This is a genomic window from Castellaniella ginsengisoli (genome assembly GCF_040955415.1).
Classification (GTDB): domain Bacteria; phylum Pseudomonadota; class Gammaproteobacteria; order Burkholderiales; family Burkholderiaceae_B; genus Castellaniella; species Castellaniella ginsengisoli.
This window is the reverse complement of sequence record NZ_CP158257.1, coordinates 1,568,962-1,793,987: the sequence shown is the minus strand read 5'-3', so window position 1 is coordinate 1,793,987 and position 225,026 is coordinate 1,568,962. Positions and strand designations below refer to the sequence as shown.

Annotated in this window: 203 protein-coding genes, 6 tRNA genes, 2 rRNA genes, 1 other RNA gene and 1 pseudogene (2 of these 213 only partly in view); 77 read left to right on the top strand and 136 right to left on the bottom strand. The window is 66.2% G+C overall.

Annotated elements, in window-relative coordinates:
* The 9 genes from ABRZ00_RS08545 to dacB form a co-directional block, all read right to left on the bottom strand.
* Positions 1 to 68 carry the start of a phage holin family protein gene (locus ABRZ00_RS08545; protein WP_368642320.1) on the bottom strand. 388 nt of this gene lie to the left of the window's left edge, so the window shows 68 of its 456 coding nt (coding positions 1–68); the start codon lies at positions 66 to 68; the stop codon falls past the left edge of the window.
* 5 nt (positions 69 to 73) lie between these two features.
* Positions 74 to 397 (bottom strand): DUF883 family protein, encoded by a 324-nt coding sequence (locus ABRZ00_RS08540; protein ID WP_343836457.1) that lies wholly within the window; start codon positions 395 to 397, stop codon positions 74 to 76.
* 106 nt (positions 398 to 503) lie between these two features.
* Complete coding sequence (upp, locus tag ABRZ00_RS08535; protein WP_368642321.1) at positions 504 to 1,142, bottom strand: uracil phosphoribosyltransferase; 639 nt, start codon at positions 1,140 to 1,142, stop codon at positions 504 to 506.
* A 93-nt stretch (positions 1,143 to 1,235) separates the two neighbouring features.
* Positions 1,236 to 1,946 (bottom strand): ABC transporter ATP-binding protein, encoded by a 711-nt coding sequence (locus ABRZ00_RS08530; RefSeq protein ID WP_343836462.1) that lies wholly within the window; start codon positions 1,944 to 1,946, stop codon positions 1,236 to 1,238.
* Entirely contained in the window at positions 1,947 to 2,714 is a 768-nt protein-coding gene (locus ABRZ00_RS08525) for an ABC transporter ATP-binding protein (RefSeq protein WP_368642322.1), read from the bottom strand.
* Complete coding sequence (locus ABRZ00_RS08520; protein WP_368642323.1) at positions 2,711 to 3,688, bottom strand: branched-chain amino acid ABC transporter permease; 978 nt, start codon at positions 3,686 to 3,688, stop codon at positions 2,711 to 2,713. Before ABRZ00_RS08520 ends, ABRZ00_RS08525 begins: the two co-directional genes overlap by 4 nt.
* Before the next feature lie 7 nt (positions 3,689 to 3,695).
* Entirely contained in the window at positions 3,696 to 4,616 is a 921-nt protein-coding gene (locus ABRZ00_RS08515) for a branched-chain amino acid ABC transporter permease (protein ID WP_343836469.1), read from the bottom strand.
* Positions 4,617 to 4,635: 19 nt separating this feature from the next.
* Entirely contained in the window at positions 4,636 to 5,817 is a 1,182-nt protein-coding gene (locus ABRZ00_RS08510; protein WP_368642324.1) for an ABC transporter substrate-binding protein, read from the bottom strand.
* A 65-nt stretch (positions 5,818 to 5,882) separates the two neighbouring features.
* On the bottom strand, positions 5,883 to 7,337 hold the full coding sequence (gene dacB, locus ABRZ00_RS08505) for a D-alanyl-D-alanine carboxypeptidase/D-alanyl-D-alanine-endopeptidase (RefSeq protein ID WP_368642325.1): 1,455 nt from the start codon (positions 7,335 to 7,337) through the stop codon (positions 5,883 to 5,885).
* Positions 7,338 to 7,520: 183 nt separating this feature from the next.
* Between dacB and queA the strand changes: the two genes are divergently transcribed.
* The 10 genes from queA (at position 7,521) to lnt (ending at position 19,167) form a co-directional block, all read left to right on the top strand.
* Positions 7,521 to 8,597 carry a tRNA preQ1(34) S-adenosylmethionine ribosyltransferase-isomerase QueA gene (gene queA, locus ABRZ00_RS08500; protein WP_368642326.1) on the top strand — a complete coding sequence of 359 codons (1,077 nt, stop codon included), beginning with the start codon at positions 7,521 to 7,523 and terminating at the stop codon, positions 8,595 to 8,597.
* Entirely contained in the window at positions 8,594 to 9,730 is a 1,137-nt protein-coding gene (gene tgt / locus ABRZ00_RS08495) for a tRNA guanosine(34) transglycosylase Tgt (protein WP_368642327.1), read from the top strand. Before queA ends, tgt begins: the two co-directional genes overlap by 4 nt.
* 119 nt (positions 9,731 to 9,849) lie before the next feature.
* On the top strand, positions 9,850 to 10,191 hold the full coding sequence (yajC, locus tag ABRZ00_RS08490) for a preprotein translocase subunit YajC (RefSeq protein WP_343836477.1): 342 nt from the start codon (positions 9,850 to 9,852) through the stop codon (positions 10,189 to 10,191).
* Between the two features lie 63 nt (positions 10,192 to 10,254).
* Positions 10,255 to 12,126: a protein translocase subunit SecD gene (gene secD / locus ABRZ00_RS08485; protein ID WP_368642328.1), complete on the top strand. Its 1,872-nt coding sequence runs from the start codon at positions 10,255 to 10,257 to the stop codon at positions 12,124 to 12,126.
* Positions 12,127 to 12,440: 314 nt separating this feature from the next.
* Positions 12,441 to 13,376: a protein translocase subunit SecF gene (gene secF, locus ABRZ00_RS08480; RefSeq protein WP_368642329.1), complete on the top strand. Its 936-nt coding sequence runs from the start codon at positions 12,441 to 12,443 to the stop codon at positions 13,374 to 13,376.
* A 323-nt stretch (positions 13,377 to 13,699) separates the two neighbouring features.
* Positions 13,700 to 15,064 (top strand): tRNA (N6-isopentenyl adenosine(37)-C2)-methylthiotransferase MiaB, encoded by a 1,365-nt coding sequence (gene miaB, locus ABRZ00_RS08475; RefSeq protein WP_368642764.1) that lies wholly within the window; start codon positions 13,700 to 13,702, stop codon positions 15,062 to 15,064.
* Entirely contained in the window at positions 15,061 to 16,065 is a 1,005-nt protein-coding gene (locus ABRZ00_RS08470) for a PhoH family protein (RefSeq protein ID WP_343836487.1), read from the top strand. The genes miaB and ABRZ00_RS08470 overlap by 4 nt, the downstream gene beginning before the upstream one ends.
* Entirely contained in the window at positions 16,055 to 16,531 is a 477-nt protein-coding gene (gene ybeY, locus ABRZ00_RS08465; protein WP_368642330.1) for an rRNA maturation RNase YbeY, read from the top strand. Before ABRZ00_RS08470 ends, ybeY begins: the two co-directional genes overlap by 11 nt.
* Positions 16,532 to 16,646: 115 nt before the next feature.
* Entirely contained in the window at positions 16,647 to 17,528 is an 882-nt protein-coding gene (locus tag ABRZ00_RS08460; protein ID WP_368642331.1) for an HlyC/CorC family transporter, read from the top strand.
* Entirely contained in the window at positions 17,518 to 19,167 is a 1,650-nt protein-coding gene (gene lnt, locus ABRZ00_RS08455) for an apolipoprotein N-acyltransferase (RefSeq protein WP_368642332.1), read from the top strand. The genes ABRZ00_RS08460 and lnt overlap by 11 nt, the downstream gene beginning before the upstream one ends.
* Here lnt and ABRZ00_RS08450 read toward each other — a convergent pair.
* Complete coding sequence (locus ABRZ00_RS08450; RefSeq protein WP_368642333.1) at positions 19,155 to 21,980, bottom strand: EAL domain-containing protein; 2,826 nt, start codon at positions 21,978 to 21,980, stop codon at positions 19,155 to 19,157. The genes lnt and ABRZ00_RS08450 overlap by 13 nt on opposite strands.
* A 339-nt stretch (positions 21,981 to 22,319) precedes the next feature.
* On the opposite strand from ABRZ00_RS08450, the gene ABRZ00_RS08445 reads away from it, so the two are divergent.
* Together ABRZ00_RS08445 and ABRZ00_RS08440 are read left to right on the top strand one after the other, a co-directional pair.
* Positions 22,320 to 22,658, top strand: a complete 339-nt coding sequence (locus ABRZ00_RS08445; RefSeq protein WP_343836501.1) for a hypothetical protein — start codon at positions 22,320 to 22,322, stop codon at positions 22,656 to 22,658.
* Complete coding sequence (locus tag ABRZ00_RS08440; protein ID WP_343836504.1) at positions 22,658 to 23,104, top strand: DUF2231 domain-containing protein; 447 nt, start codon at positions 22,658 to 22,660, stop codon at positions 23,102 to 23,104. The genes ABRZ00_RS08445 and ABRZ00_RS08440 overlap by 1 nt, the downstream gene beginning before the upstream one ends.
* A gap of 76 nt (positions 23,105 to 23,180) precedes the next feature.
* Here the strand turns inward: ABRZ00_RS08440 and ABRZ00_RS08435 are convergent, their stop codons facing one another.
* The 5 genes from ABRZ00_RS08435 to ABRZ00_RS08415 all read right to left on the bottom strand — a co-directional run bounded on the left by ABRZ00_RS08435 (position 23,181) and on the right by ABRZ00_RS08415 (position 24,348).
* Entirely contained in the window at positions 23,181 to 23,531 is a 351-nt protein-coding gene (locus tag ABRZ00_RS08435) for a Spx/MgsR family RNA polymerase-binding regulatory protein (protein ID WP_368642334.1), read from the bottom strand.
* Between the two features lie 86 nt (positions 23,532 to 23,617).
* Positions 23,618 to 23,953: a DUF3024 domain-containing protein gene (locus tag ABRZ00_RS08430; RefSeq protein ID WP_368642335.1), complete on the bottom strand. Its 336-nt coding sequence runs from the start codon at positions 23,951 to 23,953 to the stop codon at positions 23,618 to 23,620.
* Positions 23,954 to 24,077: 124 nt separating this feature from the next.
* Positions 24,078 to 24,154: transfer RNA gene (locus tag ABRZ00_RS08425), tRNA-Asp, on the bottom strand.
* Between the two features lie 20 nt (positions 24,155 to 24,174).
* Positions 24,175 to 24,250: transfer RNA gene (locus ABRZ00_RS08420), tRNA-Glu, on the bottom strand.
* A 22-nt stretch (positions 24,251 to 24,272) separates the two neighbouring features.
* Positions 24,273 to 24,348 (bottom strand) — tRNA-Ala (locus tag ABRZ00_RS08415).
* 336 nt (positions 24,349 to 24,684) lie between these two features.
* Here ABRZ00_RS08415 and bioB point away from each other — a divergent pair.
* Together bioB and ABRZ00_RS08405 are read left to right on the top strand one after the other, a co-directional pair.
* A complete protein-coding gene (gene bioB, locus ABRZ00_RS08410; RefSeq protein ID WP_368642336.1) occupies positions 24,685 to 25,701 on the top strand; it encodes a biotin synthase BioB in 1,017 nt (338 codons plus the stop codon).
* 47 nt (positions 25,702 to 25,748) lie between these two features.
* Positions 25,749 to 26,648, top strand: coding sequence for an EamA/RhaT family transporter (locus ABRZ00_RS08405; RefSeq protein WP_368642765.1), 900 nt, complete (start codon positions 25,749 to 25,751; stop codon positions 26,646 to 26,648).
* Here ABRZ00_RS08405 and ABRZ00_RS08400 read toward each other — a convergent pair.
* Positions 26,631 to 28,010, bottom strand: coding sequence for an MFS transporter (locus ABRZ00_RS08400; protein ID WP_368642337.1), 1,380 nt, complete (start codon positions 28,008 to 28,010; stop codon positions 26,631 to 26,633). The two genes, ABRZ00_RS08405 and ABRZ00_RS08400, sit on opposite strands and share 18 nt — an antisense overlap.
* Positions 28,011 to 28,115: 105 nt before the next feature.
* Here ABRZ00_RS08400 and moaC point away from each other — a divergent pair, with 105 nt between their 5' ends.
* Genes moaC through glp form a run of 5 tightly spaced genes read left to right on the top strand, consistent with a single transcriptional unit; the run spans position 28,116 to position 31,065 of the window.
* Positions 28,116 to 28,610: a cyclic pyranopterin monophosphate synthase MoaC gene (gene moaC, locus ABRZ00_RS08395; protein ID WP_368642338.1), complete on the top strand. Its 495-nt coding sequence runs from the start codon at positions 28,116 to 28,118 to the stop codon at positions 28,608 to 28,610.
* Positions 28,588 to 28,842: a MoaD/ThiS family protein gene (locus tag ABRZ00_RS08390; protein WP_343836523.1), complete on the top strand. Its 255-nt coding sequence runs from the start codon at positions 28,588 to 28,590 to the stop codon at positions 28,840 to 28,842. Before moaC ends, ABRZ00_RS08390 begins: the two co-directional genes overlap by 23 nt.
* Positions 28,843 to 28,859: 17 nt before the next feature.
* Complete coding sequence (locus ABRZ00_RS08385) at positions 28,860 to 29,330, top strand: molybdenum cofactor biosynthesis protein MoaE (RefSeq protein WP_343836525.1); 471 nt, start codon at positions 28,860 to 28,862, stop codon at positions 29,328 to 29,330.
* Positions 29,327 to 29,854, top strand: a complete 528-nt coding sequence (gene moaB / locus ABRZ00_RS08380) for a molybdenum cofactor biosynthesis protein B (protein WP_368642340.1) — start codon at positions 29,327 to 29,329, stop codon at positions 29,852 to 29,854. The genes ABRZ00_RS08385 and moaB overlap by 4 nt, the downstream gene beginning before the upstream one ends.
* Positions 29,855 to 29,856: 2 nt before the next feature.
* Positions 29,857 to 31,065: a gephyrin-like molybdotransferase Glp gene (glp, locus tag ABRZ00_RS08375; protein ID WP_368642341.1), complete on the top strand. Its 1,209-nt coding sequence runs from the start codon at positions 29,857 to 29,859 to the stop codon at positions 31,063 to 31,065.
* 14 nt (positions 31,066 to 31,079) lie between these two features.
* Here the strand turns inward: glp and mobA are convergent, their stop codons facing one another.
* From mobA to ABRZ00_RS08350, 5 genes are all read right to left on the bottom strand, one after another.
* A complete protein-coding gene (gene mobA / locus ABRZ00_RS08370) occupies positions 31,080 to 31,655 on the bottom strand; it encodes a molybdenum cofactor guanylyltransferase MobA (protein ID WP_368642342.1) in 576 nt (191 codons plus the stop codon).
* A gap of 152 nt (positions 31,656 to 31,807) precedes the next feature.
* Positions 31,808 to 32,893 carry a GTP 3',8-cyclase MoaA gene (moaA, locus tag ABRZ00_RS08365; RefSeq protein ID WP_368642343.1) on the bottom strand — a complete coding sequence of 362 codons (1,086 nt, stop codon included), beginning with the start codon at positions 32,891 to 32,893 and terminating at the stop codon, positions 31,808 to 31,810.
* Positions 32,894 to 32,897: 4 nt separating this feature from the next.
* Positions 32,898 to 33,359, bottom strand: coding sequence for a universal stress protein (locus tag ABRZ00_RS08360; protein WP_343836535.1), 462 nt, complete (start codon positions 33,357 to 33,359; stop codon positions 32,898 to 32,900).
* 70 nt (positions 33,360 to 33,429) lie between these two features.
* Positions 33,430 to 33,792 carry a TIGR01244 family sulfur transferase gene (locus tag ABRZ00_RS08355; protein ID WP_368642344.1) on the bottom strand — a complete coding sequence of 121 codons (363 nt, stop codon included), beginning with the start codon at positions 33,790 to 33,792 and terminating at the stop codon, positions 33,430 to 33,432.
* The gene (locus tag ABRZ00_RS08350; protein ID WP_368644214.1) at positions 33,789 to 34,637 is read right to left on the bottom strand and encodes a ChbG/HpnK family deacetylase; all 849 of its coding nucleotides are present in this window, start codon (positions 34,635 to 34,637) and stop codon (positions 33,789 to 33,791) included. The genes ABRZ00_RS08355 and ABRZ00_RS08350 overlap by 4 nt, the downstream gene beginning before the upstream one ends.
* On the opposite strand from ABRZ00_RS08350, the gene ABRZ00_RS08345 reads away from it, so the two are divergent.
* Positions 34,636 to 35,028 carry a GtrA family protein gene (locus tag ABRZ00_RS08345; RefSeq protein ID WP_368642346.1) on the top strand — a complete coding sequence of 131 codons (393 nt, stop codon included), beginning with the start codon at positions 34,636 to 34,638 and terminating at the stop codon, positions 35,026 to 35,028. The genes ABRZ00_RS08350 and ABRZ00_RS08345 overlap by 2 nt on opposite strands.
* Here the strand turns inward: ABRZ00_RS08345 and ABRZ00_RS08340 are convergent.
* Together ABRZ00_RS08340 and ABRZ00_RS08335 are read right to left on the bottom strand one after the other, a co-directional pair.
* Positions 34,988 to 36,634 (bottom strand): ArnT family glycosyltransferase, encoded by a 1,647-nt coding sequence (locus tag ABRZ00_RS08340; protein WP_368642347.1) that lies wholly within the window; start codon positions 36,632 to 36,634, stop codon positions 34,988 to 34,990. The genes ABRZ00_RS08345 and ABRZ00_RS08340 overlap by 41 nt on opposite strands.
* Positions 36,631 to 37,713 carry a glycosyltransferase family 2 protein gene (locus ABRZ00_RS08335; protein WP_368642348.1) on the bottom strand — a complete coding sequence of 361 codons (1,083 nt, stop codon included), beginning with the start codon at positions 37,711 to 37,713 and terminating at the stop codon, positions 36,631 to 36,633. Before ABRZ00_RS08335 ends, ABRZ00_RS08340 begins: the two co-directional genes overlap by 4 nt.
* A 168-nt stretch (positions 37,714 to 37,881) precedes the next feature.
* Here ABRZ00_RS08335 and ABRZ00_RS08330 point away from each other — a divergent pair, with 168 nt between their 5' ends.
* From ABRZ00_RS08330 to ABRZ00_RS08320, 3 genes are read left to right on the top strand one after another with little or no spacing between them, the layout of a single operon-like run.
* Positions 37,882 to 38,304: a group III truncated hemoglobin gene (locus ABRZ00_RS08330; RefSeq protein WP_343836548.1), complete on the top strand. Its 423-nt coding sequence runs from the start codon at positions 37,882 to 37,884 to the stop codon at positions 38,302 to 38,304.
* Positions 38,282 to 39,577 (top strand): NnrS family protein, encoded by a 1,296-nt coding sequence (locus tag ABRZ00_RS08325; RefSeq protein WP_368644213.1) that lies wholly within the window; start codon positions 38,282 to 38,284, stop codon positions 39,575 to 39,577. Before ABRZ00_RS08330 ends, ABRZ00_RS08325 begins: the two co-directional genes overlap by 23 nt.
* A gap of 19 nt (positions 39,578 to 39,596) precedes the next feature.
* Positions 39,597 to 40,046 (top strand): Rrf2 family transcriptional regulator, encoded by a 450-nt coding sequence (locus ABRZ00_RS08320; protein WP_368647666.1) that lies wholly within the window; start codon positions 39,597 to 39,599, stop codon positions 40,044 to 40,046.
* Positions 40,047 to 40,079: 33 nt separating this feature from the next.
* Here ABRZ00_RS08320 and ABRZ00_RS08315 read toward each other — a convergent pair whose 3' ends face one another.
* Complete coding sequence (locus ABRZ00_RS08315; RefSeq protein ID WP_368644211.1) at positions 40,080 to 40,475, bottom strand: MerR family transcriptional regulator; 396 nt, start codon at positions 40,473 to 40,475, stop codon at positions 40,080 to 40,082.
* Positions 40,476 to 40,562: 87 nt separating this feature from the next.
* Here ABRZ00_RS08315 and ABRZ00_RS08310 point away from each other — a divergent pair, with 87 nt between their 5' ends.
* Positions 40,563 to 41,468 (top strand): alpha/beta fold hydrolase, encoded by a 906-nt coding sequence (locus tag ABRZ00_RS08310; protein ID WP_368642766.1) that lies wholly within the window; start codon positions 40,563 to 40,565, stop codon positions 41,466 to 41,468.
* A 26-nt stretch (positions 41,469 to 41,494) separates the two neighbouring features.
* On the opposite strand, the gene ABRZ00_RS08305 is transcribed toward ABRZ00_RS08310, so the two are convergent.
* From ABRZ00_RS08305 to ABRZ00_RS08270, 8 genes are all read right to left on the bottom strand, one after another.
* Entirely contained in the window at positions 41,495 to 42,241 is a 747-nt protein-coding gene (locus ABRZ00_RS08305; protein WP_368642352.1) for a peptidylprolyl isomerase, read from the bottom strand.
* A 19-nt stretch (positions 42,242 to 42,260) separates the two neighbouring features.
* Positions 42,261 to 42,947 (bottom strand): respiratory nitrate reductase subunit gamma, encoded by a 687-nt coding sequence (gene narI / locus ABRZ00_RS08300; protein WP_368642353.1) that lies wholly within the window; start codon positions 42,945 to 42,947, stop codon positions 42,261 to 42,263.
* Positions 42,948 to 42,956: 9 nt separating this feature from the next.
* Positions 42,957 to 43,655 carry a nitrate reductase molybdenum cofactor assembly chaperone gene (gene narJ / locus ABRZ00_RS08295; protein WP_368642354.1) on the bottom strand — a complete coding sequence of 233 codons (699 nt, stop codon included), beginning with the start codon at positions 43,653 to 43,655 and terminating at the stop codon, positions 42,957 to 42,959.
* An 11-nt stretch (positions 43,656 to 43,666) separates the two neighbouring features.
* Positions 43,667 to 45,208 carry a nitrate reductase subunit beta gene (gene narH, locus ABRZ00_RS08290; protein WP_368642355.1) on the bottom strand — a complete coding sequence of 514 codons (1,542 nt, stop codon included), beginning with the start codon at positions 45,206 to 45,208 and terminating at the stop codon, positions 43,667 to 43,669.
* Positions 45,209 to 45,220: 12 nt separating this feature from the next.
* On the bottom strand, positions 45,221 to 48,976 hold the full coding sequence (locus ABRZ00_RS08285; RefSeq protein ID WP_368642356.1) for a nitrate reductase subunit alpha: 3,756 nt from the start codon (positions 48,974 to 48,976) through the stop codon (positions 45,221 to 45,223).
* 55 nt (positions 48,977 to 49,031) lie between these two features.
* On the bottom strand, positions 49,032 to 50,462 hold the full coding sequence (locus tag ABRZ00_RS08280) for a NarK family nitrate/nitrite MFS transporter (protein WP_368642357.1): 1,431 nt from the start codon (positions 50,460 to 50,462) through the stop codon (positions 49,032 to 49,034).
* A 265-nt stretch (positions 50,463 to 50,727) separates the two neighbouring features.
* Positions 50,728 to 51,927, bottom strand: a complete 1,200-nt coding sequence (gene serA, locus ABRZ00_RS08275; RefSeq protein ID WP_368639567.1) for a phosphoglycerate dehydrogenase — start codon at positions 51,925 to 51,927, stop codon at positions 50,728 to 50,730.
* Positions 51,928 to 52,009: 82 nt separating this feature from the next.
* The gene (locus tag ABRZ00_RS08270) at positions 52,010 to 53,887 is read right to left on the bottom strand and encodes a diguanylate cyclase (RefSeq protein WP_368642358.1); all 1,878 of its coding nucleotides are present in this window, start codon (positions 53,885 to 53,887) and stop codon (positions 52,010 to 52,012) included.
* 147 nt (positions 53,888 to 54,034) lie between these two features.
* Here ABRZ00_RS08270 and ABRZ00_RS08265 point away from each other — a divergent pair, with 147 nt between their 5' ends.
* Both ABRZ00_RS08265 and ovoA read left to right on the top strand, forming a co-directional pair.
* Entirely contained in the window at positions 54,035 to 54,748 is a 714-nt protein-coding gene (locus ABRZ00_RS08265; protein WP_368642359.1) for a ferredoxin--NADP reductase, read from the top strand.
* Positions 54,749 to 54,840: 92 nt separating this feature from the next.
* A complete protein-coding gene (ovoA, locus tag ABRZ00_RS08260; protein ID WP_368642360.1) occupies positions 54,841 to 57,000 on the top strand; it encodes a 5-histidylcysteine sulfoxide synthase in 2,160 nt (719 codons plus the stop codon).
* Positions 57,001 to 57,097: 97 nt separating this feature from the next.
* On the opposite strand, the gene ABRZ00_RS08255 is transcribed toward ovoA, so the two are convergent.
* A complete protein-coding gene (locus ABRZ00_RS08255) occupies positions 57,098 to 57,769 on the bottom strand; it encodes a GntR family transcriptional regulator (protein WP_368642361.1) in 672 nt (223 codons plus the stop codon).
* A 156-nt stretch (positions 57,770 to 57,925) separates the two neighbouring features.
* On the opposite strand from ABRZ00_RS08255, the gene ABRZ00_RS08250 reads away from it, so the two are divergent.
* Entirely contained in the window at positions 57,926 to 59,374 is a 1,449-nt protein-coding gene (locus ABRZ00_RS08250; RefSeq protein WP_368642362.1) for an NCS1 family nucleobase:cation symporter-1, read from the top strand.
* Positions 59,375 to 59,448: 74 nt separating this feature from the next.
* Here ABRZ00_RS08250 and ABRZ00_RS08245 read toward each other — a convergent pair whose 3' ends face one another.
* Complete coding sequence (locus ABRZ00_RS08245; RefSeq protein WP_368642363.1) at positions 59,449 to 61,476, bottom strand: TonB-dependent copper receptor; 2,028 nt, start codon at positions 61,474 to 61,476, stop codon at positions 59,449 to 59,451.
* A gap of 105 nt (positions 61,477 to 61,581) precedes the next feature.
* Positions 61,582 to 62,001, bottom strand: coding sequence for a DUF2946 family protein (locus ABRZ00_RS08240; protein ID WP_368642364.1), 420 nt, complete (start codon positions 61,999 to 62,001; stop codon positions 61,582 to 61,584).
* A gap of 249 nt (positions 62,002 to 62,250) precedes the next feature.
* Between ABRZ00_RS08240 and ABRZ00_RS08235 the strand changes: the two genes are divergently transcribed.
* From ABRZ00_RS08235 to ABRZ00_RS08225, 3 genes are read left to right on the top strand one after another with little or no spacing between them, the layout of a single operon-like run.
* Positions 62,251 to 63,054, top strand: coding sequence for an amino acid ABC transporter substrate-binding protein (locus tag ABRZ00_RS08235; RefSeq protein ID WP_368639573.1), 804 nt, complete (start codon positions 62,251 to 62,253; stop codon positions 63,052 to 63,054).
* Positions 63,055 to 63,090: 36 nt separating this feature from the next.
* Positions 63,091 to 63,771 (top strand): amino acid ABC transporter permease, encoded by a 681-nt coding sequence (locus ABRZ00_RS08230; protein ID WP_343836591.1) that lies wholly within the window; start codon positions 63,091 to 63,093, stop codon positions 63,769 to 63,771.
* Positions 63,768 to 64,523 (top strand): amino acid ABC transporter ATP-binding protein, encoded by a 756-nt coding sequence (locus tag ABRZ00_RS08225; protein ID WP_343836593.1) that lies wholly within the window; start codon positions 63,768 to 63,770, stop codon positions 64,521 to 64,523. The genes ABRZ00_RS08230 and ABRZ00_RS08225 overlap by 4 nt, the downstream gene beginning before the upstream one ends.
* Positions 64,524 to 64,570: 47 nt before the next feature.
* Here ABRZ00_RS08225 and ABRZ00_RS08220 read toward each other — a convergent pair whose 3' ends face one another.
* The gene (locus ABRZ00_RS08220) at positions 64,571 to 65,464 is read right to left on the bottom strand and encodes a DMT family transporter (RefSeq protein WP_368642365.1); all 894 of its coding nucleotides are present in this window, start codon (positions 65,462 to 65,464) and stop codon (positions 64,571 to 64,573) included.
* A 147-nt stretch (positions 65,465 to 65,611) separates the two neighbouring features.
* On the opposite strand from ABRZ00_RS08220, the gene ABRZ00_RS08215 reads away from it, so the two are divergent.
* Positions 65,612 to 67,006, top strand: coding sequence for a PLP-dependent aminotransferase family protein (locus tag ABRZ00_RS08215; protein ID WP_368642366.1), 1,395 nt, complete (start codon positions 65,612 to 65,614; stop codon positions 67,004 to 67,006).
* Positions 67,003 to 67,785, top strand: coding sequence for a uracil-DNA glycosylase (locus ABRZ00_RS08210; protein ID WP_343836599.1), 783 nt, complete (start codon positions 67,003 to 67,005; stop codon positions 67,783 to 67,785). Before ABRZ00_RS08215 ends, ABRZ00_RS08210 begins: the two co-directional genes overlap by 4 nt.
* Here the strand turns inward: ABRZ00_RS08210 and ABRZ00_RS08205 are convergent.
* The 3 genes from ABRZ00_RS08205 to ABRZ00_RS08195 form a co-directional block, all read right to left on the bottom strand.
* Complete coding sequence (locus ABRZ00_RS08205; RefSeq protein ID WP_368642367.1) at positions 67,726 to 68,952, bottom strand: diguanylate cyclase domain-containing protein; 1,227 nt, start codon at positions 68,950 to 68,952, stop codon at positions 67,726 to 67,728. The genes ABRZ00_RS08210 and ABRZ00_RS08205 overlap by 60 nt on opposite strands.
* Positions 68,952 to 70,154 carry a diguanylate cyclase gene (locus ABRZ00_RS08200; RefSeq protein WP_368642368.1) on the bottom strand — a complete coding sequence of 401 codons (1,203 nt, stop codon included), beginning with the start codon at positions 70,152 to 70,154 and terminating at the stop codon, positions 68,952 to 68,954. Before ABRZ00_RS08200 ends, ABRZ00_RS08205 begins: the two co-directional genes overlap by 1 nt.
* 99 nt (positions 70,155 to 70,253) lie before the next feature.
* Positions 70,254 to 71,195 (bottom strand): Rossmann-like and DUF2520 domain-containing protein, encoded by a 942-nt coding sequence (locus ABRZ00_RS08195; RefSeq protein WP_368642369.1) that lies wholly within the window; start codon positions 71,193 to 71,195, stop codon positions 70,254 to 70,256.
* Between the two features lie 150 nt (positions 71,196 to 71,345).
* Between ABRZ00_RS08195 and ABRZ00_RS08190 the strand changes: the two genes are divergently transcribed.
* From ABRZ00_RS08190 to ABRZ00_RS08170, 5 genes are all read left to right on the top strand, one after another.
* Positions 71,346 to 72,041, top strand: coding sequence for an AzlC family ABC transporter permease (locus ABRZ00_RS08190; protein WP_368642370.1), 696 nt, complete (start codon positions 71,346 to 71,348; stop codon positions 72,039 to 72,041).
* Positions 72,034 to 72,354: a branched-chain amino acid transporter permease gene (locus ABRZ00_RS08185; protein WP_368642371.1), complete on the top strand. Its 321-nt coding sequence runs from the start codon at positions 72,034 to 72,036 to the stop codon at positions 72,352 to 72,354. Before ABRZ00_RS08190 ends, ABRZ00_RS08185 begins: the two co-directional genes overlap by 8 nt.
* Positions 72,355 to 72,392: 38 nt before the next feature.
* The gene (locus tag ABRZ00_RS08180; RefSeq protein WP_368642372.1) at positions 72,393 to 72,875 is read left to right on the top strand and encodes a YajQ family cyclic di-GMP-binding protein; all 483 of its coding nucleotides are present in this window, start codon (positions 72,393 to 72,395) and stop codon (positions 72,873 to 72,875) included.
* Positions 72,876 to 72,970: 95 nt separating this feature from the next.
* Positions 72,971 to 73,342 (top strand): MbcA/ParS/Xre antitoxin family protein, encoded by a 372-nt coding sequence (locus ABRZ00_RS08175; protein WP_343836615.1) that lies wholly within the window; start codon positions 72,971 to 72,973, stop codon positions 73,340 to 73,342.
* Positions 73,339 to 74,109: an RES family NAD+ phosphorylase gene (locus ABRZ00_RS08170; protein ID WP_368642373.1), complete on the top strand. Its 771-nt coding sequence runs from the start codon at positions 73,339 to 73,341 to the stop codon at positions 74,107 to 74,109. The genes ABRZ00_RS08175 and ABRZ00_RS08170 overlap by 4 nt, the downstream gene beginning before the upstream one ends.
* Before the next feature lie 12 nt (positions 74,110 to 74,121).
* On the opposite strand, the gene ABRZ00_RS08165 is transcribed toward ABRZ00_RS08170, so the two are convergent.
* Entirely contained in the window at positions 74,122 to 74,748 is a 627-nt protein-coding gene (locus ABRZ00_RS08165) for an FMN-dependent NADH-azoreductase (RefSeq protein ID WP_368642374.1), read from the bottom strand.
* A 113-nt stretch (positions 74,749 to 74,861) separates the two neighbouring features.
* Here ABRZ00_RS08165 and ABRZ00_RS08160 point away from each other — a divergent pair, with 113 nt between their 5' ends.
* The gene (locus ABRZ00_RS08160; protein ID WP_368644210.1) at positions 74,862 to 75,896 is read left to right on the top strand and encodes a LysR family transcriptional regulator; all 1,035 of its coding nucleotides are present in this window, start codon (positions 74,862 to 74,864) and stop codon (positions 75,894 to 75,896) included.
* On the opposite strand, the gene ABRZ00_RS08155 is transcribed toward ABRZ00_RS08160, so the two are convergent.
* The 3 genes from ABRZ00_RS08155 to ABRZ00_RS08145 all read right to left on the bottom strand — a co-directional run bounded on the left by ABRZ00_RS08155 (position 75,823) and on the right by ABRZ00_RS08145 (position 80,116).
* Positions 75,823 to 78,474 carry an AAA family ATPase gene (locus ABRZ00_RS08155; RefSeq protein WP_368644209.1) on the bottom strand — a complete coding sequence of 884 codons (2,652 nt, stop codon included), beginning with the start codon at positions 78,472 to 78,474 and terminating at the stop codon, positions 75,823 to 75,825. The two genes, ABRZ00_RS08160 and ABRZ00_RS08155, sit on opposite strands and share 74 nt — an antisense overlap.
* Positions 78,471 to 79,592, bottom strand: coding sequence for an exonuclease SbcCD subunit D (locus ABRZ00_RS08150; protein ID WP_368644208.1), 1,122 nt, complete (start codon positions 79,590 to 79,592; stop codon positions 78,471 to 78,473). The genes ABRZ00_RS08155 and ABRZ00_RS08150 overlap by 4 nt, the downstream gene beginning before the upstream one ends.
* A gap of 98 nt (positions 79,593 to 79,690) precedes the next feature.
* Entirely contained in the window at positions 79,691 to 80,116 is a 426-nt protein-coding gene (locus ABRZ00_RS08145; protein WP_368644207.1) for a VOC family protein, read from the bottom strand.
* Between the two features lie 195 nt (positions 80,117 to 80,311).
* Between ABRZ00_RS08145 and ABRZ00_RS08140 the strand changes: the two genes are divergently transcribed.
* Complete coding sequence (locus ABRZ00_RS08140) at positions 80,312 to 81,373, top strand: permease (RefSeq protein WP_368644206.1); 1,062 nt, start codon at positions 80,312 to 80,314, stop codon at positions 81,371 to 81,373.
* 27 nt (positions 81,374 to 81,400) lie between these two features.
* On the opposite strand, the gene ABRZ00_RS08135 is transcribed toward ABRZ00_RS08140, so the two are convergent.
* The gene (locus ABRZ00_RS08135; RefSeq protein WP_368644205.1) at positions 81,401 to 81,934 is read right to left on the bottom strand and encodes a carboxymuconolactone decarboxylase family protein; all 534 of its coding nucleotides are present in this window, start codon (positions 81,932 to 81,934) and stop codon (positions 81,401 to 81,403) included.
* Positions 81,935 to 82,042: 108 nt separating this feature from the next.
* On the opposite strand from ABRZ00_RS08135, the gene ABRZ00_RS08130 reads away from it, so the two are divergent.
* A complete protein-coding gene (locus tag ABRZ00_RS08130) occupies positions 82,043 to 82,906 on the top strand; it encodes an AraC family transcriptional regulator (RefSeq protein WP_368644204.1) in 864 nt (287 codons plus the stop codon).
* Between the two features lie 24 nt (positions 82,907 to 82,930).
* Here the strand turns inward: ABRZ00_RS08130 and ABRZ00_RS08125 are convergent.
* A tRNA-Gly gene (locus ABRZ00_RS08125) sits at positions 82,931 to 83,004 on the bottom strand.
* Positions 83,005 to 83,089: 85 nt separating this feature from the next.
* Between ABRZ00_RS08125 and trmB the strand changes: the two genes are divergently transcribed.
* The 4 genes from trmB to bfr are packed head-to-tail and all read left to right on the top strand — an operon-like array spanning position 83,090 to position 85,507.
* Positions 83,090 to 83,839, top strand: coding sequence for a tRNA (guanosine(46)-N7)-methyltransferase TrmB (trmB, locus tag ABRZ00_RS08120; protein WP_368644203.1), 750 nt, complete (start codon positions 83,090 to 83,092; stop codon positions 83,837 to 83,839).
* Complete coding sequence (gene pip, locus ABRZ00_RS08115) at positions 83,836 to 84,777, top strand: prolyl aminopeptidase (protein ID WP_343836918.1); 942 nt, start codon at positions 83,836 to 83,838, stop codon at positions 84,775 to 84,777. The genes trmB and pip overlap by 4 nt, the downstream gene beginning before the upstream one ends.
* A gap of 19 nt (positions 84,778 to 84,796) precedes the next feature.
* Positions 84,797 to 84,997, top strand: a complete 201-nt coding sequence (gene thiS / locus ABRZ00_RS08110; protein ID WP_343836920.1) for a sulfur carrier protein ThiS — start codon at positions 84,797 to 84,799, stop codon at positions 84,995 to 84,997.
* A 45-nt stretch (positions 84,998 to 85,042) separates the two neighbouring features.
* Positions 85,043 to 85,507, top strand: coding sequence for a bacterioferritin (gene bfr, locus ABRZ00_RS08105; RefSeq protein ID WP_368644201.1), 465 nt, complete (start codon positions 85,043 to 85,045; stop codon positions 85,505 to 85,507).
* Between the two features lie 74 nt (positions 85,508 to 85,581).
* Here bfr and ffh read toward each other — a convergent pair whose 3' ends face one another.
* On the bottom strand, positions 85,582 to 86,997 hold the full coding sequence (gene ffh, locus ABRZ00_RS08100; protein WP_368644200.1) for a signal recognition particle protein: 1,416 nt from the start codon (positions 86,995 to 86,997) through the stop codon (positions 85,582 to 85,584).
* A 94-nt stretch (positions 86,998 to 87,091) separates the two neighbouring features.
* Between ffh and ABRZ00_RS08095 the strand changes: the two genes are divergently transcribed.
* Genes ABRZ00_RS08095 through ABRZ00_RS08080 form a run of 4 tightly spaced genes read left to right on the top strand, consistent with a single transcriptional unit; the run spans position 87,092 to position 89,187 of the window.
* On the top strand, positions 87,092 to 87,943 hold the full coding sequence (locus ABRZ00_RS08095) for an inner membrane protein YpjD (protein ID WP_368644199.1): 852 nt from the start codon (positions 87,092 to 87,094) through the stop codon (positions 87,941 to 87,943).
* Entirely contained in the window at positions 87,936 to 88,184 is a 249-nt protein-coding gene (locus ABRZ00_RS08090) for a PP0621 family protein (protein WP_368644198.1), read from the top strand. Before ABRZ00_RS08095 ends, ABRZ00_RS08090 begins: the two co-directional genes overlap by 8 nt.
* On the top strand, positions 88,185 to 88,805 hold the full coding sequence (gene ampD / locus ABRZ00_RS08085) for a 1,6-anhydro-N-acetylmuramyl-L-alanine amidase AmpD (RefSeq protein ID WP_368644197.1): 621 nt from the start codon (positions 88,185 to 88,187) through the stop codon (positions 88,803 to 88,805).
* Complete coding sequence (locus tag ABRZ00_RS08080; protein ID WP_368644196.1) at positions 88,765 to 89,187, top strand: VOC family protein; 423 nt, start codon at positions 88,765 to 88,767, stop codon at positions 89,185 to 89,187. The genes ampD and ABRZ00_RS08080 overlap by 41 nt, the downstream gene beginning before the upstream one ends.
* Positions 89,188 to 89,265: 78 nt before the next feature.
* Here the strand turns inward: ABRZ00_RS08080 and ABRZ00_RS08075 are convergent.
* The 3 genes from ABRZ00_RS08075 to ABRZ00_RS08065 all read right to left on the bottom strand — a co-directional run bounded on the left by ABRZ00_RS08075 (position 89,266) and on the right by ABRZ00_RS08065 (position 94,199).
* A protein-coding gene (locus ABRZ00_RS08075; RefSeq protein WP_368644652.1) for an IS3 family transposase occupies positions 89,266 to 90,413 on the bottom strand; the annotation gives its coding sequence in 2 pieces (ribosomal slippage) (positions 89,266 to 90,164 and positions 90,164 to 90,413; 1,149 coding nt in all).
* Between the two features lie 188 nt (positions 90,414 to 90,601).
* Positions 90,602 to 92,299, bottom strand: coding sequence for an AIPR family protein (locus ABRZ00_RS08070; RefSeq protein WP_368644195.1), 1,698 nt, complete (start codon positions 92,297 to 92,299; stop codon positions 90,602 to 90,604).
* Positions 92,300 to 92,702: 403 nt separating this feature from the next.
* A complete protein-coding gene (locus ABRZ00_RS08065) occupies positions 92,703 to 94,199 on the bottom strand; it encodes a P-loop ATPase, Sll1717 family (RefSeq protein ID WP_368644194.1) in 1,497 nt (498 codons plus the stop codon).
* A gap of 231 nt (positions 94,200 to 94,430) precedes the next feature.
* On the opposite strand from ABRZ00_RS08065, the gene ABRZ00_RS08060 reads away from it, so the two are divergent.
* Both ABRZ00_RS08060 and ABRZ00_RS08055 read left to right on the top strand, forming a co-directional pair.
* Positions 94,431 to 95,255 (top strand): oxaloacetate decarboxylase, encoded by an 825-nt coding sequence (locus ABRZ00_RS08060; protein WP_368644193.1) that lies wholly within the window; start codon positions 94,431 to 94,433, stop codon positions 95,253 to 95,255.
* 106 nt (positions 95,256 to 95,361) lie between these two features.
* A complete protein-coding gene (locus ABRZ00_RS08055; protein WP_343836692.1) occupies positions 95,362 to 95,535 on the top strand; it encodes a hypothetical protein in 174 nt (57 codons plus the stop codon).
* Here the strand turns inward: ABRZ00_RS08055 and ABRZ00_RS08050 are convergent.
* The 4 genes from ABRZ00_RS08050 to htpG form a co-directional block, all read right to left on the bottom strand.
* Positions 95,504 to 96,130: a Fic/DOC family protein gene (locus tag ABRZ00_RS08050; protein ID WP_368644192.1), complete on the bottom strand. Its 627-nt coding sequence runs from the start codon at positions 96,128 to 96,130 to the stop codon at positions 95,504 to 95,506. The genes ABRZ00_RS08055 and ABRZ00_RS08050 overlap by 32 nt on opposite strands.
* Before the next feature lie 40 nt (positions 96,131 to 96,170).
* The gene (gene fghA, locus ABRZ00_RS08045) at positions 96,171 to 97,010 is read right to left on the bottom strand and encodes an S-formylglutathione hydrolase (RefSeq protein WP_368644191.1); all 840 of its coding nucleotides are present in this window, start codon (positions 97,008 to 97,010) and stop codon (positions 96,171 to 96,173) included.
* Entirely contained in the window at positions 96,997 to 98,115 is a 1,119-nt protein-coding gene (locus tag ABRZ00_RS08040; RefSeq protein WP_343836696.1) for an S-(hydroxymethyl)glutathione dehydrogenase/class III alcohol dehydrogenase, read from the bottom strand. Before ABRZ00_RS08040 ends, fghA begins: the two co-directional genes overlap by 14 nt.
* 83 nt (positions 98,116 to 98,198) lie before the next feature.
* Positions 98,199 to 100,103, bottom strand: a complete 1,905-nt coding sequence (htpG, locus tag ABRZ00_RS08035) for a molecular chaperone HtpG (protein WP_368642391.1) — start codon at positions 100,101 to 100,103, stop codon at positions 98,199 to 98,201.
* A gap of 286 nt (positions 100,104 to 100,389) precedes the next feature.
* Here htpG and ABRZ00_RS08030 point away from each other — a divergent pair, with 286 nt between their 5' ends.
* Positions 100,390 to 102,408: a methyl-accepting chemotaxis protein gene (locus ABRZ00_RS08030; protein WP_368644190.1), complete on the top strand. Its 2,019-nt coding sequence runs from the start codon at positions 100,390 to 100,392 to the stop codon at positions 102,406 to 102,408.
* 37 nt (positions 102,409 to 102,445) lie between these two features.
* On the opposite strand, the gene ABRZ00_RS08025 is transcribed toward ABRZ00_RS08030, so the two are convergent.
* Positions 102,446 to 103,075, bottom strand: coding sequence for a LysE family transporter (locus ABRZ00_RS08025; RefSeq protein WP_343836702.1), 630 nt, complete (start codon positions 103,073 to 103,075; stop codon positions 102,446 to 102,448).
* A gap of 171 nt (positions 103,076 to 103,246) precedes the next feature.
* Here ABRZ00_RS08025 and ABRZ00_RS08020 point away from each other — a divergent pair, with 171 nt between their 5' ends.
* Positions 103,247 to 104,230 carry a LysR family transcriptional regulator ArgP gene (locus ABRZ00_RS08020; RefSeq protein WP_368639595.1) on the top strand — a complete coding sequence of 328 codons (984 nt, stop codon included), beginning with the start codon at positions 103,247 to 103,249 and terminating at the stop codon, positions 104,228 to 104,230.
* Here ABRZ00_RS08020 and ABRZ00_RS08015 read toward each other — a convergent pair.
* The 4 genes from ABRZ00_RS08015 to ABRZ00_RS08000 all read right to left on the bottom strand — a co-directional run bounded on the left by ABRZ00_RS08015 (position 104,187) and on the right by ABRZ00_RS08000 (position 108,709).
* Positions 104,187 to 105,833, bottom strand: a complete 1,647-nt coding sequence (locus tag ABRZ00_RS08015) for a thiamine pyrophosphate-binding protein (RefSeq protein WP_343836921.1) — start codon at positions 105,831 to 105,833, stop codon at positions 104,187 to 104,189. The genes ABRZ00_RS08020 and ABRZ00_RS08015 overlap by 44 nt on opposite strands.
* Positions 105,834 to 105,928: 95 nt before the next feature.
* On the bottom strand, positions 105,929 to 106,846 hold the full coding sequence (locus ABRZ00_RS08010; protein WP_368642393.1) for a delta(1)-pyrroline-2-carboxylate reductase family protein: 918 nt from the start codon (positions 106,844 to 106,846) through the stop codon (positions 105,929 to 105,931).
* A gap of 24 nt (positions 106,847 to 106,870) precedes the next feature.
* The gene (locus ABRZ00_RS08005; RefSeq protein ID WP_368642394.1) at positions 106,871 to 107,482 is read right to left on the bottom strand and encodes a helix-turn-helix domain-containing protein; all 612 of its coding nucleotides are present in this window, start codon (positions 107,480 to 107,482) and stop codon (positions 106,871 to 106,873) included.
* Positions 107,483 to 107,527: 45 nt separating this feature from the next.
* Positions 107,528 to 108,709, bottom strand: a complete 1,182-nt coding sequence (locus ABRZ00_RS08000; RefSeq protein WP_368642395.1) for an NAD(P)/FAD-dependent oxidoreductase — start codon at positions 108,707 to 108,709, stop codon at positions 107,528 to 107,530.
* A 193-nt stretch (positions 108,710 to 108,902) separates the two neighbouring features.
* Between ABRZ00_RS08000 and ABRZ00_RS07995 the strand changes: the two genes are divergently transcribed.
* On the top strand, positions 108,903 to 110,399 hold the full coding sequence (locus ABRZ00_RS07995; protein WP_368642396.1) for an aldehyde dehydrogenase family protein: 1,497 nt from the start codon (positions 108,903 to 108,905) through the stop codon (positions 110,397 to 110,399).
* A 112-nt stretch (positions 110,400 to 110,511) separates the two neighbouring features.
* Here ABRZ00_RS07995 and mgtA read toward each other — a convergent pair whose 3' ends face one another.
* Complete coding sequence (mgtA, locus tag ABRZ00_RS07990; RefSeq protein WP_368647665.1) at positions 110,512 to 113,277, bottom strand: magnesium-translocating P-type ATPase; 2,766 nt, start codon at positions 113,275 to 113,277, stop codon at positions 110,512 to 110,514.
* A gap of 502 nt (positions 113,278 to 113,779) precedes the next feature.
* On the opposite strand from mgtA, the gene ABRZ00_RS07985 reads away from it, so the two are divergent.
* Positions 113,780 to 114,421 carry a trimeric intracellular cation channel family protein gene (locus ABRZ00_RS07985; protein ID WP_343836719.1) on the top strand — a complete coding sequence of 214 codons (642 nt, stop codon included), beginning with the start codon at positions 113,780 to 113,782 and terminating at the stop codon, positions 114,419 to 114,421.
* A 2-nt stretch (positions 114,422 to 114,423) separates the two neighbouring features.
* Positions 114,424 to 115,035, top strand: coding sequence for a LysE family transporter (locus ABRZ00_RS07980; protein ID WP_343836721.1), 612 nt, complete (start codon positions 114,424 to 114,426; stop codon positions 115,033 to 115,035).
* Positions 115,036 to 115,084: 49 nt separating this feature from the next.
* Here the strand turns inward: ABRZ00_RS07980 and ABRZ00_RS07975 are convergent, their stop codons facing one another.
* The 20 genes from ABRZ00_RS07975 to ABRZ00_RS07880 form a co-directional block, all read right to left on the bottom strand.
* Positions 115,085 to 115,714: a tRNA isopentenyl-2-thiomethyl-A-37 hydroxylase MiaE gene (locus tag ABRZ00_RS07975; RefSeq protein WP_343836724.1), complete on the bottom strand. Its 630-nt coding sequence runs from the start codon at positions 115,712 to 115,714 to the stop codon at positions 115,085 to 115,087.
* An 8-nt stretch (positions 115,715 to 115,722) separates the two neighbouring features.
* Positions 115,723 to 116,976 carry an MFS transporter gene (locus tag ABRZ00_RS07970; RefSeq protein WP_368647664.1) on the bottom strand — a complete coding sequence of 418 codons (1,254 nt, stop codon included), beginning with the start codon at positions 116,974 to 116,976 and terminating at the stop codon, positions 115,723 to 115,725.
* Positions 116,977 to 117,406: 430 nt separating this feature from the next.
* Positions 117,407 to 118,399 carry an Abi family protein gene (locus tag ABRZ00_RS07965; RefSeq protein ID WP_368647663.1) on the bottom strand — a complete coding sequence of 331 codons (993 nt, stop codon included), beginning with the start codon at positions 118,397 to 118,399 and terminating at the stop codon, positions 117,407 to 117,409.
* A gap of 804 nt (positions 118,400 to 119,203) precedes the next feature.
* Positions 119,204 to 122,356 (bottom strand): type I restriction endonuclease subunit R, encoded by a 3,153-nt coding sequence (locus ABRZ00_RS07960; RefSeq protein ID WP_368647662.1) that lies wholly within the window; start codon positions 122,354 to 122,356, stop codon positions 119,204 to 119,206.
* 44 nt (positions 122,357 to 122,400) lie between these two features.
* Positions 122,401 to 122,973, bottom strand: a complete 573-nt coding sequence (locus ABRZ00_RS07955; RefSeq protein ID WP_071536034.1) for an SLATT domain-containing protein — start codon at positions 122,971 to 122,973, stop codon at positions 122,401 to 122,403.
* Positions 122,966 to 124,276, bottom strand: a complete 1,311-nt coding sequence (locus ABRZ00_RS07950) for a nucleotidyltransferase (RefSeq protein ID WP_368647661.1) — start codon at positions 124,274 to 124,276, stop codon at positions 122,966 to 122,968. The genes ABRZ00_RS07955 and ABRZ00_RS07950 overlap by 8 nt, the downstream gene beginning before the upstream one ends.
* Complete coding sequence (locus ABRZ00_RS07945) at positions 124,273 to 125,628, bottom strand: restriction endonuclease subunit S (RefSeq protein ID WP_368647660.1); 1,356 nt, start codon at positions 125,626 to 125,628, stop codon at positions 124,273 to 124,275. The genes ABRZ00_RS07950 and ABRZ00_RS07945 overlap by 4 nt, the downstream gene beginning before the upstream one ends.
* Positions 125,615 to 127,366 carry a type I restriction-modification system subunit M gene (locus ABRZ00_RS07940; protein WP_368647897.1) on the bottom strand — a complete coding sequence of 584 codons (1,752 nt, stop codon included), beginning with the start codon at positions 127,364 to 127,366 and terminating at the stop codon, positions 125,615 to 125,617. Before ABRZ00_RS07940 ends, ABRZ00_RS07945 begins: the two co-directional genes overlap by 14 nt.
* 320 nt (positions 127,367 to 127,686) lie before the next feature.
* Entirely contained in the window at positions 127,687 to 128,679 is a 993-nt protein-coding gene (locus ABRZ00_RS07935) for a restriction endonuclease (protein ID WP_010793764.1), read from the bottom strand.
* 26 nt (positions 128,680 to 128,705) lie between these two features.
* Positions 128,706 to 129,026: a MarR family transcriptional regulator gene (locus tag ABRZ00_RS07930; RefSeq protein ID WP_368647659.1), complete on the bottom strand. Its 321-nt coding sequence runs from the start codon at positions 129,024 to 129,026 to the stop codon at positions 128,706 to 128,708.
* Positions 129,027 to 129,298: 272 nt separating this feature from the next.
* On the bottom strand, positions 129,299 to 130,510 hold the full coding sequence (locus ABRZ00_RS07925) for a tyrosine-type recombinase/integrase (RefSeq protein ID WP_368647658.1): 1,212 nt from the start codon (positions 130,508 to 130,510) through the stop codon (positions 129,299 to 129,301).
* Between the two features lie 195 nt (positions 130,511 to 130,705).
* Positions 130,706 to 131,797 carry a redox-regulated ATPase YchF gene (gene ychF / locus ABRZ00_RS07920; protein ID WP_368647657.1) on the bottom strand — a complete coding sequence of 364 codons (1,092 nt, stop codon included), beginning with the start codon at positions 131,795 to 131,797 and terminating at the stop codon, positions 130,706 to 130,708.
* 63 nt (positions 131,798 to 131,860) lie between these two features.
* Positions 131,861 to 132,649, bottom strand: a complete 789-nt coding sequence (locus ABRZ00_RS07915; RefSeq protein ID WP_368647656.1) for a type II CAAX prenyl endopeptidase Rce1 family protein — start codon at positions 132,647 to 132,649, stop codon at positions 131,861 to 131,863.
* A 9-nt stretch (positions 132,650 to 132,658) separates the two neighbouring features.
* Positions 132,659 to 133,258, bottom strand: coding sequence for an aminoacyl-tRNA hydrolase (gene pth, locus ABRZ00_RS07910; RefSeq protein ID WP_368647655.1), 600 nt, complete (start codon positions 133,256 to 133,258; stop codon positions 132,659 to 132,661).
* A gap of 95 nt (positions 133,259 to 133,353) precedes the next feature.
* Positions 133,354 to 133,956: a 50S ribosomal protein L25/general stress protein Ctc gene (locus ABRZ00_RS07905; protein WP_343836736.1), complete on the bottom strand. Its 603-nt coding sequence runs from the start codon at positions 133,954 to 133,956 to the stop codon at positions 133,354 to 133,356.
* Between the two features lie 114 nt (positions 133,957 to 134,070).
* On the bottom strand, positions 134,071 to 135,021 hold the full coding sequence (locus ABRZ00_RS07900) for a ribose-phosphate pyrophosphokinase (protein ID WP_343836741.1): 951 nt from the start codon (positions 135,019 to 135,021) through the stop codon (positions 134,071 to 134,073).
* 102 nt (positions 135,022 to 135,123) lie between these two features.
* A tRNA-Gln gene (locus tag ABRZ00_RS07895) sits at positions 135,124 to 135,200 on the bottom strand.
* A gap of 5 nt (positions 135,201 to 135,205) precedes the next feature.
* The gene (gene ispE / locus ABRZ00_RS07890) at positions 135,206 to 136,108 is read right to left on the bottom strand and encodes a 4-(cytidine 5'-diphospho)-2-C-methyl-D-erythritol kinase (RefSeq protein WP_368647654.1); all 903 of its coding nucleotides are present in this window, start codon (positions 136,106 to 136,108) and stop codon (positions 135,206 to 135,208) included.
* 11 nt (positions 136,109 to 136,119) lie between these two features.
* Positions 136,120 to 136,737, bottom strand: coding sequence for an outer membrane lipoprotein LolB (locus ABRZ00_RS07885; RefSeq protein ID WP_368643390.1), 618 nt, complete (start codon positions 136,735 to 136,737; stop codon positions 136,120 to 136,122).
* On the bottom strand, positions 136,734 to 138,509 hold the full coding sequence (locus ABRZ00_RS07880) for a tetratricopeptide repeat protein (protein ID WP_368646719.1): 1,776 nt from the start codon (positions 138,507 to 138,509) through the stop codon (positions 136,734 to 136,736). The genes ABRZ00_RS07885 and ABRZ00_RS07880 overlap by 4 nt, the downstream gene beginning before the upstream one ends.
* Before the next feature lie 85 nt (positions 138,510 to 138,594).
* Between ABRZ00_RS07880 and mutM the strand changes: the two genes are divergently transcribed.
* Positions 138,595 to 139,422, top strand: coding sequence for a bifunctional DNA-formamidopyrimidine glycosylase/DNA-(apurinic or apyrimidinic site) lyase (mutM, locus tag ABRZ00_RS07875; protein ID WP_343836751.1), 828 nt, complete (start codon positions 138,595 to 138,597; stop codon positions 139,420 to 139,422).
* 22 nt (positions 139,423 to 139,444) lie between these two features.
* Here mutM and ABRZ00_RS07870 read toward each other — a convergent pair whose 3' ends face one another.
* Together ABRZ00_RS07870 and ABRZ00_RS07865 are read right to left on the bottom strand one after the other, a co-directional pair.
* On the bottom strand, positions 139,445 to 139,795 hold the full coding sequence (locus ABRZ00_RS07870) for a RidA family protein (protein WP_343836753.1): 351 nt from the start codon (positions 139,793 to 139,795) through the stop codon (positions 139,445 to 139,447).
* Between the two features lie 73 nt (positions 139,796 to 139,868).
* Positions 139,869 to 141,284 (bottom strand): FAD-binding oxidoreductase, encoded by a 1,416-nt coding sequence (locus tag ABRZ00_RS07865; RefSeq protein WP_368647653.1) that lies wholly within the window; start codon positions 141,282 to 141,284, stop codon positions 139,869 to 139,871.
* 92 nt (positions 141,285 to 141,376) lie between these two features.
* Between ABRZ00_RS07865 and ABRZ00_RS07860 the strand changes: the two genes are divergently transcribed.
* On the top strand, positions 141,377 to 142,762 hold the full coding sequence (locus tag ABRZ00_RS07860) for a phosphomannomutase/phosphoglucomutase (protein ID WP_368647652.1): 1,386 nt from the start codon (positions 141,377 to 141,379) through the stop codon (positions 142,760 to 142,762).
* 9 nt (positions 142,763 to 142,771) lie between these two features.
* On the opposite strand, the gene ABRZ00_RS07855 is transcribed toward ABRZ00_RS07860, so the two are convergent.
* The 14 genes and pseudogenes from ABRZ00_RS07855 to ABRZ00_RS07790 all read right to left on the bottom strand — a co-directional run bounded on the left by ABRZ00_RS07855 (position 142,772) and on the right by ABRZ00_RS07790 (position 157,586).
* Entirely contained in the window at positions 142,772 to 143,926 is a 1,155-nt protein-coding gene (locus tag ABRZ00_RS07855; protein ID WP_368647896.1) for a glycosyltransferase family 4 protein, read from the bottom strand.
* 177 nt (positions 143,927 to 144,103) lie between these two features.
* A pseudogene (locus tag ABRZ00_RS07850) lies at positions 144,104 to 145,084 on the bottom strand (glycosyltransferase); the annotation flags it as partial.
* Positions 145,085 to 145,168: 84 nt separating this feature from the next.
* The gene (locus ABRZ00_RS07845) at positions 145,169 to 146,314 is read right to left on the bottom strand and encodes a glycosyltransferase (RefSeq protein WP_368647651.1); all 1,146 of its coding nucleotides are present in this window, start codon (positions 146,312 to 146,314) and stop codon (positions 145,169 to 145,171) included.
* Positions 146,315 to 147,412, bottom strand: a complete 1,098-nt coding sequence (locus tag ABRZ00_RS07840) for a glycosyltransferase family 4 protein (protein WP_368647895.1) — start codon at positions 147,410 to 147,412, stop codon at positions 146,315 to 146,317.
* Positions 147,413 to 147,441: 29 nt separating this feature from the next.
* Positions 147,442 to 148,782 (bottom strand): murein biosynthesis integral membrane protein MurJ, encoded by a 1,341-nt coding sequence (gene murJ, locus ABRZ00_RS07835; protein ID WP_368647894.1) that lies wholly within the window; start codon positions 148,780 to 148,782, stop codon positions 147,442 to 147,444.
* A gap of 42 nt (positions 148,783 to 148,824) precedes the next feature.
* Positions 148,825 to 149,850: an SDR family oxidoreductase gene (locus ABRZ00_RS07830; RefSeq protein ID WP_368639621.1), complete on the bottom strand. Its 1,026-nt coding sequence runs from the start codon at positions 149,848 to 149,850 to the stop codon at positions 148,825 to 148,827.
* Positions 149,851 to 149,859: 9 nt separating this feature from the next.
* A complete protein-coding gene (gene tviB, locus ABRZ00_RS07825; protein ID WP_368642409.1) occupies positions 149,860 to 151,134 on the bottom strand; it encodes a Vi polysaccharide biosynthesis UDP-N-acetylglucosamine C-6 dehydrogenase TviB in 1,275 nt (424 codons plus the stop codon).
* A gap of 43 nt (positions 151,135 to 151,177) precedes the next feature.
* On the bottom strand, positions 151,178 to 152,260 hold the full coding sequence (locus tag ABRZ00_RS07820) for a glycosyltransferase (protein WP_343836931.1): 1,083 nt from the start codon (positions 152,258 to 152,260) through the stop codon (positions 151,178 to 151,180).
* 420 nt (positions 152,261 to 152,680) lie between these two features.
* Positions 152,681 to 153,394 (bottom strand): 2-polyprenyl-3-methyl-6-methoxy-1,4-benzoquinone monooxygenase, encoded by a 714-nt coding sequence (gene coq7 / locus ABRZ00_RS07815; RefSeq protein ID WP_368647650.1) that lies wholly within the window; start codon positions 153,392 to 153,394, stop codon positions 152,681 to 152,683.
* A 12-nt stretch (positions 153,395 to 153,406) separates the two neighbouring features.
* On the bottom strand, positions 153,407 to 154,015 hold the full coding sequence (locus tag ABRZ00_RS07810; protein WP_343836770.1) for a hypothetical protein: 609 nt from the start codon (positions 154,013 to 154,015) through the stop codon (positions 153,407 to 153,409).
* A gap of 12 nt (positions 154,016 to 154,027) precedes the next feature.
* Positions 154,028 to 154,684 carry an SCO family protein gene (locus ABRZ00_RS07805; RefSeq protein ID WP_343836772.1) on the bottom strand — a complete coding sequence of 219 codons (657 nt, stop codon included), beginning with the start codon at positions 154,682 to 154,684 and terminating at the stop codon, positions 154,028 to 154,030.
* An 18-nt stretch (positions 154,685 to 154,702) separates the two neighbouring features.
* Positions 154,703 to 155,284: a cytochrome c gene (locus ABRZ00_RS07800; RefSeq protein WP_343836775.1), complete on the bottom strand. Its 582-nt coding sequence runs from the start codon at positions 155,282 to 155,284 to the stop codon at positions 154,703 to 154,705.
* Entirely contained in the window at positions 155,281 to 155,910 is a 630-nt protein-coding gene (locus ABRZ00_RS07795) for a cbb3-type cytochrome c oxidase subunit II (RefSeq protein ID WP_343836778.1), read from the bottom strand. The genes ABRZ00_RS07800 and ABRZ00_RS07795 overlap by 4 nt, the downstream gene beginning before the upstream one ends.
* Before the next feature lie 2 nt (positions 155,911 to 155,912).
* Positions 155,913 to 157,586 carry a cbb3-type cytochrome c oxidase subunit I gene (locus ABRZ00_RS07790; protein WP_368642414.1) on the bottom strand — a complete coding sequence of 558 codons (1,674 nt, stop codon included), beginning with the start codon at positions 157,584 to 157,586 and terminating at the stop codon, positions 155,913 to 155,915.
* A 240-nt stretch (positions 157,587 to 157,826) separates the two neighbouring features.
* Between ABRZ00_RS07790 and ABRZ00_RS07785 the strand changes: the two genes are divergently transcribed.
* On the top strand, positions 157,827 to 158,249 hold the full coding sequence (locus ABRZ00_RS07785) for an OsmC family protein (protein ID WP_368644188.1): 423 nt from the start codon (positions 157,827 to 157,829) through the stop codon (positions 158,247 to 158,249).
* 21 nt (positions 158,250 to 158,270) lie between these two features.
* Here the strand turns inward: ABRZ00_RS07785 and ABRZ00_RS07780 are convergent, their stop codons facing one another.
* The 3 genes from ABRZ00_RS07780 to ABRZ00_RS07770 form a co-directional block, all read right to left on the bottom strand.
* Positions 158,271 to 159,242 (bottom strand): thymidylate synthase, encoded by a 972-nt coding sequence (locus ABRZ00_RS07780; RefSeq protein ID WP_368644187.1) that lies wholly within the window; start codon positions 159,240 to 159,242, stop codon positions 158,271 to 158,273.
* A complete protein-coding gene (locus ABRZ00_RS07775; RefSeq protein WP_368644186.1) occupies positions 159,239 to 160,057 on the bottom strand; it encodes a CoA ester lyase in 819 nt (272 codons plus the stop codon). The genes ABRZ00_RS07780 and ABRZ00_RS07775 overlap by 4 nt, the downstream gene beginning before the upstream one ends.
* A 108-nt stretch (positions 160,058 to 160,165) precedes the next feature.
* On the bottom strand, positions 160,166 to 160,933 hold the full coding sequence (locus ABRZ00_RS07770) for a crotonase/enoyl-CoA hydratase family protein (RefSeq protein ID WP_343836789.1): 768 nt from the start codon (positions 160,931 to 160,933) through the stop codon (positions 160,166 to 160,168).
* A gap of 103 nt (positions 160,934 to 161,036) precedes the next feature.
* Here ABRZ00_RS07770 and glyQ point away from each other — a divergent pair, with 103 nt between their 5' ends.
* The 6 genes from glyQ to gloA all read left to right on the top strand — a co-directional run bounded on the left by glyQ (position 161,037) and on the right by gloA (position 166,739).
* Entirely contained in the window at positions 161,037 to 161,930 is an 894-nt protein-coding gene (gene glyQ / locus ABRZ00_RS07765) for a glycine--tRNA ligase subunit alpha (protein ID WP_368642418.1), read from the top strand.
* 2 nt (positions 161,931 to 161,932) lie between these two features.
* A complete protein-coding gene (glyS, locus tag ABRZ00_RS07760; protein WP_368644185.1) occupies positions 161,933 to 164,077 on the top strand; it encodes a glycine--tRNA ligase subunit beta in 2,145 nt (714 codons plus the stop codon).
* The gene (gmhB, locus tag ABRZ00_RS07755; protein WP_368642420.1) at positions 164,074 to 164,628 is read left to right on the top strand and encodes a D-glycero-beta-D-manno-heptose 1,7-bisphosphate 7-phosphatase; all 555 of its coding nucleotides are present in this window, start codon (positions 164,074 to 164,076) and stop codon (positions 164,626 to 164,628) included. Before glyS ends, gmhB begins: the two co-directional genes overlap by 4 nt.
* On the top strand, positions 164,625 to 165,356 hold the full coding sequence (locus ABRZ00_RS07750) for a lysophospholipid acyltransferase family protein (RefSeq protein ID WP_368644184.1): 732 nt from the start codon (positions 164,625 to 164,627) through the stop codon (positions 165,354 to 165,356). The genes gmhB and ABRZ00_RS07750 overlap by 4 nt, the downstream gene beginning before the upstream one ends.
* Positions 165,343 to 166,266 (top strand): M48 family metallopeptidase, encoded by a 924-nt coding sequence (locus ABRZ00_RS07745; RefSeq protein WP_368644183.1) that lies wholly within the window; start codon positions 165,343 to 165,345, stop codon positions 166,264 to 166,266. The genes ABRZ00_RS07750 and ABRZ00_RS07745 overlap by 14 nt, the downstream gene beginning before the upstream one ends.
* A 77-nt stretch (positions 166,267 to 166,343) precedes the next feature.
* Positions 166,344 to 166,739 (top strand): lactoylglutathione lyase, encoded by a 396-nt coding sequence (gloA, locus tag ABRZ00_RS07740; protein WP_343836804.1) that lies wholly within the window; start codon positions 166,344 to 166,346, stop codon positions 166,737 to 166,739.
* Between the two features lie 120 nt (positions 166,740 to 166,859).
* Here the strand turns inward: gloA and rsmA are convergent, their stop codons facing one another.
* The 3 genes from rsmA to ABRZ00_RS07725 are packed head-to-tail and all read right to left on the bottom strand — an operon-like array spanning position 166,860 to position 171,593.
* Entirely contained in the window at positions 166,860 to 167,714 is an 855-nt protein-coding gene (gene rsmA / locus ABRZ00_RS07735) for a 16S rRNA (adenine(1518)-N(6)/adenine(1519)-N(6))-dimethyltransferase RsmA (protein WP_368642424.1), read from the bottom strand.
* Position 167,715: 1 nt separating this feature from the next.
* A complete protein-coding gene (locus ABRZ00_RS07730; RefSeq protein ID WP_368642425.1) occupies positions 167,716 to 169,230 on the bottom strand; it encodes a peptidylprolyl isomerase in 1,515 nt (504 codons plus the stop codon).
* Complete coding sequence (locus ABRZ00_RS07725) at positions 169,227 to 171,593, bottom strand: LPS-assembly protein LptD (protein WP_343836812.1); 2,367 nt, start codon at positions 171,591 to 171,593, stop codon at positions 169,227 to 169,229. The genes ABRZ00_RS07730 and ABRZ00_RS07725 overlap by 4 nt, the downstream gene beginning before the upstream one ends.
* A gap of 163 nt (positions 171,594 to 171,756) precedes the next feature.
* Here ABRZ00_RS07725 and ABRZ00_RS07720 point away from each other — a divergent pair, with 163 nt between their 5' ends.
* The 3 genes from ABRZ00_RS07720 (at position 171,757) to ABRZ00_RS07710 (ending at position 174,427) form a co-directional block, all read left to right on the top strand.
* Positions 171,757 to 172,806 carry an aminoglycoside phosphotransferase family protein gene (locus ABRZ00_RS07720; protein ID WP_368647649.1) on the top strand — a complete coding sequence of 350 codons (1,050 nt, stop codon included), beginning with the start codon at positions 171,757 to 171,759 and terminating at the stop codon, positions 172,804 to 172,806.
* Between the two features lie 43 nt (positions 172,807 to 172,849).
* Positions 172,850 to 173,581: an N-acetylmuramate alpha-1-phosphate uridylyltransferase MurU gene (gene murU / locus ABRZ00_RS07715; RefSeq protein ID WP_368644130.1), complete on the top strand. Its 732-nt coding sequence runs from the start codon at positions 172,850 to 172,852 to the stop codon at positions 173,579 to 173,581.
* A gap of 129 nt (positions 173,582 to 173,710) precedes the next feature.
* Positions 173,711 to 174,427, top strand: a complete 717-nt coding sequence (locus ABRZ00_RS07710; protein WP_343836816.1) for a hypothetical protein — start codon at positions 173,711 to 173,713, stop codon at positions 174,425 to 174,427.
* A 75-nt stretch (positions 174,428 to 174,502) separates the two neighbouring features.
* Here ABRZ00_RS07710 and glnQ read toward each other — a convergent pair whose 3' ends face one another.
* The 7 genes from glnQ to ABRZ00_RS07675 all read right to left on the bottom strand — a co-directional run bounded on the left by glnQ (position 174,503) and on the right by ABRZ00_RS07675 (position 180,069).
* Positions 174,503 to 175,231 carry a glutamine ABC transporter ATP-binding protein GlnQ gene (gene glnQ / locus ABRZ00_RS07705; RefSeq protein ID WP_343836819.1) on the bottom strand — a complete coding sequence of 243 codons (729 nt, stop codon included), beginning with the start codon at positions 175,229 to 175,231 and terminating at the stop codon, positions 174,503 to 174,505.
* The gene (locus tag ABRZ00_RS07700; protein ID WP_343836821.1) at positions 175,228 to 176,067 is read right to left on the bottom strand and encodes an ABC transporter permease subunit; all 840 of its coding nucleotides are present in this window, start codon (positions 176,065 to 176,067) and stop codon (positions 175,228 to 175,230) included. The genes glnQ and ABRZ00_RS07700 overlap by 4 nt, the downstream gene beginning before the upstream one ends.
* A gap of 106 nt (positions 176,068 to 176,173) precedes the next feature.
* Positions 176,174 to 176,929, bottom strand: coding sequence for a glutamine ABC transporter substrate-binding protein GlnH (glnH, locus tag ABRZ00_RS07695; protein WP_368647893.1), 756 nt, complete (start codon positions 176,927 to 176,929; stop codon positions 176,174 to 176,176).
* A 179-nt stretch (positions 176,930 to 177,108) separates the two neighbouring features.
* A complete protein-coding gene (locus ABRZ00_RS07690) occupies positions 177,109 to 177,894 on the bottom strand; it encodes a MetQ/NlpA family ABC transporter substrate-binding protein (protein WP_343836823.1) in 786 nt (261 codons plus the stop codon).
* A gap of 23 nt (positions 177,895 to 177,917) precedes the next feature.
* Positions 177,918 to 178,574, bottom strand: a complete 657-nt coding sequence (locus ABRZ00_RS07685; protein ID WP_343836825.1) for a methionine ABC transporter permease — start codon at positions 178,572 to 178,574, stop codon at positions 177,918 to 177,920.
* Positions 178,571 to 179,584, bottom strand: coding sequence for a methionine ABC transporter ATP-binding protein (locus tag ABRZ00_RS07680; protein WP_368647648.1), 1,014 nt, complete (start codon positions 179,582 to 179,584; stop codon positions 178,571 to 178,573). Before ABRZ00_RS07680 ends, ABRZ00_RS07685 begins: the two co-directional genes overlap by 4 nt.
* A gap of 409 nt (positions 179,585 to 179,993) precedes the next feature.
* Positions 179,994 to 180,069: transfer RNA gene (locus ABRZ00_RS07675), tRNA-Lys, on the bottom strand.
* Between the two features lie 83 nt (positions 180,070 to 180,152).
* Here ABRZ00_RS07675 and ABRZ00_RS07670 point away from each other — a divergent pair.
* On the top strand, positions 180,153 to 180,938 hold the full coding sequence (locus ABRZ00_RS07670; protein ID WP_343836830.1) for a metallophosphoesterase: 786 nt from the start codon (positions 180,153 to 180,155) through the stop codon (positions 180,936 to 180,938).
* Here ABRZ00_RS07670 and ABRZ00_RS07665 read toward each other — a convergent pair.
* Both ABRZ00_RS07665 and mnmC read right to left on the bottom strand, forming a co-directional pair.
* A complete protein-coding gene (locus tag ABRZ00_RS07665; protein ID WP_368647647.1) occupies positions 180,916 to 183,045 on the bottom strand; it encodes a glycoside hydrolase family 31 protein in 2,130 nt (709 codons plus the stop codon). The genes ABRZ00_RS07670 and ABRZ00_RS07665 overlap by 23 nt on opposite strands.
* A 208-nt stretch (positions 183,046 to 183,253) precedes the next feature.
* Complete coding sequence (mnmC, locus tag ABRZ00_RS07660) at positions 183,254 to 185,092, bottom strand: FAD-dependent 5-carboxymethylaminomethyl-2-thiouridine(34) oxidoreductase MnmC (RefSeq protein WP_368647646.1); 1,839 nt, start codon at positions 185,090 to 185,092, stop codon at positions 183,254 to 183,256.
* Positions 185,093 to 185,209: 117 nt separating this feature from the next.
* Between mnmC and ABRZ00_RS07655 the strand changes: the two genes are divergently transcribed.
* The 5 genes from ABRZ00_RS07655 (at position 185,210) to ABRZ00_RS07635 (ending at position 189,880) form a co-directional block, all read left to right on the top strand.
* Positions 185,210 to 186,052 (top strand): inositol monophosphatase family protein, encoded by an 843-nt coding sequence (locus tag ABRZ00_RS07655; protein ID WP_343836836.1) that lies wholly within the window; start codon positions 185,210 to 185,212, stop codon positions 186,050 to 186,052.
* The gene (locus ABRZ00_RS07650) at positions 186,049 to 187,254 is read left to right on the top strand and encodes a M20 aminoacylase family protein (protein ID WP_368644174.1); all 1,206 of its coding nucleotides are present in this window, start codon (positions 186,049 to 186,051) and stop codon (positions 187,252 to 187,254) included. The genes ABRZ00_RS07655 and ABRZ00_RS07650 overlap by 4 nt, the downstream gene beginning before the upstream one ends.
* Positions 187,255 to 187,410: 156 nt before the next feature.
* The gene (locus tag ABRZ00_RS07645; protein ID WP_343836840.1) at positions 187,411 to 187,803 is read left to right on the top strand and encodes an acyl-CoA thioesterase; all 393 of its coding nucleotides are present in this window, start codon (positions 187,411 to 187,413) and stop codon (positions 187,801 to 187,803) included.
* 13 nt (positions 187,804 to 187,816) lie between these two features.
* Positions 187,817 to 189,304 (top strand): magnesium transporter, encoded by a 1,488-nt coding sequence (mgtE, locus tag ABRZ00_RS07640; RefSeq protein WP_368647645.1) that lies wholly within the window; start codon positions 187,817 to 187,819, stop codon positions 189,302 to 189,304.
* Between the two features lie 243 nt (positions 189,305 to 189,547).
* Positions 189,548 to 189,880: a DNA-binding protein gene (locus ABRZ00_RS07635; protein WP_343836846.1), complete on the top strand. Its 333-nt coding sequence runs from the start codon at positions 189,548 to 189,550 to the stop codon at positions 189,878 to 189,880.
* Between the two features lie 498 nt (positions 189,881 to 190,378).
* Here ABRZ00_RS07635 and secA read toward each other — a convergent pair whose 3' ends face one another.
* Together secA and ABRZ00_RS07625 are read right to left on the bottom strand one after the other, a co-directional pair.
* Positions 190,379 to 193,135 carry a preprotein translocase subunit SecA gene (gene secA / locus ABRZ00_RS07630; protein WP_343836848.1) on the bottom strand — a complete coding sequence of 919 codons (2,757 nt, stop codon included), beginning with the start codon at positions 193,133 to 193,135 and terminating at the stop codon, positions 190,379 to 190,381.
* A gap of 161 nt (positions 193,136 to 193,296) precedes the next feature.
* On the bottom strand, positions 193,297 to 194,214 hold the full coding sequence (locus tag ABRZ00_RS07625; RefSeq protein ID WP_343836850.1) for a M23 family metallopeptidase: 918 nt from the start codon (positions 194,212 to 194,214) through the stop codon (positions 193,297 to 193,299).
* Between the two features lie 89 nt (positions 194,215 to 194,303).
* Here ABRZ00_RS07625 and ABRZ00_RS07620 point away from each other — a divergent pair, with 89 nt between their 5' ends.
* The gene (locus tag ABRZ00_RS07620; protein WP_368642437.1) at positions 194,304 to 194,774 is read left to right on the top strand and encodes a DciA family protein; all 471 of its coding nucleotides are present in this window, start codon (positions 194,304 to 194,306) and stop codon (positions 194,772 to 194,774) included.
* Positions 194,775 to 194,781: 7 nt separating this feature from the next.
* Here ABRZ00_RS07620 and lpxC read toward each other — a convergent pair whose 3' ends face one another.
* The 15 genes from lpxC to mraZ all read right to left on the bottom strand — a co-directional run bounded on the left by lpxC (position 194,782) and on the right by mraZ (position 212,847).
* Positions 194,782 to 195,705, bottom strand: a complete 924-nt coding sequence (gene lpxC / locus ABRZ00_RS07615) for a UDP-3-O-acyl-N-acetylglucosamine deacetylase (RefSeq protein ID WP_343836856.1) — start codon at positions 195,703 to 195,705, stop codon at positions 194,782 to 194,784.
* Between the two features lie 236 nt (positions 195,706 to 195,941).
* A complete protein-coding gene (ftsZ, locus tag ABRZ00_RS07610) occupies positions 195,942 to 197,108 on the bottom strand; it encodes a cell division protein FtsZ (protein ID WP_343836858.1) in 1,167 nt (388 codons plus the stop codon).
* A gap of 71 nt (positions 197,109 to 197,179) precedes the next feature.
* Positions 197,180 to 198,406: a cell division protein FtsA gene (gene ftsA / locus ABRZ00_RS07605; protein WP_323026434.1), complete on the bottom strand. Its 1,227-nt coding sequence runs from the start codon at positions 198,404 to 198,406 to the stop codon at positions 197,180 to 197,182.
* Positions 198,403 to 199,206: a cell division protein FtsQ/DivIB gene (locus tag ABRZ00_RS07600; RefSeq protein WP_343836862.1), complete on the bottom strand. Its 804-nt coding sequence runs from the start codon at positions 199,204 to 199,206 to the stop codon at positions 198,403 to 198,405. The genes ftsA and ABRZ00_RS07600 overlap by 4 nt, the downstream gene beginning before the upstream one ends.
* Positions 199,207 to 199,226: 20 nt before the next feature.
* The gene (locus tag ABRZ00_RS07595; protein ID WP_343836864.1) at positions 199,227 to 200,174 is read right to left on the bottom strand and encodes a D-alanine--D-alanine ligase; all 948 of its coding nucleotides are present in this window, start codon (positions 200,172 to 200,174) and stop codon (positions 199,227 to 199,229) included.
* Positions 200,171 to 201,577 carry a UDP-N-acetylmuramate--L-alanine ligase gene (gene murC / locus ABRZ00_RS07590; protein WP_368642438.1) on the bottom strand — a complete coding sequence of 469 codons (1,407 nt, stop codon included), beginning with the start codon at positions 201,575 to 201,577 and terminating at the stop codon, positions 200,171 to 200,173. Before murC ends, ABRZ00_RS07595 begins: the two co-directional genes overlap by 4 nt.
* The gene (gene murG, locus ABRZ00_RS07585) at positions 201,574 to 202,647 is read right to left on the bottom strand and encodes an undecaprenyldiphospho-muramoylpentapeptide beta-N-acetylglucosaminyltransferase (RefSeq protein ID WP_368642439.1); all 1,074 of its coding nucleotides are present in this window, start codon (positions 202,645 to 202,647) and stop codon (positions 201,574 to 201,576) included. Before murG ends, murC begins: the two co-directional genes overlap by 4 nt.
* On the bottom strand, positions 202,644 to 203,852 hold the full coding sequence (gene ftsW / locus ABRZ00_RS07580; RefSeq protein ID WP_343836871.1) for a putative lipid II flippase FtsW: 1,209 nt from the start codon (positions 203,850 to 203,852) through the stop codon (positions 202,644 to 202,646). Before ftsW ends, murG begins: the two co-directional genes overlap by 4 nt.
* Positions 203,849 to 205,387, bottom strand: a complete 1,539-nt coding sequence (murD, locus tag ABRZ00_RS07575; protein ID WP_368642440.1) for a UDP-N-acetylmuramoyl-L-alanine--D-glutamate ligase — start codon at positions 205,385 to 205,387, stop codon at positions 203,849 to 203,851. The genes ftsW and murD overlap by 4 nt, the downstream gene beginning before the upstream one ends.
* A complete protein-coding gene (mraY, locus tag ABRZ00_RS07570) occupies positions 205,384 to 206,556 on the bottom strand; it encodes a phospho-N-acetylmuramoyl-pentapeptide-transferase (RefSeq protein ID WP_343836876.1) in 1,173 nt (390 codons plus the stop codon). The genes murD and mraY overlap by 4 nt, the downstream gene beginning before the upstream one ends.
* Complete coding sequence (gene murF / locus ABRZ00_RS07565; RefSeq protein ID WP_368647644.1) at positions 206,546 to 209,335, bottom strand: bifunctional UDP-N-acetylmuramoyl-L-alanyl-D-glutamate--2,6-diaminopimelate ligase MurE/UDP-N-acetylmuramoyl-tripeptide--D-alanyl-D-alanine ligase MurF; 2,790 nt, start codon at positions 209,333 to 209,335, stop codon at positions 206,546 to 206,548. Before murF ends, mraY begins: the two co-directional genes overlap by 11 nt.
* Positions 209,332 to 211,068 carry a peptidoglycan D,D-transpeptidase FtsI family protein gene (locus ABRZ00_RS07560; RefSeq protein ID WP_368647643.1) on the bottom strand — a complete coding sequence of 579 codons (1,737 nt, stop codon included), beginning with the start codon at positions 211,066 to 211,068 and terminating at the stop codon, positions 209,332 to 209,334. The genes murF and ABRZ00_RS07560 overlap by 4 nt, the downstream gene beginning before the upstream one ends.
* Entirely contained in the window at positions 211,065 to 211,355 is a 291-nt protein-coding gene (gene ftsL / locus ABRZ00_RS07555) for a cell division protein FtsL (RefSeq protein WP_343836883.1), read from the bottom strand. The genes ABRZ00_RS07560 and ftsL overlap by 4 nt, the downstream gene beginning before the upstream one ends.
* On the bottom strand, positions 211,352 to 212,410 hold the full coding sequence (gene rsmH, locus ABRZ00_RS07550) for a 16S rRNA (cytosine(1402)-N(4))-methyltransferase RsmH (RefSeq protein ID WP_368647642.1): 1,059 nt from the start codon (positions 212,408 to 212,410) through the stop codon (positions 211,352 to 211,354). The genes ftsL and rsmH overlap by 4 nt, the downstream gene beginning before the upstream one ends.
* Before the next feature lie 8 nt (positions 212,411 to 212,418).
* Entirely contained in the window at positions 212,419 to 212,847 is a 429-nt protein-coding gene (mraZ, locus tag ABRZ00_RS07545) for a division/cell wall cluster transcriptional repressor MraZ (protein WP_343836887.1), read from the bottom strand.
* A gap of 403 nt (positions 212,848 to 213,250) precedes the next feature.
* On the opposite strand from mraZ, the gene ABRZ00_RS07540 reads away from it, so the two are divergent.
* Complete coding sequence (locus ABRZ00_RS07540) at positions 213,251 to 214,600, top strand: ABC transporter substrate-binding protein (RefSeq protein ID WP_343836889.1); 1,350 nt, start codon at positions 213,251 to 213,253, stop codon at positions 214,598 to 214,600.
* Positions 214,601 to 214,672: 72 nt separating this feature from the next.
* Here ABRZ00_RS07540 and ABRZ00_RS07535 read toward each other — a convergent pair whose 3' ends face one another.
* From ABRZ00_RS07535 to rnpB, 5 genes are all read right to left on the bottom strand, one after another.
* Entirely contained in the window at positions 214,673 to 215,878 is a 1,206-nt protein-coding gene (locus tag ABRZ00_RS07535; RefSeq protein ID WP_368647641.1) for a branched-chain amino acid ABC transporter permease, read from the bottom strand.
* 10 nt (positions 215,879 to 215,888) lie between these two features.
* Complete coding sequence (locus ABRZ00_RS07530; protein WP_368647640.1) at positions 215,889 to 216,965, bottom strand: branched-chain amino acid ABC transporter permease; 1,077 nt, start codon at positions 216,963 to 216,965, stop codon at positions 215,889 to 215,891.
* A gap of 4 nt (positions 216,966 to 216,969) precedes the next feature.
* Entirely contained in the window at positions 216,970 to 217,677 is a 708-nt protein-coding gene (locus ABRZ00_RS07525; protein ID WP_368639645.1) for an ABC transporter ATP-binding protein, read from the bottom strand.
* Entirely contained in the window at positions 217,658 to 218,488 is an 831-nt protein-coding gene (locus ABRZ00_RS07520; protein WP_368639646.1) for an ABC transporter ATP-binding protein, read from the bottom strand. The genes ABRZ00_RS07525 and ABRZ00_RS07520 overlap by 20 nt, the downstream gene beginning before the upstream one ends.
* A 139-nt stretch (positions 218,489 to 218,627) precedes the next feature.
* Positions 218,628 to 219,031: RNase P RNA component class A (rnpB, locus tag ABRZ00_RS07515), an RNA gene on the bottom strand.
* 156 nt (positions 219,032 to 219,187) lie between these two features.
* Here rnpB and ABRZ00_RS07510 point away from each other — a divergent pair.
* Complete coding sequence (locus ABRZ00_RS07510) at positions 219,188 to 221,038, top strand: ATP-binding cassette domain-containing protein (RefSeq protein WP_368647892.1); 1,851 nt, start codon at positions 219,188 to 219,190, stop codon at positions 221,036 to 221,038.
* 163 nt (positions 221,039 to 221,201) lie between these two features.
* Here the strand turns inward: ABRZ00_RS07510 and pyrC are convergent, their stop codons facing one another.
* A complete protein-coding gene (gene pyrC, locus ABRZ00_RS07505; RefSeq protein WP_368647601.1) occupies positions 221,202 to 222,293 on the bottom strand; it encodes a dihydroorotase in 1,092 nt (363 codons plus the stop codon).
* Positions 222,294 to 222,417: 124 nt separating this feature from the next.
* Here pyrC and ABRZ00_RS07500 point away from each other — a divergent pair, with 124 nt between their 5' ends.
* Complete coding sequence (locus ABRZ00_RS07500) at positions 222,418 to 222,690, top strand: SWIB/MDM2 domain-containing protein (RefSeq protein WP_343836900.1); 273 nt, start codon at positions 222,418 to 222,420, stop codon at positions 222,688 to 222,690.
* 160 nt (positions 222,691 to 222,850) lie between these two features.
* Here the strand turns inward: ABRZ00_RS07500 and ABRZ00_RS07495 are convergent, their stop codons facing one another.
* From ABRZ00_RS07495 to ABRZ00_RS07485, 3 genes are all read right to left on the bottom strand, one after another.
* Complete coding sequence (locus tag ABRZ00_RS07495; RefSeq protein WP_343836902.1) at positions 222,851 to 223,219, bottom strand: hypothetical protein; 369 nt, start codon at positions 223,217 to 223,219, stop codon at positions 222,851 to 222,853.
* A 113-nt stretch (positions 223,220 to 223,332) separates the two neighbouring features.
* Positions 223,333 to 223,445: ribosomal RNA gene (rrf, locus tag ABRZ00_RS07490) — 5S ribosomal RNA — on the bottom strand.
* Positions 223,446 to 223,636: 191 nt separating this feature from the next.
* Positions 223,637 to 225,026, bottom strand: a 23S ribosomal RNA gene (locus ABRZ00_RS07485) (it continues 1,497 nt past the right edge of the window).

Genomic DNA, 225,026 nt, shown 5'->3' with positions numbered 1-225,026 from the left:
AGGCGCGTGCCGGCCAGCGCCGCCAATTGGGCGGCCAGATCGGCGAACGCGCGGCTGAGAGGTCCCATGCGGATCAGCGCCGCGACAGCAGCGCGCCCAGCAGCAGCCCGGCCACCCCGGCAATCCCGACGGCCTTCCACGGATTGGCCTGGACGTATTCGTCGGTGTCATGCACGACCTTGCGCCCTTGTTCCACCAGATTGGCCTGGGTTTCGGACAAGGCTTCGCGCCCCTGGTCCAGCGCCTGCAGGGCGCGGGTGCGCAGGTCGGCGGCTTTTTCCCCAGTGGCGTCAGCGGCTTCACGCAAGAGTTTTTCAGCCTGATCAAGGCTGGACTTCAGGTCTTCGATCAATGCGTCTCCCGCGGATTGCGTGGCGATTTGCTTGCGAGTGGCCATGGACAGCTCCTGTCAAACGGAATAAGGAACCCTCATCCTACATGATCGGGGAAAACCCGATGTATCAAAACATGAGACGCATGCGGCAGATCAAGACCGCACCCCGTCAATCCGTCTTCTGGCGCGTGCCGAAGATGCGGTCGCCGGCATCGCCCAGGCCAGGGATGATGTAGCCGTTCTCGTTCAGGTGATCGTCGATGGAGGCGGTGTAGATGTGCACGTCGGGGTGGGCCCGCTCGACGGCGGCGATGCCCTCGGGCGCGGCCACCAGCACCAGGGCGCGCACGGTGCGGGCGCCGGCCTGCTTGAGCATGTCGATGGTTGCAACCATCGAGCCGCCCGTGGCGAGCATGGGATCGACGATCAGCGCCAGGCGCTGGTCCAACTGGCCGACGAGTTTTTCCAGATACGGCTGGGCCTGCAGGGTTTCTTCGTTGCGGGCGATGCCGACCGCGCTGACCTTGGCGCCCGGAATCAGGGTGAGCACGCCATCCAGCATGCCGATGCCGGCCCGCAGGATCGGGACCACCGTCACCTTTTTGCCAGCCAGCTTCTCGACGTCGATCTCGCCCGCCCAGCCAGCGATGCGCGCCGGTTCCAGCGGCAGATCCTGGGTCGCCTCGTAGGTCAGCAGGGCGCCGATCTCCTGGGCCATCTCGCGGAAGTTCTTGGTGCTGAGGTCCGCCCGCCGCATCAGGCCCAGCTTGTGGCGGATCAGGGGGTGGCGGATTTCATGGATGGGCATGGCGATTCGGCTTCAAGAACAGAATGAGATGAAGTGTAACTCGCCGGGCGGCATCGCAGCCCGGCAGAGGCGGCGGACGCAGGCGCATCCGGGTCAGATTCCGATATATCGCTGCCACAGCTCGGGGGATGCGGCCAGCGCGGCCGATTCACCTCGCCAGACGACCCGGCCGCGTTCGATGAGCGTGTGCCGGTCGGCCAGCCGCACCAGGCGCTGGACATACTTGTCGATGACGAGGATGGCCTGCCCCTGGCCGCGCAGCGTATCCAGGCAGCGCCAGATCTCCTCGCGGATCAACGGCGCCAGGCCTTCCGTGGCCTCGTCCAGGATCAACAGGTGCGGATTGGTCATCAGGGCCCGGCCGATGGCCAGCATCTGCTGCTCGCCGCCCGAAAGCTGGTTGCCCAGATTGGCCGCCCGCTCGGCCAGCCGGGGAAACAGCGCCAGGACGCGGTCCAGCGTCCAGGGGTCGGCGCTCGCGTTGCGGCGGGCGGCAAAGGCCACCAGGTTTTCACGGACGGAGAGGTTCGGAAAAATTTGGCGCCCTTCGGGCACGACGGCCAGGCCCATGCGGGCGATCCGATCCGGCGCGCGCGATTCGATCCGCTCTCCCAGGAAACGCACCGTGCCGGCCCGCGCGCGCGTCAGGCCCAGGATGGAGCGCACCGTCGTGGTCTTGCCCATGCCGTTGCGGCCCAGCAGGGTAGCGACTTCGCCCGGCCCGACGGCCAGGTCGATGCCGAACAGCACCTGGCTGTCGCCGTAGGCGGTCTGCAGTCCTTCGACTTCCAGCAAGCCGCTCATCTAGGAACCTCCCTGTTCATCGCCCAGGTAGGCGCGCCGGACTCCGGGATGGGCCTGGATCTCGTCGGGGGCGCCCGTGGCGATCACTTTGCCGGATACCAGCGCCGAGATCCGGTCGGCCAGGCGGAAGACGGCGTCCATGTCGTGCTCCACCAGCAGCATGGTGTGTTCGCCGCGCAGGCTCTGCAGCAGCGCCACCATGCGTTCGGATTCTTCGGCGCCCATCCCGGCCAGGGGTTCGTCGAGCAACAGCAGGCGGGGCCGCAAGGCCAGCACCAGGCCGATCTCGAGCTGGCGCTGTTCGCCATGAGAAAGCGCGCCGGCGATGCGATCCTGGCAAGCGGCCAGACCTACCCGCCCGGCCACGGCGGCAGCAGCGTCGTAACGCTCGCGCTCGGCCCGCGCCGGACGCCAGAAACGCAGGCTACCGCCGTCGCGCGCCTGTACCGCCAAGGCCAGATTGTCCAGCACGGACAGGCGCCGGAACACACTGGTGATCTGGTAGGAGCGCACCAGCCCCCGGCGCACGCGCGCGTGGATGGGCAGGGTCGTGATGTCGCTACCGTCGAAATGGATCGTGCCGGCGGTTGGCGCCAGCGCGCCGGACAACTGGTGGATCAGCGTGGTCTTGCCTGCGCCGTTGGGGCCGATCAGCGCATGCAGCTCACCGGCGCGGATCGTCAGGCTGGCCTGATCGGTGGCCGCCAGCCCCCCGAAGCGCTTGACCAGCCGGTCGGCGCGCAGGATTTCCACCGCTGCCGGCGTCATGGCGCGCCCCGGCGGCGCGCCAGGCTCATCAGCCCATTGGGCGCCAGCAGCACCACGGCCAGCAGCAGGGCGCCCAGGCCGAACTGCCAGTGGATGGTGTAGGTGGACACGATTTCTTCGATCAACAGAAACGCCGCCGCGCCCGCCAGGCCGCCGTACAGGTGGCCCACGCCCCCCAGGATGACCATGACGAGCAGGACGCCGGATTGACTCCATTGCAGCAGGGACGGGCTGACGAAGCCGCTCTGGTTGGCCAGCAGGGCGCCCGACAGCCCGGCGATCGCGCCGGCCAGCGTGAAAGCGGCCAGCTTGTGGCGGTAGACCGCGAACCCCAGCGCGGCCATGCGCGTCTCGTTTTCGCGGATCGCCTGCAGCGCGTGGCCGAAGCGCGCATTGAGCAACCGGGCCAGGCAGACGAACACGCCGGCGCAGATCGCCAGCACCACGAAATAGAATTGCACGTCGTCGGACAGATCCAGGCCCAGGCCGGGATCGGAGCGCGTCGCCAGCGCAAGGCCGTCCTCGCCGCCGTACTGCTTGAGCGATACCATCAGGTAGAACAGCATCTGCGCGAACGCCAGCGTGATCATGATGAAATACACGCCCTGGGTGCGCAGGCTGATCAGCCCGATCACGAAGGCGAACAGCCCGCCGACCAGCAGCGCCGCCGGCCAGGCGATCCAGGCCGAAACGATACCGCCCTGCATTAGGATGCCCACGGTATAGGCGCCCATGCCGACGAAGGCGGCATGGCCGAAGCTGACCATGCCGCCGAAGCCCAGGATCAGGTTGAGGCTGGTGGCCGCCAGGGCGAAGATCAGGATGCGGCTGGCCACGCCGATGTAGAAGCCTTCGTCCAGGGCCAGGGCGGCAAAAGGCAGCAGGGCCAGCAGAACCAGCAGCGGTACGGCACTGCGGGCGCGCAGCGCATGATCCAGCAGCCCCGAAGGCTCGTGTCGCGGGGAATGCGCCATCCTCTCCTCACCCTTGGGCGGGAAACAGGCCCCGCGGTTTCCAGAACAGCACGGCGGCCATCAGCACGTAGATCAGGATCGAGGCCACGGCCGGGCCGGCATTGTCGGCGGCGGCGGGCCCCATCAGCAGCTCGAACAGCATCGGCACCACCGTGCGGCCAGCCGTGTCCACCAGGCCCACCAGCAACGCGCCGACCAGCGCTCCCCGGATCGAACCGATGCCGCCGATCACGATGACCACGAAGGCCAGGATCAGGATGCTTTCCCCCATGCCGACCTGGACGGCCAGCAGGGGCCCGAGCATCCCGCCGGCCACCGCGCACAGCGCGGCCCCGAAGGCGAACAACAGCGTGAACAGGCGGCGCACATCGGCGCCCATCGCCTGCGCCATTTCACGGTTGGATGCTCCCGCGCGCACCTGCATGCCCAGCCGGGTGCGCGTCACCAGCACGTACAGCAGCAGCGCCACGGCCAGGCCGGCGCCGATGATGAGCAGGCGATAAGCCGGATAGCTGAAGCCCGGCAGCAGTTCGACCGGGCCGGACAACCCGGCGGGCATGGGCATCATCAAGGGTTGCGATCCCCAGATCATCCGCACGCCCTCGTTGGCCATCAGCAGCAGGGCGAAAGTCCCCAGCACCTGGGACAGGTGATCCCGCTGGTACAGCCGCCGGATCACGGTGCATTCCAGCACCGCGCCCAACACCGCCGAGGCGGCCACGCCGCCCGCCAGGCCGATCCAGAACGAACCGGAGGCGACCGCGAGGGTGGCGACCAGGTAGGCGCCGATCATGTACAGCGAACCATGGGCCAGGTTGATCAGGTCCATGATGCCGAACACCAGCGTCAGGCCGGCCGCCAGCAGGAACAGCATCAAGCCGAACTGCAGGCTGTTGAGCAGTTGTTCGAGCAGGAGAATGCCGTTCATGCGCGCGGGTCCCGGCGGATCAAGACGGCATCTTGCACTCGCCGACGTAGGCATCGGCGTGGTTTTCCAGCACGCGCCCCACGAGCTTGTTGGTCACACGGCCCTGGGCATCCTTGACGACTTCGCGCAGGTAGTAATCCTGGATGGGATAGTGATTGACGTCGAACTTGAACGCGCCCCGGACGGATTCGAAGGGCGCCGATTCCAGCGCCTTGCGCAGCGCGTCCTTGTCCTTCAGGTTGCCGTTCACCTTGCGCACCGCGCCGTCGATCAGACGCGCGGCGTCATAGCCCTGCGACGCGTACATCGTGGGCAGGCGGCCGTACTCTTTCTCGAAATCGGCCACGAACCGCTTGTTCGCGGCGTTGTCCATGTCGTGCGCCCACTGGGATGTGTTGAAGAGCCCCAGCATCGGTTCGCCCACGGCGCGGATCACATCCTCGTCGCCCGAGAAGCCGGGCGCGAACAATTTCATGTCCTGGTTCAGTCCGGCGCCCACGAATTGCTTGATGAAGTTCACGCCCAGGCCGCCCGGCAGGAAGATGAACACGGCATCCGCCTGCGAAACGCGCAGCTTGGACAGTTCGGCGCCGTAGTCGAGCTGATTCAGTTGGGTGTAGTCCTCCATGACGATCTCGCCCTTGTAGAACCGCTTGAAGCCGGCCAGGTGATCCTTGCCCGCGGGGTAGTTCGGCGCGATCAGCGCGACTTTCTTAAAGCCGCGGTCCTGCACGACCTTGCCGGCCGCCTCATCCATGGTGTCGTTCTGGTAGGAGGCGCTGAAGAAGTACGGATTGCACTGGGCGCCGGCGTATTGCGAGGGGCCGGCATTGGCGCTGATATAGAAAGTCTTGGACTGGAACACCGGCTGGCCCACCGCCAGCATGATGTTGGAAAACACAATGCCGGTCATGAAATCGACGCGGTCGCGCTTGAGCAGCCGGTCGGCGGTCTGCTTGGCGGCATCGGGGCTGAGCTGGTCATCGGCCACGATGACCTCGGCTTCCAGGCCGCCGAGCGTGCCGCCCGCCTGCTTGACGGCCAATTCGAAACCGTCGCGGATGTCGATGCCCAGGGCGGCGCCCGGCCCGGACAGGGTGGTCAGCAGGCCGATCTTGACGGCGTCGGCGGCCTGGGCGACCCCCGCCGACAGGCAGGCGGCCGCCACTGCGGCCGTCATGAAGCGCAAGGATATGTGCATGATTGTTCCTCCGATGTTATTGAATATTCATGCGTGTGGATTGAAACAGCCCCGGGTCGCGCGGCTCAGCGCGCCGCCAGCCATTCGACGACGGCATCGTCGAATGGCCGCACGGCGGCCGCGCCCGGATCATTGACCAGGCTGACCAGGATGTAGCGCTTGCCGCTGGCGCCGCGCACGTAGCCGGCCAGCGCGCGCGAATCCCGCAAGGTGCCGGTCTTCAGATGCGCCTGGCCGCGCGTGTCCTCGGCCCGCAGGCGGCGGCGCACGGTGCCGTCCACCCCGGAAATCGCCAGCGAGGACACGAACTCGGGCATCATGGGCGAACGCCAGGCCACGTCAAGCATCTGCGCCAGGCCATGCGCCGTGACGCGGCCCTGGCGCGACAGCCCGGAGCCGTTGTCCAGCACCCAGCCCGTGGTGTCCACCCCCTGGTTCTGCAGGATCTGCCGGACCGCGCGGCCGCCGCTCTGCGCGGTCGCGCCAGGCCCGTTGATCTCCGCGCCCAGGGTCAGCAAGGTCATGCGCGCCATGACGTTGTTGCTGTGCTTGTTGACCTGGCGGATCACGTCGGCCAGCGTCGGCGAATCGTGCCAGACCAGCACCGAAGCGCGGGCGGGCGTACGGCCCGCGCGGATGCCGCGCGACAGCGTGCCGCCCAGCTCACGCCACAATAGGCGGAACAAGGCCTCGAAATGATCTTCCTGCCGGCCGGCCAGGCGATACACGCTGAATTCGCCGCAATCGCCGAATGCCTTGCCGGAGACGTGGACGACGGAGCCGGATCCCGAGGGACGCACGTCGACCGCCACTCCGGGCGAAGCCTTGCAGGATCCCTCCAGCCATCCGAGCTGGCCTTCGATGCGCACATCGCGCGTCGGCGGATCGAGCAAAGGAATCCACTGCCGCGATCGGGCATCGGGCAGGAACACCACCCGGGTCGCGCCGAAATTGACCATCATCGCGTCGGGGCTGGCGTTGTAGGGCCGGTCCGGGGAATCGTCGAAATCGCCCGGATCGATGGCCACGTCGCCAAAGCGGCTGCGGTCCACGATGACCTCGGACAAGTTCTTGACCCCGCGCAGGCGCAATTCGCGCAGCAGGCTCCAGAGGTCTTCCTGGCGGAACCAGGGGTCGCCGGCCGCCTGAATATAGAGCGGCCCCTGCAAGGTGCCCTGCTCGTCGACGCGCGCGCCCGGATCAGACAAGAGCCGGGTGCGCCAGACGTAATCCGGCCCCAGCGCCGACAGCGCGGCCCAGGTGGTCACGGTCTTCATCACCGAAGCCGGGTTGCGCGGCGCATCGGCCTGGACGCGGGCGATCACCGGGCCGCCGGCCTCGCGGATTTCAAGCGACAGGGCCGACAGCGGCAAGCGGGTGGCCTTCCAGGCCTGCTGCAGCTCAGGCGGCAGGCTCTGCGCGCCGGCGCCCGGGGCCGCACCCGCCAGCAGGCACGCCGCCAGCCCTGCGCCCAGGCGCTCTCGCCATGTCCGCCGTCCAAACCATCCCGCCAGCCTCATGCCGTCCCCCCGACAAAAAACGCCAGCATAATCCAAAGCGGCCGCCCGGATGTAGCGGCCTGCCCTGGAGAGGAGCCCGGCGAGACGACTGCGGCGGCGCATCAGACTAAAATACCCCCGAATTTTCCAACCCCCGACGCACCTCTTCCTTCCCGGACGCCTTAGACTGCGCCCGGTCCGCCCGTGACCGATTCCCTCGACATTGCCCAGTTCGATTACGAACTTCCCCCCGAACTCATCGCCCAGCACCCCGCCGCGCGGCGCGACGCCAGCCGGCTGCTGCACCTGGACGGCGCCGGCGGCCTGCACGATCGGCAGTTCACCGACCTGCCCGGCCTGCTGCGCGCCGGCGACCTGCTGGTCTTCAACGACACCCGCGTCATCAAGGCCCGGCTGCGAGGCCGCAAGGACAGCGGCGGCCAGGTCGAAGTCCTGGTCGAGCGCATCACTGAGCCCCGGCGCGCCCTGGCCCACGTGCGCGCCAGCAAGTCGCCCCGCCCCGGCACGCGGCTGAGCCTGGCCGGCGGCGCCTTCCAGGCCGAAGTCCTGGGCCGCCGGGACGAGCTCTTCGAATTGTCCTTTCCCTCGCCCGTCCTGGCGCTGCTGGAGCAGCATGGCAGCGTACCCCTGCCGCCTTACATCACCCACGGCGCCGACGACGAGGACGAGGCCCGCTACCAGACCGTCTATGCCGACAAGCCCGGCGCCGTGGCCGCGCCGACAGCCGGCCTGCACTTCGACCAGGCCATGCTCGACCGTCTGGAAGCCCTGGGCGTGAACCGCGCCTTCGTCACCTTGCACGTGGGCGCCGGCACCTTCCAGCCGGTACGCGTCTCGCGCATCAGCGAACACGTCATGCACGCGGAACGCTACGCCGTGCCGGCCGAGACCTTGCGCCTGATCCGCGAGACCCGTGCGCGCGGCGGCCGCGTGATCGCCGTGGGCACCACCAGCGTCCGCTCCCTGGAGGCCGCCGCCCGCGACGGCGACGGCGAGCACGCCTGCGAAGGCGATACCCGGCTGTTCATCACCCCCGGCTACCGGTTCGAGAACGTGGACGCCCTGATCACCAATTTCCACTTGCCGCAATCGACGCTGCTGATGCTGGTGTCCGCCCTGGCGGGCATGGACCCGATCCGCCGCGCCTACGCCCACGCCGTGCAATCCCGCTACCGCTTCTTCAGCTACGGCGACGCTATGTTCATCGAGGCCGCCCCGGCCTCTTCCACCACGGAAGGCCATCAGGCCCAGACCCCATGACCGGACTCCGATTCGAACTGCTGCACACCGACGGCGCCGCCCGGCGCGGCCGCCTGACGCTGAACCATGGGGTCGTCCAGACCCCGATCTTCATGCCCGTGGGCACCTACGGCAGCGTCAAGGCCATGTTGCCTCACGAACTGGAGGACATCGGCGCCCAAATCGTGCTCGGCAACACCTTTCACCTGTGGCTGCGCCCCGGCACCGACATCCTGGACCGGCACGGCGGCCTGCACGGCTTCATGCAATGGAACCGGCCGATCCTGACCGACTCCGGAGGCTTCCAGGTCTTCAGCCTGGACGGCATGCGCAAGATCTCCGAAGAAGGCGTGCGCTTCGCCTCGCCGATCGATGGTTCGCGCCTGTTCCTGACGCCCGAGGAATCCATGCGCATCCAGCGCAGCCTGAACTCCGACATCGCCATGGTGCTGGACGAATGCACGCCCTACCGCATCGGCGACCGGCCCGCCACCCATGAAGAGGCCGCCGCTTCGATGCGCATGTCGCTGCGCTGGGCGCGCCGCTCGCGCCAGGCCTTCCTCGGCCTGGGCAATCCCAACGCCCTGTTCGGCATCATCCAGGGCGGCATGTACGAAGACCTGCGCGACGAATCCCTGGCCGGGCTCACGGAGATCGGCTTCGAGGGCTACGCCATCGGCGGCCTGTCGGTGGGCGAACCCAAGGAAGACATGATGCGCGTGCTGGCCCACGTGACCCCGCGCATGCCGGCGCAGGCGCCGCGCTATCTCATGGGCGTGGGAACGCCCGAAGACCTGGTCGAGGGCGTCAGCCGGGGGGTGGACATGTTCGACTGCGTCATGCCGACTCGCAACGCGCGCAACGGCTGGCTGTTCACCCGCTACGGCGACCTGAAGATCCGCAATGCCCGCTACAGCGACGACACCCGTCCGCTCGATCCTTCATGCGGTTGCCATACCTGCCGGCATTTCTCGCGCGCCTACCTGCACCACCTGCAGCGCGCCGGGGAAATCAGCGGCGCGCGCCTGAACACCCTGCACAACCTGCATTTCTATCTGCACCTGATGGAGGACATGCGCACCGCCATCGAGGAGCACCGTTTCGAGTCCTGGCGCGAGGCGTTCCACCGCGACCGGGCGCGCGGCATAGAATGAAGACGCAAGCACGGCCCGGCGGATATACCGCTACAATCAAGAGTTAATTTCATTTGCGGGCCGCAAGCCGCCGACCCGTATCCACTCATCGACACCCCTTCACCTACGCAGGAGCCTCCATGTCTCTCGTCGACACCCTGACCCTGATCCCGGCCCAAGCCGCCGGCGAAGCAAACCCGCTGATGAGCATGCTGCCCATCATCCTGATGTTCGTCATCCTGTACTTCCTGATGATCCGCCCGCAGATGAAGCGCCAGAAGGAGCACAAGAAGATGGTCGAGGCGCTGGGCAAAGGCGACGAGATCATCATGACGGGCGGCATGCTGGGCAAGATCAGCAAGGTCAGCGACAACTACCTGACCGTCGAGATCTCCCAGTCGGGCGACAAGGCCGTGGAAACCATCGTGCAGCGCAGCGCCGTCACCGCCGTCCTGCCCAAGGGCACGATCAAGTCGCTCTGATCCGCCCGGCGGGCGCCACTCCCGGCGTCTCGTCCCATTCAGACCCGCTCCACCTGATCGACCATGAACCGCTACCCTCTCTGGAAATACCTCATCGTTCTGGCCGCCGTCCTGATCGGCGTGCTCTACACGCTGCCCAACCTCTACGGTGAATCGCCGGCGGTCCAGATCGCGGGGGCCAAGACAGCCGTCAAGGTCGATCAGAGCACCCTGTCCCGGGCCGAGCAGGCACTGGACCAGGCCGGTCTGAATCCGACCGCCGGTTCCTTTGAAATGAACGGCCCGGTCGGCACGGTGCGGCTGCGCTTCGATTCCACCGACACGCAGCTCAAGGCCAAGGATCAACTCGAAAAGGTGCTGAATCCGGACCCGCAGAATCCCGACTACACGATCGCCCTGAATCTGATGTCGGCCTCGCCGAACTGGCTGACGGCCCTGGGCGCCCACCCCATGTACCTGGGCCTGGACCTGCGCGGCGGCGTGCACTTTCTGCTCCAAGTGGACATGCAGGGGGCCCTGACCAGCCGCTACGATTCCATGGCGGGCGAAGCCCGCACCATCCTGCGCGACGCCAAGCTCAAGGTCGAGGACGTCGAGCGCAACCAGCAGTCGGTGCGCGCGACCTTCGCCACCCAGGAAGACCGCGACGCCGCCATCGACACGCTGCGCCGCGCCATGCCCGAGATGGTCTTCACGACGGGCCAGTCCGGCGACCAGTGGCTGGTGGACGGCACGCTCAGCCCGGCCTCGATCACCCAGGTGCAAGACAACGCCCTCAAGCAGAACATCCAGACGCTGCACAACCGGATCAACGAACTCGGCGTGGCCGAGCCTGTGATCCAGCAGCAAGGCGGCGACCGCATCGTGGTCCAGTTGCCCGGCGTCCAGGACGTGGCCAAGGCCAAGGACATCCTCGGGCGCACCGCCACCCTGGAAATCCACATGGTGGACGACTCGCCCACCGCCATGGCCGCGCTGGCCTCGGGGCGCGTGCCCTTCGGCCTGGTGCGCTACACCGACCGCGACGGCCGCCCCCTGCTGCTGCGCCGCCAGGTGATCCTGACGGGCGAGAACCTGCAGGACGCCCAGCCCGGCCGCGACCAGCAGACCCAGCAGCCCACCGTCAACCTGACGCTGGACTCCAAGGGCGCGCGGATCTTCCGCGACGTGACGCGCGACAACATCGGCAAGCGCATGGCCATCGTGCTGTTCGAGAACGGCAAGGGCGAGGTCGTGACCGCCCCGGTGATCCGTTCCGAGATCCCCGGCGGCCAGGTGCAGATTTCCGGCAGCATGAACGCCCAGGAAGCCGCCGACGTGGCCCTGCTGCTGCGCGCCGGCTCGCTGGCCGCGCCGATGCACATCATCGAGGAACGCACCATCGGCCCCAGCCTGGGCGCCGCCAACATCAAGCAGGGCTTCGACTCGACGCTGTACGGCTTCACCGCCATCGCGATCTTCATCATCCTGTACTACCACCTGTTCGGCGTGTTTTCCACGCTGGGCCTGAGCTTCAACGTGCTGCTGCTGCTGGCGGTGCTGTCCATGCTGCAGGCCACGCTGACCCTGCCCGGCATCGCCGCCATCGCCCTGACGCTGGGGATGGCCATCGACGCCAACGTGCTCATCAACGAGCGCATCCGCGAGGAACTGCGCGCCGGACTGCCGCCCCAGCAAGCGATCCACCTGGGCTTCGACCGCGCCTGGGCAACGATTTTCGACTCCAACCTGACCAGCCTGATCGTGGGGGTCGCCCTGCTGGCCTTCGGCACCGGGCCGGTGCGCGGCTTTGCCGTGGTGCATTGCATCGGCATCCTGACCTCGATGTTCTCGTCGGTGATCGGCGTGCGCGCCCTGGCCAACCTCTGGTATGGCCGCCAGCGCAAGCTGAAGTCGATCTCCATCGGCCAGGTCTGGAAACCCAAGCAGGACTGACGGGCTCCGGGCCTGTTCACACTAATCAAGGAGTCGCGAAACCATGAAAAATTTGGCTGAACAAGGCGCCTGGCGCAGCGCGTATGTCCATACGCGCAAGACGGGCAACGCAGGGCAGGCGAATTTTTCATGGTTTCCCGCAGGGTTGGGCCTGTGTGCCGCCGCCCGCCGCGTTGTCCATCCTCGCAAGGCATTGAGCCTTGCTGCGGTAGACGCCTTGCGCTCGACAGCGCACAGACCCAACGCGATCTCCTTGATTAGTGTGAACAGGCCCTAAGCCCCACGCCCGTCCACCCCGCATCCCAGGACACATCATGGAATTCTTCCGCATTCATCGCACCATCCCGTTCATGCGGCATGCGCTGATCCTGAACCTCATCAGCCTGCTGACCTTTCTGGCCGCCGTCTTCTTCATCGCCTCCCGGGGATTCCACCTGTCGATCGAATTCACCGGCGGCACGGTGATGGAGGTCCACTACGAGCAATCCGCCCCGGTGGGCGAGATCCGCTCGGCCATCGACGCGCTGGGCTACACCGACTTCCAGGTGCAGAACTTCGGCACCTCGCAGGACGTCATGATCCGCCTGCCGGTGCGCCCCGACGAGGACACCGCCAGCCAGAGCCGCACCGTGCTGTCGGCCCTGCAGGCCCAGCACGCGGACGTGCAGTTGCGCCGGGTCGAGTTCGTCGGCCCGCAGGTCGGCCAGGAGCTGCTGCACAACGGCCTGATGGCGCTGCTGTTCGTGGTGGTGGGCATCATGGTGTATCTGGCCATCCGCTTCGAGTGGAAGCTGGCGGCCTCGTGCGCGCTGGCGAACCTGCACGACGTGGTGATCATTCTGGGCTTCTTCGCCTTCTTCCAGTGGGAATTCTCGCTGTCGGTGCTGGCCGGGGTGCTGGCGGTGCTGGGCTACTCGGTGAACGAATCCGTGGTGGTGATGGACCGGATCCGGGAAAACTTCCGCAAGCAGCGCAAGGCTTCGGTGCGCGAGATCATCAACGCGTCGATCACGCAGAATATTTCGCGGACGGTGATCACGCACGGTTCGACGCAGATGATGGTGCTGTCGATGTTCTTCTTCGGCGGCCCCACGCTGCACAATTTCTCGCTCGCCCTGACGATCGGGATCTGGTTCGGGATCTATTCCTCGGTCTTCGTGGCCGCCGCCCTGGCGATGTGGATGGGCATCAAGCGCGAAGACCTGGTCAAGCCCGTCAAGAAAGACGGTCCGGAAGTGGAACTCGGATAAATCCGTTTCCTTCCCGCCTGACTCCAGGGCCGGCATCTTCGGATGGCCGGCCCTGTTTTTTGGGTTCTTGACCCGCGCGCGGTGGCGGGTGGTTCTCCTGCGCCACCGCGCGCTCCATCATCATGTGCCATTACCATGCGACCGCTCACGCTACAATTGAAGGTTTCCACCTTCCGCCCCCGGGATATAAACCCGTCACGGCATCCATCATGCAAGAAACTCCCGTGCGCCGTCCCGGCGTCATCCCCGCCTCCCGCGAATCCGCCGAGCATCTGAAAGACCCGTCCTGGCGCCAGGCCCAGGACCAGGCCCTGGCGGCCCTGATGCAGCCTACGGAACCCGGGCGCGTGAAGAAACTGTTCATCCGCACCTTCGGCTGCCAGATGAACGAGTACGACTCCGAGAAAATGGCCGATGTGCTGCACGCGGCCAAGGGCGTGGAACTGACCCAGACCCCGGACGATGCGGACATCATCATTTTCAACACCTGTTCGGTGCGCGAAAAGGCGCAGGAAAAGGTCTTTTCCGACCTGGGGCGGGTGCAGCACCTGAAGCGGCTGAATCCCGAGCTGGTGATCGGCGTGGGCGGCTGCGTGGCCAGCCAGGAAGGCGAAGCCATCGTGCGCCGCGCGCCCTACGTGGACGTGGTGTTCGGCCCCCAGACCCTGCACCGCCTGCCCGAGTTGATCGACCGGCGCCGCGCCACCGGCCAGTCCCAGGTGGACATCTCCTTTCCGGAAATCGAGAAGTTCGATGCCATGCCCCCCGCGCGGGTCGACGGACCGGCGGCCTTCGTCTCCATCATGGAAGGCTGCAGCAAGTACTGCAGCTTCTGCGTCGTCCCCTACACCCGCGGAGCGGAAGTCTCGCGGCCGTTCGACGACGTGCTGATGGAAATCGCCGACCTGGCCGACCAGGGCGTGCGCGAAGTCACCTTGCTGGGCCAGAACGTCAACGCCTACCGGGGGCCGGCAGGTGAAAACGGCGAGATCGCCGACTTCGCCATGCTGCTGGAGTACGTCCACGACATCCCCGGCATCGAGCGCATCCGCTACACCACCTCGCACCCGAAGGAAATGACCGCCCGGCTGATCGAGGCCCATGGCCGGCTGCCCAAGCTCGTCCCCTTCCTGCACCTGCCGGTCCAAGCCGGCAGCGACCGGGTGCTGGCCGCGATGAAGCGCGGCTATACGGCGCTGGAGTACAAATCCATCATTCGCCGCCTGCGCGCCGCGCGTCCGGACATGACCCTGTCCTCGGATTTCATCGTCGGCTTTCCCGGCGAGACCGAGACCGACTTCCAGAAGACGATGGATCTGGTGCGCCACGTGGGCTTCGACCAGTCGTTCTCCTTCGTCTATTCGCGCCGTCCGGGCACCCCGGCCGCCGATCTTGCCGACGACACGCCCGAAACCGAAAAACTCGATCGGCTGCACCGTTTGCAGGCCTTGATCAACGACCAGGCCGCCGCCATCAGCCGATCCATGGTCGGCGGCGTCCAGCGTCTGCTGGTCGAGGGCCCCTCCAAAAAAGATCCCCGCGACATGAAAGGCCGCACGGAAAACAACCGCATCGTTAATTTCGCCGGCCAGCCGCGCCTGATCGGGCAGATGGTCGATGTGCGCATCACCGAGGCCCTCACCAACACCCTGCGCGGCGAGATCGTCACCACGGATACCGTTCAATGAGCGCCACCCGATCCGCCGCCAAAGCCCGCCCCCTGTCCCTCCAACTGGAGGCGGACAATACCCACCTGGCCAATCTGTGCGGTCCGCTGGATGAAAACCTGCGCCAGATCGCCCAGGCCTATGCAGTCGAGATCAGCCGGCGCGGCAACCGCTTCACGATCCGGGGCCACCAGGCGCGGCCCGCCGCCCAGGCGTTGCGCTGGTTCCACGAACGCGCCGCCCGGGCGCCGTTGACCCTGGATGCCCTGCAGCTCGGCCTGGTGGAACTGGGCGCCCGCGACGGCGAGGCCGCGAGCGCGCCCGAGCTGCCCGAGCTGCCGCCCGTGGACGACGCCAGCCTGAGCCTGCGGACCCGCAAATCCGACCTGCGGCCGCGCACCCCGCGCCAGCGCGACTACCTGAATGCCATCCTGAAGCACGACGTGACCTTCGGGGTGGGGCCGGCCGGCACCGGCAAGACCTGGCTGGCCGTGGCGTGCGCCATCGACGCCCTGGAGCGCGAATCGGTGTCCCGGCTGGTGCTGACGCGCCCCGCCGTGGAGGCCGGCGAACGCCTGGGCTTCCTGCCGGGCGACCTGGTCCAGAAGGTCGACCCCTACCTGAGGCCGCTCTACGACGCCCTGTACGATCTGCTGGGCTTCGAGCGCACGCAGCGCCTGTTCGAGAAGCAGACCATCGAGATCGCCCCGCTGGCCTACATGCGCGGCCGCACGCTGAACCACGCCTTCATCATCCTCGACGAGGCCCAGAACACCACGCCGGAACAGATGAAAATGTTCCTGACCCGGATCGGTTTCGGCAGCAAGGCCGTCATCAACGGCGATCCGTCCCAGGTGGATCTGCCCAAGGGCCACCAGAGCGGCCTGCTGCACGCCCTGGACGTGCTCGACGACGTACCGGGCATCGCCCAGACCCGCTTCACCAGCCGCGACGTGGTGCGCCACCCGCTGGTGGGGCGGATCGTCGAAGCCTATGAGCGGGCGGGCGACCATGTATCCTGATTTCACCCTCTCGGTCCAGTATGCGGTCAAGGCTGCCGCGCTGCCGCGCTGGCGCCTGCGGCGCTGGGTGGGGCGGGCGCTGGCCTTCGCCCTGGCGTCGCCCGAGCCTCGCGCCGGCAGCCCGGTGGCCCTGACCCTGCGCATCGTCGATGCCGAGGAGGGCCGCGCGCTGAACGCCGCCTGGCGCGGGCGCGACGCCGCCACCAACGTGCTGACCTTCGAATACGGCGCCGACCCGAGCGGCCTGATCCTGGGCGACATCGTGCTCTGCCTGCCGGTGCTGGAGCGGGAAGCCTCCGAGCAGGAAAAGCCTTTGCTGCACCATGCCGCTCACCTGGTCACCCACGGCGTGCTGCACGCCCTGGGCCACGATCACATCGAGACCGACGAGGCCGAACGCATGGAGGCCCTGGAGACCCGCATTCTGGCCGCCCAAGGCATTGCGGACCCATACCGGGACGCCTGAGCCCCTCCTGCCGCCCGTCCCCGCCAGGCACGAAGCCGTCCCCGGGGGCCGCGCCATGCCCGGACGCATCGATTTATCGGTTATGCTACAGGATCCGTCACTCGTCCCCAGGACAATGCCAGACCCCCACGCCTCCGATCCGGAGCCTCGACCTCCCCGGCCCGCACGTTCCCTTATTTCCCGCTTCAAGGCGCTGCTGCGCCCTGCCCCGCCCGCAGACCGCGACGACATCCGCGCGGTCCTCGAAGCCGCCCATGACCACTCCGTCCTCGATGGGGAATCTTATGCCATGATTTCCGGCGCCCTGGCGGTGGCGGACAAGACCGTGGCCGACATCATGGTGTCGCGCGCGCGCATGGATCTGCTGGATATTTCCCGGCCGCTGACCGAGCTGATGCCGATCATCACCGATACGGGCCACTCGCGCTTTCCCGTCTACGAAGGCGACCGCGACAACATCATCGGCGTGCTGCTGGCCAAGGATCTGCTGCTGGCCCTGGCGGATCATGCGCTCGACATCCGCGCGCTGGTACGCCCGCCCGTCTTCACCCCCGAATCCAAGCGCCTGAACGAACTGCTGCACGAATTCCGGGTGAGCCGCAACCACCTGGCCATCGTCATCGACGAGCACGGCGGCATCTGCGGTCTGGTGACCATGGAAGACGTGCTGGAACAGATCGTCGGCAACATCGAAGACGAATTCGACGAAGAAGACGAAAAGACCATCTTCCGCACCGGAGAGAACAGTTGGCGCGCCATGGGCACGGCGGAAATCGAGGATTTCAACGAAACCTTCGACGTCCAGTTGCCCGACGAGGACGCCGATACGCTCAATGGCTGGCTGGCGGCCGAGCTGGGGCACATCCCCCGGCGCGGCGAACGCATCGAACGCCACGGGCTGGCCTTCACCGTGGTGGGGGCCGACGGCAAGCGGGCGCGCTGGCTGCACATCCAACGGCTGGATCCGCCGCCGCCCACTTCGGAACATGCCGCCTGAACAAACCCCGGCCGCGCGGCCACAGACGCCTGCGGCGCATCACGCCTGGCGCAGGCGCCTGACGGCGCTGTTGGCCGGCGGCCTGCAGGCCCTGTGCTTTGCGCCCGGCCCCCTGCCGGCCTGGAGCCTGCCTTTCGTGCAGATCGCCACGCTGGCCGTCCTTGCCGCACTGACTTTCCAGGCCGCCGGCCCGCGCCGGGCGGCAACCCTGGGCTGGCTGTTCGGCCTGGCCCAGTTCGGCATCGGTGTCTACTGGCTGACCATCAGCATGCACACGTACGGCGGCCTGTCTTTGCCGCTGGCCATTGCCGCCTTGCTGCTGTTCGCAGCCGCGATGGCCGCCTACACGGCGGGCGCCTGCGCCCTGGCCGCGTGGCTGTGCGCCGGCCACGGCCACCCGCAGCGGCGCGCCCCGCGCCAGATTCTCAATGCGGTCGCCTGGGCTTCGGCCTGGACACTGGCCGAATGGTTGCGCGGCACCTTGTTCACGGGCTTCACCTGGTTGAACGCCGGTTATGCCCATGCCGAAGGGATGTTCGCCGCCTGGGCGCCGTTCACCGGCGTCTACGGCCTGGCCTGGCTGGCGGCCTTTGCCGCCGCAGCCGCCGCCCTGATGATCCGCGCCAAGGACACCGCCTATGATCGCAGCGCCGCCGCGGTGGTGGGCCTGGCCTTGTCGACCGGCTTGATGGGTATCGCCGCGAGCCACATCCCGTGGGCTCGCCCGCTGGGCGAACCCTTGATGGTGCGGCTGGTTCAGCCGGCCACCCCCCAGGCCGAAAAATTCAGGCCCGAGCGGTTCCTGCCCTCGCAGGCGCGCATCCAGCACCTGGCCGCGCTGCCCCCAAAGAGCGAGGCCGACCGTCCGGCCGTGGTCATCCTGCCGGAAACCGTGCTGCCGGTCTTCCAGGACCAGGTCCCCGAAATCGTGTGGCGGCAGTGGCAGGAGGCCGTCGAGTCGATGCAGGCGACCTTCGTGCTGGGAGCGCCGCTGCGCATCGACACGCCGGCCGGCGATCGCTACACCAACGGCGCCATCGCCCTGCGGCCGCATGCCGAGGCACCGTCGCCGGCCGGGATGGCCTGGCATTACGACAAGCGCCACCTGGTGCCTTTCGGCGAATTCGTCCCGCCCGGCTTCCGCTGGTTCGTGCGTGCGCTGCAGATCCCCTTGGGCGACTTCGACCGCGGCTCCGCCCGCCAACCGCCGCTGGCGATCGATGGCCAGCTTCTGGCCGTCGACATCTGCTACGAAGATACGTTCGGCGAGGAAATCGCCGCCACGGTCGCCCCCGACGGGCTCGACGCGCCCGGGGCCAGCATCCTGGCGAACATCAGCAACCTGGCCTGGTTCGGCAACAGTTGGGCGCTGCGCCAGCACCTGTGGATCGCGCGCATGCGCGCCCTGGAAACCGCGCGGCCCGTCGTGCGCGCCACCAATACCGGCGCCACCGCCGTCATCGACGCCCGAGGCCGTGTCCTGGGGGCGCTGGAGCCGGGCCGGCCCGGTATCCTGGATGCCGAAGTCCAGGGCACCCAGGGGCTGACGCCCTATGTGCGCTGGGGCAATGCGCCGATCCTGATCTGGACGCTGCTGGGCCTGCTGCTGGCCGTCCGGACGCGCCGCTACCCGGCCTGATCCCGCAGCCGCTGCTCGAAAGCCCCCTGATCCAGCGGTTCGTCGAACCAATAACCCTGGCCCTCATCGCAGCCCGCGTCACGCAACACTTCATACTGGCCCTGGCGCGTGATGCCCTCGGCGGTCACTCGCAGGCCGAGCCGATGCGCCAACGTGATGATGGCCCCGCTGACCATGACGGCATGTTCGCTATCCAGCAGCCGTTCGGTCGTTTCCCGTTCGAGCTTGATGGCCTCGAACGGCAGTTCACGCACCGCCAGCAACGCAGGCATGCCGATCGATACGGCGCCGACGCTGAAGCACAAGCCGGCATCATGCAGGCGCTGCAGGCGGTCGCGCACCTGGGAATCGCCATTCATGAGCATGCGTTCGCTGAGCTCCAGCACCAGGCAGTCCGGCGATAGGCCCAAGGTATCGAACAACTCGAATGCAACATCCAGTCCGGCATCCTCCAGGCCGAGTTGGCCAGGCGAGACATTGATCGTCAGGCGCAGATCCGGCGCCAGGTCCCGACGCCAGCCGGCCAGCAGGCGGATCGACTCGCGAAACACCCAGTCTCCCAGCGGCCGGATCAGCAAGCGCTCTTCTGCGAAAGGGATGAAATCCGCCGGCGCGATCACGCCGAATTCCGGATGCCGCCAGCGCAGCAGAACCTCGGCCTGGACGATGCGCCCCGTGCTCAGGGAATGGATCGGCTGGAACAGCAGGAAGAACTGCGCGTCATCGATGGCCTGCGGCAGGGCGCACATCAGATCGCGCTGCATGCGCGCGCGCTCGCGCATGCTCCGGTCGAAGTAGTGGTAGCAATTCCGGCCCGAATCCTTGGCGACGTACATCGCCATGTCCACATGGCGCATCAAAATCTCGGCGTTTTCGGCATCCCGGGGATACAGGGCCACCCCCAGGCTGGCCGAGATTCGCACGGGATCGCCGCCCAGGCGGTAAGGCTCCGTGATCCGGTCGAGAATGGCGCGGCACAGCGCGTCGATCCGGGCCTTGTCGGCGGTGTCGTCCAGCAGGACGACGAATTCGTCCCCCCCGAGACGGGCCACGAAGCTGGCGCCTGACGGCACGCATGCCTGCAGTCGCCGGGCGACTTCGACCAACAGCCGGTCGCCCATGGCATGCCCCATGGAATCGTTGATTTCCTTGAACAGGTCCAGATCCAGGAACAGCAGCGCCAGGGACCGGCCGGTCTGATCGGCCGAGTCGACGGCGCTGCTCAGGCGCTCATTGAAATACTGGCGGTTCGGCAGGCCGGTCAGGGGATCGTGATGCGCCTGTTTCCAGATCTGGGCCTCGGTCTGTTTTTTCTGGGTCACGTCGCTGAGCATCGCCACCCGGCAGTTCACGGAGCCGTCGTGGTTCCAGGCCGTATCCATGACCGCGCGCTCGGCATAATCCTCGCCCGATTTGCGCTGGCTCCAGTACTCGCCCTCCCAGCGCCCCAGGGTATTGATGGCATGCCACATCTCGTCATAGAAATTCCGGTTGTGGCGGCCGGGGCGCAGCAAAGGCAGCAATTCCCCGGCAATCTCGTCGGGCCAGAAACCCGTCATCCGCGAAAAGGCGGGATTGACGTCGATGACCACCCCCGCCGAATCGGTGATGGCGATGGCCTCGCTGCTGTTTTCGTAGGCGATGGCGGCCAGTTGTGCCGAAGACTCCGCCTGCTTGCGCTCGGTGATGTCCTGGACGATGCCGATAATGGAAATCTGCTCGCCCACGCGCACGGTCGAGCTGAACACCTCGATGTCGATCTCGGAGCCGTCCTTGCGGCGGCCATGACGCTCGAAGCGCAGCGTGCCGTCCCGGCGGCTCTGGCTGGCCTTGATCGACTCGGCCATCAGGAAGCGCTCGCGCGGCACCACAATGCTCAGCAGCGTCATGGTGTCGATCATTTCCCGCGGCTCGTAGCCGAAGATTTCGGCCATCTTGTGGCTGACGAAAGTAAAGCGCTCGTTCTCGACCAGGAAGATCCCCACGATGGAGTTCGACGCCAGCCCCTGGAAGATCGTGTCCGCCCGCAACAGCCCGACCTGATCCTCGCGCATCTTGGCCAGCAAATCGTGCACCTGCCGGATGCCGTCGTTGAAATCCCGGGCCACCTGGCCCAGTTCGCCCGGTCCCCGATAGCCGATCCGGGTGTCGTAGCGCCCCTGGACCAGATCGCGGCAGGCAATCCGCAGTTCGCGCAAGGGGCGGACCAGATGGCGGCGCAGCAGCAGATACAAGGCCAGCAGCAGGATCAAGTCGAGCACCGCCAGTCCGCCACTGGCCAGCAGCGCGCGGTCCTTGCCCTGGCGCAGCAGCGGCATCAGGACGTCGGCGCAGGCATCGAGCGCGCCCAACAGTGTTTCGGCATTGTCGGCCACCCATTGGCGCTGGACGAGCTGCGGCAGTTCGTGCTCTCCCTCGGCCATGCGATCGTCGCGCGCATACGTGCCCAACAGCATGGTTTGAAGCCTGCCGCGCAGCGTGGCCCAATCACGCCGGATCCGCGGCAGGAAGTCGCGCGTGGCCTGCTGCGTGAAGGCGGGGATTTCGCGGCCATCGATGACGCCGCCCTGATCCAGCGCCTGCAAGGCGCGGTCCATGAACTCCATTTCCTGGCTCAACTGCCCGGCCTGCACCAGGGCGCCGTCCGACAGCCGCATCGCGCGAATCGCCAACTGCTGGCTGGCGGTCCGCATGCGATCCAGCGTGACCGCCTGATCGAGCGCGCTTTCGTAGCGTGACAACAGGGAATGCACGGCCACGGCGTTGCTCAGCACGAACACCAGCATGAACACGAAAAAAACGGCTGATGCCATCCCGGGCCCGAAATTGCTCCGGACCGATGGCCAGACCGCGCGCGATATGTGAGGGCTCATGCCTTCCCTGTGAGATGAACGACGGCGATGGCGGGCCGATGCGCGGCCAGGGTCGCCATCCTCTGGCATGTTACTGGATGCGCGAAAAAGAACAATGCGCTAACAAGCGCACTCCACAGGCGGATATCGGTGTTTTGAGGCCGCGCGGCAGGCTCCGGACCCGTAAAGGAAAACCCCTGCCGACGCCTGCGAAAGCATTGAAACGGAATCGGGCCCGAACGCATCCAAGGGATCAAACGTGGCGGATTTCGTCATGCATGCACCCCTTGGAGAACTGAAATGATCAACTCCGCGTTGATAATCTTTGCCCTTGCCGCCCTCGGCGGCGTGGTCCTCGCAGCCCACGTGCTACGCAATCGGTTCGCCCCGTGGCTGTTGTCCATTTTGCACGCATCGCTCGGTGCGATCGGCCTGGTTCTGCTGCTGATTCTGTTGGTGCAAGGATCCGCCCCGCAACAGATCCTGATCGGCTTCGTGCTGCTGGTGATCGCCGCCCTGGGAGGCTTTTTCCTGGCTTCTTTCCATATGCGGCAAAAACTGCCGCCCAAGGCTGTGGTTGTCGTCCATGCCGTTGTCGCGGTGCTCGGCTTTCTGACCTTGCTCAGCCTGATCCTGTAATGTCCCGCCATCCCGTCCATCCCGCCCTGGTGCATTTCCCGATCGCCTGCTGGACGCTGGCCGTCGGCGCCGACTACGCCGGCCTGTGGCTTGGCCGGGCCGCCTGGCAGTGGTCGGCAGGCCTGCTCACCGTGGGTTGCACGATCGCCGTGATCGCGATGATCGCCGGCCTGGTGGAGTTCGCCCGCATCCCGGAGGGTCAAGCCATGCGGGATGCCTATCTGCACATGGGGGCCATGCTGATCGCATTCTCATTGTTCACCGCCCGCCTGCTGCTGCGGCTGGATCACCTGCAGCCCTTGGCCCCGGATCCGGTCTCGCTCTTGCTCGACGCGGGCGGATTCGCTTTTCTTGCGGCCGGGGGCTGGTTGGGCGCCAAGCTGGTGTATCACCACGGCGCGGGACGCGCCCGCGTGAACGCGGATTATCCGACCCAGAGGGACTGATCCTGTTGATGCGCGGCAGCCAGCGACTCGCTGCAACAATCGCCCCGACGAGGCCACCCAATCGTTCACCGCGCGCTCAGAGACCGAAAATCGTTGCGTAGCGCTCGGGCTTGAAACCGACTTCGATGCCATTCGGCATCTTCAGCACCGGGCGTTTGATCATCGTCGGCTCCGCGACCATCAGGTCGATCGCGCTGGTTTCATCCAGACCGCCGCGTACCGCTTCGGGCAGGGCTCGGAACGTCTTGCTCGCCTTGTTCAGCACCTTGTCGAGCCCTGCTTCGGCGACCCACGCCGCCACTTCGGCGCGGGTGATGCCCGCGACACGATAATCGTGGAATGTGAAATCGATGCCCTGAACACCCAGCCACGCGAAGGCCTTCTTCATCGTGTCGCAGTTCTTGATGCCGTAAATGGTAACCGTCATATTGGATTGCTCATTTTTTGGAGTGGGTCTCGCTTGGCAAAGGGCGGGAAGGCGCGAAGATCGTCAAGTGAGCTTCCGGCTGACGCTTACCCCCAGAAGCAACCGTAGGGATCCGCATCGATCTCCTCCAGCACTTTGTCCAAGGTCCGCGCCGCGGCCAGGGGCTCATAGCCGTGCCACCGGAGGTCGGCTCGCATCCAGAAGATTTTCCAGATCCTTTGTGTTTTGACCCATGTCGCCTTTGCGACGGGTTCAATCATTCGCGAGCCATCGTATAGCCGGCGATCCTCATGCACGATGACGGATTGGTTTTCAACGGAATAACCAATATCCAATTCATCCCGGATCTCTGGTCGAGGGCGGCGGCGTGCAATATAGGCATCCATCGTGCGATGCACCCTTGCAAGTTCCAGTTCGCTCAATGCCATAGCGCTCCTGATAAGGTGACGAGATCCTAGCAGCCAGCCAGAGAGGCGGGGCGGCCTGCCAGCCGGAAAAGTGCAAAAAGCCCAATAGCTGTTAAACTATTGGGCTTTTTTAATCTTTTGGCGGAGCGGACGGGGCTCGAACCCGCGACCCCCGGCGTGACAGGCCGGTATTCTAACCAACTGAACTACCGCTCCGCAGCGGTGCCAGAAAATCCTGGCGTCCCCTAGGGGATTCGAACCCCTGTACCCACCGTGAAAGGGTGGTGTCCTAGGCCTCTAGACGAAGGGGACAGGACATTCGACAACGAAAGTTTGGTGGAGGTAAGCGGGATCGAACCGCTGACCTCTTGCATGCCATGCAAGCGCTCTCCCAGCTGAGCTATACCCCCAAACAAGGGCTTCGTTAACGAAGAAACGAGATTATGCACGAATTTTTTTTCGTGTGCAAGCGAGCCCCGATTTTTTTGAGATCGACCGGTTTTCCCCGATTCCGGCCAGGCCCCACCGTCGTTTTGCCCCTCTGAAATCACATCTCTTTACATCTCCAGGCGCCCGTAGAAATCGGGCCGAAATCCCGCATGCCGAAGCCGCTATCACAAAATAGACGGCAAGATCGCGCATTTACCCGAAAATTCGAGGCAGATTGCCGGCCGTTCGCGCTTGCAGGAGGGCGGCCGCACCGCCTACGATCCGGGCTGTCCGCCACTTTCCGGAGTCCGTCCGTCATGCACGCCCGCGTCCGCCACGAAACCCTGGCACCTGCCTGGCCGGTCCAGGCTATCCTGGATCTGTTCGCCCTGCCTTTCAACGACCTGCTGCTGCAAGCACAAACAGTGCACCGGGAACACCACCCGGCCAATGCCGTCCAGCAATCCAGCCTGCTGTCGATCAAGACCGGCGCCTGTCCGGAGGACTGCGCCTACTGCCCGCAATCGTCGCGCTACCACACCGAAGTCGAGGCGGCGCCGCTGATGCCGCTGGATCAGGTGCTGGAAGCCGCGCGCAAGGCCCGGGATGCCGGGGCGCAGCGCTTCTGCATGGGCGCCGCCTGGCGGTCGCCGACCGAACGTCAACTGGACCAGGTGATCGAGCACGTGCAGGCCGTCAAGGCGCTGGGGCTGGAAACCTGCGTCACCCTGGGCATGCTCAAGGACGGACAGGCCGAGCGCCTGAAGGCGGCCGGCCTGGACTACTACAACCACAATCTGGACACCGCGCCGGAATATTATGGCGAGATCATCCGCACCCGGGGATTCCAGGACCGTCTGGACACGCTGCACCGTGTCCGCGAGGCCGGGCTGAAGGTCTGCTGCGGCGGCATCGTCGGCATGGGAGAGTCGCGCGAGATCCGCGCGGGCCTGATCGCCGCCCTGGCCCGCCTGGATCCCTATCCGGAATCGGTGCCCATCAACCAACTGGTCAAAGCGCCGGGCACCCCCCTGGCCGATGCGCCCGACCTGGATCCCATCGAATTCGTGCGCACGATCGCCGTGACCCGCATTGTCATGCCCCGCGCCGTGGTGCGGCTTTCCGCGGGCCGCGAGACCATGCACGACAGCACCCAGGCGCTCTGTTTCATGGCCGGCGCCAATTCGGTCTTTCACGGTGAACGGCTGCTGACCACGCCGAACCCGCAGGCGCAGGCCGACGCCCGGCTGTTCGAGCGCCTGGGGCTGGTGCCGATGCCCGGCACCGAATCCGCCGCCCTCGCTCTGGATGAAACCGCCGCCAGCACGGTCTGACTCCGGCGCGGAAGGCCTCCAATTCCCGATCTCCAGCCCGATTTCCGATCATGCACACCCTGATCTTCAGCATTTCCTTCAGTGTCGCCGTCTCGATCTTCCTGAAACTGGCGCGCAGCCGCGACATCCGCGTGGACCAGGCCATTGCCGTGAACTATGCGACGGCAACGGCGCTTTGCCTGTGGCTGCTGAGCCCGCCTCTGGACACACTGTTCGACCAGTCGCCGGAGGTCTGGATGATCCTGGGCCTACTGGGGGTGCTGCTGCCCAGCGTCTTTCTGATCATGGCGGCCGCCGTGCGCAGGGCCGGAATCGTGCGCAGCGACACGGCCCAGCGCCTGTCGCTGATTCTGCCGCTGCTGGCCGCCTTCCTGGTGTTCCACGAAGCGGCATCGGGCCGCAAGCTGCTCGGCATCGCCCTGGCGCTGTGCGCCCTGGCCTGCCTGCTGGCGCGTCCGCGGACCGCCGGCGATGGCGCGGCCCCGGCCGGCGAAGCCGCCACGCGGCCCGACGACGAAACCCGGGGCGCATCGCGCGGATGGCTGACGTTGCTGGGCGTCTGGGCGGGCTACGGCTGCATTGACATCCTGTTCAAGCAGATGGCGCACATCGGTGCGGGCTTTACCGGCAGTCTGCTGCTCAGCTTCATCCTGGCCGGCCTGCTGATGGGCCTGTGGCTGGCGTTCCGGCGCACCCGCTGGCACGGCCGCAGCCTGGCGGCAGGCATGCTGTTGGGCGGGTTGAACTTCGGCAATATCTACTTCTACATCCGCGCGCACCAGACCTTCCCGGAGAACCCGACCCTGGTGTTCGCCGCCATGAACATCGGCGTGATCTCGATCGGAACGCTGGTGGGCGCGGGCGTGTTCCGCGAACGCCTGAGCACGCTGAACATGGCGGGGATCGGCCTGGCCTTAGGCGCGATCGTGCTACTGTTCCCCCGCTGAGCCCGCAGACCCTGCGGCCGGCCCCGGGCCGGATGCGGCGCCCGGCGCCGGTTCTGAACCGGAGGCCTGATCGTCGGGCGGCGCGGCCAGGGGATCGTCGATCACCGGATCGTGCGAGATGTCGCGCTGCGGATCGACGCGCGGATCCAGGACGGCCATCACGTTGGAGTTCTGCAGCGTGTCGGCCATGGGCACGAACTGGGTGGGAGCGTCCTCGCTGCGATGCGTGCCCTTGACCTTCTGCTCGCGGATGAACACCACCAGCAAGGCTGCGCAGGCCGACACGAAGACGAAATACACATCCGGCCCCCAGACCCGCATCAGGGCGCCCGCCGCCAGCGGCCCCAGGCAGGCGCCCAGGCCGTAGACCATGTACAGCAGGGCGCTCAGGCCCACCCGCCGTTCGGGATCGACGTTGTCGTTGGCGAAGGCCGCCCCCATGGGATAAAGCGTGAACTGGATGATCCCCAGCACGCCGGAAAACGCCACCAGCGCCGGATAGGGAAAATCGTACCAGCCCCACAAAGGCACCCCCAGGCACAACAACAGCAGCGAGCCGATGCGGATCAGCTTCACCCGGCTCATGTGGTCCGCCAGCCAGCCCAGCGGCCACTGGCACACCAGGCCGGCGGCCACGGACACCGCCAGGAACACCCCCACCTGGTGATTGTCCATGCCATGCTGCAAGCCGTAGACGGGGGCCAGGCCGTAGAACGCGCCCGTCAGCATGCCGGCCAGGAACAGCACGGTCAAGGACAGGGGCACGCGCGCCACGTAGTAGCGCAGGGCCAGGGGGGCCGGCACCTGCAGCGCCGGGTGCAGGCGCCGCGTCAGCGTCACCGGGATCAGGCTGAGGACGCTGCAGATCGCCACGAACACCAGCGGCTGCGCATCCAGCGCCGGAAACAGGCCCAGAACCAGTTGGCCCAGCACCGTGCCCAGACAGGACGCAACCATGTAGAAACCGAACACGGTGCCCCGCGAGGCGTTCTCGGTCTGCTCGTTGAGCCAGCTTTCGATGGCGATGAAGAGGCTGACCATGGCCACCCCCGCCACGAAACGCAGCGCCAGCCAGACCCACAACCCATCGACCAGGATCATGAGCAGCACGGTGATGGTCACCATCCCCGCACAGGCCGCATAGGCGCGGATATGGCCCACGCCGATGATCAGCCGGTGACCGACCCGGGCGCCCAGCACCAGGCCCAGGTAGTATGCGGCGATCATCGCCCCGACCCAGACTTCGGACACGGACAGGGCGGTCAGCCGCAAGCCCAGGTAAGTATTGAACAGCCCCGAACTGAGCAACAGGATCAGGGTCGCCAGGTACAGGGAAAAGAAAGCGCCGATCGTCTTGGCCATGCGGGATTCCGGTCTGGAGCGCCGCCGGCACCGGGCGATGCGCTCAAGCAAACATCATAGCAGCGGCGCATTCTGCACGGCGGCGTCCTCGTTTATCATAGGACCATGAGCAAAACCGATCTTTCCCCCGCCCTGAGCCATCTGGATGAAAACGGCCAGGTCCGCATGGTCGACGTCGGCGCCAAGACCGCAACCGACCGCACGGCCGTGGCCGAAGGCCGGGTGCGCCTGAACGCCCACGCCTGGGGCCTGCTGTCGGCCCAGGCCAACGCCAAGGGCGAGGTCCTGAGCACGGCCCGTATTGCCGGCATTCTGGCCGCCAAGCGGTGCGCCGAGCTGATCCCCCTATGCCACAGCCTGCCGCTGAGCTTCGTCGGGGTGGATTTTTCGGCCGATGAGGCCAGCCGCACGCTGACCATCCGCGCCACCAGCCGCACCTGCCACCAGACCGGCGTCGAAATGGAGGCCATGACGGCCTGCTCCGTCGCCGCCCTGACGGTCTACGACATGTGCAAGGCCGCCGACAAGGGCATCGTCATCGAGCAGATCCGACTGCTCAGCAAAACCGGAGGCAAAAGTGGCGACTGGCACAACGATTGAAGTCCTGTATTTCGCCCAGGTCGCGGAACACATGGGCCTGCGGCGCGAAACCCAAGCCCTGGAAGCCCCTGTCCAGGCGGGCGCCTGGCTCGACGCCCTGGCGGCGCGCTGCCCCGCCCTGGGGCCTTCGATCCGTCTGAAACTCGCCATCAACCAGGAGCACGCGGCACGAACCGCCACGATTCGCCCGGGCGACGAAGTCGCCGTGTTCGAGCCCGTCACGGGCGGCTAGGGCCATTCGCACGCATCATGATCCGCATCCAGACCGAACGCTTCGACGTTGCCGAACTGACCGCCCTGCTTCAGGCCCGCACGGACGGCCGCGCCGGCGCCCTGGTGTACTTCCTGGGCATGGTGCGCGACTACAGCCCCGAGGCTGGATCGCGCAGCCTGTTCCTGGAACACTACCCAGGCATGTGCGAACGCGAGATCCAGACGCTGTGCGATCAGGCGAAGCAGCGCTGGAGCGTGCTCGACACGGTGGTGGTCCACCGGGTCGGCGAACTGCCGCTGGGCGACCCCATCGTCTTCGTCGGGGCCGCCGCCGCCCACCGCGGCCAAGCCTTCCAGGCGTGCGAATACATCATCGACGCCCTCAAGACCCGCGCGCCCTTCTGGAAACGCGAAACCCTGGCCGACGGCCGGGCGTTCTGGGTCGAGCAGCAGGCCGCCGACGCCGAGAAAACCGCCCAATGGGATCCGCCCCGGGACGCGCCATGAAAGCAAACCCCGCCCTGCCGCCCGTCAGCCTGCGCTGCGCGGTGCTGACAATCTCCAGCCGCCGCTCCGCCGCCGAGGATACGACCGGCGACTACCTGGCCGACGCCCTGAGCGGCGCAGGCCACGTCCTGCAGGCCCGCGCCCTGTGCCCCGACGACCGCTACCAGATCCGCAAAGTCCTCAGCGACTGGATCGCCGATCCCGCCATCCAGGTCATCCTGAGCAACGGCGGCACAGGCTTCACCCACGGCAAATCCACCATCTCCGCCGTCACGCCGCTGCTGGACCAGGCCGTCTCCGGTTTCGGCGAACTGTTCCGCCATCTGTCCTGGCTGGACATCGGCGCCTCCGCGCTGCAGTCCGACGCCCTGGGCGGCACGGCCAACGACACCCTGGTGTTCTGCCTGCCGGGCTCGACGGGCGCCTGCCGCCTCGCCTGGGAAAAAATTCTCCTCTCCCAGCTCGACAGCCGCCACCCCCCCTGCAATTTCGCCAGCGCCTACCGCGCACGTACGGACCCCTGATCATGCTTGACTTCGATACCGCCCAGGATCGGCTGGCGGCGCGCGGACGCGCGCCAGCCACACGCGAAACCCTGCCCCTCGATGCGCTGTACGGCCGCGTACTGGCCGAGGATATCGTCGCCGTCCTGGACCTGCCGCCCGCCGACAACAGCGCCATGGACGGCTACGCGCTGCGCGCCGCCGACGCAGCCGCCCCTGGCGCCACGCTGCCGGTGCAACAGCGCTGCTTCGCAGGACAGGCCCCCGAGCCCTTGCTGCCCGGCCAGGCCATCCGCCTGTTCACCGGCAGCGTGATCCCCGCAGGCGCGGATACCGTCGTCATGCAAGAAGACTGCCGCGAAGACGAGGGCCGGATCACCGTCCTCGCCCCACCCGCGCCCGGACAGCACATCCGCCGCCGGGGCGAAGACATGCGCACGGGCCAGACCGTCCTCACCGAAGGCACCCGCCTGGACGCCGGCCACCTGGCCGTACTGACCGCCCAGGGCCACGACAAGGCGGCCGTCTTCCCCCGCCTGACGGTCGGCATCCTGACCACCGGCGACGAACTCATCCCCCCCGGCCATCCCCTGCCGCCGGCCGCCATCTACAACTCCAACGCACCGATGCTCGCCAGTCTGTGCCGCGGCCTGGGCACGGCCGCCCCGACGCTGCGCCACGCGCGCGACGACGCCGAGGCCACCCGCCGGGCGCTGGCCGAGCTGAATGAGGACTGCGATCTAGTGCTCAGCGTGGGCGGCGCTTCCGTCGGTGAAAAAGATCTGGTCAAACCCGCCATCGAAGCCCTGGGAGGCGTGCTGGATCTGTGGCGCGTGCGCATGAAACCGGGCAAGCCGGTGGCGTTGGCCGAGTTGAACGGCCGCCCGGTGGTCTGCCTGCCCGGCAATCCAGTCTCGGCCTTCGCGGTGTTCGCCTTGCTGGTCAGCCCCCTGATCCGCGGCCTGCAGGGCCGGCGCGACGTGCTGCCCCCCGTGAGACGCGGCATTCTGCAGACGCCCCGGCCCGTCGGCGGCACGCGCGACGACTTCCTGCGCGTCCAGGCCGCGCAAGGCGCCGCCGGCCTGCCCCGGCTGACGCCGCACACGCAGCAAAGCTCGGGCGCGCTCGGCAGTCTGGCCTGGGCGCACGGGCTGGCCCGCATCCCTGCGGATACACGGCTGGAAACCGGCGCGGAAGTCGATTGGATGGCCCTGTCCGACTGGCTCTCCTGAACACCGGGGCCGGGTCAGCGCCAGCGGGCCCAGTCTTCGGGGGTATTCAGGTTCACCAGGGCATCCGCCTCAGGGAAATCCACGGCCACCGCACCGCACTCGCGCAGCCAGGCCTGGACCTGACGGCCATCCGCTTCCAGGAAGGCCCGCAATCCATCCGCCAGGGTGCGATGCGCCATCAGGCAAAGCGGATGCGGGCCGTCGGGCGTGCAGGCATAGGCCGGACGGCCGGGCTCGGCCGCCGCACCCAGGCGCGCGCCCAGGTCGGCGGGCCAGCGCAATACGTCCACCGGCAACACGAACAACCAGGATGAGCGCGCCCGCTGCAGACCCGCCAGCACGCCGGCCAGGGGGCCGCATCCCGCGTAGTCGGGATCGTCCCGCACGACCGTGCCATAGGCGGCGTAATCGTCTGGATGACGATTGGCGCTGATCCAAAGGGTTTCCGCGCCCTGGGCTTGCAGAAAACGGGAGGCCTGGGCGACCAGCGGTTCGCCGCGCCACGGCATCAAGCCCTTGTCGATCTGCGGTTCCCGGTCGGTGCGCATGCGCCGGGATTGACCGCCCGCCAGAATCAGGCCGTCGAACACTTCATTTCCTCCACGTCGCGCCTTGCAAGGCGCTCCGATTCGACAGGCACAGGGCCATCTTCACGCCGTGGCATCTCTCCACGTCGCGCCTTGCAAGGCGCTCCGATTCGACAGGCACATAAGGGTCCGCAGGGACCCTTATGTGTCCTGTCTCATCCCCCTATATAGCTCATTTCTATTTTGTGGTCGCGGTGGGCTTCGCCGCGCCGCTCGGAATAGCGGTCGTCGCGGGACTGCCAGATGCCCGCGAGGCGCCGCGCCAAGGCCGCGTCGTCGGCGCCGGCGCGCAGCAGGGCGCGGAGGTCGTGGCCCTGTTCGGCGAACAGACAGGTGAACAGCCGCCCTTCGGGCGACAGGCGCAGTCGCGTGCAGTCTCCGCAGAAAGGCTGCGACACGCTGGTGATCAGGCCGATCTCGCCGGCGCCGTCGGCATAGGCCCATCGGGCCGCGACTTCGCCCCGGTAGCCGGCCTGCAGCGGCTGCAGGGGAAACTCCGCGGCGATCATCCGGACGATTTCCGCGCCGGTGACGACTTCGTCCATGCGCCAGCCGTTGGTATTGCCGACATCCATGTACTCGATGAAGCGCAGGGTGTGGCCGCTGCCCCTGAAGCGACGCGCCATCGGCAGGATCTGGCCGTCGTTCATGCCCCGGCGCACGACCATATTGACCTTGACCGGCGCCAGGCCGGCGGCGGCGGCCGCCTCGATCCCTTCGAGAATGGTGGCCACCGGCACGCGGCTGTCGCTCATGCGCTCGAACAAGGCATCGTCCAGGGCGTCGAGGCTGACCGTGACCCGCGACAGCCCCGCGTCCGCGAGCGCCCGGGCCTTGCGCGCCAGCAGCGTGCCGTTGGTGGTCAGGGTCAGGTCCGGCGGCTGTCCTTCCGGCGTACGCAAGGCGGCCAGCATCCCGATCAGGATCTCAATCTGTTTTCGCAGCAGAGGCTCGCCGCCGGTCAGGCGGATCTTGCGCACCCCGTTGGCCAGGGCGATCCGGGCGACACGGGTGATTTCCTCGAAGGTGAGCAAGGCCTCGTGAGGCAGGAAGACATGATCCGCGCCGAACAGCTCGCGCGGCATGCAATAGGTGCACCGGAAATTGCAGCGGTCCGTGACGGAGATGCGCAAATCGCGCAAGGGACGCCCGCGGGCATCAAGCACCGTGCCGTCCGGCGCCCGGGCCGCGTCATGGCCCTCCAGCGCCGGATCGGGCCGGTGGTGGATCACGCGGGGCATGGGATCAGTCGTTTTCCTTGACCCGGTAGACCAGGGTCGCGACCTTGGCCAGCCCCAGCACCTTGACCGTGACGCTGCCCAGCAGCAGCCGCGACAGGCCGCTGCGGCCATGGCTGCCGATGAAGATCAGGTCGCAGCCCTCGGATTGAGCGGCATGCACGATGCCGTCGGCGACGTTGAAATTGGACACTGCCAGCGGCGTGGCCTTGACGCCGGCGGTCTCGGCCCGGTCGAGCACGGCCTGGAGGTATTTCTTGGCCTGCTCTGCGGCGGTGCGGTCGTAATCTTCATCCGTGATGGCATAGGCTGCCGCCATGCCGTCGAAGCCCACCGTCGCGGCGAAAGGCTGGGTCACGTGCAGCGCAACGACTTCGGCGCCGATGGTCCGGGCGAAGCAGACGCCTTTGTTGGCCGCCTGGGCGGAGAGCTTGGAGCCATCCGTGGGGATCAGGATTTTCTTGAACATACGCGGATCATCCAAAACACTGACAGGGAGACATCAGCATAACCGTTGGCCCCCTGAAAGGACAGTCGGATCAGCCCTGAGTTTGATCTAGGCCATATTCCCGTGCCGCCATGAACAAGTTCGTGCAGCGCGTGCCCGAACGGCAGAAGGCCAGCACCGGCGCCGGCAGCTCCTGGAGCAGGCTGGCGAACTCGGCGACGTCGGCCGCCGTGATGGCGCCGCTGACCACGGGCTGATAGCGCGCCTGCAGGCCGGCGGCCCGGGCGGCCCGCAGCACGTCGTCGGACAAAGGCTGCTCGGGGCCGCCCTCGCCATCCGGACGGTTGATGATGACGGACTTGAAGCCCGCGTCCGCCAGGGCCTGCATGTCGGCGGGCTGCAGTTGGGGGGCGACGGAGAACGCCGGGGTCAGGGTCTGATAGTTCGGGTTCATGCGGTTTCCTCGGGGCGGCGGACCGCCCCTTCGATCGTCAGGTGATGTTCCGCCAGCAACCGCGCCATCAACGCGCCCGCCAGCACCTCGTGTTCGGCCTGGCGCTGCGCCGACAGGGCATCGGCGCCCTCCGCGCCGAGCGCGGGATGGCACATCAACACGTCGCCGTCGCGGCAGGCTGCCAGCCAGCGGCGCATCCAGCCCTCGTAGGCCGGAACGCCACCCTGGAAATCATACACGCCCAGAAAGCCGGGATTGAGCGCATGACCGCGTCGCTGCGCACGCCGCCGCAGACCGGCGGCACCCAGACCGGCGATGACGACGGCCTTGAAACACAGTCGGGGCGGCAGACCCGCCATGCGGGGCCGTCCGACATCGCGGATCCAAGGGCGGCCGGCGCGCGGCTCGGGCAATGCCTGGAGCAGCGCATCGCGGATCACCGGCAATTGATGCACGTGCTGGTGGCCGTCGACGTAGTCGGGCGCACGGCCCGTGATGTCCTGGAACAGCGCCACTTGCCGTTGCACGGCGTCGCGCACGGCCTGGCGGGACAAACGGCCCAGCCAGGCCGTGCGGATCAAGGCGCCCAGGGGCAGGCACAGCCCGGGCTGGCCGAAGGACTCCGTGAGATTCAGGTGCAGGCCGATCTGCAAACCGGAGGCTCGCAAGGCGGGGGTGTCCGTGCGCGCGGCCGGGCCGTCGACCAGCAGGCTGGTGGCCGAGAGGCGGCCGCGTCCGGCCAGCGACAGGATGCCGGCGTTCACCGCCGGGTTCATCCCGAAATCATCGGCGCACAATACAATGCGCCGGTATCCTTGCCCTGCTGCTTGTGAATCGGGATCCATGTTCAAAAAACTCGCTGCCCAGATCGGCTGGTTCGTCATTGTAGGCTGCGCGGCGGCGGCCACCCACTGGGCGGTCGCCGTGGCGTGCGTGACCCTGGGCGGCCTGGCGCCGCTTGCGGCCAATGTCGTCGGCTGGCTGGTGGCTTTCGGCGTGTCTTTTGCGGGCCACTACCGCCTGACCTTCCGCCATCAGCATGCCCCGCTGGCGCGCGCGGCGTCGCGGTTCTTCCTGGTTTCAGCGCTGGGCTTCGCCGTCAATGAGGCCGCTTACGCCACACTGCTGCACCTGACGGCGATCCGCTACGACGTGCTGCTGGCCCTGGTGTTGATCGGCATCGCCGGGATGACCTTCATTCTGGGGCGCTATTGGGCGTTTCGCCACAGCCATTGACGGTTTCCGCGGCGGGGATGCGCCACAGGCCCATCTTGGCCGTCTGCGCCGCCGGCGCACGTTCCGACAACGCCGGATAGCGTTCGGCCTCGTCCAGCCAGGCCAGCAGCCAGGCCGTTGCGTGGCCCGGATCGCACAAATAAGCCTGCAGCCGCTCGGGCGACCAGAGCCGGTCGGCCCCCAGCTCGGGCGCGAAACCGGCCGCATCGGCCAGCTCGCGGCGCCAGTTGTCGCCACGCATGACCTCCGGGTCATCCCAATGCGCCACGGCAACCACCGGGCCGCGCCAGCCGGCATACAACGGCACGTCGTAGGCGTACTGATCGAGCATCACCAGCCGGTCGCCGGGCGCCGCATCGGCGGCCAGCACCTGGGCCAGCGGCTTGTTGCTGCGCTGCGGGAACCACACCAGCACCGCCACAGCCAGCAGGCACAGCCCGGCGGCCACCAGGGCATGCCGCACCAGGCTGCGGCCCGCCCCCGGGGCGTTGGATTCTTCCCGTTGCTCGAAGGTTTCCTGAATGAACCAGGCCAGCGGCGGCAACACGGCAATGACGTAGCCGACCAGTTTCGAGGCGGGGATCGAGAAGAACACCAGCACCACGGCCAGCCAGGACAGCATCAGGCCGCGCAGCACCCGGCGGTCGACCTGCTCGATCCGGTGGGCGGGCGGCACGAACGCCGTCTGCAACGGCCCCCGGGGCTGGAACCAGCGCCACAACTGGATCGACCAGGGCAGGGTCAGGCCCAGCACCACCGGCACATAGAACCAGAACGGGTGCGGGTTGTTGAAGCCGGTTTCGAGAAAACGCTGAAAATGCTGGTGGACGATGTAGTAATCGAAAAAACCGGGATGCCGCACCTGCATGACCACCATCCAGGGCAGGGTCAGCGCCAGGAACAGCAGCATGCCGGGCCACCACAGCAGACGCCCCAGGGCGCGGTACCGGCGCCGGCCGAGCAGCCAGAAAAACAGCACCCCGCCCGGCAGCACGACGCCGATCAGGCCCTTGGCCAGGAACCCGGCGGCGGCGGCCGCGTACATGGCCGCCAGCGCCCACGCATCGGAGCGCAATTGCTCGCGGCGAAACACCGCATCGGCGCCCGCCATCACGGTCAGGCCCATCAGGGCGGCAACCAGCATGTCGAGGTTGGCATAATGCGCGCCGCCGAACAGAAAGGGTTGTACCGCCAGGATCAGCGCCGTCCTGCCTGCGGCACGGCCGCCGACATAGCGGCGCAGGAAGACGTAGAAGACCGTCACGAGCGCCGTGGCGGCCAGCACCGAGCACAGCCGTCCGGCCCAGGCGTTGTCGCCGAAGACCGACAGGGACGCCGCCGTCAGCCAGTAAAACAGCGGCGGCTTGTGGAAGAAAGGCAGGCCGTCCAGGCGCGGCGTCAGGAAGTCGCCCGAGGCCAGCATGTGCCAGGCCACCCCGACGTAGCGGCCCTCGTCGGGCAGCAGCAGCGGATACATCCAGGTCGTGGCTGCCAGCCAGAGAAAAGTGAACAGCGCCACCCAGGGCCAGGCGCGCCGGCCCTGCAGGCGCTGCCAGGCGGATTCGCCGGCATCGACCAGCCGGGAGCCAAAGACGGGAAGCTTCATGCCTGGCGGCCTCCGGAGGCGAGGACATCGTCGGCCGCATCCGACTGCGCATAGCGCGGCGGGGGGACCGCCGTCGGCCCTGGGCGAGGCGCGGACTCGTCGGGATCCCGGCGGCTGCCGGGGCTGGGGCCCGAGCCGTCCAGCCCCGAACCCGCGCGTTCGCGCAGCAGATAGACGGGCCTCCCCTTGACCTCGGTGAAGATGCGGGCGACGTATTCGCCCACGACGCCCAGAGACATCAGGTTGACTCCGGCGAAGAACAGGATCACGGTGATGAGGGAGGCCCAGCCGCGCACGGCATCGCCATAGAGCAGGTGCGACACGATGATGAACAGGCCGTACAGAAAGGCCAGCAGCGACACGCAGGCCCCCAGCAGGCTGAGCAGGCGCAAAGGCCAGGTGGTGAAGGCCGTCAGGCCGTCCACGGCGAAGCGCAGCAGCTTCAAGGGGCGGAAGCGGCTGGTGCCATGCAGCCGCTGGGGCGGCGTATAGACCATGGATTCGGAGTGGAAGCCGACCCAGGCGAACAGGCCTTTCATGAAACGGTCGCGCTCCGGGAGCTGCTTCAGGGCCTCGACCACGGCCCGGTCCATCAGGCGGAAGTCGCCGGCGTTGGGCGGCACGCCCAGGCCGTCGGATGTGCGCATCAGGGCATAGAACAGCCGGGTGCCGACCCGCTTGAACCAGGTCTCGTCATGACGCGTGGCCCGCACGGCATAGACCATGTGCACCCCGGCGCGCCAGCGCGCCAGCATCGGGGGAATCATGTCCGGAGGATGCTGCATGTCGGCGTCCAGGCAGACCACGGCGTCGCCGCGCGCCGCATCCAGCCCGGCGGTCAGGGCGGCCTCTTTGCCGAAATTGCGCGACAGGCGCAGATAGATGATTTCCGGATGCAGGCTGGTCCAGTGGCGCATCAGCTCGGGCGTGCCGTCGGTGCTGCCGTCGTCGACGACGATGATTTCCGGCATGCAGTCCTGGCGCGCCAGGACTGTCAGCAATTCCGGCAGCAGCACGCCCAGGTTGGCCTGTTCGTTCAGGCAAGGGATGACGCAGGACAGAGTGACGGGTTGGGGCATGATGGCAAGCGTCAGCAGCGCCGCGGGGGCGCATTCCAGGGGACGGGTGAAGACCCCCGATCATAACTGAACGCCGGGCCTGCGGGCCATGGGCCGCCGCTTGAATTTTGCGGTTCCCCATGAAGATATCTATAATATGAACCTTTGTAAATTCCACCCCCCCGCCGCATGGAAGATACCCCGGTCTGCACCGAAGACGAGATCACCACCCTCGTTCACCACTTCTACCGCCGCGTCCGCCAGGATGCCGTGCTCGGGCCGATCTTCGAGGCCCACATCGACGACTGGGACGAGCACCTGGAACGCATGGTGCGTTTCTGGTCATCGCTCCTGCGGCGCACCGGCACCTACAGCGGCACGCCCATGCCGCGCCACATCGCCCTGCCCGGCCTGGAAGGTCCGATGTTCGTGCGCTGGCTGGACCTGTTCCGGGATACCCTGGACGAATTCGACAACCCGGCCTTCACCGCCCAGGCCGAGGACTTCGCCCGCCGCATCGCCCGCAGCCTGTGGTACGGCTACCAGATCAGCCACCAACCCGACCAACCCGTGACGGAGTTCGACGCCCATGTCCCGCCTGCTCAATATTGAGGAACCGGCCGCCGCCATGCAGCGGCCCTCCATGACCGCCTTCCTGGCGCTCGGGTTCCGGCCGCTGTACATCGCCGGCGCCGCCTGGGCGCTGATTTCGATCGCCCTGTGGATTTTCGCCCCGCAGACGCTGGACGGCCCCCTGCCGCACGTCTACTGGCACGCCCACGAAATGCTCTGGGGCTTCATCATCACCATCGCGGTCGGTTTCCTGCTCACCGCCAGCGCCACCTGGACCGGTTTCAACCCCCTGGCCGGCAAGCCCCTGGGCGCACTGTGCCTGCTGTGGCTGATCGCCCGCATCGGCTTCCTGGCCGGTGGCCTGACGGGCTTCTGGATCGCCACGGCGGCCGAGGTGCTGTTCTTCCTGGCCGCCGCTGCCAGCCTGATGCGCGTCATGGTCAAGGGCCGCAGCCGCCGCAACTATGGCCTGCCGGTGCTGATGCTGGCCCTCGGAGCGGCCGATCTGCTGTATCTGCTGGCCGCCCTGGAGGGCAACTACGCCACGCTGATGCAGCGCTTCGACCTGGGCCTGATCGGCATGGCCGTGATCGCCCTGCTGATCGCCCGCCGCGTGATCCCCTTCTTTTCCATGCGCATGGTGCAAGGCCTGCAGATCCCCATGCTGACCCGCTCCGGCCAGGTCCAGATGGTCTTCAGCGCGCTGGCGCTGGCGAGCGGCGTGCTGCTGCAGATCGTGCCCGCAACCGGCCCGGCGTTCCTGCCGCTGCTGATGGCCTTCAGCCTGGCGCTGACCGGCCTGATCAGCCTGGGACAGTTGCTGGCCTGGCGCCCGCTGGCGGTGCTGCGCAAGCCCATGCTGTGGATCCTGTACCTGGGCTACGCCTTCATCGGCATCGGCCTGCTGGTGGCGGCGGTCCAGGTCAGCGGCCTGCTCGACCCGGCGCTGCTGCGCGGCCTGCTGGCGCGCAGCGCCACGCACGTGCACCTGATCGGCATGGCCGGCTTCTGCATCCTCATCATCGGCATGCTGACGCGCACGGCCCTGGGCCATCTGGGCCGCCCCCTGGCCCTGGACGGCAGCATGCTGGCCAGCTACTGGCTGATGGTCGCCGCCGTCGTCTTCCGCCTGGCCGCGCTGTGGCCCTCCGCAGCCAGCCAGCACTTGCTGCACCTGGCCGCCGCCGCCTGGATCCTGTGCATGGGCCTGTACCTGTGGCGCTTCGTGCCGATGCTGATCCGCCCACGGCCGGACAAACCGGCGACCGCCGCCCCGCCCCGGGCGGCCACCCAGCCGGCCCAGGCACGCTGAAGCGCGCACGGAACCCGCCATGCGCCTGACCAACATGAGCGACTACGCGGTGCGGCTGCTGATCTACCTGGGCAGCCACCGCGACCGCCTCTGCACGATTGCCGAGATCGCCCGGGTCTACGGCATTTCCGAACCGCACCTGATGAAGATCACGCACCGCCTGGCCCAGCATGGCTGGATCCGCACCGTGCGCGGCAAGAACGGCGGCATGGAACTGGCCCACGAACCCGAAGACATCCGCCTGGGGGCGCTGATCCGCGACATGGAGAACGACCTGGCGCTGGTCGAATGCATGGGGTCCGACAACCACTGCATCCTGAGCGGCTGCTGCGGCCTGAAACCCATCGTGGCGTGCGCATTGAAGGCCTTCATGGATCACCTGGACGCCCATACCCTGGCCGACGTGATCCCCCCTTTCCCGCCAACGGCGGTCCGCATTGCGCCGGCGCGCGAGAGCGCGCGAACTTAGTCCTGGCCAGGCCCGGCCGGCGCATCGCGCCCGCTATGCCGGCGGATCCTGATCGCTCCCGGCGCTTTCGATCAGCATGGCGCGCAAACGCCGGCGTTGTGTTTCGAGCGCCTCGATCTGCCTTTCGAGCATCGACAGCCGCTTGCGCCGGGCATCCGTGATGTCCGCACACGCCTTCGCCCCTTCGATCAAAAGCATGCAATCGGGAAAACTGCGAATTTCCCGCAGGCTGAAGCCGGTGGCGATCAATCGCTGGATTTGCCTGACCTGCGTAATGGCGACCGCCTGGAATGCCCGATAGCCGTTCCCGGCTCGCGCAGAGGCAAGCAATCCGTGCTGATCGTAGTGACGGATGGCGCGGACGCTCACCCCGGTGGCCTGCGACAGGGCGCCGATTTTCAGCATTGCCGCCGTCGATCTCTGCTTCATGGGCCGAACCCTCTCATTTCCGCTTGACTCTTACACTAGTGTCAGAGTTTAGCCTGAGCTCTTTCAAATCGAAGGAGCCTCGCAATGATGTCTTTGAATACCTTCAGCCGCTGGCAGGGCTGGCTTGCCGGAGCCGCCCTCATGGCAGCGTCCGTGCTGGCCCAGGCCGCCGTGCCACCGTATGCCGTGACTGCGCCCGACGGGGTCGTCATCGCGGTGCAAGAGGCCGGCGACCCGAACGGCAAGCCCATCATCTTCATTCACGGACTGCTGGGCAGCCATCTGAGCTGGGAAAAGCAGGTCAACAGCCCTGAACTGCAGCGCTACCGCCTGATCACCTTCGATCTGCGCGGTCATGGCGTATCCGGCCAGCCCGAGCGTGCCGACGCCTACCGCGAGGGGAGGCGCTGGGCCGATGATCTGGCCGCGGTGATCGCCGGATCGGGCGCACGGCAACCGGTTCTGGTGGGATGGTCGCTGGGCGCAGCCGTGATCACCAATTATCTGGCCGCCTATGGTGACGAGGAGATCGCCGGCGCTGTGTACGTGGGAGGCGTCATCGAGCTGGAACCGGAGCAGATCGTGCCGCAGCCCCATGCATACCGAGGAATGGCATCGCCCGATCTCAAGACCCATCTCGATGCCGAGCGCGAGTTCGTGAGTCTGTGCTTTGCCCGGCAGCCTGATGCCGATACGTTCCAGCGCCTGGTGGCCAATGCGGCCATGGCTTCCGAGCACATGCAAAATGCGGTGCACGGCATGACGCTGGATGCGCGCAAGGGCCTGGGCGCCCTGCACAAGCCGCTGTTATTGATCTACGGCGCACAAGACGCGCTGGTTCAGGCCAAGCCCTCTTTCAACCGGGCCAAGGCCCTGAATCCAGGCGCCCTCGGCAAGTTCTACCCGGAATCGGGGCACGCCCCCTTCCTGGAGGAAGCTGAACGCTTCAATCGCGATCTGGGCACCTTCGTTGACACGGCGGCAGGCCGCTAACCCGCCCTCTGCGCAGCGTGGCGGCCCTACTGCACCAGCGGTGAACCCGCGCCCTGCATCGGAATGCCTTCGATGCGGGCCGCGCCGACCAATTGCTGCAGATACTGGTGCACGGCCCGCCGGCGGCTGGCGGCTTCGAGCCAGCCGGCCAGGCGTTCGCGCACGTCCTCGAACGCCAGGGCATGGCCCTCGATCTTGAAGCCGGTGCGCACGATGTGGAACCCGAAACGGGTCTCGACCAGTTCGCCGCCCAGGGTGTATTCCGGCAGGGCGAAGATCGCCCGCTCGAATTCGGGCACCATTTCGCCGCGCGACAGTTCGCCCAGGGCGCCGCCCTTGGCCCCAGACGGACAATTGGAATAGCGCTGGGCGAAGGACACGAACGATCCCAGGCCCTCGCGGTGCAGCTCGGCCAGGATGCCATTGGCCCGGACGCGCAGCTTCTGCACATCCAGCCCCGAGGTGGCCTGGAACAGAATGTGCCAGGCCTCGACCCGGTCGCCTTCGCGGAACTCGTCGGGATGCTGCTCGTAATAACGCCGGCAACTGGCCTCGTCCGCCTCGGGGGTGCGCACGTCGTGGGCCAGCACGGCCTCCAGCAGGTCGTCGTCGTGATCGGCCGACAAGTCCAGTTCGGCGGCGCGCTGGCGGCACAGGGCGCGCAGCACCAGTTCCTGGCCTGCGGCCAGGCGGGGATTGGCTTCCCGCCGGTGGCGCGGAACCTCGGCCAGGATCTCGGCCTCGGTGATGGTCATGTCGTTGACGGTAATCATGGGGATGCGTCGTCCTGTTTCAGCGCGGCCGCACGATCTGCCAGGCGCGCGCCAGGTAGGTGACCGAGGCGAAGCCCGACCACACATGCACCAGGCGCGTGAAGGGGAAGATCACGAACAGCGTCATGCCCAGCACCATGTGCAGGCGGTAGACCCCGGGCACACCTTCCAGGGCGCCGACCGCGCCGCCGCGGAAAGTGACGATGCGCTGGGCCCACTCGCCCAACTGGACCATCACCGCGCCGTCGGTATGCTGCACCGACGTGAAGATCGAAGCAATGCCCACCACCAGCACCAGCAGGATCCACAACAGGGTCACCCAGTCGGATGGAGTGCTATTGTGGGCCAGGCGGATTTCCACCCAGCGGCGGTGGATCAGCAGCAGCAGCCCGATCAGGCACACCACGCCCAGGATCGCGCCCACCACGATGGCCATCAGTTGCTTGAACTGCGTCGTCACGCCAAAGGCGTGGTAGACCCAGGGCGGCGTCAGCAGCCCCACCAGGTGCGTGAAGAACAGGGAGATGATCCCGATGTGAAACAGGTTGCTGCCCCAACGCAGCGACCCATGCCGCAGCAACTGGCTGGAGTCGCTTTTCCAGGTGTACTGCTCGCGCTCGAAGCGCAGCAGGCTGCCCACGAAAAACACGGTCAGCGCAATGTAGGGATATACCCCGAAGAAAAAGAGGTCAAGATGGGCTTTCATCGGAATCTCCTAGGCCTGGCCGCCATCCGGGCCGCCCTTGCGGGCCCGGGGCGGATGGAACACGATGGGCTGCGCACCATCCCCGCCCGCCGGCCGACGCATCATCAGGGGTTCGGTGCCATCGGCCTGAGGGCCGAAGGTAATCAGGGTTTCTTCCATATCGCCCTCCGGAGGATCGGGCAGGGCCTCGGGCTGGACATCGGTCATGGCCCTCAACTGGGCGAACAGGCAGGCATAGGGGCTGTCCGTCTCCGACAACTTGTCGCCCAGCCGGGCCAGCACGTGGATGGCGTCGCCCAGCAGCGCTTCGGCCGCTTCGGCCGGAATCTGGCCGAGGAACTCCAGAAACAGCGGCACGTAGTCCGGCAGCTCCGTGGCGGCGGGCTCCAGCCCGTGCTTGAGGTATTCGTTGCGCAGGTCCACCATGGCCTGGCCCCGGTCGCGGGATTCGCCGTGCACGTGCTCGAACAGGTGCAGGGAGTGGGCCGCCCGGCGGTCGAAGGTGGCGACGTATTGCTCCTGGAGATCGATCAGGTCGTCGTTCCGGTCCAGGAAATCGAACAAGGGCGCCAGCCGGACGCGGACGTCGGCCGGCAGGGCGGCATGCAGTTCCGGCAGCGCGTCCAGCCAGTCCTGCTCGGGATAACCGAGCAGCACGGAGAGGACGGAGAACACCGGCGCCTGGCGGGAAGCAGTCTGGGCATCCATCGCGCGCCCCCTCACGCCGTGCGGGCCGGATCGAGGAACACCACGCTCGGCTTGCGCTTGTTGCGCGGCTTGCCGAACAGTGAGCCCTCGGACGTGCCGCCCGAACAGCCGTTGCCGAACGTGAAGCCGCAGCCCCCCCGGATCTCGAAGGCGTTCTCGGCATGCTCCCGGTGCGCGGTCGGCACCACGAAGCGATCCTCGTAGTTAGCGATGGCCAGGTAGCGGTGCATGTCCTCGACCTGGTGCAGGGTCAGGCCGACCTGGTCGAGGATGTCCATGCGCTCCTGGCGATCCACCGAGCGCGCCCGCATGAAGGCGCGCATGCCCAGCAGGCGCTCGAGCGCCGTGGCGACCGGCGCCTCGTCGCCGGCCGTCAGCAGGTTGGCCAGGTAGCGCAAGGGGATGCGCAGCGATTGCACGTCGGGAATCTCGCCGAACGCGCCGATCTGGCCGCTGTTGGCCGCCGACTGGATCGGCGAGAGCGGCGGCACGTACCACACCATGGGCAACGTGCGGTACTCGGGATGCAGGGGGAAGGCGATCTTCCAGTCGACGGCCATCTTGTAGACCGGCGAATTGCGGGCCGCATCCAGCCAGTTCTCGGGGATGCCGTCGGCCAAGGCCTGGCGGCGGACTTCCGGATCGTCCGGATCCAGGAACAGGTCCAGTTGCGCCTGGTACAGGTCTTTTTCGTGCGGCGTGCTGGCGGCGGCCTCGATGCCGTCGGCGTCGTAGAGCAGCACGCCCAGATAGCGGATCCGGCCCACGCAGGTTTCGGAGCAGACCGTGGGCTGGCCGGCCTCGATGCGCGGATAGCAGAAGATGCACTTCTCGGCCTTGCCGGACTTCCAGTTGTAGTAGATCTTCTTGTACGGGCAGCCGGACACGCACATGCGCCAGCCGCGGCACTTGTCCTGGTCGATCAGCACGATGCCGTCCTCGGCGCGCTTGTAGATGGAGCCGGACGGGCAACTGGCCACACAAGTGGGATTCAGGCAGTGCTCGCACAGGCGCGGCAGGTACATCATGAAGGTGTTCTCGAACTGCCCGTAGATGTCTTTCTGCACCGCCTCGAAGTTGTAGTCCTGAGAGCGCTTGGCGAACTCGCCCCCCAGGATTTCCTCCCAGTTGGGGCCCCACTCGATCTTTTCCATGCGCTTGCCGGTGATCAGGGAGCGCGGCCGCGCCACGGGGGGCGTGGTGCGTTCCGGGGCGTTCTGCAGGTAATCGTAATCGTAGGTGAACGGTTCGTAGTAGTCGTCGATCTCGGGCAGGTTCGGATTCGAGAAGATGCGCGACAGCAGGCGCAGCTTGCCGCCCTGGCGCGGCTCGATGCGGCCATTGTCGCGGCGGCGCCAGCCGCCGTTCCAGCGGTCCTGGTTTTCCCAATCCTTGGGATAGCCCACACCGGGCTTGGTCTCGACGTTGTTGAACCAGGCGTATTCCATGCCTTCGCGTGACGTCCAGACGTTCTTGCAGGTGATCGAACAGGTATGGCAGCCGATGCATTTGTCCAGGTTCAGGACCATGGCAACTTGCGCGCGTATTTTCATGGGGCGGACTCCTCAGGCCTGTGTCTGGGCGGAAACCTCGTGGGTTTCATCCATCCAGTCGATTTTCTTCATCTTGCGCACGACCACGAACTCGTCGCGGTTCGAGCCGACCGTGCCGTAGTAATTGAAGCCGTAGGACAACTGGGCATAGCCGCCGATCATGTGCGTGGGCTTGAGCACGGTGCGGGTCACGGAATTGTGGATCCCGCCGCGCTTGCCGGTGATCTCGGACCCCGGCACGTTCACGATCTTTTCCTGGGCGTGATACATCATGGTCATGCCCTCGGGCACGCGCTGGCTGACCACGGCGCGCGCAACCAGCGCCCCGTTGACGTTGAAGACCTCGATCCAGTCGTTGTCCACGATGCCGGCCTTGGCCGCATCGATCTCCGACATCCAGACGATCGGGCCGCCGCGCGAGAGCGTCAGCATGATCAGGTTGTCGGAATAGGTCGAGTGGATGCCCCACTTCTGGTGCGGTGTGATGAAGTTCAGCACCACGTGCGGCTCGCCGTTGCTGAATTGCTTGTCCAGCATGGGCTGGATGGTCTTGGTGTCCACGGGCGGCCGGTAGACGCACAAGGCCTCGCCGAAATCGCGCATCCAGGGATGGTCCTGGTAGAGCTCCTGGCGCCCGGTCAGCGTGCGCCAGGGGATGAGCTCGTGCACATTGGTATAGCCGGCGCTGTAGCTGACCTTGTCTGACTCGATCCCCGACCAGGTGGGCGAGGTCAGGATCTTGCGCGGCTGGGCCTGGATGTCGCGAAAACGGATCTTCTCGTGCTCGCTGGAACGGACCAGATGGGTGTGGTCGCGGCCCGTCATCTTCGAGAGGGCTTCCCAGGCCTTCAGGGCCACGTGGCCGTTGGTCTCGGGCGCCAGGGTCAGGACAGTCTCGCAGGCGTCGATGTCGGTGAAGATGCGCGGCTGGCCGTGGCCCACGCCGGGGTCGCGTTCGCGGCCGTTCAGCTTGCCGAGGAACTCGACCTCTTCCTTGGTGTCCCAGCCGATGCCCTTGCCGCCGTTGCCGAGTTTCTCCGCCAGGGGTCCGAGCGTGATGAAGCGCTCGTAGACGTGCTTGTAATCCCGGTTCACGACCATCATGCCGGGCAGGGTCTTGCCGGGGATCAGGTCGCATTCCCCCTTGCGCCACTCGCGCACGTCGTAGGGATCGCTGAGCTCGCCCGGGGAATCATGCTGCAGGGGCTGCAGCACCAGGTCTTCGTCGGGCAGGTCCGCATCGGCCGCCAGTTCGGAGAACTTCTTGGCCAGGCCTTTGTAGATTTCCCAGTCGCTGCGCGATTCCCAGACCGGATCCACGGCCGCCGACAACGGGTGGATGAAGGGATGCATGTCGGAAGTGTTCAGGTCGTTCTTTTCGTACCAGGTGGCCGTGGGCAGCACCACGTCCGAATAGACGCAGGTCGTGGACATGCGGAAATCCAGGGTCACCAGCAGATCGAGCTTGCCCTGGGGCGCGTCTTCGTGCCAGGCGACCTCCAGGGGTTTGGTTTCGCCCGCTTCGCCCAGATCCTTGCCCTGCACGCCGTGCTGGGTGCCCAGCAGGTGCTTGAGGAAATATTCATGCCCCTTGCCCGACGAGCCCAGGATGTTGGAGCGCCAGACGAACAGGTTGCGCGGGAAGTTGTCGGGATGGTCGGGGTCTTCGCAGGAAAATTTCAGCGTGCCGTCACGCAGGCCCTTCACTGCGTATTCCTTGGGATCCATGCCGGCCGCCTGGGCGGCGCGCACCACCTGGAGCGGATTGGTCTGCAACTGCGGCGCCGTGGGCAGCCAGCCCATGCGTTCGGCGCGCACGTTCATGTCGATCAGGCTGCCCTGGTATTTCGAGGCGTCCGCCAGGGGCGAGAGCAGTTCGGGCACCTGGAGTTTCTCGTAGCGCCACTGGTCGGTATGCGCGTAGAAGAACGAGGTGCCGTTCATGTGGCGGGGCGGACGCAGCCAGTCCAGGGCGAACGTCAGCATGGTCCAGCCGGTCTGCGGGCGCAGTTTTTCCTGGCCCACGTAGTGGCACCAGCCGCCGCCGGACTGGCCCACGCAGCCGCACATGGACACCAGGTTGATGATGCCCCGGTAGGCCATGTCCATGTGGTACCAGTGGTTCAGACCGGCGCCCAGGATGACCATGGACTTGCCTTCGGTCTTGTCGGCGTTGTCGGCGAACTGGCGCGCCACGGTGATGACTTTTTCGCGGTCCACGCCGGTGATGCGTTCCTGCCAGGCCGGGGTGTAGGGCACGTCGTCGTCATAGGACGCGGCCACGTTGTCCCCGCCCAGGCCCCGGTCAATGCCGTAGTTGGCCACGAACAGGTCGAACACGGTGGCGACCAGGACTTCGCCCTCGGCGGTCTGGATGCGCTTGACGGGCAGGTTGCGCACCAGCACTTCTTCATGATCCGTACCCTGGAAATAATCGTGATGGACGCCGCCGAAGTACGGGAAGGCGACGGGCGCGACCTCGTCGTGGGCGTCGATCAGGGACAGACGCGGCTGAACCTCATGGCCGCGGCCATCCTTGAGTTCGAGATTCCACTTGCCGGCATCGCCGCCCTCTTGCTGGCCCCAGCGGAAACCGATGGACCCCTGGGGCACGATCAGCGCGCCGGTGCGCTGATCGCAGGCGACGGTCTTCCATTCGGGGTTGTTGTCCTGGCCCAGCCGGTCGGCAAAGTCGGCCGCCCGCAGTTTGCGGTCGGGCACGTAGCGATCCCCCTGGCGCACCAGACGCACCAGGAAAGGCATATCCGTGTATTGGCGGCAGTAGCGCTCGAAATAGGCGCTTTTGCCCGCCAGATGGAATTCCTTGAGGATGACGTGGCCCATCGCCAAGGCCAGCGCCGCATCGGTGCCTTGCTTGGGATGCAGCCAGATGTCGCCGAACTTGGCGCCCTCGGCATAGTCCGGGAACACGGACACGACCTTGGCGCCCCGGTAGCGGGCCTCGACCATGAAGTGGGCGTCCGGGGTGCGGGTCTGGGGCACGTTCGAGCCCCACAGCATGATGAAGGTGGAGTTGTACCAGTCGGCGGATTCGCTGACGTCGGTCTGCTCGCCCCAGGTCTGGGGGCTGGAGGGCGGCAGGTCGCAATACCAGTCGTAGAAACTCAGCAGCGTCCCGCCCAGCAGCGACAGATAACGGCTGCCGGACGCATAGGACACCATGGACATGGCCGGGATCGGCGAGAACCCCGCGATGCGGTCCGGGCCATGGCGGCGGATGGTGTGGAGGTTGGCCGCCGCGACGATCTCGTTGACCTCGTCCCAGTTCGAGCGGACGAAACCGCCCAGCCCGCGCGCCGACTTGTAGCTGGCGGCCTTGTCGGGATCGGACACGATGGCCTCCCAGGCCTGCACGGCGCCCATCGTCTTGCGCTGCTCGCGCCACAGCCTGGCCAGACGGCCGCGCAGCATCGGGTATTTCACGCGGTTGGCGCTGTACAGGTACCACGAGAACGTGGCGCCGCGCGGACAACCGCGCGGTTCATGGTTGGGCATGTCCGGACGGGTGCGCGGGTAGTCGGTCTGCTGGGTCTCCCAGGTCACCAGACCGCCCTTGACGTAGATTTTCCAGGAACAGGATCCGGTGCAGTTCACCCCGTGCGTGGAGCGGACGATCTTGTCGTGCTGCCAGCGGTTGCGGTAGGCGTCTTCCCAGGTGCGGTCTTCGCGGACCATGGTGCCATGTCCGTCCGAGAAGGACTCTTTCGGGCGGGAAAAATACTTCAGGCGATCGATGAAATGGCTCACGATGGACGCTCCTGTCAGAAAGGGTTCGGCCGCAGGCTGGCGGCGCAGTGGCGCATCAGCACGGAATGTCCGCGCGACGCCTCGAGTAGTACCACCAGGTCACGGCGATCGAGACGGCATAGAACGCGACGAAAAACACCAAGGCCGCATTGGGCGTACCGGTGAGTTCGAAGGATGTGCCGAAACTCTTGGGGATGAAGAAGCCGCCGTAGGCGCCCATGGCGCCGCTGAATCCCAGCACGGCGGCGGATTCCTTGGCGCCTTCGGCATCGGCCCGGGCCTGCCCCGCCGGTCCGCCGGCGGCATGGCGGCGTTGCGCCAGGGTATTGAAGATCGTGGGGATCATGGCAAACGTGGAGCCATTGCCGATGCCGCTCAGGAAGAACAGAAACAGAAAGGACAGCAGGAAACCAAAGAAGCTTCCCGTCGACTGGCCGCCCGGCAACGAGGCCATCACGCCAAGCACGCCCACGATCATCCAGAAGAACGTCCAGAAGGTGACCCGCGCGCCGCCGATGCGGTCGGACAGCCAGCCGCCGAAGGGCCGCGCCATGGCGCCGACCAGCGGCCCCAGCCAGGCATATTGCAGCGGGCGGATCTCGGGATACAGATATTTGATCAACAGCGGAAAGCCGGCGGAAAAGCCGATGAAGGAACCGAAGGTGCCCAGGTACAGAAAGCACATGATCCAGTTGTGCTTGCGCTGGAAGATCACCGACTGCTCGCGGAAAGACGCCTTGGCGTCGGCGATGTCGTGCATGCCGACCCAGGCCAGCATCGATACGATGAGGATGAACGGCACCCAGATGAAGGCGGCGTTCTGCGCCCAGATCTCGGTCGGCCCGCCGTGCGCGCCCGACAGTTGCGCCATCTGCGGCTCGCCCGCCCAGGGGCCGAGAATGCCCAGGGTGATGACCAGCGGCGCCAGGAACTGCACCGAGGATACGCCCAGATTGCCCAGGCCGGCGTTCAGGCCCAGGGCCGAGCCTTTGCGTTCTTTGGGAAAGAAAAAACTGATGTTGGACATGGACGAGGAGAAGTTCCCGCCCCCCAGGCCGCACAGCAGCGCCAGGATCAGCATGGTGGAGTAAGGCGTGGACGGATCCTGAACCGCCACCCCCACCCCGATGGTGGGCAGCAGCAGGCTGGCCGTGGTCAGCGCCGTCCAGCGCCGCCCGCCGAACACGGGCACCATGAAGGAATAGAAGATGCGCAGCGTGGCGCCGGACAGCGCCGGCAGCGCGGCCAGCCAGAAGAGCTCGTTTTCGGTGTAGCTGAAGCCCAGGTTGGGCAGGTTGACGGCCACCACGCTCCACATTTGCCAGACGGCAAAGGCAAGGAACAGGGCCGGAACCGAGATCCAGAGATTGACGTTGGCGATGGCATGGCCTTCGCGGACCCAGAACGCCTTGTCTTCGGGCGTCCAGACGGTAAGCAGCCGGCCGCGGCGGGCCTGGGGCGAAGCATCATCGGGCGTGCGGGGCATGCGAAGGCTCCTGGTTCAGGAAACCCCCACCATAAACCCCCACATCCCGTAGGGGCGATGATCTGGATCAAACAGCGCCCGATTTCCATGCGGGACTCCGGACTGTCTGTAGCGCAGAATCATGTCGGCGGGTCACCTGGGAATACCTGACCCAGTATAGAAGCCCGCCCCGGGAACCGAAAGACCCCGCGCACGGCGGGGTCTGTAGGGATTTTTCCCTATTCCCATGTCTGCGGACCGCCCGGAGATGCCGCCGGGCGGCGCCTCAGACGCGGTCGCAGCGGATCGTGATGGGGTGGCGCCGCAGGCCCTCGATCACCTGGTCGGTGGCCTCGCCATCGACGTCGGTGATGGCATAGCCGATCTTGCCGCGCGTCTGCAGTTGCTGGCTGACGATGTTCAGGCCGAACTCGCCCATCAGGTTGCTGAGCGCGCCCATGGCGCCCGGCACGTTTTGATGGATATGGATGATGCGCGCCGTGCCCGCCTGCTCGTGGTAGGCGATTTCCGGGAAATTGACGGCGCCCTTGGTGGTGCCGCTGCTGATGAAGCGCTTGAGCTTCTCGGCGACCTCGCGGCCGATATTTTCCTGGGATTCCTGGGTGCTGCCGCCGATGTGCGGCGTCAGGATCACGTTCTGCATGCCGCGCAGGGGGCTGTCCAGCGCTTCGTCGCGGCTTTTGGGTTCGGTGGGGAACACGTCGATGGCGGCGCCCGACAGGTGGCCGGACTTCAGGGCGCGCTGCAGCGCGGGGATGTCGACCACCGTGCCGCGCGAGGCATTGATCAGGATGCTGCCCGGGCGCATGGCGGCGATGGCCTCGGCGTCGAGCAGATTGGCCGTGTCCTTGCCCCCGGGCACGTGCAGCGTGACCACGTCGGCCTGGCCGAGGAATTTCTTGAGCGAAGAGGTGGCATGGGCATTGCCCAGGGGCAGCTTGGCTTCGATGTCGTGGTAGATCACACGCATGCCGAAGGATTCGGCCAGGATCCCGACCTGCGAACCGATGTTGCCGTAGCCGACGATGCCCAGCGTCTTGCCGCGCGCCTCGTAGGCGCCGTCGGCCGTCTTGTCCCAGAAACCCTCGTGGACGCGGGCGTTCTTTTCGGGAATGCGGCGCAACAGCAGAATGGCCTCGCCCAGCACCAGCTCGGCCACCGAGCGGGTATTGGAGAATGGCGCGTTGAACACCGGGATCCCCCGCAAAGCGGCGGTTTCCAGATCCACCTGATTGGTGCCGATGCAGAAGCAGCCGATCGCCCGCAGGTCGGGCAGATCGGCCAGCACGGCCTGGTCGAGATGAGTGCGGGACCGGATGCCGACCGCATTGGCGCCCTGGAGCGCCTCGCGCAGGGCCTCGCCCGTGAGCGCTCCCGCATGGGTGACGACGTCGTCGAAACCCGCCGCGACGAAGACTTCCCGGGCGCTGGCGTGTATGTTTTCAAACAGGACTATCCGTGGCATCTCGACCCTTTCCGCAAATGAAAAACATTCATTGTGCGATATTTAAAGCTTCTCGTCAGGGTCATCCCTAATGGAAGCAGGGTCAAAATGCGCCATCCGCCACCAGCCGGTCCCGGCCGCCGGCCTTGGCGCGGTACAGGTTCTCGTCGGCGCGGCGGAACAGATCCTGCGGCGTCTCGCCTTCCCGCCATTGGGCGGCGCCCGCGCTCAGGGTCAACGGGATCGACCGGCCATTGTCCAGTTCGACGCGATGGCGCCGCACATGATCCAGAACGCCCGAGGCCAGAACCACCGCATCGCCGAGCGAAGTGGCCGGCAGCACCGCCACGAATTCCTCGCCGCCGAAACGCGCCAGCACGTCCGAGCGGCGGCGCAGCAGATTGACCAGGACCTCGGCGACCCATTTCAGCGCGGCATCGCCGGCATCGTGCCCATGGGCATCATTGACCTTCTTGAAATGATCCAGGTCGAAAATGATCAGCGTGCCGGGCGCGGACGCGTCCTCGGGCCCCGGGAGCCGCGCCAGCGCCTCGTCCAGGCCGCGCCGGTTGAGCAGCCCCGTCAGGGGGTCGTGCAGGGTCAGTTCGCGCAACTGCCGGTTGGCCTGCTCCAGCGCCCCCATGGTGGCGCGCAGATCGGCCGTGCGGGACTGGACCTCGCGCTGCAGCGAGCTGCGGGCGCCGGCTTCGATTTCCAGCGCCCGGTGCATCAGATCGTGCAACTGCATGACTTCGGCGTAGGTGAGCAGGAATATCTGGCTGCCCAGGCCGACCTGCATCCAGCGCTCCTGGGCCATGAAACCGGGGATATAGCCGAAAGCCGCCAGCCCGTAGGCCAAGTAGCCGGCGAAGAACACCACCCAGGAAAACACATACCAGCGCGCGGCGCGCTCGCCCTGGCGCAAATGGCGCAGGCCCAGGCCGAACATCGCCGCCATGCAGACCAGGGCATAGATCGTGTCGATCTTGATGATGAGCGCATAGGGCACGAACAGGCTGGCCACGAACAGCGCCGCGCCGATCCGGGCGAGCATGCGGATCAGCACGGCCTGGCGCGGCCATCGCTCCGGACTGATGCCCAGGAAGTGACGCGTGAACCAGAGCAGACTGAGAAGGGCCAGCGTCTCGGTCAAGGGCACGGAGCGGTTCGCCAGCCAGGGCCAGTCCGGCCACAGATACTGGAACGACAGGCCGGACATGGATATCAGGAACAGCCCGGCGCAGACGATGTAGGCGGTGTTATAGAGAGACTGGCGGATGCGCAGCCGCAGGTAGAGGGCCGCGTTGAACAAGGCCAGCATGACCAGCGCGCCGAGGAACATGCCCTGGCTCAGGCCGTGGTCCTGGGCGCCGCCGATGGCGGATGCGCTCGAATGCAGCGACAAGGGGACGTTGATCGCCCCGCCGCTGCGCACCCGCAGAACGACCGCCAGCGACTGCGACGGCCCGAATTCGAGGGGCAGCAGGAACAGGCGGTGGCGCACCGGCCGCGCATCGAACCGCCGCGCGTCGCCCATGCGCTCGGTGGTCAGGAGCCTGGGAGACACCCGGGGCACCGGCCCCGTGCCGAGGTCGTAGACCCAGACATCGACTTCGTCGAGCAGCGGATAATCCAGTTGCAAGTACCAGGACTGCCCGACGGGCTCCTGGTTGCGCAGGGGCACATACACCCAATAGGCGGACTGGTTGTGCTGAAAGACGAGTTGATCCGCATCCCGGCGCGCCATGGGCAACTGGCCGCCCAGGATGTCGTCCGGACCGAGCGCGTGGGTCTCGTCTTGCAGAAAACACAACTGCGGCAAAGAGGCGATATCCGCCTGGGCGGCGGTCAGGCCGAGGACCGGGCAGGCGGTTTCGGGAACCGCCGCCGCTCGGGCCGGGCCGGCCAGACACAGCGCCAGCCAGAGCATCGCCATGATGCGCGCCCGCCAGCGGGCATACCCACCGGCGGGCACCGCCATGCCGCGCAACCTCACTGCAGTCCGGCCCTGCTCCGACAGATCGGCCTCCCTGGTGAAAGACGGACGTGAAACGTCCGTTCGATTCTATGCATCGAAGGGAATTATGGATCAAAATCCGTCCATGGGGGACGATTCAAGGAGAACGATATGGCTACCTGGCCCAGTGCATTGCTGCACATCGACGACATCGCGCGCGACACCGTGGCGGTCCACTTCGGCAAGCCCGTGGATTTCCGGTTCCAGCCCGGCCAGACGCTTTCGCTGACGCTGCCGGCCGACAGCCCCGACGCTCCGGTTCTGCGGCACACTTTCTCGCTGGTCAGCGCCCCGCACGAGGGCACGCTGTGCATTGCCACCCGCATCCGCGCCACGCCCTTCAAGCAGGCCCTGGCAACGCTGCGGCCAGGCGCCGAGCTGCGGCTCGGCGGCCCCTACGGCACGCTGGTCCCGCCCGCCGACACGAGTCGCCCCCTGGTCCTGATCGCCGGCGGCATCGGCATCACCCCCTGCATGAGCATGCTGCGCGACGCCACGCACCGGCAATCGAACCAGCAGTTCCTCCTGCTCTACTCCAACCGCACCCTGGAGCAGGCCGCTTTCCTCGAAGAACTGCGCGGGCTTGCGCGGCTGAATCCGCGCCTGCGCCTGCTGGCCACCCTCACCGGAGCGGCCGACGAAGCCTGGGACGGCGCGCGCGGCCGGATCGACGCGGCCATGCTGCGGCAGGCACTCATGGGACTGAATGCGCCTCTGTGCTACCTGACCGGCACCCCCGCCATGGTGGAAGAGATCCGCACGCAACTGGCCGAGGCGGGCATCCCCGACGAGGCCATCCGCGACGAGGGCTTCCACGGCTACTGATGCCCGCCGCCCGCCGCACTCCTCGCCCGCCGCGAGGTCATGGTAGTCTAAATAGAACCGTCCGGCGCCCGCCGAACCTGCCTGGATACCCGATGAAGCCTTCCTCCGCCGCCCCGCTGCCGCCTTCGTCCGACACCCGAATCTCGCCGGAGGCTTTGTTCGCCCGAACGCCCGATCTGGCCGACCCAGATACGAACCGCCTGCGTGCCGCCGTGCGGCGCTACTTCCTGGACACCGCCGACCGCTACGAGTCCCTGTTCCAGTGCCTGGCCAACGACGAGGCCTACGTCGTCAAGCCGATTTCCCTGCGCCATCCATTGATTTTCTATTTCGGCCACACGGCGACTTTCTTCGTCAACAAGCTGATGCTCACGCGCCTGATCGACCAGCGCCTGGATCACCGGATGGAATCGATCTTCGCGGTCGGCGTGGATGAAATGAGCTGGGACGACCTGGACGACGCCCACTACGACTGGCCCTCCGTGGCCGAGGTCCAGGCCTACCGCGACCGCGTGCGGGCCCTGGTCCTGGACCTGATCGATCATGCGCCGCTGCAATCCCCGATCAATTGGCAGAACCCCTGGTGGGCCATCGTCATGGGCATCGAACACGAGCGCATCCACCTGGAAACGTCCTCGGTCCTGATCCGCCAGCACGCGCTGAAATACGTGCGCGCCGTACCCGGCTGGGCGCCCCTGCCCGACAGCGGCGGCGAGCCGCCCGCCAACGAGCTGGCGCGTGTGCCGGCCGGCACCGTGCAGGTGGGCAAGGCCTTCGACGACCCACAGTACGGCTGGGACAACGAATACGGCACCCACACGGCCCGGATCGAATCTTTCGAGGCGGCGCGCCTGCTGGTCAGCAACCGCGAATACCTCGCCTTCGTCGAGGCGGGCGGCTACCGCAACCATCGCGACTGGACCGAGGAAGGCCGGCAGTGGCTGGCCTACAGCCAGGCCGAGCACCCGACCTTCTGGGTCAAGAAGACCCAGGGCTGGTACCTGCGCCTGATGACCGAGGAAATCCCCATGCCCTGGTCCTGGCCGGTCGAGGTCAACTACCTCGAAGCCAAGGCCTTCTGCAACTGGAAGGCCGCCGAGACCGGCCAGCCCGTCCGCTTGCCCACCGAAGACGAATGGTACCGGCTGTACGATGCCGCCGGCCTGAGCGATCCGGGCGACGAGCCCTGCGCCGCCAATCTGCACCTGGATCAGGGCGCCTCGTCCTGCCCGGTGGACACCTGGCGCCACGGCGACTGGTACGACGTGGTGGGCAACGTCTGGCAATGGACCGAAACCCCCACCTATCCCTTCGACGGCTTCGACGTTCACCCGATCTACGACGACTTCACGACGCCCACCTTCGACGGCCGCCACAACCTGATCAAGGGCGGATCCTGGATTTCCTGCGGCAACGAGGCCGTGCGCGCCTCGCGCTATGCCTTCCGGCGGCATTTCTTCCAGCATGCGGGCTTCCGCTACGTCGTCTCGCATGCGCCCGCCGAGGCGCCGGCCGCCTACTACGAAACCGACAAGCTGATGTCCGAATACGCCGAATTCCATTACGGCGACTCGTATTTCGGCGTGCCTAATTTTCCGCAGGCCCTGGCGCAACGCGCCATCGAAGCCATGGGCGACCGGCCGCGCCGGCGCGCGCTGGATCTGGGCTGCGCCTCCGGGCGGGCCACCTTCGAGCTGGCCCGGGCCTTCGAACTGGTCACCGGGGTGGACTTCTCGGCCCGCTTCATCAACCAGGGCGTGCAACTGATCCAGACGGGCCAGTTGCGCTACACCCTGGCCGACGAAGGCGAACTGGTGTCCTACAAGGCCCGCGCGCTGGCCGATCTCGGCCTGCACGACACCCACGGGCGGGTGGAGTTCTTCCAGGGCGACGCCTGCAACCTGAAGCCCCAGTACACCGGCTATGACCTGGTCCTGGCCGCCAACCTGATCGATCGCCTGTACGATCCGGCGCGCTTCCTGGAGCAGATCCACGAGCGCATCGTTCCGGGCGGCCTGCTGCTGATCGCCTCGCCCTACACCTGGCTGGAAGAACACACGCCCCGCGCATCCTGGCTGGGCGGCTTCAAGAAAGACGCGGAGAACTACACCACGCTGGACGGCCTGAAGGATCGGCTGGCGCCGCATTTCCGGCTGCTGGGCGAGCCGGCGGACGTGCCCTTCGTCATCCGCGAGACGCGGCGCAAATTCCAGCACACCTTGTCCGAACTGACGATCTGGGAACGGCTCTAGGGCGCCGTCAAGGCGCCCCGGCACCGGCCCTGGCCGTACCGCAGGACGCAGCATCCGAAGGCGCCGGGCTCCAGGGCCCGGCCGCGCGCCGGATGCCTCAGGCTTCGGACAATCCGATGCCCCACCAGCGCAGGGTGCCGGCCAGGTGCGCGCGCACGGCGCGCATGGCGTCTTCTTCCCGCCCGGCCAACACGGCATCGATGATCCGCAGATGTTCGTCCATGGCGGGGATGATGCGTTCGGGCAGGAGCCTGCGCGATTGCTGCAGGACGGTGATGCGGTCGTGGTTGCTGGCATAGACCTGCGCCGCCAGCGGATTGTCCAGCGAACCGGCCAGCGCCCGATGCAGTTTCCAATCGACCGCCATGGCCCATTGCTGAAGTTCGGACGTGATGCCTTCGAGCGCCTGGTCCCTGACGGCGGCATGCTCCTCGCGCAAGGCTTGCATCGGCGCTTCGGCCAACCGCGCGGCCAGGATTCGGGCCCCTTCCTGATCCAGCATGCAGCGCAAATGGAAACAGGACCGGACCGTGTCGGGCGTGGGCTCGATGATCAGCACCCCGCGCTTGGGCAGGATCCGCACCAGGCCGGTGGACTCGGCGTGCTTCACGGCCTCGCGCACCGGAGCCAGCGGAAAGCCGGTCTTTTCCATCAGCTCCGAAATCGAAACCAACTGGCCGGCCCGGACCTCGCCGCGGAACAGCAGGTCGCGGAAAGCCTGAAAGGATTGGTCGGCCAGCAGCATGCCGCGTGCGCTCTGATCGTTCATGCCAGGGTTAATCCCATGTTTTTTCTTGCAATATGCGGATTTATTATACGCAACATATCGTCTTAGATATATTGTGAAATGTTAGAAGGAATTCCAGGCGCGTCCACTCCCGGGCCACTGGGACCCGGCACACCACGGCCATGAGGAGACAGCAGCATGGAAAACGCAACGCGCGGCCTGTACAACGAGGACCTGGCCCCAGCCAAGGAACGCACCTGGGGCGCCTTCAGCATCTTCAACGTCTGGACCTCCGACGTCCATAGCCTCTGGGGCTACTACCTGGCGGCCAGCCTGTTCCTGCTGTGCGGCAGCTTCACCAACTTCCTGATTGCGATCGGCCTCAGTTCGCTCGTGATCTTCGCCATCATGAACCTGATCGGCTACGCCGGCGTCAAGACCGGGGTGCCCTACCCCGTCCTGGCGCGCGCGTCGTTCGGCGTCTGGGGCGCCAATCTGCCCGCTCTGGTGCGCGCGGTGGTCGCCTGCTTCTGGTACGGCGCCCAGACGGCGGCGGCGTCCTGGGCCATCGTCGCCCTGCTGACGCGCAACGAGTCCATCCTGGAATTCCACCAGACCTCGCACATGCTGGGGCACTCGACGCTGGATGTGATCTGCTTCGTGGTCGTCTGGGCGCTGCAATTGCTGATCATCCAGAACGGGATGGAAACCGTGCGCAAGTTCCAGGACTGGGCCGGCCCCGCCGTCTGGATCGCCATGCTGGTGCTGGCCATCGGGCTGGTGATCAAGGCAGGCGGATTCTCGCTGGACCACGGCATCGCGCCCGAACTGCTGCTGGAAAAAACCCGCGACGCCGGCGTTTCCGGGGAGCCCGGTTCGCTGTCCGCGCTGATGGCGGTCGGCGCCACCTGGATCACCTATTTCGCCGCGCTCTATCTGAATTTCTGCGACTTCTCCCGCTACGCGCCCTCCAAGGCGGTGGTGCGCAAGGGCAACCTCTGGGGCCTGCCCGTCAACCTGATCCTGTTCTCGCTGGTCGCCGGCATCACCACGATCGCCGCCTACCAGGTCTACGGCGAAGTCCTGCTGCACCCCGAACAGATCTCCGCCAAGTTCGACAGTTGGTTCCTGGCGCTGCTGGCCGCCCTGACCTTCGCCGTCGCCACCCTGGGGATCAACGTCGTCGCCAACTTCGTGTCGCCGGCCTTCGACATCTCCAACGCTTTTCCGCACAAGATCAGCTTCAAGGGCGGCGGCTACATCACGGCGGTGATCGCCCTGTGCCTCTACCCCTTCGCGCCCTGGGAAGGCAATGCCGCCGTCTTCGTAAACGCCATCGGCGCCATCATGGGGCCGCTGCTGGGCATCATCGTGGTGGACTACTACCTGATCGCCAAGGGCGAAATCAAGGTGGCCGACCTGTACCGCGAGGACGGCGCCTATCAATTCCACGGGGGCTGGAACATCGCCGCGCTGATCGCCACGATCATCGGCGGCCTGTGCTGCAGCATCCTGCCGCACCTGACCGACTGGTTCCCGTCCTGGTGGGGCACCTACGGCTGGTTCTTCGGCGTCGCCATCGGCGCGGTGCTGTACTACCCGCTGTCGCGCATGCCCGTCATGCGCCATCCGCACGCGCACGGTTGACGCGGCCCCGCCGGAGCCGTCGCGCCGGCCGGCGGCCCGCATCCCGGATGCGGGCCGTTTTTCATGCCGGGGGATCAGTCCAGCGCGATCTGCGCCTTCAGCCAGAAGACCCTGCCCGGCTCGTTGATCCGGGTGCCCACGAAGGACACGCTGCCGGGGATGTCCGCCCCCGACTTCGACAAATGCTCGGCATAAGTCTTGTTCAGAACGTTGTCCACGCCGGCGGTCAGCAGCACGGTCTTGTTGGGCCGCCAGCCGGCATTCAAGGACAGCACGCCAAAGCCGCCGGTGGCGCCGATATCCCTGCCGGCGATGCCGCCCTTGCCCTCGTCGTAGCGGTTCTGCGCGGCCACCAGGCGCCAGAGCATGCCTGCGGAATACGGCCCCTGGGCGTAATTCAGGCCGAGGCGGACCTCCAGGGGGGGCTGCTGGGCCAGCGCCGTGTCGTCCGTGCGGTTCTCGCCGTATACATAGGCCAGGCTGGCCACGCCCTGCCAGGACGGATGGAATTGCCAGGACGCATCCAGTTCGCCCCCCATGACCGTGGCGTCGACGTTGCGCGTCCGGCTACGGTTCCAGTCGATGAGGATATAGTCGTCCACCCGGCTGTAAAAGGCCGAGGCCGACAGCGCGTAGGGGCCGCTGCGCCAGTGCGTGCCGATATCCAGTTGGTTGAGCTTTTCCGGCCTGGTGGACAGGAAGGCGCTGTTGCCGCCGTCGGGGCCGCCCTTCATCAATTCCCAATAATCGGGAAAGCGCTCCGAATGACCGAACCCGGCGTACCAGGTACTGTCGTCGCCATAATCCCGTTCATAACGCAGGAAGCCGCTGGTCAGGGTGCGGTCGTTCTTGCGCCCCGAGGTGGCCGATTTGTCGGGCGCCCGCTTGTCGCGCGCCTCGATCCAGTCGGCCCGCAGGCCCCCGATCACGCGGTCCGCTTCGGTCAGAAACCAGGTGCTTTCTCCGAACACGCCCTGCTGCTCGAAGCGCATGTCCTCGATCCGCGGCGCCGCCAGGAAGGCGGCATCGGCGGCTGCGGCCGAGGCCTGCATGCCGCTGCCCCGGCCGCGATGCACGTCCTGCTTCGCATCGGCGCCGACGACCAGTTCCCAGGCCTCGGCCGGCCGCAGCGTGGCGCTCAGCCGGCCGCCCGTGGTGCGGCGATCCGGATTGCCGGCCATGTACGGATTCATCTGGCCCTGCGGCACGTCGCGCAAGGTGTAGTTGTCCATGACGTGGTCCACGTAGTTGTAGTAGACCCGCCCCTCGATGCCATCGACCAGGCCGCCCATGCGCTTGCGCTCGAACATCAGGGAGACGTTCTCGCGCCGGAACTTCGAGCCGTCCATGCTGCGGTCGGCATAGGCGGCGCGGCCATCGCTCAGGGCCGCGGACAGTTCGATGCGCGTCCTGTCGTCCGGCGTCAGCCCGACGGCGGCATGGCTGCTCCAGCGCAGGTATTCGCTGTGCACGCGATTGCCGTCGCCGTCCTTGTAGTCGTCGGCCTGAGCGCGGGTGCCGCCGGCGCGCACATAGGCCCAAGGCCCGCCGACCTGCACGTCGGCCATCTGGTCGTTGCGGCCAAAGCTGCCCAGCGTCAGGCTGCCGGCGGCCTTGCCGCCGAACGAATCCATGCGCTTCACGTCCCGCTCGAACAGCACCACGCCCGCCGACTGGCCCGCGCCGTAGCGCACGCTTTGCGGCCCCTTGCGGACGATGACGCGATCATAGGATTCGGGATAGACGTAGGCGGTGGGCGGATCCATGCGCCCGCCGCAGCCGCCATAGATCTCCTGGCCGTCCAGGAGAATGCCCAGGCGCGAACCGGAAAAGCCGCGCAGGACCGGATCGCCGTCCGTGCCGCCCTTGCGGATCACGGAAAAGCCGGGGATGCTCTTGAGAAAATCCGCCCCGTCGTGGGCGGGCACGGGCTGGCGCGGCGCTTTGGGGTCGGTACGCACCACCAGGGGTTCGTCGGCCGCAGGCGCGGTCACGACAACCGGAGTCAGGGCGCGCACGGGCTGGGATGCCGCCGCCTGCGGCAGGCCGAGCGACATCAGGACGGCCGGGATCCCGGCCACCCACAAGGTTTCCTTCTTCATCAGTATCTCGATCGAAAAAAACTGAAAGGCGTCCAGGGCCGTTCCACGGCCGGCGCGCACGGGCGCGACGAGCCGGGACGGCCCCGAAACAAGAGAATCAGGGTTTCAGCAGGAGCGGGAAGGAGGGCACCGCGCGAGAGGCCATTCCCACGTCTCGGCCAGCCGGGCGGCGCAGGGAGTTTCGTCGAACCCTGCCGCAGGCTGGACCCAAGGCGCGGCCGGCGCGGCGGCACCTGCCAAAGCGAACGTCGGCGGCACCGGATGCGTGGCGCACAGCGGGCAATGGCCGGTTCGCAGCATGCGGGAAGAATCGGAGCCGTCCTCGCCGTCCACGGCGGGCGACAGATCCATGATCACCATGCCGGCCGGCGTGCAGGCCACGACCTGCACGCCGCGCAAGGGGTCAGCCGGCGACATGCCGGCGAAGACCGGCCCGATGACCTGGAGCCAAAGCCCCAGGATCAACAGCCAGTGGATGACCCCGCATCCGCGTGTACGCTTGCCCGCATGTCGCATGGGAACCATTTTAGGCGGCTTGGGCCGGCAGCCTGGTTGACGCCGGTCAAGCGGCATGGCCGTCGCGTGCCGGCGGACGCGGCCCGGACGCCAGCGTTGCGACGGCGCCGCCGCGCCCGGTGCAGATCCATATTTCCAGAAGCGATATGCAGATAGGCTGAAAACCTTTGCGCCTTCAAGAGCGTCTCATTAGAATGAAAACCCATAAGACGCGGCGTTCATATAACCTCTTGAATTAATCCATCTCACGCATCCATCATGACGAAAAAACTCTCCGCCCTGCTGTTCGCTTCCCTGCTCCCCCTGCTGGCCGCCGCGCCCGCCGCCCAGGCGGCCACCGACGACCTCGCCGCCATCCAGAAGGCCGGCGTGCTGCGCATCGGCACCGAGGGCACCTACGCCCCGTTCTCCTATCACGACACCAAAGACAATCGACTGGTCGGCTTCGACGTGGACATCGCCCGCGCCATCGCCAAGCAGTTGGGCGTCAAGGCGGAATTCGTCGAAGGCAAATGGGACGGCCTGATCGCCGGGCTGGACGTCAACCGCTACGACGTCGTCATCAACCAGGTCGGCATCAGCCCCGAGCGGCAGGCCAAGTTCGATTTCTCCAAGCCTTACATCTCCTCGGCGGCGGCGCTGATCGTGCGCGAAGACAACGACACGATCCACAGCTTCGCCGACCTGAAGGGCAAGCGCTCGGCCAACACCATCACCAGCAACTTCGGCAAGCTCGCGCAGCGCAGCGGCGCGGAAGTCGTGCCCGTGCAAGGCTTCAATGACTCCATCGCCCTGCTGACCTCGGGCCGCGTCGACGCGACCGTCAACGACCTGCTGTCGTTCCTGGACTTCAAGCACCAGCAGCCCAAAGCCAAGGTCAAGGTCGTCGCCACCGACAACAGCGCCGAGTTCGGTCAGTCCGGCGTGCTGATGCGCAAGAACCAGCCGGCCCTGAAAGCCGCCGTCGACAAGGCCCTGGACGCCCTGCGCGCCGACGGCACCTACAAGCAGATTTCCGAGCGCTACTTCGGCGAAGACCTGTCCGCCGTCAAGGCTCAATAAGTCCCTTTCGCGACACGCGCTTCACAGGAGTCCCGGGTGCCGGATTGGCTGCGCTTGATGACGGACTCCCTCTGGCCGCTGCTGGTCGGGGGGATCCAATTTACCGTGCCGCTGGCGCTCCTGTCCTTCGCGGCCGGGCTGCTGCTGGCGTTCCTGACCGCCATCACGCGGTTGTTCGGGCCGCCGCCGCTGGTGGCGCTGGTCCGCTTCTACGTCTGGCTGATCCGCGGCACGCCGCTGCTGGTGCAACTGTTCGTGATCTTCTACGGCCTGCCCAGCATCGGCTTCGTGCTCGATCCGCTGCCGGCCGCCCTGATCGGTTTTTCGCTGAATGTGGGCGCCTACAACGCCGAGGTCATCCGCAGCGCCATCGAGGCCATCCCCAAGGGTCAGTGGGACGCCGCCTATTCGCTGAGCATGACGCGCGCCCAGGCGCTGCGGCGCACGGTGCTGCCCCAGGCGGCGCGTGTGGCCGTGCCGCCCCTGGCCAACTCCTTCATCTCTCTGGTGAAGGACACCTCTCTGGCCGCCGTGATCACCGTGCCCGAAATCTTCCAGGCCGCCCAGCGCATCGCTTCCGTGACCTACGAACCGCTGATCCTGTACGTCGAGGCCGCCTTGATCTACCTGGTGCTCTGCTCTTTCCTGTCGGCCGCCCAGACCCGCCTGGAACGCCATTTCGGCCAGCACGCCGTGTTCACCGAGGGACAGCGATGATCGAACTGCAGGACATCCGCAAATCCTTCGCCGGCCATGAAGTGCTGCATGGCGTCGGCATTGTCGTTCCCGAAGGCCAGGTGACCGCCTTGATCGGCCCGTCGGGCAGCGGCAAGAGCACCCTGCTGCGCTGCGTGAACCTGCTGGACGTCCCCGATGCGGGCCGGCTGACGCTGGGCGACGAAACCCTGACTTTCCAGCCCGGCCGCCACCCGGCACGCCCGGCGGTGCAGCGCATCCGCCAGCAGACCGGCATGGTGTTCCAGAACTTCCAATTGTTTCCCCACCAGACCGCCGTGCAGAATGTGATGGAAGGGCTGGTGACGGTCAAGGGCTGGGGCCGCGAACGCGCCCATGAACGCGCCCTCGGGCTGCTGGACAAAGTCGGCCTGCGGGAAAAGGCCGATGCCTGGCCGTCCAGCCTTTCAGGCGGCCAGCAGCAGCGCGTGGCCATCGCCCGCGCGCTGGCGCCCGAACCGCGCGTGCTGCTGTGCGACGAACCCACTTCGGCCCTGGATCCGGGGCTGGCGGCGGAGGTGGTCGCCGTGCTGGGCGACCTGGCCGCCGAGGGCATGACCATGCTGATGGCGACCCACGATCTGCGCCTGGCCGCGCAGATCGCCCGCCAGACCATCTTCTTGCAGGAAGGCGCGGTGATCGAGGCCGGGCCGTCCGCGGCGTTGTTCCGCGATCCGCAGGATCCGCGCACACGGCGCTTCGTCGTCACGCTGAAAGCCGACGCCGCCGTTTGAGACATCCGGCGGACAGCGTCTCGGCCGGGCCGGCAAAAGGGCTGGCCTCAGCGCGCGGCGTCCGAGGCCGGGGCCGGTGCGGCCGCCGTGTACTTCGCCCCCGCGACACAGGCCACGACGAACGCCGTGACCGCCAGCATGACCCCCGTCACGGGTTCGCCCAGCAGCCAGGCGGCCAGCATCAGGCCCATGAAGGGCTGCAGCAACTGCAATTGGCCGACGGCGGCGATGCCGCCCTGGGCCAGCCCCCGGTACCAGAAAAAAAACCCCACCAGCATGCTGAAGACCGCGACATAGGCCAGCCCGCCCCAGGCGGAGGGGGCGATGCCGGTCCACACAGCCGGCCTCAGGACCACGGCCAGGGGCAAACTGACCGGCAGCGACAACACCAGCACCCAGCAAATGACCTGCCAGCCGCCCAGCCGGCGCGACAGGCGGCCGCCTTCGGCGTAGCCGTAGCCGCAGGTGACGATGGCCGCCATCATCAGGGCGTCGGCGCCCAAAGACCCCGAGCCGTCCTGGCTCAGCGCGAATCCGGCCACCGAAGCCGCGCCCAGGACGGCGAACAGCCAGAAGGCGCGGGAAGGCCGTTCGCCTCCGAGCCAGGTGCCGAAGATCGCCGTCGCCAACGGCAGCAGGCCGATGAAGACCAGCGAATGCGCGGACGTGATGGTGCGCAGGGCCAGCGCGGAAAACAAGGGAAAACCCAGCACCACGCCGAAAGCCACCAGCAGCAGCGTGCGCAGATCGGCCCGCCCGGGCCGCGGGCAGTGCATCAGGCGCAGTATCGCCAGCGCCAGCACACCGGCCAGAGCGGCGCGCGCCGCCGTGACGAACAGGGGGTCGAGCCCCAGCACGGCCAGCCGCGTCGCCGGCAGCGAGCCGCTGAAGATCGCCACACCGATCATGCCGTTGATCCAGCCGCGCGTGGAAGTGTTCATCCGCGTTCCTTGTCCTGTCGAAGCCATCGATGGATGCCAGCATGCCTTGCCCACCCGGGCGAATCCAGATACAGTGCAGTACAGTATCAACAAACTGTACTGATGGATATTCCCCCGATTCCGCCGCAGGGCCGGACCGCCGGCCTCATGCAATTCGTGCGCCGGCGCATCGCGGCCCGCGAATGGCCCCCCGGCGCGCGCCTGCCGTCCCTGCGGGGCATGGCGCTGCAGCACGGCGTGTCCAAATCCACCGTCGTCGAAGCCTACGACCGCCTGGCGGCCGAGGGGGTCATCCGGGCCCGCGCCGGCGCGGGCTTCTACGTCGCCGGGCCTCTGGCGCCGCTGGCGCTGGCGGAGATCGGCCCGCGCCTGGACCGCCAGATCGATCCCTTGTGGGTTTCGCGCCAATCGCTGGATATCGGCGCCCAGGCCCTGAAGCCGGGCTGCGGCTGGCTGCCCGACGACTGGATGCCGCGCGACGCCATCCGCCGCGCCCTGCGACAGGTCGCACGCGACCCGGATGCGCCCCTGACGGACTACGCGCCGGCCCTGGGCCTGCCGGCGCTGCGCAGCCTGATCGCCCGGCACCTGGGCACGCGCGGCGCGGCCGTCGACCCCAGGCGCATCCTGCTGACCGACTCCGGGACCCAGGCCGTCGACTTGTTGTGCCGGTTCCTGATCCAGCCGGGGGACGCCGTCCTGGTCGATGACCCCTGCTACTTCAATTTCCTGGCGTTGCTGCGCGCGCACCGGGCCCGCATCATCGGCGTCCCCCACGAACCCGACGGTCCGGACATGGACCGCTTCGAAGCCGCCCTGCGGACGCATCGCCCGCGCCTGTACCTCAGCAACGCCGGGCCGCACAATCCGACGGGCGCCCGGCTCTCGGCCATCAAGGCGCGCCGCATCCAGGCGCTGGCCCGGGCCCATGATCTGATCCTGATCGAGGACGACCTCTTCGGCGACCTCGAAGCCGGGCCGTACGCCCGGCTGGTGGACGAGGAGGGCGGCGACCGGGTCGCACAGGTCGGCAGCTTTTCCAAGACCCTGTCCGCCAGCCTGCGCTGCGGCTACCTGATCGCGCGCGAGGACTGGCTGGACGCCCTGGCCGACCTGCGCACCGCGACGACGTTCTCCGGCGCCGGCCTGACCCAGGCGGTGATCGTCCGGCTGCTGCAAGACGGCGCCTGGCAGCAGCACACCCGGCTGCTGCGCCAGCGCCTGGCGCGGGCCATGCCGCGCGCCATCGGCCTGCTGGACGCCTTGGGCCTGCGCCCCTGGCATGAGCCCGACACCGGCATGTTCCTGTGGTGCCGGCTGCCCGAGGGCATCGATGGCGCCCGCCTGGCCCGGGCGGGCCTGCAGCAGGGCCTGATGCTGGCGCCGGGCAATGTCTTCAGCCAGACTCGGACGGCCGGCGGCATGATGCGCTTCAATGTGTCGCAGATGGACGACCCCGGTCTCCCCGGGCGCCTGGCTGCGCTGATCCGGGACTGCCCGCGCGACACGCCCCCCACCCTCTCTTCCGAAAAATCCCCATGACCTCTTCGCCCGACGCCGAAGTGCACAATGCCTTTCAAGGCTCCCTGCGCAGCCAGATCGACACGCTGCCGCCCGCCTGGAAATCGACGCTGGAAGCGCCCCACCTCCAGGGCATCCTGGACCGCCTCGACGCCATGCTGGCCGAGCGGCTGGCCGCCGGAGCGTGCATTTTTCCCCTGCGGCCCTTCCGGGCCTTGATCGAGACTCCGCCCGAGGCGGTCCAGGTCGTGATCGTCGGCCAGGACCCCTATCACGGCCCCAACCAGGCCCAGGGCCTGGCGTTCTCCGTCCCGGATTTCTGCCCCACGCCGCCCAGCCTGCGCAATATGTTCAAGGAAATCGCCCGGGAATACGGCGCACCCGAACAGCCGCCGCGCAACAGCCTGGTGCGCTGGGCGCGCCAGGGAGTCTTGCTGCTGAACACCTCGCTGACCGTCGAGGCCCACCAGCCCGCCTCGCACGCCAAAAAAGGCTGGGAGCACATCACCGACGCCCTGATCATGCGCGTGCTGCGCGAAGCCCGGCCCAAGGTCCTGCTGCTCTGGGGATCGCACGCCCAGGCGCGGCGCGCGCTGCTGGACATGCAGCCTCCGGCCGGCCCGGTCGAGGTGCTGATGTCCAACCATCCCTCGCCCTTGTCCGCCCTGCGCCCGCCGCGCCCCTTCATCGGCTGCGGCCATTTCCGCCAGGCCAACGACTGGCTGCAGGCCCACGGGGAGTCAGGCATCGACTGGATGCTTGCCCGGACCCCCGCCGCCATTCCGGGGTACGGCGGCTGACGCCTCGCCCCCCGCGTCTTCCATCCACAGGCGGGCGCAATCGCGGCCCGCCTCCTTGGCCTGATACATGGCCTGGTCCGCCCTGGCCAGCAACTGGCTCAGTTCGGTGCCGCCGCGCGGCGCGCAGACGATGCCGATGCTCACGCTCAGCGGCTCGCACAGCCGGCAATCGCACTGCCGCAATTGGCTGCGGATCCGCTCCGCCAGACCCAGGGCGCCTTCGGCGTCCATATCCGGCGACAGGACGATGAACTCCTCGCCGCCGTAGCGCACGCACAGATCGCCCTTGCGCACGACACGCCGCAACACCCCCGCAAAGGCCGCCAGCACCTGATCGCCGGTCTCGTGGCCGCAATCGTCGTTGATGCGCTTGAAGCGGTCCAGATCGCACATCAGCAAAGCCACGGTACGCCCCCGGGACAAGGCGGCCTGCAGCAGATCGCCGCCCTGCTCGAACAAAGCGCGCCGATTGGCCAGATCGGTCAGGACGTCGTGCAGGGCCGCATGCCGGTAGCGGCGCTCGGCGCGCGCGCCCACCATCATCAGCACGGCAAACGCCACGCCGATGAAAAACAGCATGCCCTCGAACACCGCCATGGGAAAATCCAGGCGCAGCAGGCCCGGCTCGGGCCCCGTCACGGCCACCACGGCCATGCGAGCGGCCGTCAGCACGCCATGCAGCAGCAGAATGGAGAAAGGCAGGACCGCCAGCCGTATTTTCCCGCCCTCACCACCCGCGCCAACCCCCAGCGCCCACAGGGACGCTCCGGTGTAGGCCAGGGTCGACACGCCATACGCGACCGCCCGCGCCACGCCCGACGACACAAAGCCGGGCCACAGACACAGCGCGCACCAGATCAACGGGCCCGCCGCGATCCACACCCACAGCGCGGGCCGCCCGGAAAACGCCCGCACGCCGGTCCAGATGCAGGCATGCGCCAGAAGCAGCAGCGCGCCGAAACCGGCCACCGACCGCTCCCAGGCGCGAAGCGGATCGGTCACGCCCAGCAGAAAGCCCATGCCCACCAGCAAGAGGGCGGCGCCGGTCCATCCCAGCGTACGATCACGGCGTCCCAGCAGGGACGCCGCGATGATGAGGCCGCCCACCAGCAGCAGGGCCGGAATTTCGGCGATCAACAGCGTGCGCGCGTGCAGGGAGTTCATCATCAGGCTTCTGCGGAAGTCGGGCGGGCGCGCTCCCGCGCAACCGGACGGCCGGCGGCGGACGCGCCGCCCGATAGACGGACGCAGTCCCGTCCCGCGGCCTTGGCCTCGTACAGCGCCCGGTCGGCATTGGCCAGCAGGCGGTCCAGATCCTGGCCGTCCACCGATGAACACGCAATGCCGATGCTCACGCTCAAGCGGCCGGCCGCCGGATGGACGATCCCGGCCAGGGCCTGGCGGATGCGGTTCGCGAGCCCCTGGGCGCCGAAGGGCCCCAGGTCGGGGGCCAGGATCACGAACTCCTCGCCTCCGATGCGGGCGCACAGATCGCCTGCCCGGATCCGGGAGCGCAGCACATCGGAAAACAGGGTCAGAACCTGATCGCCCGCCTCGTGCCCATGTTCATCGTTGACGCGCTTGAACCAGTCCAGATCGCACATCAGCAGAGCCACGTCGCGGCCCTCCCGGCGCGACCGCGCCAGAACGGCGGCACCTTGCTCGAACAAGGCGCGCCGATTGGAAAGCCGGGTCAGCGCATCGTGCAAGGCGGCATGGCGATAGCCCCGTTCCGCCCGCGCGCGCACCAGGATCAGGGCGCTGAAAGACAGACTGATGCTGAACAATATGCCTTCAAACATGGTCACGGCGAAATCCGGCCACAACAGCCAGGACGAACCCGGCACCCGGATGATCGCCACCGCGCGGTAGAGGTAGAACAGACTGTGGATGGACAGCACGGCCACAAGCGGGAACACCGATCCGGCATCCGCACGGCGTTCGGGCCAGAGTTCTCGGACGCCGGCCGCAAGATAAGCGATCGACAGCAGGGAAAAAACCAGAATCCGCACCGCATCCGCGCCCATGAATCCCGGCCATTGGCACAGCGCGAACCAGGCCGCCGCGCCGGCCAGCAGAAGCCAGCGGCGCACGGGCTTGCCGACGTAGGCCCGCAGGCCGGCCCAGACGCAGGCATGCCCCGTGATCAACAGCATGTTGGAGAGCACGATCACCGCATCGCGCCAGGCGGGCATTCCGCGCGCGACGCTGATCACGAAACCCGTCCCGCCCAGCAGCAGGGCGCCCGCCATCCACAGCAGGGTCCGGTCGCGCCGCCCCTGCAGGGCGGCCAGCAGCATCAGCCCGCCCACGAGAAACAGCACGAAGGCTTCAACGATCAGCAGGGTGCGGGCATCCAGGTTCAGCATGCAGCCATCGCCTTCTTTTCCGGTTCAGATTGCCCGGCATGTTTCAAAGCATTTCACGCTTGAAATGCTGCGGTTGATAGACGGAATAACCCTGGGATGCTAGCGCGCGTCTGGCGGGGCTTCCAGTTCCCGTTCGACCCCCGCGGCGCCGTCGGCATCCAGCCGCCCGGCCTGGCGGGCCAGGGCCACGCCACGGCGGCACAAGCGATCATACAGGTCGCGCATCTCCGGATCGACCGCCTCGAGCGCCTGGCGATGCAGGCGCACCGTACCGGCGTCCCCGCGTGACACCGGGCCGGGCATGCCGGCCGCCACGCCGCTGCGCGCCAGGGACTCCAGCGTGCCTCGCAACAGCGGCAGCAGCGCATCCAGGGCCTGCCGTTCAGTCGCCCCCCAGGACTGCCACAGGCGCACCGCCTCGCCCACCAAGGCATGGACGTGCTGGGACGCGTAGCCGCCCGAGGCGTGATAACGCACGCGCGCCCCGGGCGGCAGGCTCAGGCCGACACAACCGAGGCGGCGGGCCAGCCCATGCAGCAGCGTCTCAAGCGCGGGCTGCGCCTCGATGGCCACGGTGCAGCCCGGCAAGCTGGCGAGCGCCGCGCCGGCATCCGCGCCGAACGCCTGCATGGGATGAAAGCCGCCGATGAGCGCGCCGGCCTCGGCAGCGGGCCGCAGCACGGCAACGGGGGTGGCCCCGCTGCAATGCACCACCGCCTGGCCCGCACGCCAGGGCACGGCGCGCGCGATATCGGCGATCCGGGCATCGGGCGAAGTCAGGAACACCAGATCGCAGCCCTGCGAGACCGCCGCGGAGTCGCTGACGCGGCAAGCCGGCAAGGCGTCCGCCAGCGCCCGGGCGCTGGCCTCGGAACGGCTGGCGACCCCGACGACCGGAACGCCGGCGGCTTGCAGGGCCAGGGACAAAGCCCGCGCCAGCCGCCCCGCTCCGATGAACCCGACGCGCAGCGCCTCGGGCGCGGGCGGCTCCCCTGCCTGCGCCGATGTCTTCGATCGATCCGATGTGTGCGATGCGCCCATCCCCGCCCCTCGTTTCCGTTGCACGATCCGCCCGCTCTTCGCCCGGTCCCGCCGCGCTCCGGCGCCAGGCGGCGGGTACCGGATGGAAATCCCTATAATTGTAAGCTTGCGCGCCCGGCGGTTCGTGGCGCCCTCTTTTCCTTTTTGCGCATGCCTCGCCCTCTTCCCCGCACGTTTTCCATTTCCAGCCTGACCGCGCCGGTCGCCATGGGTTATGTGCCGCTGGGCGCGGTCTTCGGCTTCCTGTTCGTGCAGGCGGGGGGTTCCGGCTGGCTGGCCATGGCATCCAGCCTGCTGGTCTACGCCGGCGCGGCCCAGTTCATAATGGTACCGATGCTGGCCGCCGGCCTGCCGGTCAGCGCCATCGTCCTGGCTACCCTGGTACTCAATCTGCGCCACGTGTTCTACGGCCTGTCCCTGCTGAACACCCTGCCGGCCTGCCGCTGGCAGCGCTGGTACTGCATCTTCGCCCTGACCGATGAAACCTATTCCGTCCTGACGGCGTTGCCCGCCCAGGAACGCGCTTCGCGCATGGCCCTGATCAGCGCCCTGAACCAGGGCTGGTGGGTGCTTGGCACCGCGCTGGGCGCCGTGCTGGGCACCCAGGCCCAGATCGGCCTGGCCGGATTGGATTTCGTCCTGGCGGCCCTGTTCGCCGTGCTGGCCGTCGAGCAATGGCGCGCGCGGCGCGACGTCGTCCCGATCTGGATCGCGATCGCCGCCTACGCCGCCGGCAGTGTGCTGATGCCGTCCCAGGCGCTGGCCATCGCCATCGCGCTCTGCCTGCTGGCCGCCGCCCTCAGGCCCGCCCGCCCCGCGCCGCGCACCGGAGCCGCCCATGACTGACACCGGCTACGTGCTGACCGTCATCGCGCTGATGGCGCTCGTCACGATCCTTCTGCGCGCCCTGCCCTTCATCGCCGGCCATTGGCTGCGCCGCCATCCCCTCGTCCACAAGCTGGGCGATTCGCTGCCCCTGTCGATCATGGTCCTGCTGCTCATCGACAGCGCGGCAGGCCAGGCGCGCGCCCACGACGGCCTGCCGTGGCAGGAGATCGCCGCCGTGATCCTGGTGGTGCTGCTGCAATGGCGCACGCGCCAGACCCTGTTGAGCATCGCCGCCGGCACCGCACTGTACGTCGGGCTGCGGGCGCTGTAGGATCGGGGCTTCACTCTTCTTTCCCTGGAGCCCGCTTCATGCCCAGCTTTGACGTCGTCTCCGAAGTCGACAAACACGAACTGTCCAATGCCGTCGACCAGGCCAACCGCGAACTCGCCACCCGTTTCGATTTCAAGGGAACGGATGCGCGCTTCGAACTAGAAGGCTACGTCGTCACCCAATCGGCGCCCAGCGCCTTCCAGTTGAAGCAGATGCTCGACATCCTGCGCGGCCGGCTCTCGGCGCGCGGCATCGACGTGCGCTGCATGGACCCGGCCGATCCCCTGGAAAACCTGGGCGGCGCACGCCAGAAGATCACCATCCGTCAGGGCATCGAGCAAAGCGTGGCCAAGAAACTGATCGCCGCCATCAAGCAGGCCAAACTCAAAGTCGAGACCCAGATCAATGGGGACAAGCTGCGGGTGTCCGGCAAGAAGCGCGACGACCTGCAACAGGCGATCGCCCTGCTGCGCAAGACGGACGTCGAGCTGCCGCTGCAATACCAGAATTTCCGCGACTAGGCGGCTGCCCGTGCCGGGCAGGCGCGCCCATCGATTGTGCAAATTGCACATATGAGAAATAATATGTGCATGGAGCACATATTATGGATCTTGCCATGACTGCTTTGCCAAACGCTGCGCCGGCGCCCGACGCCGTCCTGGCCAAGGCCGTCCTCCGGGCGGCCGACCAGCTCGGCCTGCGCCAAGCGGGGCTGGCGGATGTCCTGGGCATGCATCGCACCGCCATCAGCCGGATGAAGACCGCCCAGTCCCTGGACCCCGCCTCCAAGCAGGGCGAACTGGCCTTGCTGCTGGTGCGCCTGGCCCGCGCCCTCTACGCGCTCACGGGCGGCGACGTCCAATGGATCCGGCATTTCATGCAGTCGCCGAACCGCGTCACCGGCGGCGTCCCGGCCGAGCAGATCGCCACCATCCAGGGGCTGGTGACGGTCTTGCGCTTCGTGGACGCGATGCGGGGCAAGATTTGAACGCGGGCCGCACCGGCGGCGGGCTCTGGCAGGACTGCCGGGGCAAGGATCACATCGGCCCGATCCAGGGCTTGCTGCATCGCCTGGTCGAAAGCCAGGAGCACGTGGCCACTTTGGGCTACGTCGATACACTGGAAGAACAAGCCGTCCTGGAATCCATGCTGGACGCGGCCAAGCCCCCCTGGCCGGCCGGAGGCGAACGCCTGCATTATCTGCTGCGCACGCCTTTCCGCTACCCGCCGCTGCCCTGGGGCTCGCGCTTCGGGCAGCCCCATGAGCCCAGCCTGCTCTACGGCGGCCGAGATCTCGGCGCTACGCTGGCCGAATCCGCCTATTACCGCTTTGTCTTCTGGTTTTCCATGGCTGCGCCGCCGGCCGGGGAGACGATCCAGAGCCAGCACACTCTGTTTTCCGTCGGCTATCGCACAGAGCGCGGCCTGCGGCTGCAGGATCCGCCTTTCGACGCCCATCGGGCCGTGCTTGCCGATCCCGTCCGCTACCAGCCGACCCAGGCGCTCGGGGCCGCCATGCGCGCGGCGGACGTTGAGGCATTCGAGTACCGCTCGGCGCGCGATCCCGCGCAGGGCCTGTGCGTCGGGCTGTTCACGCCACGCGCCCTGGCAGGGAAATCCCCCCGGGACATGCGCCCCTGGCTTTGCCAGTCGAGCGCCCGCGAAGTCGCGTTCAAGCCGGTCGGCGCCCCCGCCATCCACACCTACCCGCTCGAAGCGTTCGAGGTGGACGGCCGGCTGCCGATGCCGGCCTGACGCGGGCCCGCATCAGGCCGCCGCCAGGGCCGACAAGGCCTGGATGTCTTCCTGGGCCTGGGACAGGCCGCGTTCGCGGCTTTCGGCGCCCATGTCCATGCCCTCGGCGCGGACCACGCGGATATCGGTCACCCCCATGAAGCCGAAGATCGTCTTCAGATAGCTTTCCTGGTGCTCCATGGCATTGCCGGCCTCGCTGGTCGAATACACGCCGCCGCGGCTCAACGCCAGGATCACGGTCTTGTCGCCCAGCAGGCCCACCGGGCCGTTTTCGGTGTACTTGAAGGTGCGGCCCGCCTGGGCGATGCGATCCAGCCAGGCTTTCAACTGGACCGGCACGGTGAAGTTGTAGAGCGGCGAGCCGATCACCACGATGTCGGCTGCGAGCAACTGGGTCACCAGCGCCTCGGATACCGCATTCTCATGCCGCTGGGCTTCGCTCAGGGCCGCATCCGACGGCGGCAGGCGGAAGCCCAGCGCATCCAGCGACAGCGGATTGGGCGCCTGCACGGCCAGGTCCAGGTATTCGACCGCCAGGCCGGGATGCGCGGCGCGCTGTTGTTCGACGATCGCGCGCGTCAGGCCGCGCGTGACGGAGTTCTGGCCATTGATGCTGGAATCGATGTGCAACAGTTTCATGAGAGTCCCGTTTGAGTGGAAAATGGAGATGAACGCCATTTTCCATTAGGCCTCAATAATTGATAAGATGCCGATTCCAACATACATTGTTCTATTTATGGTTCGAATAAACCATGCATGATCTCAACGATATGCGCTACTTTGCCGAAGTCGTGGATCATGGCGGTTTCGCCAGTGCGGCCCGGGCGCTCGACCTGCCGACCTCAAGACTGTCCCGGCGGATCGCCCGTCTCGAAACCGATCTGGGTGTGCGATTGCTGCATCGAAGCACCCGGAAACTGTCCCTGACGGCGGCGGGCGAACAGTACTACCGCCATTGCACGGCCGTGCGCGACCAGGCGGATCAGGCCCATGCCGAACTCGATCGGATCCTGGCCGAGCCGCGCGGCCCTCTGCGCGTCTCCTGCCCCGTCACCCTGGCCCAGACGACCATCGGCCCCCTGATCCCCGGCTATCTGGCCCGCCACCCCAAAGTGCGCCTGGACATGCAGGTCAGCAACCGCGTGGTCGATCTGGTCGAGGAAGGCGTGGACGTCGCCCTGCGGGTCCGGGCGACCCTGGACGACAGCGGCAGCGCGATCATCAAGCAGCTCGGCCTGAGCCATGGCTTGCTCGTCGCCAGCCCGGACTTGCTGCGGCGGCACGGCCGGCCGGCGCAACCCGCCGACCTGGATCGCTTCGATGCCGTGGGGCTGTCCGCGCCGGGCGGCAAAGTGCGCCTGCGGCTGTTCGGCCCTCAGAACGCGCGCCATGAAGCCACCTGCCGCCCCGCCTGCGTGGTCGACGATCTGATGACGCTGCGCTTCGCCATCCTGGGCGGCATCGGCATCGGCATGCTGCCCGACTATATGTGCCACGAAGACATCGAGCGGGGGCGGCTCGAACGCATCCTGCCCGCCTGGTCCCTGGCTTCGGGCATCGTGCACGCCGCCTACCTGTCGCGGCGCGGCATGTTGCCGGCCCTGCGTTCCTTTCTGGACTACCTGGGCGAAACACTGGTGCAGAACCCGAGCGGCGACCTGGTCGGCGTGACCCCGCTGCACGACGCGAACGCAATGGCCGGGGCCGCGCCCGCTAAGCCGCGCGCAGCGACTCCATCTCCACGACCCGCGCGCCCAGATCGCGCCAGCGGTCGGGGTGGCAAGTGAACAGCAGGATCTGATGCCGCTGCGCGGCGTCGTACAGAATGCGCTTCATGCCGTCCAAGCGCCCATGATCGCTGTGCACCAGCGCATCGTCCAGGATGATGAGCGTGGGCCGGCCCGCCTCGCGCAGCAGGTCGGCATAGGCCAGGCGGCCGATCAGTCCCATTTGCTCCCGCGCGCCGAAACTCAGGGCATCCACCGCTTCGTGCGATGAGCCGCCCGCAGCCGGGCGGACCAACTGTTCCGGCAGCAAGTCTTCGTCCACGTCCAGCCGCGCCTGGGGAAACAGCAACTGCAGATAATGGTTCAGGTGCCGCTGCAAGGGCGCCTGGATGCGGCGCGTCAGCGCCTGGCGGCCGGCCCGCAGGCGATCCAGCAGCAGATCCAGGGCCTCGGCCCGGCGCCGCAGTTCGTCGCGCCGCCGGCCGATGAATTCAGCCGATCGGTCCAGTTCGGCGCGTTGTTCCTCCAGCCCATGGGCGCCCAGGGCCTCGAGCCCGCTCTGCACCCGGATGACTTCCTCCCGGCGCCCCTCGGCCTCCCGTTCCAGCGTCTCCGCCGTGCGCGAGAAGCGTTGCGCATCCTGCGCCAGGATGTCCGGGCGGGCGGCGGCGATCCGGCCGTCCAGTTCGGCCAGGGCCTGCCGCAAGGCCGTCTCCTGGCCGCCCAGTTCGGCCAGCCGGACCGACAGCGCCTGCTCTTGCTGTTGACGCGCCGGATCCCGGACCGCATCTTGCAGCCTCTGCCATTCGGCCTGGGCCGTCCGCCCCGCCTGCTCGGCCAGGCTCAGCGCCTGCGCGTGCTGCGCCGCCTGCCGCTCGGCGGCCTGCAGCGCTTCCCGGGCGGACTCCAGGCCGCGCTCGGCTCCGGCCTCGTCCAGGCCGACGTCCTCGAAAACAACCTCCTGATCCGGCGGCAAGGCCGCCAGCGCCTCGGACACCACCTGGCGCCGCTGCCCGGCCAGGGCCAGGCTGCTGGCCAGATCCTCCGCGCCCCGGGGCGCCAGGCTGTGCAGCCTGGACTCGTCCAGGCGAATGTCCTGTGCGAGGGCCCGGGCCTGCTCCGCCCGCTCCTCGGCCTGCCGCAAATCCGCGGCCCCCAGTTCCGCCAACAGCGCCTCGAACCGGCCCTGGGTTTCCTGGCGGCGGCGCGCCAGATCGGCCACGTCCTCGCCTCCGGGCCGGACCCGCAGCCGGCCCACCCCCGGCACCTCCACCTCGACGGACTCCAGCAGCAGGCGCTCGCCGCTGCCGGATAAAGTCTCATCCCCGATCCGGATCCGCTGCTGCGGCAACAGTTCGTAGGCCAGCCGGGTGGCGACGGATTGGCGGGCCGCGTCGAGTTCGGCCAGTGCCCGATCCAAAGCGCGCAATTGTTTCAGCGCCCCCTCATCCAGCCGGATGCCCTGCAGACGTTCCCGCGCGGCGCGCAGGCGCACCTGCACGGCCCGCGCTTCGTCCAGGTCGAGCGCCAGCCGCGCCTGCTCGGCCGCCAGGCGCTCCAGATCACCGGCCAGGGCGGCGCGTTTGGCCTGACGCCGCGCCTGCGCCAGGCGATCCTGGGCCAGGCGGTAGCCGGCCTGCGCCTCCTGGACACGCTGCCCGGCCAGCGGCTGATCGGCACGCAACCCGGCCACCCGCCGCTGCGCCTGCTCCAGCTCTTCGGCACGCTGCGCCAATTCCCGATGCTGGCGGGCGTAGGCCGCCTGCTGTTCCATCCCCTGCTGCCGGCTGGCGATGCACTGCGCCAGGGCCTGATGCTCGCGTTCGCGGGCCTGACGCCAACCGCCGACCTCGGCCAGCCTGGCTTCGGCCTCGGCGGCCTTCCGCCGATAGGCCTCCCAGGGCCGGTCGGCGTCTTCGGCCCGCAGGCGGCGCAACTCGGCCAGCCGGTCCACCTGCCGGCGATAGGCATCGATGTCCCGGTCAAGCTGCGCCAGACGCGCTCCGGCGTCTTCGTGCCGCCGCAGGATCTCGGCGTATTCCCCGGTGGGGCGCCCCGTGGCCGTCAGCAGCTTCGCACGCTCGGCCTCGACCCGGGCGATCAACGCATCCCCCGTGCTGCTGGCGATGTCGCTCAAGCCGTCGCCCAAGGCGGATTTCAGGTATTGGCTCGCATGAGCCGCCGGCCCGCGCAGTTCCTGGCCTTCGCCCTGCTCGATCCACAGCAGGCCGGGCACCCCCCAATGCTGGGCCTTGCTGGCGCCCTTGCCGGGAAATTGATACCCCAGAAGTTCCGCCAGTTTTTCCTCGGCGGCCTCGCCGTCGAAACGGCGGCCGCCGACCTCCAGATCGCAGCGTTTCTGCTTCAGGAAGCGCTTGCTGAGCTTCCAGCGCTCTCCCTGCCATTCGAATTCCAGGTCCACGCTGGGCGCGGCGGACGTATCGCCCCAGGGCCGCAGACCTTCCGCGCCGCTGGATTTGTAGCGCTCGAAGAACGCCGCCCGGATCGCCTGCACCAGCGTGCTCTTGCCCGACTCATTGGGGCCGGCGAACAGGTTCAGCCCAGACTCCAGGCCGCGGATCTCCACCGGTTCGCGGAACCGCTTCAATTGCTCGACGCGCACTCGCAGCAGTTTCATGACCCCTCCGCCTGGTCGCCCAGCAAGCCGGCCAGGATCGCCAGCGCCTCGCGCGCCGTATCGGCCGCCGCATCGCCGGCATCCTGCTGCAGGCGCAACTGTGCAATCACTTCGCCCACATACCCGTCGGCCCGCAGGGCGGCCATGTCCTCGTCGGTGGGCTCCAGCCGCAAACCGGCCCGATGGACCTGCAGGCTGCGGCAGCGTCCCTGAACCACGGACAAGGCCTGATCCAGGCGACGCCCGCCCGCCAGATCGAGCGCGCCGCCCAGCGTCAGGTCCAGTACGGTTTCGGGAGAAAGGCCGTCCAGGCGCTCGACGAGCAGATCCAGGTCGGAACCGACCGACAGGGTTTCATCCCAGGCGATCCAGCGATACTGGCCGATCTCCAGGGGCTCCACCACCGGCGTTCGCCCCGGCCCCGGCACCTCCACCCGCACGACTTGGCCCGAGCCGTTTTCGCGAAAGCGTTCCGGCTCCGGCGTGCCGCTGTACACGGTGCGCTCGTCGACCTGCTTGAAGCCGTGCCAGTCGCCCAGCGCCAGATAATCCAGCCGGGCCCGCCGCGCCCGCCCGGCGGCGATCGGATTGGGGGAGTCGATCCCTTCGGCCAGAATGCCCTGGACGCTGCCGTGCGCCAGGCCGATGCGCGCCAGCCCTTCGGCCGTCTCCGCCGCATCGAACCAGGCCGTCAGGTCGTCATGGGTCTGACGCCGGGTCAGGGGCGCCGCCAGCACCGCGAACCCCAGCTCGGGAAACGCGCGCACGCCCGGCTCCAGCAGCAGATGCGCGCCGGACGGCACCGCGCCCAGCCGCTGGGCGCGAGTCCAGACGCTTTCCGCCAGGGCGGCATCGTGATTGCCGGGAATCAGGATCCAGGGGCCCTCGTAGCCCTGCAGCGCATTGAACAAGCGCCGGATGGTGCGGTCCGACACCGTCTGGGCGTCGAACACATCGCCCGCCACCAGGACGGCGTCGACCCGCTCCCGCGCCGCCAGCGCGGCGATGCGCTCGACGGCGGCAAAACGGGCCTCGGCCAGGACGGCGGCGTCCTCGGGAGCGAAACGGCCATACTGGCGGCCGATCTGCCAATCGGCAGTGTGCAGGAATCTGGGCATGGCCGGGATATTGACACCGACCCCGGCCCCGAGTCAAAGCGCGGGCGGGACGCGCAGCCCGATCGCCCGGATCATGCGCAAACCGCCCGGCCCGGCGCCTATTTGGCGAACAACTGGCCCAGATCCTTGAACGCCTTGAATTCCAGCGCATTGCCGCAGGGGTCGAGCAGGAACATGGTGGCCTGCTCGCCCACCTGTCCCTTGAAACGGACATAGGGCTCGATCACGAATTTCGTGCCGAAGGATTTCAGGCGCTCCGCCAGGGCTTCCCACTGTTCCCACTCCAGGACGATGCCGAAGTGCGGCACCGGCACATCGTGCCCGTCGACCGGGTTGGTATGGGCGCTTTCCTGGGAAGCCGTCCGGGGATGCTCGTGGATGACCAGTTGATGGCCATAGAAGTTGAAGTCGACCCATTGCGCGCTCGAACGGCCTTCCTCCAGGCCGAAGACCTCGCCGTAAAAGCGGCGGGCGGCGGGCAGGTCGTAGACGGGAATGGCCAGATGAAAAGGGGACAGGCTCATGGGAACTCCAGAAAGGGCCAGGGAATATCCAGATAATATATCTGAAATGATTGCAAGGGGTGGCCGCGCAACCGCGCCATCCGGCCGCATTCCGAAAAACGGAAGGGTTTATGATTTCGGCTGCACGCAATCCTCCAGGCTCATGAACCGCTCTTTCTCTCCGCTCGCCTGCCCCGTCCCCACCCGGAGGCCGCAGTGAGCCCGCCGCGCCCCGCCCGCCATCCGGCCTGGGGCATCGCCCTGGTGGCGCTGATCGCCCTGGCCGGGCTGTTCTACGTCAAATGGTCGCCTTACTACGACCGCGCCTTCACGGCCGCCCAGACACACTCCATCGGCTCCTCCATCCTGACGGGCGGCCAGGACGCCCCGCCCGCGCCTTCCCTGCACGCCGCGCTCGAGTACGCCCAAGCCTACGGGCTGGCCATCTGGAAGGCCCTGCTGCTGGGGCTGCTGCTGGGTTCCGCCATTCAGACCCTGCTGCCGCCGCGCTGGATCGAGCGCTGGCTGGGCCGCGCGGACGGCCGCAGCGTCATGGCGGGCGGCCTGATGTCCATTCCCAGCATGATGTGCACCTGCTGCGCCGCCCCGGTGATCACCGGCTTGCGCCGCTGCCGCGCCGCGCCGGGCGGCACGGCCGCCTACTGGCTGGGCAACACCATGCTCAACCCGGCCACGCTGGTCTTCATGGGTTTCGTCCTGGGCTGGCATTGGGTCGGTCTGCGCCTGGCGCTGGGGCTGGCGATGGTGCTGGGGCTGGGCTGGGCGCTGAACCGCATGGGCAAGACCGATGGCGCGCCTGCCGGCGGCCCGGTTCCCGAGACCGACCCCGCGCATTTCCAGCCGGGCCGCCTCCTGCGGCGCTGGGCGCAGGCGTTCGCCGGCATGGCGCTGCGGCTGCTGCCCGAATACCTGATCCTGGTGCTGCTGCTGGGCGCCGCCCGCGCCTGGCTGTTTCCCGTGCTGGATTTCAGCATCGACAACAGCCTGCCGTGGATCGTGGGCGCCGCCCTGGTCGGTACCCTGTTCGTCATTCCGACCGCCGGCGAAGTGCCCATCGTCCAGGCCCTGCTGGCGCTGGGCGTGGGTGTGGGACCGGCCGCCGCGCTGCTGGTGACCCTGCCGCCGGTCAGCCTGCCTTCCCTGGTCATGGTCGGCGGCGCATTCCGGCGCTCGGAACTGGCCATGCTGGCGTTGGGCGTCATCGCGTTGGGCGTGATCGGCGGCGGGCTGGCGGTCGGCCTGGGATTCGGCGGGTAAGGCTGCCGGCCGGACCAGGGGACGACCTCAGCGCAGGGCGACCTTGGGGAAGTCGACCGGGATGTCCAGGGCCACGTTGATGTAATTGGTAAAGAGATTCAAGGCGATATGGGCCATGATCTCGACGATCTGTTCGTCCCCGAAGCCGGCTTGCCGCAGACGAACGACATCGTCGTCGCCGACCTGCGCGCGCTGCTCGACCACCTTCAGGGCGAAAGCCAGCGCCGCCGCCGTCTTGGCATCGTCGGACTGGCCAGCCTGGGCAGCGGCCATCTCGGCAGCCGACGCACCGGCATTCTGGCCCAGCACGGTGTGCGCGGCCAGGCAATATCCGCAGCGGTTGCGGTTCGCGATGGCCACCGCGATCTGCTCGCCAAGCCTGGCGCCCAGCGTGCCCTGGCCCAGGGCGCCGAACGCGGCCCACATGCTTTGCAAGGCAGCGGGGGAGTTGGCCACCGCCTTGAACATATTGGGCGTGGCGCCGAACGCCTGCTGGATCTGCGCCAGCAGCGGCTGGCTGGCGGCGGGAACGGACTGCGGCTGAAGGTTGACACGGGGCATGATGATCTCCTGAAAAAACACCTGTACGGCAGGTGAGTGAGGACAGTATGGCGGCGTTTCATGTACCATAGGGATCAATTAGTACGCATAAAATATCATTCCGTTCAAATGCCGCCTGATCCGCCCATCGACCGCCTCTCGGGCCTCCTGGAACGCTTCCGGGTCCAGGCTCAGTTGCACCATTCGGGCGCACTGTGCGGGCTCAACCACTTCGATGCCAGCGCGGGGCATGGCTACCTGCACGTGCTGCGCCGGGGCTCTCTGCGGGTGAGTCATCCCGGCGCGCAGGATGTCCCCCGCTCGCTGAGCTTCGACGAACCGACCTTGCTGTTCTATGCGCGCCCGCTGACCCACCGCTTCCATAATCCCCCGGAGGAAGGCGCGGACTTCACCTGCGCGCGGCTGATCTTCGATGGCGGCATGCGCCACCCTCTGGCGCGGGCGCTGCCGCCCTTGATCGCCGTGCCGCTGACGCGCGTGACGGGCCTGGATGCGGCCCTGGAGCTGCTCTTCGCCGAAACCGACCGCGTGCGCTGCGGCCAGCGTCTGCTGGCCGACCGCTTGTTCGAGGTGGTGGTGCTTCAATTGCTGCGCTGGCTGCTGGACCACCCGCAAGAGGCCGGCGTGCGCCCCGGCCTCATCACGGGCTTGTCCGACCCGCGCCTGGCCCGCGTGCTGGTCGCCCTGCACGAAGCCCCCGGCGAAGCCTGGACGCTGGAGCGCATGGCCGCATGCGCCGGCATGTCCCGCACCGCGTTTGCCAATGCTTTCCGTGAGATCGTCGGCCAAACGCCGGCCGATTATCTGTCCGACTGGCGCATCGCGCTGGCGCAAAACCGGCTGCGCGAAGGCCGCCCCATCAAGAGGCTGGCCGAAGAGCTCGGCTACGCGAATCCGTCCGCGCTCTCACGCGCATTCACCGCCAAGGTCGGCATGCCGCCGCGCGACTGGCTGGCGAGGGCGCAGGCCTGAGGCAACGGCGGGGGATAGGAATTTTGGAGCGGGTGATGGGAATCGAACCCACGCTTGAGGCTTGGGAAGCCGCCGTTCTACCATTGAACTACACCCGCATCGAGGAGGCTCGATGACAGCAAGGATTCATGGGTAAAATCGGGGTTTACCGAGTTCCTTGCAGCCCGAGATTTTAACAGCATTTTGAACCTGTCCAAATCCCCCCCTCCCGTCGTCACGGCCCAGACACCGTCAGGCAGCACGCACATCCGCAGCTTCGTCCACCGCCGCGCCCACATCACGCCCAGTCAGGAACAGGCAATCGCCGAGTGGCTGCCGCGCTGGTCGATCCGCTACCAGGACACGCCCATCGATTTGGCGGCCGCCTTTGGCCGGTCTGCGCCGGTGATCCTGGAAATCGGCTTCGGCATGGGCGAAACCACGCAAAAGATCGCCCAGGCCCGGCCCGGCGACAACTTCCTGAGCGTCGAGGTCTTCAACGCCGGAGTGGGCGCGCTGCTCAAGCGCATCCATGAAAACGCGCTGGACAACATCCGCATCATCCAGCACGACGCGGTCGAGGTGCTGCGCGACATGATCGCGCCCGGATCGCTCGCGGGCGTGCATATCTACTTCCCCGACCCCTGGCCGAAAAAACGCCACCACAAACGCCGCCTCATCCAGCCCGCGTTCATCGAGCTGCTGGCCAGCCGCATGGCGCCAGACGCGTACCTGCACTGCGCCACGGATTGGGAGCACTACGCCCAGCAGATGCTGGAAGTCCTGTCGGCGGCGCCCTTGCTGCGCAACACCTGCGCAGACTACGCGCCGCGCCCCGACTACCGCCCGCTGACCAAATTCGAGAACCGCGGCCTGCGCCTGGGCCACGGGGTCTGGGATCTGATTTTCACGCGGCGCGCGGCGCAAGCCGCGCCCGCACCGGAGACCGCCTGATGTATCCCGAAATCGAGCCCTACGCACAAGGCTTCATGGACGCCGGCCACGGCCACCGCGTCTACTGGGAATTGTGCGGCAATCCCCAGGGGCAGCCGGCCGTGTTCCTGCACGGCGGGCCGGGCGCGGGCTGCTCGCCCGCCCACCGCCGCCTGTTCGATCCCGAGCGCTACAACATCCTGCTGTTCGACCAACGCGGCTGCGGGCGTTCCACGCCGTCGGCCAATATCGAGCACAACACGACCTGGGACCTGGTGGCCGACATCGAGCGGCTGCGCACGGAAGTCCTGCACGCGGACAAGATGGTCGTGTTCGGCGGCTCCTGGGGCTCGACCCTGGCCCTGGCCTACGCCGAGACCCACCCCGAACGCGTGCGGGCCCTGATCGTGCGCGGCATCTTCCTGCTGCGCCAGGCGGAACTGCGCTGGTTCTATCAGGAAGGCGCGTCCTGGCTGTTTCCCGATCTGTGGGAAGACTACCTCGCCCCGATCCCCGAGGACGAGCGCGACGACCTGATGGCCGCCTACCGCCGCCGGCTGACCAGCGACGATCCGCAGGCGCAACTGCGGGCCGCCCACGCCTGGACCCAGTGGGAAAGCCACACCATCAGCCTGCTGCCCAACCCGGCGCATCACCGCGCGCACGCGGCCGACCAGGCGGCGCTGGCCTTCGCCCGCATCGAGAACCACTACTTCGTGAACCGGGGCTTCATGGAAGAAGGCCAGTTGCTGCGCGATGCGCACAAGCTGGCCCCCATCCCCGGCGTGATCATCCAGGGCCGCTACGACGCCTGCACCCCGGCCAAGTCGGCCTGGGATCTGCATCGCGCCTGGCCGCAAGCGGAATTCCACATGATCCCGGACGCCGGCCACGCCTTCGACGAGCCCGGCATCCTGAGGCAGTTGCTGGCCGCCACCGACCGCTACGCCAGCGATTGAGGAGACCGACGCCATGAGCCTGAACATTCAGTTGAACGGCACCGCCACCACACTGGAAAACGTGCGCACCGTCCATGACCTGGTGATCCACCTGGGCTACGAGGGCAAGCGCATCGCGGTGGAGCGCAACGGCGACATCGTCCCCCGCAGCCAGCACGCCCAGGCGCCGCTGGCCGAAGGCGACCGCATCGAAATCGTGGTGGCGGTGGGCGGGGGGTGAGGCCGTGGCATACTGGCACCCATCATCAATCCTCCGAGGCGCACCATGCAAGGCCACCCCGAAGTCATTGCCTATCTCACGAAACAATTGAGCGGCGAACTCGCCGCGCGCGACCAGTATTTCCTTCATTCGCGCCGCTACCAGGACATGGGGTTGACCCGGCTCTACACTCGCAGCGACCACGAAATGCAGGAAGAAACCCAGCACGCCGACAGCCTGCTGCAGCGCCTGCTGATGCTCGAAGGCACGCCCGACATGCGCCCCGACGCCTTCACTCCGGGCACCGACGTGCCGGGCATGCTGCGCGCCGACCTTGAACTGGAATACGAAGTGCGCGCATCTCTGCGCGAAGGAATCGCTCTCTGCGAAACCCACGGGGATTACGTCACCCGCGATCTGCTCTTGCAGCAGTTGCACGACACCGAGTCCGACCACGCCTACTGGTTGGAAAAGCAGCTCGGCCTGATCGAAAAGATCGGCCTGCAGAACTACCTGCAGTCGCAGACCTGACCCTGCCGCGCTGAATGCACGCGGGCCTGATTCCTCAGGCCCGCTTCAGCGGGTTTTCCGGCCGCAGGCGCGACTCAGCGGAAACCACCCCGGCCGAATCCGCCCAAACCCTTCATCCCGCCCATGGCGCGCATCATCTTCGCCATGCCGCCTTTTTTCATCTGCTTCATCATGCCCTGCATCTGCTCGAACTGCTTGAGCAGGCGGTTGACCTCTTGCACCGGAACGCCCGACCCCGTGGCGATGCGGCGCTTGCGCGAAGCCTTGATGAGCTCGGGCTTGGCGCGTTCCAGCGGCGTCATGGAATTCAGGATGCCTTCCGTGCGGGCCAATTGCTTTTCCGCCTGACCGCCCTGCACCTGCGAGGCCGCCTGGGCGAACTGGGCCGGCAGCTTTTCCAGCAGCGAGCCCATGTCGCCCAGCTTCTTCACTTGCTGCAGTTGGTCGCGGAAATCGTTGAGATCAAAGCGTTCGCCGGACTTCATGCGCGCCGCAAGTTTTTGCGCCTCGGCGACGTCGATGTTCTTCTGCGCCTGCTCGACGAGCGACACGATGTCGCCCATGCCCAGGATGCGCTGGGCCATGCGTTCGGGGTGGAAGGGCTCCAGGCCGTCGAGCTTTTCGGACACGCCGACGAACTTCAGCGGCTTGCCGGTGATCTGGCGCACCGACAGCGCCGCGCCGCCGCGCGCATCGCCGTCCAGCTTGGTCATCACCACGCCGGTAAGCGGCAATGCCTCGGAAAACGCGCGCGCCACATTGACCGCGTCCTGGCCCTGCATGGCGTCCACCACGAACAGCGTCTCGATGGGCGAGAGCAGTTCGTGCAGGGCGCGGATCTCGTCCATCATGGCCTGGTCGATGCCCAGGCGGCCGGCCGTATCGACGATCAGCACGTCGTAGTGATGGCGCTTGGCGTGGTCCAGCGCATGGCGGGCGATATCCTGCGGCTTTTGCGTGGGTTCGGTCGGCAGGAAATCCACCTCCACCTGCGCAGCCACGGTCTTCAACTGATCGATGGCCGCCGGGCGGTAGACGTCGGCGCTGACCACCAGCACCTTTTTACGGCCGGTCTTGCGGCCATGCTGGACGTGGCTGCCCTCGGACAGCCATTTGGCCAACTTGCCGGTGGTGGTGGTCTTGCCCGCGCCCTGCAGGCCGGCCATCAGGATCACCGCCGGGGGCTGCGCCGCCAGGGACAGCTCACCCGCCTCGGCGCCCAGGTCGCCGCCCATCAAGGCGGTCAGCTCTTTGTGCACCACCCCGACCAGCGCCTGGCCAGGGTTCAGGCTGCCGGCGACCTCTTGCCCCAAGGCGGATTCCTTGACCCGCGCCACGAAATCGCGCACCACCGGCAGCGCCACATCGGCCTCCAGCAGCGCCAAACGCACCTCGCGCAGCATCTCCTGGGTGTTGGCCTCGGTCAGGCGGGCCTCGCCGCGCATGGTCTTGACGATGCGCGACAGGCGGGAAGTCAGGTTATCGAGCATGATGCCGTATCCGTAAAACTGGTTGATCCGTCGGCCTGCGCATAAAATGGATGCTTTTGAGGCGCGGCCTTGCGCGCCGGACACCGATAGGACTATGTCAGTCAGCATTGTATTTCACTTGCTCGCCGCGCTGGCCTACGCCGTACTGGGCATCGCCCTGTGGCGCCCCATCGCCCGGGCGAGCGACGTGCGCCCCACCGGCACCCTCGGCCGCAGTTGCCTGCTGGGGGCCATCGCCCTGCACGGCATCGGCCTGGCCGCCGCCATCATCGTACCCGCGGGCCTGCACCTGGGCTGGGCGCTGGCCCTGTCCACCGCCCTCTGGCTGGGCATGATCGTGTTCTGGGTCGAGAACTTCCTGCTGCGCCTGGACAACGTCCTGCTCCTGCTGCTGCCCGCCGCCGCCATCGTCAGCCTGCTGGCCGCCCTGTTCCCCCACGGCCACCTGGTGCCCCACGCCAGCAACGACTGGCTGCGCATCCACCTGCTGATCGCCATGACGGCCTATGGCCTGATCACCGTCGCCGCGCTGCACGCCATGCTGATGACCGTGCTGGACCGCCACCTGCACCGCCCCATCGAATCCGCCGGCCAGCAAGGCGCGATCGGCCGCGCCATGGGCGCCATGCCGCCGCTGCTCACGCTCGAACAACTGCTGTTCCGCCTGATCTGGATCGGCTTCGGCGTGCTGACGCTGACCGTCCTGACCGGCATCGCCGTGTCCCTGCGCCTGGGCGGCCACGCCCTGCCCATGGATCACAAGACCGTTTTCACTCTGCTGTCCTGGGCCACCTTCGGCGTGCTGCTGGCGGGGCGCCACATCCAGGGCTGGCGCGGCCGCGTCGCCCTGCGCTGGACGCTGGCCGGCTTCGCCTTCCTGCTGCTGTCCTACACGGGCAGCCGGTTCGTCCTGGAAGTCATCCTGCAACGAGGCACTCTTGGGTAAATTCCTGCTTTGGGCGGTCATCATCCTGGCCGTCCTGTTCGTCTCCCGCGTCCTGAGCCACCAGAAGGCCCACGCCCGCCAAGCCGCCGCCCGACGCCAGGCCGCCGACGCCAAGGCCGCCTCCGAAGCCATGGTGCGCTGCGCCCACTGCCGCATCTACCTGCCCCGATCCGAGGCCTACCAGAGCCAAGGCAAGACCTGGTGCAGCGCGGAACACGCCCGGCTGGGCCTGGGTCAATAAATGCCCGCGCGCGCGCCCCGGCCCGGACTGCCCCTGCGCATCGGGCCGGACGGCTGGCTGGCCGACGCCCCGGGCCTCCTGCGCCGCCCTTCTCCCAACCACGACGCGCGGCCCGGCGACGAAGCCCCCTACCTGCTGGTGATCCACAACATCAGCCTGCCGCCCGGCATCTTCACAGGCGACGCCATCATCGATTTCTTCCAGAACCGCCTGGACTTCGCATCCCACCCCTGGTTCGAGAACATCCGCGACCTGCGGGTCTCTGCCCATTTCCTGATCCGCCGCGACGGGGCGATCGTGCAATTCGTGCCCACGGTGCTGCGCGCCTGGCATGCCGGCGCCTCGTCCTTCGAAGGCCGCGAGCGCTGCAACGATTTTTCCATCGGCATCGAACTGGAAGGCACGGACACGCTGGCCTATACGGATGCGCAGTATGAGCGGCTGGATGCGCTGGCAGCGGCAATCCGCGCCCGGCATCCGATCCGGGCCGTGCGGGGGCACGAGCATATCGCGCCCGGCCGCAAGACGGATCCCGGCGCGTCGTTCGATTGGAAACGGTTCGAACAAGGAGCAGACGGCCATGAAACCACGCATCACCGTCATCACCCTGGGGGTCGATGACCTGGAGCGGTCCCTGCGGTTCTACCGCGACGGCCTGGGGCTGGCGACCGAAGGGATCATCGGCAAAGAATTCGAAAACGGCGCGGTTGCGTTTTTTGATCTACAGCCGGGCTTGAAGCTGGCCGTGTGGCCGCGTGTGAGCCTGGCCAAGGATTCGGGGCTGGCGCTGAGTTCGGCCAGTGCCACGGAATTCAGCCTGGGCCACAACGTGTCGTCCATCCTCGAAGTGGATGAGGTCATGGCGCAAGCCGCTGCGGCGGGGGCCAAGATCGTGAAAGCGGCGCAAGAGACGTTCTGGGGCGGGTACGCGGGATATTTCCAGGATCCGGACGGGCATCTGTGGGAGGTGGTTTGGAATCCGGGGTTGGCGGTTGAGGAGTGACGAGAAGCGCAATGACTGTGGAGGGTGAGCGGTTGTTCGCTAATGTCTGCTTGCGAGGGGTGAATCGCCCCGGATTTACTAGACGGTCCCGGTTTTCAAAAAATGCTGATTCTGGAATTCTACCGGTGAACGATCACCGGCATGGCTGTGACGCCGCTTCGGGTTGTAGAACATCTCGATGTAATCGAAGATATCAGCCCGGGCCTGCTCCCGGGTGGCGTAGACGCGACGGCGGATCCGTTCGCGCTTGAGCAACTGGAAGAAGCTCTCAGCCACGGCGTTGTCATGGCAATTGCCCCGCCGGCTCATACTGGGTGTGAGTCGATGGGTCTTCAGGAAGTCGCGCCAGTCGTGGCTACCGAACTGGCTGCCCTGATCGCTGTGGATGATGACCTCGGCCTTTGGGCGACGGCGCCAGACGGCCGCCAGTAAGGCGTTGAGCACCAGCTCGCCATCGATACGACTACTCATCGACCAGCCCACCACGGTGCGAGCAAAGAGGTCGAGCACCACTGCCAGATACAGCCATCCCTCATGGGTGCGGATGTAGGTGATGTCAGTCACCCACGCCTGATCGGGCGCGCCTACGTCGAACTGTTGCTGCAAGAGGTTCTCGGCCACCAAGCTGGGGCGCCCGCCTCGATTGCCTGGCCGGCGCTTGTAACCCGTTTGGGAGCGCAGTTGATTCTCACGCATCAGTCGCGCCACCCGGTGTTTACCGCAGCGCTCACCCAGGTCGCGCAGATCATGGGTCACCTTGCGGTATCCATAGACATGCCCGCTGTCCTGCCAACTATGGCGAATCAGGGCGACTAGCCGCCGATCCTCAAGCGCACGGGCGCTATCTGGGCAACGACGCCATGCGTAATAACCGCTGGGATGGATACCCAGCACTGAGCACATGCGTCGCACAGGAAAGACCATCGTGTGGTCGCGAACAAAGGCGTACTTCACTGGGACTGCTTCGCGAAGTACGCCGCCGCTTTTTTTAAGATGTCGCGCTCCTCGGTCACCCGCCGCAACTCAGCCTTCAGACGCCGGTTCTCGGCGGCCTGATCCTGCGTTTCGCGATACTCAGCACGCTGGGCACCGTACTGTTTGCGCCACTGATACAGGCTCCAGGTACTGACTCCCAGGCGGGCCGCAACATCCGCGACTTTGTGGCCGCGTTCTGTCGTCTGGCGCACGGCCTCGACCTTGAATTCCTCGGAAAAGCGTTTTTGCATGGCCTTCGTACTCATGATGATTCCTCAACGCCTCATTATGAGGCATATGGGTATCTAGATTCCGGGGCGATTCACTCCTTGGCGTCATGTTATGCCTCAAACACGAAATTAATGACAGGCCCACGCCAGCCACCATTAATTTGAAAAACCCTGCTGCCGGCAGCATATTCTATTTACATTAATGCGCTTTAAGCTTTGGTAAAGCCTGCTACGGCAGTAGAGAACAGAGCAGCGTCTTTTGCCTTGTCCCGTCCATAATTTCCGTCGAGAACAGAATCGACAACATCGGCAGCCCCACTAAAGGCCTTGGCCGCAGATTTTTCATCCTTAAAAGCAGAAACTACCTTTTCGCAATACTTCTCAAATTTGTTGGAATTCATGCGCTCAGCCGTTTTCCCCGCTGCAACGATCCGAGCAATTGGAAGTAAGTGGTACTTAAAAGGGCGATACTTCGTATCCAGGGCCTTACGACGAAATAGAGACTCAAGCCGATAGAGAGCCAACGCGCTCGCGTAGTAAGCAACTGGAGGGTGATCTGCGACGAAAATTTTCGACTCGATGGAATTCAACAACGACCCATAGTACCGGCTGGCCTGATGAGAAAGCCCCAAAAACATCGAGGCGAATGCACGGATCTGGTTCGGAATTGTAACTATCCGGATTTTCTCGATACCTGTTGTCGCACGGAACTGCTGGGAGCGCCGTTCATAGTAGAGCTTAGAATCCCCTTCGCCAGCCTCATAGTAATCCTCTAGCGATTTCTGGAAGTCGGTCAAAGAGGTAAGTTCCTCTGGCTTGACTGTAGTCTGCCGGTTTGTGGCCTTGATAATTTTGTTTTTAACCGCTCCATCCTGGGAGACGATAAGTTTAAATGGAATTTGTACCTTTTTTAGCTTATCCTGATTGCGGAAAAGCACATTACTTGTTTGACACCCATTAACAACTTGGTAGCCTTCAAGCGTAAATCGATCGCCAGTCTTCTGGATCGAATCTGCAACAACAGTGACGCCGTTGTTCATTAGCACAAAAAGATGCCTTGAATCGTCCTCAAGCGTATTTTGGATCTCCAAATTTACGTCATTATCACCCTGAAAGTCGCGCACGTTGTCGTAAAACAACCCTTTGAGCATATTTCCAGATTCATCTGAGATGAGCTTCATAAACTCTTCAGACGGTAAATAACCAAGGTACGATTCCTGAACCCCGGGCAATTCAGGCAACGTGATTTTACTTGCAAACTCAATAGATTTGGAGAAACGATTCTTAGCGTTCGAGTAAAGACGCTGGAGAGTTTTCGCATCTACAGGGATAAAATCCACAGACTCGAAGATATCGAGATCAATCAAACTATCGCGCTCGACACTCACTCTTTTAACCAACTTGGGATCATCTTGCCACTTGCCAGTAGTAGCATAATATATTTTAACAGTAGGATTGCCGCGCTTGAACCAGGCACTTTGCTCGTATATGAATTTTATCAAGCGCTCCTTCTCCGCGATCCTCGCATTTCGGGGCATCGAGGACTCTGTCGAAAAAAGGTCTTTTAAGCCAAAAAAAGTATTAGAAATTTCGTCACCAGAAAACCCCCCGGATTTCGACTGACAGAAAACCAGTTTAGCTTCGATATATTTGTTTGCTAAAGCAAGATCCTTTACTTCCTGCTCGTCTAGAACCATGGTCCCGTTCACCATGACTGCTATACCATCGATACCTAGGTCATCTGGGCCGCCGGTATGCAAGTCCTCAACATCGAACTCCTCACCGTACTCGTTCGAGATAGCGCAGTAGTTCACGAAATGCTCTAAAACTGTGGCATCGTCCATCTTTACGGGAAGAGATTCCTCAGCCTTGAACGCAGCCACAAGATTTTGAGTAACAAGATCCATGTTGAACGTCCTAAAAGATTGAATTGTGGTGTGATAGAGAGGCCGAAGTCCGTATATTTTACATTGAATCGGCCTGCCCCCCCTAAATACCCACATGCCTCATAATGATTAGTCAAAAAGTCATAATGAGCGAAACGCCCATGCAGAAGCGATTTCCCGAGAAATTTGAGGCCAAGGCCACGCGCCAGACGACTGACAGCGGCCACAAAGTGGCGGATTTTGCGTCCAACTTGGAATTCAGCACTTGGAGCTTATACCGTTTGAGCTTTTGGTTTGCTTGGCATAGAAAATCCTTGGCGTCAATTTATGCCCCAAACACGAAATTGATGACAGGCCCCAATGCGATTGATCGAAGGCGACTCGTCAAATAGCTATTTTCCACTGACCAAAAGTCTCGCACAAATTAATCCTCCGCCTTTCCTTGAACAAGATTCAACGCGCTCCTGTAGATAAATGGCACCCAGAAGGATGGGTCATCTTTGGTACCACGCACCTCAAAAAAACCAATATCAGATAGTCGTTTTGCTATCTGAGATGTCTGCTCATCGTCTGTTTTCCACAAGTGCCCAAGAGTGCCAATCGATTGCTCGGCTTTCTCCCCTGTTAATTTTTGAAGATACTCTCGCACGTCTGGATATTCAGCCAACAACGTCTGTTCGTAACGAACTTTGGATACCGTCGGAAGCGCTTCTTTGAACACAGCTCGATCAAATAACTGAGGTCCCTCTGGATCATTACCGCCGCGCTCCAATTTTGAAATTTGCAGATCCTTCGCCACTTCTAAAAGATGAATCACCTCACGGGGAACACTATTGCCAGATGCATCCGTAGTCCGGGACACAATCCAATTAAAAGTTTGGGGGTTTTTGCCGGTATCAACTTGATCAGGAGCGAGCTGGTAGAACAGGTTTCTTTGTTTCTCGTAATCTGATTTTACTTTCTCAGGATCGATCCCAGTGTATTCAACAAGGACCGGATTATTCAACAGGCGCAATATTACAAGATTCAATAACCCATCTTCTCCCCAAACTATATGCACTGATTTCGTAATATGGCTTGCCTCAGTAAACCCCCCAGCAGATATACGTCGCCATATATCATCCCGCACAAAAATCTTCATGGCAATCACAGGATAAGCTTTGAGGTCGTTATATGCTCTGAATAGTGCTCGTAGAGCATTCCGTTCAAGCTCGGGAGACTCCGCAAAAGCAACATCTAGCCGATCAAATAAAAGCCAGAGTTTTAATCCGACCTTCCTGAGGGCTTTGTTCGCCACCTCAAGCAATTCTTCGACAGGAATATCTTCTAAATTTTGAGTTTCAGAGGCATCGGCGAACTCGGTCTTCCTAGCAACCGTTGGAGCACCCGTTGTAGGATCAATTGTGAGGGCATACTCCACGGCTTTCGTATCTCTGTTCAACCAACCTTTTATATAGGTGGTCACAGCCCGGAATATAACAGAAAGAGAGTCAGTGGCCGGCAACAGGGAAGCTTTTTCTAAGGCGTTGATTAGTGGCCTAGCATCACCGTCAGCAATATCGTATTCCCGCAACGTTCTGGCAGCCAGAATCAAACAATAGATCTTCCAAAGATATATAAAAGATAGCTCTGAAGGTGGGGGATCAGAAACAATGGAGCGAAATACCGTTGCACCGCGCACATTTTCGGCCGGCGCAATCAATATTCCATCATCAAATAGTTCGTTCTCTTTTTTCGAAAGGAGGGTGTATAAGGCGCTTTTCCCGGATCCTTTCGGACCGTACACCACGTCGATTTCCCCAGAGCGCATTTGACGCCATTGCTCCGTCTCAAGAAAATACCGGACTAACTCATCAGCTTCCTCTTCTGCTACTCGCTCACCGATTTTTATACGCTTCAATACCTCCAGCTTGGAAAGCATATTTTTCCTCCTCCACATCTGATCACAGCAATGAGAATTCATTAAAAATCTTTTTAAATCAATCGCTTTCTAAATTCACTTGCATTCTAGTTTACCAAGCTCCATTCGGCGACGAACTTCCTCATTTGATACCTGAGGATCTGACCGAAGATGGCTGATAGCTGCTGACATCCCACTCTCATCAGACAATAATCATAAATCTCCCACAACCCCTATCCGTCAACCGACACCATGCCCACCCAAAAATCAGAAACCTTCCGCGCCCTCCACCACGCCCCCCGCGCCTTCATCATCCCCAACCCCTGGGATATCGGCACGGCGAAACTGCTGGCGGGCATGGGCTTCCAGGCCCTGGCGACCACCAGTGCGGGCTACGCTTACACCCGGGGCCTGTCCGACTACCAGGTCGGCCGGGATCAGATGCTGGCGCACATCAAAGAGCTGGCGGCGGCTACTGACCTGCCCGTCAGCGCGGATATGGAAAGCGGCTATGCCGACACGCTGGACGGCATCGCGGAAACCTACAGGCTGACGGCGCAGGCGGGGGCGGTGGGCGCCTCCATCGAAGACGCCACGGGCCGGGCGGACGATCCGATCTTCGATCCGGCCGAGGCGGTGGACCGCGTGACGGCGGCGGTCGAGGCGGTGCGGGCGCTGCCGGCCCCCTTCACGTTGACGGCGCGCGCGGAAAACCATCTGCATGGGCGGTCCGACTTGAACGACACGATCCGCCGCCTGCAGGCGTATCAAGAGGCGGGGGCCGACGTGCTCTACGCGCCGGGGCTGCGCACGCGGGAAGAAATCCAGGCCGTGGTGAGCTCGGTGGACAGGCCGGTGAACGTGCTGATGGGGGCGCCCGGCCTGCGGCTTTCCGTGGACGAGTTGTCGGAGATGGGCGTCAAGCGCATCAGCGTGGGCAGCGCGCTCAGCCGCGCGGCGTTCGGGGCGTTCCTGCGCGCCGGCCGCGAAATGGCCGAGCGCGGCACGTTCACGTTCGGAGAGGACGCGGTCAGCTACGCGGACATGGCCCGGCTGCTTGGCCCCCGTCCGTCATGACGCGGGCGGCGTGGGATGGGCGCCACAGCAGGATGGCTTCGCCCGGGCCCAGGCGGTAAAATAGAACATTCCTTTTAAATCAGTCATTTTCATGTCCAATCAGCGCATGCATCAACCTCCGAGCCAGGAAGCCATCTTGCGTGCCGTGGCCAGTTCCACGGCCATCGAAACAGGGCAACGCATCGCTGATATCGAAGCCAAGCTACGCAGCGGGGATAGTCATCTTCCCCAGGTTTCCCTGGCGGCGCTCAGCCGCCCCGCCCAGCCAGCGCAACGCTGACCAATGCGCGCATGGGCGCATAGTTCATGCCCACGCCGCACTGGATCGCGGTGAAATACGCGGCTTTGTCCGCATCCCATCGGCTGTAATCCAGCGTGCCATGTCCGGCCTGCACGGCCATGACGTCCGCCAGAAGGCGCGACAGGCGTCCGTTGCCTTCACGAAACGGATGGATCAGGATCAGTTCGACATGGCAGACGGCGATGGCTTCGATCAGGGCGTCTTCATCAATGTCATGGCAAGGGGTATGGCGGTGCAGGTATTGCCGCTCGAACGTCTCCAGCAATCGGGGAATCTGCCTGGCGGCGGCGAAATGAAAACCGTCCTTGCTCATGTTCACTGACCGGGGATGCCCGGCCCAGTCGTACAGATTGCCCAGCCACTGGTGATGCCATCCCATCAGGTCGGCCACGTCCAGCCGCCGATTGGGAAACTGCTCCCGCATCATCCGCTCGTAGAGCAGCAGCAGCAGTCTCGTCTCGAGTTCGTCCATCACCGCCGGATCCGTGATGCCCGGCCGATTCCGCAGCACCAGATCGTTCGATCCGGGCTGGCTTTCAGCCTGCGAGCCGGTGGCTTGATAGCGGTTGGCCATGGCCGTGCCCCACTGATGGAGGGGTTCGGAGGGCCGCCCCCTATCCCCTCAATTCCGCCGCATGGAACGCGATGTGCTCCCCGATGAAGCTGGCGATGAAGTAATAACTGTGATCATACCCGGCGTGCCGGCGCACGGTGGACAGATAGCCCGTCTCCAGGCACGCCGCCTCCAGCAGTTCGGTGCGCAACTGCTCTTCCAGGAATTCATCGGCCAGGCCCTGGTCGACCAGCATGGGCAGGTGGTCCGACGGCGAAGCCGCATGGATCAGCGCCACCGCGTCCCAGTGCGCCCAGGCGCCGCGGTCGTCGCCCAGGTAGGCCGTCAGGGCTTTCCGCCCCCAGGGCACTTGAGACGGCGCGACGATGGGCGAGAACGCGGATACGCTGCGGTAGCGCCCGGGGTTGCGCAGCGCGGTGACCAGCGCGCCGTGCCCGCCCATGGAATGGCCCGCAATGGCGCGTTCGTCCGTGGCGGGGAAATGCGCCTCGATCAAGGCGGGCAGTTCTTCGGCCACGTAATCCTGCATGCGGTAATGGGCCGCCCAGGGCGCCTGGGTGGCGTTCAGGTAGAAGCCCGCGCCCTGCCCCAGGTCGTAGGCGGGATCGTCGGCCACGCCTTCGCCGCGCGGGCTGGTGTCGGGGGCCACCAGGATCAGGCCGTTGCGCTCGGCATAGGCCTGGGCGCCGGCCTTGGTGATGAAGTTCTGCTCGGTGCAGGTCAGGCCGGACAGCCAGTACAAGACCGGGCACGCTTCGCCGCGCAAGGCGGCCGAAGGCAGGAAGACCCCGACGCGCATCTCGCAGCCCAGCGCGGCCGAGGCATGCCGCCAGACTTCCTGGCGGCCGCCGAAGCAGGCATGTTGCTCAAGACGTTCCATAGTGCACCACCGAACGGATGGATTGGCCTTCATGCATGAGGCTGAAGGCGCGGTTGATGTCGTCCAGGCCCATGGTGTGGGTGACGAAGGGCGCCAGGTCGATGTCGCCGCGCATGGCCTCCTGGACCATGCCGGGCAGTTGCGAGCGGCCCTTGACGCCGCCAAAGGCCGTGCCGCGCCAGGACCGGCCCGTGACCAATTGGAATGGCCGGGTGGAGATCTCCTGGCCGGCGCCTGCGACGCCGATGATGATGGACTGGCCCCAGCCCCGGTGGGCGCATTCCAGCGCGGCGCGCATGACGTTGACGTTGCCGATGCACTCGAAGCTGTGGTCCACGCCCCAGCCGGTCATGCCGACGATGACCTGCTGGATGGGCTCAGCGTGGTCCTTGGGGTTGACGCAGTCAGTGGCGCCGAAGACTTTCGCCAGCGCGAATTTGTCGGGGTTGGTGTCCACGGCGATGATGCGCCCCGCGCCCGCCTGGCGCGCGCCCTGGACCACGGCCAGGCCGATGCCGCCCAGGCCGAAGACGGCCACCGTATCGCCGGGCTGGACCTTGGCGGTGTTGCGCACGGCGCCAATGCCGGTGGTCACGCCGCAGCCCAGCAGGCAGACCTGCTCGGGGTTGGCCTGCGGGTCGATCTTCGCCAGCGAGACCTCGGCGACGACGGTGTATTCGCTGAAGGTCGAGCAGCCCATGTAGTGGTAGATGGGCTTGCCCTGGTAGGAAAACCGCGTGGTGCCGTCGGGCATCACGCCTTTGCCCTGGGTGGCGCGCACGGCCACGCACAGGTTGGTCTTGCCCGACGTGCAGAATAGGCATTCGCCGCATTCGGCGGTGTACAGGGGGATGACGTGGTCGCCCGGCGCGACGCTGGTGACGCCCTCGCCGACTTCGACGACGATGCCCGCGCCTTCATGGCCGAGCACCGCCGGGAACACGCCCTCGGGGTCGTCGCCGCTGAGGGTGAAGGCGTCGGTATGGCAGACGCCGGTGTGCGTGATCCGGATCAGGACTTCGCCCTTGCGGGGCGGCTCGACGTCGATCTCGACGATCTGCAGGGGTTGGCCGGCCTCGAAGGCCACGGCAGCGCGGGATTTCATCGGTCAATCTCCAATTCCACCCGCCCGGCGCAGGCGGGGTTCAGGCCGATTATGGCCAGAACCCCGCCGGATGACAAACGCGCTCAGCCGCCCAGCAGCAGCGCGTTCATGCGCTTGACGAAGGCGGCCGGGTCCTTCAGGGACGCGCCCTCGGCCAGCATGGCCTGGTCCAGCAGCAGTTCGGCCCAGTCGCCGAACGACTCGTCGGACTGCGCTTCCAGGCGCTTGACCAGGGCATGCCCCGGGTTCACTTCCAGGATGGGCTTGACCTCGGGCGCTTCCTGGCCGGCGGCCTTGAGCATGCGCAGCAGGTGCGGGCTGAGCTCGTGCTCGTCCACGACCACGCAGGCGGGCGAATCCACCAGGCGGGCGGTGGCGCGGACTTCCTTGACGCGCTCGCCCAGAGCGGTCTTCAGGCGCTCGAGCGTGGGCTTGAAGGCCTCGGCGGCCTCGGCCTGCTGCTTCTTTTCTTCCTCGTCGGCCAGGGCGTCCAGGTCGAGGCCGCCCTTGGCGACCGAAGCAAGCGGCTTGCCCTCGAACTCGCGCAGGTAGGACAGCATCCACTCGTCCACACGGTCGGACAGCAGCAGGACTTCCAGGCCCTTGCGGCGGAAGACTTCCAGGTGGGGGCTGTGCGCGGCGGCGGCGTAGGAATCGGCGCTCAGGTAGTAGATCTTGTCCTGGCCTTCCTTCATGCGGCCGAGGTAGTCGGCCAGGGAGACGGTCTGCGCCGGGCTGTCGGACTGGGTCGAGGCAAAGCGCAGCAGGCCCGCGATGCGATCCTTGTTGGCGGGGTCTTCGCCCACGCCTTCCTTCAGCACCTGGCCGAACTGGGCCCAGAATTCCGCGTAGGCTTCGGGCTTGTCTTTGGCCAGGTCTTCGAGCAGGCCCAGGATGCGCTTGGCCGAGCCGTCGCGGATGGCGCGCACGTCGCGGCTTTCCTGCAGGATCTCGCGCGAGACGTTCAGCGGCAGGTCGGCGGAGTCGACCACGCCGCGCACGAAGCGCAGGTAGGCCGGCAGCAACTGGTCGGCGTCGTCCATGATGAAGACGCGCTTGACGTAGAGCTTGACGCCCCGGCGCGCGTCGCGGTCCCACAGGTCGAAGGGCGCGCGCTTGGGCACGTACAGCAACTGGGTGTATTCGCTGCGGCCCTCGACGCGGTTGTGCGTCCAGGCCAGCGGATCCTCGTAGTCGTGGGCGATGTGCTTGTAGAACTCCTGGTACTGCTCGTCGGTGATGTCGGACTTGGACCGCGTCCACAGGGCGTTGGCCTGGTTGACGGTTTCCCATTCGTCCTTGACGACCTGTTCGGATTTTTCCGCGTCCCACTCTTCCTTCTTCATCTGGATGGGCAGGGAGATATGATCGGAATAGCGGCGCAAGACTTCGCGCAGCTTCCACCCCGACAGGAACTCGTCCTCGTCGGCGCGCAGGGTCAGGGTGACGGAGGTGCCGCGCTCCTCGCGGTCGATCGCGGCCACGGAGAATTCACCCTGGCCGTCGGATTCCCAGAGCACGCCCTCGGTGGCGGGCAGGCCGGCGCGGCGGCTGCGCACGGCGACCTTCTCGGCCACGATGAAGGACGAATAAAAGCCCACGCCGAACTGGCCGATCAGTTGGGCGTCTTTTTGCTTGTCGCCGGTGAGCTGGGAGAAGAACTCGCGCGTGCCGGAACGGGCGATGGTGCCCAGGTTGGCGATGGCCTCGTCGCGCGACAGGCCGATGCCGTTGTCCGTGATGGTGACGGTGCGGGCGTCCTTGTCGAATTCGACGCGGATGCGCAGGTCGGCCTCGCCTTCGAGCAGATCCGGATGGTCGATGGCCTCGAAACGCAGCTTGTCGCAGGCATCGGAGGCGTTGGACACGAGTTCGCGCAGGAAAATTTCCTTGTTGCTGTACAAGGAATGGATCATCAGGTGCAGCAACTGTTTGACTTCGGCCTGGAAGCCCAGGGTTTCAGCCGTCTTGGTGTCGGTTTGGCTCATGATTCGGATGGATGCGAAGGTTCTTGCGGGATTGCGAAACGCCTCGCGCAATGCCGGCGGAGCGGATCGCGGGGCGGATTGCAGGATCAGATGGGGCCGGCCGGCGGGGTTTTCAAGGCCGGCGCCGAAGGATAGGGCAGCCCTGCGCATCGGCCGGCCGGGCAGCGCCGCTCATCATGGCCTCGTACGAATAGCCCTCATTTGTTTCCAGATATCCCGCGATCGAAGGCATTCCGCTAAGGTTATTCTCGATAAGAAGAACACTTCGTTCCGCAGGAGACAAACCATGTCCAAACGACGCACGGGCCCGGGGGCGGGCCGGTTGGCGCGCTTTACGCTCGGCACCCAGTTGTTCATCGCGGCCTCCCTCATCACCATCCTGGTGATGGCGGTCCTGGCCTCCATCATCACCTGGCAGAGCCGCCAGACGGCCATCGAGAACGTCAGCGCGGCCAACCGCGACGGCTTGCGGGGCTACGACCGCACCCTGCAACTGATCTACGATATCGCGGCCAAGCGCAACATCTCCCTGTATCCGGTGCTGATCCGCTACATGAGCGGCGAACCCAAGCCGTCAGGCGTGGTGGAAAACGGCATGCCGGTCTTCAAGTCCTCGGGCATGCCCATCAACGGCGACCAGGAACTGATGCGCAGCGTCACCGGCATGACCGCCGAAATCTACGCCCGCACGGACCAGGGCTGGCAGCGCATCGCCAGCGCCTACCAGGACCGGCCCAGCCATGCCCTGGGCCAGACGCTGGCGGGCGCCGATCCCATCGCCCAGACCCTCGAAACGGGCGAGATCGCGCATTTCCCCGTGCTGGTCGATGAAAAATGGCATCTGGTCACGGTCAATCCGCTCAAGGACGGCGGCAAGACCTACGGCGGCATTGTCGAGTACCTGGACATCAGCGCCCAGATCGAGCCCGTGCTGCAGGACCTGACCGCAACCAAGCTGGCCGACTACGGCCAGTTGTTCGTCCTGCGGCCCACGGCCGACCACCAGGACTGGTACCGCGTGGCGGGCACGTTCGGCAAGCCCGGCGACCTGCTGAGCGCCGGCAATCCGCCGGCCGATTTCGCCCTGATCAACGGCGCGTTCCAGTCCGCTCCGGACGGGGTGACGCGCATCACCATCAAGGGCCAGGAAATCTTCCTCGCCTGGCAGACGATCCCCAATTGGGGCTGGCTGATGTATGGCTTTGGCAGCGTGGACGACTACCTGGCCGAGAGCAATCGCGAAATGTGGATCCAGTTGGGCGTCATGCTGCTGGGCACCCTGCTGATTTCCCTGCTGATCCGCTGGCTGGCGCGCCGCACTCTGGGCCCCGTGCATCACGTGGTGGTGGGCATGCAGCGGCTGGGCAGCGGCGACCTGACCCGCGAGGTGCCGGACAGCCCCGCCGGCAGCCGCAACGAAGTCCATCTGCTGCTGGACAGCCTGCGCAGCACCCAGGAGGCCCTGCGGCACATGATCCGGCAGGTGCGCCACAGCGTGGGGGAAATCCACACCGGGGCGCGCGAAATCGCCGTCGGCAACACCGACCTGTCCAGCCGCACCGAAGAGCAGGCCGCTTCCCTGCAGGAGACGGCCGCCAGCATGGAAGAGCTGGCCTCCACCGTGCGCCAGAACGCCGACAACGCCCGCCAGGCGGATCAACTGGCGGCGGGCGCCTCGCAGACCGCCCACAAGGGCGAGCAGGCCGTCCACGGCATGGTCGACACGATGAAACGCATCTCCGACAGTTCGGCCCGCATCACCGACATCATCGGCGTGATCGACAGCATCGCCTTTCAGACCAACATCCTGGCCCTGAACGCCGCCGTCGAAGCCGCCCGCGCCGGCGAGGAGGGGCGCGGCTTTGCCGTGGTGGCCGGGGAAGTCCGCGCCCTGGCCCAGCGGTCCGCCGACGCCGCGCGCGAAATCAAGGCGCTGATCGAGACCTCGTCCCACGAGGTCGAATCCGGTACCCGCCAGGCGAACGACGCAGGCACGACCATGCAGGAAGTCCTGACGGCGGTCGACCGGGTGACGCACATCATGGGGGAAATCGCTTCGGCCTCCAACGAGCAGGCGACCGGCATCGATCAGGTGAACCTGGCGATCACGCAGATGGACCAGGTGACGCAGCAGAATGCCGCCCTGGTCGAAGAAGCGGCGGCCGCCGCCGATTCGCTGCGCGAGCAGGCGGACCACCTGGCCCACACCGTGGCGATCTTCCACATCGGCGAGGACGAAGCGGACGCGGCGGAATCCCCTGCAACGGCGGCGGTGGCGCGCCTGCCCGCCCCGGGCCGCGCCTGAGCCTCCGGGCCCGCCTCCCGCCGGAGCGCGGGCTCCGTTACGGCAACAGCCGCCAGGCCAGCAAGAACATGACGGCGGCGATGCCGCCGTCCAGCCAGCGCCAGGCCACGGGATTCCGGAACAGGGGCGCGCACAGCCGCGACCCCAGGCCCAGCGCCGCCAGCCACAAGACGCTGGCGGTCAGGGCGCCGGCGGCAAAGCCGAAGCGGTCGTCGGCAAAACCGTGGGCGATCGAGCCCAGCACCATCATGTCCAGCCAGAAATGCGGGTTGAGCAGCGTAAAGCCGGCCGCTCCCAGCAGGGCGGCGCGGCGAGAGGACACGGCCGCCTGATCGGCGCGGGGCCCGGACGCCGGGCGCCAGGCGCGCAGCGCCGACTGCACGCCGTACCACGAGAGGAACACGACCCCGCACCACAGCACGTAATCGGCCAAGCCGGGCAACCGGGCCGTCAGCGCCTGCAACCCCGACACGCTGCCAAAGATGAAGCAGGCATCGATGAGGGCGCAGACCAGCAGGATGATCCCCAGGTGCGCCCGGGCGATGCCCTGGCGCAGAATGAAAGCGCTTTGCGCCCCCACCACGGCGAACATGCCCAGGCCCGTCAGCGTCCCGCTGGTCCAGGCGGACATCAGGGGGGAAACGGAAGGAAGGGTGGCGGCGAACATCGTGAAGCTCCTGCGGCATGAAACGGAAAACGGGGCGGCTGGGCCGGCCCCGCATCGATCTGGCCTTCATTGTGCGCAAGACAAGATATAAAATACAGCTAATTTATTTAAATACGATTTAGATAAACTTAATATACGGATCGCAGCCGGCCGGCTGCGGGAGAACCACGCATGCAACTGGACCACGACAATCTGCGCGCCCTGGCGGCCGTGGTGCGCGAAGGCAGCTTCGAGCGGGCCGCCGCCGCCCTGCACGTCACGCCTTCCGCCGTATCCCAGCGCATCAAGACGCTGGAGTCCCGCATGGGCCGGCTGCTGGTTCTGCGCACCCTTCCGGCGCAGCCGACGGACGACGGCCGCATCCTGGTGCGCCTGGCCGAGCAGGCCGCCCTGCTTGAACAGGAGGCCCTGGATCACCTGGGCATGGGCGAAGACCGCCCCGCGCCCAGCCTGCGCATCGCCGTCAACCACGACAGTCTGGAAACCTGGTTCATCGAGGCGGCCACCCGCTACGCGGAGCAGACCCGCACGACGCTGGACCTGATCTCCGAGGACCAGGACCACACGGCCGCCCTGCTGCGCAACGGCAGCGTGCTGGCGGCCGTCACCACGCTGGGCGATCCGGTGCAGGGTTGCCGGGTGCATGCCCTGGGCCGCATGCGCTACGTGGCCACCTGCGCGCCCGCTTTTCATGCCCGGCATTTCGCCCGGGGCGTGACTCCCGAAGCCCTGGCGAACGCGCCGGTGCTGGTCTTCAACCGCAAGGATGCCCTGCAGGCTCAGTTTGCGCGCCAGGTGATGGGCGATACGCCCTGGCAGCCGCCGACCTGGTGGGTGCCTTCCTCCCATGCTTTCGTCTCGGCCACGCTGGCCGGGCTGGGCTGGACCATGAATCCGCTGCCGATGGTCCGCGAAGCGCTGGATGACGGCCGCCTGGTGCCCTTGCGGGCGCGGGCCTGGCATGACGTGCCGCTGTACTGGCAGCACTGGCGCACCGGATCGCACACCATGGAACGGCTGACCTCGGCCGTTCTGCAGGCGGCCCGCGCCCTGGTGCGCCCGGCCCGCGCGCCGGCGCCGCCCGCCGCAACCGCCGCCGGAGCCGGCGCGCTCAGCCGCCCTGGCGCAGGCGGCTCAGGGTCGTCGCCGGCGTGATGGCCTCGGGGTCCAGCAGGCAGTGCAGGATGGACGGCAGGCCGCTGTCCAGGGCGCGCTGCAGAGCCGGCGCGAACGCCTCGGTCGTTTCCACCCGCTCGCCGTAGCCGCCGAAGGCGCGCGCATAGGCCGCGAAATCGGGGTTGCGCAGCGTCGTCGCCGACACCCTGCCGGGGTAGCGCCGCTCCTGGTGCATGCGGATGGTGCCGAACATGCCATTGTCGATCAGGATCACCAGGATCGGCAGGCCGTATTGCACCGCCGTGGCGAATTCCTGGCCATGCATCATGAAGCAGCCGTCGCCCGCCAGGCACACCACCCGGCGCTCCGGATACAGGCGCTGGGCGGCCACCGCCGCCGGCAGGCCGTAGCCCATCGAGCCGGACGTCGGCGCCAGTTGGGTGCCGTAGGCGCGGAACCGGTAGAAGCGGTGCAGCCAGGTGGCGTAGTTGCCGGCCCCGTTGGTCAGGATGGCGTCTTCGGGCAGCACCTCGTTCAGATGCATCATGACCCGCCCCATCTGCAAGGCGCCGGGGTGTTCGATGCCGGACGGGTCGCTCCAGGCCAGGCGCTGCGCGTGCAACTGCCCGCAGCGCTGGCGGCGCGCCTCGGTCGCCGTGGGCGCCAGGGGCTCGACGGCGCGCACCCAGGTTCCGGGCGCGCAGGCCATGGCGATGTCCGCCTGGTAGACGCGGTTCAGTTCACCGACGTCGGGATGCACGTGGATCAGCGGCTGGGCCGGATTGGGCACGTCGAACAACGTATAGCTCTGGCTGGGGACTTCGGACAGGCGCCCGCCCACGGCCAGGACCAGGTCGGACTCGCGGATCGCGGCCAGCAGCCGGGGATCGGCGCCCAAGCCGAGGTCGCCGATGAAGCAGGGATGATCCACGGGACACAGCATCTGGCGGCGGAACTGCACCGCCACCGGCAGGGCGTGGCGTTCGGCGAAGACGCCGAAGGCCTGCACGGAACGGGCGTCCCAGCGGCTGCCGCCAAGAATCGCCACGGGGCGCTGCGCATCCTCCAGGCGGTCGGCCAGCGCCCGCACTTGCGCCGCCGGCGGCAGGGTTTCAGGCACGTGGCAGGGGCGTGCGTCGGCCACCGTCACGGTCTCGCTCAGCATGTCTTCCGGCAAGGCCAGCACCACGGGGCCCGGCCGTCCCGACAGCGCCGTATGGAAAGCGCGCGACAGGTATTCGGGGATGCGTTCGGCCTGATCGATCTCGGCCGCCCACTTCACCTGCGACCCGAACACGGCGCGGTAGTCCATTTCCTGGAACGCCTCGCGGTCGCGCATGGCGCGGTCGATCTGGCCCACCAGCAGGATGAGAGGCGTCGAATCCTGCGAGGCGACGTGCACCCCCGCAAACGCATTGGCGGCGCCCGGCGCGCGCGTCACCAGGCAGATGCCGGGCCGGCCGGTCAGCTTGCCGTAGGCTTCGGCCATGATTGCGGCGCCGCCTTCCTGGCGGCAGACCGTGACCTGGATATCGGCATCGACCAGCCCGTCGAGCACGGGCAGATAGCTTTCCCCCGGCACGCAGAACACATGGTCGGTGCCGTGCAGGCGCAACTGATCGACCAGCACATGCCCGGCCATGCGGGAAGCAGGACGGGCGGGAATGCCCGGCGCCACGCCGGGCCGGCCGGACCCGTCGCCCTCATGGGGAGCGTGGCCGGGATTGTGAAGCGGATTCATGCGGGATTCCTTTCCGATGCATCATCGGCATGCAAAGCGCAACGGGCGGCGGCCAGATCCCAGGCCGCGCAACCGACGGATTTGAAAACGGCCGGGCCGGCGGGCGGCCCCTCGTCCAGCAGGCTGGACAGGGACCGCACCCGCGACCAATCCACGTCCGCCTGCAGGTAGTCGCCCGCCTCGTGGCGGGCGCCCTCGGGGTCGTCCACGAACAGATGGCTGCCGGCCAGGGTCCGGGCGCCGATTTCGGCCAGATCGTGGCGATAGGCGCCCACGCCGATCACCAGCCGGCCCTCACGCGCGGGCTGCTCATAGACCGGCACGGCGCTGGTCGTCGCGGTGAGGACCAGGTCGGCTGCCGGGTCGACCTGGCCGGCGGGCCGGACGCGGCCGTCGTCGAACGTTTCCGCGAAAGCCTCGGCACGGCCCGGCGCATGGCCGATCACATCCACGCGCACGTCCGGATGAAGGGTCAGCAGCGCCAGGACGTGGCCCGCCGCCTGCGTGCCGGTGCCGAACACGGCGGCATGGCGCGGCCCGCCGGGCAGCAGCCGCTGCACGGCCAGCATGGAGACCGCCGCCGTGCGCCGCGTGGTCACGGTCGGCCCGTCGAGCAACAGGCGCAGCCGGCCCGTGACGCCGTCATACACCGAGACGACCCCGTTGATCGTCGGCAGGCCGAGCGCGCGGTTATCGGGCGCCACATTGACCAGCTTATGGATGCCCACGTCCGCCGCCGTGGCCGGCATGGACAACATGACCGCGCCGCCGGGGAACGGCACGGCCTGCCGCGCCGGCGCGCACAGGCGGCCCGCCGCCAGGTCGCCGGCGGCCCGGGCGATCTCGCGCATCAAGGCGGAAAACGGCAACCGCGCCGCCGTCCCGGCCGCATCGCAGACCGGCGTTTCGTTCATGCTTCCTCCCTTGGCCGATCCCCCTCACTCCCGGGGGCCGGCCGACTCCAGTTCACCCGGCGTGGTGCTCACCCAAAGCACCCGGGCTTCGATCGCACTTTTGTTGACGATCCGATGCCCCATCCGGCTATCGATATAGAAACAATCCCCGGTCTTCAAGACCTCGGGCCGGTAAAACTCGGTGTGCAGTTCGATCTCGCCTTCCAGGACGTAGACAAACTCTTCCCCCTCGTGGCGGCTCCAGCCCTCGTCGGGCGCCAGCGTCCAGGCCTTGATGCGGGAATCGAACGGCATCATGCGCTTGTGCGCCAGTTGGGCGCACAACAGGCGGTGGCGATACAGCGGGGCGTCGTGGACGCTGCCCTGCCCGGCCCGCTCGATGCTGCGCCGCCCCGCGCCCATCTGGGCCTGCGGCGGCGCAAACAGCTCGGCCACATCCACCCCCAGGCCATGCGCCAGGCGCAACAGCACATCGTAGGTGGGCGAAACCAGGCCGTTCTCGATCTTGGACAGCGTAGACGTGGAAATCCCGCTGGCCTTGCCCGCCTGCCCCTGCGTCCAGCCGCGCTCCAGCCGCAGCGCCCTGAGCCGCCCGGCGAGGGCGGATTGCTGTTTCTTGACTGCCGCGACGTTCAATGCGCCATCCTCTCGATGATGTGATCCGTGGGGTCCGGTGCCACTCTACACCACGTTCTTTTCAATGAGGGGACGGCCTTCCAGAATCCGGCCCCAGCCCAGCCGGCTCAGATCCAGCGTCTGGAACCGGCCATGCACGATCAATTCGGCCAGGGCGCGGCCGACCGCAGGCGCCTGCTGCATGCCATGGCCGCTGAAGCCGTTGGCGAAATACAGGTTGTCCAGGTCGGGATGCAGTCCCAGGATGACATTGTGGTCGATCAGGTTCATGTCGTAATGCCCGGCCCAACTGCGGCTGCAGCGCAGCGCCTCGAAGGCAGGCACCCGTTGGGCCAGCAAAGGCCAGAGCACCTCGTCGAACAAGGCATGCTGCACCTCAAAGTCGTCGCATTCCGGATCCTGGCCGGGCGGCGGGGCGATTCCGGTGATGAAGCCCTGGCCCTCCGGCCGGAAATAAGCGCCGCTCGGATCGATCACCATGGGGCAGCCCGGCAGGCGCTCGGGGCACTGCACGTAAAAGACGCTGCGCTTGCGCGCCTGCACCGGCAGTTCGATACCCGCCTGCCGCGCCAGGGCCGGCGCGCCGATGCCGGCCGCATTGACCAGGGCGCCGCACGACAGCCGCGCGCCGTCGTCCAGCCCGACCGACGCCACCGCATGCCCGGCCCGCTCGACGGCGACGACGCGCCGGGGCAGGTAATGAGCCCCCTGGGCGATGGCCTTGCGCCTCAACCCCTGGAGCATGCCGTAGGCGTCCAGCCAGCCCTCGCCGCTGAGCCCGAGGGCGCCGCCCGCCAGATCGGCGACCCGCAGCCAGGGAAAGCGGGCGGACAGCGCCGCCGGATCCAGCAATTGGATGTCGGCGCCCAGGCGAGTCTGCAGCGCCTGGTTTTCACGCAGCACCGGCAGGCCCCGGGCCGTCGCCAGGAACAGGTAGCCGCCCTCATGAAACGCGGGATCGGGGCGCACGCCATCCACGGCCAGCCGGTCGGGGAAGGCGCGCAGGAATTCCGTGCCGAACAGGGACATCCGGATATTCTCGGCGGTGGAGAACTGATGGCGGATGGATGCCGCCGACAGGGCGGTCGCGCAATATTGGTAGGTCGGGTCGGGTTCGAGGACCGCCACGGATCCCTTGAAGCCGGGGTCTGCGGTCAGGAAATAAGCGACGGCGCTGCCGACGGCGGCCCCGCCGGCGATGAGAACATCGAAATGCGTCTGCTCCATCCAGCTCGGCTCCTGGCAAAGGCGGCATCGGAATCATGCGGCGCAGCGCGAAGCGCCCGCCGCAGGTCTATTGTGGGATCAAATTTTGCCGTTTTCCCTAGGTATTTTCCTTTAAGGAAAATTTTTTCCCGATCGAGTGGTGCGTGCTATCCTGAGACCGCCGTTTTCCCCCGAGACAGTCCGGAGCCCCACCATGAACCCTCAGGATGTGCTGCACGCGCTCGGCTTGAACGCCGGCCTTCACACCGATGGAGATCTGCCCGTCCACTCCCCCATCGACGGCGCCTGCATCGCGCGTCTGCCCACCCATGCGCCGGACGATGCGCGCGCCCTGATCGGCGCCGCCCACGAAGCCTTCCAGGCCTGGCGCCAGGTGCCCGCGCCCCGGCGCGGCGAGCTGGTGCGGCTGCTGGGCGAAGAACTGCGCGCCCACAAACAGGCGCTGGGCCGCCTGGTGTCCCTCGAAGCCGGCAAGATCGCCGCCGAGGGCGAAGGCGAGGTCCAGGAAATGATCGATATCTGCGACTTCGCCGTCGGCCTGTCGCGGCAACTGCACGGCCTGACCATCGCCTCCGAACGGCCGGGCCACCGCATGATGGAGACCTGGCATCCGCTGGGCGTGGTCGGGGTGATCTCGGCCTTCAACTTCCCGGTGGCGGTCTGGTCCTGGAACGCCGCCCTGGCCCTGGTCTGCGGCGCCCCGGTCGTCTGGAAGCCATCCGAAAAGACACCGCTGACGGCGCTGGCCTGCCAGGCGCTGTTTCGCCGCGCGCTGACCCGCTTCGGCGATGCGCCCGAAGGCCTGCTGCACGTGCTGGTGGGCGGCCGCGACCTGGGCGAGATCCTGGTCGACGATCCCCGGGTGGCGCTGGTCTCGGCCACCGGTTCCACGCGCATGGGCCGCGAGGTCGGACCGCGCGTGGCGCGGCGCTTCGGCCGCTGCCTGCTGGAACTGGGCGGCAACAACGCCCTCATCGTGGCCCCTTCGGCCGATCTGGACATGGCCGCGCGCGCCATCCTGTTCGGCGCCATCGGCACGGCAGGCCAGCGCTGCACCACCACGCGCCGCCTGATCGTCCACGAATCGGTCGCCGACGCGCTGCTGGCACGCCTGAAGACCGCCTACGCCAGCGCCCGGGTGGGCGACCCGCTGGACTCCGGCACGCTGGTCGGCCCGCTCATCGACCGGGCCGCCTACGACGCCATGCAGGCGGCGCTGGCCCAGGCCCGGGGCCAGGGCGGGACGATCACAGGCGGCGAGCGCCTGCTGGCCGACCGCTACCCGGATGCCTGGTATGTCCGCCCCGCCCTGGCCGAAATGCCCGGCCAGACGGACGTCGTGCGCCATGAAACGTTCGCCCCGATCCTGTATGTCCTGCGCTACCGCGACTTCGACGAAGCCCTGGCGCTGCACAACGGCGTGCCGCAGGGCCTGTCCTCGGCGATCTTCACCACCGACCTGCGCGAATCCGAGACTTTCCTGAGCGCCGCCGGTTCGGACTGCGGCATCGCCAACGTGAACATCGGCACCTCGGGGGCGGAGATCGGCGGCGCCTTCGGCGGCGAGAAGGAAACCGGCGGCGGCCGCGAATCCGGATCCGACGCCTGGAAGGCCTATATGCGCCGCGCCACCAACACCATCAACTATTCCCGCGAACTGCCGCTGGCGCAGGGCATCCGGTTTGGATGAGGCCGGACATAGGTCAGTCCCTGCGGACTGACCTATGCCTGCCGAATCGGAGCCGCTTGCAAGCGGCGACGCGGAGAGATGCCGCGGATCGCCCGGACCCGCGGATGCCCGCTCATTGCCAGCCCCAGCGGCGGACATAGAATCCCTTCATCCACTGCGTCAGGCCCATGTAGCCCAACAGGATCAAGGGCAGCAGCGCGAAATACAGCGGCGGCAGCGCCTGCAGCCGCAGGCCCGGCGCCAACGGCCCCATCGGCAGGAACAGGCCCGCCGCCATGATGACCCCCGTCATCGCCAGCAGCGGCCAGGCCGCCCGGCTCTGCACGAAAGGGACTTTGGCCGTGCGGATCATGTGCACGACCAGCGTCTGAGTCAGCAGGCCCACCACGAACCAGCCCGACTGGAACAAGGTCTGCCGCGCCGGCGTGTCCGCCCCGAACACGAACCACATCATGGCGAAGGTCAGAATGTCGAACACCGAGCTGACCGGGCCGAAGAACAGCATGAAGCGGCCGATCTCTCCGGGTTGCCAGCGCTGCGGGCGCCGCACCTGTTCCTCGTCCACGCGGTCGAACGGGATCGCGGCCTGCGAAACGTCGTACAGCAGATTCTGCACCAGCAGGTGGATCGGCAGCATCGGCAGGAAGGGAATGAACGCGCTGGCGACCAGCACCGAAAAGACGTTGCCGAAGTTCGAACTGGCCGTCATCTTGATGTATTTCAGCATGTTGGCGAAGGTGCGCCGGCCCTCGATCACGCCCGCCTCCAGGACCATCAGGCTCTTCTCCAGCAGAATCACGTCGGCGGCCTCGCGGGCGATGTCCACGGCCGCGTCCACCGAAATTCCGACGTCGGCCGCGCGCAGCGCGGGCGCGTCGTTGATGCCGTCGCCCAAGAAACCGACGACGTGGCCGCCGGCCTTCAGCAGCCGCACGATGCGCTCCTTGTGCGCGGGCGTCAGCCGGGCGAATACGTCGTGCGATGCCACGGCCTCGGCCAGCGCGGCGTCGTCCATGTTTTCCACATCCCCGCCCAGCAAGACGCCGCGCGGCGCCAGACCCACATCGCGGCAGACCTTGGCCGCGACCCGCTCGTTGTCGCCGGTCAGTACCTTGACCGCCACGCCATGCGCGGCCAGGGCCGCCAGGGCTTCCGGCGTGGACGCCTTCGGCGGATCCAGGAAGGCGATGGTGCCCGCCAGCACCAGCCCCCGCTCGTCGGCCACGCCGTAGGCGCCGCGCGCGGGTTCGGGCTCCCGGTACGCCACGGCGACCACCCGCAGGCCCTCGTCGTTCAATGCCGAGGCCACCGCGCGGACGCGCGCCAGCCGCCCGGGCGTCAGCGGCGCTTCTGCGCCATCATGCAGCACCCGGTCGCAGGCCTGCAGGACCTCCTCCACCGCCCCCTTGGTGATCAGCAGATGCCGGCCGTCGGCGTCGGCCACCACCACCGACATGCGGCGGCGCTCGAAGTCGAACGGAATCTCATCGACCTTGGCATAGGCCGCGGCCAGTCCGGGCGCCCCGCCCGATCCCGCCCGCGCCAGGACGGCTTCGTCCAGCAAGTTCCTCAGCCCGGTCTGGTGGCGGCTGTTCAGCCAGGCCAGTTCCAGCACCCGGTCCGAAGTCTCGCCCCAGGCGTCCGCATGCCGTTCCAGAACGATCCGGTCTTCCGTGAGCGTGCCGGTCTTGTCGGTGCACAGCACATCCATGGCGCCGAGGTTCTGGATCGCATCCAGGCGTTTGACCACGACCTTGCGGCGCGAGAGCGCGACCGCCCCCTTCGCCAGGGTGGAGGTGGCGATCATGGGCAGCATCTCGGGCGTCAGACCCACCGCGACAGACAGCGCGAACAGCAGCGCCTCGCCCCAGTCGCCCTTGGTGTAGCCGTTGATGAGCAGCACCAGCGGCGCCATCACCAGCATGAAGCGGATCAGTAGCCAGCTCACCCGGTTCACGCCCGCCTGGAACGCGGTCGGCCCCCGGTCCACGGCCTGGACGCGGCCGGCCAGGGCGCCGAAGTACGTCCGGTCTCCGGTGCCCAGCACCACGGCTGCCGCCGAGCCGGACACCACGTTCGTGCCCATGAACAGAATATCGTCCAGTTCAAGCGGATTGCGGACGGTCGCGTCCGAATGGACGGCGAATTTCTCCACCGGCAGGGATTCGCCCGTCATCGCGGCCTGCGCCACGAACAGATCCTTGGCCGACAGCACCCGGCAATCGGCCGGGACCATGTCTCCCGCCGCCAGCCGCACCACATCGCCCGGCACCAGCATCCGGACCGGCACCTCGACGCCGCGCGGCGGCGCCACCGCCAGCGACACGCCGAAATACGCTTCGGCCTGAGGAGCGGCGTCGGCCGCGGACGCGCGCCGCACGACGGTCGCGGTGTTGCCCACCAGCGCCTTCAGCGCATCGGCCGCACGGCTGGACCGGGCTTCCTGCCAGAAGCGCAGCACGGTGGAAAGCGCCACCATCGTCCCGATCACGGTCACGGCCTCCAGGTCATCGGTCCACCAGGAGATCGCGGTCAGCAGGGTCAGCAACAGATTGAAGGGATTGCAGTAGCAATGCCACAGATGTCGCCACCAGGACATCGGTTTTTCGCGGCCTACTTCGTTGAGGCCGACCCGCGCGCGGATCGCCTCGGCCTGCCGTTCAGTCAGGCCGTCGATGTGGCTGCCGAGCCTGGCGAGCAGGGCGTCCCGGTCGTCCAGGGCCGCGGCGGCCAGGTTTCGGGACAGCGCGCCAGGCGCTTCGCGGCCGACGCCCGTGCGGACGACGGAATCGAGCATGACGCGCCGGCTGAAATGCCGGGTCATGCGGCGAACCTGCAGAAAGTTCGCGAAGAAGTTTTTCAGGATGGTGATGTGCATGCTTGTTCTCCTGGTCGCCACCATCCCGGGAAGGTCAGGAAGGTGGCTTGCGAGGTTGTGGGTCTGAGTTCATGGCGTTGGGTTTCGAGGTTCGGGATATGGGAGAAATGGGCGGGACGGACGCGCGCGCCGGTCGCCCGGATGCGGGCATCCAGGGCGATTTCCCCGCAGAACGTCCGCCGCCGCGGACGAGCCGACGGCGGCAGGACGCCCCTGCGGGGGGCGATGCGGATTCAGGGATGGAAGACCGGAGGCAGGAAAAGGCCGTCCGGGCTGCCGCCCTGCCCTGCGGGCAAGGCGGCGAGAAGACTCGCGGTTACCTTGCCTGCGGGCAGCCGATCAGGGATCGACGACTGGGTAAGTCCACAGGAGGAACTCCGGAAAATGAAAACGACGGGATTTTAATGCCGCCGCATGCGGGGAGCAAGGATGCTCGTACGGACACGTTGCGCGACGCGGCCGGGGACGATACGCTTGCCGGATCGCCTTACCGGAGCCCACCTTGTCCAGCAGCCCGATCACCAATGAACTCCTGCACGCCCTGTTCATCATCGCCATCGCCGCCGAGGCCATGACCGCTGCGCTCGCCGCCGGACGGCGTGAAATGGACTGGCTGGGCGTGTGCCTGCTGGGCAGCATCACCGCGTTGGGCGGCGGCTCGGTGCGCGATCTGTTGCTGAACCACCACCCCCTGTCCTGGGTCGCCCACCCGTCCTACCTGCTGATCACCGGCGGCGCGGCCCTGGTCACCATCGCGCTGGCGCGGTTCATCCATTCGCTGCGGCACCTCTTCCTGTTTCTCGATGCCGTCGGCCTGGTGGTCTTCACGATCATCGGCTGCGACATCGCCCTGGGGCTGAACCTGCCCTGGGGCATCGCCATCGTCTCGGGCATGATCACCGGCTGCGTGGGCGGCGTGCTGCGCGACGTGCTGTGCAACGAAGTCCCGCTGCTGTTTCGCGCCGAACTCTACGCCACGGTGTCCATCGTCGCGGGCGCCTTGTATGTCGGCGGCCTGATGCTCGACCTGCGCCACGAGGCCGTCACGGGCGGCGCGCTGGCGATCGGCCTGGCGTTACGGCTGTTGGCCCTGCGCTTCGGCTGGAGCATGCCGAAGTTCGTCTACACCAAAAACCTTCACTGACCATGTTCACACATACCCTCCTGCTCATCCTGACCATCCATGCCGTGGCGCTGGTGTCGCCCGGCCCCGACTTCGCCGTCGTCACCCGCCTGTCCATCGTGTCGGGCCGGCGCGCCGGCCTGTGGGCGGCGGCCGGCGTGGCCAGCGCCATCGGCGTCTACGCCTTGGTCAGCCTGCTGGGCCTGTCCCTGGTGCTGGCCGCCCTGCCCGGCCTGTCGCGCGCCCTGTCCATCGCCGGCGCGCTCTACCTGATGTGGCTGGGCATCCAGTGCCTGCGGTCCAAGGGCCACATGCCCGAGTCGGGCCCGGCCGCCCTGGGCGGGCGGCGCGCCTATGTGACCGGGTTCTTCACCAACCTGCTCAACCCCAAGGCCATGCTGTATTTCGGCTCCATCCTGTCCCAGGCGGTCACCCCCGACCTGGGCGGCGCGCACCTGGCCGTCGTCTGGACCCTGCTGGTGGCCGAATCCCTGCTGTGGTTCGCCCTGGTGGCCACGCTGTTCTCGGCCCCGCGCATGCTGCAATGGCTGCGCACCCGCCTGCGCTGGTTCGACCGCGCCATCGGCGTGGTGCTGCTGGGCCTGGCGGCCAAGGTCGGCAGTTCGGGGATGTAGCTTCGGCGGCGCGTGACTCCGGTCCGGGCCAGGCCCGGACGGCGCACGGTCAGGCCGCTGCGCCGCCGGCCGGACAGCCGCTGTGAAAGCGGAATTCCGCGTCCGGCGATTCGATCAGTTCCCGCTCTCTCTCGCGGATCCGGACCACCGAGCGCTCCACGTCGCGCGCTTCGCCGAAACGCTGCGCAAAACGCAGATAGCCCTGGTAGTGGCGGCTTTCCGATTGCAGCAGCCCGCCATAGAACGAAGCCAGTTCCTCGTCCAGGTGCGGCACCAGCGCGGCGAAACGCTCACAGGAGCGGGCCTCGATGAAAGCCCCGACGATCAGCGTATCGACGAGCTTCGCCGGCTCATGGGTGCGCACCGCCGCCCTCAGGCCGGAGGCATAGCGGCTGGCCGTCAAGGGCCGCAAAGCGATGCCGCGCCGCTTCAGGATGCGCAGCACCTGCTCATGGTGCACCAGTTCCTCGCGAGCCAGCTTCGACAGCGCCGCCGACAGCTCGGCATCCTGGCCATAGCGGGCAATCAGGCTCATCGCCGTCGCAGCCGCCTTCAATTCGCAATTGCGGTGATCGAGCAGCAGCACATCCTGCTGCGCCAGCGCGGCTTGCACCCAGGCCGCGGGCGTGGGGCACGGCAGGAAGGCGATCAGATCGGCGGGCAAGTCGGACGCAGGCATGTGAAGCATCAATTCCGGCCGGCACGCGGTGGTTCAGGGCGCGGCTGGCCCGACTCGAGGGGCGCAGACAAGCCCGGCATGAAGCGCCAGGCGATCAGCCACCCCAGCGCCTGCACGGCGCACAGCGTGGCCACGGTGCCGGGCCAGCCGCCCAGCGTATAAGCAATGCCGCAGGCCCAGGCGCCCGCGAAGCCGCCGCAATAATACGCCCCGTAATACAGGCCGCTGGCCAGCGAACGGCCGTGAGTGACCCGGTGGGCGATGAAGCTCATCGTGGCCGACTGCGTCACGAACACCCCGCAGGCCGTCACGGCCAGCGCGACCACGATGGCCCAGACCGGCGCCGCCAGCGACCCCAGCACGCCCAGCGCCGATACGGCCACCGCCCCCAGCACCGTGCGCCGCGAGCCGATGCGCGGAATCACTTGCCCCGCCTGCGGCGTCACCAGCACCCCCAGCAGGTAGACCGTGAAGATATTGGCCAGGTCGCCCGAACTGAAATGATAGGGCTCGGCCGCCAGGTGCAGGTTGACGAAGGTGAACAGCCCGACCAGCGCGAACAGCACCGTGAATCCCAGCGAGCACGCCACCTGCAAGGCGGGATTGCGCAGCAGCCGGCCCAGCGTCGCCAGATTGTCGGAGATCCGGGTATTGGCCACGAAATGGCGCGAAGGCGGCAAGCCGCGCCACACCAGCCAGGCTCCCGCCAGATTGATCACCGCCATCGCCCCGAAGGCGGTGCGCCAAGCCATGAACTCGGTCAGGTGCCCCATCAGGAAACGGCCCAGAAACCCGCCCAGCACCGATCCGGTGACATAGCCGGTGATCAGCCGCACCATCGTGGCGCCCCGGAATTCCTCGCCGATGTAGGCGATCGCCACCACCGACACGCCCGGCACGGCCAGCCCCTGCAGAAAACGCAGCACCAGCAGCCCGTGCACGGATTCCACCTGCGTCATCAGCGCCGTGGGTACGGCCAGCGCGAACACCGACACGGTGATCAGCCACTTGCGCCCCAACGCATCGGACAGCATGCCGATGAAGGGCGAGATCAGCGCCACTGCCAGCACCGTCATCCCCACGGCATTGCCGATCTCGACCACGGTCGCGTTCAGGTCGCGCTGCAATTCGGGCAGGATCGACTGCACCGAATACACCTGGATGAAGGCGAACACGCCCACCAGCGCCACGGTCAGCAGCAGCGGGATGGTCAGGCGGTAATGGTCGTCGGGAACGGGGGGTGCAGGGGGGACAGCGGACATGGAAGGAGCCGGAAATGTTGACGTGGGCCCAGCGGGTCCGCAGGCATTAGCTTACCCCATCAAGTCAGCCGCCAGGCGCGGGTCAGACGTTAAATGGAAAATCGATTGATAACCAATTGATAAACAACACATCTATCTCACACATTATCGATTTGTACTCGTTTATGTACTCAGATTAAGTGCCGCTACCCTTATGCAGGTAGTCATGCACTGATCGTGCGATCGTCTATGATCATCCGTATGCAAAATTGCATAGAAATTGCATAGAACCAATTCTATGCGCCGATTTTCAGCCCTTGCCACACGTTCCCGGACAACCACGGACGTTGACAGACCAGGTACCCGTAGCCTAGAATCACTCTTAACACGGCCCCTCTCGGTGACCCCGCTTCGGCGGTGAAGCTGCTGAGGGGTTTTTTCTTGCCTGTGTTTACCACGCTGCCTCCCAGCCATCAGGGACGCCCATGCCCGCCAAGTTCAGGCCAAGGTGAGACAGGTCGGGGAAGGCCCGAAGATGCGCCCTCATCCGATCTGGCCAACTCGATCGGGGGTTGACCATCCTCAGCAGATGCAGAGTGATCTTCAAGAGCAAGAAGCAGCGAGCCTGCGCGTGCGTATCGGCCTCAAACGGTGTGACCCACGCCAGCTCGGCAGACGATGGCAACCTCGGTTGGTCAACAATGTTCCGGTTCCAAAGACGGCTGTGATGCGCGCAGACATTGCGCAGGTAGTTCAAACTGCGTAGCCATGTGGCAAACACCCTGCCGTTGCTCATGCCGTATTGGCTGGCGATCGCGTCTTGCTCTGCCTCACGCATACCATTGAACAGCGTCGAAAGCGTGCCGAAGTCCCACACCTCGCAGGCCACCCAAATCGCTAACGGCAGACCATACTTGGTCCGATTATGCCGAACGAATTCTTCCTTGGAGCGGCCGATCAACTGAGCGTGCTTCCTCAGCCATTCATGGTGTCGCGGGACGCCCGAGTCCTTGTCCAGCTTGACGCTGAACTCGTCGTGAAAAAACTCGGGCTTCAGATAGGCAAAGCGGTCGAGCCGCCCCAGGGTATAGGACACATCCACACGCAGCGCCACCTCAATGCGTTCCAGCGCGTCCATCACCAACATCCGTAGCTGCTTGTCGAACACGTACAGGTCCACTGCATTCTGAAAGGTGGTTCCGGCGCGGAAGACATCGAATACGATGCGCTCTTCACGCACCTTCTTCGGCTTACGGCCATGCTCATCCAATAAACACAAGGGTTCGCTGCGTTCGCGGAACGCGAACCAGTAGCCACTGAGGCGGTAGTAGCCAATGCGCTCCAGGTAATCAAGCGCGCGATCTCGATCCGTGACAACCATGCCTCGGCCGATCAACTGATCGAGTTGATCAGCGTAGCTTTTCCAATGTTTGGGGTAACTCACTTGGCTAATCCTAAATGCACTGGTCGTACGATCGTCTATGAGCATCCGTATGCAAAATCACATAGAGCAGATTCTATCCGCGAATCAATGCTCACGCGCATTGATATATTCATAGCGGGTCCAGCAGCACTCACTGACTTGCTGCAGATCCGGATGGTGCCCTTGCCGGCGCTATCAGTATAGGGTGGCATGCCCGGATGAATCTGCATCAGCAACATACGGCCTGTGCCCTCCTGCAGCAACAACTCCTCAAACACAGGCGTGATTTTCGGATCGATCTGATCGTAGACCGCCGCCTTGAGCATATTGGTGTCAACTTCCGGTGGAACGCATGGATGGGCCCCTTTGATGGATATTTTGTGTCGGCATACCTAGTAGCCATGAATACAAATTGTCCAACACGCTGTTGGACAATTTTTGCTTGGCAGCACCATGCGCGGCACGTGGCCGCAACTCGATGCCAATCAGAGAGGATGGACGCATCTGTCATTCGATTGTCCCCAAGCCGCAGCCCCTGATTTCTACCGAAATCCAGCGCAGCGGCCACATTCTTTGTGCTCTGGCGCAGCAACACAAAGAATGTGTGAACTGCCGTGGGGACATCAGCATCCATAGCCGCGTCCATCCCTGAATGCTGTCGACATTGAGTGGGTATTGTGGATTCATTGCGCCATACCGGTGGCGCCAACGTGTCGATACAACGGTTGCTTTGTGTGCGCAGCGTGTTAAACAGAAAGGCAACAATGTGTTGACTCTGCGGCATCATGCCGTCTGCTATCTGCCTCATAGTGACACCCATGCCGGTCATTTCGACCAGGCATTGGACAACAAAGCCGCCTGCTCAAGCACCAGCTCAACCGCCTCAGGCTGTTGATCGGGTGGGTACTTCCAACGTTGCAGCGTCCGTCGCACCAGAATCCGCAGCTTGGCGCGTACGCTTTCACGCACCTGCCAATCCACAGTCGTGCTGTTGCGTAGCTTCTCAGTGATCTCAACGGCGATTTTCTTGAGAATATCGTCGCCCAGCTCCCGTACCGCACTTTCGTTATTGGCCAAGGCATCATAGAAAGCGACCTCGTCAGGGTTCAAGCCTAGCGCCGCTTCACGTTCCAGCGCCGCCTGGAAGTCCTTGGCCATCTGAATCAGTTCCTCGATAACCTGCGCCGTCTCCACTGCACGGTTGTGATACTTGCGTAGGGTTTCCAGCAGGCGGTCGCCATACTTCTTCTCCTGCACCACGTTGTTGCGCGCCCGCGCCTTGATCTCATCGCGCAGCAGCTTTTCCAGCAGTTCCACCGCCAAGTTGCGGCTCTTCATCTGCCGCACCTCTTCCAGGAATTCATCTGACAGCAGGCCGATATCTGGTTTATCCAAGCCTGCCAGTTCGAAGATATCTGCAACTCCATCAGCCACGATGGCATTGTCCAAGATCTGCTTGAGCGCGCTGTTCTTGTCCGCATTGGTGCGCTTGCGATCCACCGTGGTGAACTTGACAATGGCGGCCTTGACGGCGGCGAAGAAGGCAATTTCCGTGCGCAGCGCAGCAGCCTCATCCAGCGTGCTGCACAGGGAAAACGCCTTGCTCACGGCCAGTATGGCATCGAGGAAACGCTGCTTGCCGTCCTTCAACCCCAGGATATGATTGGCTACCGGCACCAGCAGCTTCATTGCATCGGTCTCGAACCCGCTGTAATCGAAGCCGTGCATCAGCCCGCGCACGATGTCGAGCTTTTCCAGCAGCACCGCCAGAGCCTCGACGGCGTTGTGGGCCGGGTCGCCCCGACCTTTGGATTCGGTGTAGGTCTTCAGCGCTGCTTTCAGCTCGTTAGCGATGCCGATGTAATCCACCACCAGGCCACCGGGCTTGTTGCGGAACACCCGATTGACGCGGGCGATAGCCTGCATCAAATTATGACCCTTCATGGGTTTGTCCACATACATGGTATGGCAGCAAGGCGCGTCGAAACCGGTCAGCCACATATCTCGTACGATCACCAGTTTCAGCGGGTCGGCCGGGTCCTTGAAGCGTTTTTCCAGGCGTTTCTTGACCTGCTGGCTGTACAAGTGCGGCTGCAGCAAAGGCTTGTCCGCAGCCGAGCCAGTCATGATCACCTTGATTGCACCCTTTTCCGCTTCGGCGTCGTGCCAATCCGGGCGCAAGGCAACGATGGCGTTGTACAGCTCGGCGCAGATGTCGCGGCTCATGCACACGATCATCGCCTTGCCTTCCAGCGTGGCCGTGCGCGTCTCGAAGTGCTGCACCAGATCCGCCGCCACCTGTTCCAGACGCGGCTGCGCGCCCACCAGCTTGGTCAGTGCGGCCCAATCGCTTTTGGTCTTCTCGCGGGCGGTGATGTCCTCCTCGTCCTCGATCACCTCATCCACCTGGGCGTTCAGCGCGTCGATCTCGGCCTGGTTCACGTCCAGCTTGGCCAGGCGGCTTTCATAGTAGATCGGCACCGTGGCGCCATCGTCCACCGCATCCTGGATGTCGTAGATGCTGACGTAGTCGCCGAACACCGCCCGCGTGTCCTTGTCTTCCAGGGCGATGGGGGTGCCCGTAAAGCCGATGAAGGTGGCGTTGGCCAGCGCGTCGCGCATGTGCTTGGCGTAGCCGAACACGTACTTGCCGGTCTTGGTGTCCAGCCGCCCCTTCATGCCGTATTGGCTGCGGTGCGCCTCGTCGGAAATCACCACGATATTGCTGCGGCCCGACAGCAGCGGGTGCTGCTCCTCGTCGTCCAGCAGCGCGAACTTCTGCACCGTGGTGAAGATGATGCCGCCCGCCTCGCGCGAGGCCAGCATCTCGCGCAGTTCTTCGCGGCTACCCGCCTGCACCGGCGTCTGCCTGAGAAGGTCTTCGGCGGCGCAGAAAGTACCGAAAAGCTGCCCGTCCAGATCGTTGCGGTCGGTCACCACCACCAGCGTGGGGTTCTTCATCTCCGGTTGCTGCAACAGCTTGCCCGCGTAGCAGGCCATGGTGATGCTCTTGCCCGAGCCTTGCGTATGCCACACCACGCCGGCCTTGCGGCTACCGGGCTGCACTTCCTTGCCATAGGTGGCACGCGGCTCCTGCACTTCCAGCAGGCCCTTGTTCGGATTGCTGGCGGCGATCACCGTGGCCCTCACCGCCTCGCGCACCGCATGGAACTGGTGGTAGCCGGCGATCTTCTTGATGATCTGGTCGGCGTCCTGCTCGAACAGCACGAAGTGGCGCACATAGTCGAGAAACAGCGCAGGCTCGAAGAAACCGCGCACCAGCGTTTCCAACTCGAACTCCAGCAGGGGCCGGTCATCCTCATTGGCAATCGCCCGCCAGGGCTGCATGCGCTCCTGATTCGCAGTGAGCGACCCCAACCGCGCCGTGAAGCCATCGCTGACCACTACCGCCACGTTGGTGTTGAACAGGTCGCCGATCTCTTCCTTGTAGGTCTGGATCTGGTTGAAGGCATCCCAGATATCGGTCTGCTCGTTGGCGGGGTTCTTCAGCTCGATCACCACCAGCGGCAGGCCGTTGACGAAGGTCACCAGGTCCGGGCGGCGCGGCTGCTTGGTGCCGGTCACGGTGAACTGGCTAACCAGCAGGAAGTCATTGTTGCGTGGGTTGGCGAAATCGATCAGGTTGACCAGGTCGGTGCGCTTTTCCTCGCCTTCGGAGAACTCGACGGGGATGCCGGACAGCAGCAGCCGATGCACGCGGCGGTTGCGGGCGATCAGCAGCGGCTCGCTGACCGTCAGAAGCTCGTGTGCCGCCTGCTCCAGCGCCGCGGCGGGAACATGGGGGTTGATGCGGGATAGCGCCGCCAGCAGGCGTTCTCGCAGTACGGTCTGGCGATAGTCAGTACGGGCAGGGCTGTCGCCATCCGGTGCAATGCCCGGACCATTGACGTATTGCCAGCCCAGTTCGCCAAACCAGCCGATGGCGGCGTCTTCGAGTTGTTGTTCAGTTACGCTCACAGCGCATCACCCTTCATATACTTATGCAGCAATAAGTAAATTGTTTACTTCCTCTTAAGTTCTCTTGGAAGAAAGGCATCTATTTCCTCATCAGAGAAAGTCATATCCTCAAGCTCTTTTAGGGCCTTTTGAGCTTCGATGTAAGCTTTATAATTTGTACTGGGCGCACCGGTATAAACAGCATGCAAATCTTCGGCAAGCTGGTCTCTTTGCGAGCGAATTTCATCAAGCGATGCCACTGCTAAGCGGAGATCCGTCAAAAGGGAAAGATACTTCTCACGGATAATCCATAGATCAGCCCCCGCTTGTCTATGTTTTTGGGCAATTTCACCAAGATCATAGTCCTTGGTATAGGAATTAAGGACGAGCAATACCGTGGAAAGTACAACGGCAACAAATGTTCCACACTTCTTGTACTCAGCTAGTGCACTGAAATCAAAAAGAGCAGCTATCAAACCACCCGTAACTAGAGCCGAAAGAATAATTTGGCAGAGCTTTATTTGCTTGTGTCGCTCAAATAATATGTCCGCACATTTCTCGTGTGTTTTATGGGAGTAAACCACGCGTCCGTAGCACTCACGCAATTGCCCTTCTAGAATTTTTTCATTGTCAGTCATAGTCGCTTCCATCTGCTACGATTGGAACATGAATTCTATCCTTGGCAACCACAGTCTCATTTTCGACGAGATAGCACTCAACGATATGATCTCCTCGAAAGTTACTGCTTTCCTCTTTTGTTCGCCACCCGCCATCGAGCGTAATTTGCCCACGAACGCAGTCACGCCGGCGTGCTTCGTCGCCCCTATTTAGGACTTTCCAGTAGATTAGAAATGGGCCATTAATCTGCGGCAGTTCAGATACCCAGAACTTCAGTTTCTTGTCTGATCTTAGCGGGATTTTTAGCCCCAACATATTGCGGAGAAGGAATTTTCGAAATCCGCGCTGCATCACTTCGCAATCAATTTTTAGTTGATAGCGTATATCAACCTGAAATTTATCTTCAATAAATTCCTCGGTATCTTTCCAGGTTTGTGCAGCGCTGGCTTCAGCCAATTTTTTCTGTGCAGCAGGAAATGGGCGACCATAAACCGCCTTCCATTTCTCGTTGGCGCTTTCTTTTCCTTCAGCCTCTATGGCTTTCAGGCAAAGTTCGTAGGCCTTCTTGGCCCGCCGTTGGAACTTCTTTTTGACTTTTACCCGCTGCCGACTGCCCGGCGCGACATATTCGCTTTGGTCTGGAAGTTCAGAGATATACTTGAAAAAATCTCGACTTAGCCAGTCGTAGTAAAGGTAGCTTTTTTCGTCATAGTCCGAGGTGGAATTCAGAAAGTTATAAGCTAACGTATCGATCAACAATCCACCGATACCAATACCGTGTTTGTTTTTCCAGGCACGCACCATCTTGCACAAACGACGCAGATTTGAGTTCTTGACTGCATCCAGGTTGGCAACCGCATCCATTTCCTCTCTTGGCTTGGTGACCTTCCAGCTCCCGCCATTTTTGGTATCAGGATACTTGTAGCTCTTGTCATCCTGCTCAAAAACAGGCTGCACTTCGACATGAAAGTTCGTGTAGGTCACTGTTACCACTAGGCGATCAACTCGAACTTTCGTTGATGGATAGCGTTTGAGAATCGCATCTTTTGTGTCTTGCAAAAGTTTTAACTGCCCACCAACCTTGTCATAATCATCCCATTTGGTCTTGGGTATGATGTAGAGCATGTCCAAGTCGGAGATTCCGTTAATACCAGTTCTTCTACCAAATGAGCCAACCTGAAGCGTATTGGCCGTCTTTGATTCTGTATCCCGGAATTGTTTGTTGAGTGCAGCAGTTAATGCACCGTAGCGCATGCTTATGGTTTCAGCATTGCTTATCGCCAAATTACCAATGAACTCCGAGAACATTTCTGCAACACTCATCTCCCTACCCTCTTCATTTCAGAATCCGCAACAGACAAATCACCAGAGAGAAGCTTTGGAAGAAGGGTGTCGCGAAGTTCAGATAGCTGTTTCGATTCTAGATTGATACTTTCAATGTACGAGTAGAATGTGCGCACCTTTTTTGAGAAGGCTTTCCTCAGCTCCAAGGGCGCGCAAGGAAATTTCCAGCCAGCAATTGCTTCCTTATCCCCTCTTGGCATTTTTGCCCCTTTTGACGTGCGCATCATGAACTCGAAAAAAATATCCTGATAGAGCAAGTTGTACAGAAACTCTTGGCAGCCATCTTCCTTCGCCTCGAAACAGAGCACATCATTTGATCGCCCTCCGTCAAAACGGGCTAACCATATTTTCTTAAAATATGGCCTGATGTTGGAAACTAGAACATTTCCACTCTCGAAAGTCGGCACGGTAGCGACTACTGGGAGGGACGACGCATGACTTATGCCGCCCCGGTTTTCCAGCATATTTTCTGTGGAAATATAGTTCTCAACAGTCAGAGAAGGCACTTCAACCTTACCCGTTGCAAAGCGCGCTATATTAGAGACGGATTTAATTCCCCACCCCTTCGGAATCTCCCACAATTCCGACTCTTCCATTGCATCGGAAAATAGCGCGGCGGTGGCGGCGAGTTGGTTGTGGTGCTCGCGAGGCATCTGGTCGAGTTCGGTGTCGGTTTTGCCGCTGATGGCACACATGGCGGCGCGCAGTGGGTCTTCGCCTTGCTCGATAGCTGCGATCTTGGCCTTGACCGGGTCGAAATCGACAAACCAGGATTTGAAGATGGCTTGCGCCATGGTTTCGAGGGTTTGGTTGATGCGGCGATTGAGGTCAATCTTGTCGTCAAGCCCGCCTAGTATATTTGTGATGGCACGCATGACCTCTCGGTCTTTTGGCATTCGAATAGGAAACTCTCGCAAAGCCCCTAAAGGAACATAAGCCTGAGTTGTGCCTCTTGAATGCTGACGAATTAGTGTTTGTGCTCGAGGGCTCGTTAAATAGTAATAAAGCCATCGGCCATCCAATTCGTTTTTTGTTTTAAAAAGGCCAATGTTTTTTATTGCGAACTCTGGCTCGTCCTTCACAAGGCATGGCTCACCTACTGTGCCAATCATTGAAATCAGCACATCCCATCTATCAACCTTGCTCCTCTTGTTAATTGCATCAAAATCATCATTTGAAATTAGGTAGGCATTCGATAAGTCGATTTTCCCTCCGATGATATGACGCGACGTAATCAAGTACCGTCCTTTTTCAACTGGCTTTGGCGAGTCGTGCGTACCGTCTCGCACTGAGGCGCAGAAGTTATTTGCCGTAACTTCAGTCCACATCATGGGCCTCCATTGGCAATTCATACCCCAACCCCGCCAAATTCTTCTTGATCGCCACCTCCAGATTCGCACTTTCCACAAACTGCTCCGCCAGTTGCGCCGTCAGCCGCTGCATCTTCTCGGCAAAGGGTTCGCCATCGTTTTCCTGCTCCGCCGTGCCTACATAGCGCCCTGGCGTCAGCACATGCTCATGCTTGCGAACATCTTCCAGCTTGGCGGAATGGCAGAAGCCGGGCACATCCTCGTACCCCTCGCCTTGCTGCCAGGTATGGAAGGTATCGGCGATCTTCTGGATGTCTTCCACCGTGAAGTCACGCAGTACGCGGTCTCTCATGTAGCCCATCTGGCGGGCGTCGATGAACAGGAACTCACCGCGCCGATCACGCTTCTTCTTGTCCAACGCAAAGCCGTTTTGCTTGTCGCGGGTCAGGAACCAAATGCAGGCGGGGATCTGGGTGTTGGTGAACAACTGACCGGGTAGCGCGACCATGCACTCCACATAGTCGTCTTCGACCAGCCGCTTGCGGATTTCGCCTTCGTTGTTGGTGTTGGAACTCATGGAGCCGTTGGCCAGCAGCAGAGCCATGCTGCCAGTGGGCGCCAAGTGCCAAAGCATGTGCTGCAACCAGGCGAAGTTGGCGTTGCCCTGCGGCGGTGTGCCGGCGATCCAGCGCGGGTCGTTGGCCAGCTTTTCGTTCCACCATTCCTTCATGTTGAAGGGCGGGTTGGCCATCACGAAATCGGCGCGCAGGTCGGGATGCAGGTCGTTCAGCAGGGTGTCGGCCGGGTTGGTGCCGAAGTTGAAGTCGATACCGCGAATGGCCATGTTCATCGCAGCCAATCGCCAGGTGGTGGGGTTGCTCTCCTGCCCGTAGACGCTGATCTGCCCGGAGGTCTTTTTGCCTTGGCCATTAGCCGGATTGCCACTGTGCTGTTCGATGAAATCTTCGCTCTGCACGAAGAAACCACCGGAGCCCATCGCCGGGTCGTAGACGCGCCCCTTGAACGGCTGCAGCATTTCCACGATCAGGGTGACGATGCTCTTGGGCGTGTAGTACTGGCCGCCCTTCTTGCCTTCGGCCAGGGCGAACTGGCCGAGGAAGTATTCGTAGACATGGCCGAGGATGTCCTTGGACTTCAGGTCCAGCGGCTGACCCTTGTATTCCTTGGCGCTGAAGTCGGTATCCGAGAAGTGGCTGATCAGTCCGGCTAGCTTGCTTGACTCGAGTTGCACGCGGGCGAAGTCCTTGTTGAGCACGTTCTTCAGGCGGGCGTTCTCGCGCTCGACGGCTTCCATGGCGTTGTCGATCAGCCAGCCGACCGTGCGCATTTCTTCCGGCTCGTTCTTACCCGGCTTGTTCCAAGGGAGTGCGGCCTTGGGCGGCAGTTGTGCACAATCGCGCAGGGTTTGCCAGCGCGCCTCCACCGGCACCCAGAACACGTTCTTCTCGGTATAGTAGTCGCGCACCTCCAGCTCAGCGGCGATGTTTTCTTCATATTCCGCCGTGCCTTCGCCGCCGTAGGCGTCGGGTTCCATGAAGTAGTCGTGGTCAGCGTTGGTGAACTGCTCGCGTAGTTCGCGCTGCCGTTCTTCAAAGGCATCGGACACGTACTTGAGGAAAATTAGCCCGAGCACGACGTGCTTGTACACCGCAGCATCGAGGTTTGAACGTAGCTTGTCGGCGGCGGTCCAGAGCTTTTTTTCCAGGTCGTTGAAGAATTGTTGTTCGATCGGTCTCATGTCTTTGTCCCGTGTTGCATTCTGTTGACCTTCCTTACGAGCCTCGTTGGCTTGCCGCTTAATAGCTCCTGCTGGTGCGGTGCCGGGTTTGGGCAAAGACGAAGCACCCTCGGTCAAGGCAACTGAGCCGCCGCGCCCTCGTCCAGGACGGATGCGACCGTCGTCGATCAGTTGCTGCTTGACGCGTTGGTAGATACTGTCCTGCCAGCCCAACGCTTCAAGCAGGCGTTGATTGCCCGCGCTGCCGCCAAGGGAACCCAATGTTGCGATGAATTGCTCGATCTGTTGTTCTACGGGAGTCACTTGCTGATCCTATGGCATCAGGCAGGCCAGTACAGCCGCTTCAGCGGCACAATTCGTTTGGTTTCGGCGTCGGTAGCGTCGTAGTGCTCGATCAACGCGCGCACCACGTGATCCAGCGTCCACATCGCCAGCGGGATGGAGGCGCGGTCTGCTTCGTACAGGGCGTCCTTACTGAAACCACCCGTGCTGACATACAGCCCTCGATCATCCTTGTGGCGGCCGCCGAGGAAGCTGCGGATTTCCTGACTGCCCATCTGCCCCTTGCGATGCTTGACCTCCACGACGATGCGCGGGTGTTCAAAGCCAAAGCCATCCGGCGAGGCAACGATGTCCTTGCCCCGATCCGAGCCAGGTGCCGAAACTTGGGTTTTGTAGCCCATGGCGCGTAGGATGCCGGCGACCAGTTGCTGCATGTCGTCCCAGTCGAGTTCGTTGACGCGGTCCTTGATGCGTTCCAGCGCCTGGGACTCGATGTCGGCCAATGGATCGGCGACGACTTCTTCGGTTTCATCTTCTACTGCCGGAGCCGGCTTGCCCTTCAGCGCCGCCAGCACTTCGCTTGCCGCGCTGGACGGAACCTCGAAGAGGGTCAGGGTCGAGCCCAGGCTGTTCTTTGTGCTGGTGCCCAAGCTGTCGCGTAGCAATTCCTGCGTTTGCCACTGCACCTTGCGCGCTAGTGGCATGCCTTGTTCGGCCCACTCAGGATGGTGTTCGGCTGCCCCCATGACCTTGCCGATTGAGTACAGGCGATTGGCTGGTGAATAAGTGATGACCCAGTCTCCGTTCTGAATGTCATTGACGAAGCGCCAGACCTGGGATGCGCCCGATACCACCGTGCCTTGTTTTGCCTGTGGCTCGGCAGACTGGTACAAGGCGATTAGCTGCTTACGCCCGACACCGGGTTTGGCGTGGGCAGCCAATTGATTCCAACCCACGGCAGCCACGCCGCGCTCTCGAAAAGCGTCATACAAGCTGCCACCTTCGCCGCGCACCATCCACATCCGCGCCATCGCATTCCCTCCCGTATTCATAGCCATCAATCCAACATAACTAGAAATTCAGTTGCCAGTGCGGTCGGCTGAACATCTCGAACATTGCGCTGTAGCGAAACCAGTCCATAGTCAGCCATCAACCGTAGAGTGCGCGACAAGTTCGGCACTTTGCGGCCACTGAGTTCGGCCAGTGCGGTCAAAGACTTGGGTTGTTTGTCATGGATCAGGCGCAGCAGGTGGCGGTTGTCGTCCGACAGCACCGCTGCCAGTGACGCCAAGGATGGAAACCAGATGCTGGGAACCTCACCTCCTTGCGGAGGAGGCGAACTATTCGGTTGTCGAACACCGACAATGCAGCGTTTCATGTTCACAAGCCCAAAGACACGTTAACTTACAATAATATCAGTCCCTGATAAGCACTGTTTGGCGAACCAGGAAAACTTGCCGCGCCCCACGAGGAAATGGGGTAATTCAACAAAAATTACGCCAATACTCTCAAGCGATTACCCCATTTCCAACGCTCCGCACGCGGCAAGAGCAAATGGCAAGGGAACGGCACTCAAGGGACAACGGCCCTATCCAGAAAAGGAAAAGGCCGCCCTATCCATTCGTTCTGCAACACCTAGCCAACTCTTCCCTACGCCGTGCCGCTGCCCTCCGCAGCACTCAGGTAGTCCGCCCAGTCCTGCAACAGCGTCCTTCTCTGATCCAGCAGCAGCGCCTTGTTGTACGTCGCCCGCACCTTGTTGCCTTCCACGTGGGCAAGCTGCCGCTCAATCGCATCAGGCCGGTATCCGTTCTCATTGGCCCAGGTCGAAAAGGTCGTCCGCCAGCAATGCGGCGTTGTACCCCGCCCCAGATTCATGTCGCGCATGGCGTAGGTGAGCCGATTGGGCGTGGTGAAGCCCTTGCCGCTCCGGTGCGGGAACAGATAGCGGCCACCGCCCGTGATGCACTGCAAATCCTTCAGCACGGCAATAGCCTGCGCCGACAACGGGCTGACATGGTCACGTCGCGCTTTCATCTTCGCCGCAGGCCGACGCCACAAGGCATCCTCAAAGTCGAACTCGTCCCACTCGGCATCCGCTGCTTCCCCTGGACGGCAGGCGGTCAGCGCAATCAGCCGCAGACACAAAGAGGTTTCCGGATAGCCCCGGTAGCCACGCAACTCCTGGTAGAACTTCTGGATTTGCTCTCGCGTCATCGCCGCTTTGCTCTCGCTGAACGGCACGCGTAGCAGCCCGCGCAGGCTGGGAATTGGATTTGCCTCGACCAACCCCCGCACCACCGCAAACTCAAAGATCGCCGAAAGATCACCTTTGACGTGAATGGCCGCCCACGCGCCATGTGCCTTGCATTCCTCCAGCAGCGGACGAATCTGCTTCACGCCAATGTCGCTCATCGGCATCCCGTCGAACTTGGGCGACAGGTACTTCCTGATGCGGGATTCTTTCGTGCGGTAGAAACTGAGCGCAAAGACTGGCTTGATCTCGGCCAGGTACGCCTTCGCTACCTTGGCGAACGAGCTTTCACGGGCGCGCTTGCGTTCCTCCAATGCTTCCAGGTTGCGCTGCTTGACCTGCTGCCGCTCATGGGCGGGGTGAATACCCTGCTTGACCAAGGAACGGCCCTTCTCTCGGGCCGCACGCGCCTCCGCAAGGCTTACTAGAGGAAAGCCGCCGATGGCAAAGAGGTTCTCCTTGTCTTGCAAGCGGTACTTCCACCGCCAGAGCTTGCCGCCGGTGGGCTTGACCAGCAGGAACAAGCCCCCGCCGTCTGATAGTTTCCAATCTCGATCAGTCGATTTGGCCGACCTGACCTTGAGGTCGGTGAGTAGATTCTCGGGCATCGTTGAACTCCACTGCGGGGAGATGTACCCCACGGTTGAACACGAGTACCCCCAACGCCACCCCCGAATTTTTCAGACCTCGATGAACAATAGGAACGCTCAGCAGACCGTATTGTTTACGCAACCCATTGATTTAAAACGGGTCAACCTATCCACCAAGCGCTACTGAGCGCCACCGAGATCCAGCAAAAATCGTCAGACGTTGAACAAGAAATTCATCACGTCCCCGTCCTTCACCACGTACTCTTTGCCTTCGGCCCGCATCTTGCCCGCTTCCTTGGCCCCCTGCTCGCCCTTGCAGGCGATGAAGTCGCCGAACGCGATGGTCTGGGCGCGGATGAAGCCGCGCTCGAAGTCGGTGTGGATCACGCCGGCCGCCTGGGGGGCGGTGGCGCCGACGGGAATGGTCCAGGCACGGACTTCCTTCACGCCGGCGGTGAAATAGGTCTGCAGACCCAGCAACTGGTAGCCGGCGCGGATGACGCGATCCAGGCCGGGCTCGGTCATGCCCATGTCTTCCAGGAAGACGGTCTTGTCCTCGTCGTCCAGGTCGGCGATCTCGGCCTCGATGGCGGCGCAGACGGCGACCACGGGGGCGTTTTCCGCCGCCGCGTAGTCCTGCACGGCCTTCAGGTGCGGATTGTCCTCGAAGCCGTCGTCCTTGACGTTGGCGACGTACATGGCGCGCTTGGCGGTGATGAAGCAATAGCTCTTCACCAGGGCCTGCTCGTCTTCGTCCAGGCCCAGGCCGCGCACGGATTTGCCCTGGTCCAGGACCGCCACGATGCGCTCCAGCAGGGCGACCAGGCGGATGGCTTCCTTGTCGCCGGAATTGGCCAGCTTGCGGTTCTTCTGCAGCGCTTTGTCGGCGGTGGCCAGGTCGGCCAGGGCCAGCTCGGTGTTGATGACCTCGATGTCGGACACGGGATCGACGCGGCCGGCCACGTGGACGACGTTCTCGTCTTCGAAACAGCGCACGACGTGGACGATGGCGTCGGTCTCGCGGATGTTGGCGAGGAACTGGTTGCCCAGGCCCTCGCCCTTGGACGCGCCCGCCACCAGGCCGGCGATGTCGACGAACTCGACCACGGCGGGCACGACGCGCTCCGGTTTCACGATGGCCGACAGTTGCGCCAGGCGCGGATCCGGAACCTCGACCACGCCGACGTTGGGCTCGATGGTGCAGAAGGGGTAGTTCTCAGCGGCGATGCCGGCCTTGGTCAGGGCGTTGAACAGGGTGGATTTGCCGACGTTGGGCAGGCCAACGATGCCGCATTGCAGTGCCATGGGGAACCTGAAAGGAAAAGAGGGATGGAAATCAAGGCGCTATTGTACCCGCCCGGGGTACGCTCACCCCACGGCCAGTTGCGGGGCGAAATGCAGCACCAGGCCGATCAGCAGCAGCGGCCCGCCGTTGAAGATGGCGTGCAGGGCGATGGCGGCGCCGATGCCCCGGCGCACGCGCATCCAGCCCAGCACCAGGCCGGTGACCCATTGCGGCAGCACCAGCAGCGGCAGCAGCACCAGCGCCATGGCGTTGAGGCGGAAATTGAACAGGTGCACGGCGGCGAAAGCCAGCGCGGCGGCATGAAAGAGCCAGGGGTAGGCGCGCCGCATCAGCCGCCGGCCGCGCCAGGACATGCGCCAGCCGGCCCGCCAGCGGTGATCCGCCGGATACCAGGCCGGCGCCAGGGCCAGCAGCGCGGCGGCCGCGGCCAGAAAGCCCGAAGCGATGCCGGCGCCCTGGACCAGGATGGAGGCCATCAGGGGCACGAACCACCACAGCATGGCCGGCCGGCGCAGCGCGTGGCGGAAGGTCAGCTCTTCGATGATGGGCGCCCAGATCAGGGCAGTCATCCAGGGCAGGTTGTGGATGTCCAGCCGGTGCTGGGCGCCGCCGGCGTCGGCGGCCGACAGGGCGAGCGGCGCGAACACGAAGACGTTCACCATCCACAGCAGCACGGCCCAATGCAGCAGCCGCCACCAGGGCGCGTTCAGGCGCAGGTCCGCCCGCAGGCCGGAGCCGGCGCTCCGCCCCGCCAGGCGCGGGCCGGGGCTGGGACGCGCGACAAAGCGCAGGAAATCGACGATCTCCTGGCCCATCGTGGGCAGGCCGGGCGGTCGCTGGAACGGGCGCATGGCGGCGGGCTAGGCCTGGTTGGCCTGGTGCAGGCGCTCGGTGGCGCGGTCGAAGGCGCCGTCCAGCAACTGCGGCAGGATCACGCGGCAGCGGTTGATGGCGTCTTCGATGCCGGGCATGTCGTCCTTGCGCGGAGGATGCAGGACGAAGTTGACCACCTGCTGGGCCAGGCCCAGGCTGCGGGGATGACCGATGCCGATGCGCAGGCGCCAGAAAGCGGGCGAACCCAGCGCAGACTGGATGTCGCGCAGGCCGTTGTGGCCGGCATGGCCGCCGCCCTGCTTGAGCTTGACCGCCCCCGGCAACAGGTCGAGTTCGTCGTGCAGCACCAGGATTTCTTCGGGCTGCAGCTTGTAGAAGCGGGCCAGCGCACCGACCGCCTGGCCGGATTTGTTCATGAAGGTGACCGGCTTGGCCAGGACAACGGCCTGACCCGCATGGCGCGCGCGCGCGACCCAGGAGAAGAACGGTTTCTCGAGCGTGAAATCAGCCCGCAAGTCGTCAGCGAAGTGGTCTGCCAGCCAGAATCCTGCGTTGTGGCGCGTGGCTTCGTATTCGGGACCGGGGTTGCCCAGCCCCACGATGAGGCGGATGGGCGCTGTCGTCATCGGGAGGGGTGATCCAAAAAGCACCCATCATACGACAAAACCCCCGCCGGCCTTGCGGCCGGGCGGGGGTTTTGTAGGGTCTTGCAGCGCGGCGCTTATTCGGCGGCCGGCTCGGCGTCATCCGCCGAACCCGAGCCCTTGGCCGCATTCGCCTGGGCCAGCAGCGGGTTGGTGTCCTCGCCGTGGGGCACGTACTTCACGCCCATCGGCAGGGTGATGTCCGACAGGTGCAGGCGGGAGTTGCCCACCAGGCCGCCCAGGTCGACTTCGATGAACTTCGGCAGGTTGGCCGGCAGGCAGGTGATGTCGAGTTCGGTGGGACCGTGGGTGACGATCTGGCCGGCCAGCTTGACGGCCGGGCTGATGTCGGCGTTCAGGTAGTGGACCGGAACCTTGGTGGTGACGGCCTGGGAGGCATCCACGCGCTGGAAGTCGACGTGCAGGACCTGGGGCTTGTAGGGGTGCCATTGGGCGGCACGCACCAGGACCGGCTCGGTCTTGCCGTCCAGGACCATGTCCAGGATCGAGGCGTGGAACTCTTCCTTGTTGAGAGCGTGGTAGATCTCGTTGTGGTCGAGCTCGATATTGGCCGGCGCGGACTTGCCGCCGTACACAATGGCGGGAACCCGGCCGGCGCGGCGCAGGCGGCGGCTCGCACTCGAACCCTGAACGCTACGCGAAGTGGCGGTGAATTTCATGGAAAACTCCAAAATCCAGGCCCCGAAAGGCCTATGACAACAATGCAGCCGAAGCTGCGAAACGCCCCGCGCCGCGACCAGCGCGGGGCCACAAATCGTAGATCGCGCCCGCCTTCAGTCGGCGAACAGCGAGCTGACCGATTCCGCCGTCGAAATGCGCAGGATGGTTTCCCCCAACAGGGAGGCGCAGGACAGTTGGCGGATCTTGGCGCACTCGCGCGCGGCCTCGTTCAGCGGAATGGTGTCGGTGACGACGAGCTCGTCCAGGGCGGACTCCTGGATGCGCTTGATGGCCTCGCCCGACAGCACCGGGTGCGTGCAATAGGCGTACACGGAGCCGGCGCCCCGGTCCTTCAGGGCCTGGGCAGCCTTGCACAGCGTGCCGGCGGTGTCGACCATGTCGTCCATGATCAGGCAGGTGCGGCCGTTGACGTCGCCGATGATGTTCATGACCTCGGACACATTGGCGCGCGGCCGGCGCTTGTCGATGATGGCCAGGTCGGATTCGAGCTGCTTGGCCAGGGCCCGGGCGCGCACCACGCCGCCGATGTCGGGGGACACGACCACCAGGTTCTGGAAATTGCGGCTCCAGATGTCGCCCAGCAGGATCGGCCCGGCGTAGATGTTGTCCACGGGGATATCGAAGAACCCCTGGATCTGGTCGGCATGCAGGTCCATGGTCAGGACCCGGTCCACGCCCACGACCTGCAGCATGTTGGCGACGACCTTGGCCGAGATCGACACGCGGGCCGAACGCGGGCGGCGATCCTGGCGGGCGTAGCCGAAATACGGGATGGCGGCGGTGATGTTGCGCGCGGAGGCGCGGCGCAAGGCATCGACCATCACCATGATTTCCATCAGGTTGTCGTTGGTCGGCGCACAGGTGGGCTGCAGCACGAACACGTCCTTGCCGCGGACGTTCTCATTGATCTCGACCATGACCTCGCCGTCCGAGAAGCGACCGACGGTCATCTTGCCCAGCGACATGTCCAGGTGATTCACGACATCGACGGCCAGACGAGGATTGGCCGTACCGGTGAAAATCATGAATCTGTCTTGTGGCATGGTGTCGAACCAATGTGTCAAATGACAAGGCTGTTGACCGCCTTTCCGCAGGGGGCGGATCGGTTCAACAGCCTGGAAGCATGCGCTCTGGCGCGGAAAGGATGGCTGGGGAAGAAGGATTCGAACCTTCGCATGCCGGAATCAAAATCCGGTGCCTTAACCAGCTTGGCGATTCCCCAATAATTCAATCTGCGGTCCAGCCCAGGAGCGGGTGATCGCCCAGGCCCCGGCAGATCCAGGACCCTTCGATCGCCGCAATGGGCGGGTTTTCCATTTTACTGATTATTCGGTCTCGGTGCACACCGGCCTGGGCGACGCCGGAGAACTCGGAGAACAGGCATGAACCGGAACCCGTCATGCGTACTTCGATCCCCGTATCCCGCATCGCCCGCGCAAGCGCTGCGATACCCGGATGCTGCCGAAAGACCACGGCCTCCAGATCGTTGCGCCCGAACAATGCCCCGGCGCGCTGCCCTGTTTGCCAATCAGTAAAGACCGCAATTTTTACCGATTCGGAATTTCTTGTCAAATCAGGATCGCGAAAGACGTCCGCCGTGGTGACAGGCACGGGCGGGCGGACAATCCAGTAGGCCCGTTCGGGCAGGCCCACGGCTGTCAGGTCTTCGCCCACGCCCTGCGCAAAAGCCGCGCGGCCGAAGACGAAGACCGGCACGTCCGCCCCCAGGGGCAAGGCCAGACGCATCAGTTCGGCGCGGTTCAGGCCCGCGCCCCACAGACGGTTCAGGGCGATCAGGGTCGTCGCCGCATCGCTGGATCCGCCGCCCAGCCCCCCGCCCGCCGGAATGCGCTTGCGATAGCGGATGCGCGCGCCCTGCCGCACGCCGGCAGCCTGCTGCAAGGCGCGGGCGGCGCGCAGCACCAGGTCTTGATCGGCCGGCAGCCCCGCCAGGCCCTCGCCCTCGCGCGAGAGCGCGCCGTCCGGCGTGGACTCGAAATCGAGGGTATCGCACAGATCGACGAAGCGAAAAACCGTCTGCAGCAGGTGGTAGCCGTCTGCGCGGCGTCCCACCACATGCAGAAACAGATTGAGCTTGGCCGGAGCCGGCACGTCATACAGGGCCGCCATGCGCGCCGCCGCTAGGGTTTGTCCGCGATCAGTTGCAGGCGCCACAGGCCCTGCTCGTCCTGGCGCGACAGGCGCACGCGCCCGGGGCCCTGGCCGTCGTAGTCCGACAGGCGCACTTCCCAGCCATCCTGGCGCAGCGACGTCAGGCGATCCTGCGCGTCGTGCCGCGCATCGACGACGAGCCCGGGAGCCGCCTCGCCGCGCATCCAGTACCGCAGCCCGGACACCGGCATGGGATGCCCCCAGACCAGGGCGAGGAGTTCGTCCGGCGTCGGCGCCGACTCGCGGCTGCCGTCGGCGCGCTCGAGCATGGCGCGGCCGGATTCGACCTGGATCCGCGCCAGGATGCCGCCCAGCGGCGAGACCAGGTCCAGGCGCAAGAGGCGGCCGTCGTCGCGCCAGGAAAATCCGCCCTGGGCCGCATAAGGCGCCGCGCCGGCCGGTTGCAGATTGACGGCAAAGCGGCCCTGCCGCTCGAAGGCGGGGCCCGGGCCATCGATGCGCTGGGGGGTGGCGCAGGCGGCCAGCAGGCCGGCCAGGGCCAGCGCGGGCCAGATGCGCCGCAGGCGCCCGAGCCGCGCGAAAGCGCCGCATGCGGCGCGCAGCCGCTGGTCGAGGACGCTGATCATGGCAGTTCGACCCCCAGGCGCTCCAGCGTCTCTTTCAGGGCGGCGCTATCGGGATCGGTCCGGCGCCCCTCGGCCCAGATGCGCCGGGCCTCGTCGTGGCGGCCCAGCGCCCACAGGGTTTCGCCCAGGTGCGCGGCGACGTCGGCGGCGGGCAACTGATCGTAGGAGCGGCGCAGGTATTCCAGCGCGCCCTGGTAATCGTGGATGCGGAACAGGTACCAGCCCACGCTGTCCAGGATATAGGCGCTGTCGGGATCGAGGTCGAGCGCCCGTTCGAGCAGATCGCGCGCTTCCTCCAGGTTGCGGTTCTGCTCGACGAAGGTATAGCCCAGCGAGTTGTAGGCGTTGGCGTTGTCCGGGTCGAGTTCGATCACGCGCCGCATCAGGGTCTCGAACTCCGCCGTCTTGCCCTGCTGATGCAGCAGCATGCCCAGGTCGTACTTGATTTCCGGCGTGTCGGGCATTTCCAGGTCGGCGGCCTTGAGCAGCTCGACCGCCTGGTCGGTGCGCCCCGCGTCCCGGTAGATCGAGGCCAGCGTCAGGCGCACGACGGCCCGCTCGCGGCGATCGGACGGTTTGATGGCATCCAGCACGGCCCGCGCCTGATTCAGGTCGCCCAGCTTGCCGTACAACACGGCCTCGTGCGTGCGCGCCTGAAAGAGCAGCGAAGGCTCGTCGATCTTGCGCAGTTGGCGGATGGCTTCGCGCAGGTCGTCCTGGCGCTCGGCGATCTGCACCAGCAGCAGCCGCGCATCGGAGACATCGGCCTGGGCATTGGTGGCATCGTCGTGGATGGCCTGGCGCCGCTGCTGCTGGATGGTGATGTACTGGCCCAGCAGCGCCTTGGCGGCATCGTAGCGGCCGGCCCGGGCATTGACCTCGGCCTCGGTGTAGAGCAGGTCGAAGTCTTCCGGAGCGCGGCGGCGCATCTGGTCGAGCAGGTCCAGGGCTTCGTCGAACGAACCCCGTCCCGTCAGGCGGCTGACCAGCAGCAATTGCAGGCCACGCCGTTCGGGATGGCGGTCCAGGTAGGCGTAGGTGTCCTTGATGGCTTGCGAGGGCTCGACCCTCAGCCCGTATTCAAGCACCCGCTGGGCGGCGTCCTGGGAATCCGGATCCAGGGCCTGGGCGCGGCGGGCCTCGTCGACGGCGCGCACCGGCTCGCCCGCCGCCCAGGCGGCATCGGCCAGGGCCAGCCGGGCCAGGGCCGAGGTTCCGGCCACGCCGGCCAGGGCCTTGTCCAGGACATCCAGGGCCAGGCGCTTGTCGGTCATCTTGGAGACGATCCCGGCCGCCTGCACGATCGCCTGATCCGGGTCGTCGGCGGAAGCAATGCGGCGCGACAGCGTCTGGGCCAGGCCTTCGGTCTGGCCGCTGGAAGCCGACAGCGCCAGGGAGGCGGCCACCGCCTCGGGATTGGACGGATCGAGCACGGCCCACTCGCGGGCCGAACGCAACGCCAGCGCCAGATTGCGGCCGGTCATGGACATCTGGAAAGCGCGGCGCGCCAGCCGGGGATCCAGCGTATCGCGCGCCAGGGACAGCAGTTCCTGCGCCGCATCGTCGAACTGGCCGCGCTGGGCGGACAGTTCGGCCACCAGCAGGCGATACAGCAGCTCGGGGGTGAGATTGACGGCGGGCGGCTCGCCGCTACGCAAATGAATGGTTTCGACCGGATCGGCCGGCACGGCTGCGGGAGGCGCAGCCCACGCCGTCTCGTGTGCCGCGGCCAGCGCCAGCACCACGGGAATCACGGAAGCGGGAAATCTCATTTGCGGTAACCATGGCCGGAACGCAGGAAGAAACCGCGTCTGGTGGCAAAATTGCATCAACGAAAGTGGATGTTATCACCCTGCCATGCCGGAACTGCCAGAAGTCGAAACAACCCGTCGTGGAATTGCCACGATCATGCCCGGGCGCATCCTGCGCCGCCTGATCGTGCACGAAGCCCGCCTGCGATGGCCCATCCCCGCCGAGCTGCCCGACCGGGTCGGCGGAGCCGAGGTCCTGGCCTGCGGGCGCCGGGGCAAATACCTGCTGATCCGCTTTGCGCAAGGCACGCAGATCGTGCACTTGGGCATGTCGGGTTCCCTGCGGCGGGTGCCGATGGACGAGCCGCTGCGCAAGCACGACCATGTGGAGTGGCTGTTCGACGAGGCGCGCTTCCTGCTGCACGATCCGCGCCGCTTCGGCGCCGTTCTGTGGCACCCGGCCGAGGCGGGGCCCCTCGAGGCCCACCCGCTGCTGGCCGGACTGGGCATCGAACCCTTCGATCCGGCCTTCACGCCCGGGCATCTGCACGCGGGGCTGCGGGGGCGCCGCCAGTCCATCAAGCAATTGTTGCTGGGCGGACGGATCGTCGTGGGCGTGGGCAACATCTATGCATCCGAATCGCTGTTCCTGGCCGGCATCGACCCGCGCCTGCCGGGCGAGCGCCTGTCGCGCCCGCGCAGCGCCAGGCTGCACGCGGCGATCCTGCAAACCTTGGGCCAGGCGCTGGAATCGGGCGGCAGCACGCTGCGCGACTACGTCAACGCCCAAGGCGCGCCGGGGGCGTATTTCACGCTGCACGCCGCCGTCTATGAACGCGCGGGCCAGCCCTGCCCGCGTTGCGCCGCGCCCATCCGGCGCATCGTCCAGGGCCAGCGCGCCACCTATTTTTGTCCGGGCTGCCAAAAACGCTAGGCGTGCGCCGGGCGAACCCGGATCACGCGTTGAGGGCGGCCACGATGATCACCTCGAACTTCAGCCCCGGGGAAGCCAGACGGGCTTCTCCCGTGGCGCGGGCCGGCGGGTTCGCCGGATCGATCCAGGCCTCCCAGACCGGATTCATGGCGGCGAAATCGGCCATGTCGGCCAACCAGATCGTGGCTTGCAGAATGCGGGATTTGTGGCTGCCCACCTGGGCCAGCAGACGATCAACCTCGGCCAGCGCCGTGCGCGCCTGGGCCTGGACATCGTCGCCCTCGTGGCCCACCTGGCCCGCCAGGTAGACGGTATTGCCGTGGACGACGGCGTTGCTCATGCGGGGGCCGGGTTCGATGCGCTGAATGCTCATGGTTTGCTTCCAATAGAGGGGATGAACGGCGCCATCATAGCCCGGAACGCCGCCCTTCCCCGGCCGACCCGCCCTATCCCGCCAGCACCTTGCCTGGGTTCATGATGCCCTGGGGATCCAGGGCGGCCTTGATGCGGTGCATCAGCGCCATTTCCACCGGATCCTTGTAGCGCGGCAGCACGTCGCGCTTGAGCTGGCCCACGCCATGCTCCGCGCTGATCGACCCGCCCACCGCATGGACGCGATCATGCACCAGCTCATAGACCGCGTCCTGCCGGGCCAACAACTGTCCCTCGGCCCAATCCGCCCCGCGCGCGACGTTGTAGTGCAGATTACCGTCGCCCAGATGGCCGAAGATCACGTGCCGGATCCCGGGGAAGGCGGCCTGCAGCGCGGCATTGGTGCCCAGGACAAACTCGGCCATGCGCGACACCGGGATCGAGACGTCGTGCTTGATGCTCTTGCCGGATTCCTTTTCGGCCAGGGGGATGCTTTCGCGCAGGTGCCAGAGCGCGTGGCTTTGCGCCATGGATTCGGCGATCACCGCATCCAGGACGATGCCGGCCTCGATCGCCTCGCCCACCACGACCTCGAAGCGCTCGCGGGCATGCGCCTCGGATTCACTGTCCGACAGTTCGAGCAGCGCGTACCAGGGCATATCGGCCGATGGCCCCTCGAAAGGCAGGCGCTGCTGCGGAAAGCAGCGCACCACGTCCTGCAGGCAATCGCCCGCCATCAGCTCGAAGCCGGTCAGGGAAGCGCCCAGGCCCGCGCGGGCGCGGCCCAGCATGGCGATGGCGGACTCGATCGAGTCCAGGGCCAGCAGCGCCGTGCAGCGCGCCACCGGCAGCGGATGCAGTTTCAGGGTCGCCGCCGTAATGATGCCCAGCGTTCCTTCGCTGCCGATGTACAGATCGCGCAGGTCGTAGCCCGTGTTGTCCTTGCGCAGGCCGCGCAGGCCGTGCCAAAGGTCGCCCTGGGCGGTGACGACCTCCAGCCCCAGGGCCAGTTCGCGCATATTGCCGTAGCGCAGGACCTGGGTGCCGCCCGCATTGGTGGCCAGGTTGCCGCCGATGGTGCAACTGCCTTCGGCCGCCAGGCTGAGCGGGAACAGCCGGCCCGCCTCGCGCGCGGCCTGCTGCACCGACTGCAAAATGCAGCCGGCCTCGACTTCCATGGTGTCGTTGTCGGTATCGATGCTGCGGATCCGGTTCAGGCGCTGCAGCGACAGGATCACCGCGCGGCCGGAATCATCGGGCGTCGCCCCGCCGCACAACCCGGTGTTGCCCCCCTGCGGGATGACCGGCAAGCCGGCCCGCGCGCACAGGCGCACGACCGCCGCGACCTCGTCGGCCGTGCCCGGCCGCACGACGGCCAGCGCCCGGCCGCGATAGCGCTCGCGCCAGTCCGTTTCCCAGGGCAGCGCATCCGCGCCGGTCAGTACCTGCGCGGCGCCGACCGTCGCGCGCAAAGCATCCAGATGATCCATGTCTTCCGTCATTCCGCAGTCAAGCGATGAAAAGAACCTTCTATTCTAATCGGCGATAATGGCGAGAACCGTTTTCCCGCTGGAATGCCCCGATGAACCCTCCATTGCCCGCCGCCGTCTTCAAGGCCTACGATATCCGCGGCACCGTACCCGGACAAATCAACGACTCCTTCGCCCACCGCCTGGGCCTGGCCCTGGCCGCCCTGGCCCGGCGCGAAGGCGTGCGCAGTCTGGCGATCGGCTACGACGGGCGCCTGAGCAGCCGGGGGCTGGCCCACGCCGTCAAGACCGGCCTGCACGCCGGCGGAATCAACACGGTAGACCTGGGCCTGGCGCATACGCCGCTGGTGTACTACGCCGCTCATCGCGATGGCAGCGGTTCGGGCGTCGCGATCACCGGCAGCCACAACCCGCCCGACTACAACGGTTTCAAGATGATGATGGCCGGCCGCACGCTCCATGGCGAAGATATCCAGGCCCTGCGCCGGGCCATGGAAGACATCGAGGCGCCCGCAGGCACGAGGCCCGGCCTGAGCATCGCCACCGAACTGATCGATCCCTATATCCGCGAGATCGCCGGCCACGTCCGCCTGGCGCGTCCCATGCGCATCGCCATCGACTGCGGCAACGGCGTGGGCGGGGTGGCCGCCGCGCGCCTGTTCCGCGCACTGGGCTGCACAGTCGATGAGCTGTATTGCGATGTCGATGGCCTGTTCCCCAACCATCATCCCGATCCGGCGGATCCCGCCAATCTGCGGGATCTGATCGCGCACCTGCGGCAAACCGACTGCGAACTGGGGCTGGCCTTCGACGGCGACGCCGACCGCCTGGGCGTGGTCACCCGCTCCGGCCAGATCGTCTGGCCGGACCGCCAGATGATCCTGTTCGCCCGCGACATCCTGCAGCGCCAGCCGGGCGCCGCGGTGATTTTCGACGTCAAGTGCAGCCGCCACCTGGGCCGAGCCGTCAAGGACGCCGGCGGCACGCCGCTGATGTCCCAGACGGGGCATTCGCTGATCAAGGCCCGCCTGGCCGAGACCGGCGCGCCCCTGGCCGGCGAAATGAGCGGCCACATCTTCTTCAAGGAGCGCTGGTACGGCTTCGACGACGGCCTCTACGCCGGCGCGCGCCTGCTGGAAATCCTGTCGCGCAGCGACGATCCGAGCCAGGTGCTGGAATCCCTGCCCCAGGGCATCTCCACCCCCGAACTGAAACTGCCCATGGCCGAAGGCGAACCGCACGCCTTCATCGGCCGGCTGCAGGCCGAAGGCCGTTTCCCCGCCGCCACGGACCTCATCACGATCGACGGGGTCCGCGCCGAGTACCCGGACGGCTTCGGCCTGGCGCGGGCATCGAACACCACGCCCGTGGTGGTGCTGCGCTTCGAGGGCGACACGCCCGAGGCCCTGGCGCGCATCCAGGATGAATTCCGCGCCGCCATCGCCGTCCTGCTGCCGGGCCGGGCGCTGCCGTTCTGAACAGCCCGGCTACCGCCCGAGCAATTCCCGGTACACGGCCAGATGCGCCTGGACGATCCCGTCCAGGCCGAAATCGCGCTCCGCCAAGGCGCGGCCGGCCGCACCCATGCCCTCCCGCAGCGCGGCGTCGGCCGCCAGGCGGCCGATGGCGTCGGCCAGCGCCCGCCCGTCGCGGGCCGGCACCAGCAAGCCGCTGACGTCCGGCTCGATCGCATCCCGGCACCCCGGCACGTCCGTGGTCACGACTGGCCGGCCGCATGCGGCCGCCTCGATCAGGGATTTGGGCAGGCCTTCGCGATAGGAAGGCAGCGTCACGATATGCGCCTGCGCATAGAAGCCGGCCACGTCGTCGCATTCGCCTACGTATTCCACCACCCCGTCCGCCTGCCAGGCCTGTAATTCCTCCGGCTGGACCGAGGCGGGATTTTCCAGGTCGAGGCTGCCGGCCAGGCGCCAGCGCACGCCGTCGCCCCGGGCGGCCGACAAGCGGGCCGCCTCGATGAACTCACCCACGCCCTTGTCGCGCAGCAGACGCGCGGCCAGGGCGACCGTCACCGGTTCCGGCGGCCAGGGCGCGGGCGCATAGCGGTCCAGGTCGACGCCTGAACCGCGCAACAGCACCGCCTGGCCGGGGCGCACCGCGCCGGCCTGCGCCAGCACGTCGCGGTCGGCGGTGTTCTGGAAGATCACCCGGCTGTTCGGATGCCCCAGGGCCAGGCGATACAGAATCAGCGCCAGGCGCCGCAGCAGGCCGCGCAGCCCGGCGCCCGGGATGAAGACGTAGCCCAGGCCGGAAATCGCTGCGACGTAGGCGGGCACCCCGGCCAGGCGGGCGGCGATGCCGCCGTAGAGCACGGACTTGAGCGTGACGGTGTGCACCAGATCGGGCCGCACGCGGCGGAACAGGCGCCAGATCGCCCAGAGGCTGCGGGCTTCCGTCCACGGCCGCATGCTGGTGCGCGACAGGGGCAGGGCGTGGTGCGTGAAGCCCAGCGCCTCAAGCTGCGCCACGGCCGGGCCGCCCATGGATGCGACGTGCACCTCATAGCCCGCATCCCGTGCGGCCAGCGCGACCGGCAGCCGGTGCGACACCAGGAATGCCGGATTGGTGATGAAAAACAGCAGCCGGGGCGCGGCGGCGACCGAGGCGGCGGCGGGCGGCACCGCGGCAGCCGCCGCAGGCCGCGCCCCGGGCGGCGGAAAATCGGCGGCCAGACGGCGCCAAACGGTTTCGTAACGATCCGTCATGGCGCGCAAGCTGTAGCGCTGCTCGACGGAAACCCGCGCCATCTCGCGGCGGGCCGGCCATTCGGGCGCGCGCACGGCCGCCACCGCCTGGGCGATGGCGCCCGCCAGGGCCGAGGCATCGCCCGGCGGCGCGACCCAGCCGTGCTCGCCCACGATCTCCGCCGCATCGCCCACGTCGGTCACGACGCAGGCCGCACCGGAGGCCATCGCTTCGGAAACCACATTGGGAAAGCCTTCGGCCTTGCTCGACAGCACGTGAATGTCGAGCGCCCGCATCAATGCCGGCACATCGTCGCGGCGCCCCAGGAAAATCAGGTGGTCCAGCAGGCCGTAATGCCGCGCCAGAGCGATCAGTTCGGCATTGTCGCGCGACATGCCCAGGCCGATCAGCACGCAGCGCAGATCCGGATGGTCGCGCGTGCAAAGGGCCAGGGCCGCCAGCAGGTTCCGATGGTCCTTCAGCGGATTCCAGCGCGCCACGCTGCCCAGCAGCGGCGCGCCTTCGGGCACGCCCCAGCGGGCGCGCAGTTCGACGGCCTGCGCGGCATCCGGATGCCAGACGGCCAGGTCATAGCCGTTGGGGACGACCAGCACCCGATCGGCGCGGTATCCCCAGGCACGGTGCACATCGGCCGCCTTGCGGGCACAGGCGACGATGACCCCCGGCACCCAGCCCGACACCCAGGCGCAGGCCCAGGCCGCGATGCGGGAGGACCGGCTGCTCTCGCCCAGGCTGACGCCCGAATTGCGCACGCCCCAGGCGATGGCGCGAATGCCGGCCAGGCGCGCCACGAGCCCGGCGATCAGGTCGGCGTGATACATCCAGGTCTGCACCACGTCGGGGCGGCGGGCGCGCAGCAGGCGAAACAGGCGCCATAATCCCCGGGCGCCGCCGGCCCAGCCCTGCATGTCCAGACAGACCACCTCCACGCCCGCCTCGCGCAGCCGCGCACCCATGACGCCCTCGCCGCGCATGGACACCACGGTGTGCAGGATCGTGCCGCCAGGCGCCGTGGCCAGGCGAAACAGCACGGTCTCGGCGCCGCCGTGCTGCAGCCCCGAAATGACGTGCATGACCCGCAATGGCGCGCGATCCGCCGCAGGCTGGAGAGGAGCGGACTGATCCGCTGCGTATTCGTTCATGGCGTTTCCTCGACCTCAGGGCATCGGCCGGGGCGCATCGTCCCCGCCCTCGACGCCGTTCATTCCGTCCTCAGTCTTCCAGGCATCATCCCAGCCCCGCAGGACGGCGTCCAGCCCGTAACGCGCCCGCACCGACTCGGCCGCGGCCCGCCCCCGGGCCTCGCGCTGCGCCGCAGTGGCGCGCATCACCCGCAACAAGGCTTCGCTCAGCGCCGCCTCGTCGTCCAGAGGCACCAGTTCGGCCAGGCGCCCGCCCAGCGTCAGCTCCGACGGGCCCGAAGGGCAGTCCGTCGCCACGCAAGGCAGCCCCAGGGCCATGGCTTCGAGCAACGCATTCGGAAACCCCTCGACGCGGGAATTCAACACGAAGGCATGGGCGTGGGCCAAGTCCTCCCAGGGCGTCTGGCTGAAGCCGGGGAGCCGGATACGGGCCTCCAGCCCCAATTCCCGGACGCGCCGCAGGCAGCGCTCCCGCTGAGCGCCATCGCCCCAGATGCACAGGTCCCAGTCCGGGCAGTGCGGCGCCAGCGCGGCGAAACACTCGATCAGGCGATCGAACTGCTTGACGGGGTTGAAGCGCCCCAGCGCGGCCAGCGTGTAGCGGGGGCCCGCCGGCTCGCGGGCCCGGCAGCCGGGCAGCCTATCGGGCAGCGGATTGGGGATCACCGCCACGCGGCGCACGCCCGGCGCCACCTGGCGCAGATGGCGCGCGCCGCGCAGGGTCTGCACGGCGACCCGATGCGCCCAGGGGTAGGTCCAGCGCCGCAGCCGGCGCAGGCTGGGCTCCAGGTTGACGCTGTAGGCCGGGTCGGTGCGCTCGCCGACGACCAGCGGCAGGCCCAGGCCCCGCAGGGCCAGCAACGCCGTCACATTGACGTTGGTCAGAAAGGACAGCACCCGGTCGGGCCGGCACTCCCGCGCCAGACGCCGCAAAGCGGCAAGCTTGGCCACGGGGCGCAACCAGGCCGGCCCCTGGATCCGGTCGGCGAGCCACAGCAGGCGCACGCCCGGGTCCAGGGCCTGGTCGCAGCGCCCGCGGCCGGAATAGCAGCACACCAGGATGACCTCGTCGCCGCGCCGCGACCAGGCATTGGCCAGCGTGGCGGCCACTCGTTCGGCGCCGCCCCCGTGCATGGAACTGACCAGGAAGAGGATTCTCATCTAAACGCTCCGGCCGTGGAACACCTGCTCCCATAAGGCCATGATGCGCATGGTGCCGAAGCGGTCGCGCGCATCCGCGGCCCGGTCGGCCAGCCGCGCCCGCAGGTCGGCATCGGCCATCAGCATCGTCAGCCCGGCCGCAAGGGCATCCGGGTCGTCTGCCGGCCGGACCAGCACGCCGTCCAGGCCCTCGCGGATGATTTCCCGGGGGCCGGTATCGCAATCGGTGGCCACGCACGGCAGGCCGCAGGCCATGGCTTCGATGAGGGTATTGGACAAGCCCTCGGCCCGGGAGCTGAGCACGTACAGGTCCGAGGCGCCGTACCAGGCCGCCATATTGCCGACGCGCCCCGGCAGGCTGACACGCTCGGCCAGGCCCAGTTCGTCGCGCAGGGCTTCGAGCGCGCCGCGCTGCGCGCCCTCGCCCAGGATGGTCAGATCCCAATCGGGAAACAGCGGCGCCAATTGCGAGAAGGCATGCAGCAGGCCGTCGAAGCCCTTGACCGGATGCAGGCGCCCCACGGCCAGCAATCGCCGGCGGCCCGGCACGCGCGGCGGCTCCAGCACCGGTTCGCCGTCCGCCAGCGGCCAGCGCACGGCGTTGGGAATGACCTGGGCGCGCACGCCGGGCAGGTGTTCATCCAGCCATTGGGCCGTTCCCCGGGTGAGCGCGACGACCGCGTCGGCGCGCGGGTAGGTCCAGCGCCGCAAACGCTGCCAGAACATCGGCAGCGACTGGCCGGGGGGGTGGGTGTGTTCGGTTGCGATCACGCGAGCACGCCCGCGGGCGGCCAGCACCGCCAGCACCGAACCCCGGGTCATCATGCCCAGCACGATGGCGGGCCGGTGACGGCGCACCAGCCGGCGCAATGCCTGGACCCGCCTCAGATTGCCCCACAGGGCGCCCAGCGGGCCGGTGCTGTCGCCGGCCAGCCCCAGGGCGCTGCGCCGCACGCCATCGGGCAGCGGATAGGCATCCTGGCTGTCATCGGTCTGGGTCACGATCATCACCCGGCAGCCGCGCGCCTGCCAGCCGGCGGCCAGATCCACGGCCACGCGCTCGGCGCCGCCGCCCCGCAGCGAATGGATGACGATCATCAGATCGACCCTGTCTGCGCTCACTCGATTCACTCCTTCAGCGGCCGTGCGCGCCAAGCCAGGCCCAGGTAGCAGGTGTAGGACAGCGCGTACATCAGGGCGGTCGCCAGCATGATGCCCGCTGTACCCATGACGGGCGCCAGCACGGTGTTCATCCAGGCCTTGAGGCCGAAATTCAGGACGGCGATGGCGGCCATCCAGCCGTAGCGGTTCTGGCTGGCCAGCAGTTGAACCAGAATCAGCACGCCGAAATAGAACGGCAACTGGAGCAGGCCCCAGCGCAGTACGTGCGCCACGGCCAGGGTATCCTGGGCCGTGAAGGCGCCGCGCTCGAACAGCAGCGATACCAGCCACGGCGCCAGCCACCAGCCGGCCAGCACCACGGCGGCGCCAATCCCCAGCAAGGCGAAGGACCATTTCAACGCCATGGCGCGGGCATGGGCCGCATCGCCGCGCCCCTGGATGTCGGCCAGCACAGGCAAGGCGGCGCGCCCGACCGAGGCCGCACCCAGCCCGATCATCAGCGACAGCAGCCGCGCCGCATAGCCCAGGGTCGCGTTGGCGTTGCCCCCTAGCCGGGCGGCCGTGTACTGATCGAGCGGGCCGACGAAGCTCATGGCCAGTTGCCCGAGCAGCATGATCCCCGCGGCGGCGGCCAGGCTGGACCACTGCGGCGCGCGCCGGCTCAGGCGCGGCCGGACCGGTACGCGATCGGCGCGCCGTGCCAGAAGATCCTGCCAAACGGCCTGGACGGCATAGCCCAGCAGCGTGCCCCAGAGCAAAGGCAGGATGCCCGCGCCGGCCGGCGCCGCCAGCACGCAGACCAGGATCGACAGGGCCGGCAGGCTGTCGAGCAAGGTATTGATGTGGCGCTCGTGGGCCCGCAGCCGCGCCGCGCCCAGCCCTGTCCAGATCGTGAAGAAGGCGGCGGGCGCAAAACCCAGGATCAACAGCAGACTCATGTCGCGCACGGCGGGCGACAAACCCTCCCCCGCCACGTCCAGAACCATGGGCCAGGCCAACCCCAGCAGGACGGCCGCCCCGATGCCCAGTACCCAGGCCCAGGCCTGCAGTTCGCCCAGGAATCGGCCGTGCAGGGCGGATCCGCCCTGGCGGCTGCGCACCAGCGCGGGAATCAGCACCACGGAACAGGCGCCGACCAGCGTCACCGGCAGCCAGTTGGCGAGAGTCAGGGTGAACTGATAGGCATCCACGACATCGCTGACGCCATAGCGGTACGCGACCGCCATTTCCTTGAGCGCCCCCACCGCCTTGCCCATCAGCAGAAAGAATGCGACGCGCGCCGCCCCCAGGGCGATGCGGCGGTGGTCGGTGTGCAGGCCCGCCAGCCTGCGCCTGAGCGGCCCGATCACGCCAGCCTCACAAACGACGGTCCGGTTCGCACGTCCCGATCAGCTCAGGAACTGGACGTACCAGGGCATGGCGACCTCCAGGCCCCGCAGGATGTCGAATTGCGGGTCATAGCCCAGCAGGCCGCGCGCCTTGGCGATGTCGGCCTGGGAATGGCGCACGTCGCCCGCGCGGAAATCAGCATGGCGCGGCGCGCGCGCATAAGCCACGCCGTTGCGGCCCAGGATGTCGCGCAGGTGCCCGAACAGCTCGTTGAGCGAGGTACGGGCGTTGAAGGCGACGTTGTAGACCTGATTGGCGCCGTCATCGCCCGCCAGGGACGCCAGCACATTGGCCTGGACGACGTTGTCGATATAGCAGAAATCGCGGCTGGTCTCGCCATCGCCGTTGATCACGACCTCTTCGCCGCGAATCATGGACGACACCCACTTCGGGATCACGGCCGCATAGGCGCCGTCGGGATCCTGGCGCCGGCCAAAGACGTTGAAATAGCGCAGGCCGACGCTCTTGAAGCCGTAGGCGCGGGCGAAGACGTCGGCATACAGCTCGTTGACGTACTTGGTGACCGCATAGGGCGAGAGCGGCTTGCCGATCAGATCCTCGACCTTGGGCAGGCCGGGGTGGTCGCCATAGGTGGAACTGGAAGCCGCGTAGACGAAAGATTCGACCTGGGCGTCGCGCGCCGCCACCAGCATGTTGAGCTGGCCGCCGACGTTGACCGCGTTGGTGGTGATCGGGTCGTTGAGCGAACGCGGCACCGAGCCCAGCGCCGCCTGGTGCAGCACGTGGCGCACGCCCTTGACCGCCTGGGCGCAGGTATCCAGGTCGCGGATGTCGCCTTCAATGAAGCGAAAGCGCGCCCAGCGCCCGGCGCCGACGCGGGATTCGACCTCGTCCAGGTTGCGCTGATAGCCCGTCGAGAAATTATCCAGGCCCACGACCACCTGATCCAGGTCCAGCAAGGCTTCCAGAAGATTGGAACCGATGAAGCCGGCGCAGCCCGTCACCAGCCAGGTGCGAGGTTGCGCCCGCAGTTCGGCCAGGACGGATTCATAGCGTGAAGTCATGCTCGGGCCTCAGAGACGCAGATCGGACTCGCTGGCGGCGAGCACGTATTTCAGGTCGTACAGCACATGCTCGGGCTTGCCCAGGGCGCGCAGCGCGGCGGCTCCCATGGCGGCGAACTGCTCATGCGCCACGGCCAGGATGATGCCGTCGTAGGCGCCTTCGGCCGGCTTGGACACCAGCGTCAGGCCGTACTCGTGCTGCGCCTCGGCCGCGTCCACCCAGGGGTCGTAGACGTCCACATCGATGCTGTATTCACCCAGCTCGCGCACGATGTCCACCACGCGGGTGTTGCGCAGGTCGGGGCAGTTTTCCTTGAAGGCCAGGCCCATCACCAGCACGCGCGAACCCTGCACCTGGATGCAGCGCTTGGTCATGGCCTTGACCAGTTGGGAGACCACGTAGCCCCCCATGGAATCGTTCAAGCGGCGGCCGGCCAGGATGATTTCCGGGTGGTAGCCGATGGATTGCGCCTTGTGGGTCAGGTAGTACGGATCGACACCGATGCAATGGCCGCCGACCAGCCCCGGCCGGAAAGGCAGGAAGTTCCATTTGGTGCCGGCGGCCTGCAGCACGTCCAGCGTATCGATGCCCAGGCGGTTGAAGATCAGGGCCAGCTCGTTGATCAAGGCGATGTTCACGTCGCGCTGGGTGTTCTCGATCACCTTGGCGGCCTCTGCGACCTTGATCGAGGGAGCCTTGTGCGTGCCCGCCGTGATGATCTGGCGATACAGCGCATCGACCAGCTCGGCGACTTCGGGCGTGGAGCCCGAGGTGACTTTACGGATGGTGGCGACGCGGTGCTGCTTGTCGCCCGGATTGATGCGCTCGGGGCTGTAGCCCGCGTAGAAGTCAACGTTGAACTTCAGGCCCGAAATGCGCTCGAGCACCGGAACGCAGACCTCTTCCGTGGCGCCGGGATAGACCGTGGATTCATAGATGACGATGTCGCCGCGCTTGAGGACGCGGCCGATGGTCTCGCTGGCGCGCTCCAGGGGCGTCAGGTCCGGCTGCTTGTACTCGTCGATGGGCGTGGGGACGGTGACGATGAACACATTGGCGCTGGCCAGCTCGGCGGGATCGGCGGAAAAGCGCAGATGCACGGCCTCGGCAAGCTCGGGGCCGTCGACCTCGAGCGTATGGTCACGCCCGGCGCGCAATTCCTCGATGCGCCGGGTGTTGATGTCGAAGCCCAGCACATCGCGGTGCTTGCCGAATTCGACCGCCAGCGGCAGGCCCACATATCCCAGACCGACGACGGCCAGACGGACGTCCTGAATGTTCATTGATTTCTCCCCGGCATCGATGCCGATTTGACTGGATTGAATTTTAATCGCGCCGCACGCCGCGGCCCAAGGACGGCAGCAGCAGCCAGCGTGGCCTGCGCCAGGTCGCCAGGCGGATGTACAGCCAGATATAGACGGCGGCGAAGGCCCCCATGCTGAGACACAGTATCCAGGCGTTGTCCCACCAGAGGGTCGCGGGCACCAGCCCGATCAAGGCCAGCGCCCACAGGTAGGGCGAAGTCATGGCGTTGCACAGCGCCGGCAGCGCGTGGCGGCGGTCGCGGCTGAAGGTCACGCGCACCAGGCGGCGGAACACCAACTGGTGCAAGTGCAGCGCGTCGGGCTGGTCCACGGGGACGCCGCGCTTGAATTTGCGGCGCCAGATGGAGAACAGCGTCTCGAAGACCGGATAGAACAGGACGGCCAGCGCGTAGAAAGGCGAGACGCCGGGATTGCGCACCACCAATTGCACGGCCAGCTCGGCCAGCATGAAACCGACGAAATAGGCCCCGCCGTCGCCCAGGAAAACCCGGCCGAAAGGGAAATTCCAGACCAGGAACCCCAGGGTCGCGGACGCCAGGGCCGTGGCGATGAGAAAGATGGGCATGTCCTGGACCTGCCAGGCGACCAGGGCGAGCGACACCGCCATCAGGGTGGCGATCATGCCCGCCAGCCCGTTCATGCCGTCGATGATGTTGAGGGCATGGGTGCAGCCGCCGACCGCCACCATGGTGAACAGCAGCGAGATGATCGGCCAGGCCGACAACAGCGAATCGGCCCACGACAGGCCCACGCGCGATACGCCGCCCAGCAGCCACCAGGCGATGGCGGCCGATATGAAGGCGGCCAGCAGGCGTTTGCCCGAGCCGATGTCCTTGGTGATGTCCTCGAGCAGCCCGGCGACGAAGACCGGCATGGCGGAGACGAACAACGCGGGCCACAACCAGGTCAGGGTCATGTTGCTGGGGCCCAGCACCAGCAGGCCGGCCAGACTGCCGGCCACCACGGCCAGCCCGCCGACCCGGGGCGCCGCATGGGCGTGCATGGCCTGGGGCTTGTGCATGTCCGTATCGCCCGTCAGGCGGCCGTGCCAGCGTTCAGAGACGACAATGAGGCCGCCGACCATGAAGGCCACGATGCCGATGATCGGCCAGCCGAACGTTGCGGACAAGTTGGAGGCGTTCAATTAAACCCCGTCAGAGCAAAACAAGATTATCGGTCAAATTTGTAACTTGCGGCGCGAGGCAATGGATACAGGTGCAACAAAAGAACTTCCGGGAAAAAAGACAAAAAAAAGCCCAAGATCCGAAGATCCTGGGCTAAATCCACCAAAGGAGGAGGGTGGAGGAGACAACCTGGGCATGTCGGGCTTCAAGGAACCTGGATTCCGAGCCGCCGTGATTAGGGGTTTTCCCGCTGCAATCACGTTTCGACATCCGATAAGCAAATTATATAGAAAAATCTTGCTGCGATGCAAGATCAATTTGTTGTCAATAGACAATACCGCGCAGTTCGTTGTTTTTTTGTCACCAACAAGGGTAAGCACCTAGACACGATACGCGGTCACGGTCATGACCTTGGACATCAGCCGCATCGCGCCCCGGACCGGAGCGGGCAAGGGAACCGCGCCATGGTCTTCGGCGGTGGTGCGGTGGCCGATCTCATCGTCGCGCATCTGCGTCACGACCCGCCGCGAACGCCGGTCCTGCTGCGGCAACTCATTCAGGTGGCCGTCCAGATGCTCTTCGACCTGGCGCTCGGTCTCGGCCATGAAGCCCAGGTTGTACGGAATCCCGGCACGGCTGGCCGCCAGCCCCAGGCCGAAGGAGCCGGCATACCACAAGGGATTGAGCAGGCTCGGGCGGTCATGCAGTTCGTCCAGACGCTGCCGGCACCAGGCCAGGTGATCGACTTCTTCTTCGGCCGCCCGCAGCAGCACCCGGCGGATGCCCTCGTCCCGGCACAGCAGCGCCTGGCCCCGGTACAGCGCCTGGGCGCAGATCTCGCCCACATGATTGACCCGCATCAGACCGGCGGCATGGCGGGATTCCGCCTCGGACAGCACCGGATCATCGGCGGCCGCCGGCCCGGCGGGATTGGCCCGTTCGTGCGCAACCGAGCCATCCAGGATGCGCAGGGCGCGGCCGGCCTCGATCAGGACCGCATCCAGCCAGCCGGTCCGGCGCCGCCAGCCCGAAGCCGGCCGCCGCCCGCCGGTATCCGCCGCCGTCCCGCCCGCTCGATAGGCCACCTGTTCCATGAAAGATCCTCGTCAACGATTCAGAAAGCGCCAGATCGGCTTGAGCTCGACCAGCAGCCAGCAGGACGGCAGAACGATGGCCAGGGCGATCAGGCCCCGGCCCGACCAATCCTGGTCGTCCTGGAGATAGGCATTGCACAGGCGGATGGGCTGATCCAGGTAGATCATGCCGACGATCGCGCTCATCCAGCAGAAATTGCCCAGGAAAAAGAGCTTGATGACCACGTTGGAACGCCGCAACGACGCGCGCAGGAGCCATCCGCAAAACGGCAGACCCAGGTACTTGAATGCCGCCACGCGCCAATCCGTCAGGGCGTCGTCCAAGGCCTTGGGAATCATCCAGCCCGCCCCCACCAGACTGACCAGCAGCAGGCCGGGAATGCCATATTCATTATAGGACCAGGCCGCAGACGGGCGGGCGCTCCCGGCCGCAAGGCGGCGGGCATGCCAGGCCTGCTCGGCGCACAGCCCCGCCAGCACCAGCAAGGGAATCTGCACCAGCATGTGCAGGCTCATCAGCGCCGTCAACCGGGCGTGCAGGCCCACGGCAACGCCCAGGCAGGCCAGCGCGGCGATCCCCCAGGCCATCGACCCGGCCGGTTTGCGCTCGGAAGTACTCATGACGCCCCCTCGCTACGAGCCGCTCATCTCGCGGCCCGCCGGGGCCGCCCCGCGCCCGGCCCCACCCAGCGCCTCGGCGGCGGCAAGCGCCAGGCCGGGCTCGTCCAGATCCACGATGCGCGCCAGACGGCCGTCGGGGGTGACGATGTGAAAGGCGGCATTGTGTTCGAATTCGCCCAGCGGCGCGGGCACGACCGTGATGCCGAACAGCGCCAGCGCGGCGTCGCGCTGCGCGGGCTGGACGAAAGTCATGAATTGCCAGATGCCGGGATCGGCGCCCATGCGCACGGCGTAGCGGTCCAGGTCCGCTGCGCGGTCGCGGACATCGAAGCTGATGCTCACCAACCGGATCCGGTCTTGCAGGCCGCGCGCCTCGATCGCCTGCTGCAGGCGTTCCGTCACGGAGCCCTGGGCCAGGCACAGCGACAGGCAGCGCGTATAGAAGAAATTGACGATGGCGACGCGGCCGTCGCGGCGCAGATCCTGGCCCAGGTCCAGGATCCGGCCGTCTTTCGCCAGCACCTCGGCGGCGGGGATCGCCCGGGGGGCCCGGGCCACGTCCTGGCGGCGGGCTTCCTCCGCCGTCAGGACGGTGAAGCCGCCGGTCAGGCCGTACAGCGCTCCGAGCCCGGCCGCGAAAGCCAGCACCAACGCGAAAACCCAGCGCACGCCGAAGCCGCTCCGCGCTTACTTGTCCAGCAAAAGACCCAGATCCTCGTCGCCCTTCCAGGGACTTTTCTGGTCCTGGGTGGCCTCGCGGACCTGAGCCACCGTCTTGGCGTCGGTGGCCGAGGCGGTATTGCCGAAGCTGGACCGCACATAGGTGACGAGAGCGGCGATCTCCTCATCGGAGAACCGGGCGAAATTCGGCATTTCGCCGTTGTACTGGACGCCTTCGACCGTCAGCGGACCGTGGATGCCGTGCAGCAGGATGCGGATCATGACGCCCGGATCGCTCGCGTCCACCCACTCGGACTTGGAGAGCGGCGGGAACACGCCCGGCACGCCCGCCCCGCTGGCCTGGTGACAGGCCACGCAGTTGGCCGTATAGAGCTGCCCGCCATCGGCCGTCGCCGGCACGGCAAAATCGGCCGCGACACGGTCGTCGCCCACGGACGCGGGCATCGGGTTGAAGCTGGTATACAGGTGGAACACCGCCCACAGCAGCAGCAGGCCGATGACCGTCAAGACGACCTTGGGAACCGGCCGGCTGCCTTCCTGGGGCTCGGGCTGCTCGCGGCGCTGCTGGTTGAATCGGGAATCGTTCATTGCTTGGCTCCTTCAGCATCGGCTTGCTGAGGCAGCTCTGGCAGCAGCACGCCCGGCTTGACCGGATAGGTGTGGTCCAGGCCGATCAGATATTCCACCAGGTCCAGCGCTTCAGGCGTGGCCACGACGACCTTGCCGACCGGCGCAAAGCTGGGCGGCAGATTGACGACCTTGTCGCCCGGCTCGGCTTTGTCCTTGAGCTTGAACATGAAGGGAAAGCTCGGCATGTTGCTGCCCGGCACATAGGCGCGCGGGTTGTACAGGTGGCCTAGATTCCAGTCCACGCTCGGCTGGCGCGCGCCGATGTTGAACAGGTCGGGCCCGGTGCGCATCGTGCCCAGCAAGTGCGGGGTGTCGTAGTAGTAGTCGCCCGCGACCGGCGCGCGGCCCCAGCCGCGCTGGAAGTCCGGCGCCTGGGATTGGCTGCGGGGCTGCTGCGAATGGCAATAGACGCAACCCATTTCAATATAGACCTGACGGCCGCGCAATTGCTGCTCGGTATAGGGCTTCAGGCCTTCGGAAGGCGGCACGTCGGACAACTGCATGTGGGGCAGCACGACCAGGGTCGCGGTGGCCAGGGCGAGGGTCACCATCGCCCCGCTGAGGAGTTTGTATTCGCTTTCCATGATCAGGCACCTGCAAACGCCTGGGACTCAGGCAAGGACTTACGTTTGTGCAAGAGGGCGGGACCCACGCGGCTCGTGCCGTAGCGCAGGGCCATCTGCACGAAGTGGACGGCGAACACCAGATGGCCCAGGGTCATCAGGGTGCCGCCCAGCGTGCGCGCCTCGAGATAAGGCATCGTGACGAGGACGGAGTCCATGAAGGGCTTGGTCGCGTCCAGCATGGCCAGGCCTTGCAGCCAGCCGCCGATGGACAGGCCGACGAAATAGACGCCGATGCCCAGGGTCACCAGCCAGAAGTGCAGGATGATGAGCTTGGGATGCGGCCATTCCCAGGCCATGACGCGCGGCATCACGAAGTAGATGGCGCCGAACATCACGATGGAGAAGAAGGCGTACAGGCCCAGGTGCGCATGCGCCACGGTGAAGTGCGTGAAGTGCGCCACCGTGCTGACGCTGCGCAGGGCCTCGAAGGAGCCCTGGAACGAGCTGAGGGTATACATCATGGCGCCCAGCACGATGAAACGCAGCGTGGGCGAGTAATACATGGTCTTGAAGTGGCCGCGCATCGTCAGGTGCTGGTTCACCGAGAACGCCAGCACGGGGATGATCATCATCATGGACTGCACGATCGACAACGTGATCAGCCAGTGCGGCACCGGACCGCCCACCAGGTGGTGGCCGCCGACTTGGCCGTAGAAGAAGGCCAGCGCCCAGAAGCCGATCAGCGACAGGTTGTAGGACTGGATCGGGCGGCCGATGATCTTGGGCAGAAAGTAATATACCGAGGCCAGGGCGATGGGGGTGTAGTACAGGCCCAGCACATTGTGGCCGAACCACCAGTTCATGGTGGCCTGCTCCACGCCGAAGTGCACGGCGGGCATCTTGCCCACCAGGTACAGGACCGGGAACCAGAACAGCGCCGCCCCCATGTACCAGATCGACACATAGAGATGGCCGACCTTGCGGTTGCGCAAGGTGAACACCAGCGGCAGCGCGATCAGGGCGCCGCCCAGGACCAGCAGGATGCTGATCTGCCAGGGGATTTCCAGCCACTCCAGGCCGTCGTTGATGCCCACGGCGATGCTGCCCAGGCCGGCGATCAGGCCGGCATTCCAGAGCATGCAGCCCAGCAGCGCGAAGCGGCCGCCGTACAGGCGCGTCTTCAAGAGGCGCGGCAGCATCCAGATGGCCACGCCGAAGGCCGCCATCGGGCACCAGCCGTAGGCCACCATGTTCAGGTGCAGCGTGCGCGTGCGGCCGAAAGTCAGCCAGGCGTATTCCGTCAGGAATTCGGGGTTGTGCAGCTTGATCGAGCTGATCAGGCCAAAGGCCGACGCGAACACCAGCCAGACAATGGCACAGCACAGGAACGTGAAGGTGACATAGGCGGTGGACTGATCGGCTTCCAGGCGATCGGCAAGCTCGTTTTTCAGCGTGTCGGCCAGGGATGCGTCCACGACGGCCTTGCCGCCGTCCGTCACCACCTTTTGCAGGCCCGCCCGCTGTTCCGGCGTCGCGGAGGGATCCTCGATGTGGCCAATTTCGCCGGTCGAGAAGATCACCCCGGCGGCCTCGGGATTTTCGTCGAACATGTTCCGCCTGAGCGACCAGATGAAAACACCCAGTCCGGTGACGGATAATATGAAGGTCAGGAGTAATACGGTGACGGTATCCACGGCGCTTCCGATGAAAGACTAGAGACGTCCAGAGCCTGAAAAACGGGCCCTGGCAGCCCGCTATTGTAGTCATAGATTTGATCTATGATAAATCTGCGCCAAAAGATCAAGCCTGAATTACCCTAATCATGATAAGGACATGAGCCCATGCCGGAAGACCGGCGCGCGCCGGTCCCGGCCTCTGGGAAACAGCCCTTCATCCACACGCTATACACAACTTGTCCACAGGAAGGATCGACCATGGAATGCACTATCGACTGGCAGGGCCCCGAAGGCATGCTGTTCATCTCCCGCACCGGCAGCGGCCACGTCCTGGCCATGGACGGCGCGCCCGATGGGGGCGGCCGCAACCTGGCGCCCCGGCCGATGGAAACCGTGCTGGCCGGCGCGGGCGGCTGCGCCGCCTATGATGTCGTGCTGATCCTGAAGCGCGGCCGTCACGCCGTGACGGGCTGCCAGGTCGTCCTGACGGCCGAGCGCGCGGACACCGAACCCAAGGTCTTCACCAAGATCCACTACGCCTTCCGGGTCACGGGCCGCGACTTGCCCGCCGCAGCCGTGGAGCGCGCGGTGGAGCTGTCTCACACGAAATACTGCTCGGCCATCGCCATGCTGGAAAAAACGGCCGAGATCACGCACTCGATCGAGATCGTCGCCGCCTGAGGGGCGCGCAAGGCCCGGGGCCTACACCGCCATCGGCGCCGTCAGCGGCGGATGATGGCGGTAGCCCTCGAGCACGAAATCCGCGGGCTCCAGGCGCTCCAGCCATTCGGGCTCGTAGCGGCCGGTGTCCGCATAGGCCGGAATGCGATCCGACAGATGCAGCCGGGGCGCCTGCAGCGGCTCGCGGCCCAGTTGCTCGCGCAGCATGTCCACGTGTGTTTCGTAGATGTGCGCATCGCCGATGAAATACGTGAACCAGCGCGGCTCGTAGCCTGTCAGGCGCGCCACCAGGTGCGTCAGGGCGGCGCCCTCGGCCAGATTGAACGGCGTGCCCAGCCCCACGTCGTTGCTGCGGATGTACAGGCACAGCGACAACTCGCGCGTGACCGGATTCGCCAGGAACTGATACAGCAGATGGCAGGGCGGCAGGGCCATTTCCTCGATCTGGGCCCAGTTCCAGCCATGGAACAGGATGCGCCGGCTGCCCGGGTCGTGGATCAGGGCATCCAGGCAGGCACGCAGTTGGTCCACGGCCTTGTAGAGCAGCACGTGCGGCGCGCCCCCATCCTGGACCGGACCGACGACGCGGTAGCCCCGGGCCTGCGCCGCCTCGATGCGCGCGGCGGCGTCGGCCGGCAGCAGCTTGTAGGCCGGCCATTGGCGCCATTGCACCCCGTAGACAGGCCCCAGGTCGTCGGGGCCGTCGCGCCAGGGGCTGTCCAGCCAGGCGCGGTTCTCATTGGCATTCTGATCCCAGACCCGGCAGCCCAGGGCGCGGAAATCCGCCGCGCTGTCGGCCGCCCGCAGGAAACCGACCAACTCGCCCATGGCCGCCTTGAAGGCCAGACGCTTGGTGGTGACGGCGGGAAAGCCCTGGCGCAGGTCGAAACGCAGGCAGGCGCCCGGCAGGCTCAGGGTGCGCACCCCGGTGCGATTGTCCTGCCAGGCGCCCTGTTCGAAGATCGAGCGGACCAGGTCCAGGTAAGCCTTCATGCGGATTGTTCCAGGATGCGCCGGGCGCGTTCAATCAAAGGCAGGTCCACCATGCGGCCATCCAGGCGGAAGGCGTACTCGCCGGTCGAGTCGGCGTGATCCACCACCCGGCGCGCCCATTCGACCTCTTCGGCCAGGGGCTGGTAGAGACGGTGCGCCACGGGAATCTGCGCCGGATGGATGCAGAGCATTCCGCCAAAGCCCATGTCGCGCGCCATCGTGCAAGACCGCTCCAGCAGGTCCAGGTCGGTGAAGTCCGGATGGACGCAGTCCAGGGGAGCCGCCAGCCCGTGCATGCGGCTGGCCTTGAGAATATCGAAGCGGATCTGCCCGAGCACGAACCGGGAGGCCTCGGTCATCAGCCGCGTGCCCAGCTCGACCAGCAGGTCCAGACTGCCGAACGACAACCGCTCCACGCCATGGGCCGCGGCGATGCGGTCCAGCGCCCGGAGACCGGCGGCGGACTCGATCACCGGCAGCAGGGGCTTGCCCGCCCCGGAGACGATGTAGACGTGTTCCGCGGTCTGGGCCTTGGGCAGGACGATGCCCGCCACCGACGGCAGTGACCGGCACAGGGCCAGATCGTCCTCGAACCAGGGCGTGGTGCCGTCGTTGATACGAACCCACAGCCGGTCGCCGGGATGGGCCGCCACATGGCGCGCCAGCGCATCGCGCGCACCGGCCTTGGCTTCGGGCGCGACGGAGTCCTCCAGGTCGACGATCACGGCATCCGCGCCGCTGGCGACCGCCTTGGGAATACGCTCCGGCCGGCTGGCAGGAACGAACAGCGCCGAGCGCATCAGTGTGTCAGGCATGGCAATCTCCCTTGCGTTTCGGGCCGGGCCCGGTTCCCCTTGCCATGATATCGGCAAACGCCGCCGACGCGGGGCAAGAGCCGCCGGACGCACGAAAAATCGCAGTCTTCACTTGCCCTTCCAGACCGGCGGACGCTTCTCGGCGAAGGCGGTCGCCCCCTCGCGGGCGTCTTCCGAGGTGAAAATATGGGCGATCAGGGGGCGCTGGCGCTCGAACATTTCGTCCGGGCGCCAACTGCGCGATTGCGCAACGATGGACTTGGCCGTACGCACCGCCAGCGGGCCGTTGGCGGCGATCATGCGCGCCAGGGCCAGCGCTTCGTCCAGCGCGGCGCCGGGCTCGGCCAGCCGGTTGACCAGGCCCAACTGGTGCAGGCGCTCGGCGCCGAGCGCCTCGCCCGTCAGCACGGCCTCCATGGCCACGTGATAGGGAATGCGCGAAGGCAGGCGCAGCATGCCGCCCGACCCCGGGACCAGGCCGCGCCGGACTTCGGGCAGCCCGAAGCGGGCGTCGCGAGCCGCCACCACCAGATCGCAGGCCAGCACCAGTTCGCAACCACCGGCCAGCGCATAGCCCTCGACCGCGGCGATCAGCGGCTTGGCGGGGGGCTGCTCGCACAGCCCGGCGAAGCCGCGCTTGCCCACGTAAGGGCGCTGGCCGGTCGCGGCAAACGCCTTCAGGTCCATGCCCGAGCAGAAATTCCCGCCCGATCCGGTGAGCACCCCCAGGCGCAGCTCCGGGTCGCTGTCCAGCGTCTCCAGGGCCGCGGCCAGGGCCTGCGCGGTTTCCAGGTTGATCGCATTGCGCGCCTGGGGCCGATTGAGCTGCATGACCAGCACCTCGCCCAGGCGCTGCACGTCGAGACAATCGCTCATGTTTTCTCCGAAAAAAGAGAAGTGGATAAAATGGCCCTTCCGGACACGGCCCAAGCCATGCCCGTCGGACGACACAACCTTCGCGGGTACTCCCCGCCACGCCATGCTCACATTCCAACAACTGATTTTATCGCTCCAGCAATATTGGGATCGCCAGGGGTGCGCCCTGCTGCAGCCCTACGACATGGAAGTCGGGGCCGGCACGTCGCACACCGCCACGTTCCTGCGCGCCATCGGCCCGGAGCCCTGGCGCGCGGCCTACGTGCAGCCCTCGCGCCGCCCGAAGGACGGGCGCTACGGCGAAAACCCCAACCGGCTGCAGCATTATTACCAGTTCCAGGTGGTGCTCAAGCCGGCGCCGCTCGATATCCTGGATCTGTATATCGGTTCGTTGCGCGCGCTGGGCATCGACCCGCAGCAGCACGACATCCGCTTCGTCGAGGACGACTGGGAAAACCCCACGCTGGGCGCCTGGGGCCTGGGCTGGGAGGTCTGGCTCAACGGCATGGAAGTCACCCAGTTCACCTACTTCCAGCAGGTCGGCGGGCTGGACTGCAACCCGACCATGGGCGAGATCACCTACGGCCTCGAACGCCTGGCCATGTACCTGCAAGGCGTGGAATCGGTCTACGACCTGGTCTGGACCCGAGGGCCCGACGGCACGCCCGTGCACTACCGCGACGTGTTCCACCAGAACGAGGTCGAGCAATCCACCTACAACTTCGAGATCGCCTCCACCGCCATGCTGTTCGCCCACTTCAACGACTACGAGGCCGAGGCCAAGCGCCTGATCGAAGTCCCGCTCGCCCTGCCCGCCTACGAGGCCACCCTCAAGGCCGCGCACACCTTCAACCTGCTGGATGCGCGCGGCGCCATCAGCGTCACCGAGCGCGCCACCTACATCGGCCGCATCCGCACCCTGTCCCGCGCCGTGGCGCAGGCGTATTACGATGCGCGCGAGCGCCTGGGCTTCCCGATGCTGCGGGAGGTCGCGTGACCATGAGCACGAATCCGGACATCCGCCCGCTGATCATCGAACTGGTCACCGAAGAGCTTCCTCCCAAGGCGCTGAACGCCCTGGGCCAGGCCTTCGCCGAAGGCATCCGCAAGACGCTCGACGCCCTCGGCCTGCTGGCAGACGACAGCGCCGGCGCCGCCTATGCCACGCCCCGCCGGCTGGCCGTGCGGCTGGACGCCGTCCTGGGCCAGGCGCCCGACCAGGCCTACGCAGAAAAACTCATGCCCGCCGCCATCGGCCTGGACGCCGCGGGCGCGCCCACCCCCGCCCTGCTGAAAAAGCTCCAGGCCAAGGGCCTGGGGCATCTGGGCGCGGCCGACCTGGCCCGCCGCCATGACGGCAAGCAGGACGTGCTCTACGCGGAAGGCACCGCGCCGGGCGCCCGGCTGGCCGACGGCCTGCAGCAGGCTCTGGACTACGCCATCACCCACCTGCCCATCCCCAAGGTCATGCAGTACCAGTTGGCCGATGGCCGCAGCAGCGTGAAATTCGTCCGCCCCGCCCAGCGCCTGCTGGCCTTGTGGGGCGCGGACATCGTGCCCGTACGCGCCCTGGGCCTGGAAGCCGGCCGGCTCACCCTCGGCCACCGCTTCCTGGATGCCGGCCCGCTGAGCATCGAATCGGCCGGAACCTGGGCAGACCGCCTGGCCGCCGAAGGCCGCGTGGTGCCGTCCTTCACCGAACGGCGCGCGCTCATCGCCCGGCAACTGGCCGAAGCCTCGGCCTCGGTGGGGGCCACCATCGGCCAGGACCCCGAAGTCGAAGCCTTGCTCGACGAAGTCACCGCCCTGGTCGAATACCCCACGGTCTACGTCGGAGCCTTCGAGGAGGCCTTCCTGGCCGTGCCGCCGGAATGCCTGATCCTGACGATGCGGCTGAACCAGAAATATTTTCCCCTGTTCGATCCGGCCACGGGCGCGCTGACCCATCGATTCCTGATCGTCAGCAACATGCGGCCCGCCGATCCGGCCCACATCATCCAGGGCAACCAGCGCGTGGTGCGCCCGCGCCTGGCCGACGCGCAGTTCTTCTACCAGACCGACCTGAAGACGCCGCTGGCCGACCGCGTGGCCGATCTCGCCGACAGCGTCTACCACAACAAACTCGGCACCCAGTTGCAACGGACCGAGCGTGTGCGCAAAGTGGCCCGCTGGCTGGCGCCGCTGCTGGGCGGCGAGCCCCTGGTGGCCGCCCGCGCCGCCATGCTGGCCCACGCCGACCTCGGAACCCAGATGGTGGGCGAATTCCCGGAGCTGCAAGGCGTCATGGGCGCCTACTATGCGGCCCGCGACGGCGAACCGCCCGAAGTCGTCCGCGCCCTGCGCGACCAGTACCGCATCCGCCTGGACGAGCCCGTCACCGCCGCCACGCTCACCGCCACCGTACTGTTCATGACCGAACGCGCCGAGACCCTGGTCGGCATCTGGGGCATCGGCCTGGCCCCCACGGGCGAACGCGATCCCTATGGCCTGCGCCGCGCGGCCCTGGGCCTGATCAGCGCCTACGAGCAGCTCACGGCCGGCGGCCAACTGCAGGCCAGCCAGGATTCCCCCGCGCGCCTGTCCGCTCTGCTGGAGCAGGCGGCGGACGTCTTCCCCCCCGGCACGCTCGCCAAGGGCACGGTCGAGGCCGTGCTGGATTTCGTCTACGAGCGCTGCCGCAACCAGTTGGCCGCCGATTTCGACCGCTCGGCCATCGACGCGGTGCTGGCCCTGCGCCCGCCGCTGCATCAGGTCGCCGCACGCGTCCAGGCCTGCGAGCGGTTCGCCACGCTGCCCGAGGCCGAATCCCTGGCCGCCGCCAACAAGCGCGTCAGCAACCTGCTCAAAAAAGCCGGCGACGTTCAACCCACGTTCGACCCGGCGCTGCTGGCCGAACCGGCCGAGCGCCAACTGGCCGACGTCATCGCCCGCCTCGAACCCCAGGCCACGGCCCAGCTTCAGGCCGGCGACTTCACCGCCAGCCTGGCCACCCTGGCCCAGGCGCGCGGCGCCGTCGATGCGTTCTTCACCGACGTCATGGTCATGGCAGAAGACCCCGGCGTACGGTCCAACCGCCTGGCCCTGCTGCGCTCCCTGCACGCCTTGATGAACCAGGTGGCCGACCTGTCGAGGCTTGCCAGGTGAAGCTCATCATCCTGGACCGCGACGGGGTCATCAACCACGACAGCGACGCCTACATCAAGTCGCCGGAAGAGTGGATACCGATCCCCGGCAGCCCGGAGGCCATCGGCCGCCTCAGCCAGGCCGGCTGGCGCGTGGTCGTGGCCACCAACCAGTCCGGCGTCGCCCGGGGCCTGTTCACCATGGAGACTCTAGGCGCGATCCACGCCCGGATGCGGCAGGTGGTGGCCGACGCGGGCGGGCGCATCGACGCCATTTTCTGCTGCACCCATGGCCCGGACGAAGGCTGCGGCTGCCGCAAGCCTCTGCCCGGCATGCTGCGCGACATCGCCCAGCGCCTGGACGTGCACCTGGACGGCATCCCGTTGGTGGGCGACAGCCTGCGCGACCTGCAGGCCGCCGCCGCCGCCCACTGTTCCCCCTGGCTGGTCCTGACCGGCAAGGGCGAAAAGACCTGGAAGACCGCGGGTTCCCGCGGCGAACTGCCGGCCGGCACCCAGGTCCGCGACGACCTGGCCGCCGTGGCCGATACCCTGCTGAAGGCTGTGCCATGATCCATCTGCGCTCCGCGCTGTACATGACCTTTCTGGTCGTGACGGTGATTCCCTACGCCCTGTGCTGCGTGCTGTGGGCGCCGCTGCCCCTGTCCTGGCGCTACCGGCTGACCCTGGGCTGGCCGCGCCTGGCGCTGTGGGGGGCCCGCTGGATCCTCGGCATGCGCTATCAGGCGCAAGGTCTGGAGCACCTGCCCGCCCAAGGGCCGGCCATCATCCTGGCCAAGCACCAGTCCGCCTGGGAGACCCTGTATTTCGCGGTCAAACTGCCGCGCGACGTGGTCTTCGTCTACAAGAAGGAACTGCACCGCGTGCCCTTCTTCGGCTGGAGCCTGGCATTGCTCAGCATGATTCCCATCGACCGCACCAAAGGCAAGGAATCCTTCGACCAGGTCGTGAAAATCGGCAGCCAGCGCCTCGAAGAAGGCCGCTGGCCTGTCCTGTTTCCCGAAGGCACGCGGGTGGCGCCCGGCCAGGTCGGCCGCTACAAGCAAGGCGGCGCGCTGCTGGCCTGCCGCACCGGCGTACCGGTGATCCCGGTCGCCCACAACGCCGGCGAATGCTGGCCGCGCAATGCCTTCCTTAAAACGCCGGGGCTGGTGACTGTCTCCTTCGGCCCCGCCATCGATCCGGCGGGCCACTCGCCGACTTCGTTGAACGATGCCGTGCGCGACTGGATCGAGGCCGAGATGCGGCGTCTCAATCCCGAGCGCTATGCCGGCCGCTGAGCCCCGCCAGCTCGACCTGTTCGGCCTCGCCGATACACCGGCCCGCCTTCCCACAACCGGCCACGGCCCGCAGCCCGAACGCCCGGCGGCCTACGAACCGTTCCCCGCGGATGGCCGGCGCCGGACGCCCGCCGCACCGCCCCCGGCGCCCCCTCCGTCGCTGCCGCCCGGCGCGCGCTGGCAAACCCTGGATCTGGATGGCTGGATACTGGGCTATACGCTGCGCCGGGCGCGCCGCAAGACCATCGGGCTGCACATCCGCGACACCGGACTGGCGATCCAGGCCCCTGCCTGGGCGACGCGCGCCCAGATCGAAGAAGCCATCCGCCATAAAACGGCCTGGATCCGGAGCAAGCTCGCGGACCGCGACCGACGGCTGGAGCAACTGGCCTTGCAAGCCAGCCAATGGCGGCACGGCGGCCGCATCCCCTACCTGGGCGTGGCCATCGAACTGCGGCTGGACGGCGCTCAGGCGGCCCGCTACGAAGGCGATCCGGCCGCGCCGGCAGACGGCGACCGACTGTTCCTGCCGCTGCCCGAGGGGGCCGATGCCGGCCGCATCCAGGAACGCGCCCAGGCCTGGCTGCAAACCCGCGCCCGGGCCGATTTCGATGCACGCCTGCGGCGCTGCCTGGCGCAGGCGGGGCAAACCATCGCCGGCTGGGGGCTTTCGTCCGCGCAAGGCCGGTGGGGTTCGTGCACCAGCAGCCGGCGCATCCGCCTGAACTGGCGCCTGATCCATTTCGCTCCCAGCCTGATCGACTACGTGATCGCCCACGAAGTCGCCCATCTGAAGGAAATGAACCACGGGCCGGGCTTCTGGCGCGAAGTGGAGCGCCTGTGCCCGTACTTCCGCGCCGCGCGCGACACGCTGCGCCGCCAGCCGCCGGACACTTTGCCGCTGATCTGAGGCGGAACCGGCGGCCGGGCGTCGAAAAATGCGTATGATGTGTAATCGAATCGATTGCACGAGCGGAGGATCCCATCATGCGCCTGCTACACACTATGTTGCGCGTCGGCAACCTGGACCGATCCCTGATGTTCTATACGGAAACCCTGGGCATGCGGCTGCTGCGCCGCAAGGACTACCCGGAGGGCCGCTTCACCCTGGCCTTCGTCGGCTACCAGGACGAGGCCGATGGCGCCGTCATCGAGCTGACCCATAACTGGGACACCGACCGCTACGAGATCGGGACGGGCTATGGCCACATCGCCATCGAGGTCGAGGACGCCTATGACACCTGCGCCACCATCAAGTCGCGCGGCGGCCTGGTGGTGCGTGAAGCCGGCCCCATGAAGCACGGCAGCACCGTGATCGCCTTCGTCGAGGATCCCGACGGCTACAAGATCGAGCTGATCCAGCGCGCGGGCCGCGAAGATTAGCAAGGGCCCCCACGCCGCGCAGCTTGCCGCTGCTTGCTGCCCCCCAAGGGGGCGCTTTTTGCCTGGGGGCGGCCCGGCGGCAAAAAAGGGCCCCCACGCCGCGCAGCTTGCCGCCCCAATTCAGGCCGTGGGCGTCACGCCGGCGGCGGCCAGGGCATCGGCCATGTCCATGAATTGCGCCACCGACAATTCCTGGGGCCGCGCCGTCGGCGCCACCCCCAGGGCATCCCAGTCCAGCCATTCGGCCCAGGCGCCCAGGCTGCCCCGGATCATCTTGCGGCGCTGCTCGAAGACGCGCGCCACCAGCCGTTCGAAGATCCGCGCATCATGCGGCTGGCGCAGCGCGTCTTGCGCCAGCGGACGCATGCGCACCACGGCCGACATCACGCGCGGCGGGGGATCGAAGGCCTCGGGCGGCACGTCGAACAAGTGCGTCATCCGGTAGCGCGCCTGGAGCATGACGGACAGCCGCCCATACTGGCTGTCGCCGGGACGGGCCACCATGCGGTCGATGACCTCGCGCTGCAGCATGAAATGCTGGTCGCGGACGCGGTCCGCGCAGTGCAGCAAATGGAACAGCAGAGGACTGGAGATGTTGTAGGGCAGATTGCCCACCACGCGCAGCCGGACGGCCTGGCCCGATGCCGCATCGGCGGCGGACAGCAATGCGCCGAAATCCACGGTCAGCGCGTCGGCCTCGATCACCCGCAGACGGTCTTCGCTCCAGCGGCTGCGCAGCCTCCCGGCGAGATCCCGATCCAGCTCGACCACCGTCAGCCGCTCCAGCCGGTCCAGCAATGGCGCGGTCAGCGCCGAGAGCCCCGGGCCGATCTCGACCACGGCGTCGCCGGGCTGGGGGTCGATGGCGCGCACGATGGCATCCACCACCGACTCGTCGGCCAGAAAGTGCTGGCCGAAGCGCTTGCGCGCCTGATGCGCGCCTCCTGAACGGCCCGGCGTTTCCCGATGCTTCACGTCAGCGGCCGCCGCCCGCCGTCTTTTCGAGGCGGTTATCGATGTATGCCTGGCTGCGCAACTGGTCGAGCCAGTCTTCGTAGGCCGGGCCGATGCGGCCCTCCATCAGTTCGCGGCGCGCCTGCATGCGGCGGAATTCTTCTTCCATGTTTTTGGTCTGGCGGCCTTCGACTTGGATCAGGTGCCAGCCGAACGGCGACTTGACCGGCTCGCTGACCTGGCCGTCCTGCAGCGCGTTCATGGCCTGCTCGAAGGCCGGCACGGTCTGGCCGGGATTGAGCCACCCCAGATCGCCTCCCTGGGGCGCGGAGGCGTCCTCGGAATAGCGCCGGGCCAGCTCCGCAAAGGATTCACCGTGTTCGATGCGGGTGCGCAGGCTTTCGAGCGTGGCGCGGGCCTTGGCATCGTCCACGACCTTGGACGTCTTGATCAGAATATGGCGGGCGTGAGTCTGCGTGACCATCATGGGGCCCGAAGCCGCTGGGGCGCGGGAGGCCGCGGGCGCCGGAGCCGCCTGGGCTGGCGCGGCCGAGCCCGGGGCCGGGCGCGGCTGGGCATAGCCCCGGCGCAGGACCTTCAGGATGTGGAAGCCGCGGCCGCTTTGCACGATGCCGCTGAGGCCGCCGGGCGGCGTGTCGGCGATGGCTTGCACGAACAGATCGGGCCAGTCGCGCAAGGGCCGGACGCCCATATTGCCGCCTTCCAGGGCCTGGGGACCGTTCGAGGCGGCTGCGGCAACGCCGGCGAAATCGGCCCCGGTCTTGAGCTTGCGCAGGATGTCTTCGGCCTGCTTGCGTTTTTCCTGGACGACGCTGTTGGCCGCGTAATCGGGCACCTCGATCAGGATCTGCGCCAATTCGACCAGTTCGGGCCCGGTGGGAGCGGGCGCGGTGTCGGGCTGCGGCGCCGGCGCGGGCGCATTCACGGACGGCGCCAGGATCGGCTGGCCGGCGTTCATGGACAGGAACGCATCGATGTCGCTGTCGCTGATGGTGATGCGGTCTTCGACGAAGCGTTGCCGCAGGATGTCGTCCTGGATCTGGGTCCGCAGGTCGGCGCGATAGGCGTCCCAGCTCATGCCGCTGTTGGCGATTTCGTGCCGCAACTGCTCGACGGTGATCCGGTTCCGCTGGGCGATGGTCTGCACCGCCTGGTCGACCTGGGCGTCGGAGACCCGGATGCCGACGCGCGCGGCTTCGTGGTTTTGAAGCGTGGCATTGATCATCTGCTGCAGCACCTGCCGCCGCAGCACCGGCGCTTCGGGCACGGGGATGCGCTGCTGTTCCATCTGGCGGCGCACCTGGACCGCGCGCGCATCGACCTCGGCGAGCGTGATGACCTCTTTATCGACGATCGCGGCAATGCCGTCCACGAATTGTTCGGTTGCGGGCGCGGCCTGGGCGGGCGCCGGCTTGTGTGCGGACTGGCCGGCGGCCAGGGCGGACGCCGGTGCCCAGGCGCCCAGCACGATGGCCAGCGACAGTACACGGGCGGGATGACGCAAGCCAGACATCATTCGTACCTCTCGAAAACGGTTTTTTCAGGCGTTGGGGGGGTGACGGGCTGGTAGCCGATGACGCGATCAGTCAGCAGGGACATGGGATTGGTGCCCAGTGAGCCGAGACCGGTGAGCTCCAGTTGCAGGAACAACGCCGTATTGGTCTTCTGGGCCGACACCGCGTAACGCTGCATCACCACGCGCGCGGCCCAGCCGCCGTCGCCCCGATACTCCAGGCCGACGATGGACTGCGTGCTGCGTTTTTCAGCGAGCGAATAATCATAACGTCCCACCCCGTACCACCGCACCGACAGCGGCCATTGGGTGCTCAGGCTGACCTGCTCGCGCGTGGCCGGGACGGTGCCCGACGGCAGCACCCCATAAGGATCGGCGTAGCTGTTGACGTCGCGTTCGTAACGATAGGACAGCGACACCGTCGCCAGGCGCTTGGGCGTCCAGCGCACGCCGCTGCTGAGCCGGTTGCGCTCCTGGGTGTCGTGGTCGAACTGCCCGTCGAAATACACCGAGAAGTTATCGGTCAGTGCCGCCCGGGCGCCGATCAGGTAATCCGACTGGGTATCGAGGCGGGGCGTTTCGCTGGACAGCGTGACCTTCTGCCGGTCGAAATAGAAGCGCTGCGCGAGCGACAGGGACAAGCGCTCGAAGCCGGTGCCGGCATCCAGCCAGCGGCTGGTCAGGCCGACCGTGAGCTGATTGGCATTGGCGATGCGGTCCCAGCCGCCGCTGAAGATGTTCTCGTCGAAGGCCTGCTGGAAATTGAAGGTCGCCAGCCCCGTATCGAAGACGGGCAGTTCGGACTGGTCGCGATACGGCACGTACAGGTAGTACAGGCGCGGCTCCAGGGTCTGGACGGCGGCATTGCCGAACAACGACGCATCGCGCTCCAGGGTCAGGCCGGAGTCCACCGAGGCGATCGGCAGCACCCGCGTCTGGCTGCGGGGACGTCCGGCAAACTGTGTCATGCTCGGCGCGCTCGAAAACCATTCGGTTTCGTACTGGCTCATGTGCAGGCCGACCTTGGGCGTCAGGTAGGCGCCCGGCAGCACGAAGGGCCGTGCGATCGAGGTGTAGGACGTCAGGCGCGTGCCGTTGGGCATCAGGCGCTTGCCCGATTGGTCGGGAAACGCGTCGCCATGATAGATCGGGGCCACGAACCGCGTGGCCGTATTGGCAGACACCACGTCCAGGCCGTGCCATCCATAGCGCTGCGCGGTGAAGCTGAGCTGAGGCAGCATGTCGTAGGGCGGCGCCAGAAACGAACCGGTACTGTCCTGCAGGGTCTGGTAGCGATAGAACTGCAGCGAGCCGTTCAGGAAACGGTTGTCCGTCCAGGACAGCATCGCCTGGCTGGGCATGTAGGTGATGGCCGCGTCCGTCAGCCCGAAAGACGAGAAGTCGCGGAAATAATCATCGTCCGACACCTTGCGCGCATCCAGGTAGGCGCTGAAACCCTTGCCCAGCGTCTGGGTGTGCTGCACCGAATACATCCAGCGCTTGTCGCCCGTCTGGCGGTCGCGCATGATGTAGGAGCCGAACAGCTCGGAGTGCGAGCGGGCGCTCAAGTGGCGGAATTCCGTGCCCAGCAGCAGGCCGCGCTTGCTGAGATAGCGGGGGTACAGCGTGGCGTCGTAATTCGGCGCCAGATTCAGGTAGTACGGGGTGGTGAGTTCGAGCCCGCCGTTGCTCGACGTGCCATAGGTCGGCAGCAGGAAACCGGACTTGCGGTCCTTGCCGAGCGGGAACGACAGATAGGGCGAATACAGGATCGGCGCCCCCTTGAAGTACAGCACCCCGTGGCGCGCCACGCCTTCATTTTCGTCCAGGTACAGGTCGACGCGGCTGGAATCGATATGCCAGGCCGGATCCGGTCCCGTCCAGCCGCTGTAGCGCACGTTTTTCAGGCGCATGTGCTCGCGGCTGAGGATTTCCGCCTCGTCGGCCCGGCCTGCGCCGGCCGAGCCGCCCAGCCAGAAACGCGGCTGCTCGATCAGGCCCTGCTGGGTATCGACGTTGTAGCGCAGGTGCGGCCCGCGCACGATGTTGCCGTCGCGCAGCACCAGCCCGTTGCCACGGACCTCGGCTTCGCCCGTGGACTGCAGATAATCGATACGGTCGCCCTTGACCACGGAATCCAGTCGGCGGACCTGGGCGTTGCCGCGCAGGATCACCCGCCCGTCGGTGCCGCGAACCGTCTCGTCGCCGATCAGAAACGACGGCAGGGAATCGTCTTTCAGATCCTTGTGCAGCCGCAGGCTGCCGACCATGCGCATTCCGTCCGCATCCGGCACAGGCGGTGCGGCAAGAACCGGCGCCGGCAGGCACAAGCCCAGGAAGATGAAGCGACCGATCCAATGCGCCAAGACCCGGTTCCCCGAAATGGTTGTGAAAGACGATGGCCGGTCAACCCACCCGCGACGACCAGCGACCCAGTATTATAGAGAAGCCGGGCCGCATCCGTGTCCCGGTCGCCCGATCAAATGATCCGTTGGTCTTCTTTTTCCGCCTTCTCCTCGAATCCAGCGCATGACCTCTACCCCCACCCCGGACCTCCGCCTGGACGCCCTGCGCCATTGGCTGGAGCGGCACGCCGACCGGCTTGGCCTGATCCCGGACAGCCTCGCACCCGTTTCAGGCGACGCCAGTTTCCGCCGCTACTTCCGCCTCCAGGCCGCACACGGCACGCTGATCGTCATGGACGCCCCGCCGCCCCACGAAGACTGCGCCCCTTTCGTGCGCATCGCCGGCCTGCTGGCGCGAGGCGGCCTGCGCGTCCCCGAGATCCTGGCGCAGGACCTCGCACAAGGCTTCCTGCTGCTTTCCGACCTGGGCGAACGCACCTTCTACGAAGCGCTGCGCGACGGCCTGTCGCAAGACGAAGCCGCCCTGCAGCGGCATTATCGGGGCGCGTTGCGCGCCCTGGTCGCGCTGCAGCAGTGCCCTTCGAGCGATCTGCCCCCCTACGACGAAGCCCGCCTGCTCGAAGAGCTGGCCGTATTCCCGCAATGGTATCTGCGCACTCATCTGGGCCATACGCCCGATGCGGCCGCCGAAGCCGCGCTGGCGGACGTGTTCGGCCTGCTGGCGCAGCGCGCGGCAGCCCAGCCGCGCGTCCTCGTGCACCGGGACTTTCATTCGCCCAACCTGATGATCGGCCCCGACGCGCCGGAGCCGGCGCCCGGCGTCATCGATTTCCAGGACGCCCTGCACGGCCCGATCAGCTACGACATCGCCTCGCTGGCCATGGACGCCCGCACCACCTGGGACGAAGCCAGGCAGCTCGACTGGGCCATCCGCTACTGGGAATACGCCCGGGAGGCGGGGCTGCCCGTGCCCGACGACTTCGCCCGGTTCCACGTCGAGTACGAATGGATGGGCCTGCAGCGCAACCTGCGCATCCTGGGCGTATTCGCCCGCCTGTCGCACCGCGACGGCAAGCATCACTATCTGGACCACATGCCCAGGGTGCAGGCCTACGTGCGCCAGGTCGCGGGGCGCTACGCCGTCTTCCGCCCCCTGCTGCGCCTGCTGGACCAGGCCGAACGGCCGCCGCAGACCGTGGGTTATTCCTTCTAGTGTCCCCCCTCGCATCCCCAGGAGCCGCGACGCCATGAGCACGATGCGCGCCATGATCCTCGCAGCCGGGCGCGGCGAACGCATGCGCCCGCTGACGGACACCTGCCCCAAGCCCCTGCTGCCAGCGGGCGGCCGCCCCCTGATCGCCTGGCACCTGGAACGCCTGGCCCGTGCCGGCATCACCGACATCCTGGTGAACCACGCGTGGCTGGGCGAGCGCATCGAAGCCGCGCTGGGCGACGGCAGGGCGTACGGCGTGCGGCTGCGGTATTCGGCCGAATCCCCCGCCCTGGAAACAGCGGGCGGCATTGCGCGCGCGCTGCCATTCTTCCAGGGCCAACCTTTTCTGGTCCTGAACGGCGACGTGTGGTGCGACTGGGATCCCGGCCGCGCGCCGGGCCTGGCAGCCGGCTGGCCGGCGGATCGCCTGGCCCATCTTGTCCTGGTGGACAACCCCGCCCATCATCCGGACGGCGATTTCATCCTGGACGCCGATGGCTTGGCCGCCCCGCGTCCGGACACCGGCGGCGAAGCGGCCCCTGCGCTGACCTTCGCCGGCATCGGCCTGTACCGCCCGGCCTTGTTCGCCGACACCGACCCGGACCAGCCCGCGCCGCTCGCGCCGCTGCTGCGCCACGCCATGGCCCGGCGCGCCGTCAGCGGCGAACGGCATGCCGGGCACTGGACCGACGTCGGCACACCGGAGCGCCTGGCCGAGCTGGATGCCGCATTGGCCGGCGGGGCGCCGGATCGGCAATCCTGTCCGCATCCGTAAAATCGAAACCGGATGTAGACGCAATCCCAGCAAGCCCGCGAAACCGTTTATCCTAATTGGTTTCCCACGCGCGTCCGCCACGCGGTGCGCCGCTTTACGCAAGAATCCAAGCAATTCAGGAATTCCGTCATGTCGCTCGGCCCGAAACGCCCCACCTTCAAGCCCACCCCCTACGGTTACACCCGGCGCAGCCGCGGGATTCCGCGCTGGTTGCTCCTGCTGATCACCGGCATCGTCCTGGGCGCCGGCGGCGTCTTGTTCCTGCAGCGCAGCTATGGCCCGCAGCGCCTCACGGCCGAACAATCCGAACAATTGCGCACGGACTTGCACACCGCCAACCTGGAAAGCCAGCGCCTGTCCGTCGAGGCCGACAAGATCCGCGCTGAAATCAAGCAGGCGCGGCAGGACCAGCAGGAACAGGCCGCCCGCGCCGAGCAGTTGCGCAAACAGGTTGCCGACATGGCCGCCGGCGTCTCCAGCCTGATCGAGGCCATTCCGCCCGATCCGCGCGGCACCTCGCCCGGCATCCGCAGCGCCGATATGGTTTCGCGCGACGGCGGCGTGGATTACCGCATCCTGCTGATCCAGGACCTGCCCGAGGGGCAAACCGAGATTCCCGCCCTGCGCGGCCAGATCAAGCTGATTGCCCAGGGCGTCTACCCCAACGGCAACACGGCTTACGTCGAACTCGTCGAGCAGCCCCTCGACATGGGCCGCTACATCGCCCTCGAAGGCCGCGCCGAACTGCCGAACAAGGCTTTCCGCCCGCGCCAGGTCACCATCCAGATCACGGGCGAAGGCTCCGACAAGATCATCGCCACCCGCACCATCCGCGTCACGGGGTGATGAGATCGGACACAGGACGGTCTCTGCGGACTGTCCTGCGCCGGTCGCATCCGAGCGTCCTGCAGGACGCGAGGATCAGGCGACGTGCTGCAGGAAATCGCGCAGCCGCTGGCTGGGCGGCTGGCTGAGCAAGGTCGCGGGATCGCCGTCTTCGGCGATCTTGCCGCCGTCCATGAAGATCAGGCGGCTGCCGACCTTGCGGGCGAACTCCATCTCGTGGGTGACCACGATCATGGTCATGCCTTCCTCGGCCACGTCCTGCATCACCTTCAGGACTTCGTGGCGCAACTCCGGATCCAGCGCCGAAGTGGGCTCGTCGAACAACATCAGCAGCGGCTTGATGGCCAACGCGCGGGCGATGGCCACACGCTGCTGCTGTCCGCCGGACAACTGGCCCGGGTAATGGCCGGCGCGCTCGGCCAGACCCACCTTGGCCAGCAGCTCCAGCGCCTGCTCGCGCGCCTGGCCCTTGGGCGTGCCCCGGGTATGGAGAGGGCCGAACATCACGTTCTCCAATGCCGTCAACTGGGGAAACAGATTGAACTGCTGGAACACCATGCCGGCCTCGCGGCGCAGTTCGCGCACCTGCGCCGGAGGGCCCAGGACGCTTTGCCCGTTGACGACGATGTCGCCGCCCTGAATGGTTTCCAGCACATTGATGCAACGCAGGAAAGTCGATTTGCCCGAACCGGAGGGCCCGACCACGACCACGACCTCGCCCGCATCGATGCTCAGGTCGATGCCGTCGAGCACGATGTTCTCGCCGAAGCGCTTGGTGACATTCTTGAATTCGACGATGCTCATACGATGCGCGTCCTGTGTTCGATGAATTTCAGCACCAGCGCGATGCAGCCCGTCATGATCAGGTAAATCACAGCCACCGCGCCCCAGATCTCCACGGCGCGGAAATTGCCGGCGATGATTTCCTGGCCCTGGCGGGTGAGCTCGGCCACCCCGATCACGATGAACAGGGACGAGTCCTTGAGGCTGATGATGCACTGGTTGCCCATGGTGGGGATCATGCGCCGCAAGGCCACCGGGCCGATGATGCGGGCCAGTATCTTATGGAATGGCAGGCCCATGGCTTGCCCGGCCTCATACAGGCCCTTGGGCACCGACTGCAGGCCGGCGCGCACGATCTCGGCGATGTAGGCGCCGGAATTGATCATCAGCGTCACGGTCGCGGCGGTAAAGCCGTCGATGCGCAGGCTGACCAGCAGCGGCAGAGCGAAATAGATGAACATCACCTGGACCACGATCGGCGTGCCCCGGATCACCAGGATGTAGACCTGGGACAGGAAGGACAACACCAGCGGAATCCAGGACAGGAAGCGCCAGGCGAGCGCCGCCAGAACCGCCAGGCGCAACACCCACCAGGCCCAGTCGGGCACGCCGGCCAGGGGGCCATCGCCCAGCCAGGAGGCCAGCCGCAGCAGCACCACGGCGGCCGCCAGGACCACGACGCTCCAGCCCAGGGAACGGCGCGTCACGGGCACCGGCACGTACGTCACCACGACACCCGTCAGGGCGCCGATGATCGTGCCGCCGACCAGGCCCAGCAGGGTGATCTGGATCGTCATCCACGAACCGGCCATCAGATCGGGCCAGGCGGCCCATATGGCAGACCATTCGAAAGTCACGGTCTTTCCTCGTCAAGATCGGCGCGCATGCTACAGGCGCCGCAATGAAAAACACGGCGGCCGGACGCATGCATCCGGCCGCCGCCGTTCGTTCGGTCGCCCGCGCTCAGTTCACGGCGTCAGCTTTCTTGCCGAACCAGGTCTCATACAGCTTGTCGTAGGTCCCGTTGGCCTTGAGCTCGGCCAGGGCCTTGTTGACGACGGGCACCAGCTCGCTGCCCTTCGGGAAAGCGATGCCGTAGAAATCGCCGCTCTTCAGAGAGCCGACGACCTTGACCTTGCCGTTGCCGGCGGTCTTGGCGTAGTACTGGACGTTGGGCGTGTCGTGCACCACGGCATCCACGCGGCCCGTGGCCAGCTCCAGGAAGGCGTTGTCGATGTTCGGGAACAGCTTGAGCTTGGCCGAAGGCACGTTGGCCTTCATGTAGTCCACCGTGGCCGTGCCGATCTTCACGGCCACCATCTTGCCCTCCAGATCCTTGGCGGTCTGGATGGGGCTGTCGCTGGAGACCAGGATGGCCAGGCCGGATTCATAGTAGGGCTCGGAGAAATCGATCACTTTGGCGCGGTCTTCGCGGATGGTGATCCCCGCCAGGGCCACGTCCACGTTGCGCGTCTGCAGGCCCGGGATGATGCCGTTGAAATCCATCGGCTGCAGGCGGTATGTCAGGCCGGCCTGCTTGGCGATGGCTTCCCACAACTGGATGTCGAAGCCGGTGTACTTGCCGTCCTGCTTGAATTCGAAGGGCACGAAAGCCGTGTCGGTCGCGACGATCAGATCCTTCGCGCAAGCCTGGGTCATCGGCAGCGCCAGGGTAAGGGCCAACCCCGCCAGAGCGGTTTTGAGGGTCTTGGACAACATCATGATGTGGAGTCTCCTTGTGGGATTCGTCTGCTGCGGCCGATTCGCCGCGTTCTTGCGCATGTTAACTGAAATGCCCGTGATTCCCGCAGCCTGGAAGGCCGGAATCACGGGCATGCGCCACGATTTTCGGGAAATCCCCTAAGGACTCAGGGGGGATTCCCTTGCTCTGGGAGCGATCAGAACGCGGGAACGATGGCGCCCTTGTAGTGCTCCAGAATGTAGTCGCGGACCTTGGCGGTGTGCAGCGCCTCGACCAGCTTGCGCACGGCCGGATCGTCGGTGCGGTCCGCGCGGGTCACCACCAGATTGGCATAGGGAGAGTCCTTGTCCTCGATGAACAGGGCGTCTTTCACCGGATTCAGGCCGGCTTCCAGCGCGTAGTTGGTGTTGATCAAGGCCACGTCCACGTCGGGCAGCACGCGCGGCAGCGTCGCGGCTTCCAGTTCACGGAACTTCAGGTGCTTGGGGTTTTCCGACACGTCGCGGGCGGTCGCCAGGATGTTGCTCGGATCCTTCAGCTTGATCAGGCCTTGCTTTTGCAGCAGCAGCAGCGCGCGGGCGCCGTTGGAGGGGTCGTTCGGAATGGCGATCTGGGCGCCGTCCTTCAGATCCTTGATGTCTTTGATCTTCTGCGAGTAGGCGCCGAAGGGCTCCACGTGCACCAGGCCCACCGACACCAGTTTGGTGTCGTGTTCCTTGTTGAAGGAATCCAGGTACGGCTGATGCTGGAAGAAGTTGACGTCGATCTGCTTGTCGGAGACTTGCAGATTGGGCTGGACGTAATCGGTGAACACCTTGATGTCGAGTTCCACGCCTTCCTTGGCCAGATCGGGCTTGACGAATTCCAGCAGTTCGGCGTGCGGCACGGGGGTGGCCGCCACGGACAGCTTGGCCGCCTGCGCCGGAGCGGCGAAGGCCAGGGGCAATGCCAGCGCCAGAACCGGCGCGAGTTTCTTGAACATGAGAGATCTCCTGAATCTAGGGACTACTTTCTGTTGAGCTTGGCCACCCAGCGGTCGCCAAACACCTGAAAAACCTGAACCATGATCACCAGGATCACGACCGTGACGGCCATGACGTCGCCCTGGTAGCGCTGGTAGCCGTAGCGTACGGCCAGATCGCCCAGGCCGCCGCCGCCGATCACGCCGGACATGGCGGAATAGCCGACCAGGGTGATGGCCGTCACCACGACGGCGGCCAGGATGCCCGTGGTGGCTTCCGGCAGCAACGCCCACAACACCGTCTGCCGGGAGGTCGCCCCCATGGCGCGGCAGGCTTCGCTCACGCCCGGGTCCAGTTCGCGCAGCACGTTCTCGACCAACCGGGCGAAGAACGGCGCCGCGCTGGCCACGAGCGGCGGAATCGACCCCTGGACGCCCAGCGCCGTCCCCACCACCAGACGGGAAAACGGAATCATCACGATCAGCAGGATCAGGAACGGCACCGAGCGCAGCACATTCACGATGAAGGCGACCGTCTGGTAGACGGCGCGGTTGTCCACCGCCTGCCCGGGGCTGGTCAGAAACAGCAGCACCCCGACCGGCAGACCGATCAGCACGGTGAACAGCAGGGAAAAGCCCGTCATCAACAGGGTGTCGATCGTGGCTTCGCCGATCAACCACCAGTCCACATTCGCCATCATGGCCGCAATACCTCGTAATCGACGCCGGCTTCATCCAGCGCGGGGGCCAGCCCGTCCAGACCCGATCCGGTGCCCTCGGCCGCCACGACCAGTTGGCCGTAGGGGGTGTCCTTGATCCGGCCCACGGAACCTTGCAGGATGCTCAGGTCAAGGCCCAGGTCGCGGCTCAGGCGGCTGAGCAAAGGGCTGGCGGTGTTCTCGCCCCGGAAGCTCAGGCGCAGCAGGCGGCCCGGCACGCCCTGGGCCAGGGTCCGCCAGCCCTCGCCGCCGTCCAGGCCGCTTTCGGACAGCAAGGCACGCGTCGCATCGTGCCGGGGGTGCAGGAAGACGTCCAGCACCTGCCCGGATTCGACGATGCGGCCGCCTTCGATCACCGCCACCCGGTCGCAGACCGCACGGATCACGTCCATGCCGTGGGTGATCAGCACGATGGTCAGCCCCAGGCGCTGGTTGATGTCGCCCAGCAGGCGCAGGATGGATTGGGTGGTTTCCGGGTCCAGCGCCGAAGTGGCCTCGTCGCAAAGCAGCAGGCGCGGCCTGCTGGCGAGCGCGCGGGCGATGCCCACGCGCTGCTGCTGGCCGCCGGACAGTTGCCCCGGATATTTGTGCATCTGGTCGGCCAGGCCGACGAGGTTCAGGACTTCGCGGGCGCGGGCCTCGCGGTCGGCGTGCGGCATGCCCGACAGTCGCAGGGGGAAGCACACGTTGTCCATCACCGTGCGTGAACGCAGCAAGTTGAAGTGCTGGAACACCATGCCCACCGAACGCCGGTATTCGCGCAGTTGGGCATCGGAAAACGCCGTGATGTCGCGCCCGTCGACCCGCACGCTGCCCTCGGTGGGGCGCTCCAGCAGGTTGAGCATGCGGATCAAGGTGCTTTTGCCCGCCCCCGAACGCCCGATGATGCCGAAGACCTCGCCTTCGCGAATGTTCAGGTTGATGTCGACGAGCGCGTTCACCGCCCGGCCAGCGGATTCGTACGTCTTACGGATGTTCTCGAGATCGATCAAGATACACGGCCACTGAAAAACGCCCCACACACTGCGCCCCGCGGGCGTGCCCGCCAGGGCCTTTTCATCCTGGGGCGGCCCGGCGATGAAAGAAAGCGATCCCGGATCAACGGAATGCGAAACAGGAATTTACCATGCTGTTTCGACAGATTATTTCGATAATATATTACTGGAAATAATATGGATCGCAGCGGGATTCCCCGGGGCTTCCCGGGAAACGGCGCCCTGGCCCCGGGCCAGACATGCGCGGAAGTACGGATACACACATCGGGCATCCAGCCGCACAATGACCCGGTCGCATGCTGCCGGCCCGCAGATACGTCCATCGCGATGCATGGCCTCCAAGCGCCGCAAAGCACGACGCCTCCCGACCGGGGAGGCGTCAGCTCATGATCCGCATGGGAAATTCTGGTGGGTCGTGCGCGGCTCGAACGCGCGACCAACGGATTAAAAGTCCGGTGCTCTACCGACTGAGCTAACGACCCACGAAGCCCTATATTCTGACATCGCATCCATAGGGCGTCAAGTATTCCAACCCCGATTTCCGGAGATTCAAAGAGACCGTCCCATGCCAGATCCGACCCACCACCCGTCTCTGCGGCTGCACATCCTGTCCGATCTGCACCTCAGCCAGCAAGGCCTGACCTTGCCCGAGGTCCAGGCCGACCTCACCATCCTGGCCGGCGACATCGCCCGGCCCAGGGCGGCCATGGAATGGGCGAGCGGCATCCCCCGCCCCGTGCTGTACGTGCCGGGCAACCACGAATTCTATGGCGGCTCCATCCCCCACGTGCGCGCGGAACTGGCCGAGCAGGCGCAGGCTCACGGCATCCGGCTGCTGGACCAGCAGGCCGTCGTGATCGATGGGGTGCGCTTCCTGGGCGCCACTCTCTGGACGGATTTCGAGCTGTTCGGGATCGAGTTGCGCGAGATGGCCATGGAACGCACGGCGGAATTCATGCGCGATTTCCAGGTCATCCGCAACGGCGACGGCTCGCGCTTCACCCCCCAGGACGCCGCGGCGCTGTTCCGCGCGCAATACGACTGGCTGGACACCCAACTGGACACGCCGCATGCCGGGCCGACGGTGGTCATCACCCACCATGCGCCCAATATGCGCAGCGTGCATCCGCGCTTTGCCGAGTCCATCCTCAGCGCCGGCTTCGTGTCCGAATGCGCCAGCCTGCTGGGCCGGGCCGACCTCTGGATCCACGGCCACACGCACGACAGCTTCGACTATACGGTGTATGGCGCCCGCGTCCTGTGCAACCCGCGCGGCTACTGCCGCGACGGGGTCAACGAGAATCCCGTCTTCGATCCCGGCCTGTGCATCAGCGTGCCCGCGAAATCCTGACCTCGGCTCCGCGGCGCTTGACCTCGAGCCCCTCGGACGGCAGGATGCGCAGGCCTTCCAGGCCCTTGATGTAGCTGGAGCCCTGCATCTGCATGACGCGGATCTTGTTGCGCATGACCACCGGATTGTGCTCGGGCATGCCGAACATCCAGACTTCTTCCAGAATCCGGGCCGAGTTGATCTCGCCGGTGTGCTGGGCCGTCGGCCCCAGGCACAGCATGTGGCCCTCGCGACCGAAGACCGGCAACGTATCCAGGCCCGGCCGCACCGTCCAGCGGGTGCCGCCCTCATAGCGCCAGCCGGTGTTCAGATCCCACCAGGCATCGCCCTTGGGCAGGTAGACCTCGGTCACTCCGCCGGCCTGCATCACCGGCGCCACCAGCAGCGCCGGCCCCAGCAGATATTGCGTATCCCAGACATGCGCGTCGGGATCGGCGGGGTAGGCCTGAGCCATGGACCGCTGCACCGGCAGGCCGGTGCGCACGGCGTCATCGATGATGCCGGCCACATAAGGCAGCAACCGGTAGCGCCATTGCAGCCAATGCGCCACCAGCGCGCGCGTATCGGCATCGAAGGCATCGGGCATCAGCGCGGGCAATCCCTGGAAGCTGAAATTGGCGGAAAACACGCCCATCGCCAGCCAGCGCAGGTAGAGCTCGGGCGTCATGGCGCCCGTCGGGCGCCCGGCGTTGCCAAGGCGATGCGTCTGCACGGCGACACCGCCGTTGCCCACCGACAGGGCGGCCCGCAAGGTGGCCGCGTAACCCTGCCAGTCATTGTCCACAGCCGGCCCCTGCTGCCAGGCGAAACGCTGCACCCCGGGGAACAAATCGCGGCTCAGCAACACGCCTTCCTGAGGCGTGCGCGGGCCCGCGACGGCATCGAACAAGGCACGGCGCGCCAGATGAGGATACGCCGAGCGCAGCACCGCGCCGGTTTCGCCGCCCCGGGCCTCGATCTCGTCGGGCAGGTCGAACTGCGCCTGGCAGACCGGCGCCTCCAGGCCTTCTTCGACGGCCTGCAGGTGGCGTTCCGTCCAGAGCCGGGCGGCATCCCGGTGCGTCAGGTCCAGCAGCCCGAACGGCTGGCCGCCGGAAGCCGGCGTACCGGGGCAGAGCCAGGGTTCGCCCTCGGCGTCGCACAGCAGCCAGCCCCGGTCCGCCCATTCTTCGAACAGGGACGTGCCCTGCAGGACGCCGGGAATGCAGGTGCCCGCCAGGTGGATGTCGAGTTCGGCGGCCTGCGCCACGAAACCGCGCCAGTCGGGGATACGGCCGGACCATTCGAAGACCGGCTTGTCGGCCTGGAATCCCAGGATGGCGGGCTCGGCCAGCACCAGCGCATCGAGCGCCATGCCCTGGCTGCGCAGGCTGCGGATCTGCTGCAGGCTGGATTCGGCGGATTGGCCGGGCGCCTGGTCCAGCCAGACGCCCATAGGCCAGAGATTGGGCTGGCCGGCGCGGCCCGTGAGCGCCGTGTACTGATTCAGGATTTCGGAAGGGTCGCCGACGAACAGGAACAAGTCCAGCCCTTCACCCCATGCTTCGACGGTATAAGCCCCGTCGGCCTGAAGATCGTGCTCGACTCGATTGAGGGTATTGACGTATGCCCCCCAGCCGCGAGGACTCCAGGCCAAAGGCAGGCAACGGTCCGCCGGCGCATCGGAAACCAGGCGCGCCCCCCGGCGATCCAGTTCGTCCAGGGATTCGCCCAGGCCATATACGCCCTCGTCCGGCTCCAGCGCCCAGACCAGCGGCCAGCGGCCCGATCCGCTGCCGGCGGAGGGAATCGGCAGCAGGGCGCGGGCGATGCATTCATCGCCCCGGAACAGGCGCAGGCCGGGCTCGGAGCCGCCGACCTCCAGGCCGGCCTCGCCCTGGACCAGGCGCCAGCCGCCCGTCTCCCGGGTCAGGCATTCCATTTCTCCGACGGCCTCATGGCGCGCCAGCAGCATGTCGGCCTGGCGCTGCGCCCGCAGCGTCGGCTTGCCGGGCTCCAGCCAGGCGAGCGGCCCGCAGCGCAGCCGGAACACCCCGGGCGCATGGGCCTCGATCCGGAGGCGCCACTCGCCGGCGTGAAACGTCCATTCGACGCAGGAAGGCGTCATAGCGACCGGGCCGGCCTCAAAAACTTGGTCCGCCAATTCGATGGTGGGCGACACAGCGTGATCCTCTGGGCAATCTACCCGCATGAGTCTTGCAAAAGACGTTATTCTGACGGATTTGCGCCATAAAATAAAATCCCGTCGGTAAGCGCGCGGTTCATTCTGCGCCCTTGCCGGCTCCTGCGCCAACCTTCGTGCCACACCCGCGGAATCAGCGCACGCCGATGCGCCGGGCCAGTTCGCGCTCGATCGGCGCGGGTTCGCCATCCATCCAGGCGCCGATGAGGTCGCCCGCCAAGGCCGACCAGCTCAGCCCGCGCGACCCATAGGCACATGCCAGCCACAATCCGGGCTGATCCGGCGCCGGCCCGATCATGGGCAGGTGATCCCGCGTGGCGGCCCGCCACCCCGCCCAACCGACCACTCCCTCCCGCCCCAGCCAGGGGATGTCCCGCGTATCGGCCCAGCCCCGCACACGCGCCAGAATATCCTGATGACCCGCCGCATCCGCCACCGCGTCGGGCGCTCCGGGCCGGTAGGTGCTGCCCGCAACGCCCCAGCCGTCTTGGGGCGGGAGACAGTAACCCTGCCCCGACAGGATGCAGCGCGGCACATCGGATGCCCCCGCCGGATACAGGCTGACCTGCCCGGCGATGGGCGTGAGCCCCGACAAAACCGGCAGGCGATCGAGCGGCAATCTCTCCGCCAGCAAGGCCCGCGCATGCCGGGCATTGGCGACCACGACGACGTCCGCCCGCCCCTGCTCGAGCCCCGAGGCGTCCCGCAGCGACCAGCCGCCCCCGGGCGCCGGCGCCAGCGATTCGACAGCCGCGGCACGGCGCACCACCCCCCGCAAGGACAACAAGGCGGCAATCAGCTCGCCCGGGCACACCCGCAAAGCGCCCGGAAACCAGAGGCCGCCCCAGGGCACCCCGACACCCGCCCGCCGGCCCGCTTCAACGGCATCAAGCCATTGCACCCAATCCACGGGAAAACCCAAGCGCTCCAGCGCACGGCGCTGCACGTCGGCCTGCGCGGCCGACTGCGCGCAGACCAGTGCGCCGCAGGCCTGCGGCCGGGCCACCTTGTCCAGGTCCAGCCAGCGCGCCCGCGCCCGGGCCAGGCCGACGCGGCTCAGGCGCGAACGCGTGTCGTCGTCCGGGCTGAGGGCCGGCACCAGTGCGGCGGCGCCCCGGCGGCGCAGCGCCGGATCGGCGTCCAGAGCGCACGCGGGGTCCCAGACCTCGACCTCATGCCCCCGCCCAGCCAGGGCCTGCGCCACGCCCGCGCCCGCGAGACCGCCGCCCACCACCGCCACCCGGCGCCGGGCGGGATCGGGCGCGGGCACCCCCAGGCCGGGGCGCAAGACCGCGGCCGTCATTTCACGCTTGCCGGCAATGCCGGGGATCTTGCTCACCAGGAATCCGGCATCGCGCAGGTCTCGCCGCACCTGTCCGGCCGAACACCAGGTCGCCGCCGTCGCCCCGGCGACCGCCAGCCGCCGCAATTGGCCAAAGACGGCGGGCGACCACATGTCGGGATTGACGCGGGGCGCAAAGCCGTCCAGAAAAAAGGCGTCGACGCAGGCGCGCGCCTGACGCGCCTGGCGGCGGATGTCGCCAAACAGCAGCGTCAGCGTGAGCCGCCCGCCCTGCAGCTCCAGGCGATGCACGCCCGGAAGCAGATCGGGCCAGCGTCCGGCCAGCGCCCGGGCCAGCGGCTGATAGTCTTCGGGCAGGCGGCGCCAGGCCCGCTGCAGATCCGCCACGGCAAAGGGATGCGCCTCGAAGGCCAGGTAGTGCAGCCGGCCGCTGCGTCCAGGATCGTCCAGCCAGGCGCGCCAGGCCGCGAGGAAATTGTGCCCGAGGCCAAAGCCTGTCTCGGCGATGGTGAACGCGGCGCGCCCGCGCCAGCGGCCCGGCAGGCCGTTGCCCCCCAGAAAGACGTGGCGCGCTTGCGGCAGCGCCCCGGCCTCGCCGTGGTAGACATCGCCGAATTCCAGGCTGCGCGGCACGCCCCGCGGGTCTTCATGCCAGGAGGCGGGTTTCAAGATCTCATGATGGTCCGACACGCGGGAACACTCATCCAGGGGTCACGTACAATGGGGGCAACACGCCACGCAGGCCGGTTGGCGGCCTGACGGGCGCATCACGGGAATCAGCGCATCATGCCCAGTTCGCACTTCCTGTCGGCAGACTGCCTGGATGCCGCCGTCACGGCGGCGCATGCCGCAGCCGCCATTCTACAAACACATGCCCTGCACCGCGCGGATCTGGTGATCGACCACAAGATGCGCAACGATCTGGTGTCCCAGGCCGACCGCGAGGCCGAACAGGCCATCATCGACATCCTGCAGACCCGCACGCCGGAAATCGGCATCATCGCCGAAGAATCCGGCGGCCGGCCAGGCGCCCAGGCCACCTGGTGCATCGACCCGCTCGACGGCACCACCAACTTCATCAGCGGCATTCCACACTATGCCGTTTCCATCGCGTTGATCGGCCACGCGGGCTGCCGCCCGGACGGCCGCGACGCATTGCCCCAGGATACGCCTCTGATCGGCGTGGTCTACGATCCGAACCGCGAAGAACTGTTCTCCTCCCTGTTCGGGCTGGGCGCCTGGCTCAACGGCCGCCGCATTCAGTGCTCCCCCACCCCGACGCTGGATCAATCGGTGCTGGCCACGGGCTTTCCCTTCCGTGATTTCTCCTTCGAATCCCGCTACATGCCGACCCTGCATGACGCGATCCACGCGACCCGCGGCATCCGCCGCCAGGGCTCCGCGGCCCTGGATCTGGCCTGGACGGCCTGCGGGCGCTACGATGGCTACTGGGAAATGGGCCTCGCGCCCTGGGACGTGGCCGCCGGCACGGCGCTGGTGCGCGCGGCGGGCGGGGTCTGCGAGGACATCCGCCACCAGGAACCCTGGCCCGAGGGCGGCTACGTCTATGCCGCCAATCCGCGGATCGCCGCCGCGCTGGACGACCTGATCAATCGGCACATGACATGACACGACAGCTCCTCGATACCCTGGGCGGCTGGCTGCCCGACCTGACCGACATCCGCCGCGCCATCCACGCCTGGCCCGAGCTTGCCTTCCAGGAAGTCCGCACCGCCGACACCGTGGCCCGCCTGCTGGAGTCCTGGGGCATCGAGGTCCATCGCGGCCTGGGGGAAACCGGCGTCGTGGGCCGCATCGCCGGACGCGGACCGGGCAAGTCCATCGGCCTGCGGGCCGACATGGACGCCCTGCCCATGCCGGAGGCCAACACCTTCCCGCACGCCAGCCAGAACCCCGGGGTGATGCACGCCTGCGGGCACGACGGCCACACCACCATGCTGCTGGCCGCCGCCCGCTATCTGGCGGAACATCGCCATTTCGACGGCACCGTGCATGTGATCTTCCAGCCCGCCGAGGAAGGCGGGGGCGGGGCGCGGCGCATGATCGAAGACGGCCTGTTCGAGCAGTTTCCCATGGACGCGGTGTTCGGCATGCACAACTGGCCCGGCCTGGCCGAGGGCTCCTTCGGCCTGACCGCCGGCCCCATCATGGCCTCCAGCAGCACCTTCGAGATCACCCTGAGGGGCCGGGGCGCCCACGGCGCCATGCCCCACCTGGGGGTGGATCCCGTGGTCGCGGCCGCCCAGCTCACCCTGGCCTTCCAGACCATCCTGACCCGCGACCTGGATCCGCTGGAGTCCGGCGTCATCAGCGTGACCCAGATCCACGCCGGCTCGGCCGACAATGTCATCCCCGACCAGGCCGTGATGCGCGGCACGGTGCGCACGCTCTCCCAAGACACGCTGAACCTGATCGAAACCCGCATGCGCGACCTGAGCGGCCCGCTCGCCCAGGCATTGCGCTGCGAAGCGGCGTTCGTTTTCCACCGCGAATACCCGACCACCGTCAACCACCCCGAACAGGCCGCCCTCTGCGCCGAGGTGCTGACCGACCTGGTCGGCGCCGACCGGGTCGACACCCAGGTGCGTCCATCCATGGGGGCGGAAGACTTCGCCTTCATGCTGCAGGCCCGACCCGGCTGCTACGTCTGGATCGGCAACGGCGCGGGCGACCATCGCACGACGGGCCACGGCCTGGGGCCTTGCACTTTGCACAACGGCAGCTACGACTTCAACGACGCCATCATCCCGCTGGGCGCCGCCTACTGGGTGCAGTTGGCGCACCGCTTTCTCGCCGGCCCCACCGCCTGAGGGGCTGCGCAAGCCTTCAGCAGCCGGCGGTCCGCGCCGAGAAAAAAGACCCGCCGCGCCACGAGACCTTCGTGCCGAACGGTTAAAATACGCGCTTTGCCGAAATGCGCGCCCGCCGCCCCAGGCACGGCGACCGGCATCCACTTCGAGACCGCCATGGCCACTGCACTGCCCTCCTCCGAACATCCGGTCACCCTGCGCGTCATGCCCCAGCCATCCGACGCCAACATCCATGGCGACGTGTTCGGCGGCTGGATCATGGCGCAGGTGGACATCGCCGGCTCCATCCCGGCCACGCGGCGCGCGGGCGGGCGGGTCGCCACCGTGGCCGTCAACGCCTTTACCTTCAAGCAGCCGGTCTTCGTCGGCGATCTGCTGAGCTTCTACGCCGAAATCACGCGCACCGGCCGGACTTCCATCACCGTCTCGGTCGAGGTCTACGCCGAGCGCCAGCGCCTGGAGACCGAAGTCGTCAAGGTCACCGAGGCCACCCTGACCTACGTCGCCACCGACGAAAACCGCCACAGCCGCCCCCTCCCCCCGATCTGAGGAATCCGCCCCGATGGCCGAGCAGACCACCATCGCCGAGACCGCCGTCCCGGTCGTCATCCCGCGCCGCCTGGACCCGGAGGACGCCCAGTTGGCGCTGCAGGAACTGCAAGCCATCCTGAAACGCCAAGAGGTCGTGGACGCGCTCGCCCAACGCCAGCACGAAAGCGAGGACGAGGACGGCTCGAACCTGCTCGAAGGCATGCTGCAGCGCCAGCACGAAGACGAAATCCGCCAGATCGTCAACACGCTGCATCCGGCCGATATCGCGTTCATCCTGGAATCCCTGCCGGTGCAGCAACGCCAGGCGGTATGGCAACTGGTCAGCCAGGAGCACGACGCCGACGTGCTCCTGGAAGTCGAGGACTGGGTCCGCGAATCGCTGATCGCGTCCATGGACCACGAGGACCTGATCGCGGCCACGGGCGCCATGGACGCCGACGAGATCGCCGATCTCGCGCCCGATCTGCCGCCCGACGTCATCTCCGAGGTCCAGAAAGGCCTGACCGACGCCGAGCGCGCCCAACTGGTCGCCGCCATGGGCTACCCGGAGGACACCGTCGGCGCCATCATGGACTTCGACATGGTGCGGGTGCGCGAGGACGTGACCCTGGAAGTCGTGCTGCGCTACCTGCGCCGGCTGCATGAGCTGCCCGACCACACCGACCAGATTTTCGTGGTAGACCGCGACGACCAGTTGCGCGGCACCCTGTCGCTGTCACGCTTGTTGTTGAGCGAACCCGACACCCTGGTCAACGCGGTGATGGAGCCCGACGTCCTCAGCCTGAACCCCATGGACCCCGACATCGACGCCGCCAACGCCTTCGAGCGCTATGACCTGGTGTCGGCCCCGGTGGTGGACGAACAGGGCCGCCTGATCGGCCGCGTCACCATCGACGAGGTCGTGGACGTGCTGCAGGAAGACTCCCACGAGCAGGAACTGTCGCGCGCCGGCCTGCAGGAAGAAGACATCTTTGCGCCCGTCCTGGCCGCCCTGCGCAACCGCGCGCCCTGGCTGCTGGTGAACCTGTGCACGGCCTCGATCGCATCCCTGGTGGCGTCGCGCTTCGAAGAAACGGTCAGCCACATCGTGATCCTGGCGTTCCTGATGTCCATCGTAGCGGGCATCGGCGGCAATTCCGGCAACCAGACCATGACCATGATCATCCGCGCCATGGCCACGGGCCGCGTCACCGGCGCGAACATCGCGCAACTGGTCAAGCGCGAACTCCAGGTCACCTTTCTGGTGGGCGCCTGCGGCAGCCTGGTGGCGGCGACCTTCGCCTGGGTGATCTCCGACTCGTACGCGGTGGCCGGGGTGATGATGGCGGCCATGGTCGGCAATATGCTGATCGGCGCGGCGCTGGGGGTGCTGATTCCGCTGCTGCGCGACCGCTTCGGCAAGGACCCCGCCGTGGGCTCGTCGGTGCTGCTGACGTTCGCCACGGATTCGCTGGGGTTCTTTTTGTTCCTGGGGCTGGCGACGGTGTTCTTGCTGTAGTTTCCGGTGGGTTCTTGTGCGGCACCTCGACCGCACGGCCCCCTTCCGGCCGCGCAGCTCACCCGGTTCCGGCTGCGCCGGAACTGCCCAGGCTCCAGGCCGTCATCGGGGCGCTCGCCAAACTCGCAAGGCGCTCAGTCCCCCGGACTGAGCGCACCCGTCTTGCTCGAACAGTGGCTCGCTTGCATCCCCGCTGACGGCCTTCCGCCTGGCGGGCTCGAACAGCGCGCCCGGAAGGGGGCCATGCTTGACCTGTCCCGGTACGATGGTCCGTCTGGATTTTTGGTCGATACCAATCTCTGGATCGACTGCATGACTCCCGATAGCCGTTGGCACGAATGGTCGATCGGTCAGATTCAGCGTTGCCGCAAGCAAGCTCCTCCGCACATCAATCTGGTGATATATACCGAGTTGCTGATCCCTGACCCTGACGTCAAGGCATTGGACGCGATGCTTGATGTTTACGATACGTTGCGTAGCCCTTTACCGTGGACGTGTGCGGGCTTGGCGGCAAATGCGTACCAACGTTATCGCCGTAGCGGCGGCACACGCCGCGTTCCCTTACCCGATTTTTAATTGGTGCCCATGCCGCAGCCGCCAATCTGAGCGTGCTGAGCCGCGACGTCCGTTCCTATCGCCACCATTTCCCGCGCCTGCGTTGCATCAGTCCAGCCAAAGAGGACTGACCGCGACGAAGGCTCAGACCAAGTCTCGACCGCCCACCCCTCCCTCCCCCTCGTCAGGCCTCGTCCTGTGGCCGCACCGGGCGCTGTCGGAGTCCGCCGGAGAAAAGGCAGCAGCGGGGAGGCAAGCGAGCCACCGTTCAAGCGGGACGCTTGCGATTCGTCCAGTGGACGAATCGCCCCGCGCGTTTGGCGAGCGCCCCGATGATGCCTTTTCTTCGGGCAGTTCCGGCACAGCCGGAACCGGACGACCTGCGTCCGGGGCGGACATAGGACGACGCCGAGGCCTCACAAAAGAACGCCGACGGCCAAGCCGCCACAGCACCACTCAACCGCCAGCAATGAAAAAGGCCGGGACGCAATGCCCGGCCCTGGCCCGCCCAAAGCGGAATTACTTCAACTGCCCGTGGCAGTGCTTGTACTTCTTGCCGCTGCCGCACGGGCAGGGATCGTTGCGCCCCACGCGCGGCACCGCGCCGGCCGGTGTCGCCGCCTTTCGGCCGGGCTCGGCGGGCGGCTGATCCAGGCCCGGATCCTCGCCGCGCAGCGCCGCATCGTAGTCCGCGTGGTGGTAGCGCACGTTTTCCAATGCCGGAGACGCGGGTTCCTCGACCTCGACCTGCTCGCGCGACTGGACGCGCACCGTCATCAGCACCCGGATCGTCTCGTTGCGCACGCGATCCAGCATGTCCGAGAACAGCGTGAACGCCTCGCGCTTGTAGGCCTGCTTCGGATCCACCTGCGCATAGCCGCGCAAATGGATGCCCTGGCGCAGATGATCCAGGGATGCCAGGTGAGTGCGCCAGTTCGTATCCAGCGCCTGCAGCAGCACCGAGCGCTCGAACGGCCGCCAGCCGGCCTCGCTGACCAGGGCGATCTTCTCGTCGTACAGCCGCTTGGCCTCGGCCAGCACCCGTTCCAGCAGATCGTCATCCGTCAGATTGGGTTCTTTTTCCAGCATCTCGGCCAGCGGCAGCGCGATCCCCCAGTCGGATTCCAGAGACGACTGCAGGCCCGGGACATCCCATTGCTCTTCCATCGTCTCTTCGGGCACATAGCGGCGGAACACCGCCGTGAGTTCCGCGTCGCGCAGATTGGTAATCGTATCGGCCACCGACTCCGCTTCCAGGACCTCGTTGCGCTGGGCGTAGAGCACCTTGCGCTGGTCGTTGGCCACGTCGTCGTATTCCAGCAACTGCTTGCGGATATCGAAGTTGCGGCCTTCGACCTTTCGCTGTGCGGATTCGATCGAACGCGACACCATGCGCGCCTCGATCGGCTCGCCTTCGGGCAGGCGCAGGCGTTCCATGATGGCGCGCACCCGGTCTCCGGCGAAGATCCGCATGAGCGAGTCATCCAGCGACAGGTAGAAGCGCGAAGAGCCCGGATCGCCCTGGCGGCCCGCACGGCCACGCAACTGGTTGTCGATGCGCCGCGACTCGTGGCGCTCCGTACCGATGATGCGCAGGCCGCCGGCTTGCTTCACAGCCTCGTTGGCCGGCGCCCACTCGGCACGGATGGTGGCGATGCGGGCTTCTTTGTCCTCGGGGGACAGGTCCGGATCGGCGCGCACCAGGTCGATCTGCTTTTCCACGCTGCCGCCCAGCACGATGTCCGTGCCCCGGCCGGCCATGTTGGTCGCGATGGTGATATGCCCCGGCTTGCCGGCTTCAGCCACGATTTCGGCCTCGCGGGCGTGCTGCTTGGCGTTCAGAACCTCGTGCGGCAGGCCTTCCTTTTTCAGCGCGTTGGACAGCAGCTCGGAGTTCTCGATGCTGGTCGTACCCACCAGCACGGGCTGGCCGCGCTTGTGGCAATCGATGATATCGGCCAGGATGGCGCGGTATTTTTCCGCGTCGGTCTTGAAGACCTGGTCGTTCTGGTCCTGGCGCGCCATCGGCCGGTTGGTCGGGATGATGACCGTTTCCAGGCCATAGATTTCCTGGAACTCGTAGGCCTCGGTGTCGGCCGTCCCCGTCATGCCCGCCAGCTTGTCGTACATGCGGAAATAATTCTGGAAGGTGATCGAGGCCAGCGTCTGGTTCTCGTTCTGGATGCGCACCCCTTCCTTGGCCTCGACCGCCTGGTGCAGGCCATCGGACCAGCGGCGGCCCGCCATCAGGCGCCCCGTGAACTCATCGACGATGACGACCTCGCCGTCCTGGACGACGTATTGCTGATCGCGGTGGAACAGGTTGTGCGCCCGCAGGGCCACCAGCAGATGGTGCATCAGCGAGATATGGCGGGGATCGTACAGGGACTCGCCCTCGGGCAGGATGCCCTGGCGCGCCATGATCTGTTCGGCCTTGATCTGGCCGGCTTCGGACAGATGCACCTGCTGGGCCTTTTCGTCCACCCAGAAATCGCCTTCAGGCTCGGGCTCATGGGGCTTGGGCTCCTCGGCCATGCGCGTCAGCAGGGGCGGGACCGCATTCATGCGGACATAGAGCTCGGTGTTGTCCTCGGCCTGGCCCGAAATGATCAGGGGCGTGCGCGCCTCGTCGATCAGGATCGAGTCGACTTCGTCGACGATGGCGTAGGCGAGACTGCGCTGGCGACGGTCTTCCGGACGGAACTCCATGTTGTCGCGCAGGTAGTCGAAACCGTATTCGTTGTTGGTGCCGTAGGTGATGTCGGCCCGATAGGCGGCGCGTTTTTCCTCGTTGTCCTGCTGCGGCACCACGACGCCGACCGTCATGCCCAGGAAGCCGTAGAGCCGGCCCATCCATTCGGCATCCCGGCGGGCCAGGTAATCGTTGACCGTCACCACGTGAACCCCGCGGCCCTCGAGGGCATTCAGATAGACCGCCAAGGTGGCCATCAGGGTCTTGCCTTCGCCGGTGCGCATTTCGGCGATCTTGCCATTATGCAGGGCGATCGCCCCGAGCATCTGGACGTCGAAGTGGCGCATGCCGAACACGCGCCGGCTGGCCTCGCGCACCACCGCGAAGGCTTCGGGCAACAAGGAGTTGACGGACTTGCCATCGGCGAGCCGTTGGCGGAATTCATCGGTCTTGGCCTGCAACGCGTCGTCGGACAAGGCCTGCATGGAAGGCTCGAGCGCATTGATTTGCGCGACCTGCTTGCGATACTGCTTCAACAGCCGGTCATTGCGGCTGCCGATGATTTTTTTGAGCAGAGAAACCATATCGTGTCGTCGCTGCGGGCCCGAGAGGAAACCGGACACCGGAAAATTGTGGGATGCGTACGCCGAGCGGCGGCCGCAAGTAAACGATGCAGTTTAACGCAGCGCGCAGGCCCCCGCATCGGCGGCGGCCTGCGCGGGACCGGGCGGTCAGGGGCGCCCGCTCACGGCTCGACTTGCCCGGGGGCTCCCATCGCCAGGCGCATATGCGCGTCTTCCCGGATGAACAAGGCCGGATCCAGGGGATAGTCCGCCATCCGCACCTCGAAATGCAGATGCGCGCCGGTGGACCGCCCCGTGCTGCCCACCCGCGCGATCAATTGGCCCTGGCGGACAATGTCGCCAACCTTGACCAGCACGCTGGAAGCATGAGCGTAACGGGTGCGCAGACCGTTGCCATGGTCGATTTCCACCATCCGGCCATAGCCGTGCCAGGAGCCCGCCCGCGTCACCAGCCCCCCGGACGCCGCCCGGATCGGTGCGCCCCGGGGAGCAATGAAATCCAGGCCCTCATGCATGGTATGACGACCGCTGACAGGGTTGCGCCGCCACCCGAACGAAGAGCTGAGCGCGGGATAATCGACCGGCGACAGCGTCGGCAGGCTGGCCTGGAAACCCGCCTGCCGGGACAAGGCCGCATCCACCAGGGCATAGGCGTCCTCCTGGGTGTCCAGGCGCTTCCCCAAGGCATCGATGTAGCGCCCCAGCAATTCCGCCGAACCGATTGCGGGCGCGGGCAGCGACTGGGCGGGAATATCGTCCATCACCTGGCCTTCGTCGTCGTCCGCCGCCAGGCCCGCCGCCCGAACGGCCGGCCTGGCCTGGGCGTCGATCTCCGGCGCGGAATACTCCAGGCCGGCCGCCTGTGCCACCCGCGTGCGGACGGATTCCATGGCCAGCACGCGGCCCTGCAATTCGCCCAGCTTGTCCGCCAGACCGGCAATACTGCCCTGCAACGCCATCGAATCCTGCCGCAAACGGGTATCGATCGCCGCGCGCTGGCCGACATCCAGCGCCGGGGGCGTGCGCCAGGCCTGCCATTGGGCCCCGCCCCAGGCCGCCAGCGCCAGTGCGCAGGCCATGCCCGCCCACCGCCAGAAGCGCGCGTTAGAATGAAAACGGAGCACTGAACGCGCAGTGTGTTTCGATTGAATCACTTCATTATTCCTTCATGTCCATGACGACGCCGCCCAGGCGGAACCGATCAGCCGGCGCCCCTGTCCTGGAATGGCTGGACCGCCACCCCCAGGGCTCGCACATGATGCACACGGCCCGCGAACTGCTGGCCGTGCAGGCCGTGCTGGCAGGCACGCTGCCGCCCGCCCTGGCGCGCCGGATCCAGGTCGCCAGGATCGATGGACCGAAAATCACCGTGGTGGTTCCCGGCCCCGCGCATGCCGCCCGGCTGCGGCAACTGACCGAAGCCGCCGCCCGGCGCATCCGCGATGCCGGCTGGCCCGTCGAACAGATTGTCGTCCGGATCGACGCCGCCATGGGACGGACCTGGACAGAAAAGCCCAGGCGGGAAACCGAGCCCCTGGGCGAAAACGCCTTGCGGTCCTTCGAGGACCTGGGGCGTCAGGTGGCGCCCGGGCCGCTGGCCGATGCCATCGGCCGGCTGCTGCGCCACCACCGCTCGTAAGCGATGATCAGGCGAGCTGCCAGTCGCGGGTAAAGGCGGCGGGCGCGGCGTCGCGCGACTCGTAGCTGATCAATTCCCAGCAATCCTGCTGAGCCAACAGCGCACGCACCAGCAAGTTGTTCAGGCCGTGGCCGGATTTGCAGGCAACGTAGCGCGCCACCAGGGGCCGGCCGGCCAGATACAAGTCGCCGATGGCGTCGAGGATCTTGTGTTTGACGAACTCGTCGTCGTAGCGCAGCCCGTCGGCATTGAGGACGCGGTATTCGTCCATGACGATGGCGTTGTCCAGGCTGCCGCCGCGCGCCAGCCCCATCGAACGCAAGGCCTCGACCTCGCTGGCGAACCCGAAGGTGCGCGCGCGGGCGATGGTCTTGACGTAGGAATCCCGCGCAAAGTCGATTTCTGCCGTGTTGGCGGTGGAATCGATGGCGGGATGCTTGAAATCGATCGAGAAAGACAGGGCGAAGCCGTCGTAGGGCTCCAGGCGCGCCCACTTGGCGGCCGGGCCTTCGCCTTCGCGGACCTCGACGGGCTTGAGCACCCGCAGGAAGCGCTTGGGGGCGGCCTGCTCCAGCAGACCGGCGCTGCGCAGCAGATAGACGAACGTGGCCGCGCTGCCATCCATGATGGGGACTTCTTCGGCGTCGAGATCGACGTGCAGATTGTCCACGCCCAGCCCGGCCAAGGCCGACATCAGGTGCTCGACGGTGGATACGCGCACGGAGCCCTGCTGCAGGACGGATGCCATCCGGGTGTCGCCCACCGCATCGGCGCGCGCGGGCAGATCCACGACTTCAGGCAGATCCACGCGGTGGAACACGATGCCGGTATTGGGCTCGGCCGGGCGCAGGGTGATTTTCACGCGGCGGCCGGAATGCACGCCGACGCCGGTGGTGGTCACGGACTGTTTGATGGTGCGCTGCAAGAGCATGAGATTTTTCGTCAACGATAAAGCGGCCCTGCAAAGCATGCTTTGCACGACCTGAACCCTCGTATTGTAATCAATATTCGGGTTTTCCACGATGGTTGTGTGCGGTACAGCCCGGTCAATGGCGGGCGGCCCGAGCGAAGGCGCGCCTTCCCCCAGGGGCAGGGGAAGACGCGCCAGGCGCCGCGAACTGCGATACGACAGCCGCGATGTGAGGTGATGAGGCGAAGCCGGCCGGGTCAGTCGGCCTGCTTGCGCAGGAAGGCCGGAATGTCGAAGTGATCCATGCCGGCCGTCTCGAGCGCCCGGACCTGGGCCGAGGCGTTGCTGCGCGGATTACGGATCACCGACGGCACATCCGTGCCCGAGAAGTCGTGACCCACGCCCACCGGCATGTTGTCCGTGCCCGTGCGCTGGGCCTCGGCGTTGTTCGACACCAGTTGCGGGCGGGACGCGGCGCCCAGGCCGGTGGCCACGACCGTGACGCGCAGGTTCTCGCCCATGGCCTCGTCGTACGCCGTACCGAAGATCACCGTGGCGTCGGCCGAAGCGTAGCTGCCGATCGTATCCATGATTTCCCGGGTTTCGCGCATCTTCAGCGAACGGCTGGCCGTGATGTTCACCAGGACGCCGCGCGCGCCGTGCAGATCCACGCCTTCGAGCAGCGGGCAGGCGATCGCCTGCTCGGCCGCGATGCGGGCGCGGTCGGCGCCGGAAGCCACGGCAGTGCCCATCATGGCCTGGCCCTGCTCGCCCATGATCGTCTTGACGTCCTCGAAGTCGACGTTCACATTGCCTTCGACATTGATGATCTCGGCGATCCCGGCGCAGGCATTGTGCAGGACGTCGTCGGCCGCGCGGAAGCAGTCTTCCTGCGTCGCGTCGTCGTCCATCAGTTCGTACAGGTTCTCATTGAGCACGACCACCAGCGAATGAACATGGCGCGACAGCTCGCGGATGCCTTCCTCGGCCATGCGCATGCGCTTGCTGCCCTCGAAGACGAAGGGCTTGGTGACCACGCCCACCGTCAGGATGCCCAGTTCCTTGGCGACCTCGGCCACCACGGGGCCGGCTCCGGTGCCGGTGCCGCCGCCCATGCCGGCGGTGATGAACACCATGTGGGCGCCGTTGAGCGCCGCGCGGATTTCCTCCCGGGCGGTTTCAGCAGCGGCGCGCCCCTGCTCGGGCTTGGCGCCCGCGCCCAGCCCGGTGCGGCCCAGACGGATCTGAACCGGCGCCTCGCTGGTGGCCAGCGCCTGGGCATCGGTGTTCGCGCAAACGAACTCCACCCCCTGCACGCCGGAACGGATCATGTGCGCCACGGCATTGCCGCCCGCCCCGCCGACACCCACGACCTTGATCATGGTGCCGTTTCTGCTGGTATCCAGCATTTCAAAATTCATCATGATTGACTCCCTCACATACGGAAAAACGAACAACTTCCCCTGAAAAGCTCATGGACGGCCCTGCGGCCGCTTCAATTCATGAACCACTCTTTCATGCGCGCCAGAATGGATTTGACCGTTCCCTTCTGTTGCGCCACCTTGCGCCCGCGTGCGCGCTGCATGCGCGCCTCGGTCAACAAGCCCATCACCGTCGAGAAGCGCGGATTACGCATCACGTCGGCCAAACTGCCCTCGTACATGGGCACGGCGACACGCACCGGCTTGAGGAACACGTCCTCGGCCAGCTCCACCATGCCCGGCATGAGCGCCGTCCCGCCGGTCAGCACGACCCCGGACGACAACAATTCCTCGTAGCCCGATTCGCGCACCACTTGCTGCACGAACCCGAACAGTTCCTCCATGCGCGGCTCGATCACCGCTCCCAGGGCCTGGCGCTTGACGCTGCGATTGGGGCGGTCCCCCAGGCCCGGCACTTCGATCATCTCTTCGGCATCGACCAGCGCCTGTTTGGCGATGCCGTGGCGCAGCTTGATTTCCTCGGCGTCGGGCGTCGGAGTGCGCAGCATGGCAGCGATGTCGCTGGTGACCTGGTCGCCCGCGATCGGAATCACCGAGGTGTGGCGGATCGCGCCGCCGGTGTAGATGGCGATGTCGGTGGTGCCGCCGCCGATATCCACCAGCACCACGCCCAGCTCCTTCTCGTCGGCCGTCAGGCAGGACAGGCTGGAAGCCAGCGGCTGCAGGATCAGGTCCTGGACTTCGAGGCCGCAGCGGCGCACGCACTTGACGATGTTCTGGGCCGCGCTGACCGCGCCGGTGACGATGTGCACGCGCACTTCAAGGCGCATGCCGCTCATGCCGATCGGCTCACGGATGTCTTCTTGCGCATCGACGATGAATTCCTGCGTCAGCACGTGCAGCACTTGCTGATCGGTCGGAATATTGACCGCCTTGGCCGTCTCGATCACGCGCGCCACGTCGGTGGCGGTGACTTCCTTGTCCTTGACCGCCACCATGCCGCTGGAATTGAAGCTGGTGATGTGGCTGCCCGCGATGCCGGTGTAGACCTCGCGGATCTTGCAATCGGCCATCAGTTCGGCTTCCTCCAGCGCGCGCTGGATCGAGTTCACGGTGGATTCGATGTTGACCACCACGCCCTTGCGCATGCCTTCGGATTCGTGCTGCCCAAGGCCCAGCACCTCGAACCCGCCGTCGGGCAGGATTTCGGCAACGACGGCGGCCACTTTGCTGGTGCCGATGTCGAGTGCAACGATCAGGTCTTTGATGTCACGGGTCATGGTCTGGTCGATCGGGAGGATGCGGTGGTTTCAGGAGACAGCGTGATCGCGAATCCATTCGGATAACGCAGATCGGCGCTGGCGATCATGCGGCCGCCCAGGCGGCGGGTCAGTTCCGGCCAGGCCTGGACGAAGCGTTCGATGCGGGCGGCGAACGGCAATGCGCCGGAGCGCCCATGCGGATCGGCGACGTCGGCGGCCGGATCCCGGCCCAGCGTCAGGCGCACGGCGTCGGAAAGCGTGACCTCCCAGGCGTAGCGGGGCGTCAGCGTGGCCTCGCGCACGCTCAGGCCCAGCGGTGCGAACCAGCGGGCGATTTCGGCGTAGCGCTGCACCACCAGGCGTTCGGAATTCGCCGGGCCATTGAGCTGGGGCAGATCCAGGTCGTCGGGCAGCTCACCCTGGTTGGCCGTAAAGGCCTCGCCCCAGGTGTTGATCATCTGGTTTTCGTTCCAGAAGGCCAGCGGCTGCTGCTCTTCGATGCGCACCTGCAGCGTGGCCGGCCACACCCGGCGGACGACGGCATGCCGCACCCAGGGCGCGGTCTCGATGCGGCGCCGGGCCTCATCCAGATCCATCAGGAAAAAATTGCCGCGCACCTGCCCCGCCAGCGCGGTCTGCAGGTTCAGCGGCGTGACGTACTGCAGGGTCGAGCCGGCCACCGGGGCCAGTTCGATCCGGGAAATCGAAAAATAAGGCCGCCGGATCGTCCAGAGCACGACGCCGACCACGATCGCCAACACTGCCAGCAAAGCCAGCAGGTTGGCGATCAGGTTGGTCAATCGGGCTTCCGCGAACACGTCCGGCTCCTTGATCCGTCTCAGCAGGCCCTGGCCTGGCGCAGCTTGCAGCGCGCCGTCGACAGGATTTCCACGCACAACTGGCCGTAGCTCATGCCAGCGGCACGCGCGCCCATGGGCACGAGCGAATGGCTCGTCATGCCCGGCGAGGTGTTCATTTCCAGCAGCCAGGGCCGGTCCTGCCCGTCGAGCATCACATCGGCCCGGCCCCAGCCTTCGCACCCCAGCACCCGATAAGCCTGCACCGTCAGATCCTGAATGTGCCGCGCCAGCGCATCCGGCAATTCGGCCGGGCATCCGTAGCGGGTGTCGTTGGACACGTACTTGTTCTGATAGTCGTAATTGCCCTCGGGGGCGAAGATTTCGATCACCGGCAGCGCCCGGGCGCCGGCCCCCGTCCCCAGGACCGGGATGGTCAATTCACGCCCGCGGATGAACTGCTCGGCCAGCGCCAGATTGTCGAAGCGGCAGGCCAGCGCCTGAGCGTCGCGCAGTTGATCCGCCGACTCGACCCGGGTCAGGCCCAGCGTCGAGCCCTCGTGCGGCGGTTTGATGATCAGCGGCAGGCCCAGGGTCTCGGCCAGGCCCGCCGGATCGGCGTCACATGCCAACTCGGCAAAGCGCGGCGTGGGCAATCCATGCTGCAGCCACAGGCGCTTGGTGGTGATCTTGTCCATGGCCAGACTGGAGGCCAGCGGACCGCTGCCCGTATAGGGGATCCGCAGCAGTTCCAGTGCGCCTTGCACCGTGCCGTCCTCGCCGTAGCGTCCATGCAGGGCGATGAAGACCCGGTCGAAGCCCGCCGCCTCCAGCTCTGCGAGGCTGCGTTCGCCGGTATCGAACAGATGGGCGTCCACGCCTTCTTCGCGCAGTGCGGCGCAGACACCCGCGCCCGACATCAGCGAGACTTCCCGCTCGGCGGAACTGCCGCCGTACAGCACGCCCACGCGGCCGAATGCCTGGCTCATAACGAACTCCCCAATTGCCCGGGCACGCGGCTGATGGAACCGGCGCCCATGATGATGACGACATCGCCGTCGCGTGCAAAATCCCCGATCGCGGCCGCCATGTCGGCCACATCCTCGATGAAGACCGGTTCGACCTTGCCGGCCACCCGCACTCCGCGGGCCAGGGCGCGCCCATCGGCGGCCACCAGGGGCGCCTCGCCGGCCGGATAGACGTCGGTGAGCAGCACGGCGTCGGCCATGCCCAGGACGCGCACGAAATCCTCGAAACAATCGCGCGTGCGCGTATAGCGATGCGGCTGGAAGGCAAGCACGATACGCCGGTCCGGCCAGGCGCCGCGCGCCGCCGCCAGCGTCGCCGCCATTTCGACCGGGTGGTGGCCGTAATCGTCGACCACGGCATACGTGCCGCCACCGTTCTTTTCCGCGACCGGAAAACGGCCGACCTGGGTGAAGCGGCGGCCCACGCCCCGGAACTGGGCCAGGGATTCAGCGATGGCGGCGTCGGGCACGCCCAGTTCGGTGGCGACGGCGATGGTGGCCAGCGCATTGAGCACGTTGTGCCGGCCGGGCAGATTCAGGCGCACGGACAAGGGCGCCAAAGCGCCCTGGGCGCCCTGGCGCTCGACCTCGAAGCACATGGTGGTGCCCTCGGCGCGCAGATCGCGCGCGCGCACCTGGGCCGGCATGTCGATGCCGTAGGTCGTCACCGGACGCGACACGAAGGGAATGATTTCACGCACATTGGCATCATCCACGCACAGCACTGCGCTGCCGTAGAACGGCAGGCGCTGGGTGAATTCGACGAAGGCGCTTTTCAAGCGCGCCACGTCGTGCCCGTAGGTATCCATGTGATCGAGGTCGATGTTGGTGATGATCGCCATCACCGGCAGCAGGTTCAGGAACGAAGCATCGGACTCGTCGGCCTCGACGACGATGTAATCGCCCTGCCCCAGCCGCGCATTGGCGTCGGCTGCGTTCAACCGCCCGCCGATGACGAAAGTGGGATCCAGCCCGCCGGCCGCCAGCACGCTGGCCACCAGGCTGGTGGTGGTGGTCTTGCCGTGCGTGCCGGCGACGGCGATGCCGCGCTTCAGGCGCATCAGTTCAGCCAGCATCAAAGCGCGGGGCACCACCGGAACGCGGGCGGCGCGCGCCGCCAGGACCTCGGGATTGTCCGCGCGAATGGCGGTGGACGTGACCAGCGCGCCCGCGCCCTGGATGTTTTCCGCGGCGTGGCCGATCAGGATGCGCGCGCCCAGCGACTCCAGCCGCCGCGTCACGGCGGTTTCCTGCACATCGGAGCCGCTGATGGCATAGCCCAGATTCAGCAGGACCTCGGCAATGCCGCTCATGCCCGAACCGCCGATGCCGACGAAATGGATATTGCGGATGCGATGCTTCATGCCGATTCCTCCAGACTATGGACGCAGGCATCGGCGATCAATTGCGCGGCGTTCAGACTTGCATGTTCGCGGGCATGGGCGGCCACCGCGGCCAGCTCGGGCCGCCGACGGGCCGCCAGCCAGGCCGACAGCCCGGCCGCGTCCAGGTCGGCCTGGCGCATCAGCCAGCCGCCCCCGCATTCCGAGAGATAACGGGCGTTGGCGGTCTGGTGATCGTCGATGGCGTGCGGCAGCGGGATGAACAGGGCCGCCACGCCCACGGCGGCCACCTCGGCCACGGTCATCGCACCGGCCCGGCAGACGACCAGATCGGCCCAGCCCAGCGCCTCGGCCATATCGTCGATGAAGGCCACGACCTCCCCCGCCACGCCCAGGCGTTCGTAATTCAGGCGCACGCCCTCGGCATGGCGCTCGCCCGCCTGATGCCGCACGAGCGGCCGTTCGTGCGGCGGCAGCATTGCCAGCGCCTCGGGCACCCATTCGTTCAAACGGGCGGCCCCCAGGCTGCCGCCCACCACCAGCAGACGCAGCGGCCCCTGGCGCCCGGCGTAGCGCTCGGCCGCCGGCGGAATCGATGCCAGCGAGGCGCGCACCGGATTACCGACCATCAGCGCATCGGGCAGCGCCCCCGGAAAACCGCACAGCACCCGGCTGGCAAAGCGGGCCAGGACGCGATTGGCGGTGCCCGCCACGGCATTCTGCTCGTGCACGACCAGGGGGATGCCGGCCAACCGCGCCATCAGGCCGCCCGGGAAAGCCGCATAGCCGCCCATGCCCAGCACGACATCGGGGCGGTGCTCACGCAGCAGCCGTCGAGCTCGCAGGCAGGCGGCGCCCAGAGTGAAGGGCAGCTTCAGCAAGGTCGCATACCCCTTGCCGCGCACGCCGCCGAAACGCAGCGGCAGCAGTTCGATGCCGCGCGCCGGCACCAGCCGGCCTTCCATGCGGTCCGGATCGCCCAGCCACAGGACTCGCCAGCCGGCAGCGCGCAAGACCTCGGCCACGGCCAGCCCGGGCATGATATGCCCGCCCGTGCCCCCCGCCATGATCAGGATCGTGCGCGCGCTCATCGCCGTTTCCCCCGCATCATGCAGCGGGTCTCGTAATCCACCCGCAACAGCAGCGCGATCGCCGCCAGATTCATGACGATGCCGGAGCCGCCATAGCTGACCAGCGGCAGCGTCAGCCCCTTGGTGGGCAGCAGGCCCAGGCAGACGCCGACGTTGATGAAGGCCTGCACGCCCAACCACAACACCACGCCTTGGGCGACCAGGCCATCGAAGACCCGCTCCAGCACCATGGCCTGGCGGGCGATGTCGAAGCCCCGCATCACGATATAGACAAAAACGCCGATCAGGCACAGGACGCCGGCCAGGCCGAGCTCCTCGCCGATGACGGCGACGATGAAGTCGGTGTGCGCCTCGGGCAGGTAATGCAGCTTCTCGATGCTGGCGCCCAGACCGACGCCGAACCACTCTCCCCGCCCCAGGGCGATCAGTGAATGGGACAACTGGTAGGCGCTGCCGTAGGCATTGTCCGGATTCCAGGGGTCCAGATAGACGAACAGCCGCTCGCGGCGCCAGGGGGACAGCCAGATCAGCATCAGGAAGCTGGACATCACGCCGCCCAGCAGCAAAGTGAACAGCTTGAGGTTGATCCCGCCGATGAACAGGATGCCGACGGTGATTGCGCCGATGACGATGAAAGCGCCCAGGTCGGGCTCCAGCAGCAACAGCACCCCCACCAGCATCAGCGCCAGGGCCATGGGCGCGAAACCGCGCACGAAACCGCGCACGAATCCTTGCAGATGCGCCTGTTTGCGCACGACATAGTCGGCCGCATAGAGCAAGATGGCGACCTTCATCAGTTCCGATGGCTGGAAGTTCACGATGCCCAGGGGCAGCCAGCGCCGGGCGCCGTTGACCTCGCGGCCAAGACCGGGCACCAGCACGACCATCAGCAGGACCAGCGCAAACACGAACAGCGGCACCGAGACTTTCTGCCAGATCCGCATCGGCACGCTGGCGGTGAACAGGGCGCCCAGCAGGCCGATGAGAATGAAGGCGGCATGGCGGCCGACGAAGTAGAAGCGGCCGTAGCTTTCATAGCGCGGCCCGTCGGCCAGGGCGATCGAGGCCGAATACACCATGAGCAGCCCGAACAGGACCAGCGCGCTGACCGCCACGATCAGGCCGACGTCCACGCTGGGCATGGCCGTGCGGCGGTTCGAGCGCGCCGCGTTCACGCCGTTCCCCAGGGTGCCCGATACGCTCATGCCACCTCCCCGCGCTCAATCGCCAGCTCGCGCACGGCTTCCACGAAGCAGGCGCTGCGATGGGCGTAGTTGCGGAACATATCCATGCTGGCGCAGGCCGGTGACAGCAGCACGGCGTCGCCCGGCTGCGCCAGCGCCATGCCCCGGGCCACGGCCTCTTCCAGCGTGCCGCAGGGCTGCAGCGGCACCTCGCAATCCCTCAGCGCCTCACCGATCAGCGGCCCGTCCTGGCCAATCAGCAACACCGCGCGCGCGTGGGCCCGCACGGCCGGCGCCAGGGGGGAGAAATCCTGACCCTTGCCTAGGCCGCCGGCGATCAGCACCACGGGACGGCCCAACCCTTTCAGAGCCGCCAGCGTGGCGCCCACATTGGTGCCCTTGCTGTCATCGATGAAATCCACGCCGGCGATCGTCCGCACGAATTCCGTGCGATGCGCTTCGCCCTGATAACTGCGCAAGGCATGCAGCAGCGGCGCCCAGTCCAGACCGGCGGCGCGGCACAGGGCCAGCGCCGCCAACGCATTGAGCGCATTGTGGGTGCCCCGGATCCGCAACGCCTCGGCCGGCATCAACGCCTGGGCAGATGCGGCGGGCCGCCGGGCGGGAGGCGCTTCGGTCGCCGCGCGGCGGCGACGCGCCGGGATCCTGGCGGCCGGGTCGGCTTCGGCCTCGGGCGCGGCGGCGAGCCAGGCCAGGCCCTGCTGCATCAGCAAACCGAGGTCTCCCGCCAGCGATGGGGCTTCCATGCCGAATCCGCGCACCCGCTCGCCGGCCAGGTCGCCGACCATGTCCCGCACCAGCGGATCGTCGCGATTGACGACGGCGATGCGCGCCATCTCCAGCAGACGCGCCTTCGCCGCGGCATAGGCTTGCATCGAGCCGTGCCAGTCCAGGTGGTCCTGCGTGACATTAAGCACCACGGCGGCATCCGGCGCCAGGGTACGGGTGGCTTCCAACTGGAAACTGGACAGCTCCAGCACCCAGGCTTCGGGCAGTTCGTCGCGCTCCAGCGCATCCTGCAGACTGGCCAGCGCCGCCGGGCCGATATTGCCCGCGGCGCGCACGCGGCGTCCGCTCGTTTCGATCAGGTGGCGCACCAGCGACGTGACCGTGGTCTTGCCGTTGGTGCCCGTCACCGCCAGCAGCGTCGGCGTGTAGCCTTGCGCCCGCAGATCGGCCAGAGCACGGGCAAACAGCTCGATCTCGCCCAGAACTTCGATGCCCCGTTCGCGCGCCGCCGCCAGCAGGCCGGCCACGGGCGCCTCGCGGGGATTCAGGCCCGGGCTGAGCACCAGCGTATGGACGCCGTCGAGCGCCTCCGCCACCAGGGCGTCCGGCCCCAGGCGCAGGTCGGCGGCGATACCATCGGCCCGCAGGGCTTCCAGGCCGCCGGGCTGCGCACGCGTGTCCAACACCCGCAAGCGGGCGCCGCGCGCGGCGCACCAGCGCGCCGCCGCCACGCCCGTTTCCCCCAATCCCAGGATCAGGGTCAGGCCGTCGCGGCGCAGGGAGGGGAAATCGCACGCGTCCGTCATCGCAGCTTCAGGCTCGCCAGGCCCACCAGGACCAGCATCATGGTGATGATCCAGAAACGGACCACCACCTGGGTTTCTTTCCAGCCGCCCACCTCGAAGTGATGATGCAGCGGCGCCATGCGGAAGATGCGCCGGCCTTCTCCATACCGTTTCTTGGTGTATTTGAACCAGGTGACCTGCAGCATCACCGACAGGGTCTCGACCACGAACACGCCGCCCATGATGAACAGGACGATCTCCTGGCGCACGATGACGGCGATGGTGCCCAGCGCGCCGCCCAGCGCCAGTGCGCCCACGTCTCCCATGAAAACCTGGGCGGGATAGGTGTTGAACCAGAGAAAGGCCAGGCCCGCGCCCGCGATCGCCGCGCACAGCACCATCAGCTCGGAGGCGCCCGGAATGTAGGGAAACAGCAGGTACTTCGAATAATCCACCCGCCCGACCACATAGGCGAAGATGCCCAGGGCCGAGCCGATCATCACGGTGGGCATGATGGCCAGCCCGTCCAGCCCGTCGGTCAGGTTGACGGCATTGCTGGTGCCCACGATCACCAGCCAGGTCAACGCCACGAAACCGAACACGCCCAACGGATAGCTGACCGTCTTGAAGAACGGCACGATCAGGTCGGCACGCGCGGGCAGCGGCATCGAAAAGCCGCTCAGGACCCATTCGCGAAACAGCGGCCAGAGCTCGGTATTGGCCGGCACCGACACGGCAAAGCTGAGGTACACGGAAGCCACGGCGCCGATCAGCGCCTGCCAGAAGAACTTCTGCCGGGCCGGCATGCCCTCGGGATCATGATGCACGACCTTGCGGTAGTCGTCCGCCCAGCCGATCCAGCCGAAGCCGAAGGTCACCAGCAGCACCACCCAGACGAAGCGGTTGGTCCAGTCCGCCCACAGCAGGGTACTGATGCCGATGCCGATCAGGATCAGCGCGCCGCCCATGGTGGGGGTGCCGTTCTTCTGCAAGTGCGTCTGCGGGCCGTAGCTGCGCACCGCCTGGCCGATCTTCAGCGCCGTCAGGCGGCGGATCAGCCAGGGGCCGGCCAGCAGGCCGATGGCCAGCGCGGTGGCGCTGGCCAGCAGCGCGCGGAAAGTGATGTACTCCACGACGCCAAAGGCGCGGAAATGCTCATCGGACAGCCAGCGCGCCAATTCAAGCAGCATGATCGCCTCCCCGGACCGCGGCACCCGTGTCAAGCGCCTGGACGACGCGCTCCATGCGCATGCTGCGCGATCCCTTGACCAGGATGTGGCCCGGACGGGCCGCCAGCAGATGCGGCAACAGTTCGTCGAACGTATCGAAGGCCTGGGCCTGCGGACCGAAGGCCTGCGCGGCCCCCCGGGCGGCGGGCCCCAGCGTCAGCAGCGCGTCCACGCCGCACTGGCGGGCATAGGCGCCCACTTCGGCGTGCATGGCCGGCCCCTGATCGCCGACTTCGGCCATATCGCCCAGCACCAGGATGCGGCGGCCATCCAGGCCGGCCAGCACATCGATGGCGGCGCGCACGGAATCCGGGTTGGCGTTGTAGCTGTCGTCGATCAACTGAAACCCGTCGGCCAGCGGCCGGGGCTGCATCCGTCCGCCCACCGGGGCGAACGCGCCCAGGCCGGCCGCAATGGCCGCCGCCGGCGCGCCGGCGGCCCAGGCGCAGGCCGCCGCCGCCAGGGCGTTGCGCAGATTGTGGCGGCCCGGAGCGTGCAGGACGACGGGGACGGTTTCCGCCCCCAGGTGCAGGCGGAATTCCGTCTGCGCCGTCCCGGCGCGGATCTGCGAGGCATGCGCATCGGCGGTCTCCGCGAAGCCGAAGCATCGCGTCAATCGGCCGCCGGCCAGCTCTCGCCAGAGCCCGCTGTAGTCTTCGTCGGCCGGAAAGACCGCCACACCGTCGGCGGGCAACGCCTGCAGCACGGCGCCGTTTTCGCACGCCACGGCCTCGACCGTGTTCATGAATTCCTGGTGCTCGCGCTGCGCATTGTTCACCAGCGCCACCGTCGGCTGAGCGATGGCCGCCAGCACGGGGATTTCCCCCGGGTGGTTCATGCCCAGTTCCAGCACGGCGGCGCGATGCGCCGGGCGCAGCCGCAGCACCGTGAGCGGCAGGCCGATCTCGTTATTGAGATTGCCGTGCGTGGCCAGCCTCCCGGCCTCGCCGCACCAGGCCGCCAGAATGGCGCTGATCATTTCCTTGGTGGTGGTCTTGCCATTGCTGCCGGTGACCGCGATGACCGGCATGCGGAACTGGCGCCGCCAGGCCGTGGCGGCACGCTGCAGGGCCTGGCGGGTATCGCCCAGCACAATCAGCGGCAGGCCGGCATCGGGGATGGGTCGGGCCACGATGGCCGCGCGCGCGCCGGCCGCGGCCGCGTCGGCCAGATGATCATGGCCGTCGAACCGTTCGCCTTCGAGCGCCAGGAACACGGCGCCTGCCGGCAGCGTGCGCGTATCGGTGGACACGGTTGCGCCCTGCTGCCAGGTCAGGGCAAAGCGCGCCCACTCGCGATCATCGAAGGCGCTGCGCACATGCCGGACTTCCTGGTAGGTCTCGTGGCCTTTGCCGGCCAGCAGCACCACGTCATGCTCGCCCGCGCCCCAGATGCTGTCCAGGATGGCATCGGCCCGGTCCACCCGGACCGCCGGACGGGCCGGCATGCCCGCCAGGATCTGTTCGATGATGGCTTCGGGCGATTCGGTACGCGGGTTATCGGTCGTGACCACGACCTCATCGGCCAAGCGGGCCGCCACGGCGCCCATCAAGGGCCGTTTGCCGGCATCCCGATCGCCGCCGCAGCCGAATACGCAGCGCAGGCGGCCGCCGCGGCCCAGAGCCAACGGCCGCAACGCCGTCAGCACCCGCTCCAGCGCGTCCGGCGTATGCGCATAATCCACCACGACCAGCGGCTGGGGCCGGGCGGCGCTTGCGCCACCCAGCGCCGTGACCACCTGCAGGCGGCCCGGCACCGGATGCAGCACGGCCAGGGCGCGGGCGATGCGGCTCAGCCCCCAGCCCAGCTCGCGCAGCACGCCGGCCACCAGCAGCAGATTGGAAATATTGTGTTCTCCCACCAGGTGGGTCAGGATCTGGGCGCTGCCATCGGGCGCCACCAGATTGAAGACCAGGCCCTTGGCGCCGTGCTGGATGTCCTCGGCCCGGAAGGCCGCCGCGCTGTCGCGCCGCAAGCTGTAGCCGACCCGATGGCCGGACGGCGCGGCGCCGGCCAGCAGTTCGCACCCTGCCGCATCGTCGGCGTTGATGACCGCGCCGCGCAGGCCCGCGCGCGCAAACAGCGCGAACTTGGCTTGCTTGTAGCGTTCTTCCGTGCCGTGATAATCCAGGTGATCGCGCGTCAGGTTGGTGAAGCCCGCAACCTGGATGCTGACCCCATCCAGACGCCCCTGCTCGATCCCGATCGAAGAAGCCTCGATGGCCGCGGCCACGCCGCCGGCACGCACGATGGCGGCCAGACTGCGGTGCAGCGTCAGCACATCGGGCGTGGTCAGCGCGCCGCCCAGGTTGCTGCCGTCGGCCAGCGTCACGCCCAGCGTGCCGATGGTGCCGCACGGCATGCCTTCGGCGTTCAGGGCCGCGGCGATCCACTGTGTGGCCGATGTCTTGCCATTGGTGCCGGTCACGGCGATGACGGTCAATGCATCGGACGGGCGCCCGTACCACAGATGGGCGACCTCGCCCAGCAGCGCCGCCAGGTTGTCGATTTCGAGCACCGGCACGGCGCCGGGCGAAGGATGGGGGCCGCCGGCCTGCCGGACGATGGCGGCCGCGCCGGCCGCCACGGCCGCATCCATGTAGGCGCGGCCATCCGCGGCAATCCCCGGGCAGGCGAAGAATACGTCGCCCGGCCGCAACTGGCGCGAATCCAGGCAGAGATCCGCCCTGCGATCGACCCGCTCGTCCAGCCAGGCCATGATGTCCAATAACATGATCATTGTGTGCGTTTCCCTTGCTCCGCCACGGCCACCAGGGAATCCAGGGGCGCATCGGGCCGCACGCCGAGACGGCGCAAGGTGCTTGAAACGATGTCGGAAAAGACGGGAGCGGCCACGCGGCCGCCATAATACCCTCCCGTACTGGGCTCATCGATGGATACGGCCACGACGATGCGCGGATCGGATACCGGCGCCAGGCCGACGAAGGAGCCGCGGTATTTGGTCTTGCTGTACTGGCCGTCGACGATCTTGCGCGCCGTGCCGCTCTTGCCCGCCACCCGGTAGCCCTGGACCCGGGCGCGCTTGGCGCCGTCCGGGCCGGCGGCGGCTTCCAGCATGCCGCGCATCAGCCGGGCGACCTGGGGCGTATAGACCTGAACGCTGGTGGGCTGCCCCTCGCGGCGCAGCAGAGAGAGGGAGACCATGTCGCCGTTGCGGGCGAAGACGGTATAGGCATGGGCGACCTGAAGCAGCGAAACGGACAGCCCGTAGCCATAGGCCATGGTGGCGCGCTCGATCGGCCGCCAGCGCTGCCAGGGCCGCAGACGCCCGGAGGCCATGCCGGGAAAATGCGTCTGGGGAACGCGCCCGAAGCCCAGCGCCGAGAATTTTTCCCACATCGCCTGGGATGACAGGCGCTCGGAAATCATGGTCATGCCGATGTTGCTGGAGCGCTGGATGATGCCGCCCACGTCCAGCACGCCGTTGCGGCTGACATCGGAAATCACGGCGCCCTGGTAGCTGTAGCGGCCGTTGCCGGTGTCGAATTGCGTCTGGGTGGTGATCTTTCCCTCGTCCAGCGCCAGCGCCGCCGTGAACGGCTTCATGATGGAGCCGGGCTCGAAGGTATCGGTCACGACACGGTTGCGCAATGCCTGGCCGGTACGCTCCGACGTATTGTTCGGGTCGTAGGACGGCAGGTTGACCATCGCCAGGATTTCACCCGTGCGGGTATCCAGCACGATGGCCGCCGCAGCGCGGGCCTGGTGCGCCTTCATGGCCGCGTTGAGGGCCGTGTAGGTATCGAACTGAATCCCGGCATCGATGGACAACTGCAGGTTCTGGCCGTCGACCGGCGGCACCACGGCCTGCACGTCCTCGATCACGCGGCCCAGCCGGTCCTTGATGACGCGCCGCGAACCCGGCTGCCCCGACAGCAAGTCGTTGAACGCCAGTTCGATGCCTTCGATGCCGCGGTCTTCGATGTTGGTGAAACCGACGATATGCGCCATGACCTCGCCTTCCGGGTAGAAGCGGCGCGTCTCGGCCAGTTGATGGACCCCGGGGATCTTCAACTGCTGGATGGCCTTGGCCTTGTCCATGGCGACCTGCCGCTGCAGGTAGACGAAATTCTTGTCTTCGTCCCGCGTGAGCCGGCGCAATTCCGCAGGCTTGGTATCCAGCAGGCGCGCCAACTCGGCGACCTGCTTCTCGGAGGCTTTGTGGAAATCCTCGGGGATCGTCCAGATGGCCCGGGCCGGCATGCTGGAGGCCAGCACCACCGAGCCGCTGCGGTCCAGGATCTTGCCGCGCGATGCCTGCAGCACCAGGGTGCGCTCATAGCGGCGCTCGCCCTGACGCTGCAGGAATTCGTTGGACAGAATCTGCACGTTCAACGCCTTGGCCCCCAATGCGGTGAAGCCCAGCATGAGCACGATCACCACGAGCCGCGCGCGCCAGAAGGCCGGGCGGCTCGCCAACACGGGGCTCTCATGAAAACCAAAACGCTTCATGGCAGGCCCTCCTGCGCAACGGGGGCCGGCTGCTGCAGGTAGATCGTGCGGTCCGGCGTCACCGATACCAGGTGCAGGTCCGTGCGGGCCAGCGAGTCGATGCGGGCGTTGCGGGCCAGTTCCGCCCGTTCGAGCTGCAGGCGGCGCCATTCCGCATCCAGCTCATGGGCATGGGACTTCAGCCGCTCGGACGCCACGAACAGCTCGCGCGTCTGGAAACGCACCGTGACGAGGGAAAGGGCCGAGGCCATCAGCAGGAACGCCAGGAACAGGGTCAGGCGGATCATCGCGCAGCCCTCCCTGCCCGGCCGCGCGCCGGCGCACGGCCGGGCAGGCGGATGAAACCGGCGGCCTCGTCTTGCGACAGAGGCACGCTGGTGCGTTCGGCCACCCGCAGCACGGCCGAGCGCGAGCGCACGTTGTCCGCCACCTCGGCCTCATCCGCCTGGATGCGGCCCAGCAAGGTGACGTAGGGCTGCGGCATGTCCCGTTCGGGGATCGGCAGGCGCGCCCGATCCCGCCCCGGATGCGCGGCGGCAGCCAGACATTGCTTGACCATGCGGTCTTCCAGCGAGTGGAAGCTGATCACGGCCAGACGCCCTCCTTCGCGCAGGCGGGTCAGCGCTGCCGGGAGGGCGTGCGCGAGCTGCGCGAGCTCTTCATTGATGTGAATCCGTACAGCTTGAAAGGTGCGGGTGGCCGGGTGTTGACCCTTTTCGCGCGTACGGACGACACTGGCGACGAGCTGGGCAAGTTCGCCCGTGGTGCGCAGCGGCTCGGATTGGCGGCGCGCAACAATCGCCTTTGCAATCTGGAAAGCAAACCGTTCTTCGCCATAATCTGCGATGACCTCCTTGATCTGTGTCTGGTCGGCTTCCGCCAACCATTGCGCCGCCGTCTGTCCCCGGCTGGTGTCCATGCGCATATCCAGCGGGCCATCCCGCATGAATGAAAATCCGCGTTCCGCCTCGTCGATCTGAGGCGAAGACACGCCCAGATCCAGCAATACCCCGTCCACCCGGGCGATGCCCAGGCGATCGAGCTGCACATCCAGCGAGGCAAAGCCGTCGTGCACGATCTCGACCCGCGCGTCGGTCGCGCGCAACGCCTGCGCCTCGGCAATGGCGGCGGGATCCTTGTCGAACACCAGCAACCGCGCCTGCGGAGCCAGCCGGCTCAACAGCAGGCGGCTATGCCCCCCGCGCCCGAAGGTCCCATCCACGTAGATCCCGTCGCCCGGCGGCGCGTCCCGCTCCGGCATCGCCGGACGACAGCCGAATGCGGGGCTCAACAACGCGTCGATAGCCGGTTCCAGCAGAACGGTGCGATGGGAGTACGCCATGTACGGGCTCAGAAAGAGATCTGTTCAAGAATGGCCGGATCGAGGTTGCCCACATCCGCCATGCAACGCGCCTCCCACTGGGCGCGATCCCACAATTCAAAGTTCGACCCCAGGCCCAGCAGCATGACGTCCCTGTTGAGGCCCGCAGCCGCGCGCAGCTCGGGCGCCACCAGGATGCGGCTGGCTCCATCCATCTCCACGTCCTGGGCATTGCCCAGAAGCAGGCGTTGCAGCGGGCGCGCGGAGGCCGGCAGCGCCGCGATCTGCTCGCGCTTCGATTCCCAGATGGAGCGGGGATAGAGCATCAGGCAGCCATCGGGATGCCGCGTGAGGGTCAGCCGCCCTTGTTCTTCGGCCAGCAAGGCGTCACGATACCGGGCCGGAATGGACATCCGGCCCTTGGCATCCAGCGTGAGCGCGCTGCTTCCTTGAAACACGAGGGTTTTCCTCCCACTTCATGACACAAAAATCTACTTTGTCCCACTCTACGGGATGGATGAGTGCCGGTCAAGGCAAAAATTGAAATTTCTTCAATGACAACAAGCACTTACAACTGTTTTTAATAATTGATCGATAAATAAAAACCTGAAAAATCAAAGGATTGGAAACCAAACTGAAAGTCCTTTGTCAGGTTGGGGGCTTGTCGGCTTCCGGGCGGAGACGACTGGATACAACCGAACCTGCACCAATCCCCGATTGACACACCCGGGGGCAGCCGATGTAATGGACTTCCCCTCCCGGGCTGAAGCACCGGCACACCCGGGTGCCAGACTCGAAAGCATCCGAGCCTTTTTTGCGTTTGCCTGCCATTTCGTCAGTCACCAGAAAGGAGATTCCCTCATGTCGGATCAGACCCGTTTCCCCCACTCCCGCCGTCATTTCCTGCAATCCTCAGGAGCCGCAGGCGGCATGCTGCTGTTCGGCGGCCTCCTGCCGCTGCAACGCGCCCTGGCGGCTGGCGCGCCGCCCGCCATCAACCTGGGCCAGGTCCTGCCCATGACGGGCTCCGCGGCCGAATTCGGCCCCTACTACCGGGATGCCGTCCGGCTCGCCGTGGATCAGATCAACACGGCCGCCCAGGAGGTCTTCGGCGGCCCCCTCATCGCCAACCACGTCACGGCCGACAGCGCCACCCTGCCGACGGTGGGCGTGCAGGCCGCCCGGCAGATGGTCGATACCCAGCACACGCCGGTCATCATCAATGGCTGGTCCAGCGGCGTCACGGTCGCCGTGGCGACCTCGGTCACCATCCCATCCGGCGTCCTGCAAATCGGCAACGGCACCACTTCCCCCCTGGTCAGCGTGTTGCCCGCCGACGCCAAGGCCGATCTGCTGTTCCGCACCAGCGCATCCGACGCCATGCAGGGTGTGGTGGCCGCCCAGTTCGTCAACGGCGAAATCGACCCCGCCTACAAGTTCAAGCGCGTCGCCACCATCTACATCAACAACCCCTACGGGCAAGGCCTGTCCAATGCCTTCTCCGCCGCCTTCAAAAAACGCGGCGGCACCGTCCTGGCCGAGGTTCCCCACCCCGAAGAAGTCCAACCGACCTACAAGTCCATGCTGTCCCAGGCCTTGAAAGACAAACCCGACCTGCTGCTCATCGTCAGCTACCCGGCGCACACCATCGCCATCTGCAAGGAATCCCGCGACACCTTCAATTTCACCCACTGGCAATTCACCGACGGCAACGCCAGCATCGACATCATCAAGGAAGTCGGCGCCACGGACATGAACGGCCGCTACGGCACGGCGCCCGGCGAGGATACCACCACGCGGTCCTATCAGGATTTCGCCAAAACCTATCTGTCCACCTACAAGTACGACCACTTCCCGCCCTTCACCACCTGCTCGTACGACGCCGGTCTGGTCGCGGGGCTGGCCATGGCGGCCGCCGTGGCCGGAGGGGCCACCGATGCCTCCAGGATCACGGGCGCCATGCTGCGCGACGAACTCCGCAAAGTCTCCAACCCGCCGGGCGAGCTGATCGACGGCGGCGATCAGGATCGCGTCACGGAAATGCTCAAGGCCTTGAAGGCCGGCAAGCAGATCAACTACAACGGGGTCGCCGGACCCTGCGACTTCGACGACAACGGCGACGTCATCACGCCCGTCAATATCTGGAAGTATTCGGGCGACCAGATCGAGACCGTCAAGATGGTGGCCGCCAAGGACATCCCGGCCGGCTGATCCGCGCCTCGCACCCTTGAAAGACAAAGGTCACTTGCGTGACCTTTGTCGTGTCGGGCCCGCCGGCGGGCGCTAGTCCTCGGGCGCCTTGTCCAGAAAGCGGGAGACGCGCTTTTTCTCGGGCAGGATGCCCTGCGGGCGAAACAGCACGATCAACGCCAGCAGCAGACCCACGAAAGCCCAGCGCAGGAAGGACATGCGCGAGGCCACGTCGGGCGCGACCCCTTGCAGCGCGACCTGCAGAGAATCCGTGACGAAGCCCGTGCCGCTCCAGACGGCCCAGATCACGAAGGCCCCCAGGATGGCGCCCTTGTTGTTGCCGCTGCCGCCCAGCATCAACATCACCCAGACCAGGAACGTGGCAAACAAGGGCTTGAAGTGGCTGTAGTCGATCGTGACCATGTACGGCGCGTACAGAGCGCCGGCCACACCGATGACGACGGCACCCAACACAAAGGACTGCACGCGCAAAGACTTGACGTGCTTGCCGCTCATGGCCGCCGAATCCTCTTCGTCGCGCACGGCGCGCAACGCGCGCCCCCAGGGCGAGCGCACCATGGCTTCCAGCACGACATACACCAGCGCCAGACCGAGCGTGACGATCACCAGGTACAGATAGCTGTAGTCCCGGGGCTGCATGACGGACAAGACGGACTGCAGGCCATCCGGCAGCCAGCCGCATCCGGCGCGGTCGAATACGCAGGACAGTGGCTGGGGAATGCCGGACATGGGCTGAGGCCCGTTGGCCAGCCAGCGTTCGTTCTGGAAGACGAGCCGGATGATCTCGGCGATCCCCAGCGTGGCGATCGCCAGGAAATCCGCCCGCAAATGCAGGATGGGCTGAGCGATCAGGTAGGCCACCACGCCCGCCATGATGCCTGCGGCCGCCACGCCGGCCAGGTAGGGCGCATTCAGGCCGAACCATTGCTGGGCATAAGCCGCCATCAGGCCCGAGGGCGGCGAAGTGACGAACAGCGCCATGGTGAAGGCGCCGACGGCGAAGAAGCCGGCCACGCCGAAATTCAAGTGGCCGTTGTAACCCCATTGCGCATTCAGACCCAGCGACAGGATCGAGTAGATGATCGCCATGATGCTGAAGGACACCAGGTAATCCATGCTGCCGGGCAGCAGGCCCGCCACGCCAAACGCCAGCACGGCGCCCAGTACGAGGGCGGCCGGCAGGCGGGCCAGCCAACGCAGGCGGGAAAACAGCAGGCACCCGAGCAAAAAGGCCGGCACCAGCAGGAAGCAGGCTTTGATCAACAGTAGCGTATCCATGCCGCAGCTCCTAGCGTTGGGCGAACAGCCCCTGGGGCCGCATCAGCAGCACCAGCACCATCAGGACGAACGCCACCGCCGGCCCGTAGGCCGGATTCAGGAAGGCGGAAGTCAACTGCATGGCGATTCCGATGATGATCGACCCGACCAGCGCGCCCCAGGCGCTGCCGATCCCGCCCATGATCACAGCGGCGAACAAGGGTAGCAAGAGCACGAAGCCCATATCCGGACGCATCTGCGATGCCAGCCCGTACATGACGCCGCCGATGGCGGCCAAACCCGCGCCGATGGCCCAGGTCCAGGCGACGACCTGCTCGGTATCGATGCCGCGCACCTGGGCCAGGTCGGGATTGTCGGCTGTCGCGCGCATGGCCTTGCCGATCCGGGTGCGGGTCAGCATCCAGTACAGCAGCGCCACCAGGACGATGGCCAGGGCGAACACGAAGAGCTGGTCCGCCTGCAGGCGCAAGCCGAACGGCAGGTACAGCGCGGGATTGGAACGCCCCGAATAATAGAAATGGAAGTCCGACCCCCAGACCAGGTAGACGATGCCGCGCAGCAGGAATTCCATGCCCAGCGAAGCCATGGCCAGCAAGACGAGCGGCGACTGGTGCTTGCGCAATGGCCGATACAGCAGCCGGTCGATCAGGATCGCCACGAGGGCGGTGATCGCCGCCGCCAGCAGCAGGCCGACGACCAGTTCCCAACCGAAGGAAAAACGCCAGATGGGGTTGGATTGCGGCAGGACGAGCACCACGCCGTACGTCACGTAAGCCCCCAGAGTCAGAAATTCCCCATGCGCAAAATTCGGGAATTTCAGGACGCCGTAGCACAGGGTCAGGCCGATGCCCCCCAGGGCGATGATGCCGCCCAGCATCACGCCCCATGCGGTCAGGGACAGCATGTCTTCGGTGCTGGTGCCCGAGAGCCAGCCCGCGATCCACATGCCGGCCAGCACCAGCGCCAGCACGCCGCCCACGAAACGGCTGCTGCGCGCGCCGCCGGCGTCGCGGGCGTCGACGGTCTCGGTCTCCGGGGAATCCAGAGGCGGATTGTGATTCGCTGCGGACTGTGCCGAATCGGTCATCGCGTCATCCTCCCAGGTAGAGGCGCCCGACATTCGGGTCGTCGAGCAGATTCTGTCCCGTTCCCTCATGGCGATTCTCGCCATTGGCCAGCACGTAGCCGCGGTGGGCCATCCCCAGGGATTGCCGCGCGTTCTGCTCGACCATCAGAATGCCTACCCCGCTCTCGTTGATCCTGGCAATGCGCTCGAAGATCTCGTCCACCAGTTTCGGAGACAGGGCGGCCGTGGGTTCGTCCAGCAGCAACAGCCTGGGATTCATCATCAGGGCGCTGCCCATCGCGACCATCTGCCGTTCGCCGCCCGACATCTTGCCCGCCAGTTGGCGGCGGCGCTGGCGCAGCTTGGGAAACATCGCGTAGACCCGGTCCTTGTTGTCCGTCAGGTCGACCTTGCCCATCGGAAAGGCGCCCATTTCCAGGTTTTCCTCGACCGTCAGCGCGGTAAAGACATTGGCCACCTGCGGGACATAGCACATTCCCAGGCGGACGATGCGGTGCGGCGCCTCATGCGTGATGTCGTGATCGTCGAAGGCAATCGAACCCTGGCGCGGATGCAGCAGGCCGAAGATCGTCTTCATCAGGGTGGACTTGCCGGCCCCGTTGGGCCCGATGATGGCGACGATCTCGTCGGCCTCGACCCGGAGAGACACCGCGCGCAGGATTTCGGTGTCGCCGTACCCCGCCGTGACGGCGTCAACCTGCAACAGCGGCATATTGCCCTCCCAGGTAGGCTTCCAGCACGGCGCGGTCATTGCGCACGGCATCGGGGGCCCCTTCCGCCAGCTTGCGCCCCTCGCTCATGACGATGACCGGATCACACAGGCTCATGACCATGTTCATGTCGTGCTCGATCAACAGAAAGGTGATTCCGCGCTCACGCGACAGCGTCTGGATGTTCCCGATGATGCTTTGCAGCAGCGTACGGTTGACCCCGGCCGCCGGTTCGTCCAGAAGGATGAGCTGCGGATCCGCCATCAGCATGCGGCCCATTTCCAGCAGTTTTTTCTGACCGCCCGACAGATTGGCCGCGTATTCGTGCTGGACATGCGTGAGCTGAAGGTATTCCAGAACCTCGCGCGCCTTGGCGAGATGGCGGGCTTCCTCGGCCCAGACGCGCCCCGGACGCAGCAGGGCATTCCACCAATGCTCGCCCGACTGCCCGGCCGGCACCAGCATGAGGTTTTCAAGGACGCTCATGGTGCCGTGCTCGCGCGGAATCTGGAAGGTGCGGGACAAGCCGCGAGAAAAGACCTGGTCGGGGCGCAGATGGCCGATGTCTTCCCCGTCGAGCAGGATGCGCCCGGAGTCGGGGGGAATGAAGCCGGTGATGAGATTGAACACCGTGGTCTTGCCGGCGCCGTTGGGGCCGATCAGACCGGTGATGGTGCCGCGTTCCACCTGGAACGAACAATGATCCACGGCCCTCAGGCCACCGAAGCTTTTCGTCAGGTCACGGACTTCGAGCAGCGGATGCCGCTGGCCGACATCCGTTTCCGACAGGGATGATGCTGTCGAATCCGTCACCGATGCCTCCTGCAGGATTTCCACGATGGGAACCCGGCCGGCGTACCCTTTGCGCAGAGCGCCGAGGGCCGTCGGTTCGAAATGATGATTCAGGGTATCACAGCCGCCGCGGCGACCGAATGCGCATAATTCCCTATAAATGCGGAACAGATCTATAGGCCGGATTCTGTACGCCGGGTTGCCCCGGCGGGCGATCATTCCTCTGGGCGGGCCATTGCTGGACCGCTCTAGCCATCTACCCGCATGCTCGGACGGGCCGCCCTGTCGGCACGAAGCCGGCGCATGCCTATTTGATGTTGCTCCCGATAGAGGTTGCCGCGTTTCACCCTGCCGCAGACCGCCCGGACTGGCCGGACGGACGGTACGGAGATGGCCGTACCGGTGTGCGCCTTGCGGCGCACCCCTGCGGCAGACTCGTCTCTGTGGCCCTGGTCCTCGGCTTTCCCCGAAGGGATCGCCGGACGGCCGTTAGCCGCTATCGCGCCCGATGGAGTCCGGACCTTCCTCGATGCCTTTCGGCACCGCGATCGCCCGATCTGCCCCGCGCCGGCATTGTACCGCCTCGCGGTTCCGGACGAACCATCGCGTCGCCCATCCCGGCGGGTCACGCCCCCCCGGCACACCGCTCTCCAAACTGCGACAATACCCTTTTGGTTCCGGCGCGCCCTGCGCGCCGGCGGCTGCCCTTCCGTTGCCCGCATCATGTCCGACACCCTGCTTGCCCTCTCCCAGGCCCAGCTCGCCTACGGCCACCACCCCTTGCTCGACCACGCCGACCTGACCCTGCTGGCGGGCGAACGGATCGGCCTGATCGGCCGCAACGGCGCCGGAAAATCGTCGCTGCTGCGCGTCCTGGATGGGCGCACCCACCTGGACGACGGCGACATCCGGCGGCGCAACGGCTTGCGCATCGCCACGGTCGAACAAGAACCCGAACTGCCCGAGGATGAAACCATCCTCGGCTACCTGTCCGGCGATCCGCTGGCCACGGAAGACTGGCAGCGGCCGGCACGCGCCGGGGCGCTCATCGACGCGCTCGGCCTGGATCCCGATCTCCCCATCCGCGGCCTGTCCGGCGGCACGCGCAAACGCGTCGCTCTGGCCCACGCCCTGGTCGAGGAGCCCGACCTGCTGCTGCTCGACGAGCCGACCAACCACCTGGATTTCGAGGGCATCGCCTGGCTGGAAAACCTGCTGCGCACCACGCGGGCAGCCGTGGTGCTGATCACCCACGACCGCCGCTTTCTCGACGCCGTCGCCACCCGCATCATTGAACTCGACCGCGGGCAACTGCTCAGCTTTCCTGGCAATTTTTCCGCCTGGCAGGCCCGCAAGGCGCAGTGGCTGGAGGCCGAACAGCAGGCCAATGCCCGTTTCGACAAACTGCTGTCCCAGGAAGAGGTCTGGATCCGCAAGGGCATCGAGGCGCGCCGCACCCGCAACGAAGGCCGCGTCCGCCGCCTCGAAGCCTTGCGCCGCGCGCGCGCCGAGCGTCGCGACCAGCAGGGGCAGGTGCGCTTCTCCCTGGCTGACGGCCAGCGCTCCGGAAAACTCGTGGCCGAACTGACGGATGTCACCCACGGCTACGGCGAACACAACTTGATCCGGGATTTCAGCACCCTGATCCAGCGCGGCGACCGCATCGGCCTGATCGGCCCCAACGGCGCCGGCAAAACCACACTGCTGCGCATCCTGCTGGGCGAACTGCAGCCTCTGCGGGGCAGCGTGCGCCTGGGCACCAATCTGTCGATCGGCTACTTCGACCAGATGCGCGACCGGCTGGATGAATCCGCCACGCTGGCCGACACCATCAGTCCGGGCAGCGAATGGGTGGAGATCGGCGGCCAGCGCAAACACGTCATGAGCTACCTGGAGGATTTCCTCTTTCCCGCCGCCCGGGCCCACTCGCCCGTCTCCAGTCTGTCGGGCGGCGAACGCGCCCGGCTGGCGCTGGCGCGGATGTTCGCCCAGGCGCACAATGTGCTGGTACTGGACGAACCGACCAACGATCTGGACATCGATACCCTGGAGCTGCTGGAAGGCCTGCTGCAGGATTACCAAGGTACGGTGCTGCTGGTCAGCCACGACCGCACGTTCCTTGACAACGTGGTCACGCAAACCATCGCCGCCGAGGGCGACGGCCGCTGGCGGGAATACGTGGGCGGCTACGACGACTGGGAAAGCCAGAGGCCCCGCGCCGCAGCGCCGCAGGCTGCGGCAGCCCGGCAAGCCGCACCGGGCCGCACCGAGCCGCCCGGCGAGGCCCGGAACCCGGCCGCCGGCCGGCCCGCTGCCACGGAACCCGCCGAGAAGCCGCGCAAGAACCGCCTGGCCCCCTGGGAAGCCGAGGAACTGGCCAGGCTGCCCGACCAGATCTCCGCGCTTGAGGCGGAACAGGCCGGGCTGGCGGCACGCCTGTCCGATCCCGATCTATACCGTGACGGCACCGACGAGGCGCAGCGCGTCCAACAGGCCTTGAGCGAACTCGAAGGCCGGCTCGAGGGTTTATTCGAACGTTGGACCCTGCTGGAAGACAAACGCGGCGACTGAGATCCGCCAGGCGCGCAACCCCTCCACCCCGGGCACCTCTCCACCTCGTGCCTTGCAAGGCACTCGGATTCGCCAGGCGCGCAACCTCTCCACCCGAGGCATCTCTCCACCTCGTGCCTTGCAAGGCACTCGGATTCGCCAGGCGCGGAATAGTCCGCAGGGACTATTCCGCGTCCAGGCTCATCCAACCCAGGGTTTCTCCGGCGGCTAGGGGGACGACCACCTCATCGCCCAACGGCAGGTCGTGGGGGATGGGATTGGCCACGCGCTCCAGCGTCAGGCTGCCTCGATTGGGCTCCAGGCCATAGAAGGCCGGGCCATGCAGGCTGGCAAAGGCCTCCAGGCGGTCCAGGCGGCCGACGGACTCGAACGCCGTGGCATACAACGCCATGGCGTGGCGCGCCGTGTAGCAGCCCGCACAGCCGCAATCCTGCTCCTTGGCGCCGCGCGGATGCGGCGCGCTGTCCGTGCCTAGAAAGAAACGGGGATTACCGCTCGTGGCGGCCTCAAGCAGCGCCTTGCGATGCGTTTCCCGCTTCAGGACCGGCAGGCAATACCAGTGTGGTCGCAAGCCGCCCTTGAACAGGGCATTGCGGTTGTACAACAGATGCTGCGGCGTCAGCGTGGCCGCGATGGGGCCCGGGGCCTGCGTCACGTAGGCCGCGCCGTCCGCCGTGGTCAGGTGTTCAAACACGACCTTCAGCGCCGGAAAAGCCTGCCGCAGGGGCTGCATGACCCGCTCGATGAAGACCGCTTCGCGGTCGAACAGATCGACTTCCGGATCGGTGACCTCGCCGTGGACCAGCAGCGGCATGCCGCAATCCTGCATCGCCTCGAGCGTCGCACGGCACCGGCCCAGCAGATCCGTCACGCCGGCGTCCGAATGAGTCGTCGCCCCGGCGGGATAAAGCTTCACCCCATGCACGAACCCGCAATCGCTCGCCCGGCGAATCTCGTCCGGCGTGGTGCGGTCGGTCAGATACAGGGTCATCAGTGGCTCGAAAGCCGGCGTTTCGCCCGTCTCCGCACACGCCTGGCGCAAAGCGGACAGAATCCGCTCGCGGTAGGCGCGCGCATCCTCGGTGGTCAGCACGGGCGGCCTCAGGTTGGGCATGATGATTGCCCGCCCGAACTGGCGTGCGGAATCCATCACCACGCTGCGCAGCACCGCGCCATCGCGCAGATGCAGATGCCAGTCGTCGGGCCGGATCAGGCGGATGCGGGCGGGTGCGTCTGCGGCCCCGGCCGCAGACACGCCGCGATCCGGAGAAACGGGAAGAGAAGTCTGTGACACGGTCTGACAATCCTATTTTGTCTTTCGGGGAAACACGCGGTATGCTGCGAGGGCAATTCACTCAACACTGTAGGAGCCTGCATACATGGCAACCACCGAAAAGACCGGTCGCAAACCGAATGCGGCATTCATGAAGCCTCTCACCCCCAGTGCCACCCTGGCGGCCGTGATCGGTAACGAAGCCGTGCCCCGCACCGAAGTCACCAAGCGCATCTGGGACTATATCAAGAAGCATAATCTTCAGGATCCCGCGAACCGTCGCAACATCAACGCGGATGCCAAGCTGCGCCCCCTGTTCGGCAAAGACCAGGTTTCGATGTTCGAACTGACCAAGCTGGTCAGCCAGCATCTGAAATAAGCAGGATTGCGGCGGGCTGTCATGGCAGCCCCGCCTGCACGAAGCCAGTCGCGCCGGCCGGTGGCCGGACGACACGCCCGATGCAAGTCGGGCGGATCTCCCCCCCGCCCCGGGAGGGCAAACGGCCCGGCAGGGCGCCCCTAGAGGCTTTATGCCGCGATCACAAGCCGGGCAAAGGGGTTTCACCCGCCCAGTGCGCCAGCCAGCCCTTGGCGACGCGATAGATGATCCAGACCACGGCCACCAGGCCCGTGATGAAACCCACGAAGATCAGGCTGCCCAGCGCGCTGAGTGCCAGCCAGAGCAGCCCCCACCAGAAAGTCCGGATGATCCAGTCGATGTGGCCGGCATAAACGGTACCGACCATATCGCCGCGTTTCAGGTAGGCCAGAACCACAGCGGCCAGGACGGCTGCACCGAAGATCCCGGCGGACAGGATGCCCACGGCGAACAGCGCGTACATCAGATGGATGAGTTGTCGCTGGTTCAGTCCTTTGTCCATGTCGGGGGTGTCATCGCCTTGAATCATGAAAGCTCCTGCGAAGGCGCAGCCTGGCGCCAGCGTTTGAAAAGTCCATTCATTCTAAACCAGAAAAGACAAAGCCCCTGCAGAATACTCTGCAGGGGCTTTGCGGTATAGAAGCCTGACGATGACCTACTTTCACAGGTGTCCACCCACTATCATCGGCGCGAAGGCGTTTCACTGTCCTGTTCGGGATGGGAAGGAGTGGGACCGCCTTGCTATGGTCGTCAAGCATAACTGGTTGCGAATCAGTCTTTCGAGGGACTGGCTCGCCAATTTGGAAGAAGCACACAGGCGCGCGTCTTGCGAGGGCTGCATGGCAGCGGTCTCACAAGGGCGAAGCCCGGGGTTGCGTTGTTTCGTTCAATTGTGTCGGCTACTACACGATCACTCTAATTCCGTTGCGGTACTCCGCAAGGTTATAGGATCAAGCCGCACGGGCAATTAGTACTGGTTAGCTGCACGCGTTGCCGCGCTTCCACACCCAGCCTATCAACGTCCTGGTCTCGGACGACCCTTCAGGGGGGTCAAGCCCCCGGGATACCTAATCTTCAGACGAGTTTCCCGCTTAGATGCCTTCAGCGGTTATCTCTTCCGTACATAGCTACTCGGCAATGCCATTGGCATGACAACCGATACACCAGTGGTACGTCCACTCCGGTCCTCTCGTACTAGGAGCAGGCTCCGTCAAGTATCCAACGCCCACGGCAGATAGGGACCAAACTGTCTCACGACGTTTTAAACCCAGCTCACGTACCTCTTTAAATGGCGAACAGCCATACCCTTGGGACCGGCTACAGCCCCAGGATGAGATGAGCCGACATCGAGGTGCCAAACACCGCCGTCGATATGAACTCTTGGGCGGTATCAGCCTGTTATCCCCAGAGTACCTTTTATCCGTTGAGCGATGGCCCTTCCATACAGAACCACCGGATCACTATGACCTGCTTTCGCACCTGTTCGACTTGTCAGTCTCACAGTCAAGCACGCTTATGCCATTGCACTATCAGCACGATTTCCGACCGTACCTAGCGTACCTTCGTACTCCTCCGTTACACTTTAGGAGGAGACCGCCCCAGTCAAACTGCCCACCATGCACTGTCCCCAACCCGGATCACGGGCCAAGGTTAGAACCGCAAACAGACCAGGGTGGTATTTCAAGGTTGGCTCCACCGAATCTAGCGACTCGGTTTCAACGCCTCCCACCTATCCTACACAGGCCGGTTCACAATCCAATGCAAAGCTACAGTAAAGGTTCATGGGGTCTTTCCGTCTAGCCGCGGGTAGATTGCATCATCACAAACATTTCAACTTCGCTGAGTCTCAGGAGGAGACAGTGTGGCCATCGTTACGCCATTCGTGCAGGTCGGAACTTACCCGACAAGGAATTTCGCTACCTTAGGACCGTTATAGTTACGGCCGCCGTTTACCGGGGCTTCGATCAAGAGCTTGCACCCCATCACTTAACCTTCCGGCACCGGGCAGGCGTCACACCCTATACGTTGACTTTCGTCTTTGCAGAGTGCTGTGTTTTTAATAAACAGTCGCAGCCACCGATTCACTGCGGCCCCTTCATGCTCAGTGCGCAGGCACCTCACACTACCAGGGCATACCTTCTCCCGAAGTTACGGTATCAATTTGCCGAGTTCCTTCTCCTGAGTTCTCTCAAGCGCCTTGGAATATTCATCCCGTCCACCTGTGTCGGTTTGCGGTACGGTCTCGTGAGACTGAAGCTTAGAGGCTTTTCCTGGGACAACTTCCAATCAGTCCAGGAACCGAAGTTCCTGTCCAGCCACACCCTTGAATTCCGCGC

Excerpts from the sequence above, each read along its gene's own strand:
- ftsW (WP_343836871.1), bottom strand. The coding sequence starts at position 203,852 with ATGAGCGTATCGGGCACCCTGGGGAACGGCGTGAACGCGGCGCGCTCG.
- ABRZ00_RS08180 (WP_368642372.1), top strand. The coding sequence starts at position 72,393 with ATGCCCAGCTTTGACGTCGTCTCCGAAGTCGACAAACACGAACTGTCC.
- ABRZ00_RS07595 (WP_343836864.1), bottom strand. The coding sequence starts at position 200,174 with ATGAGCCAGGCATTCGGCCGCGTGGGCGTGCTGTACGGCGGCAGTTCC.
- ABRZ00_RS07865 (WP_368647653.1), bottom strand. The coding sequence starts at position 141,284 with ATGGATCATCTGGATGCTTTGCGCGCGACGGTCGGCGCCGCGCAGGTA.
- secA (WP_343836848.1), bottom strand. The coding sequence starts at position 193,135 with ATGGTTTCTCTGCTCAAAAAAATCATCGGCAGCCGCAATGACCGGCTG.
- ABRZ00_RS07980 (WP_343836721.1), top strand. The coding sequence starts at position 114,424 with ATGTTCACACATACCCTCCTGCTCATCCTGACCATCCATGCCGTGGCG.
- coq7 (WP_368647650.1), bottom strand. The coding sequence starts at position 153,394 with ATGGAACAGGTGGCCTATCGAGCGGGCGGGACGGCGGCGGATACCGGC.
- ABRZ00_RS08050 (WP_368644192.1), bottom strand. The coding sequence starts at position 96,130 with ATGGCCAACCGCTATCAAGCCACCGGCTCGCAGGCTGAAAGCCAGCCC.
- ABRZ00_RS07950 (WP_368647661.1), bottom strand. The coding sequence starts at position 124,276 with ATGAGTGTTGCAGAAATGTTCTCGGAGTTCATTGGTAATTTGGCGATA.
- serA (WP_368639567.1), bottom strand. The coding sequence starts at position 51,927 with ATGCCACGGATAGTCCTGTTTGAAAACATACACGCCAGCGCCCGGGAA.
- ABRZ00_RS08530 (WP_343836462.1), bottom strand. The coding sequence starts at position 1,946 with ATGAGCGGCTTGCTGGAAGTCGAAGGACTGCAGACCGCCTACGGCGAC.
- ABRZ00_RS07915 (WP_368647656.1), bottom strand. The coding sequence starts at position 132,649 with ATGCGCCCGTTCCAGCGACCGCCCGGCCTGCCCACGATGGGCCAGGAG.
- ABRZ00_RS07670 (WP_343836830.1), top strand. The coding sequence starts at position 180,153 with ATGCCAGATCCGACCCACCACCCGTCTCTGCGGCTGCACATCCTGTCC.
- ABRZ00_RS08060 (WP_368644193.1), top strand. The coding sequence starts at position 94,431 with ATGCCCACCCAAAAATCAGAAACCTTCCGCGCCCTCCACCACGCCCCC.
- ABRZ00_RS08360 (WP_343836535.1), bottom strand. The coding sequence starts at position 33,359 with ATGTTCAAGAAAATCCTGATCCCCACGGATGGCTCCAAGCTCTCCGCC.
- murG (WP_368642439.1), bottom strand. The coding sequence starts at position 202,647 with ATGAGCGCGCGCACGATCCTGATCATGGCGGGGGGCACGGGCGGGCAT.
- ABRZ00_RS08150 (WP_368644208.1), bottom strand. The coding sequence starts at position 79,592 with ATGCCCAGATTCCTGCACACTGCCGATTGGCAGATCGGCCGCCAGTAT.
- bfr (WP_368644201.1), top strand. The coding sequence starts at position 85,043 with ATGCAAGGCCACCCCGAAGTCATTGCCTATCTCACGAAACAATTGAGC.
- ftsZ (WP_343836858.1), bottom strand. The coding sequence starts at position 197,108 with ATGATGAATTTTGAAATGCTGGATACCAGCAGAAACGGCACCATGATC.
- ovoA (WP_368642360.1), top strand. The coding sequence starts at position 54,841 with ATGAAGCCTTCCTCCGCCGCCCCGCTGCCGCCTTCGTCCGACACCCGA.
- ABRZ00_RS07970 (WP_368647664.1), bottom strand. The coding sequence starts at position 116,976 with ATGTCCGCTGTCCCCCCTGCACCCCCCGTTCCCGACGACCATTACCGC.
- glyQ (WP_368642418.1), top strand. The coding sequence starts at position 161,037 with ATGCTCACATTCCAACAACTGATTTTATCGCTCCAGCAATATTGGGAT.
- ABRZ00_RS08540 (WP_343836457.1), bottom strand. The coding sequence starts at position 397 with ATGGCCACTCGCAAGCAAATCGCCACGCAATCCGCGGGAGACGCATTG.
- glnH (WP_368647893.1), bottom strand. The coding sequence starts at position 176,929 with ATGTTGTCCAAGACCCTCAAAACCGCTCTGGCGGGGTTGGCCCTTACC.
- tviB (WP_368642409.1), bottom strand. The coding sequence starts at position 151,134 with ATGAACATTCAGGACGTCCGTCTGGCCGTCGTCGGTCTGGGATATGTG.
- ABRZ00_RS08450 (WP_368642333.1), bottom strand. The coding sequence starts at position 21,980 with ATGGCATCAGCCGTTTTTTTCGTGTTCATGCTGGTGTTCGTGCTGAGC.
- ABRZ00_RS08195 (WP_368642369.1), bottom strand. The coding sequence starts at position 71,195 with ATGGGCGCATCGCACACATCGGATCGATCGAAGACATCGGCGCAGGCA.
- ABRZ00_RS07885 (WP_368643390.1), bottom strand. The coding sequence starts at position 136,737 with ATGATCAGCGTCCTCGACCAGCGGCTGCGCGCCGCATGCGGCGCTTTC.
- ABRZ00_RS07770 (WP_343836789.1), bottom strand. The coding sequence starts at position 160,933 with ATGAGCGATTGTCTCGACGTGCAGCGCCTGGGCGAGGTGCTGGTCATG.
- ABRZ00_RS08245 (WP_368642363.1), bottom strand. The coding sequence starts at position 61,476 with ATGAAGAAGGAAACCTTGTGGGTGGCCGGGATCCCGGCCGTCCTGATG.
- gloA (WP_343836804.1), top strand. The coding sequence starts at position 166,344 with ATGCGCCTGCTACACACTATGTTGCGCGTCGGCAACCTGGACCGATCC.
- ABRZ00_RS08030 (WP_368644190.1), top strand. The coding sequence starts at position 100,390 with ATGTCCAAACGACGCACGGGCCCGGGGGCGGGCCGGTTGGCGCGCTTT.
- ABRZ00_RS08015 (WP_343836921.1), bottom strand. The coding sequence starts at position 105,833 with ATGGCCGGGCATGTGCTGGTCGATCAGTTGCGCCTGCACGGCACCGAC.
- ABRZ00_RS07810 (WP_343836770.1), bottom strand. The coding sequence starts at position 154,015 with ATGAGTACTTCCGAGCGCAAACCGGCCGGGTCGATGGCCTGGGGGATC.
- glyS (WP_368644185.1), top strand. The coding sequence starts at position 161,933 with ATGAGCACGAATCCGGACATCCGCCCGCTGATCATCGAACTGGTCACC.
- ABRZ00_RS07840 (WP_368647895.1), bottom strand. The coding sequence starts at position 147,412 with ATGATCGTCATCCATTCGCTGCGGGGCGGCGGCGCCGAGCGCGTGGCC.
- ftsL (WP_343836883.1), bottom strand. The coding sequence starts at position 211,355 with ATGATCCGCCTGACCCTGTTCCTGGCGTTCCTGCTGATGGCCTCGGCC.
- fghA (WP_368644191.1), bottom strand. The coding sequence starts at position 97,010 with ATGGAACGTCTTGAGCAACATGCCTGCTTCGGCGGCCGCCAGGAAGTC.
- ABRZ00_RS07625 (WP_343836850.1), bottom strand. The coding sequence starts at position 194,214 with ATGGCCTGCGCACTGGCGCTGGCGGCCTGGGGCGGGGCCCAATGGCAG.
- ABRZ00_RS08440 (WP_343836504.1), top strand. The coding sequence starts at position 22,658 with ATGTCCCGCCATCCCGTCCATCCCGCCCTGGTGCATTTCCCGATCGCC.
- ftsA (WP_323026434.1), bottom strand. The coding sequence starts at position 198,406 with ATGACCCGTGACATCAAAGACCTGATCGTTGCACTCGACATCGGCACC.
- ABRZ00_RS07775 (WP_368644186.1), bottom strand. The coding sequence starts at position 160,057 with ATGCCTGACACACTGATGCGCTCGGCGCTGTTCGTTCCTGCCAGCCGG.
- ABRZ00_RS08310 (WP_368642766.1), top strand. The coding sequence starts at position 40,563 with ATGTCTTTGAATACCTTCAGCCGCTGGCAGGGCTGGCTTGCCGGAGCC.
- murD (WP_368642440.1), bottom strand. The coding sequence starts at position 205,387 with ATGACGGACGCGTGCGATTTCCCCTCCCTGCGCCGCGACGGCCTGACC.
- ABRZ00_RS08330 (WP_343836548.1), top strand. The coding sequence starts at position 37,882 with ATGGAAGATACCCCGGTCTGCACCGAAGACGAGATCACCACCCTCGTT.
- ABRZ00_RS08400 (WP_368642337.1), bottom strand. The coding sequence starts at position 28,010 with ATGGCCAAGACGATCGGCGCTTTCTTTTCCCTGTACCTGGCGACCCTG.
- ABRZ00_RS07945 (WP_368647660.1), bottom strand. The coding sequence starts at position 125,628 with ATGATGTGGACTGAAGTTACGGCAAATAACTTCTGCGCCTCAGTGCGA.
- mutM (WP_343836751.1), top strand. The coding sequence starts at position 138,595 with ATGCCGGAACTGCCAGAAGTCGAAACAACCCGTCGTGGAATTGCCACG.
- ABRZ00_RS07880 (WP_368646719.1), bottom strand. The coding sequence starts at position 138,509 with ATGAGATTTCCCGCTTCCGTGATTCCCGTGGTGCTGGCGCTGGCCGCG.
- ABRZ00_RS07560 (WP_368647643.1), bottom strand. The coding sequence starts at position 211,068 with ATGAAGCGTTTTGGTTTTCATGAGAGCCCCGTGTTGGCGAGCCGCCCG.
- murU (WP_368644130.1), top strand. The coding sequence starts at position 172,850 with ATGCGCGCCATGATCCTCGCAGCCGGGCGCGGCGAACGCATGCGCCCG.
- ABRZ00_RS08055 (WP_343836692.1), top strand. The coding sequence starts at position 95,362 with ATGCATCAACCTCCGAGCCAGGAAGCCATCTTGCGTGCCGTGGCCAGT.
- ABRZ00_RS07955 (WP_071536034.1), bottom strand. The coding sequence starts at position 122,973 with ATGACTGACAATGAAAAAATTCTAGAAGGGCAATTGCGTGAGTGCTAC.
- ABRZ00_RS08460 (WP_368642331.1), top strand. The coding sequence starts at position 16,647 with ATGCCAGACCCCCACGCCTCCGATCCGGAGCCTCGACCTCCCCGGCCC.
- ABRZ00_RS08265 (WP_368642359.1), top strand. The coding sequence starts at position 54,035 with ATGGCTACCTGGCCCAGTGCATTGCTGCACATCGACGACATCGCGCGC.
- htpG (WP_368642391.1), bottom strand. The coding sequence starts at position 100,103 with ATGAGCCAAACCGACACCAAGACGGCTGAAACCCTGGGCTTCCAGGCC.
- ABRZ00_RS08225 (WP_343836593.1), top strand. The coding sequence starts at position 63,768 with ATGATCGAACTGCAGGACATCCGCAAATCCTTCGCCGGCCATGAAGTG.
- narJ (WP_368642354.1), bottom strand. The coding sequence starts at position 43,655 with ATGGATGCCCAGACTGCTTCCCGCCAGGCGCCGGTGTTCTCCGTCCTC.
- ABRZ00_RS08175 (WP_343836615.1), top strand. The coding sequence starts at position 72,971 with ATGACTGCTTTGCCAAACGCTGCGCCGGCGCCCGACGCCGTCCTGGCC.
- ABRZ00_RS07720 (WP_368647649.1), top strand. The coding sequence starts at position 171,757 with ATGACCTCTACCCCCACCCCGGACCTCCGCCTGGACGCCCTGCGCCAT.
- ABRZ00_RS08010 (WP_368642393.1), bottom strand. The coding sequence starts at position 106,846 with ATGAACGAAACGCCGGTCTGCGATGCGGCCGGGACGGCGGCGCGGTTG.
- ABRZ00_RS07750 (WP_368644184.1), top strand. The coding sequence starts at position 164,625 with ATGATCCATCTGCGCTCCGCGCTGTACATGACCTTTCTGGTCGTGACG.
- ABRZ00_RS08235 (WP_368639573.1), top strand. The coding sequence starts at position 62,251 with ATGACGAAAAAACTCTCCGCCCTGCTGTTCGCTTCCCTGCTCCCCCTG.
- ABRZ00_RS07620 (WP_368642437.1), top strand. The coding sequence starts at position 194,304 with ATGTCCATGACGACGCCGCCCAGGCGGAACCGATCAGCCGGCGCCCCT.
- ABRZ00_RS07635 (WP_343836846.1), top strand. The coding sequence starts at position 189,548 with ATGCTTGACCTGTCCCGGTACGATGGTCCGTCTGGATTTTTGGTCGAT.
- ABRZ00_RS07685 (WP_343836825.1), bottom strand. The coding sequence starts at position 178,574 with ATGATGGCGAATGTGGACTGGTGGTTGATCGGCGAAGCCACGATCGAC.
- ABRZ00_RS07525 (WP_368639645.1), bottom strand. The coding sequence starts at position 217,677 with ATGCCGCTGTTGCAGGTTGACGCCGTCACGGCGGGGTACGGCGACACC.
- ABRZ00_RS07540 (WP_343836889.1), top strand. The coding sequence starts at position 213,251 with ATGTCGGATCAGACCCGTTTCCCCCACTCCCGCCGTCATTTCCTGCAA.
- secD (WP_368642328.1), top strand. The coding sequence starts at position 10,255 with ATGAACCGCTACCCTCTCTGGAAATACCTCATCGTTCTGGCCGCCGTC.
- moaA (WP_368642343.1), bottom strand. The coding sequence starts at position 32,893 with ATGCCCCGCGTGATCCACCACCGGCCCGATCCGGCGCTGGAGGGCCAT.
- ampD (WP_368644197.1), top strand. The coding sequence starts at position 88,185 with ATGCCCGCGCGCGCGCCCCGGCCCGGACTGCCCCTGCGCATCGGGCCG.
- ABRZ00_RS07845 (WP_368647651.1), bottom strand. The coding sequence starts at position 146,314 with ATGAGAATCCTCTTCCTGGTCAGTTCCATGCACGGGGGCGGCGCCGAA.
- murC (WP_368642438.1), bottom strand. The coding sequence starts at position 201,577 with ATGAAGCATCGCATCCGCAATATCCATTTCGTCGGCATCGGCGGTTCG.
- ABRZ00_RS08435 (WP_368642334.1), bottom strand. The coding sequence starts at position 23,531 with ATGACGGTTACCATTTACGGCATCAAGAACTGCGACACGATGAAGAAG.
- ABRZ00_RS08020 (WP_368639595.1), top strand. The coding sequence starts at position 103,247 with ATGCAACTGGACCACGACAATCTGCGCGCCCTGGCGGCCGTGGTGCGC.
- ffh (WP_368644200.1), bottom strand. The coding sequence starts at position 86,997 with ATGCTCGATAACCTGACTTCCCGCCTGTCGCGCATCGTCAAGACCATG.
- ABRZ00_RS08340 (WP_368642347.1), bottom strand. The coding sequence starts at position 36,634 with ATGAAGCTTCCCGTCTTTGGCTCCCGGCTGGTCGATGCCGGCGAATCC.
- ABRZ00_RS08130 (WP_368644204.1), top strand. The coding sequence starts at position 82,043 with ATGCCGCCTGATCCGCCCATCGACCGCCTCTCGGGCCTCCTGGAACGC.
- ABRZ00_RS08525 (WP_368642322.1), bottom strand. The coding sequence starts at position 2,714 with ATGACGCCGGCAGCGGTGGAAATCCTGCGCGCCGACCGGCTGGTCAAG.
- pth (WP_368647655.1), bottom strand. The coding sequence starts at position 133,258 with ATGACGACAGCGCCCATCCGCCTCATCGTGGGGCTGGGCAACCCCGGT.
- ABRZ00_RS07935 (WP_010793764.1), bottom strand. The coding sequence starts at position 128,679 with ATGGCGCGGATGTGGATGGTGCGCGGCGAAGGTGGCAGCTTGTATGAC.
- ABRZ00_RS08000 (WP_368642395.1), bottom strand. The coding sequence starts at position 108,709 with ATGGAGCAGACGCATTTCGATGTTCTCATCGCCGGCGGGGCCGCCGTC.
- ABRZ00_RS08240 (WP_368642364.1), bottom strand. The coding sequence starts at position 62,001 with ATGGTTCCCATGCGACATGCGGGCAAGCGTACACGCGGATGCGGGGTC.
- ABRZ00_RS08070 (WP_368644195.1), bottom strand. The coding sequence starts at position 92,299 with ATGGATCTTGTTACTCAAAATCTTGTGGCTGCGTTCAAGGCTGAGGAA.
- ABRZ00_RS08350 (WP_368644214.1), bottom strand. The coding sequence starts at position 34,637 with ATGGATCCCGATTCACAAGCAGCAGGGCAAGGATACCGGCGCATTGTA.
- ABRZ00_RS08470 (WP_343836487.1), top strand. The coding sequence starts at position 15,061 with ATGAGCGCCACCCGATCCGCCGCCAAAGCCCGCCCCCTGTCCCTCCAA.
- ABRZ00_RS08145 (WP_368644207.1), bottom strand. The coding sequence starts at position 80,116 with ATGAGCCTGTCCCCTTTTCATCTGGCCATTCCCGTCTACGACCTGCCC.
- ABRZ00_RS08280 (WP_368642357.1), bottom strand. The coding sequence starts at position 50,462 with ATGCCCCGCACGCCCGATGATGCTTCGCCCCAGGCCCGCCGCGGCCGG.
- secF (WP_368642329.1), top strand. The coding sequence starts at position 12,441 with ATGGAATTCTTCCGCATTCATCGCACCATCCCGTTCATGCGGCATGCG.
- ABRZ00_RS07665 (WP_368647647.1), bottom strand. The coding sequence starts at position 183,045 with ATGACGCCTTCCTGCGTCGAATGGACGTTTCACGCCGGCGAGTGGCGC.
- glp (WP_368642341.1), top strand. The coding sequence starts at position 29,857 with ATGCTTGACTTCGATACCGCCCAGGATCGGCTGGCGGCGCGCGGACGC.
- ABRZ00_RS08165 (WP_368642374.1), bottom strand. The coding sequence starts at position 74,748 with ATGAAACTGTTGCACATCGATTCCAGCATCAATGGCCAGAACTCCGTC.
- ABRZ00_RS07795 (WP_343836778.1), bottom strand. The coding sequence starts at position 155,910 with ATGGAAAGCGAATACAAACTCCTCAGCGGGGCGATGGTGACCCTCGCC.
- ABRZ00_RS07905 (WP_343836736.1), bottom strand. The coding sequence starts at position 133,956 with ATGAAATTCACCGCCACTTCGCGTAGCGTTCAGGGTTCGAGTGCGAGC.
- mgtE (WP_368647645.1), top strand. The coding sequence starts at position 187,817 with ATGGCCGAGCAGACCACCATCGCCGAGACCGCCGTCCCGGTCGTCATC.
- moaC (WP_368642338.1), top strand. The coding sequence starts at position 28,116 with ATGAGCAAAACCGATCTTTCCCCCGCCCTGAGCCATCTGGATGAAAAC.
- ABRZ00_RS08210 (WP_343836599.1), top strand. The coding sequence starts at position 67,003 with ATGACCTCTTCGCCCGACGCCGAAGTGCACAATGCCTTTCAAGGCTCC.
- ABRZ00_RS08040 (WP_343836696.1), bottom strand. The coding sequence starts at position 98,115 with ATGAAATCCCGCGCTGCCGTGGCCTTCGAGGCCGGCCAACCCCTGCAG.
- yajC (WP_343836477.1), top strand. The coding sequence starts at position 9,850 with ATGTCTCTCGTCGACACCCTGACCCTGATCCCGGCCCAAGCCGCCGGC.
- ABRZ00_RS08135 (WP_368644205.1), bottom strand. The coding sequence starts at position 81,934 with ATGCCCCGTGTCAACCTTCAGCCGCAGTCCGTTCCCGCCGCCAGCCAG.
- ABRZ00_RS08520 (WP_368642323.1), bottom strand. The coding sequence starts at position 3,688 with ATGGCGCATTCCCCGCGACACGAGCCTTCGGGGCTGCTGGATCATGCG.
- ABRZ00_RS07730 (WP_368642425.1), bottom strand. The coding sequence starts at position 169,230 with ATGATGTCTGGCTTGCGTCATCCCGCCCGTGTACTGTCGCTGGCCATC.
- mgtA (WP_368647665.1), bottom strand. The coding sequence starts at position 113,277 with ATGCACATCACCATCCTGAAAAACTTCTTCGCGAACTTTCTGCAGGTT.
- narH (WP_368642355.1), bottom strand. The coding sequence starts at position 45,208 with ATGAAAATACGCGCGCAAGTTGCCATGGTCCTGAACCTGGACAAATGC.
- miaB (WP_368642764.1), top strand. The coding sequence starts at position 13,700 with ATGCAGCCTACGGAACCCGGGCGCGTGAAGAAACTGTTCATCCGCACC.
- ABRZ00_RS08510 (WP_368642324.1), bottom strand. The coding sequence starts at position 5,817 with ATGCACATATCCTTGCGCTTCATGACGGCCGCAGTGGCGGCCGCCTGC.
- ABRZ00_RS08345 (WP_368642346.1), top strand. The coding sequence starts at position 34,636 with ATGTTCAAAAAACTCGCTGCCCAGATCGGCTGGTTCGTCATTGTAGGC.
- glnQ (WP_343836819.1), bottom strand. The coding sequence starts at position 175,231 with ATGAGCATCGTCGAATTCAAGAATGTCACCAAGCGCTTCGGCGAGAAC.
- ABRZ00_RS07930 (WP_368647659.1), bottom strand. The coding sequence starts at position 129,026 with ATGAAACGCTGCATTGTCGGTGTTCGACAACCGAATAGTTCGCCTCCT.
- ABRZ00_RS08355 (WP_368642344.1), bottom strand. The coding sequence starts at position 33,792 with ATGAACCCGAACTATCAGACCCTGACCCCGGCGTTCTCCGTCGCCCCC.
- ABRZ00_RS07500 (WP_343836900.1), top strand. The coding sequence starts at position 222,418 with ATGGCAACCACCGAAAAGACCGGTCGCAAACCGAATGCGGCATTCATG.
- ABRZ00_RS07975 (WP_343836724.1), bottom strand. The coding sequence starts at position 115,714 with ATGCCTGCGTCCGACTTGCCCGCCGATCTGATCGCCTTCCTGCCGTGC.
- ABRZ00_RS08190 (WP_368642370.1), top strand. The coding sequence starts at position 71,346 with ATGCCTCGCCCTCTTCCCCGCACGTTTTCCATTTCCAGCCTGACCGCG.
- ABRZ00_RS07940 (WP_368647897.1), bottom strand. The coding sequence starts at position 127,366 with ATGAGACCGATCGAACAACAATTCTTCAACGACCTGGAAAAAAAGCTC.
- ABRZ00_RS08185 (WP_368642371.1), top strand. The coding sequence starts at position 72,034 with ATGACTGACACCGGCTACGTGCTGACCGTCATCGCGCTGATGGCGCTC.
- dacB (WP_368642325.1), bottom strand. The coding sequence starts at position 7,337 with ATGAGGCTGGCGGGATGGTTTGGACGGCGGACATGGCGAGAGCGCCTG.
- ABRZ00_RS08270 (WP_368642358.1), bottom strand. The coding sequence starts at position 53,887 with ATGGCGGTGCCCGCCGGTGGGTATGCCCGCTGGCGGGCGCGCATCATG.
- ABRZ00_RS07785 (WP_368644188.1), top strand. The coding sequence starts at position 157,827 with ATGGAATGCACTATCGACTGGCAGGGCCCCGAAGGCATGCTGTTCATC.
- ABRZ00_RS08155 (WP_368644209.1), bottom strand. The coding sequence starts at position 78,474 with ATGAAACTGCTGCGAGTGCGCGTCGAGCAATTGAAGCGGTTCCGCGAA.
- murF (WP_368647644.1), bottom strand. The coding sequence starts at position 209,335 with ATGATCATGTTATTGGACATCATGGCCTGGCTGGACGAGCGGGTCGAT.
- ABRZ00_RS07925 (WP_368647658.1), bottom strand. The coding sequence starts at position 130,510 with ATGCCCGAGAATCTACTCACCGACCTCAAGGTCAGGTCGGCCAAATCG.
- narI (WP_368642353.1), bottom strand. The coding sequence starts at position 42,947 with ATGAAAGCCCATCTTGACCTCTTTTTCTTCGGGGTATATCCCTACATT.
- ABRZ00_RS07535 (WP_368647641.1), bottom strand. The coding sequence starts at position 215,878 with ATGGATACGCTACTGTTGATCAAAGCCTGCTTCCTGCTGGTGCCGGCC.
- ABRZ00_RS07645 (WP_343836840.1), top strand. The coding sequence starts at position 187,411 with ATGGCCACTGCACTGCCCTCCTCCGAACATCCGGTCACCCTGCGCGTC.
- ABRZ00_RS08305 (WP_368642352.1), bottom strand. The coding sequence starts at position 42,241 with ATGATTACCGTCAACGACATGACCATCACCGAGGCCGAGATCCTGGCC.
- ABRZ00_RS08515 (WP_343836469.1), bottom strand. The coding sequence starts at position 4,616 with ATGAACGGCATTCTCCTGCTCGAACAACTGCTCAACAGCCTGCAGTTC.
- ABRZ00_RS08160 (WP_368644210.1), top strand. The coding sequence starts at position 74,862 with ATGCATGATCTCAACGATATGCGCTACTTTGCCGAAGTCGTGGATCAT.
- ABRZ00_RS08445 (WP_343836501.1), top strand. The coding sequence starts at position 22,320 with ATGATCAACTCCGCGTTGATAATCTTTGCCCTTGCCGCCCTCGGCGGC.
- ABRZ00_RS07495 (WP_343836902.1), bottom strand. The coding sequence starts at position 223,219 with ATGATTCAAGGCGATGACACCCCCGACATGGACAAAGGACTGAACCAG.
- ABRZ00_RS08025 (WP_343836702.1), bottom strand. The coding sequence starts at position 103,075 with ATGTTCGCCGCCACCCTTCCTTCCGTTTCCCCCCTGATGTCCGCCTGG.
- ABRZ00_RS08200 (WP_368642368.1), bottom strand. The coding sequence starts at position 70,154 with ATGCTGAACCTGGATGCCCGCACCCTGCTGATCGTTGAAGCCTTCGTG.
- ABRZ00_RS07780 (WP_368644187.1), bottom strand. The coding sequence starts at position 159,242 with ATGAAGGCTTACCTGGACCTGGTCCGCTCGATCTTCGAACAGGGCGCC.
- ABRZ00_RS08335 (WP_368642348.1), bottom strand. The coding sequence starts at position 37,713 with ATGCCCCAACCCGTCACTCTGTCCTGCGTCATCCCTTGCCTGAACGAA.
- ABRZ00_RS08315 (WP_368644211.1), bottom strand. The coding sequence starts at position 40,475 with ATGAAGCAGAGATCGACGGCGGCAATGCTGAAAATCGGCGCCCTGTCG.
- ABRZ00_RS07800 (WP_343836775.1), bottom strand. The coding sequence starts at position 155,284 with ATGAACGATTCCCGATTCAACCAGCAGCGCCGCGAGCAGCCCGAGCCC.
- ABRZ00_RS07745 (WP_368644183.1), top strand. The coding sequence starts at position 165,343 with ATGCCGGCCGCTGAGCCCCGCCAGCTCGACCTGTTCGGCCTCGCCGAT.
- ABRZ00_RS08325 (WP_368644213.1), top strand. The coding sequence starts at position 38,282 with ATGTCCCGCCTGCTCAATATTGAGGAACCGGCCGCCGCCATGCAGCGG.
- moaB (WP_368642340.1), top strand. The coding sequence starts at position 29,327 with ATGAAAGCAAACCCCGCCCTGCCGCCCGTCAGCCTGCGCTGCGCGGTG.
- ABRZ00_RS07995 (WP_368642396.1), top strand. The coding sequence starts at position 108,903 with ATGAACCCTCAGGATGTGCTGCACGCGCTCGGCTTGAACGCCGGCCTT.
- ABRZ00_RS07820 (WP_343836931.1), bottom strand. The coding sequence starts at position 152,260 with ATGGTCGGCGGCCTCATTGTCGTCTCTGAACGCTGGCACGGCCGCCTG.
- ybeY (WP_368642330.1), top strand. The coding sequence starts at position 16,055 with ATGTATCCTGATTTCACCCTCTCGGTCCAGTATGCGGTCAAGGCTGCC.
- ABRZ00_RS07655 (WP_343836836.1), top strand. The coding sequence starts at position 185,210 with ATGCCCAGTTCGCACTTCCTGTCGGCAGACTGCCTGGATGCCGCCGTC.
- ABRZ00_RS08215 (WP_368642366.1), top strand. The coding sequence starts at position 65,612 with ATGCAATTCGTGCGCCGGCGCATCGCGGCCCGCGAATGGCCCCCCGGC.
- mraY (WP_343836876.1), bottom strand. The coding sequence starts at position 206,556 with ATGCTGCTTGAATTGGCGCGCTGGCTGTCCGATGAGCATTTCCGCGCC.
- ABRZ00_RS08385 (WP_343836525.1), top strand. The coding sequence starts at position 28,860 with ATGATCCGCATCCAGACCGAACGCTTCGACGTTGCCGAACTGACCGCC.
- bioB (WP_368642336.1), top strand. The coding sequence starts at position 24,685 with ATGCACGCCCGCGTCCGCCACGAAACCCTGGCACCTGCCTGGCCGGTC.
- lnt (WP_368642332.1), top strand. The coding sequence starts at position 17,518 with ATGCCGCCTGAACAAACCCCGGCCGCGCGGCCACAGACGCCTGCGGCG.
- ABRZ00_RS07830 (WP_368639621.1), bottom strand. The coding sequence starts at position 149,850 with ATGACTTCACGCTATGAATCCGTCCTGGCCGAACTGCGGGCGCAACCT.
- ABRZ00_RS07650 (WP_368644174.1), top strand. The coding sequence starts at position 186,049 with ATGACACGACAGCTCCTCGATACCCTGGGCGGCTGGCTGCCCGACCTG.
- ispE (WP_368647654.1), bottom strand. The coding sequence starts at position 136,108 with ATGGCGGCCCTGTATGACGTGCCGGCTCCGGCCAAGCTCAATCTGTTT.
- rsmH (WP_368647642.1), bottom strand. The coding sequence starts at position 212,410 with ATGGCGTACTCCCATCGCACCGTTCTGCTGGAACCGGCTATCGACGCG.
- ABRZ00_RS07690 (WP_343836823.1), bottom strand. The coding sequence starts at position 177,894 with ATGTTCAAGAAACTCGCGCCGGTTCTGGCGCTGGCATTGCCCCTGGCC.
- ABRZ00_RS07900 (WP_343836741.1), bottom strand. The coding sequence starts at position 135,021 with ATGCCACAAGACAGATTCATGATTTTCACCGGTACGGCCAATCCTCGT.
- ABRZ00_RS08095 (WP_368644199.1), top strand. The coding sequence starts at position 87,092 with ATGTCAGTCAGCATTGTATTTCACTTGCTCGCCGCGCTGGCCTACGCC.
- ABRZ00_RS08220 (WP_368642365.1), bottom strand. The coding sequence starts at position 65,464 with ATGAACACTTCCACGCGCGGCTGGATCAACGGCATGATCGGTGTGGCG.
- ychF (WP_368647657.1), bottom strand. The coding sequence starts at position 131,797 with ATGGCACTGCAATGCGGCATCGTTGGCCTGCCCAACGTCGGCAAATCC.
- ABRZ00_RS07860 (WP_368647652.1), top strand. The coding sequence starts at position 141,377 with ATGAACCCTCCATTGCCCGCCGCCGTCTTCAAGGCCTACGATATCCGC.
- ABRZ00_RS07530 (WP_368647640.1), bottom strand. The coding sequence starts at position 216,965 with ATGACCGATTCGGCACAGTCCGCAGCGAATCACAATCCGCCTCTGGAT.
- ABRZ00_RS08080 (WP_368644196.1), top strand. The coding sequence starts at position 88,765 with ATGAAACCACGCATCACCGTCATCACCCTGGGGGTCGATGACCTGGAG.
- ABRZ00_RS08065 (WP_368644194.1), bottom strand. The coding sequence starts at position 94,199 with ATGCTTTCCAAGCTGGAGGTATTGAAGCGTATAAAAATCGGTGAGCGA.
- ABRZ00_RS07870 (WP_343836753.1), bottom strand. The coding sequence starts at position 139,795 with ATGAGCATTCAGCGCATCGAACCCGGCCCCCGCATGAGCAACGCCGTC.
- upp (WP_368642321.1), bottom strand. The coding sequence starts at position 1,142 with ATGCCCATCCATGAAATCCGCCACCCCCTGATCCGCCACAAGCTGGGC.
- ABRZ00_RS07710 (WP_343836816.1), top strand. The coding sequence starts at position 173,711 with ATGTCGCTCGGCCCGAAACGCCCCACCTTCAAGCCCACCCCCTACGGT.
- ABRZ00_RS08255 (WP_368642361.1), bottom strand. The coding sequence starts at position 57,769 with ATGAACGATCAGAGCGCACGCGGCATGCTGCTGGCCGACCAATCCTTT.
- lpxC (WP_343836856.1), bottom strand. The coding sequence starts at position 195,705 with ATGCTCTTGCAGCGCACCATCAAACAGTCCGTGACCACCACCGGCGTC.
- ABRZ00_RS08320 (WP_368647666.1), top strand. The coding sequence starts at position 39,597 with ATGCGCCTGACCAACATGAGCGACTACGCGGTGCGGCTGCTGATCTAC.
- ABRZ00_RS08250 (WP_368642362.1), top strand. The coding sequence starts at position 57,926 with ATGGAAAACGCAACGCGCGGCCTGTACAACGAGGACCTGGCCCCAGCC.
- tgt (WP_368642327.1), top strand. The coding sequence starts at position 8,594 with ATGACCGGACTCCGATTCGAACTGCTGCACACCGACGGCGCCGCCCGG.
- ABRZ00_RS08205 (WP_368642367.1), bottom strand. The coding sequence starts at position 68,952 with ATGATGAACTCCCTGCACGCGCGCACGCTGTTGATCGCCGAAATTCCG.